The 230,686-nt window shown below is 73.0% G+C and carries 206 protein-coding genes, 1 tRNA gene, 3 rRNA genes, 4 pseudogenes and 1 riboswitch (2 of these 215 running past the window's edge); of the genes and pseudogenes, 159 read left to right on the forward strand and 55 right to left on the reverse strand.

Going from position 1 to position 230,686, the window contains the following annotated elements; genetic code table 11:
- Positions 1 to 446, forward strand: partial view of an adenosine deaminase gene (locus tag O7619_RS14685; RefSeq protein ID WP_282288416.1) — the 3' portion only. 580 nt of this gene lie to the left of the window's left edge; 446 of the gene's 1,026 nt are visible here — the last part of the coding sequence; the start codon falls outside the window, past its left edge; it ends in the stop codon at positions 444 to 446.
- On the opposite strand, the gene O7619_RS14690 is transcribed toward O7619_RS14685, so the two are convergent.
- The 3 genes from O7619_RS14690 to O7619_RS14700 all read right to left on the reverse strand — a co-directional run bounded on the left by O7619_RS14690 (position 403) and on the right by O7619_RS14700 (position 3,017).
- Positions 403 to 678 carry a hypothetical protein gene (locus O7619_RS14690; protein WP_282288418.1) on the reverse strand — a complete coding sequence of 92 codons (276 nt, stop codon included), beginning with the start codon at positions 676 to 678 and terminating at the stop codon, positions 403 to 405. The two genes, O7619_RS14685 and O7619_RS14690, sit on opposite strands and share 44 nt — an antisense overlap.
- 231 nt (positions 679 to 909) lie before the next feature.
- A complete protein-coding gene (locus O7619_RS14695) occupies positions 910 to 2,298 on the reverse strand; it encodes a HAMP domain-containing sensor histidine kinase (RefSeq protein ID WP_282288832.1) in 1,389 nt (462 codons plus the stop codon).
- A gap of 29 nt (positions 2,299 to 2,327) precedes the next feature.
- Positions 2,328 to 3,017: a response regulator transcription factor gene (locus O7619_RS14700; protein WP_282288420.1), complete on the reverse strand. Its 690-nt coding sequence runs from the start codon at positions 3,015 to 3,017 to the stop codon at positions 2,328 to 2,330.
- Positions 3,018 to 3,090: 73 nt separating this feature from the next.
- Here O7619_RS14700 and O7619_RS14705 point away from each other — a divergent pair, with 73 nt between their 5' ends.
- Positions 3,091 to 4,023: an ADP-ribosylglycohydrolase family protein gene (locus tag O7619_RS14705; protein ID WP_282288421.1), complete on the forward strand. Its 933-nt coding sequence runs from the start codon at positions 3,091 to 3,093 to the stop codon at positions 4,021 to 4,023.
- 696 nt (positions 4,024 to 4,719) lie between these two features.
- Here O7619_RS14705 and O7619_RS14710 read toward each other — a convergent pair.
- Positions 4,720 to 5,622, reverse strand: a complete 903-nt coding sequence (locus O7619_RS14710; protein WP_282288423.1) for a DUF1775 domain-containing protein — start codon at positions 5,620 to 5,622, stop codon at positions 4,720 to 4,722.
- Between the two features lie 203 nt (positions 5,623 to 5,825).
- Here O7619_RS14710 and thrS point away from each other — a divergent pair, with 203 nt between their 5' ends.
- The 4 genes from thrS (at position 5,826) to O7619_RS14730 (ending at position 10,344) form a co-directional block, all read left to right on the forward strand.
- Entirely contained in the window at positions 5,826 to 7,838 is a 2,013-nt protein-coding gene (gene thrS, locus O7619_RS14715) for a threonine--tRNA ligase (protein WP_282288425.1), read from the forward strand.
- 113 nt (positions 7,839 to 7,951) lie between these two features.
- Positions 7,952 to 8,497: an HIT domain-containing protein gene (locus O7619_RS14720; protein WP_282288427.1), complete on the forward strand. Its 546-nt coding sequence runs from the start codon at positions 7,952 to 7,954 to the stop codon at positions 8,495 to 8,497.
- 54 nt (positions 8,498 to 8,551) lie between these two features.
- Complete coding sequence (locus O7619_RS14725; RefSeq protein ID WP_282288428.1) at positions 8,552 to 9,211, forward strand: hypothetical protein; 660 nt, start codon at positions 8,552 to 8,554, stop codon at positions 9,209 to 9,211.
- 74 nt (positions 9,212 to 9,285) lie between these two features.
- The gene (locus O7619_RS14730; RefSeq protein ID WP_282288430.1) at positions 9,286 to 10,344 is read left to right on the forward strand and encodes an aldo/keto reductase; all 1,059 of its coding nucleotides are present in this window, start codon (positions 9,286 to 9,288) and stop codon (positions 10,342 to 10,344) included.
- On the opposite strand, the gene O7619_RS14735 is transcribed toward O7619_RS14730, so the two are convergent.
- Positions 10,341 to 12,500: an elongation factor G-like protein EF-G2 gene (locus O7619_RS14735; protein ID WP_282288432.1), complete on the reverse strand. Its 2,160-nt coding sequence runs from the start codon at positions 12,498 to 12,500 to the stop codon at positions 10,341 to 10,343. The genes O7619_RS14730 and O7619_RS14735 overlap by 4 nt on opposite strands.
- A gap of 253 nt (positions 12,501 to 12,753) precedes the next feature.
- Between O7619_RS14735 and pgsA the strand changes: the two genes are divergently transcribed.
- The 7 genes from pgsA (at position 12,754) to O7619_RS14770 (ending at position 19,007) form a co-directional block, all read left to right on the forward strand.
- A complete protein-coding gene (gene pgsA / locus O7619_RS14740; protein ID WP_282288434.1) occupies positions 12,754 to 13,374 on the forward strand; it encodes a phosphatidylinositol phosphate synthase in 621 nt (206 codons plus the stop codon).
- Positions 13,371 to 14,303, forward strand: a complete 933-nt coding sequence (locus O7619_RS14745) for a phosphatidylinositol mannoside acyltransferase (protein WP_282288436.1) — start codon at positions 13,371 to 13,373, stop codon at positions 14,301 to 14,303. The genes pgsA and O7619_RS14745 overlap by 4 nt, the downstream gene beginning before the upstream one ends.
- A gap of 9 nt (positions 14,304 to 14,312) precedes the next feature.
- Positions 14,313 to 15,473, forward strand: coding sequence for a glycosyltransferase family 4 protein (locus O7619_RS14750; protein ID WP_282288438.1), 1,161 nt, complete (start codon positions 14,313 to 14,315; stop codon positions 15,471 to 15,473).
- A 32-nt stretch (positions 15,474 to 15,505) separates the two neighbouring features.
- Positions 15,506 to 16,024 carry a hypothetical protein gene (locus O7619_RS14755; protein WP_282288833.1) on the forward strand — a complete coding sequence of 173 codons (519 nt, stop codon included), beginning with the start codon at positions 15,506 to 15,508 and terminating at the stop codon, positions 16,022 to 16,024.
- Positions 16,025 to 16,545: 521 nt separating this feature from the next.
- Positions 16,546 to 17,463 carry a pyridoxal 5'-phosphate synthase lyase subunit PdxS gene (gene pdxS, locus O7619_RS14760; RefSeq protein ID WP_282288440.1) on the forward strand — a complete coding sequence of 306 codons (918 nt, stop codon included), beginning with the start codon at positions 16,546 to 16,548 and terminating at the stop codon, positions 17,461 to 17,463.
- An 81-nt stretch (positions 17,464 to 17,544) separates the two neighbouring features.
- On the forward strand, positions 17,545 to 18,150 hold the full coding sequence (gene pdxT / locus O7619_RS14765; RefSeq protein WP_282288442.1) for a pyridoxal 5'-phosphate synthase glutaminase subunit PdxT: 606 nt from the start codon (positions 17,545 to 17,547) through the stop codon (positions 18,148 to 18,150).
- 107 nt (positions 18,151 to 18,257) lie between these two features.
- Positions 18,258 to 19,007 (forward strand): YebC/PmpR family DNA-binding transcriptional regulator, encoded by a 750-nt coding sequence (locus O7619_RS14770; RefSeq protein WP_281583779.1) that lies wholly within the window; start codon positions 18,258 to 18,260, stop codon positions 19,005 to 19,007.
- Positions 19,008 to 19,119: 112 nt separating this feature from the next.
- On the opposite strand, the gene O7619_RS14775 is transcribed toward O7619_RS14770, so the two are convergent.
- Both O7619_RS14775 and O7619_RS14780 read right to left on the reverse strand, forming a co-directional pair.
- Positions 19,120 to 19,392, reverse strand: coding sequence for a hypothetical protein (locus O7619_RS14775; RefSeq protein ID WP_282288444.1), 273 nt, complete (start codon positions 19,390 to 19,392; stop codon positions 19,120 to 19,122).
- Positions 19,389 to 19,673, reverse strand: coding sequence for a hypothetical protein (locus O7619_RS14780; RefSeq protein ID WP_282288445.1), 285 nt, complete (start codon positions 19,671 to 19,673; stop codon positions 19,389 to 19,391). The genes O7619_RS14775 and O7619_RS14780 overlap by 4 nt, the downstream gene beginning before the upstream one ends.
- 176 nt (positions 19,674 to 19,849) lie before the next feature.
- Here O7619_RS14780 and O7619_RS14785 point away from each other — a divergent pair, with 176 nt between their 5' ends.
- From O7619_RS14785 to O7619_RS14805, 5 genes are all read left to right on the forward strand, one after another.
- The gene (locus O7619_RS14785; protein ID WP_282288447.1) at positions 19,850 to 20,716 is read left to right on the forward strand and encodes a helix-turn-helix transcriptional regulator; all 867 of its coding nucleotides are present in this window, start codon (positions 19,850 to 19,852) and stop codon (positions 20,714 to 20,716) included.
- Entirely contained in the window at positions 20,712 to 20,906 is a 195-nt protein-coding gene (locus O7619_RS14790) for a DUF397 domain-containing protein (protein WP_282288834.1), read from the forward strand. Before O7619_RS14785 ends, O7619_RS14790 begins: the two co-directional genes overlap by 5 nt.
- 137 nt (positions 20,907 to 21,043) lie before the next feature.
- Positions 21,044 to 21,256 (forward strand): type II toxin-antitoxin system VapB family antitoxin, encoded by a 213-nt coding sequence (locus O7619_RS14795; protein ID WP_282288448.1) that lies wholly within the window; start codon positions 21,044 to 21,046, stop codon positions 21,254 to 21,256.
- Positions 21,253 to 21,648 carry a PIN domain-containing protein gene (locus O7619_RS14800; protein ID WP_282288449.1) on the forward strand — a complete coding sequence of 132 codons (396 nt, stop codon included), beginning with the start codon at positions 21,253 to 21,255 and terminating at the stop codon, positions 21,646 to 21,648. Before O7619_RS14795 ends, O7619_RS14800 begins: the two co-directional genes overlap by 4 nt.
- A gap of 86 nt (positions 21,649 to 21,734) precedes the next feature.
- Entirely contained in the window at positions 21,735 to 22,295 is a 561-nt protein-coding gene (locus tag O7619_RS14805; RefSeq protein ID WP_282288451.1) for a GNAT family protein, read from the forward strand.
- Between the two features lie 69 nt (positions 22,296 to 22,364).
- On the opposite strand, the gene O7619_RS14810 is transcribed toward O7619_RS14805, so the two are convergent.
- Positions 22,365 to 23,309: a permease prefix domain 1-containing protein gene (locus O7619_RS14810; protein WP_282288453.1), complete on the reverse strand. Its 945-nt coding sequence runs from the start codon at positions 23,307 to 23,309 to the stop codon at positions 22,365 to 22,367.
- Positions 23,306 to 23,647, reverse strand: a complete 342-nt coding sequence (locus O7619_RS14815; protein ID WP_281583772.1) for a PadR family transcriptional regulator — start codon at positions 23,645 to 23,647, stop codon at positions 23,306 to 23,308. Before O7619_RS14815 ends, O7619_RS14810 begins: the two co-directional genes overlap by 4 nt.
- Before the next feature lie 185 nt (positions 23,648 to 23,832).
- Here O7619_RS14815 and dnaE point away from each other — a divergent pair, with 185 nt between their 5' ends.
- The 9 genes from dnaE to O7619_RS14860 all read left to right on the forward strand — a co-directional run bounded on the left by dnaE (position 23,833) and on the right by O7619_RS14860 (position 35,403).
- On the forward strand, positions 23,833 to 27,366 hold the full coding sequence (dnaE, locus tag O7619_RS14820) for a DNA polymerase III subunit alpha (protein WP_282288456.1): 3,534 nt from the start codon (positions 23,833 to 23,835) through the stop codon (positions 27,364 to 27,366).
- Positions 27,367 to 27,404: 38 nt separating this feature from the next.
- Complete coding sequence (locus O7619_RS14825; RefSeq protein ID WP_282288458.1) at positions 27,405 to 28,286, forward strand: hypothetical protein; 882 nt, start codon at positions 27,405 to 27,407, stop codon at positions 28,284 to 28,286.
- Between the two features lie 269 nt (positions 28,287 to 28,555).
- Complete coding sequence (locus O7619_RS14830) at positions 28,556 to 29,593, forward strand: aminotransferase class V-fold PLP-dependent enzyme (RefSeq protein WP_282288460.1); 1,038 nt, start codon at positions 28,556 to 28,558, stop codon at positions 29,591 to 29,593.
- A 48-nt stretch (positions 29,594 to 29,641) separates the two neighbouring features.
- Positions 29,642 to 29,800, forward strand: a complete 159-nt coding sequence (locus tag O7619_RS14835) for a hypothetical protein (protein ID WP_282288461.1) — start codon at positions 29,642 to 29,644, stop codon at positions 29,798 to 29,800.
- Between the two features lie 18 nt (positions 29,801 to 29,818).
- Positions 29,819 to 31,135, forward strand: coding sequence for a glycosyltransferase 87 family protein (locus tag O7619_RS14840; protein WP_282288462.1), 1,317 nt, complete (start codon positions 29,819 to 29,821; stop codon positions 31,133 to 31,135).
- 49 nt (positions 31,136 to 31,184) lie between these two features.
- Complete coding sequence (locus O7619_RS14845) at positions 31,185 to 32,336, forward strand: acyltransferase (RefSeq protein ID WP_282288463.1); 1,152 nt, start codon at positions 31,185 to 31,187, stop codon at positions 32,334 to 32,336.
- Between the two features lie 98 nt (positions 32,337 to 32,434).
- Complete coding sequence (locus O7619_RS14850; protein ID WP_282288465.1) at positions 32,435 to 33,061, forward strand: transcriptional regulator; 627 nt, start codon at positions 32,435 to 32,437, stop codon at positions 33,059 to 33,061.
- 156 nt (positions 33,062 to 33,217) lie between these two features.
- The gene (locus O7619_RS14855) at positions 33,218 to 34,783 is read left to right on the forward strand and encodes an MFS transporter (protein WP_282288466.1); all 1,566 of its coding nucleotides are present in this window, start codon (positions 33,218 to 33,220) and stop codon (positions 34,781 to 34,783) included.
- Positions 34,784 to 34,794: 11 nt separating this feature from the next.
- Positions 34,795 to 35,403, forward strand: a complete 609-nt coding sequence (locus tag O7619_RS14860; RefSeq protein WP_282288467.1) for a TetR/AcrR family transcriptional regulator — start codon at positions 34,795 to 34,797, stop codon at positions 35,401 to 35,403.
- Positions 35,404 to 35,503: 100 nt separating this feature from the next.
- Here O7619_RS14860 and O7619_RS14865 read toward each other — a convergent pair whose 3' ends face one another.
- Both O7619_RS14865 and O7619_RS14870 read right to left on the reverse strand, forming a co-directional pair.
- Positions 35,504 to 37,423 carry a helix-turn-helix domain-containing protein gene (locus tag O7619_RS14865; RefSeq protein WP_282288468.1) on the reverse strand — a complete coding sequence of 640 codons (1,920 nt, stop codon included), beginning with the start codon at positions 37,421 to 37,423 and terminating at the stop codon, positions 35,504 to 35,506.
- 14 nt (positions 37,424 to 37,437) lie between these two features.
- The gene (locus O7619_RS14870) at positions 37,438 to 38,220 is read right to left on the reverse strand and encodes a 3-hydroxybutyrate dehydrogenase (protein WP_282288470.1); all 783 of its coding nucleotides are present in this window, start codon (positions 38,218 to 38,220) and stop codon (positions 37,438 to 37,440) included.
- A 181-nt stretch (positions 38,221 to 38,401) separates the two neighbouring features.
- Between O7619_RS14870 and ruvC the strand changes: the two genes are divergently transcribed.
- The 8 genes from ruvC to O7619_RS14910 all read left to right on the forward strand — a co-directional run bounded on the left by ruvC (position 38,402) and on the right by O7619_RS14910 (position 47,745).
- Positions 38,402 to 38,932, forward strand: coding sequence for a crossover junction endodeoxyribonuclease RuvC (ruvC, locus tag O7619_RS14875; RefSeq protein ID WP_281583761.1), 531 nt, complete (start codon positions 38,402 to 38,404; stop codon positions 38,930 to 38,932).
- A complete protein-coding gene (ruvA, locus tag O7619_RS14880) occupies positions 38,929 to 39,531 on the forward strand; it encodes a Holliday junction branch migration protein RuvA (protein WP_282288472.1) in 603 nt (200 codons plus the stop codon). Before ruvC ends, ruvA begins: the two co-directional genes overlap by 4 nt.
- Before the next feature lie 10 nt (positions 39,532 to 39,541).
- A complete protein-coding gene (gene ruvB, locus O7619_RS14885) occupies positions 39,542 to 40,606 on the forward strand; it encodes a Holliday junction branch migration DNA helicase RuvB (RefSeq protein WP_282288474.1) in 1,065 nt (354 codons plus the stop codon).
- Between the two features lie 138 nt (positions 40,607 to 40,744).
- On the forward strand, positions 40,745 to 41,089 hold the full coding sequence (gene yajC / locus O7619_RS14890) for a preprotein translocase subunit YajC (RefSeq protein WP_282288476.1): 345 nt from the start codon (positions 40,745 to 40,747) through the stop codon (positions 41,087 to 41,089).
- 224 nt (positions 41,090 to 41,313) lie between these two features.
- Positions 41,314 to 43,215, forward strand: coding sequence for a protein translocase subunit SecD (gene secD / locus O7619_RS14895; RefSeq protein ID WP_282288478.1), 1,902 nt, complete (start codon positions 41,314 to 41,316; stop codon positions 43,213 to 43,215).
- Position 43,216: 1 nt separating this feature from the next.
- Positions 43,217 to 44,398: a protein translocase subunit SecF gene (secF, locus tag O7619_RS14900; RefSeq protein ID WP_282288480.1), complete on the forward strand. Its 1,182-nt coding sequence runs from the start codon at positions 43,217 to 43,219 to the stop codon at positions 44,396 to 44,398.
- A gap of 98 nt (positions 44,399 to 44,496) precedes the next feature.
- Complete coding sequence (locus tag O7619_RS14905) at positions 44,497 to 45,063, forward strand: adenine phosphoribosyltransferase (RefSeq protein WP_282288481.1); 567 nt, start codon at positions 44,497 to 44,499, stop codon at positions 45,061 to 45,063.
- A 252-nt stretch (positions 45,064 to 45,315) separates the two neighbouring features.
- A complete protein-coding gene (locus O7619_RS14910; RefSeq protein ID WP_282288835.1) occupies positions 45,316 to 47,745 on the forward strand; it encodes a bifunctional (p)ppGpp synthetase/guanosine-3',5'-bis(diphosphate) 3'-pyrophosphohydrolase in 2,430 nt (809 codons plus the stop codon).
- Positions 47,746 to 47,800: 55 nt separating this feature from the next.
- On the opposite strand, the gene O7619_RS14915 is transcribed toward O7619_RS14910, so the two are convergent.
- On the reverse strand, positions 47,801 to 48,637 hold the full coding sequence (locus O7619_RS14915; RefSeq protein WP_282288483.1) for a peptidylprolyl isomerase: 837 nt from the start codon (positions 48,635 to 48,637) through the stop codon (positions 47,801 to 47,803).
- 86 nt (positions 48,638 to 48,723) lie between these two features.
- A complete protein-coding gene (locus O7619_RS14920; RefSeq protein WP_282288485.1) occupies positions 48,724 to 49,584 on the reverse strand; it encodes a peptidylprolyl isomerase in 861 nt (286 codons plus the stop codon).
- A 257-nt stretch (positions 49,585 to 49,841) separates the two neighbouring features.
- Here O7619_RS14920 and O7619_RS14925 point away from each other — a divergent pair, with 257 nt between their 5' ends.
- The 4 genes from O7619_RS14925 to O7619_RS14940 all read left to right on the forward strand — a co-directional run bounded on the left by O7619_RS14925 (position 49,842) and on the right by O7619_RS14940 (position 54,373).
- Positions 49,842 to 50,555 carry an MBL fold metallo-hydrolase gene (locus O7619_RS14925; protein WP_282288487.1) on the forward strand — a complete coding sequence of 238 codons (714 nt, stop codon included), beginning with the start codon at positions 49,842 to 49,844 and terminating at the stop codon, positions 50,553 to 50,555.
- Positions 50,556 to 50,603: 48 nt separating this feature from the next.
- Complete coding sequence (gene hisS, locus O7619_RS14930; protein WP_282288488.1) at positions 50,604 to 51,938, forward strand: histidine--tRNA ligase; 1,335 nt, start codon at positions 50,604 to 50,606, stop codon at positions 51,936 to 51,938.
- 50 nt (positions 51,939 to 51,988) lie between these two features.
- On the forward strand, positions 51,989 to 52,924 hold the full coding sequence (locus tag O7619_RS14935; RefSeq protein WP_282288490.1) for an acyl-ACP desaturase: 936 nt from the start codon (positions 51,989 to 51,991) through the stop codon (positions 52,922 to 52,924).
- Positions 52,925 to 53,326: 402 nt separating this feature from the next.
- Positions 53,327 to 54,373: a S1 family peptidase gene (locus O7619_RS14940; protein WP_282288492.1), complete on the forward strand. Its 1,047-nt coding sequence runs from the start codon at positions 53,327 to 53,329 to the stop codon at positions 54,371 to 54,373.
- Positions 54,374 to 54,456: 83 nt separating this feature from the next.
- Here O7619_RS14940 and O7619_RS14945 read toward each other — a convergent pair whose 3' ends face one another.
- Entirely contained in the window at positions 54,457 to 55,083 is a 627-nt protein-coding gene (locus O7619_RS14945) for a hypothetical protein (protein WP_282288494.1), read from the reverse strand.
- A 247-nt stretch (positions 55,084 to 55,330) separates the two neighbouring features.
- On the opposite strand from O7619_RS14945, the gene O7619_RS14950 reads away from it, so the two are divergent.
- The 5 genes and pseudogenes from O7619_RS14950 to O7619_RS14970 form a co-directional block, all read left to right on the forward strand.
- Complete coding sequence (locus O7619_RS14950; protein ID WP_282288496.1) at positions 55,331 to 56,188, forward strand: hypothetical protein; 858 nt, start codon at positions 55,331 to 55,333, stop codon at positions 56,186 to 56,188.
- 83 nt (positions 56,189 to 56,271) lie between these two features.
- A complete protein-coding gene (gene aspS, locus O7619_RS14955) occupies positions 56,272 to 58,077 on the forward strand; it encodes an aspartate--tRNA ligase (RefSeq protein WP_282288497.1) in 1,806 nt (601 codons plus the stop codon).
- Positions 58,077 to 58,886, forward strand: a complete 810-nt coding sequence (locus O7619_RS14960; protein WP_282288498.1) for a sugar nucleotide-binding protein — start codon at positions 58,077 to 58,079, stop codon at positions 58,884 to 58,886. The genes aspS and O7619_RS14960 overlap by 1 nt, the downstream gene beginning before the upstream one ends.
- Positions 58,887 to 58,956: 70 nt before the next feature.
- Positions 58,957 to 59,580, forward strand: coding sequence for a helix-turn-helix domain-containing protein (locus O7619_RS14965; protein WP_282288500.1), 624 nt, complete (start codon positions 58,957 to 58,959; stop codon positions 59,578 to 59,580).
- Positions 59,577 to 60,800 (forward strand): annotated as a pseudogene (locus O7619_RS14970) (MFS transporter); the annotation flags it as partial. The gene O7619_RS14965 and the pseudogene O7619_RS14970, both read left to right, overlap by 4 nt.
- Positions 60,801 to 61,587: 787 nt before the next feature.
- Here the strand turns inward: O7619_RS14970 and O7619_RS14975 are convergent.
- On the reverse strand, positions 61,588 to 62,328 hold the full coding sequence (locus O7619_RS14975) for a GNAT family N-acetyltransferase (RefSeq protein ID WP_282288502.1): 741 nt from the start codon (positions 62,326 to 62,328) through the stop codon (positions 61,588 to 61,590).
- A gap of 26 nt (positions 62,329 to 62,354) precedes the next feature.
- Here O7619_RS14975 and O7619_RS14980 point away from each other — a divergent pair, with 26 nt between their 5' ends.
- From O7619_RS14980 to O7619_RS15035, 12 genes are all read left to right on the forward strand, one after another.
- Positions 62,355 to 62,924 carry a GNAT family protein gene (locus O7619_RS14980; RefSeq protein WP_282288504.1) on the forward strand — a complete coding sequence of 190 codons (570 nt, stop codon included), beginning with the start codon at positions 62,355 to 62,357 and terminating at the stop codon, positions 62,922 to 62,924.
- 62 nt (positions 62,925 to 62,986) lie between these two features.
- The gene (locus tag O7619_RS14985; protein WP_018785054.1) at positions 62,987 to 63,199 is read left to right on the forward strand and encodes a hypothetical protein; all 213 of its coding nucleotides are present in this window, start codon (positions 62,987 to 62,989) and stop codon (positions 63,197 to 63,199) included.
- Between the two features lie 74 nt (positions 63,200 to 63,273).
- Positions 63,274 to 64,773, forward strand: coding sequence for a replication-associated recombination protein A (locus tag O7619_RS14990; RefSeq protein ID WP_282288506.1), 1,500 nt, complete (start codon positions 63,274 to 63,276; stop codon positions 64,771 to 64,773).
- A 2,615-nt stretch (positions 64,774 to 67,388) separates the two neighbouring features.
- Positions 67,389 to 68,006: a hypothetical protein gene (locus O7619_RS14995; RefSeq protein WP_282288836.1), complete on the forward strand. Its 618-nt coding sequence runs from the start codon at positions 67,389 to 67,391 to the stop codon at positions 68,004 to 68,006.
- Positions 68,007 to 68,152: 146 nt separating this feature from the next.
- A complete protein-coding gene (locus O7619_RS15000; protein WP_181567772.1) occupies positions 68,153 to 68,614 on the forward strand; it encodes a DUF948 domain-containing protein in 462 nt (153 codons plus the stop codon).
- 31 nt (positions 68,615 to 68,645) lie between these two features.
- The gene (locus O7619_RS15005) at positions 68,646 to 68,951 is read left to right on the forward strand and encodes a DUF6167 family protein (RefSeq protein WP_091578080.1); all 306 of its coding nucleotides are present in this window, start codon (positions 68,646 to 68,648) and stop codon (positions 68,949 to 68,951) included.
- Entirely contained in the window at positions 68,948 to 71,629 is a 2,682-nt protein-coding gene (gene alaS / locus O7619_RS15010) for an alanine--tRNA ligase (protein WP_282288513.1), read from the forward strand. The genes O7619_RS15005 and alaS overlap by 4 nt, the downstream gene beginning before the upstream one ends.
- A gap of 71 nt (positions 71,630 to 71,700) precedes the next feature.
- A complete protein-coding gene (gene ruvX, locus O7619_RS15015) occupies positions 71,701 to 72,174 on the forward strand; it encodes a Holliday junction resolvase RuvX (RefSeq protein WP_282288514.1) in 474 nt (157 codons plus the stop codon).
- Positions 72,158 to 73,360, forward strand: coding sequence for an endolytic transglycosylase MltG (gene mltG / locus O7619_RS15020; RefSeq protein ID WP_282288515.1), 1,203 nt, complete (start codon positions 72,158 to 72,160; stop codon positions 73,358 to 73,360). The genes ruvX and mltG overlap by 17 nt, the downstream gene beginning before the upstream one ends.
- Positions 73,360 to 74,172, forward strand: coding sequence for a shikimate dehydrogenase (locus O7619_RS15025; protein ID WP_282288517.1), 813 nt, complete (start codon positions 73,360 to 73,362; stop codon positions 74,170 to 74,172). The genes mltG and O7619_RS15025 overlap by 1 nt, the downstream gene beginning before the upstream one ends.
- A 155-nt stretch (positions 74,173 to 74,327) precedes the next feature.
- A complete protein-coding gene (aroC, locus tag O7619_RS15030; protein ID WP_282288519.1) occupies positions 74,328 to 75,506 on the forward strand; it encodes a chorismate synthase in 1,179 nt (392 codons plus the stop codon).
- On the forward strand, positions 75,503 to 76,012 hold the full coding sequence (locus O7619_RS15035; RefSeq protein ID WP_282288520.1) for a shikimate kinase: 510 nt from the start codon (positions 75,503 to 75,505) through the stop codon (positions 76,010 to 76,012). Before aroC ends, O7619_RS15035 begins: the two co-directional genes overlap by 4 nt.
- Here O7619_RS15035 and O7619_RS15040 read toward each other — a convergent pair.
- The gene (locus tag O7619_RS15040; RefSeq protein WP_282288521.1) at positions 76,002 to 76,784 is read right to left on the reverse strand and encodes a cytochrome c oxidase assembly protein; all 783 of its coding nucleotides are present in this window, start codon (positions 76,782 to 76,784) and stop codon (positions 76,002 to 76,004) included. The genes O7619_RS15035 and O7619_RS15040 overlap by 11 nt on opposite strands.
- Positions 76,781 to 77,281, reverse strand: coding sequence for a DUF2243 domain-containing protein (locus tag O7619_RS15045; RefSeq protein ID WP_282288522.1), 501 nt, complete (start codon positions 77,279 to 77,281; stop codon positions 76,781 to 76,783). Before O7619_RS15045 ends, O7619_RS15040 begins: the two co-directional genes overlap by 4 nt.
- 90 nt (positions 77,282 to 77,371) lie before the next feature.
- Here O7619_RS15045 and aroB point away from each other — a divergent pair, with 90 nt between their 5' ends.
- From aroB to nusB, 4 genes are read left to right on the forward strand one after another with little or no spacing between them, the layout of a single operon-like run.
- On the forward strand, positions 77,372 to 78,448 hold the full coding sequence (aroB, locus tag O7619_RS15050) for a 3-dehydroquinate synthase (RefSeq protein WP_282288523.1): 1,077 nt from the start codon (positions 77,372 to 77,374) through the stop codon (positions 78,446 to 78,448).
- On the forward strand, positions 78,445 to 78,891 hold the full coding sequence (gene aroQ, locus O7619_RS15055) for a type II 3-dehydroquinate dehydratase (RefSeq protein ID WP_282288525.1): 447 nt from the start codon (positions 78,445 to 78,447) through the stop codon (positions 78,889 to 78,891). The genes aroB and aroQ overlap by 4 nt, the downstream gene beginning before the upstream one ends.
- A 44-nt stretch (positions 78,892 to 78,935) precedes the next feature.
- Complete coding sequence (efp, locus tag O7619_RS15060) at positions 78,936 to 79,493, forward strand: elongation factor P (RefSeq protein ID WP_107160036.1); 558 nt, start codon at positions 78,936 to 78,938, stop codon at positions 79,491 to 79,493.
- A 23-nt stretch (positions 79,494 to 79,516) separates the two neighbouring features.
- Entirely contained in the window at positions 79,517 to 79,927 is a 411-nt protein-coding gene (nusB, locus tag O7619_RS15065; RefSeq protein ID WP_282288837.1) for a transcription antitermination factor NusB, read from the forward strand.
- Positions 79,928 to 79,979: 52 nt separating this feature from the next.
- On the opposite strand, the gene O7619_RS15070 is transcribed toward nusB, so the two are convergent.
- Positions 79,980 to 80,468 (reverse strand): helix-turn-helix domain-containing protein, encoded by a 489-nt coding sequence (locus O7619_RS15070; protein ID WP_013285505.1) that lies wholly within the window; start codon positions 80,466 to 80,468, stop codon positions 79,980 to 79,982.
- Positions 80,469 to 80,754: 286 nt separating this feature from the next.
- Here O7619_RS15070 and pyrR point away from each other — a divergent pair, with 286 nt between their 5' ends.
- The 20 genes from pyrR (at position 80,755) to O7619_RS15170 (ending at position 104,912) form a co-directional block, all read left to right on the forward strand.
- Complete coding sequence (gene pyrR / locus O7619_RS15075) at positions 80,755 to 81,339, forward strand: bifunctional pyr operon transcriptional regulator/uracil phosphoribosyltransferase PyrR (RefSeq protein WP_282288527.1); 585 nt, start codon at positions 80,755 to 80,757, stop codon at positions 81,337 to 81,339.
- Positions 81,336 to 82,262 carry an aspartate carbamoyltransferase catalytic subunit gene (locus O7619_RS15080; protein ID WP_282288529.1) on the forward strand — a complete coding sequence of 309 codons (927 nt, stop codon included), beginning with the start codon at positions 81,336 to 81,338 and terminating at the stop codon, positions 82,260 to 82,262. Before pyrR ends, O7619_RS15080 begins: the two co-directional genes overlap by 4 nt.
- Positions 82,259 to 83,536 carry a dihydroorotase gene (locus O7619_RS15085; protein WP_282288531.1) on the forward strand — a complete coding sequence of 426 codons (1,278 nt, stop codon included), beginning with the start codon at positions 82,259 to 82,261 and terminating at the stop codon, positions 83,534 to 83,536. The genes O7619_RS15080 and O7619_RS15085 overlap by 4 nt, the downstream gene beginning before the upstream one ends.
- Positions 83,533 to 84,681 (forward strand): glutamine-hydrolyzing carbamoyl-phosphate synthase small subunit, encoded by a 1,149-nt coding sequence (gene carA, locus O7619_RS15090; protein ID WP_282288532.1) that lies wholly within the window; start codon positions 83,533 to 83,535, stop codon positions 84,679 to 84,681. The genes O7619_RS15085 and carA overlap by 4 nt, the downstream gene beginning before the upstream one ends.
- Positions 84,674 to 88,021, forward strand: a complete 3,348-nt coding sequence (gene carB, locus O7619_RS15095) for a carbamoyl-phosphate synthase large subunit (RefSeq protein ID WP_282288534.1) — start codon at positions 84,674 to 84,676, stop codon at positions 88,019 to 88,021. Before carA ends, carB begins: the two co-directional genes overlap by 8 nt.
- A gap of 34 nt (positions 88,022 to 88,055) precedes the next feature.
- Entirely contained in the window at positions 88,056 to 89,072 is a 1,017-nt protein-coding gene (locus O7619_RS15100; RefSeq protein WP_282288536.1) for a quinone-dependent dihydroorotate dehydrogenase, read from the forward strand.
- Positions 89,073 to 89,104: 32 nt separating this feature from the next.
- The gene (locus tag O7619_RS15105; RefSeq protein ID WP_282288538.1) at positions 89,105 to 90,379 is read left to right on the forward strand and encodes an adenosylmethionine--8-amino-7-oxononanoate transaminase; all 1,275 of its coding nucleotides are present in this window, start codon (positions 89,105 to 89,107) and stop codon (positions 90,377 to 90,379) included.
- 142 nt (positions 90,380 to 90,521) lie between these two features.
- Complete coding sequence (gene pyrF, locus O7619_RS15110; RefSeq protein WP_282288539.1) at positions 90,522 to 91,358, forward strand: orotidine-5'-phosphate decarboxylase; 837 nt, start codon at positions 90,522 to 90,524, stop codon at positions 91,356 to 91,358.
- Positions 91,359 to 91,535: 177 nt separating this feature from the next.
- Positions 91,536 to 91,853 (forward strand): integration host factor, actinobacterial type, encoded by a 318-nt coding sequence (gene mihF, locus O7619_RS15115; RefSeq protein WP_013285515.1) that lies wholly within the window; start codon positions 91,536 to 91,538, stop codon positions 91,851 to 91,853.
- 25 nt (positions 91,854 to 91,878) lie between these two features.
- Entirely contained in the window at positions 91,879 to 92,412 is a 534-nt protein-coding gene (locus O7619_RS15120) for a guanylate kinase (RefSeq protein ID WP_282288541.1), read from the forward strand.
- A 52-nt stretch (positions 92,413 to 92,464) separates the two neighbouring features.
- Positions 92,465 to 92,731, forward strand: coding sequence for a DNA-directed RNA polymerase subunit omega (gene rpoZ / locus O7619_RS15125; RefSeq protein WP_013285517.1), 267 nt, complete (start codon positions 92,465 to 92,467; stop codon positions 92,729 to 92,731).
- A gap of 14 nt (positions 92,732 to 92,745) precedes the next feature.
- Positions 92,746 to 93,954: a bifunctional phosphopantothenoylcysteine decarboxylase/phosphopantothenate--cysteine ligase CoaBC gene (coaBC, locus tag O7619_RS15130; RefSeq protein ID WP_282288545.1), complete on the forward strand. Its 1,209-nt coding sequence runs from the start codon at positions 92,746 to 92,748 to the stop codon at positions 93,952 to 93,954.
- Positions 93,955 to 94,036: 82 nt separating this feature from the next.
- Positions 94,037 to 95,242 (forward strand): methionine adenosyltransferase, encoded by a 1,206-nt coding sequence (gene metK / locus O7619_RS15135; RefSeq protein ID WP_282288546.1) that lies wholly within the window; start codon positions 94,037 to 94,039, stop codon positions 95,240 to 95,242.
- 59 nt (positions 95,243 to 95,301) lie between these two features.
- Complete coding sequence (locus O7619_RS15140; RefSeq protein ID WP_282288547.1) at positions 95,302 to 97,368, forward strand: primosomal protein N'; 2,067 nt, start codon at positions 95,302 to 95,304, stop codon at positions 97,366 to 97,368.
- A 224-nt stretch (positions 97,369 to 97,592) separates the two neighbouring features.
- On the forward strand, positions 97,593 to 98,576 hold the full coding sequence (locus O7619_RS15145) for an AAA family ATPase (RefSeq protein WP_282288548.1): 984 nt from the start codon (positions 97,593 to 97,595) through the stop codon (positions 98,574 to 98,576).
- An 85-nt stretch (positions 98,577 to 98,661) separates the two neighbouring features.
- Positions 98,662 to 99,936 (forward strand): cytochrome P450, encoded by a 1,275-nt coding sequence (locus O7619_RS15150; RefSeq protein ID WP_282288549.1) that lies wholly within the window; start codon positions 98,662 to 98,664, stop codon positions 99,934 to 99,936.
- A gap of 43 nt (positions 99,937 to 99,979) precedes the next feature.
- On the forward strand, positions 99,980 to 100,540 hold the full coding sequence (gene def, locus O7619_RS15155; protein WP_282288551.1) for a peptide deformylase: 561 nt from the start codon (positions 99,980 to 99,982) through the stop codon (positions 100,538 to 100,540).
- A gap of 5 nt (positions 100,541 to 100,545) precedes the next feature.
- Complete coding sequence (fmt, locus tag O7619_RS15160; RefSeq protein ID WP_282288552.1) at positions 100,546 to 101,472, forward strand: methionyl-tRNA formyltransferase; 927 nt, start codon at positions 100,546 to 100,548, stop codon at positions 101,470 to 101,472.
- Between the two features lie 58 nt (positions 101,473 to 101,530).
- Positions 101,531 to 103,033 (forward strand): transcription antitermination factor NusB, encoded by a 1,503-nt coding sequence (locus O7619_RS15165; protein ID WP_282288553.1) that lies wholly within the window; start codon positions 101,531 to 101,533, stop codon positions 103,031 to 103,033.
- Between the two features lie 139 nt (positions 103,034 to 103,172).
- Positions 103,173 to 104,912, forward strand: coding sequence for a M28 family metallopeptidase (locus tag O7619_RS15170; protein ID WP_282288554.1), 1,740 nt, complete (start codon positions 103,173 to 103,175; stop codon positions 104,910 to 104,912).
- A gap of 43 nt (positions 104,913 to 104,955) precedes the next feature.
- Here the strand turns inward: O7619_RS15170 and O7619_RS15175 are convergent, their stop codons facing one another.
- Positions 104,956 to 105,846, reverse strand: a complete 891-nt coding sequence (locus O7619_RS15175; RefSeq protein WP_282288555.1) for a septum formation family protein — start codon at positions 105,844 to 105,846, stop codon at positions 104,956 to 104,958.
- 76 nt (positions 105,847 to 105,922) lie between these two features.
- Positions 105,923 to 106,810, reverse strand: coding sequence for a septum formation family protein (locus O7619_RS15180; protein WP_282288556.1), 888 nt, complete (start codon positions 106,808 to 106,810; stop codon positions 105,923 to 105,925).
- 261 nt (positions 106,811 to 107,071) lie between these two features.
- On the opposite strand from O7619_RS15180, the gene rpe reads away from it, so the two are divergent.
- The 7 genes from rpe (at position 107,072) to ribH (ending at position 113,258) form a co-directional block, all read left to right on the forward strand.
- Positions 107,072 to 107,752: a ribulose-phosphate 3-epimerase gene (gene rpe / locus O7619_RS15185; protein ID WP_282288558.1), complete on the forward strand. Its 681-nt coding sequence runs from the start codon at positions 107,072 to 107,074 to the stop codon at positions 107,750 to 107,752.
- A 1-nt stretch (position 107,753) separates the two neighbouring features.
- Positions 107,754 to 108,710 carry a response regulator gene (locus O7619_RS15190; RefSeq protein WP_282288560.1) on the forward strand — a complete coding sequence of 319 codons (957 nt, stop codon included), beginning with the start codon at positions 107,754 to 107,756 and terminating at the stop codon, positions 108,708 to 108,710.
- 81 nt (positions 108,711 to 108,791) lie between these two features.
- Positions 108,792 to 108,964, forward strand: a riboswitch (FMN riboswitch).
- A gap of 165 nt (positions 108,965 to 109,129) precedes the next feature.
- Positions 109,130 to 110,191: a bifunctional diaminohydroxyphosphoribosylaminopyrimidine deaminase/5-amino-6-(5-phosphoribosylamino)uracil reductase RibD gene (ribD, locus tag O7619_RS15195; RefSeq protein WP_282288561.1), complete on the forward strand. Its 1,062-nt coding sequence runs from the start codon at positions 109,130 to 109,132 to the stop codon at positions 110,189 to 110,191.
- Between the two features lie 2 nt (positions 110,192 to 110,193).
- Positions 110,194 to 110,790, forward strand: a complete 597-nt coding sequence (locus O7619_RS15200) for a riboflavin synthase (protein ID WP_282288563.1) — start codon at positions 110,194 to 110,196, stop codon at positions 110,788 to 110,790.
- Complete coding sequence (gene pnuC, locus O7619_RS15205; RefSeq protein ID WP_282288565.1) at positions 110,787 to 111,485, forward strand: nicotinamide riboside transporter PnuC; 699 nt, start codon at positions 110,787 to 110,789, stop codon at positions 111,483 to 111,485. Before O7619_RS15200 ends, pnuC begins: the two co-directional genes overlap by 4 nt.
- On the forward strand, positions 111,482 to 112,756 hold the full coding sequence (locus tag O7619_RS15210) for a bifunctional 3,4-dihydroxy-2-butanone-4-phosphate synthase/GTP cyclohydrolase II (RefSeq protein ID WP_282288566.1): 1,275 nt from the start codon (positions 111,482 to 111,484) through the stop codon (positions 112,754 to 112,756). Before pnuC ends, O7619_RS15210 begins: the two co-directional genes overlap by 4 nt.
- A gap of 4 nt (positions 112,757 to 112,760) precedes the next feature.
- On the forward strand, positions 112,761 to 113,258 hold the full coding sequence (ribH, locus tag O7619_RS15215; protein ID WP_282288567.1) for a 6,7-dimethyl-8-ribityllumazine synthase: 498 nt from the start codon (positions 112,761 to 112,763) through the stop codon (positions 113,256 to 113,258).
- Positions 113,259 to 113,322: 64 nt separating this feature from the next.
- Here the strand turns inward: ribH and O7619_RS15220 are convergent, their stop codons facing one another.
- On the reverse strand, positions 113,323 to 114,630 hold the full coding sequence (locus O7619_RS15220; RefSeq protein WP_348774381.1) for an MFS transporter: 1,308 nt from the start codon (positions 114,628 to 114,630) through the stop codon (positions 113,323 to 113,325).
- Entirely contained in the window at positions 114,603 to 115,175 is a 573-nt protein-coding gene (locus O7619_RS15225; protein WP_282288570.1) for a helix-turn-helix domain-containing protein, read from the reverse strand. The genes O7619_RS15220 and O7619_RS15225 overlap by 28 nt, the downstream gene beginning before the upstream one ends.
- A gap of 107 nt (positions 115,176 to 115,282) precedes the next feature.
- Here O7619_RS15225 and O7619_RS15230 point away from each other — a divergent pair, with 107 nt between their 5' ends.
- The 10 genes from O7619_RS15230 (at position 115,283) to pheT (ending at position 124,220) form a co-directional block, all read left to right on the forward strand.
- Positions 115,283 to 115,564 (forward strand): phosphoribosyl-ATP diphosphatase, encoded by a 282-nt coding sequence (locus tag O7619_RS15230; RefSeq protein ID WP_348651336.1) that lies wholly within the window; start codon positions 115,283 to 115,285, stop codon positions 115,562 to 115,564.
- A gap of 43 nt (positions 115,565 to 115,607) precedes the next feature.
- Entirely contained in the window at positions 115,608 to 116,453 is an 846-nt protein-coding gene (hisG, locus tag O7619_RS15235; protein ID WP_282288572.1) for an ATP phosphoribosyltransferase, read from the forward strand.
- Positions 116,450 to 117,412, forward strand: coding sequence for a DMT family transporter (locus tag O7619_RS15240; RefSeq protein ID WP_282288574.1), 963 nt, complete (start codon positions 116,450 to 116,452; stop codon positions 117,410 to 117,412). Before hisG ends, O7619_RS15240 begins: the two co-directional genes overlap by 4 nt.
- Positions 117,409 to 117,882: a PH domain-containing protein gene (locus tag O7619_RS15245; protein WP_282288576.1), complete on the forward strand. Its 474-nt coding sequence runs from the start codon at positions 117,409 to 117,411 to the stop codon at positions 117,880 to 117,882. The genes O7619_RS15240 and O7619_RS15245 overlap by 4 nt, the downstream gene beginning before the upstream one ends.
- Positions 117,883 to 118,206: 324 nt before the next feature.
- Positions 118,207 to 118,857, forward strand: a complete 651-nt coding sequence (gene infC, locus O7619_RS15250) for a translation initiation factor IF-3 (protein WP_282288578.1) — start codon at positions 118,207 to 118,209, stop codon at positions 118,855 to 118,857.
- 18 nt (positions 118,858 to 118,875) lie between these two features.
- Complete coding sequence (gene rpmI, locus O7619_RS15255; protein WP_281583697.1) at positions 118,876 to 119,070, forward strand: 50S ribosomal protein L35; 195 nt, start codon at positions 118,876 to 118,878, stop codon at positions 119,068 to 119,070.
- A 32-nt stretch (positions 119,071 to 119,102) separates the two neighbouring features.
- Positions 119,103 to 119,495: a 50S ribosomal protein L20 gene (gene rplT, locus O7619_RS15260; RefSeq protein ID WP_030335718.1), complete on the forward strand. Its 393-nt coding sequence runs from the start codon at positions 119,103 to 119,105 to the stop codon at positions 119,493 to 119,495.
- 31 nt (positions 119,496 to 119,526) lie between these two features.
- Positions 119,527 to 120,408 (forward strand): RNA methyltransferase, encoded by an 882-nt coding sequence (locus O7619_RS15265; RefSeq protein WP_282288582.1) that lies wholly within the window; start codon positions 119,527 to 119,529, stop codon positions 120,406 to 120,408.
- A 174-nt stretch (positions 120,409 to 120,582) separates the two neighbouring features.
- Positions 120,583 to 121,644: a phenylalanine--tRNA ligase subunit alpha gene (gene pheS, locus O7619_RS15270; protein WP_282288584.1), complete on the forward strand. Its 1,062-nt coding sequence runs from the start codon at positions 120,583 to 120,585 to the stop codon at positions 121,642 to 121,644.
- Between the two features lie 26 nt (positions 121,645 to 121,670).
- A complete protein-coding gene (gene pheT / locus O7619_RS15275; protein WP_282288586.1) occupies positions 121,671 to 124,220 on the forward strand; it encodes a phenylalanine--tRNA ligase subunit beta in 2,550 nt (849 codons plus the stop codon).
- 61 nt (positions 124,221 to 124,281) lie between these two features.
- Here pheT and O7619_RS15280 read toward each other — a convergent pair whose 3' ends face one another.
- Positions 124,282 to 125,253, reverse strand: a complete 972-nt coding sequence (locus O7619_RS15280; protein WP_282288589.1) for a helix-turn-helix domain-containing protein — start codon at positions 125,251 to 125,253, stop codon at positions 124,282 to 124,284.
- Between the two features lie 353 nt (positions 125,254 to 125,606).
- Between O7619_RS15280 and O7619_RS15285 the strand changes: the two genes are divergently transcribed.
- From O7619_RS15285 to O7619_RS15335, 11 genes are read left to right on the forward strand one after another with little or no spacing between them, the layout of a single operon-like run.
- A complete protein-coding gene (locus O7619_RS15285; protein ID WP_282288591.1) occupies positions 125,607 to 125,867 on the forward strand; it encodes a hypothetical protein in 261 nt (86 codons plus the stop codon).
- Positions 125,868 to 125,900: 33 nt separating this feature from the next.
- Positions 125,901 to 127,661: a BTAD domain-containing putative transcriptional regulator gene (locus tag O7619_RS15290; RefSeq protein WP_282288593.1), complete on the forward strand. Its 1,761-nt coding sequence runs from the start codon at positions 125,901 to 125,903 to the stop codon at positions 127,659 to 127,661.
- Positions 127,658 to 129,823: a TOMM precursor leader peptide-binding protein gene (locus O7619_RS15295; protein WP_282288595.1), complete on the forward strand. Its 2,166-nt coding sequence runs from the start codon at positions 127,658 to 127,660 to the stop codon at positions 129,821 to 129,823. Before O7619_RS15290 ends, O7619_RS15295 begins: the two co-directional genes overlap by 4 nt.
- Positions 129,820 to 131,679 (forward strand): TOMM precursor leader peptide-binding protein, encoded by a 1,860-nt coding sequence (locus tag O7619_RS15300; protein WP_282288596.1) that lies wholly within the window; start codon positions 129,820 to 129,822, stop codon positions 131,677 to 131,679. The genes O7619_RS15295 and O7619_RS15300 overlap by 4 nt, the downstream gene beginning before the upstream one ends.
- A gap of 9 nt (positions 131,680 to 131,688) precedes the next feature.
- Positions 131,689 to 133,380 (forward strand): nitroreductase family protein, encoded by a 1,692-nt coding sequence (locus O7619_RS15305; protein WP_282288597.1) that lies wholly within the window; start codon positions 131,689 to 131,691, stop codon positions 133,378 to 133,380.
- Positions 133,377 to 136,148: a lantibiotic dehydratase gene (locus O7619_RS15310; protein WP_282288599.1), complete on the forward strand. Its 2,772-nt coding sequence runs from the start codon at positions 133,377 to 133,379 to the stop codon at positions 136,146 to 136,148. The genes O7619_RS15305 and O7619_RS15310 overlap by 4 nt, the downstream gene beginning before the upstream one ends.
- Positions 136,145 to 137,215 carry a lantibiotic dehydratase C-terminal domain-containing protein gene (locus O7619_RS15315; protein WP_282288601.1) on the forward strand — a complete coding sequence of 357 codons (1,071 nt, stop codon included), beginning with the start codon at positions 136,145 to 136,147 and terminating at the stop codon, positions 137,213 to 137,215. Before O7619_RS15310 ends, O7619_RS15315 begins: the two co-directional genes overlap by 4 nt.
- A complete protein-coding gene (locus O7619_RS15320; protein WP_282288603.1) occupies positions 137,212 to 138,396 on the forward strand; it encodes a M50 family metallopeptidase in 1,185 nt (394 codons plus the stop codon). Before O7619_RS15315 ends, O7619_RS15320 begins: the two co-directional genes overlap by 4 nt.
- A gap of 2 nt (positions 138,397 to 138,398) precedes the next feature.
- Positions 138,399 to 139,310 (forward strand): ABC transporter ATP-binding protein, encoded by a 912-nt coding sequence (locus O7619_RS15325; RefSeq protein ID WP_282288605.1) that lies wholly within the window; start codon positions 138,399 to 138,401, stop codon positions 139,308 to 139,310.
- A complete protein-coding gene (locus O7619_RS15330) occupies positions 139,307 to 140,062 on the forward strand; it encodes an ABC transporter permease (protein ID WP_282288607.1) in 756 nt (251 codons plus the stop codon). Before O7619_RS15325 ends, O7619_RS15330 begins: the two co-directional genes overlap by 4 nt.
- Complete coding sequence (locus O7619_RS15335) at positions 140,059 to 141,990, forward strand: TOMM precursor leader peptide-binding protein (protein WP_282288608.1); 1,932 nt, start codon at positions 140,059 to 140,061, stop codon at positions 141,988 to 141,990. The genes O7619_RS15330 and O7619_RS15335 overlap by 4 nt, the downstream gene beginning before the upstream one ends.
- A 103-nt stretch (positions 141,991 to 142,093) precedes the next feature.
- Here the strand turns inward: O7619_RS15335 and O7619_RS15340 are convergent, their stop codons facing one another.
- A complete protein-coding gene (locus O7619_RS15340) occupies positions 142,094 to 142,270 on the reverse strand; it encodes a thiazolylpeptide-type bacteriocin (protein WP_073827725.1) in 177 nt (58 codons plus the stop codon).
- Between the two features lie 147 nt (positions 142,271 to 142,417).
- Between O7619_RS15340 and O7619_RS15345 the strand changes: the two genes are divergently transcribed.
- The 8 genes from O7619_RS15345 to argH all read left to right on the forward strand — a co-directional run bounded on the left by O7619_RS15345 (position 142,418) and on the right by argH (position 151,011).
- Positions 142,418 to 143,701, forward strand: a complete 1,284-nt coding sequence (locus O7619_RS15345; RefSeq protein ID WP_282288613.1) for an amidohydrolase — start codon at positions 142,418 to 142,420, stop codon at positions 143,699 to 143,701.
- Between the two features lie 90 nt (positions 143,702 to 143,791).
- Positions 143,792 to 144,793, forward strand: a complete 1,002-nt coding sequence (argC, locus tag O7619_RS15350) for an N-acetyl-gamma-glutamyl-phosphate reductase (RefSeq protein WP_282288614.1) — start codon at positions 143,792 to 143,794, stop codon at positions 144,791 to 144,793.
- Positions 144,790 to 145,962: a bifunctional glutamate N-acetyltransferase/amino-acid acetyltransferase ArgJ gene (gene argJ / locus O7619_RS15355; RefSeq protein ID WP_282288617.1), complete on the forward strand. Its 1,173-nt coding sequence runs from the start codon at positions 144,790 to 144,792 to the stop codon at positions 145,960 to 145,962. Before argC ends, argJ begins: the two co-directional genes overlap by 4 nt.
- Positions 145,962 to 146,843, forward strand: a complete 882-nt coding sequence (argB, locus tag O7619_RS15360) for an acetylglutamate kinase (RefSeq protein ID WP_282288619.1) — start codon at positions 145,962 to 145,964, stop codon at positions 146,841 to 146,843. The genes argJ and argB overlap by 1 nt, the downstream gene beginning before the upstream one ends.
- On the forward strand, positions 146,840 to 148,048 hold the full coding sequence (locus O7619_RS15365) for an acetylornithine transaminase (protein WP_282288621.1): 1,209 nt from the start codon (positions 146,840 to 146,842) through the stop codon (positions 148,046 to 148,048). Before argB ends, O7619_RS15365 begins: the two co-directional genes overlap by 4 nt.
- Positions 148,045 to 148,971: an ornithine carbamoyltransferase gene (gene argF, locus O7619_RS15370; protein ID WP_282281562.1), complete on the forward strand. Its 927-nt coding sequence runs from the start codon at positions 148,045 to 148,047 to the stop codon at positions 148,969 to 148,971. The genes O7619_RS15365 and argF overlap by 4 nt, the downstream gene beginning before the upstream one ends.
- The gene (locus O7619_RS15375) at positions 148,968 to 149,483 is read left to right on the forward strand and encodes an arginine repressor (protein ID WP_282281564.1); all 516 of its coding nucleotides are present in this window, start codon (positions 148,968 to 148,970) and stop codon (positions 149,481 to 149,483) included. The genes argF and O7619_RS15375 overlap by 4 nt, the downstream gene beginning before the upstream one ends.
- 64 nt (positions 149,484 to 149,547) lie before the next feature.
- On the forward strand, positions 149,548 to 151,011 hold the full coding sequence (gene argH, locus O7619_RS15380) for an argininosuccinate lyase (protein WP_282288838.1): 1,464 nt from the start codon (positions 149,548 to 149,550) through the stop codon (positions 151,009 to 151,011).
- A gap of 257 nt (positions 151,012 to 151,268) precedes the next feature.
- On the opposite strand, the gene O7619_RS15385 is transcribed toward argH, so the two are convergent.
- From O7619_RS15385 to O7619_RS15410, 6 genes are all read right to left on the reverse strand, one after another.
- A complete protein-coding gene (locus O7619_RS15385) occupies positions 151,269 to 151,499 on the reverse strand; it encodes a winged helix-turn-helix domain-containing protein (protein WP_282281566.1) in 231 nt (76 codons plus the stop codon).
- Positions 151,500 to 151,980: 481 nt separating this feature from the next.
- Positions 151,981 to 152,334 carry an MmcQ/YjbR family DNA-binding protein gene (locus O7619_RS15390; RefSeq protein WP_282281567.1) on the reverse strand — a complete coding sequence of 118 codons (354 nt, stop codon included), beginning with the start codon at positions 152,332 to 152,334 and terminating at the stop codon, positions 151,981 to 151,983.
- A gap of 63 nt (positions 152,335 to 152,397) precedes the next feature.
- Positions 152,398 to 152,832 carry a DNA-binding protein gene (locus tag O7619_RS15395; protein ID WP_282281569.1) on the reverse strand — a complete coding sequence of 145 codons (435 nt, stop codon included), beginning with the start codon at positions 152,830 to 152,832 and terminating at the stop codon, positions 152,398 to 152,400.
- A 200-nt stretch (positions 152,833 to 153,032) separates the two neighbouring features.
- Positions 153,033 to 153,647 (reverse strand): DNA-3-methyladenine glycosylase, encoded by a 615-nt coding sequence (locus O7619_RS15400; protein WP_282281571.1) that lies wholly within the window; start codon positions 153,645 to 153,647, stop codon positions 153,033 to 153,035.
- Between the two features lie 125 nt (positions 153,648 to 153,772).
- Positions 153,773 to 153,925 (reverse strand): type II toxin-antitoxin system HicA family toxin, encoded by a 153-nt coding sequence (locus tag O7619_RS15405; RefSeq protein ID WP_282281572.1) that lies wholly within the window; start codon positions 153,923 to 153,925, stop codon positions 153,773 to 153,775.
- The gene (locus O7619_RS15410; RefSeq protein ID WP_282281574.1) at positions 153,922 to 154,134 is read right to left on the reverse strand and encodes a type II toxin-antitoxin system HicB family antitoxin; all 213 of its coding nucleotides are present in this window, start codon (positions 154,132 to 154,134) and stop codon (positions 153,922 to 153,924) included. Before O7619_RS15410 ends, O7619_RS15405 begins: the two co-directional genes overlap by 4 nt.
- A gap of 174 nt (positions 154,135 to 154,308) precedes the next feature.
- Here O7619_RS15410 and O7619_RS15415 point away from each other — a divergent pair, with 174 nt between their 5' ends.
- Positions 154,309 to 155,430 carry an LLM class flavin-dependent oxidoreductase gene (locus tag O7619_RS15415; RefSeq protein WP_282281575.1) on the forward strand — a complete coding sequence of 374 codons (1,122 nt, stop codon included), beginning with the start codon at positions 154,309 to 154,311 and terminating at the stop codon, positions 155,428 to 155,430.
- Entirely contained in the window at positions 155,427 to 156,053 is a 627-nt protein-coding gene (locus O7619_RS15420; protein ID WP_282281576.1) for a CE1759 family FMN reductase, read from the forward strand. The genes O7619_RS15415 and O7619_RS15420 overlap by 4 nt, the downstream gene beginning before the upstream one ends.
- A 43-nt stretch (positions 156,054 to 156,096) precedes the next feature.
- Here O7619_RS15420 and O7619_RS15425 read toward each other — a convergent pair whose 3' ends face one another.
- Positions 156,097 to 156,957, reverse strand: coding sequence for a universal stress protein (locus O7619_RS15425; protein WP_282281577.1), 861 nt, complete (start codon positions 156,955 to 156,957; stop codon positions 156,097 to 156,099).
- Between the two features lie 158 nt (positions 156,958 to 157,115).
- On the opposite strand from O7619_RS15425, the gene O7619_RS15430 reads away from it, so the two are divergent.
- On the forward strand, positions 157,116 to 157,586 hold the full coding sequence (locus O7619_RS15430) for a cyclic nucleotide-binding domain-containing protein (protein ID WP_282281578.1): 471 nt from the start codon (positions 157,116 to 157,118) through the stop codon (positions 157,584 to 157,586).
- On the opposite strand, the gene O7619_RS15435 is transcribed toward O7619_RS15430, so the two are convergent.
- From O7619_RS15435 to ppdK, 5 genes are read right to left on the reverse strand one after another with little or no spacing between them, the layout of a single operon-like run.
- On the reverse strand, positions 157,562 to 157,867 hold the full coding sequence (locus O7619_RS15435) for a hypothetical protein (RefSeq protein ID WP_282281579.1): 306 nt from the start codon (positions 157,865 to 157,867) through the stop codon (positions 157,562 to 157,564). The genes O7619_RS15430 and O7619_RS15435 overlap by 25 nt on opposite strands.
- Before the next feature lie 28 nt (positions 157,868 to 157,895).
- Complete coding sequence (pflA, locus tag O7619_RS15440) at positions 157,896 to 158,642, reverse strand: pyruvate formate-lyase-activating protein (RefSeq protein WP_282281580.1); 747 nt, start codon at positions 158,640 to 158,642, stop codon at positions 157,896 to 157,898.
- A 23-nt stretch (positions 158,643 to 158,665) separates the two neighbouring features.
- The gene (gene pflB, locus O7619_RS15445) at positions 158,666 to 160,912 is read right to left on the reverse strand and encodes a formate C-acetyltransferase (RefSeq protein ID WP_348774318.1); all 2,247 of its coding nucleotides are present in this window, start codon (positions 160,910 to 160,912) and stop codon (positions 158,666 to 158,668) included.
- A gap of 18 nt (positions 160,913 to 160,930) precedes the next feature.
- Positions 160,931 to 161,365 carry a hypothetical protein gene (locus O7619_RS15450; RefSeq protein WP_282281581.1) on the reverse strand — a complete coding sequence of 145 codons (435 nt, stop codon included), beginning with the start codon at positions 161,363 to 161,365 and terminating at the stop codon, positions 160,931 to 160,933.
- Between the two features lie 12 nt (positions 161,366 to 161,377).
- Positions 161,378 to 164,038: a pyruvate, phosphate dikinase gene (gene ppdK / locus O7619_RS15455; RefSeq protein ID WP_282281582.1), complete on the reverse strand. Its 2,661-nt coding sequence runs from the start codon at positions 164,036 to 164,038 to the stop codon at positions 161,378 to 161,380.
- Positions 164,039 to 164,172: 134 nt separating this feature from the next.
- Between ppdK and O7619_RS15460 the strand changes: the two genes are divergently transcribed.
- From O7619_RS15460 to O7619_RS15470, 3 genes are all read left to right on the forward strand, one after another.
- The gene (locus tag O7619_RS15460) at positions 164,173 to 164,676 is read left to right on the forward strand and encodes a GNAT family N-acetyltransferase (RefSeq protein WP_282281583.1); all 504 of its coding nucleotides are present in this window, start codon (positions 164,173 to 164,175) and stop codon (positions 164,674 to 164,676) included.
- A gap of 10 nt (positions 164,677 to 164,686) precedes the next feature.
- Entirely contained in the window at positions 164,687 to 165,313 is a 627-nt protein-coding gene (locus O7619_RS15465; RefSeq protein WP_282281584.1) for a hypothetical protein, read from the forward strand.
- Between the two features lie 140 nt (positions 165,314 to 165,453).
- Positions 165,454 to 166,824 carry a hemolysin family protein gene (locus O7619_RS15470; RefSeq protein WP_282281585.1) on the forward strand — a complete coding sequence of 457 codons (1,371 nt, stop codon included), beginning with the start codon at positions 165,454 to 165,456 and terminating at the stop codon, positions 166,822 to 166,824.
- Between the two features lie 38 nt (positions 166,825 to 166,862).
- On the opposite strand, the gene O7619_RS15475 is transcribed toward O7619_RS15470, so the two are convergent.
- From O7619_RS15475 to O7619_RS15490, 4 genes are all read right to left on the reverse strand, one after another.
- A complete protein-coding gene (locus O7619_RS15475; protein ID WP_282281586.1) occupies positions 166,863 to 167,180 on the reverse strand; it encodes a PRC-barrel domain containing protein in 318 nt (105 codons plus the stop codon).
- On the reverse strand, positions 167,167 to 167,547 hold the full coding sequence (locus tag O7619_RS15480) for a hypothetical protein (protein WP_282281587.1): 381 nt from the start codon (positions 167,545 to 167,547) through the stop codon (positions 167,167 to 167,169). Before O7619_RS15480 ends, O7619_RS15475 begins: the two co-directional genes overlap by 14 nt.
- Positions 167,544 to 168,770, reverse strand: coding sequence for a divalent metal cation transporter (locus O7619_RS15485; RefSeq protein WP_282281588.1), 1,227 nt, complete (start codon positions 168,768 to 168,770; stop codon positions 167,544 to 167,546). The genes O7619_RS15480 and O7619_RS15485 overlap by 4 nt, the downstream gene beginning before the upstream one ends.
- A 71-nt stretch (positions 168,771 to 168,841) precedes the next feature.
- Complete coding sequence (locus O7619_RS15490; RefSeq protein ID WP_282288840.1) at positions 168,842 to 169,225, reverse strand: PaaI family thioesterase; 384 nt, start codon at positions 169,223 to 169,225, stop codon at positions 168,842 to 168,844.
- 108 nt (positions 169,226 to 169,333) lie between these two features.
- On the opposite strand from O7619_RS15490, the gene tyrS reads away from it, so the two are divergent.
- The 7 genes from tyrS to O7619_RS15525 all read left to right on the forward strand — a co-directional run bounded on the left by tyrS (position 169,334) and on the right by O7619_RS15525 (position 180,145).
- A complete protein-coding gene (gene tyrS / locus O7619_RS15495) occupies positions 169,334 to 170,617 on the forward strand; it encodes a tyrosine--tRNA ligase (RefSeq protein WP_282288841.1) in 1,284 nt (427 codons plus the stop codon).
- Positions 170,618 to 171,235: 618 nt separating this feature from the next.
- Positions 171,236 to 172,750: ribosomal RNA gene (locus O7619_RS15500) — 16S ribosomal RNA — on the forward strand.
- A 379-nt stretch (positions 172,751 to 173,129) separates the two neighbouring features.
- Positions 173,130 to 176,239, forward strand: a 23S ribosomal RNA gene (locus tag O7619_RS15505).
- A gap of 87 nt (positions 176,240 to 176,326) precedes the next feature.
- Positions 176,327 to 176,443 (forward strand): 5S ribosomal RNA (gene rrf / locus O7619_RS15510).
- Together the 16S, 23S and 5S rRNA genes form the textbook arrangement of a ribosomal RNA operon.
- 203 nt (positions 176,444 to 176,646) lie before the next feature.
- A complete protein-coding gene (locus O7619_RS15515) occupies positions 176,647 to 178,152 on the forward strand; it encodes a hypothetical protein (RefSeq protein WP_282281589.1) in 1,506 nt (501 codons plus the stop codon).
- Positions 178,047 to 179,099, forward strand: a complete 1,053-nt coding sequence (locus O7619_RS15520; protein ID WP_282281590.1) for a Replicase polyprotein 1ab — start codon at positions 178,047 to 178,049, stop codon at positions 179,097 to 179,099. The genes O7619_RS15515 and O7619_RS15520 overlap by 106 nt, the downstream gene beginning before the upstream one ends.
- Positions 179,096 to 180,145, forward strand: coding sequence for an HAD-IIA family hydrolase (locus O7619_RS15525; protein ID WP_282281591.1), 1,050 nt, complete (start codon positions 179,096 to 179,098; stop codon positions 180,143 to 180,145). Before O7619_RS15520 ends, O7619_RS15525 begins: the two co-directional genes overlap by 4 nt.
- Positions 180,146 to 180,154: 9 nt before the next feature.
- Here the strand turns inward: O7619_RS15525 and O7619_RS15530 are convergent, their stop codons facing one another.
- Positions 180,155 to 180,490, reverse strand: a complete 336-nt coding sequence (locus O7619_RS15530; RefSeq protein ID WP_282281592.1) for an SCP2 sterol-binding domain-containing protein — start codon at positions 180,488 to 180,490, stop codon at positions 180,155 to 180,157.
- A 111-nt stretch (positions 180,491 to 180,601) separates the two neighbouring features.
- Between O7619_RS15530 and O7619_RS15535 the strand changes: the two genes are divergently transcribed.
- From O7619_RS15535 to O7619_RS15595, 13 genes are all read left to right on the forward strand, one after another.
- Positions 180,602 to 181,183, forward strand: a complete 582-nt coding sequence (locus tag O7619_RS15535; RefSeq protein WP_282281593.1) for a hypothetical protein — start codon at positions 180,602 to 180,604, stop codon at positions 181,181 to 181,183.
- Entirely contained in the window at positions 181,180 to 181,410 is a 231-nt protein-coding gene (locus O7619_RS15540; RefSeq protein ID WP_281583652.1) for a hypothetical protein, read from the forward strand. Before O7619_RS15535 ends, O7619_RS15540 begins: the two co-directional genes overlap by 4 nt.
- Positions 181,411 to 181,435: 25 nt before the next feature.
- The gene (locus O7619_RS15545; protein ID WP_282281598.1) at positions 181,436 to 182,284 is read left to right on the forward strand and encodes a TlyA family RNA methyltransferase; all 849 of its coding nucleotides are present in this window, start codon (positions 181,436 to 181,438) and stop codon (positions 182,282 to 182,284) included.
- Positions 182,281 to 183,165, forward strand: a complete 885-nt coding sequence (locus O7619_RS15550) for an NAD kinase (RefSeq protein ID WP_282281599.1) — start codon at positions 182,281 to 182,283, stop codon at positions 183,163 to 183,165. The genes O7619_RS15545 and O7619_RS15550 overlap by 4 nt, the downstream gene beginning before the upstream one ends.
- A 254-nt stretch (positions 183,166 to 183,419) precedes the next feature.
- Positions 183,420 to 185,177 (forward strand): DNA repair protein RecN, encoded by a 1,758-nt coding sequence (gene recN, locus O7619_RS15555; RefSeq protein ID WP_282281600.1) that lies wholly within the window; start codon positions 183,420 to 183,422, stop codon positions 185,175 to 185,177.
- Between the two features lie 118 nt (positions 185,178 to 185,295).
- Positions 185,296 to 186,474, forward strand: a complete 1,179-nt coding sequence (gene steA, locus O7619_RS15560; protein WP_282281601.1) for a putative cytokinetic ring protein SteA — start codon at positions 185,296 to 185,298, stop codon at positions 186,472 to 186,474.
- Between the two features lie 27 nt (positions 186,475 to 186,501).
- Positions 186,502 to 187,443, forward strand: coding sequence for a copper transporter (locus O7619_RS15565; protein WP_282281602.1), 942 nt, complete (start codon positions 186,502 to 186,504; stop codon positions 187,441 to 187,443).
- A gap of 62 nt (positions 187,444 to 187,505) precedes the next feature.
- Positions 187,506 to 188,369 (forward strand): hypothetical protein, encoded by an 864-nt coding sequence (locus O7619_RS15570; RefSeq protein ID WP_282281603.1) that lies wholly within the window; start codon positions 187,506 to 187,508, stop codon positions 188,367 to 188,369.
- Between the two features lies 1 nt (position 188,370).
- Positions 188,371 to 190,068 (forward strand): lipid II flippase MurJ, encoded by a 1,698-nt coding sequence (locus O7619_RS15575; RefSeq protein WP_282281604.1) that lies wholly within the window; start codon positions 188,371 to 188,373, stop codon positions 190,066 to 190,068.
- Complete coding sequence (locus tag O7619_RS15580; protein WP_282281605.1) at positions 190,065 to 191,198, forward strand: glycosyltransferase family 4 protein; 1,134 nt, start codon at positions 190,065 to 190,067, stop codon at positions 191,196 to 191,198. Before O7619_RS15575 ends, O7619_RS15580 begins: the two co-directional genes overlap by 4 nt.
- Positions 191,198 to 193,639: a hypothetical protein gene (locus O7619_RS15585; protein WP_282281606.1), complete on the forward strand. Its 2,442-nt coding sequence runs from the start codon at positions 191,198 to 191,200 to the stop codon at positions 193,637 to 193,639. The genes O7619_RS15580 and O7619_RS15585 overlap by 1 nt, the downstream gene beginning before the upstream one ends.
- The gene (locus O7619_RS15590) at positions 193,537 to 195,273 is read left to right on the forward strand and encodes a CTP synthase (RefSeq protein ID WP_282281607.1); all 1,737 of its coding nucleotides are present in this window, start codon (positions 193,537 to 193,539) and stop codon (positions 195,271 to 195,273) included. Before O7619_RS15585 ends, O7619_RS15590 begins: the two co-directional genes overlap by 103 nt.
- A complete protein-coding gene (locus O7619_RS15595) occupies positions 195,270 to 195,875 on the forward strand; it encodes an NUDIX hydrolase (protein WP_282281608.1) in 606 nt (201 codons plus the stop codon). The genes O7619_RS15590 and O7619_RS15595 overlap by 4 nt, the downstream gene beginning before the upstream one ends.
- A 64-nt stretch (positions 195,876 to 195,939) precedes the next feature.
- On the opposite strand, the gene O7619_RS15600 is transcribed toward O7619_RS15595, so the two are convergent.
- Positions 195,940 to 196,320, reverse strand: coding sequence for a TM2 domain-containing protein (locus O7619_RS15600; protein ID WP_348774319.1), 381 nt, complete (start codon positions 196,318 to 196,320; stop codon positions 195,940 to 195,942).
- A 171-nt stretch (positions 196,321 to 196,491) separates the two neighbouring features.
- Here O7619_RS15600 and ald point away from each other — a divergent pair, with 171 nt between their 5' ends.
- From ald to O7619_RS15645, 9 genes are all read left to right on the forward strand, one after another.
- Positions 196,492 to 197,607, forward strand: coding sequence for an alanine dehydrogenase (gene ald, locus O7619_RS15605; RefSeq protein WP_282281610.1), 1,116 nt, complete (start codon positions 196,492 to 196,494; stop codon positions 197,605 to 197,607).
- Between the two features lie 13 nt (positions 197,608 to 197,620).
- Positions 197,621 to 198,610 carry a site-specific tyrosine recombinase XerD gene (locus O7619_RS15610; RefSeq protein WP_282288842.1) on the forward strand — a complete coding sequence of 330 codons (990 nt, stop codon included), beginning with the start codon at positions 197,621 to 197,623 and terminating at the stop codon, positions 198,608 to 198,610.
- Positions 198,611 to 198,824: 214 nt separating this feature from the next.
- Complete coding sequence (locus O7619_RS15615) at positions 198,825 to 199,748, forward strand: AAA family ATPase (protein WP_282281611.1); 924 nt, start codon at positions 198,825 to 198,827, stop codon at positions 199,746 to 199,748.
- A gap of 41 nt (positions 199,749 to 199,789) precedes the next feature.
- Positions 199,790 to 200,809 (forward strand): ScpA family protein, encoded by a 1,020-nt coding sequence (locus O7619_RS15620; protein ID WP_282281612.1) that lies wholly within the window; start codon positions 199,790 to 199,792, stop codon positions 200,807 to 200,809.
- A 4-nt stretch (positions 200,810 to 200,813) separates the two neighbouring features.
- Positions 200,814 to 201,818, forward strand: a complete 1,005-nt coding sequence (gene scpB / locus O7619_RS15625; RefSeq protein WP_282281613.1) for an SMC-Scp complex subunit ScpB — start codon at positions 200,814 to 200,816, stop codon at positions 201,816 to 201,818.
- Positions 201,805 to 202,575, forward strand: coding sequence for a pseudouridine synthase (locus O7619_RS15630; RefSeq protein WP_282281615.1), 771 nt, complete (start codon positions 201,805 to 201,807; stop codon positions 202,573 to 202,575). Before scpB ends, O7619_RS15630 begins: the two co-directional genes overlap by 14 nt.
- A gap of 175 nt (positions 202,576 to 202,750) precedes the next feature.
- Positions 202,751 to 203,431 carry a (d)CMP kinase gene (gene cmk, locus O7619_RS15635; RefSeq protein WP_282281617.1) on the forward strand — a complete coding sequence of 227 codons (681 nt, stop codon included), beginning with the start codon at positions 202,751 to 202,753 and terminating at the stop codon, positions 203,429 to 203,431.
- A gap of 82 nt (positions 203,432 to 203,513) precedes the next feature.
- Positions 203,514 to 204,896: a ribosome biogenesis GTPase Der gene (gene der / locus O7619_RS15640; RefSeq protein WP_282288843.1), complete on the forward strand. Its 1,383-nt coding sequence runs from the start codon at positions 203,514 to 203,516 to the stop codon at positions 204,894 to 204,896.
- Positions 204,897 to 205,061: 165 nt separating this feature from the next.
- Positions 205,062 to 205,135, forward strand: a tRNA-Pro gene (locus O7619_RS15645).
- 357 nt (positions 205,136 to 205,492) lie between these two features.
- Here O7619_RS15645 and O7619_RS15650 read toward each other — a convergent pair.
- Together O7619_RS15650 and O7619_RS15655 are read right to left on the reverse strand one after the other, a co-directional pair.
- Positions 205,493 to 205,915, reverse strand: coding sequence for a DUF6086 family protein (locus O7619_RS15650; RefSeq protein WP_282281618.1), 423 nt, complete (start codon positions 205,913 to 205,915; stop codon positions 205,493 to 205,495).
- 642 nt (positions 205,916 to 206,557) lie between these two features.
- Complete coding sequence (locus O7619_RS15655) at positions 206,558 to 206,692, reverse strand: hypothetical protein (RefSeq protein WP_282281619.1); 135 nt, start codon at positions 206,690 to 206,692, stop codon at positions 206,558 to 206,560.
- Positions 206,693 to 207,019: 327 nt separating this feature from the next.
- Between O7619_RS15655 and O7619_RS15660 the strand changes: the two genes are divergently transcribed.
- From O7619_RS15660 to O7619_RS15670, 3 genes and pseudogenes are all read left to right on the forward strand, one after another.
- Complete coding sequence (locus O7619_RS15660; RefSeq protein ID WP_282281620.1) at positions 207,020 to 208,213, forward strand: hypothetical protein; 1,194 nt, start codon at positions 207,020 to 207,022, stop codon at positions 208,211 to 208,213.
- Positions 208,210 to 211,041 (forward strand): right-handed parallel beta-helix repeat-containing protein, encoded by a 2,832-nt coding sequence (locus O7619_RS15665; protein ID WP_282281621.1) that lies wholly within the window; start codon positions 208,210 to 208,212, stop codon positions 211,039 to 211,041. The genes O7619_RS15660 and O7619_RS15665 overlap by 4 nt, the downstream gene beginning before the upstream one ends.
- Before the next feature lie 238 nt (positions 211,042 to 211,279).
- A pseudogene (locus O7619_RS15670) lies at positions 211,280 to 211,402 on the forward strand (IS701 family transposase); the annotation flags it as partial.
- Positions 211,403 to 211,457: 55 nt separating this feature from the next.
- Here the strand turns inward: O7619_RS15670 and O7619_RS30165 are convergent.
- The 11 genes and pseudogenes from O7619_RS30165 to O7619_RS15720 form a co-directional block, all read right to left on the reverse strand.
- Positions 211,458 to 211,652, reverse strand: a pseudogene (locus O7619_RS30165) (IS5/IS1182 family transposase); the annotation flags it as partial.
- A 20-nt stretch (positions 211,653 to 211,672) separates the two neighbouring features.
- On the reverse strand, positions 211,673 to 212,431 hold the full coding sequence (locus O7619_RS15675) for a hypothetical protein (RefSeq protein WP_282281622.1): 759 nt from the start codon (positions 212,429 to 212,431) through the stop codon (positions 211,673 to 211,675).
- Positions 212,431 to 213,516, reverse strand: a complete 1,086-nt coding sequence (locus O7619_RS15680; protein WP_282281623.1) for a Rieske 2Fe-2S domain-containing protein — start codon at positions 213,514 to 213,516, stop codon at positions 212,431 to 212,433. Before O7619_RS15680 ends, O7619_RS15675 begins: the two co-directional genes overlap by 1 nt.
- Positions 213,513 to 214,316: a c-type cytochrome gene (locus O7619_RS15685; protein ID WP_282288844.1), complete on the reverse strand. Its 804-nt coding sequence runs from the start codon at positions 214,314 to 214,316 to the stop codon at positions 213,513 to 213,515. The genes O7619_RS15680 and O7619_RS15685 overlap by 4 nt, the downstream gene beginning before the upstream one ends.
- A 261-nt stretch (positions 214,317 to 214,577) precedes the next feature.
- Positions 214,578 to 215,603 carry a trypsin-like peptidase domain-containing protein gene (locus tag O7619_RS15690; protein ID WP_282281625.1) on the reverse strand — a complete coding sequence of 342 codons (1,026 nt, stop codon included), beginning with the start codon at positions 215,601 to 215,603 and terminating at the stop codon, positions 214,578 to 214,580.
- Positions 215,604 to 215,813: 210 nt separating this feature from the next.
- Complete coding sequence (locus tag O7619_RS15695) at positions 215,814 to 216,326, reverse strand: hypothetical protein (protein WP_282281626.1); 513 nt, start codon at positions 216,324 to 216,326, stop codon at positions 215,814 to 215,816.
- A gap of 235 nt (positions 216,327 to 216,561) precedes the next feature.
- Positions 216,562 to 217,593, reverse strand: coding sequence for a methyltransferase (locus tag O7619_RS15700; protein ID WP_282281627.1), 1,032 nt, complete (start codon positions 217,591 to 217,593; stop codon positions 216,562 to 216,564).
- Entirely contained in the window at positions 217,590 to 218,768 is a 1,179-nt protein-coding gene (locus O7619_RS15705; protein WP_282281628.1) for an aminotransferase class V-fold PLP-dependent enzyme, read from the reverse strand. Before O7619_RS15705 ends, O7619_RS15700 begins: the two co-directional genes overlap by 4 nt.
- Positions 218,765 to 220,024 carry a tryptophan 2,3-dioxygenase family protein gene (locus tag O7619_RS15710; RefSeq protein ID WP_282281629.1) on the reverse strand — a complete coding sequence of 420 codons (1,260 nt, stop codon included), beginning with the start codon at positions 220,022 to 220,024 and terminating at the stop codon, positions 218,765 to 218,767. Before O7619_RS15710 ends, O7619_RS15705 begins: the two co-directional genes overlap by 4 nt.
- A gap of 76 nt (positions 220,025 to 220,100) precedes the next feature.
- Positions 220,101 to 220,799, reverse strand: a complete 699-nt coding sequence (locus O7619_RS15715) for a tryptophan 2,3-dioxygenase family protein (RefSeq protein ID WP_282281630.1) — start codon at positions 220,797 to 220,799, stop codon at positions 220,101 to 220,103.
- Between the two features lie 304 nt (positions 220,800 to 221,103).
- Positions 221,104 to 222,450: pseudogene (locus O7619_RS15720) on the reverse strand (beta-1,3-glucanase family protein); the annotation flags it as partial.
- Between the two features lie 208 nt (positions 222,451 to 222,658).
- On the opposite strand from O7619_RS15720, the gene O7619_RS15725 reads away from it, so the two are divergent.
- The 5 genes from O7619_RS15725 to O7619_RS15745 form a co-directional block, all read left to right on the forward strand.
- Positions 222,659 to 225,748 (forward strand): discoidin domain-containing protein, encoded by a 3,090-nt coding sequence (locus O7619_RS15725; RefSeq protein WP_282281632.1) that lies wholly within the window; start codon positions 222,659 to 222,661, stop codon positions 225,746 to 225,748.
- 259 nt (positions 225,749 to 226,007) lie between these two features.
- On the forward strand, positions 226,008 to 227,264 hold the full coding sequence (locus O7619_RS15730) for an extracellular solute-binding protein (RefSeq protein WP_282281633.1): 1,257 nt from the start codon (positions 226,008 to 226,010) through the stop codon (positions 227,262 to 227,264).
- A 71-nt stretch (positions 227,265 to 227,335) separates the two neighbouring features.
- On the forward strand, positions 227,336 to 228,289 hold the full coding sequence (locus O7619_RS15735) for a sugar ABC transporter permease (RefSeq protein WP_282288845.1): 954 nt from the start codon (positions 227,336 to 227,338) through the stop codon (positions 228,287 to 228,289).
- Positions 228,286 to 229,155 (forward strand): carbohydrate ABC transporter permease, encoded by an 870-nt coding sequence (locus tag O7619_RS15740; RefSeq protein ID WP_282281634.1) that lies wholly within the window; start codon positions 228,286 to 228,288, stop codon positions 229,153 to 229,155. Before O7619_RS15735 ends, O7619_RS15740 begins: the two co-directional genes overlap by 4 nt.
- A gap of 5 nt (positions 229,156 to 229,160) precedes the next feature.
- Positions 229,161 to 230,686 carry the 5' portion of a CocE/NonD family hydrolase gene (locus tag O7619_RS15745; protein ID WP_282281635.1) on the forward strand. The gene runs 58 nt beyond the window's last position, so the window shows 1,526 of its 1,584 coding nt (coding positions 1–1,526); the start codon lies at positions 229,161 to 229,163; the stop codon falls past the right edge of the window.

The following is a 230,686-nucleotide window of genomic DNA, read 5'->3' on the forward strand; positions in this document are numbered from 1 at the left end:
TGCGCTCGGTGCCGCACGCCGGCGAGACCACCGGCCCGGAGACGATCTGGGACGCGCTGCGCGAGTTGGGCGCCGAACGGATCGGCCACGGCATCTCCGCCGCGCTCGACCCGGCGCTGCTGGCCCACCTGGCCGAACGCCGGATCCCGCTGGAGGTCTGCCCGACCTCGAACGTGCGGACCCGGGCGGTGGCCAGCCTCGACGAGCACCCGCTGCCGCAGCTCGTCGCCGCCGGCGTCCCGGTCAGCATCAACTCCGACGACCCACCGATGTTCGGCACCACGCTCAACGACGAGTACGCGGTCGCCGCCCGGCTGCTGGGCCTCGACCCGGGCGGGGTGGCCGCGCTGGCCCGAGACGCGGTGGCCGCCTCGTTCCTGGCGCCGGCCGAGGCGGCCCGGATCAACTCCGAGATCGACACGTACCTGGTGAGCGCGGCACGCTGAGCGGCGGCACGGCCGCCGGCCGCCGGGACAGCCGGGGCGGCCGGCGGCGGACGGCCAGGAGCAGGCCGAGCGCGACCGGCGCGAGCAGTGCGACGGCGAAGCCGGGTACGCCGCCCGCGGACCGGCTCGTGCCGTGCGCGAGCACCGGATCCTGCCAGGCGGCGAGCGTGAGCGCGACGGCCAGGGCGATCACGGCGGCCCAACGGAGCAGGCGGCTGACGGTCGGCGTCATCACGGTCACCTCACGCCCGACTCGTTCGGGGAAGCGGCGCGCGACGGGAGTGAGGTGTGGGGGGACCGGACTCCCGCCGCGCGCACGGATCCGCCGGCCGGAAGGTGTTACGGGGCGTCCCGGCCGACGGAACTGATGGGTTCTGCCGGAGATCCTGACATTCCGCGCTCCCGCGGTGGCCGTCGTTAAAACACTCCTAAGGAGAACTTGCGTCGCCGCACAGTCACGGTGTCAACGCGGACGCGGCCAGCGCCGCCCGGCACGCGGCTCCCGCGCCTCCCGGGCCATCCGGCCGACCAGCCCGAACCGGTTGACCTGACGGGGCGCGGCGTCCGGATCGGCCAGCAGCATCACCACGCTGGCCCCGCCGAGCCGGGCGCGGTCGAGGCTCACCGAACCGTTGGCCTGCAACGCGACCCGTTTGGCGATGTCCAGCCCCAACCCGGTGGAGCCCTGGTCGCTCTCGCCCCGGCGCAGAGCCCGGTCGGGGTTGGCGATGCCCGGCCCCGCGTCGTCGATCCGGATCGCCACCCAGCCGTCCCGGCGGCTCACCGCCACCTCGAACGCGGTGCCCTGCGGCGTGTAGCGGAAGACGTTGCCGATCACCGCGTCGAGCGCGGCGGCCAACTCGGCCCGGGGCACCGGCGCCGGGATGCGCAGTTGCGCGCCGACCACCCGGTGCGGCCGGTTCTGGTCGCCGGCCAGCGCCGACCAGAAGACCATCCGGTCCCGGACCACCTCGCTGACGTCGCAGGACGCCGGCGCCGTCTCCTGGCTGACCGCCTTGCGGGTCGTCTTGATGAGCTGGTCGACCTCGCCCTCGAGCGTGACGATGGCCTGCCGGATCCGCCGGATACCGCGCCGCCGGTCCAGCTCCGCCTCGCTGAACGTGCCGATGCTCGTGTCGTCGGACTCCAGGGCCTCCGCGTCCAGCCGCAGCGCGGTCAGCGGGGTACGCAGCCGGTGTGACAGGTCGGCGACCAGCTCGTGCTCGTCGGCACGCAACGCCGCCAACCGTTCCGTCATCCGGTTGAACGCGTGCCCGGCCTCGGCCAACTCCCGCGGGCCGGTCGGCTCGACCCGTACGCCCAACTCGCCGTCACCCACCGCGAGGGCCGCCTTGACCAGGTCGCCGGTGGCGTCCACGGCCCGGGCCGCCACCCGGTCCACCACGACCACCGCGGCGCCGACCAGGGCCAGCGCCACCCCGAGCAGCAGCAGCCAGCGCCCGCCCGCGCCGGCGTCGAGCACCTCCTCGGGTACGAAGACCTCCACCACGGCCACCTGGTCACCGAGCACCACCGGGTCGAGCCGCAGCACCCCACCGTCCACCTCGGTCACCACCGAGCGCCGCTGGGCGGCGGCGTCGGCCAGCGCGGTCGCGTCGGCGCGACCGGCCGACTCGTCGGCGCCGACGCCGTGCACCACCGGCCGCAGCGCCGGGTCGTCACCGCTGGCCGTCACTGCCCGCCGGACCACCTCCGGGTCGGTGCTGACCGCCAGCGCGCCGGTGACAAGCGCGCCGCGCCGGGCGGCGTCGGACAGCTTCTCCTCGCGGGACTTCTCGGACAGCGTGATGCCGAGGGGGATGAGGAAGGCGAGCGCGACCAGGCTGCACATGCCGGCGGTGAGCCAGGCCAGCACCGGCCTCAGTCCGGCGCCACCAGCCGGAAGCCGACCCCCCGCACGGTGCGCAGGTAGCGCGGTTTCGCCGCGGACTCGCCCATTTTGCGGCGGAGCCAGTACAGGTGAACGTCGATGGTCTGGTCCTCGCCGACCGATGGCTGCCGCCATACCTCCTCCAAGAGTTCCCGCCGGGACACTACCCGGCCGGGGCGAGCGGCGAGATACGCCAGCAGGTCGAATTCCTTGCGGGTCAGCGCCAGCGCCTCCCCGTCCAGCATCGCGCTGCGCTCGCCCACGTCCACCCGCAGGCCGCCGACCGTGTGCACGGCCGGTTGCACGGTCCGGCTGGCCCGACCGGCCCGGCGCAACACGGTGGTGATCCGGGCATCCAGGTGCGCGCCGGTGAACGGCTTGACCATGTAGTCGTCGGCGCCGGCCCGCAGCAGCCGGACCACCGACTGCTCGTCGTCGCGGGCGGTGGCGATGATGATCGGCACGTCGGTGATGCCCCGCAGCATGCGCAGCGCGTCCGAGCCGTCCAGGTCCGGCAGGCCCAGGTCGAGCACCACCAGGTCGGGCGTCTCCGCGGCGACCCGGCGCAGCGCGTCCAACGCCGTGCCGACGGCGTGCACCGCGTGGCCCCGGTCGGTGAGCGACCGCAGCATCGCGCCACGCACGACGTGGTCGTCTTCGACCAGCAGGACGGTTGCCACGTCAGCACCGTACTCGGCGTGGCAAGTCGATCGCGTTGCGGCGGCCCGGCGGACGGGGCAAGCTGGAACGGCGATGACGTTCATCCTCTTTCCCGACACCCGCCTGACGCTCGCCCGCGACGCGCTGGCCGGCCTGTCGGTGGGTGACGCCCTCGGCTCCCAGTTCGCCGTCCCCGGCCGGCGCCCCGCCGACCTCGCCGAGGGTCGGCTGCCGGCACCGCCCTGGGAGTGGACCGACGACACCGAGATGGCCTGCTCCGTGGTGGCCGAGCTGGCCTCCACCGGCCGGGTCGACCGGGACCGGCTGGCGCTCGCCTTCGCCGCACGCTGCGAGCCCCGGCGGGGATACGGCCCCGGCGCGGTGAGCGTCCTGCGGTTGATCCGCGCCGGCACGCCGTGGCCGGTGGCCGCCGCGTCGGCGTTCGACGGGCAGGGCTCCCTCGGCAACGGCGCGGCGATGCGCGTGGCTCCGCTCGGGGCCTGGCACGCCGACTCCACCCACCGCGCCGCCGACCAGGCGCGCGCCTGCGCCGAGGTGACCCACGCCCACCCGGAGGGCAGCGCCGGAGCGGTGGCCGTGGCGGTGGCCGCCTCGCTGGCCGCCCGCGCCCGCCTCGACGGCACCCGGCCCGAGCCGCACCGCCTGCTCAGCGCCGTGGCCGGCGCGCTCGACCCGGGCGGTGAGGTGCACCGGGGCGTCCGCCGGGCCGCCGCGCTGCTCGGTCGACCGGCCGGCGAGGTGGCCGACGCGGTGGGCAACGGCTCGCGGGTCACCGCGCCGGACACCGTCCCGTTCACGCTCTGGGTCGCCGCCACGCTGCTGCACGACTACCCGGCCGCGATCCGTGCCTGCGTGGAGGCGGGCGGCGACGTGGACACCACGGCGGCGATCGTCGGCGGGATCGTCGCCGCGTTCACCGGCGTCGGCACCCCCGGCGGCGTCCCCGAGGGGTGGCTGACCGCCCGCGAGCCACTGCCCACCTGGCTCACCGCCCCCACCCCCTGACGCCCCCTCCTCATCCGGTGCTTCTCCGCGTCCGGTGCTTCTCCGCGTCCGTGCCCTCCTCGTCCGATGATCAAGGAGTTGGCGTCCTCGAAGCGCTTCCCCCGCGCCCCAACGTCCTTGGTCAACTCGCGCCGTGGCTCCCGGCTCGCGATGATCATGAGGTTGGCCCGGGAAAAATCGGGCATCGGTGCCGTCAACTTCATGATCACCCGGCTTGTCCCGCGCGAGGGGGAAGCTCGGCCGGGCCGCTTCGTCGACCATGGATTTGTGGTGCCGGGAATGTCGGACATTGAAGGTGCTGCAACCCTGTGGTCGACGCCAGTGCCTGAGATCCTGAAGGCGAGTGGCCCTTGGCGGGGCGTTTGCTTCCCGTCACCTGGTCTCTTCGGGGAGTCGTGTGAGGTGTAAAAGCGGGCAAATGTCCGCAAAGGTGGTCTGTTCTTCGGTCGGGCCTCGTGCGTGGACCGGCGGGCGGCGATCGTTTGGCCAATGATCGACACCAATTCGGTGAAGTGGCGGTATCCGACTACCGGCGATGCCACCACTTCGCCGAACTGGCGTCCGGGCCTACCAGCGCCACCCGGCCACTGCGGGCATCAGGCAGGCCAAATAGGTGCAAGATGGGTATGGCGCGCCGCTGGCCGCCGGCATGAGCGGACCTGCGAGCACTCGTCTGTCGTCGTCGAGCTGGGGTGATCACGCGCCCGGGCGCGCAGCTCCGGCGGGGACGGGTTCGTCGGCGGAAGCACGCTCGCCCGCCGCGCTCGCCTCGGACGCGTCGCCTTCACCGGGGGCGGGGTCGGGGTCGGGGTCGGACGGGAGCGCCAGGGTGGTCCGTCGGCGGCGACTGAGCAGCCAACCGATCGCGGCACCGCCGGCCAGGCCGGCGACCAGACCGCCGCCGAGCAGCAGGTCCGCGCTCGGCCCGTCGTCGGCCGCCTCGGTCGCCGGGCCCGCGGCGGATGCGCCGCCCGGCTCCGCGCCGTCCTGGCCGCTGCCCGCGCCGTGACCGGCGTGGCCCCCGCCGGCCGCGCCGGCGTCACCGCCGTGCGTGGCGGTGCCCGGCAGCGGCGGCAGCAACGGCACCGTCGGCGCGGGGTGCGCGCCCCCGGCCGGGTCCGTCCAGCGGACCACCGTGCCGTCGGCGTACGTCTGGACCACGGTGAAGGTGAGCAGGTCGGTGGCCGGCATCGGCCCCATGCCCAGCGGCAGCCGGGCCGCGCCGGTGCCGGCGCCGGGTGCCCGTAGCCAGGTCACCGCTTCGGTCACCTGGTTCAGTTCGGAGGTGTGGATGCCCGCGACCGGCTGATCCAGGTCGCGGGTGGTGATGGTCGGCCCCCAGTCCGGCACGGACAGCGGGTAGACCTCGCCGATCGGGGCGTCCGGTGGCATGGTCAGCTCGATCTTCGTGGTCCGGGTTCCGGGTCGGTCCGCGGGCACCACCACGGACAGTTCGATCGCGTCGCCCTGGTGCACCTCGCCGGGGGAGGTCGTCACGGTCACGCCGGCGGCGCTGGCCGGGCCCGGCCAGCCCACGGCTCCGGCGAGCGCGGCGGCCAGCAGCGACGCCGCCCACCGGCCCTGACGGGTCATCCTCATCGTCGTCCCCATCCTTTTCGACTGGGGTCGGTACCGGCTCCGGCCCCACCTGGTAGTTCGGTCGCAGCGGCGGAAAGGTTCAACGCCCGGCGGAACTCGTCTCGGACGGGGCCCGGCGTCGGCGGCGGCGCGGGTCCGGGCGACCGATAGCATCGCAGGGGCCGGTCACCGGCAGATCCGTACCGTCGACGACAGGAGTCACCGTGTCCGCACCCCGTACCCCCGTCGTGGCCGACCCCGTCGTCGTCGCCGCCGGGACCACGGCGGCCGACGCGGTGGCCGCGGCCGGCCTGCCGACCACCGGGCCGAAGGCGATCGTGGTGGTCCGCGACCCGCGGGGCCAGCTCCGCGACCTGGACTGGACGCCGGCCGAGGAGACGACCGTCGAGCCGGTGGCGTTGAGCAGCCCGGCCGGCCTGGAGGTGCTGCGCCACTCCACCGCCCACGTGCTGGCCCAGGCCGTGCAGGACGTGTTCCCGGAGGCGAAGCTCGGCATCGGCCCGCCGATCGAGAACGGTTTCTACTACGACTTCGGCGTCGACAAGCCGTTCCAGCCCGACGACCTGGCGAAGCTCGAGAAGCGGATGCAGGAGATCGTCAAGTCCGGCCAGCGGTTCCGCCGCCGCCGCTTCGCCGACCTGGACGAGGCCCGGGCCGAGCTGGTCGCCGAGCCGTTCAAGCTGGAGTTGATCGAGGTCAAGGGCGAGGGGCTGGACTCCTCCGAGGTGATGGAGGTGGGCGGCGGCGAGCTGACCATCTACGACAACCTCGCCGCCAACGAGGACAAGGTCTGCTGGTCGGACCTGTGCCGGGGCCCGCACCTGCCGAACACCCGGCTGATCGGCGCGTTCAAGCTGATGCGGTCCGCCGCCGCCTACTGGCGCGGTTCGGAGAAGAACCCGCAGCTCCAGCGGGTGTACGGCACCGCCTGGCCGACCCGGGACGAGCTGAAGGCGTACCTCAAGCTCCTGGAGGAGGCCGCCCGGCGCGACCACCGCAAGCTCGGCGCGGACCTCGACCTGTTCAGCTTCCCCGACGAGATCGGCTCCGGCCTGCCCGTCTTCCACCCCAAGGGTGGCGTGCTCAAGCGGGTGATGGAGGACTACGTCCGCGCCCGCCACATCGAGGAGGGCTTCCAGTACGTCGGGACGCCGCACATCTCCAAGGAAGGTCTCTTCCACACCTCGGGACACCTGCCCTACTACAAGGACACGATGTTCCCGCCGATGGAGATGGAGGGCAGCGACTACTACCTCAAGGCGATGAACTGCCCGATGCACAACCTGATCTACCGGTCGCGCGGGCGGTCCTACCGGCAACTGCCGATCCGGTTGTTCGAGTTCGGGTCGGTCTACCGGTACGAGAAGTCGGGCGTGGTCCACGGGCTGACCCGGGTGCGCGGCTTCACCCAGGACGACTCGCACTCCTACTGCACCCGGGAGCAGGCGCCGGCGGAGATCAAGCACCTGCTCGGGTTCGTGCTCAGCCTGCTGCGTGACTTCGGCATCGACGACTTCTATCTGGAGCTGTCCACCCGCGACGACTCCCGGCCGGACAAGTTCGTCGGCACCGACTCCGACTGGGCGACGGCGACCGAGGTGCTGGAACGGTGCGCGCTCGAAACCGGCCTGGACCTGGTCCCCGACCCGGGCGGCGCGGCGTTCTACGGTCCGAAGATCTCCGTGCAGGCCAAGGACGCCATCGGCCGCACCTGGCAGATGTCGACGATTCAATACGACTTCAACCAGCCGAAGGGCTTCGGTCTGGAATACCAGGCCGCCGACGGCACCCGGCAACAGCCGGTAATGATCCACTGCGCCAAGTTCGGTTCCATCGAGCGGTTCATCGGCGTGCTCACCGAGCACTACGCGGGCGCGTTCCCGGCCTGGCTCGCGCCGGTGCAGGTGGTCGGCATCCCGATCCGCGACGAGCACGGCGACTACCTGGAGGAGTTCGCCGGCACGCTGCGCCGGCACGGCATCCGGGCCGAGGTCGACCTGGGCGACGACCGGATGCAGAAGAAGATCCGCAACGCCCAGCAGCAGAAGATCCCGTTCATGGTGATCGCCGGCGACGACGACGTGGCCGCCGGCACGGTCTCCTTCCGCTACCGGGACGGCTCGCAGCGCAACGGCGTGCCGCTCGCGGAGGCGATCGCGCACGTCCGCGAGGTGGTCGAGTCCCGTACCAACAGCGCCCCCACCGCCGAGGTGTGAGGCGGGGGCCCCGGTTAACGCCTCCGGTAGAGGTACGGCACCCGCTTGACCGGGCAGCGCGGTTCGGCGGCGCGGTTCGGCGGGGAGATGACGCGGATCGTAGGATCGCCTGTGTGACAGGGGCGGAGCGGCACGCGGACGATGGCCTGGCGGACGGGCTGGAACGGCTCTGGACGCCGCACCGGATGACCTACATCTCCGGCGAGGATCGGCCCGAGGGCGGTTACGAGAAGCCGACCGGCTGCCCGTTCTGCCTGGCCCCGGGCCGCCCGCCGGAGGAGAGCCTGGTGGTCGCCCGGGGCGAGCACGTGTTCGCGGTGCTCAACCTCTATCCGTACAATCCCGGACACCTGCTGGTCTGCCCCTACCGGCACGTGGCCGACTACACCGAGCTGGACGCGCCGGAGACGGTCGAGCTGGCCGCGTTCACGAAGGACGCCATGCGGGTGGTCCGGCAGGTGTCCAGCGCGCACGGGTTCAACCTGGGCATGAACCAGGGTGGCGTGGCCGGTGCGGGCATCGCCGCGCACCTGCACCAGCACGTGGTGCCCCGCTGGGGTGGGGACGCCAACTTCATGCCGGTGATCGGCCGCACCAAGGTGCTGCCGCAACTGCTCACCGACACCCGCGACCTGTTCGCAAAGGCCTGGCCGACCTGACCGGCCCGCCCGCCGGGCCGCAGCGGTGAGCCCCTCGACAGTACGATCTTGCGCATGGCCCTGCTGCACCGCGCGGAACTGCGCCCCTCGAAGCTGGAACTGCTCGCCGGATGGCTGCCCGGCCGGCCGTGGTTCGCCGGCGAGGCCGACGCTCCGGTCACCCGGGTGGCCGCCTACCGGTTCGACGACCCGGTCGGCGCGGTCGGCATGGAGACGCTGCTCGTACGCGCCGGCGAAGGGCCGGTGCTCCAGGTGCCGCTCACCTATCGGGGCGCCCCGCTGGCCGGCGCGGACCGCTTCCTGGTCGGCACCGTGGAGCACTCGGTGCTGGGCCGCCGCTGGGTGTACGACGCCGTCGGCGATCCGGTCTACCCGCCGGCGCTGGCCGCCGCGGTGCTCGCCGACGCCGGCCAGGCGGAGGAATACTTCGAGGTCGACGGCGCGCGACAGGTGCGGGAGCCGAGCATGTCCCTGTCGGGCAGCCACACCGACCGGGCGTTGCCGGCCGGTCCGGTCGACGAGGTGGTGGTGGACGGCGACCCGACGCTGATCCGGGCCGGAGGTGTCGAGTTGGCGCTGCTCCGACGGCCCGTTCCGGCCGAAGCCACCGCCGGCGTCCCGGCCGACGTCACCGCCGGCGTTCCGGCCGTGGGCCGGCTCACCGCGGCCTGGCCGGGGCAGGACGCGCCGGTGCTGCTGGCGTACGCCCGCTGACCCTCCGCGCCCGTCCGGGGCACCGGGGGTGACGATCCCGCACGCGGGTGCCCGGAAGGTGACAGGATGCGGCGGTGGCAGTCAGCACGCGGTCGCTGGGCCGGAGCGGCATCGAGGTGGGTGCCCTCGGCATGGGGTGCTGGGCGATCGGCGGCCCGTGGGCCGAGGGCGCCCGCCCGCTGGGCTGGGGCGCGGTCGACGACGACGAGTCGGTGCGGGCGGTCCGCCGCGCCCTCGACCTCGGGGTGACGCTCTTCGACACCGCCGACACGTACGGGGCCGGGCACGGCGAGCGGGTGCTGGGGCGGGCCCTGGCCGGCCGGCGCGACGCGGCGGTGATCGCCACCAAGTGGGGCTACACGTTCGACGAGCGCAGCCGGCAGGCCACCGGGGAGAACGCCTCGCCGCAGTACCTGCGCCGGGCGGTGGTCGACTCGCTGCGCCGGCTGGACACCGACCGGATCGACCTCTACCAGTTGCACCTGGGTGACCTGCCGCTGCCCCGCGCCGAGGCGCTGATCGGCACGCTCGACGACCTGGTCGCCGACGGCCTGATCCGGGCGTACGGGTGGAGCACCGACCGGGCCGACCGGGCCGCCGCGTTCGCCCAGGTCGCCCGGGGCGCCGCCGCCGTGCAGCACACGCTGTCGGTGCTCCGGGACGCCCCGGCCATGCTGGCCGCCTGCGAGAAGCACGACCTGGCCAGCCTGGCCCGGGGGCCGCTCGGGATGGGGCTGCTCACCGGCAAGTACACGCCGGAGTCCACGCTGCCCCGCGACGACGTACGCGGTCTCGGGCCGACCTGGCTGGAGTGGTTCCGCGGCGGCCGGCCGGCCCCGGAGTGGCTGCGCCGGGTGGCCGCGGTCCGGGGCGCGCTCACCGCCGACGGTCGCACCCTGGCGCAGGGCGCGCTCGGCTGGATCTGGGCGCGCAGCGACCGGGCCGTGCCGATCCCCGGCGCCCGCACGGTCGCCCAGGTCGAGGAGAACGTCGCCGCGCTGGCCCGGGGCCCGCTCGCACCGGACCACTTCGCCGAGGTGGAGCGGCAGCTCGCGGCGGTACGCTCGGCCGCCCGCCGGGACGCCGACCGCCCCCACTGGCCGATGCCCCCCGTCCCCGCCGTCCGCCCCTAACCGGTGGTGGCCTCCTTGCGGGCCTGGTCGGCCAGGTGCGCGGGCATCGGGTCGTGGCGGGCGAACTCGCGCCGGAACGTGCCGGTGCCGGCGGTCATCGCGCGCAGCTCCACCGCGTAGCGCAGCAGTTCGGTGGCGGGCACCTCGGCCCGGACCAGGGTGCGGCCCTCGGCGTCCGGGTCCGGCTCGGTGCCGAGCACCCGGCCGCGCCGGCCGGACAGGTCGCCCATGACCGCGCCGACCGAGGAGTCGGGGATCCGGACGGTGATCTCGTCGATCGGCTCCAGCAGCGTCGGCTGGGCCTTCTCGGCGGCGTCGCGCAGCGCCAGCGCGCCCGCGGTCTGGAACGCGGCGTCGGACGAGTCGACGCTGTGCGCCTTGCCGTCGACGAGCGTCACCCGCAGGTCCACCACCGGGTGACCGGCGACCAGGCCGCGTTCCATCTGGGCCCGGACGCCCTTCTCCACCGACGGGATGTAGTTGTGCGGGACCGCGCCGCCGACCACCCGGTCGACGAACTCGAAGCCGGCGCCCCGGGGCAGCGGCTCCACCTCGATGTCGCAGACGGCGTACTGGCCGTGGCCGCCGGACTGCTTGACGTGCCGGCCGTGGCCCCGGGCGGCGGCGGTGACCGTCTCGCGCAGCGCCACCCGCACCGGCTCGGTGTCCAGCTCGACGCCGCCGCCGCGCAGCCGGTCGAGGACCACGTCGGCGTGTGCCTCGCCCATGCACCAGAGCACCAGTTGGTGGGTTTCCGGGTTGCGCTCCAGCCGTAGCGTCGGGTCGCCGGCGACCAGCCGGGACAGGTTGCGCGCCAGCGCGTCCTCGTCGGCCCGGCTGTGCGCCACGATCGCCACCGGCAGCAGCGGCTCCGGCATCTCCCAGGGCGCGATCAGCAGCGGCTCGTCCTTGGCGGAGACGGTGTCGCCGGTCTCCGCGCTGCCCGACTTGGTGATCGCGCAGAGGTCGCCGGCGACGCAGGCCGGCACCTCGCGCAGCGTCGCGCCGAGCGGGCTGTAGACGTGCCCGACCCGCTCGTCGGCGTCGTGGTCGGGGTGGCCGCGCTCGGCCAGGCCGTGCCCGGAGACGTGGATCACCTGGTCGGGGCGGAGCGTGCCGGAGAAGACCCGGACCAGCGAGACCCGCCCGACGTGCCGGTCCACGGTCGTCTTGACCACCTCGGCGACGAGCGGGCCGGCCGGGTCGCAGGTGAGCGGCGGGCGGGGCGAGCCGTCCAGGCCGGTCACCGCCGGCAGGTCGTGCTCCAGCGGCGACGGGAACGCCGCGACCAGGCCGTCGAGCAGCGCGTCCAGGCCGACGCCGGTCTCCGCGCAGACCGGCACCACCGGGTAGAAGTGGCCGCGGGCGACAGCCGTCTCCAGGTCGGTGATGAGCACCTCGGGGTCGATCTCCTCGCCGCCGAGGTAGCGGTCCATCAGGGTCTCGTCCTCGCTCTCCGCGATGATCCCCTCGATCAGCTCGTCCCGGGACTCCTGGATGGCCGGCAGGTGCTGCGGGTCGGGCTCGCGCACCGCCGCCGGCAGCCCGGCGGAGTAGTCGAACACGCGGCGGGTGATCAGCCCCATCAGGCCGGCCACCGACTCGCCGTCGTCGCCGAGCATCGGCAGGTAGAGCGGGAGCACGTTGTCGCCGAAGACCCGCTGGCAGAGCGCCACCGCCTCGTCGAAGTCGGCGCGCGGGTGGTCCAGCCGGGACACCGCCACCGCGCGCGGCATGTCCACCGCCGCGCACTCCTCCCAGAGCGCGGCGGTCGCGGCGTCCATCCCGTCCACCGCGGAGACCACGAACAGCGCCGCGTCGGCGGCGCGCAGCCCGGCGCGCAGCTCGCCGACGAAGTCGCCGTAGCCGGGCGTGTCCAGGAGGTTGACCTTGACGTCGCGGTGGAGCAGCGGGGCGCAGGCCAGGCTCACCGAGCGCTGCTGGCGTACGGCCGCCGGGTCGTGGTCGCAGACCGTGGTGCCGTCGGTGACGGCGCCGGCCCGGCCGATCGTGCCGCTGGCCGCGAGCAGCGCCTCGACCAGGGTGGTCTTGCCGGCTCCGGAGTGCCCGACGAGCACCACGTTGCGAACCCTGCCGGGCTCGGTCACCACCGGCGCGCCGCCGGTGACACCCTTCTCGTGACTCTTCTGCGCCATCGCGGCGCACCTCCCTCAACCGGTGGTGGTGGCGACCGCCGCGGGCGACGGGGGAGCGGACCCCGGTGGGTGCCGCGGCGATATCTTCCGGTGGTCCCCCGCGGGACGGGCACGGGGACCGGTGATGCGGTGAACTGGCTCACCCCCCACGCTCGATCTCACACCCGCGCCGGTGCCGGCACAAGGCCCGCCGGGCGGGTCGCACGCCCGGCTGTGTCCCCGGCCGCTGCCGGCCGTTATCGTGGGGACCGCCATGGCGAAGATCTTCCAAGTGACGGCCCGGGCGGGCATGACCCGCATCGTCGAACCGATCGCGCGCGGACTGCTCCGCGCGGGCGTGTCCCCCAACGCGGTCACCGTGACCGGCACCGTCGGCGTGCTCGTCGGCGCGCTCGGCTTCGGCGCGCGTGGCCACCTGGTCGCCGGTGCGCTGATCGTCACGGTCTTCGCCCTCACCGACCTGCTCGACGGCACGATGGCCCGGATGAGCGGCGGCTCCACCCGGTTCGGTGCGTTCCTCGACTCGAGCATGGACCGGGTCGCCGACAGCGCGGTGTTCGGCGCGGTCGCCTACTGGCTGGCCACCCAGCACCAATACTCCGGGGTGGCCGCCGCGCTGATCTGCCTGGCCGCCGGCGGGCTGGTCTCCTACGTCAAGGCCCGCGCCGAGGGGCTCGGCATGAGCGCCAACGTCGGCGTCGCCGAGCGCACCGAGCGGCTGCTCATCGTCGGCGTCGGCGGCCTGCTCACCGGCGTCGGCCTCGACCCGGCCCTGGAGGTCGCGCTCTGGCTGCTCGCCGCCGTCTCGATCTTCACGGTGGGGCAGCGGATGATCCACGTGTACCGGCAGGCCCAGCGGGTCGGCGTCGAGTGAACCTCACCGAGGCGGGCTTCGTCGCGGGTTGGCGCCTGATCCGCGCCCTGCCCCGGCCCGTCGCGGCCACGGCCTTCCGGGTGGGCGCCGACCGCGCCCACCGCAAGAACGGCGGGGGTACGCGTCGACTGCGCGCCAACCTGCGCCGGGTGGTCGGCCCGGAGCTGCCCGAGGCGGAGCTGGACGCGCTCGTGCGCGCCGGCCTGCGCTCGTACGCCCGCTACTGGCTGGAGGCGTTCCGGCTGCCGGGCCTGAGCCGGGCGGAGATCCTCGCCGGGTTCCGCCTCGACGGCGCGGAGCTGCTCGCCGCCGACGTGGCGGCCGGGCGGGGGGCCGTGGTGGCGCTGCCGCACGCCGGCAACTGGGACGCCGCGGGCGCCTGGGTGGCGGCCACCGGCTGGCCGATGACCACGGTGGCGGAGCGGCTGCCGGACGGCGTCTACGAGCGGTTCGTCGGGTTCCGGGAAGGGTTGGGGATGGAGATCCTGCCCAACCGCGGCGGCGCGCGGCCGGCGTTCGACGTGCTGGTGGACCGGCTGCGCGCCGGTTACGTGGTGCCGCTGCTGGCGGACCGGGATCTGTCCGCCCGGGGCGTGGAGGTGGACTTCTTCGGCGGCCGGACCCGGATGCCGCCCGGCCCGGCGCTGCTGGCGTTGCGCACCGGCGCGCCGCTCTACGTGGCGTCGATGTGGTACGAGCCGGACGCCGCCCACGCCTCGATCGAGGGCCCGCTGGCGCTGCCGGATCCGGACAGCGCCCCGCTCGACGCCCGGGTCCGGGTGGTGACGCAGCGGATTGCCGACGGACTGGCCGCGGGCATCGCCCGGCATCCGCAAGACTGGCACATGTTGCAGCGGATGTGGCTGGACCAGGGGCCGGGCGGGGCGCCGACGTCGACGCAGCCACCGGCCGCCACCGGGACGGTCTAGGGGGACGCCATGCGGATCGGCATCGTGTGCCCGTACTCCTTCGACATCCCGGGCGGGGTGCAGAACCACGTCATGGACCTGGCCGAGGCGCTTCTCGGACTCGGCCACGAGGTGAGCGTGCTGGCCCCGGCCGACGAGGACGCGGCGCTGCCGCCGTACGTGGTGTCGGCGGGTCGGGCCGTGCCGCTGCCCTACAACGGGTCGGTGGCCCGGATCGCCTTCGGCCCGGTCTCCACCGCCCGGGTACGCCGGTGGATCAACCGGGGCGACTTCGACGTGCTGCACGTGCACGAGCCGCTCACGCCGAGCCTGTCGATGCTCGCGGTGCTCTGCGCCCGCGGCCCGGTGGTGGCCACCTTCCACACCGCGATGACCCGGTCCCGGGTGCTCTCCGCGGCGCAGGGCGTGCTCCAGATCCTCCTCGAACGGATCACCGCCCGGATCGCGGTGAGCGCGCTCGCCCGCAAGGTGCAGGTCGAGCACATGGACGGCGGCGCGGTGGAGATCCCCAACGGGGTGGCGGTGGCGAAGTACGCCGGGGTGCCGCCGCTGCCGGACTGGCCGGGGGAGTGCGCCCCGGGCCGCGGCGGCACGCTTGGCTTCCTGGGCCGGTTCACCGAGCCGCGCAAGGGCTTCCCGATCCTGCGCGACGCGTTCGTCGCGCTCGCCCCGCACCGACCCGGGCTGCGCCTGCTGGTGGCCGGGCCGGGCGACGCCGACGAGCTGTACGGCCGGTTCCCGGCCGACCTGCGTGACCGGGTCACGTTCCTCGGCCTGGTCTCCGAGGCGGACAAGGCGCGCATGCTGCGCAGTGTCCACGTGTATGTCGCGCCGAACACGGGCGGGGAGTCCTTCGGGATGATCCTCACCGAGGCGCTCGCCGCCGGCACCACGGTGGTCGCCAGCGACCTGGACGCGTTCCGCCGGGTGCTCGACGGCGGCCGGGCCGGCCAGCTCTTCCCGACCGGGGACGCGGCGGCGCTCGGGGTGGCGCTGACCGAGCTGCTCGACGACGACGGCCGGCGGGCCGGGCTGACCGGCTGGGGCGACCAGGTGGCGGCGAGTTTCGACTGGCCCGTGGTGGCCCGCCGGGTGCTGGAGGTGTACGCAGCAGCGATCGAGGCCACCGACGGCCGGGTCATGGACCAGGAATGGGCGGGGCTGGGCTGACCAGGCCGGCCGGGATGAGGAGCAGCACTACGATGCCGGGCATGTGGTGGGTGGTGGGCGCGGTCCTGGCGGTCGGGCTGGTCTCGGCGTACCTCATCTGGACCGCCGGCCGGGTGCAGCGGTTGCAGATCCGCGCGGAGTCGGCGTCCCGCGCGCTGGAGGCGCACCTGCTGCGCCGCGCCGCCGCCGCCGCGGTCCTGGCCGAGCAGCGGTACGGCGTGGAGTTGTACGGCGTGGAGCTGTACGCGGCGGCCCGGATCGCGCTGGACGCCGTCCCGGAGGAGCGCGAGGCGGCCGAGAACGACCTCACCCGGCAGTTGCGCGCGGTGCGGCTGGACCCGGCGGACCCGGCCTGCGGCGCGGTGATCGCGGCCAGCCGGCGGTTGGCGCTGGCCCGGCAGGTGCACACCGACCTGGTCCGGGACGCCCGCTCGGCCCGGGGACGTCCGGTGGTGCGCCTGTTCCGGATGGGGCGGGGGCGGGAGTGGCCCCGCTACTTCGACATCGACGACCCCACGGTGGTTCCACGCGCGGACGTCACCACCGGTTGAGCGCCGCGGCCTTCCGCCGACGGCTGTCCCCTTGGCTGGCGGCCTCGGCCGTCCGTTGGCTGGCGGCTGTGCCCCTGGCTGAGGACCGTGCCCCCTGGCTGAGGACCGCGTCCGTTGGCTGGCGGTCCCGGCCGGGCGCCGCCCTTCGGGGCGTCCCTGGCCGACCATCTGCCGCGGGGCGGCCACCTCGCGGCGTCGGATGACCTTCTTCGGCGCCTAGAAACTTGATGACGTAGGTGGATCAGCGAGGAACCTCGGCCGATCCATTCACGTCATCAAGTTTCTAGGCGCCCAGCCGGCATCTGTTCGGCCAGCGCGCCCGCCGCACCGCGCCGCCCGCCGCACCGCGCCGCCCGCCGCACCGCGCCGCCCACTGCGCTGCCCGCCGCGCCGCACGCCGTGACGGCGGCCACAGCGCAGTCCACCGGGGGGCCGATTGGCTGTCGGAGCGGCGTCGCGCCGGTCGTAGCATTCTGCGCAGCCACCGTGACAGCACGCCTGTCACAGCACGCCGAGGAGCGATGAACGTGTCTGATTCCCCCTCCCCGACCACCGACGCCACCGTCGGCACCGCCCGCGTGAAGCGCGGCATGGCCGAGATGCTCAAGGGCGGCGTGATCATGGACGTGGTCACCCCCGAGCAGGCGAAGATCGCCGAGGACGCCGGCGCCGTGGCCGTGATGGCGCTGGAGCGGGTGCCCGCCGACATCCGTGCCCAGGGCGGGGTGTCCCGGATGAGCGACCCGGACATGATCGACGGGATCATCTCCGCCGTCTCCATCCCGGTGATGGCCAAGGCCCGGATCGGCCACTTCGTCGAGGCGCAGGTCCTCCAGGCGCTCGGCGTGGACTACGTCGACGAGTCCGAGGTGCTGACCCCGGCCGACTACGCCAACCACATCGACAAGTGGGCGTTCACCGTGCCGTTCGTCTGCGGCGCGACGAACCTGGGCGAGGCGCTGCGCCGGATCACCGAGGGCGCCGCCATGATCCGTTCGAAGGGCGAGGCGGGCACCGGGGACGTCTCCAACGCCACCACCCACATGCGGCGGATCCGGCAGGAGATCCGCCGGCTCCAGACCCTGCCGGCCGACGAGCTGTATGTCGCGGCGAAGGAGTTGCAGGCCCCGTACGAGCTGGTCAAGGAGGTCGCCGAGGGCGGCAAGCTGCCGGTCGTGCTGTTCACCGCCGGCGGCATCGCGACCCCGGCGGACGCGGCGATGATGATGCAGCTCGGCGCCGAGGGCGTCTTCGTCGGCTCGGGCATCTTCAAGTCCGGCAACCCGGCGCAGCGGGCCGCCGCGATCGTCAAGGCGACCACCTTCCACGACGACCCCGACGTGCTGGCCAAGGTCTCCCGCGGCCTGGGCGAGGCGATGGTCGGCATCAACGTCGACGAGATCCCCCAGCCCCACCGCCTGGCCGAACGCGGCTGGTGAGCATGTAAGGAGGGGCCCCCGCTTAACGCTTTCGGTATAGGCGGGGCCCCCGCTTAACACCCCGTGAGAGGAGCGACGCGCGTGACCGTACCCGTGATCGGTGTGTTGGCCCTCCAGGGTGACGTGCGCGAGCATGTCGCGGCGCTGGCCGGCGTGGGCGCGGACGCCCGGCCGGTGCGCCGGCCGGGCGAGCTGGACGCGGTCGACGGCCTGGTGGTGCCCGGCGGCGAGTCGACCACGATCAGCAAGCTGGTGGACATCTTCGAGATGCGCGAGCCGATCGACAAGCGGATCGCCGGCGGGATGCCGGTCTATGGCTCCTGCGCCGGGATGATCATGTTGGCTGACGAGGTGCTGGACGGCCGCCCCGACCAGCGTGGCTTCGCCGGCATCGAGATGACCGTCCGGCGCAACGCGTTCGGCCGCCAGGTCGACTCGTTCGAGGCGTCGGTGGCGCTCGCCGGGGTCGACGGCGAGCCGTTCCACGCGGTGTTCATCCGCGCGCCGTGGGTCGAGCGGGTCGGCGCGGGCGTCGAGGTGCTCGGCCGGGTGACCGACGGCCCGGCCGCCGACCGGATCGTCGCCGTCCGGCAGGGAAACCTGCTGGCCACCTCGTTCCACCCGGAGCTGACCGGCGACCTGCGCCTGCACCGCCTCTTCGTGGACCTGGTCCGGGCCGCCGCCTGACCGAGCGCCCGTGGGTGCCTCTCGGCCGTGGCCTCGGTAGGATTGCCGGGTTCGGCTCCGGCGAGGGCTGCCGACGCAGGGCGTGGATCACTAACGGAGGTACTCAGATGTCCGGCCACTCAAAGTGGGCGACCACCAAGCACAAGAAGGCCGTGATCGACGCCAAGCGCGGCAAGATGTTCGCCAAGCTGATCAAGAATGTCGAGGTGGCGGCCCGCACCGGCGGCGGCGACCCGGCCGGCAACCCCACCCTGTTCGACGCCATCCAGAAGGCGAAGAAGAGCTCCGTCCCGAACGACAACATCGACCGCGCGGTCAAGCGCGGCTCCGGCCTGGAGGCCGGCGGCGCCGACTGGCAGACGATCATGTACGAGGGGTACGGCCCCAGCGGCGTGGCGATGCTGATCGAGTGCCTCACCGACAACCGCAACCGCGCCGCCACCGAGGTACGCACGGCGCTGACCCGCAACGGCGGCTCGCTCGCCGACGCCGGCTCGGTGTCGTACATGTTCTCCCGCAAGGGCGTGGTGATCGTTCCCAAGGCCGGCACCAGCGAGGACGACGTGATGATGGCCGTGCTGGACGCCGGCGCCGAGGAGGTCAACGACCTCGACGAGGCGTTCGAGGTGATCTCCGAGCCGGGCGACCTGCTCGCGGTGCGCACCGCCCTTCAGGACGCCGGCATCGAGTACGAGTCGGCCGAGTCCTCGCTCGTCCCCAGCGTGAACGTGCCGCTGGACGAGGACGGCGCACGCAAGATCTTCAAGCTGATCGACGTGCTTGAGGACTGCGACGACGTGCAGAACGTCTACGCCAACTTCGACGTCTCCGACGAGGTGCTGGCCGCCGTCGGCTGACCCCTCTCGCGCCGACTTCGGGCGCGTCGGGCGCATGATCGACTCCAACTCGGCGTAACGGTGAGATCTTGGAAGGAAACGGCCCCTGGAGGGGCACTTTTCTTCCAAGATCTCACTGCCTTCCGGCGCCCGACCGTCGCGCCGGGGGTGGCCGCGACGGGATCGGGCGGGCCGGCGGCAACCGCCGTAGTCCCGCCGGCCGGACGAAGATGGTCCGCCGGGCGACCGCGTCCCCGGCGGCGTTCACCTCGTAGCCGTCAAGCCAGGCCCACCCGTCGTACGTGGTCCAGTCGAGCGTCCGGATGACCCGGAACATGATCGGCCGGACGAACTGGACCGAGGCGGCCCGGGTGACGTGGAGCAGGTCCCCGGATCGCGGCGTCATCCGCGCTTCCGGTCCCGCCACGCCCGGAGCGTCTCCACGGCCCGGACGAGCCGTTCGCACCCGCCGTCGGGCCGGCACCTGGGACACACGGCCCGGTGGTGGAGGTCGATCACGTAGCCGGCCAGGATGACCGCGAACGGCGGCTCGGCAAGCCGCCGGTCCGCCCCCGTCACGACGCACTCCGCGTGGTCGCCGTACGCGCCACCCTGATGGCCGTACGCCGGACGCTCCACCACGTCGACGGGCTCAACCTGCCGCTGGAACCACTTCCACCGACCCATGTGGCACCCCCTGTGTCGCTGTCGTTGCAGAGAGCCACGATCCGGTGGTGTCGGAGGCAACTGCAACACTCCAAACGAGACATTCACGAAGAGAGGCGCTTCTCGGGCGATGATGCGGTAGGCGTCTCTCGGCGAGTCCCGTGGCGCGTCAGGATGAGACAGCGAGGAGACTGCCGATGAACGAGGCGGGATCGACGGTGCCGAGGCGCGAACTCGGCCGCCTGCTACGGCAGGCCCGTGAACAGGCGGGCATCGGGCTTGAGGCCGCCGCCGCTGACCTTGAGTGGTCGCGCGCGAAGATGTACCGCATCGAGGCCGGGCAGACCCCGATGCGTGCATTGGACGTGGATCAGATGTGCCGGCTCTACCAGGCTCCTCCGGAGATGACCGAGGTTCTCGTCAGCCTCGCCAGGGAATCCAAGAGCAAGGGTTGGTATCACGCCTACGGAGACGTGATCCCGCGTTGGTTCGAGCTGTACGTCGGCCTGGAGTCGGGAGCGAGCGCTATCCGCTGCTACGAACACGCGGTTGTCCCGGGCTTACTGCAAACGCCGGAGTACGCCGCACAGATGGTGCGGACTCGGCCGAATGTCTCGGAGGATGAGGCCGCAAGACTGGTTGAGCTGCGCATCGAACGTCAGCGGCTGCTCGCCCGGAAGCGGCCTGCCGCTCCCTCGTTGGATGTGATCATCGAGGAGGCGCTCCTTCACAAGAGCGTGCCGGGCATGCCAGCGCAGATCGACAAGCTCGCCGAGGCCAGCGACGCGCCAAACGTGTCCGTCCGGGTGCTCCCCCTCGGTGGCGCGATCACTTATATGGTGGTGTCCGGCGGGTTCGTCATCCTCAATTTCCCGACGAAGGGTGCGAGGTCGGCCGAGCCGACAACCGTTTACAGCGAAGGCCTCTCGGGTGCGCTCTACCTCGATCGGCTCGACGAGGTGAGGACGTACGCGGAGGTCTGGAAGGGGCTTGCCGCTCAGGCGTTGAGCGTGGAGGAATCCCGGAAGCTGATGCAGCGGATCAAGGAGAGACACCGTGATTGATCTGACGGAAGCGACCTGGCGCAAGAGCGCCAGGAGCGGGGCCCAGGGCAACTGTGTGGAGGTCGCCGACAACCTTCCCGGTGTGGTGGCGGTCCGGGACAGCAAGGATCAGCAGGGCCCGGCCTTGACCTTCACTTCGGAGGCATGGTCCGCGTTCATCACCGTCGCTGGAACGCAGGCAACCCGCTGACGCCACGCCCACGAAACCGGGCTGACGAGACGTCGACGGCCCCTATTCTTGCCCGGGTCCGCACCTCAGCCGGTCACTTCATGATGCGCTGGATATAGGAGGAGGCCGGATATATCCTTGGCTTGGGGGTGTATCTCATGGCCAAGACGCTGCTGGATCTCGATGAAGATCTTCTTGAGGAAGCGACTGTCGCGCTCGGTACCGGGACCAAGAGGGAAACTGTGACGGAAGCGCTCCGACAGGCTGTGGAATCCAGCCGTGAGCGGCGACAGCGCGCGCTGGCAGACCTCCAGGAAGTTTGTGAAGAGGGCGGCTTTCACTTCGATCAGCTCGACGAGCTCGACCGGTGAGGTATCTCGTCGACACGAGCGCGCTCGTTCGAATGGTCCGTCGCCAGGTCGACCCGCAGTGGTTCGAACTCGCCGGACGTGGCCTGATCGCCATCTGTGACCCAGTGCTTGTGGAAACCCTGACCATCGCTGATGCCAAGGCGTATGACCGGGTTGAACGCGGGCTCCGCGACGTGTACCCCTGGGTGCCGGTTCCGGACGACGCCTGGCAGGTGGTGCGGGCGGTGCGACAGGAACTCGCTTCCCAGAGTGCCCACCAGGGCTTGTCCGTGGCCGATCATCTGGTGATCGCCACCGCCATACGGCTCAAGCTTGTGGTCCTCCACCAGGATGCCGACTACGAGACCGTAGCTAGGTTCGTGCCTCAGCTGAGCCAGGAGCGGATCGCCTGAGGCTCCGCGCCAGCCCAAGCGGGATGCACGGTCTGGTCAGGAAAACCCGGCTGACCGGGGCGCTGACGTGCCCGTACTCTGCCCGAGTGCTCGTACCCGATCTGCCGCTGCGCACCGACCGCCTGGTGCTGCGCGCCTTCACCGCCGACGACCTCGCCGTGGTCCGCGACTACCGGGGCCGTGCGGACGTCACCCGTTTTCTCTACCACGAGCCCTACGACGACGCCGCCGCGCGGGCGGCGATCGGCCGGCTGGTCCGGCGCACCGCGCTGCGTGAGCCGGGCGACGTGCTCAACCTGGCCGTCGCCCTGGCGGACAGCGGCGTGGTCGTCGGCGACGTGCTGCTGACCTGGACCAGCCGGGAGCACCGGCAGGGCGAGATCGGGTACGTGGCCCACCCGGACCACACCGGGCGGGGGTACGTCACCGAGGCGGCCCGGGAGTTGCTGCGGCTGGGCTTCGACGGGTTGGGCCTGCACCGGATCGTCGGCCGGTTGGACGCCCGCAACGCCGCGTCGGCCCGGGTGCTGGAGCGGTTGGGCATGCGGCGGGAGGCGCACCTGCGGGAGAACGAGTTCGTCAAGGGGGAGTGGACCGACGAGGCCGTCTACGCCCTGCTGGCGCGGGAGTGGCGGGCGGCGGCCTGAGCGCCGCCACCCGCCGTACCCCGTGGTCCCGGTCCGGTGCCCCCGTGTGCGCCGGACCGGGACCGGGTCTCATCGGGTGGCGCGTAGCGCCTTCACCGCGCTCTCGGCCACGTCCCAGATCGCGATGAGGACGATGACCACGGCGGTGACGCGGGCGACGTCGTCCGCGCCGCCGTCGCGGAGCCAGGCGAAGTGGTCGATCAGCTCCGGGTTGAGCAGCCGGTCGGTGAGCAGCAACCAGACGACCGGCCCGGCGAAGGCCAGGTTGAGCAGCACGTTGACCGCCACCAGCGGCCAGGTCCAGCGCCTGGCCCGCCACTTCGCGACCTCCAGGCCGATGGTGGCGACCAGCACCACGATCAGGGCCGGGAGCCAGAAGCTCCACAGTGCCGGGTCGAGCACCGGCATCCGGGAGCCGTCGTCGGTGCTCCAGCGCTGGAAGTGCTGCCCGACGAGGACCGCGATGGTGAAGATCAGGAAGACGATCGAGGCGCAGCTCTCCGGCTGGCTGATCTGCCGGTCGCGGGTCTCCTCGGGGAGCTGGTCGACGGTCCATTCGGGCAGGCCGAGCGGGGCCTGGGCGCGTTCCAGCACGGCGAAGGAGAGCGTGACCCAGAACGCGATCTGCACCGCGGCCTGCAACGCGGCCTCGATCGCGGTCCCGATGGCCGCGCCCGGCTCGCCCCCGATCGTGGCCTTGACGACGCCGGCGATCACGCCGACGGTCGCCGGGATGTAGGTGAGCAGCAGCCGCAGCAGCCGCCACCAGAGCAGGTAGTAACGCGGGCCGATGAGCTGGAGCGTGCGGTCGCTGTAGCGGGCGGCGAGCAGCTCGGGGCGACCCATCTCGGTGAGCACCTCGCGCTCGGCGGAGGCGTGGTCCTGCCCGCCGGCGGTCCGGTCGTCGATCATGTCGGCGATGGCGGCACGCAGCTCCTCGGCCAGCTCGTCGCGGCGCTGCGCCGGCACGGTCCGCAGGGTGGCCGCCACGTAGCGGTCGGTCAGGGAACTCATCGCCCCACTCCTTCGATCAGCTCGGTGACGGACGTCCGGACCGCGGTCAGGTCGTCGAGCAGGCGGTTCAGCACCGTCTCGCCGTCGTCGCTGGTGCGGTAGAACTTGCGCGGCCGGCTCTCCTCGGTGTTCCACTCGCTGGTCAGCAGCCCCTGGTCCTCCAGGCGGCGCAGCAGCGGGTAGAGCGTGTTGGCGTCGACCGCGAAGCCGTGCGCGGCCAGCCGTTGCAGCAGGGCGTAGCCGTAGTCGGGGCGGCGCAGGGCGACCAGGCTGGCGACCACGATCGTGCCGCGCCGCAACTCCTGGAGATGCGTTCGGAGAACCTCGTCGCTGACCATGCGTCACACGATAGTGTGTGCCACACACCATTGCAAGAGAGCACAGCATCGTGCGTCGCACACGCAACCCTTTGCAGAGACGGCGACCACCCTCGGCGCGGACGGTGGAGCCGGTGAGATCACCTCGGTAGGGTGGGTCGGTCGGCTCCGACGCAGCTTGATCCACAACCCGGGGGGCGCCACGCATGGGCGATTCGTTCGCGCATCTGCACGTACACACCGAGTATTCGATGCTCGACGGCGCGGCCCGGCTCAAGGACCTCTTCGCCGAGGTGAGCCGGCAGGAGATGCCGGCCGTGGCGATGACCGACCACGGCAACATGCACGGCGCGAACGACTTCTACAAGCAGGCGATGGCGGCCGGGGTCAAGCCGGTCATCGGCATCGAGGCGTACGTCGCGCCCGAGTCCCGCCACCACAAGAAGCGCGTCCGGTGGGGCCGCCCGGAGCAGAAGAGCGACGACGTCTCCGGCAGCGGCGGCTACACCCACATGACGATCTGGGCGGCGAACAAGGTCGGCCTGCACAACCTGTTCACGCTGACCAGCAAGTCGTACACCGAGGGTTTCTTCGTCAAGTGGCCGCGGATGGACGCCGACATCCTCGCCGAGCACGCGTCCGGGCTGATGGCGACCACCGGCTGCCCGTCGGGCGAGGTGCAGACCCGGCTGCGCCTCGGCCAGTTCGACGAGGCGTTGAAGGCGGCGGCCAGATACCAGGACATCTTCGGGAAGGACAACTACTTCCTGGAGATCATGGACCACGGCATCCCGATCGAGCACCGGGTGCGCAAGGAGCTGCTGGAGATCGGCCAGAAGCTGGGCATCCCGCCGGTGGTCACGAACGACTCGCACTACACCCACGAGGCGCAGGCCGAGGCGCACGACGTCCTGCTCTGCGTGCAGACGGCGGCGAACGTGTCCGACCCGAACCGGTTCCGGTTCGACGGCAGCGGCTACTACATCAAGTCGGCAGACGAGATGCGCGCGGTGGACAACTCCGACGCCTGGCTGGAGGGCTGCCGCAACACGCTGCTGGTGGCGGAGAAGGTCGACCCGACCGGGATGTTCACCTTCCACAACCTGATGCCGCGGTTCCCGGTCCCCGAGGGCGAGACCGAGGAGTCGTGGTTCCGCCGGGAGACGTTCGCCGGGCTCAAGCGCCGCTTCCCGAACGGCATCCCGGAGGGCCACGTCGTCCAGGCGGAGTACGAGCTGGGCGTCATCATCCAGATGGGCTTCCCGTCCTACTTCCTCGTGGTCGCCGACTTCATCCAGTGGGCCAAGAGCCAGGGCATCGCGGTCGGACCGGGCCGTGGCTCGGCGGCCGGCTCGCTCGTCGCGTACGCGCTGGGCATCACCGACCTGGACCCGATCCCGCACGGGCTGATCTTCGAGCGGTTCCTCAACCCCGAGCGCGTCTCCATGCCGGATGTCGACATCGACTTCGACGAGCGTCGGCGCGGCGAGGTGATTAAGTATGTGACCGACAAGTGGGGCGAGGACAAGGTCGCGCAGATCGCCACGTTCGGCACGATCAAGGCGAAGGCCGCGATCAAGGACTCGGCCCGGGTGCTCGGTTTCCCGTACGCGGTCGGCGACCGGATCACCAAGGCCATGCCGCCGGCGGTGATGGGCAAGGACATCCCGCTGTCCGGCATCTTCGACCCGAAGCACCCGCGCTACGCCGAGGCCGGCGAGATCCGGGGCCTCTACGACTCCGACCCGGACGTCAAGAAGGTCATCGAGACCGCCAAGGGCATCGAGGGGCTGATCCGGCAGACCGGCGTGCACGCGGCCGGCGTGATCATGTCCGCCGAGCCGATCATCGAGCACATCCCGCTGATGCGGCGCGACTCCGACGGCGTCATCATCACGCAGTTCGACTACCCGACGTGCGAGTCGCTCGGGCTGCTGAAGATGGACTTCCTCGGCCTGCGCAACCTGACCATCATCGACGACGCGGTGAAGAACATCGGGCTCAACCACGGCAAGGAGCTGGACCTGCTCGCCCTGCCGCTCGACGACAAGGCCGCGTACGACCTGCTCGCCCGCGGCGACACGCTCGGCGTGTTCCAGCTCGACGGCGGGCCGATGCGCTCGCTGCTGCGGATGATGAAGCCGGACAACTTCGAGGACATCTCGGCCGTGCTGGCGCTCTACCGGCCCGGCCCGATGGGCGTCGACTCGCACACCAACTACGCGCTGCGCAAGAACGGTCTCCAGGAGATCACCCCGATCCACCCGGCGCTCGAGGAGCCGCTGCGCGAGATCCTCGCCCCCACCCACGGCCTGATCGTCTACCAGGAGCAGGTGCAGCGCGCCGCGCAGATCCTCGCCGGCTACACGCTCGGCCAGGCCGACCTGCTGCGCCGGGCGATGGGCAAGAAGAAGAAGGAGATCCTGGACAAGGAGTTCGTCCCGTTCCGGGACGGCTGCCGCGCGAACGGCTACCCCGACGACGCCATCCAGGCCGTGTGGGACGTCTTGGTGCCGTTCGCCGGCTACGCCTTCAACAAGGCCCACTCCGCCGCGTACGGTCTGGTCTCCTACTGGACCGCCTACCTCAAGGCGCACTACCCGGCGGAATACATGGCGGCGCTGCTCACCTCCGTCGGCGACGACAAGGACAAGATGGCGCTCTACCTGTCCGAGTGCCGCCGGATGCGGATCCAGGTCCTCCCGCCGGACGTGAACACCTCCGCCGGCCCGTTCACCCCGGTCGGCAAGGAGATCCGCTTCGGCCTCGGCGCGGTGCGCAACGTCGGCGCGAACGTGGTCGCGTCGATCATGAGATGCCGTGAGGAGAAGGGCGAGTACGCCGACTTCTACGACTTCCTGTCCAAGGTCGACGCGGTGGCCTGCAACAAGAAGACGATCGAATCGCTGATCAAGGCCGGCGCGTTCGACTCGCTCGGCCACCCGCGCAAGGGCCTGCTCGCGGTGCACGCCGACGCCATCGACGCGTACGCCGACGTGAAGCGCAAGGAGGCGGTCGGCCAGTACGACCTCTTCGGCGCCGGGTTCGGCGACGCTGACACCGGCGGCAGCACCACGGTCATGCCGGTTATCGGCGAGGGGGAGTGGGACAAGCGCGACAAGCTGGCGTTCGAGCGCGAGATGCTCGGCCTGTACGTCTCCGACCACCCGCTGTTCGGCCTGGAGCACGTGCTCGGCGCTGCCGCCGACACCACCATCGCCGCGCTGTCGGAGGAGGGCACCGTGCCCGACGGCGCGGTGGTCACGCTCGCCGGCATCCTCTCCGGCGTGCAGCGCCGGGTCACCAAGCAGGGCCGGGCCTGGGCCTCGGCCACCCTGGAGGACCTGGCCGGTGGCGTGGAGACGCTGTTCTTCCCCAACACCTACGAGGTGATCGGGCAGTACATCGCCGAGGACGCGATCGTGGTGGTCAAGGGGCGGGTGGACCGCCGCGACGACACCCCCCGCATCATGGCGATGGACATGTCCATGCCGGACGTGACGAGCAACCCGGCGAACAAGCCGGTCACGCTGACCATCCCGGTGCACCGCTGCACCCCGCCGCTCGTCGAACGGCTCAAGGAGACCCTGGTGCTGCACCCCGGCGACACCGAGGTGCACGTCAAGCTGCTCAACGGCGGCAAGACCACCACGCTGCGGCTCGGACCGTTCCGGGTGGCCGCGACCACCGCGCTGATGGGCGACCTGAAGAGCGTCCTGGGCCCGGCCAACGTGAGCTGACCGTGCGCGGCCGGCGGGGATCGGGTCGCATCACCGGCGTGCTGCGCGTGCGTGATCTCGTCCCCGACGCGCTGGCCTGTCTCCGGCAGTGCCGGTCCGCACCGGCCGACCGCTGGCCGGAGCGGTGGCGGTCCGGTTACCTGGCCCGGCACCCGGACGTGTTCCGGGTGCTCGACCGCGACGGCGACTGGTCCGACCCGGCGGACGTGGCCGCCGTCGTGGACGGGCTCCGTGACCGGGTCGCCGACCTGGCGGCACGCGCCGAGGCGGTACGCGACCTGCTGCCCGCCGGCGTCGCGGACGCGGCCGGCGCGCTGGGATGGTCCGGCGAGGGTGGACCGGTCGAGTGTGTGGTGCTCGTCGGGCTGGGCCGGGCCAACGGCTGGGCCGACGACCTGGGCGGCCGGTTTGCGCTCTTCCTCGCCGTGGAACGTCTCGGCCCGCCGGACGACGACGGGCTGCTGGTGCGGCACGAGGTCGCGCACGTGGTGCACGACCGCCGGGCCGGCATCCGCGACTGGCCGCCGCACGGGGTGGCGAACCAGCTCTTCGCCGAGGGGCTGGCCACCCAGGTCACCGCCGAAATCGATCCCGGCCGCCCGCTGGAGGCGTACCTCTGGTTCGGTCGCCCCGGCCACCGGCCCTGGCTGGACGAGTGTCGCCGCCGCTGGCCGGAGATCCTGGACCGGGTGCGCGCCGACCTCGACGCGACGGACCCGGACCACCATGCCGCGTACTTCCTCATGCGGGACTCGCCGCTGCGCGGCGACCTGCCCCGGCGCTGCGGCTACCTGGTCGGCCTGGCGGCGGTGCGGCGGCTGCGGGACCGGCACGGCCTGCCCGAGCTGGCCGGCTGGCCGTTGTCCCGGGTCCGGGCGGAGATGGCGACCGCGCTCGCCGGCCTGCCCGCGCCGGACTGAGCCGGCCCGGTCGGTAGGTACGCGACCTCCGGTGGTCTTCCTGCGGTCCGATGTGGTCCGGTGCGTTCCGGTCCTGCCTCCTCTCGGCCGTGCCCGGAGACCGTGCCTCAACGCGCCACTACGCCGAGGCGGCGGTATCCGACCCCATGATCGACTCCATTGCGCCGAGGTGGTGTGGATCACGCGCGGTGGTGTGGTGGGAAGGGCGGGGCCACGGGGGTGGGATTGGCGGTGTCGGGTCAACGGTGGGGCTGGCTAGCGTCGGTGGCATGGAGTTGGAGCAGGCACAGAAGTTGTGGCAGCCGGATCCGGGCTGGTTGAACACCGCCACCTACGGGTTGCCGCCCGATCCGGTGTGGACGGCCGTGCAGCAGGTGCTCGCCGAATGGCGTACCGGTGGGGTGTCGTTCGAGGTGTGGGACGCCTCGGTCGACCGGTCCCGGGCCGCGTTCGCCCGGCTGGTCGGCGTCGACGTCGCCGACGTGAGCATCGGCGCCGCCGTCTCCCAGCTCGCCGCGCCGATCGCGGCGGCGCTGCCACCCGGCGCCACGGTGGTGGTGCCGGAGGGCGAGTTCACCTCGATCCTCTTCCCCTGGCTGGTGCAGGAGGAGCGCGGGGTGCGGGTGCGCACCGTCCCGCTGGCCGGGCTGGTCGACGCGATCGACGCCGGCACCGACCTGGTGGCGTTCAGCGTGGTGCAGTCCGCCGACGGCACGGTCGCGGCGTACGACGAGATCGTCGCGGCGGCCCGGGCGCACGACGCGCTCGTGGTGGTCGACGCCACCCAGGCGTGCGGCTGGCTGCCGTTCGCGGCGGACCGGGCGGACGCGGTGCTGGTCGGGGCGTACAAGTGGTTGATGGCGCCGCGCGGCTCGGCCTTCGCCTACCTGGCGCCGGCGCTGCGCGAGCGGATGCGCCCGGACGCCGCCGGCTGGTATGCCGGCCAGGACCCGCACGCCTCCTACTACGGCACGCCGATGCGGTTGGCCGACGACGCCCGGCGGTTCGACATCTCCCCGTCCTGGCTGTGTTACGCCGGCGCGGCCCCGGTGCTGGAACTGCTCGCCGACCTGGACCTGGCGGAGGTGCGGGACCACGACGTGGCGCTTGCCAACCGCTTCCTGACCGGGCTGGGCCGTCCGCCCGGTGACAGCGCGATCGTCACCGTCGAGGTGGCGGGCGCGCAGGAGAAGCTGGCCCGGGCCGGGGTGCGGGCGGCGGTCCGGGCCGGTCGGGTGCGCGCCTCGTTCCACCTCTACACCACCGAGGCGGACGTCGACCTGGCCCTGGACGCGCTGACCGGCTGACCCGAAGGACGTCATGGACCTGCGCACCGAGCTGGCCGCGAGGCGGCGATGAGGGCGCTCGTCGTCCGCGGCACGGTGCCGCTGTCGGAGGCGCCCGCGGCGCTGGGGCGGCTGGCCCGCGGCGAGGGCGCCCGCCGGGTGGTCACCTTCCCGGACCGAGGCCGTTCGCAGCGGCCGAACGGCGGTACCCCGCGCCGTCCGGCCTAGGCTACGATCCAAGCCACTATGATCATCCAGCGTATCCGCCGGCTGGCTACCGAGACCCCACCCGATCGCCCGGCGCCGCCGCAGGTCACCCTCCCGAACTGGATGCTCGTTCCGGGCCTGGTGGCGCTTGTGGGGTCCGTCGCGGCGTATGTCGCCTTCGTGCGGGACCATCCGCTGATCAAAATCGACTTCCAGATGTACCTGGGCGCCGCGCACGCCTTCCTGGACGGCGAGCCGGTCTACCAGCTCGGCTACACCTCGCTTGACCTGCCCTACACCTACCCGCCGGTGACGCTGCCGTTCATCACGCCGCTGACCTGGCTCGACCCCCGCACGGCCCTCTACGGGTGGAACGCCCTGGGGCTGCTGGCCATGCTCGGCGCGCTCTATCTCACCACCGGCATGCTCGGTCACCGCGGGGTCCGCGGCCGGTTGGGCCTGGCCGCCGCGGCGCTCGCCCTGCTGCTCTGGACCGAGCCGCTGCAACGCAACCTCAGCCTCGGCCAGATCAACATCTTCGTGCTGCTGCTGGTCGTGGCGGACCTCTCCCGGCCGGACCGGAGCCGGTTCAAGGGCATCGGCGTGGGCGCGGCCACCGCGGTCAAGCTGCTGCCCGGCCTGTTCGTGGTCTACCTGCTGCTGACCCGGCGGATCCGGGCGGCCGTCGTGGCGTCGGCCACCTTCGCCGGGCTCACCCTGCTGGGTGCGATCATCCAGCCGGGCGGCTCGTACGACTACTGGCTCACCGGCCGGGCGTTCGACTCCAGCCGGGTGCTGATGACGCTGGGCCCGCGCTACGGCGGCAACCAGTCCCTCCAGGGCGCCGTCGCCCGCGTGCTCGACATCAACGAGCCGAACAACGTCTGGTGGCTGATCTCCGTCGTCGTGGTCGCGGTGGCCGCGCTGGCCCTGGCCGTCGCGCTCCAGCGGCAGGGCGAGGAGACCATGGCGATGGTCGTGGTGGGCCTGACCATGCTCGTCGTCTCGCCGGTGAGCTGGTCGCACTACTGGCTCTGGATCGGCCCGATGCTGCTGGTGCTCGTCGACGTGGTGCGACGCGCCGGCGGTGCCACGCGGGTGCTCGCCGGCCTGGTCGCGGTGGCCGCGGTGCTGCCGTTCCTCATGTGGCCGGGGCGTACCCGCACCGGTGAGGTCATCCCGCTCGGCCTGATCTGGAAGTCGGGCAAGTTGGAGGGTGCGGCGCAGGCGCTGGCACTCGATGCCTACGTCGGCTCCACACTGATACTCTTCGCGCTCGCCGGGCTCTGGCTGTGGCACCGGCGACGCGCCGCCGTCCGACCGACGTCGATCCCGCCGGAGCGCGTACCGGCATGATCCGGTCCGTCGACCGGCCACCCCCACCACCCTTCCCCAGGAGACGTCGATGACGCAGGCGACGGACCACCGCCTCGCACCGGTTCCCGCGCCGGATCCGGCCCATCCCGGTCCGGCGGTCGAACCGGCCGCCGAGACGCCCGCCGCCGAGACGCCCGCCCCGCGCCGGCCGCGGCTGCTGGTCCTGGACGGGCTGCGCCTCGGCGCGGCGGTCATGGTGGTCGCGTACCACCTCGTCGGGGACAAGCTGGGCGCGTGGCAGGACCCGTCGGCGGGAGCGATCTTCGGGCCGGTGCACGCCGTGGCCAAGTACGGCTTCCTCGGCGTGCAACTGTTCTTCATCATCAGCGGCTTCGTGATCTGCATGAGCGCGTGGGGCCGCACGGTCGGCGACTTCTTCGTCTCCCGCGTGGTGCGGCTCTACCCGGCGTACTGGTTCGCGGTCCTGCTGGCCACCGGCGTGCTCCTGCTGGTGCCGCGGGAGGGCCGGCCCGAGCCACGTCAGGTGCTGGGCAACCTGACGATGATGCAGGACTTTCTCGGCGTCGGTCATCTCGACCTGTCCTACTGGACGCTCACCGTCGAGATGATCTTCTATCTGCTCTTCGCGATCCTGGTCGCCCGCGGCCTGAGCTACCGCGGTGTGGTCGCCTTCTGCGCCCTCTGGACCATCGGCTCGCTCGTCGCGCCGAAGTTCGGCAACACGTGGCTCATCCAGGTGACCGCCGCGAACCACGCCAGCTACTTCATCGCCGGCGTCGCGCTCTATCTCATCCACCGTTTCGGCCCGAACCTGCTGCTCTGGTCCATCGTCGGGCTCTCCGGCCTGGTCGCGCTCACCCGCCTGCCCGGCCTCGCCCGGGCCCGGGAGGTCGGCTATCTGCCGTCCGCCGTGATCGTCGTGTTCTTCCTCGCCCTCATGGCGGCCGTCGCCCTCGGCCGGTTCGGCTGGGTCCGCTGGTCCTGGGTGGCCACGGCGGGCGCGCTGACCTACCCGCTCTACCTCATCCACCAGACCCTCGGGATCGCGTTGATCCAGCGCGCCCAGGGCCACCTGTCCCCGTGGCTGCTGATCGGTGCGGTCTTCGCCGGCCTGCTGCTCGCCGCGTGGCTGATCCACCGGTTCGTCGAGCGGCCGGTGGCGCGGTGGATGAAGCCGCGGCTGACCGCCGCCGTACGCCAGGCCCGCGAGGCCCACTGACCCGACGGGCCGGTGCATCCAGACCGTCCCGTTCCGACGAACCCTCCCGGTAGAGACCGTCTACCGGGAGGGTTCGTCTGGTGGGGAGGACCGGGCCGATGCCGGCCGAGGCCGTCGAGGACGCGCGTAAACAGCTCACCCTCGCCGCGGAGGACCTGGACGACGGCCGGGTCGCCGCGCTGATCGTGGAGGCGGCGGACCGGTGGGGCGTGACGCCGCTGTGGGAGCGGGTCTGCGCGCCCCTGCTCGGCGCGCTGCCCGGCCGCAGCGCCGCCGAGGTGGCCGTCGAACACGCCTTCGCCGAGGGCGTCCGCTCCGGTCTGGACGTGCTGGCGCGCGAGCCGGGTCCGGCGCGGCGGACCGGGCGCGTCCTGCTCGCCGGCGCCGAGCAGGAGTCGCACTGCCTCGGCCTGCACGCGCTCGCGGCGGCCCTGCGGGAGCGGGGGCTGGACAGCCTGCACCTCGGCCCGGCCCTGCCTTGGACGGCGCTTGCCAGCGCCGTGCGTCGGGTCCGGCCGCGCGTGGTGGTGGTGTGGTCGCAGAGCCCGCTGACCGGCCGGTCCTATCGCCTGGTCCGGCTCGGGCGGGACACCCCCGGACTGCGTGTCCTCGCCGCCGGGCCGGGCTGGATCGAGCCGTTCCCATCCGTCCCCGCCGCCCCGCGTCGCCTCACCACCCTCACCGAAGCCACCGCCGCCTGCCTGCAAGGAGGGGCCCCCGCTTAACGCTTCCGGTAGAGGCGGGGGCCCCGCTTAACGTGACCTGGCACACATTCGATACGAACCTGTTCCGTATCGAAAATCGCTCACCTACGCTCGGCATCGTTACGAGTCTGCCCCGTATCGATTTTGACACGGGTGAGCGGGGGGAGAACCCGACCCATGGAACTGCACGAGAACACCGGACACCCGAGGAGGTGGGCGATCCTGGGGGTGCTGGTGATCAGCCTCCTCGTGGTCGTCCTCGACAACACCATCCTCAACGTCGCGCTGCGCACCCTCGCCGATCCGGTGCGCGGCCTCGGCGCCAGCCAGGGCGAGCTGGAGTGGGCGATCAACTCCTACACCCTCGTCTTCGCCGGCCTGCTGTTCACCTTCGGCGTGCTCGGCGACCGGTTCGGCCGCCGCCGTTTCCTGATCCTCGGGCTGGCGCTGTTCGGCCTGGCCTCGCTGCTGTCCGCGTACGCGCAGGACCCGGCGCAGTTGATCGCCGCCCGGGCGCTGATGGGCGTCGGCGGCGCGGCCATCATGCCGGTCACGCTCTCGATCATCTCGAACGTCTTCGACCCGCGCGAGCGCGGCCGGGCGATCGGGGTCTGGGCCGGCGCGGTCGGCCTCGCCGTGGCCATCGGCCCGGTCCTCGGCGGCACGCTGCTGGAGCACTACTGGTGGGGTTCGGTCTTCCTGATCAACGTGCCGGTGGTGGCGGTCGGCGTGCTGCTGGTGGCGATCCTGGTCCCCGAGTCCCGCGACCCGTCCCCGGGCCGGGTGGACCTGCTCGGCGTGCTGCTCTCCGTGATCGGCCTGGTCGCGCTCACCTACGGCATCATCGACGGCGGCGAGCACGGGTTCGGCCGGCCGCAGGTCTGGGTCTCGATCGCCGGCGGCCTCGCGGCGCTCGGCTGGTTCGTCGCCCACGAGCTGCGCAGCGACCACCCGTCGCTTGACGTGCGGCTGTTCCGGGTGCCCCGGTTCGCCGCCCCGGTGGCCCTGGTCGGGCTGGTCTTCTTCGCCGCGATGGGCGTGATGTTCTTCGGCGCGTTCTACCTCCAGTTGGTCCGCGGCTACAGCCCGCTGGAGAGCGGCCTGCTCTTCCTGCCCTTCGCGGCGGCCCAGCTCATCTTCGCCCCGCGCAGCGCCGCGATGGTCCGCCGCTACGGCGGCCGGGCGGTGGCGGCGGTCGGCCTGGCGCTCACCATCGTCGCGCTTGCGGCGTTCGTCTTCATCGACGCCGAGACGCCGATCTGGATCTTCTCGGCGCTGGGCTTCCTCCAGGGCGCCGGAATGGCGAACATCATGCCGCCGGCCACCGAGTCGATCATGTCGGCGCTGCCCCGGGAGAAGGCCGGCGTGGGCTCGGCGGTCAGCAACACCGTCCGCCAGGTGGCCGGCGCGCTCGGCGTGGCGGTGCTCGGCTCGGTGCTCTCCGCGGTCTACCGCGACCAGGTCACCCCGGCGCTGTCCGCGCTGCCCGCCCCGGTCCGCGACGCGGCCCGGGAGTCGGTCTCCGGGGCGTACGGGGTCGCCGACCAGGTCGGCTCGGCCGCCCCCCGGCTGATCGAGGCCGCGAACGACTCCTTCGTCTCCGCGATGCACTGGGCGGCCGGGGTCTCCGCGCTGGCGGCGGCGCTCGGCGTGGTGATCGTGGCGCGTTGGATGCCCGGCCGTCCGGCTCCCGCGGCCGAGGCCGCCCCGGCCGGCGAGCCGGAGTTGGCCGGAACCGCATAGGTTCGTGGACAATGTCTGACATGACTTTCACAGCGGATGCTCCGCGGTCGCCCGGGCGACCGCGGAGCACCCGCGCGGACGAGGCGATCGTGGAGGCCGCACTCGACCTGCTCGCCGAGGGCAACTCCGTCGAGGCGCTCTCCATCGAGGCGATCGCCGCCCGGGCCGGGGTCGGCAAGGCCACCATCTACCGCCGCTGGCCGGGCAAGGAAGCGCTGCTGGTGGACGCGCTGGGCCGGCTCAAGGGCGCCCCGCCCCGCACCGGCGGGCACTCCGTCCGGGACGACCTGGTGCTGCTGGTCAGCGCCGTGGGCCAGCACGTCGACCCGCGGGTCCGCAAGATCATGCCGTGCCTGGTGCCCGAGGTGAGCCGCAGCTCCGCGCACCGGGCGGCGTACGAGGCGATCATCGAGCCCCGGCGGCAGGCGATGCGCGAGGTGCTGCGCCGCGCGATCGACAGCGGCGAGCTGCGCGCGGACGTCGACATCGAGGTCGCCATGGCGCTGCTCACCGCGCCGATCCTGACCCAGCGGATGCTGCCCTGGCACCCCGAGTGGGACGAACGGATCCTGCCCGGGCGGATCGTGGACGCGGTCCTCGACGGCCTCCGCGCCCGCTGACCCGGCCCGCCCGGCCCGCCCGGCCCGCCCGGCCCGGCCGGCCCGCCCGGCCCGGCCGGCCCGCCCGGCCCGCCCGGCCCGCCCGGCCCGGCCAGCCGGCCTAGCCGGGCGGGACGCGCAGCCGGTGCAGGCGCAGGGCGAGCTGCACCTCGAGCGCCCGTTCCGGCTTCTGCCAGTCGGCGCCCAGCAACTGGCCGACCCGCTCCAGCCGTTGGGTCACGGTGTTGACGTGCACGTGCAACTGCTCGGCCGCCCGGGCCAGGCTGCCGCCCACCCCGAAGTACGCCTCCAGCGTCTTCACCAGCGCGGTGCCCCGCCGGGCGTCGTAGTCGACCACCGGCCCCACCGTGGCGGTGAGGAACCGGCTCACGTCCCGGTCACCGGCGTCGCCGACCGCGCCCAGCAGCAACCCGACGAACCCCAGCTCCGCCGTGCTCGCCCCCTGCCCGGTCCGGCCCAACGCGCCGAGCGCGGTCAGGCAGCGCTCCGCCTCGGCGAACGTGACCGCGAGCGACGCCGGCCCGGTCGACGGCCCGCTCGCCCCGGCGGTCACCGGCCAACCGGTCAACCGGGACAGGTCCCGGGCCACCGCGCGGGCCGCGCCGCCCGCGTCCCGCCCGGGCAGCATCAGCACCACCCGCCCGTCGCGCGCCGCCGCCAGCCCGCCCCGGGTCGAGGCGTACGTGGTGGCCCACGACAGGACCCGCTGCCGGGCCGAGCCGGTCTCGGCGAACGCGGCGTCGCCGACCGCCACCAGCACGTGCGGGGCGTCCAGGTCCACCCCGATCCGCCGGGCCCGGTTGCGCAGCGCGTCGGTGTCCCGCACCGGCCGGGCGATCAGGTCGTCCAGCAGCTCGCCCCGGACCCGCCCCTCCGCCTCGGCCACCGTCCGGCGGAACAGCAGCAGCAACGCGGTCACCAGCGCGGCCCGCTCCAGGATCCGCTGGTCGGCGTCGACCAGCTCGTCGTCCGGGCGCAGCACCAGCGCGCCCAGGTTCTCCGCGCCGGCCACCACGGCGGCGTACCAGAGCGGACCGCGGCGGACGCTGCGCCCCTCGGTGCGGGACGCGGCGATCGCCTCCACCATGTCCGCGCGGTCCGGCTCCTCGATCTCGCCCACCCGGGCCAGCCGCCGCCCCTCGGCGTCCAGCGCCAGCAGCGCCCCGCCGAGCACCTCGGTGACCGCCGCCGCCACGTCCTCCATCCCGCCGCCGCGGACCACGAGCGCGGTCATCCGGTCGTGCGCGGCGGCGGCCCGCTCCACCGAGCTGCTGTGCGCCCGGATGGTGCTGTTCGCCGCGGACAGTTCCGCCAGCGCCGCGCGGGTCTCGGCCAGCAGCCGGGCGGTGTCGATCGCCACCGCGGCGTGCGCGCCCAGGGAGACGAGCAGCGACACCTCCTCCCGGGCGAACGGGCGGGCCGAGCGGTTGGCCGCGTAGAGCACGCCGATCACGCTGGAACCGAGCCGCAGCGGCACGCCGAGGATGGCCACCAGGCCCTCCTCACCCACCCCGCCGTCGATCTCCCCGGTGTGCCGGAACCGCTCGTCCTCCTGGTAGTTCGAGGTGACGTACGGGGTGCCGGTCTGCGCGACGAGGCCGCCCAGCCCGTCGCCCATCTCCAGCCGCAGCCGCTGGAACCGGGCCGAGATCGAGCCGTCGGTGACCCGCATGTACGTGTCGCCGCGCTCGTCGTCGTTGAGCGTCATGTACGCCACGTCGGTGCCGAGCAGGATCCGCGCCCGGTGCACGATCGCGCGCAGCACGTCGTCCAGGTCGCGCAGGCCGGCCAGGTCGCTCGCGGTGTCGTACAGGCCGGACAGCTCGGTCTCCCGGCGACGCCGGCGCTCCAGCAGCGCCCGGACCCGCAGCGCCACCACCTTCGCCTGTTCCAGCTCGGCCAGCCGGTCGGCGGGCAGGCCGGCGGCGCGCGCGGCGACGAGCGGGCCCTCGAACTCGACCGCGGCGGCCTCGCGCGCCAGCAGCTCCAGGAACTCGACCGGCGACGACATGACCGACATTGTGCGCGGTGCCACTAGTTGGCCGTCCAGCCCCCGTCGAGGGCGATCGAGGCGCCGGTGAGGAACGCGGCGGGCGGCGCGCACAGGTACGCCACCAGCTCGGCCACCTCCTCCGGCTCGATCAGCCGCTTGATCGCCGCCCGGGCCAGCATGATCTTCTCCACCACCTCGTCCTCGCCGATGCCGTGACTGGCCGCCTGGTCGGCGATCTGGCTCTCCACGAGCGCGGTCCGCACGTACGCCGGGTTGATGCAGTTGGCCGTCACGCCGTGCGCGGCGCCCTCCAGGGCGACCACCTTGGACAGGCCCTCCAGGGCGTGCTTGGCCGAGACGTACGCCGCCTTGTACGGCGAGGCGCGCAGCCCGTGCACCGAGGAGATGTTGACGATCCGGCCCCAGCCGTTGGCGTACATCCGGGGCAGCGCCCGGCGGATGAGCAGGAACGGCGCCTCCACCATCACCCGCTGGATGTACTCGAAGCGCTCCACCGGGAAGTCCTGCACCGGCGCGACGTGCTGCAACCCGGCGTTGTTCACCACGATGTCGGCGTCGACGTCGAGCCGGTCGACCGCCTCCGGATCGGCCAGGTCGACGCCCTCGGCCCGGCCGCCCGCCTCGGCGGCCACCGCCTTGGCCGCCTCCACGTTGCGGTCCAGCACCAGCACCGCCGCGCCGGCCGCCGCCAGTCGCCGGGCGCAGGCCCGCCCGATACCGCTGCCACCGCCGGTCACCAGGGCGGTGCGACCGGAGAGGTCGACGTGTACGACGTGGGGGACCGCCACGGGTTCTGCCGTCATGGCGCAGAAGTTACGAGGCGTGTGGCCCCGGGCACATGGGGCGTCGGCACATACTCGACCGCTTCGGTGTGTGGTGCCGTGCGTCGCCGGCCGCCTCCGGCGTGTCCGCCGGTCCGGTCGCACGGTCGCCTCGGTAGGGTGTCGAACACACGTACTGCTGGCGGCTCGGGGAGGAGGCGGCGTGCGGGTGCTGGGCGTCGACCCGGGGCTGACCCGGTGTGGGGTCGGCGTGGTCGAGGGCGTGCCGGGCCGCCCCTGCACGCTTGTCGCCTACTACGTCGTCTACACCGATCCGGCCGACGAGTTGCCGATGCGCCTGCTGCACCTGGACCGCTCGCTGACCGACCTGGTCGCCGAGCACCGGCCGGACGCGGTGGCGGTGGAGCGCGTGTTCAGCCAGCACAACGTGCGTACCGTGATGGGCACCGCCCAGGCCAGCGGCGTGGCGGTGCTGGCCGGCGCGCGCGCCGGACTGCCGGTGACGACCTACACGCCGAGCGAGGTGAAGGCGGCGGTGACCGGCTCCGGCCAGGCCGACAAGAAGCAGATGACCGCCATGGTCACCCGGCTGCTGCGGCTGGCGGAGCCGCCGAGGCCGGCCGACGCCGCCGACGCGCTGGCGCTGGCCATCTGTCACGTCTGGCGCGGCGGCACCCGGTCCAAGCTGGCCGCCGCGGCCGACCAGGCCCGACGAGGAGGGGCGCGACGATGATCGCAAGTGTGCGCGGCACGGTGACCGCGACCGGTCCGGACCACGCCGTGGTGGAGGTGGGCGGCATCGGCCTCGCCGTGCAGTGCGCCCCCGGCACCATCGCCGACCTGCGGGTCGGCCAGCCGGCCCGGCTGGCCACCAGCCTGGTGGTCCGGGAGGACTCACTCACCCTCTACGGCTTCGCCGACGACGACGCCAAGGCGCTGTTCGAGCTGTTGCAGACCGCGAGCGGCGTCGGCCCCCGGCTGGCCCAGGCCGTGCTCGCCGTGCACACCCCGGACGCGGTCCGCAAGGCGATCGCCAACGCCGACCTCGCCGCGCTGACCCGGGTGCCGGGCATCGGCAAGAAGGGCGCCGAGCGGCTCGTGCTGGAGCTGCGGGACCGGGTCGGCCCGGTGGCGATCGGCCCGGACGGCGCGGGCGGCGTGACCGTCGGCGCGTGGCCGGAGCAGGTGCGCCAGGCGCTGGTCGGGCTCGGCTGGTCGACCGCCCAGGCCGAGCAGGCGGTGGTCGCCGTCGCCGAGACCGTCGACGGGGAGACCCCGCCGGTGCCGGTCCTGCTCAAGCAGGCCATCCGCCTCCTGGGCCGCACCCGATGACGGCCCGCCGATGAGCAACGACAACCTGGTCTCGGCGTACGTCAGCGACACCGACCTGGACGCGGAGGCCAGCGTCCGGCCGAAGCGGCTGGCCGAGTTCATCGCCCAGGACCGGGTCCGCGACCAGCTCGACCTGCTGTTGCAGGGCGCGATGCGGCGCGGCTCCCCACCCGATCACATCCTGCTGTCGGGCCCGCCGGGCCTCGGGAAGACCAGCCTGGCCAACATCGTCGCCGCCGAGCTGGGCACGGGCATCCGGGTGACCAGCGGGCCGGCGATCGAGCGCTCCGGCGACCTGGCCGCGATCCTGACCAGCCTGGCCGAGGGCGACGTGCTCTTCATCGACGAGATCCACCGGATCGCCAAGCCGGCCGAGGAACTGCTCTACAGCGCCATGGAGGACTTCCGGGTCGACGTGGTGGTGGGCAAGGGGCCGGGCGCGACCGCCATCCCGCTCGACGTGGAGCCGTTCACGCTCGTCGGCGCGACCACCCGCGCCGGCCTGCTGACCGGGCCGATGCGGGACCGGTTCGGCTTCGTGGCGCACCTCGACTTCTACTCGCCGGCCGATCTGGAGACGCTGCTGCACCGGTCCGCGCGGATCCTCGGCGTGCCGATCACACCCGACGGCGCGGCGGAGATCGCGGGCCGGTCCCGGGGCACGCCGCGGATCGCCAACCGGTTGCTGCGCCGGGTCCGCGACTATGCCGAGGTGCGCGCCGACGGGGTCGTCACGGTGGAGACCGCCCGGTCCGCGCTCACCGTCTACGACGTGGACGCGCTCGGCCTGGACCGGCTCGACCGGGCGGTGCTGACCGCGCTCGTCGACTCGTTCCGGGGTGGCCCGGTCGGGGTCTCCACCCTGGCCGTGGCGGTGGGGGAGCAGCCGGACACGGTCGAGGAGGTCTGCGAGCCGTTCCTGGTCCGGGCCGGTCTGCTGGCGCGTACGCCCCGCGGTCGGGTGGCCACCGGGGCCGCCTGGCACCATCTGGGCCGGATTCCTCCGAATGGTACATTTGGTGCGGACACCCCTCCGGGGCCCGATCTGTTCTCCACGCAGACCGACCAGCCGTGATCCGTTCGTGATCTGTGTCGCATTCGGTCTTCTCAGGAGCAGGGACTAGACTTCGCCGCGGTCTGTACAGGACGTGAGAATCCGCCTCCGCTGCGGCGCCCTCCGGGGCCGGCGGAGGCCAACCGGAAGGTCGACACCGTGCTTTACGCAGCAGCGAGTGGCGGGGGAGCCGGCGGTCTGACGCCGATCCTCATGATCGCTCTGCTCTTCGTCGTCATGTACTTCATGATGATCCGTCCGCAGCAGAAGCGTCGCCGCGAGGCGGAGCAGATGCAGTCCGCCCTCGGCCCCGGCGACGAGGTGGTCACCATCGGCGGCCTGCACGGCACGGTCACCGCGATCGAGGACGAGACGGTCCTGCTGGAGGTCGCGCCGGGCGTGCAGACCCGTTATGCCCGTCCCGCCGTGGCCCGGGTGGTCAAGCGGGCCGAGGCGCCCGAGGCGGAGACGATCAGCGAGGAGACCGAACCGGTCAAGGAGTGACCATCGCCCCGAACGGGGCAGCGGAAACACCTTCCAGAAGTGGATAGTTGGGTCGGCGTCCGACGCCGGCACGCGGCCAGGCCCGCGCGATGCCCCCGCGTCGCGACCGGGTCGGCGTGCCGGTCACCGGCGCCGGCCCGCCGGAGCAGTCGGGCGGACACCCCCGGCCCGACAGTTGTCGCCGCCGTGGAAACGGCGCGACCGTACAGGGAGACAGGACAGCCGTGGCACCACCTCAGGGACAGATGCGCCCCGGACGGCAGCTCGCCGTGCTCGGGTTCATCTTCGTCGTCCTCTATCTTTTGGTGTTCTTCTCGGGTGGCGCCAGTGGTGGCTGGAAGGACCGGCTGGAGCCCCGGCTCGGCCTGGACCTCATCGGCGGCACCCGGCTGACGCTCGAGGCCACCAACACGGTGGACGGCAAGCCGCCGACCTCGGAAAACCTCGAAGAGGCGCGCCAGATCATCGAGAGCCGGGTCAACGGCTACGGCGTGGCCGAGGCGGAGGTGGTCACCGAGGGCAACCGCAACATCGTCATCTCCCTGCCCGGCGAGAACCGTGACCTGACCGACGTGGGCAGCGCCGCCGAGCTGCGCTTCCGCAAGGTGCTCAAGGCCACCGACGGCAGCGGCGCCGCCGCCGCGCCGCCGCCGAGCCCCAGCGCCACCCCGGCCCCGTCCGGCAGTGCCCAGCCGTCGGGCAGCGCGTCGCCGAAGCCGAGCGGCAGCGCCAAGGTCAGCGCGTCGCCGAGCGCCGGTGGGCAGGGTGGTATGGCCCCCGCGCCGAGCGCCAGCGCCACGCCGTCGGCCTCGGCGAGCGCCGCCGCGCCGAGCCCGAGCGCCAGCGCCGAGCCGGTGCCGCAGAGCATCGAGCAGCAGCGCCAGGCCGTGCAGCAGAAGGTGGGCGCCGCCGCGTGGACCGCCGCCTCGGGCCTCCAGGCCCCGGCCGACCTCGCCACCGACCCGTCCCTGGCGGACAAGCTCAAGCCGTTCGGCACGCTGACCCCGCAGGAGGTCGCGGTGCTGCCGGTGGAGATGCAGTTCAACGTCCCCACCATCACCTGCGCCCAGCTCGACAAGCGGCCGGCCGCCTCGATCAAGGACGAGAAGCAGAAGGCGGTGGCCTGCGAGTCCGGCGCGAAATACCTGCTCGACGTGGCCAAGGTGCTGGGCACCGACGTCAAGAACGCCTCCGCCCAGCTCGACCAGACCAGCTCCTGGGTGGTCAGCCTCAACTTCACCGGCAAGGGCCAGGAGAAGTGGACCGCGCTGACCCGCGAGGCGTTCAACAACGAGGGTCAGGCCTGTGACCAGACCGCGCTCGGCCAGGACGGCAAGTGCCGGGTCGCCGTGGTGCTGGACAACGAGATCGTCTCCTCGCCGGAGATCCAGGGTGTGCTCACCGGTGACTCGCAGATCACCGGCAGCTTCGACAGCAAGTCGGCGAACGCGCTCGCCAGCCAGCTCCGCTACGGCGCCCTGCCGGTGACGTTCGTCCCGCAGGAGCAGCAGAACGTCACCGCGACGCTGGGCTCCAGCCACCTCCAGGCGGGTCTGCTGGCGGCCGGCATCGGCATGCTGCTCGTCATCATCTACTCGTTCTTCTACTACCGGCTGCTGGGCTCGGTCATCTTCCTCAGCCTGGTGCTCTCCGCGTTGCTGGTCTTCGGCGCGCTCGTGGTGCTCGGCCGGTCGATCGGGTTCACGCTCACGCTCGCCGGGATCGCCGGCATGATCGTCTCGCTCGGTGTGGCGGCGGACTCGTTCGTCATCTACTTCGAACGGCTCAAGGACGAGATCCGCGAGGGTCGCAGCCCACGTAGCGCGGTGCCGCGGGCCTGGGTCCGGGCCCGCCGGACGATCATCTCGGCGAACGCGATCACGCTGATGTCGGCCGTGGTGCTCTACATCGTGTCGGTCGGCACGGTGAAGGGCTTCGCCTTCGCGCTCGGCCTGGCGACCGTGCTGGACCTGGTCGTCGTGTTCCTCTTCCGCCACCCGATCATGACGATGTTCGCCCGCACCCGGGCGTTCCTGTCCCCGCGGGTCAGCGGTCTGGGCCGGGCGCTGCCGGCCCGGTCGGCCGAGTCGGGCGCCGCCCGCAACCCGCGCGTCAAGGAGGCCTGAGATGGCTAAGAGTGGTCTGGCCGCCCGGCTCTACCGTGGCGAGGCCGATCTCAACATCGTCGGCAAGCGCAAGCTCTGGTTCGGTGTGGCCGGCGCGCTGGTGCTGATCGCCGTGCTGAGCTTCGCGCTCAACGGCTTCAAGCTCGGCATCGAGTTCGCCGGCGGCAACTCGTTCCAGGTGCCGGCCAGCGTCGGCACGCTGGACCGGGCCGAGCAGACCGTCGACGAGGCGCTGGCCGCCGAGGCCCCCGACGTGCAGGTGGTAACCGCGCAGAAGGTCGGCGGCACCAGCGGCGAATACTACGAGATGCGCACCGGGCAGCTCACCGCCGAGCAGGCCAACGCGGCCAAGACCGCGATGGCGGAGAAGTTCGGCATCCAGGCCGACCAGATCAGCGGCAGCCAGGTCTCCGAGGCGTGGGGCAGTCAGGTCACCTCGCGGGCGTTCCTCGGCCTGCTGATCTTCCTCGCCGTGGTGACGGTCTACCTGGTGCTGCGCTTCGAGTGGCGGATGGCGGTCGCCGCGATCATCTCGCTGCTCACCAACCTGGTCCTCACCTCCGGTATCTACTCGCTCGTCGGCTTCGAGGTCACCCCGTCGACGATCATCGGCTTCCTCACCATCCTGGGCTTCGCGCTCTACGACGTGGTGGTGGTCTTCGACAAGGTGCAGGAGAACACGCGGGGCATCACCGCGAACAACAACCTCACCTACGGCGAGGCGTCCAACCTGGCGCTCAACCAGAGCCTCATGCGGTCGCTGAACACCTCGGTGGTGGCGCTGCTCCCGGTCGGCGGCCTGCTGTTCATCGGCGCCGGCCTGCTCGGTGCGGGCACGCTGAAGGACCTGGGCCTGGTGCTCTTCGTCGGCATGGCGGTGGCGTTCCTCACCTCGATCCTGCTGGCCACCCCGCTGCTGGTGCTGCTGAAGAACCAGGACCCGCGGATCAGCGCGCACAACAAGCGGGTGCACGCCCGCCGGGCGGCCATCTCGCGGGGCGAGGTCACGCCGAAGGGTGCCCCGCGTCCCGCACCGAGCGGCGACCAGCCGGTCGACGCGGACGCGGCCCTGGCCGGCGCCGCGCCGAAGGTCGGCGCGCGTCCCAGCGGCAAGCGCCCCAGCGGTGCCCGGGGCGGCCGTCCCGGCGGAGGCAACCGGCCGGGCGGCGCGAAGCGCCGCTGACCGCGGAGCCCGGGCAGAACCGACCGGACGGCGTCCGTCATGCTGTTGCCACCGCATGACGGACGCCGTCGTCGTTTCGAAAGGACATGGGACGCACCGTGACGGAGACCCACACCGCAGGCGTACGGGGAGACAGTGGCCCCGAGGTCGCCCAACTGGTCGCCAGCCGGACGCTCGACGTGCCGGACTTCCCCAAGCCGGGTGTCATGTTCAAGGACCTGATGCCGCTGTTCGCCGACGGCGTGGCGTTCCGTGAGGTGATCGACGGGATCATCGCCTACCACGGGCCCGAGTCGTTCGACGCCGTGGTGGGCATCGAGGCGCGCGGGTTCGTGCTGGCCGCGGCCGTCGCGTACGCCACCGGGGTCGGCGTGGTGCCGGTGCGCAAGGCCGGCAAGCTGCCCCGGGCGACCCACGCGGCCTCCTACGCGCTGGAGTACGGCGAGGCGACGCTCGAGGTCCACCAGGACGCGTTCACCGCCGGCCACCGCGTGCTGGTGCTCGACGACGTGCTCGCCACCGGCGGGACCGCCGAGGCCACGCTCGACCTGGTGGAGCGTGCCGGCGGCACCGTGTCCGGTTTCACCGTCCTGCTGGAGTTGGGCTTCCTCGGGGGCCGGGAGCGGCTCGCCCCGCGTCCGGTCCATGCCCTGTTGACCGTGTGACCCGCCGGCACCCGGTCGGTCCGCCGGCACGGGGCGTCCGGGGGAGCGGCGGCGCACCCTGCGTACCGGTAGGATTGCCCATTGCCTGACCGGGCGGGTGACCGTCCGGGGGCGAAGCCGCCGGGGCGCAGCCCCGGTGGCCGGCGCGGAACAACACCGACCCCCGGGTCGGTTGGACCAGACGTCGGCCGGACGGCCGGCGCATCCCGGCGAACGGTGAGGAGGCCGGTGTCCAACGATGTCGTCCCTCCGGTGGAGGGCACGGTGCACCCGACAGGCGACGCGGACGGCTCGGTGACCGAGCACGGCGGCAACACGCCCGCCGGGGCGAACGGCGACGCGCCGGACGTGACGGCCGACGACGGGGTGGTGGTGCCGTTCCCGACCGACGGTGACCCCTCGACCAGCGGCGGTTTCGCCCTCTCCAACGCGCCGACCGGCCGACGGGTGCGCGCCCGCCTGGCCCGGTTCAACGCGCCCTGGCAGACCTCGCAGGTCAGCGAGGTGCTGGAGCCGCTGATCTCCGCCCACCGGGACGCCCATCCCAAGGCCGACGCCCGCCTGTTGCAGCGTGCGTTCGACACCGCCGCGCGCTGGCACTCGGGGCAGTACCGCAAATCCGGCGACCCCTACATCACGCACCCGCTCGCGGTGGCGACCATCCTGGGCAACCTGGGCATGGACACCACCACGCTCGTGGCGGCGTTGCTGCACGACACGATCGAGGACACCGCATACACCCTCGACGCGATGCGCACCGACTTCGGCGGCGAGGTCGCGCTGCTCGTCGACGGCGTGACGAAGCTCGACAAGGTCAAGCTGGGCGACGCGGCCAAGGCGGAGACCATCCGCAAGATGGTGGTCGCCATGGCGAAGGACCCCCGCGTCCTGGTGATCAAGCTGGCCGACCGGCTGCACAACATGCGGACGCTCACGTTCCTGCCCCGCCCCAAGCAGGAGCAGAAGGCCAAGGAGACGCTGGAGATCCTGGCCCCGCTGGCGCACCGCCTCGGGATGAACACGATCAAGTGGGAGCTGGAGGATCTGGCCTTCGGCACGCTGTTCCCGAAGCGGTACGAGGAGATCCTGCGCCTGATTGGGGAGCACCAGCCGCAGCGGGAGTCGCTGCTGCGCCAGGTGACGCAGAAGGTGGGCACCGACCTGAAGGCCGCCAAGATCAAGGCGGAGACGACCGGCCGGCCGAAGCACCTCTATTCGATCTACCAGAAGATGATCGTGCGGGGTCGCGACTTCAACGACATCTACGACCTGGTCGGGGTGCGGATCCTGGTCGACACGGTGCGCGACTGCTATGCGGCGCTGGGGGTCATCCACGCCAACTGGCAGCCGGTGCCGGGCCGGTTCAAGGACTACATCGCCATGCCCAAGTTCAACATGTACCAGTCGTTGCACACGACCGTCATCGGGCCCACCGGCAAGCCGGTGGAGATGCAGATCCGCACGTACGCGATGCACCGCACCGCCGAGTTCGGCATCGCCGCGCACTGGAAGTACAAGGAGCACAAGGGCACCCAGGTGGTGGGCCCGCCGGCGCACATCGACGAGATGACCTGGCTGCGGCAACTGCTGGACTGGCAGCGCGAGGCGGCCGACCCGAGCGAGTTCCTCGACGCGCTGCGGTTCGACCTGTCCAGCCAGGAGGTGTACGTCTTCACGCCGAAGGGCGACGTCATCCCGCTGCCGACCGGGTCGACGCCGGTGGACTTCGCGTACGCGGTGCACACCGAGGTCGGGCACAAGTGCATCGGGGCGCGGGTCAACGGCAAGCTGGTGCCCCTCGAATCGACGCTGTCCAACGGCGACGTGATCGAGATCTTCACGTCGAAGTCCGACACGGCCGGCCCGACGCAGGACTGGTTGGGCTTCGTCAAGAGCCCGCGGGCGCGCACCAAGATCCGGCAATATTTCAACAAGGAGCGGCGCGAGGAGGCGATCGAGGCCGGCAAGGACGCGATCGTCAAGGCGATGCGCAAGCAGGGCATGCCGTTGCAGCGGATGCTCACCTCGGACGCGCTGATGGCCATCGCGCGGGACCTGCACCTCGCGGACGTGGCGTCGCTCTACGCGGCGGTCGGCGACAGTCAGGTCTCCGCGCAGTCGGTGGTGCAGAAGCTGATGGCCTCCTACGGCGGCGAGGAGGGCGCGGCGGAGGACATCGCCGAGACCGCCGTCGCCACCCGGCCGCCCCGCAGCCGGCAGAGCAGCGCCGACCCGGGTGTGGTGGTCCGCGGCGTCAGCGACGTCTGGATCAAGCTGGCCCGCTGCTGCACGCCGGTCCCGCCGGACTCGGTGTTCGGCTTCGTCACCCGCTCCGGCGGGGTCAGCGTGCACCGCGACGACTGCGCCAACGCCGAGGACCTGCGCGCCCAGCCCGAGCGGGTGGTCGAGGTGAGCTGGAAGCTGACGTCGGCCTCCACGTTCCTCGTCGCCATCCAGGTGGAGGCGCTGGACCGGCACAAGCTGCTCGCCGACGTGACCCGGGTGCTGTCGGAGGAGCGGGTGAACATCCTCTCCGCGACGGTGACCACCACCCGCGACCGGGTGGCGGTCAGTCGGTTCAGCTTCGAGATGGCCGACCCGAAGCACCTCGGGCACCTGCTGGCCGCGGTGCGCAAGGTCGACGGGGTCTTCGACGCCTACCGGGTCACCTCGGGGGCCTGAGAGCACACGGAAACGCCCGCCGGGTCGCTCCGGCGGGCGTTTCTCGTGAACCGGGTCAGCCCTCGATCGGGCTCATCGAGATGTCCTTGATGACGATCTCCTTCTTCGGGTGACCGCCGCCGGCCTGCTTGGCGAACGCGCCGTCGTCACCGGCGGCGGCGACCTGCTTCACCACGTCCATGCCGTCGGTGATGGTGCCCAGCACGGTGTAGTTCGGGTCGAGCTGGCTGTCGCCGTACACGATGAAGAACTGGCTGCCGGTGCTGCCGGGCTGGCCGGAGTTGGCCATCGCGATGACGCCCTCCGGGTACGGCGGGCGCTTGTCGGTGGGGAGGTTCTCCTCGGCCAGGTTGTAGCTCGGCCCACCGGTGCCGTCGGTGTCCCGCCAGCCCTTGCCGGTCGCGCTCGGGTCACCGCACTGGAGCACCTTGATGCCCTCGGTGACCAGCCGGTGGCACTTCGTGTTGTCGAAGAAGTCCTTGCTGGCCAGGTGGGTGAAGCTGCCAGCCGTGCAGGGCACCGCGGCCCGGTCGAGCTTGGCGGTGATCGGACCCAGGTTGGTGTCGATCGTCATCGTCTGGCTGCCCGTGTCGGCCTGCTGCGTCGGCGGCAGCCCGACGTCCTTGATCTGCGCCGGACGGCCCTCCTTGGGCACCTCCGTGTAGGTGCACTGGGTGAAGCCGGCGGCGGCGGTGTCGCCGGACTTCTTGTCGTCGTCGCCGAGCGACGTGACGAGCCAGACGGTGCCGGCCACGACGAGCACCAGCACGGCGGCGGCGCCGACGATCGCCTGCGTCTGCCGGCGCTTGCGGGCCTTGCCGGCCCGCTCGGCCATCTCCCGTTCGAGCCGGGCCCGCGCCGCCGCCCGCTGGCGGTCTCTCGTGGACGTCACGGTCACTCCTCACCTGCTGGGTATCCGGGGGACGGCGCCGGGCGCCGCCAAGTCAAAAGGTCGATCAACGCCCGCTCAACGGCGGGTCATCCGGCGCTGGGACTGCTCGCCGGCTCGCTCGGCGCGGCGTTCGGCTCGCCGACGGTGAGGCTCTGGATCACCACGTCCGTCTTCGGCTTGACCTTGACGCCACCGCCGTTGTCGACGGTCGGCAGCGCGCCGATCTTCTCCACCACGTCCATCCCGCCGGTGACCTTGCCGACGATGCTGTAGGCCGGCTTGGCCGGGTTGAAGTCCTTGAAGAAGATCAGGAACTGGCTGCCGTTGCTGCCCGGCGGGCTACCGATCATGGCGACCGTGCCCTTCGGGTACGCCGGCGGCTCGCCCGGGGCCGGCGAGGCCGACGGGCTGGGCTCGGGCGCGGCGGGGACGTTCTCGTCGAAGAACGTGTAGGTCGGCCCGCCGATCCCGGTGCCGCTCGGGTCGCCGCAGCGCAGCGCGCCCTCGCTGGTGATCTCGTGGCACTTGGTGTTGTCGTAGAACTGCCGGCCGGCCAGGTGGGCGAGGCTCGCGCTGCCGCAGGGGGCGGCGGCCTGGTCCAGCTCGACGGTGATCGGCCCGCCCTGGTTGGTGGTGACCGTCATCGGCCGGGTGCCCGACGTGGGCAGGTCCCGGGTGGCCGGGGTGCCGACGTCCTTGAGGTTGGTGTTCCCGGTGGCGTCCTGCGGGGTCCAGAGGCAGGTGTCCTCGGCGGCCTGCTTCTCCGGCTCCGAGTCGAACGCGCCGAGCGCCCAGGCCGAACCGGCCACGATCAGCACGAGCACCACCGCGGCGCCCACACCGGCCTGGATCTGCCGGCGACGCCGCGCAGCCGCGGCCCGCCGGGCGAGTTGCCGGTCGAGCTTCGCCCGCGCCAGTTTGCGCTGCCGGTCCCTGCTGGAAGCCACAGGTGCTCCCCTTCCTCTGCCTGATCGTCGTCGGCGTCGCCGGCACCGCCCGCGCTGCGAATCGGGGTGCGCCACGCCACACGCCCGCCAGAGTGTACGGGTACCGACTGTGAATGTGGTGTACGAGGTCCGCCTGCGCTTATCGGATGTTGTCACTGGGATCGGTGGGACGCCCGGTGCCGGTGGCGGCGAAACCCGCTCGCCGGTGCGACTAGGCTGCTGAGCGACGACGACGACCGGACGGAGAGGGGACGGACGTGCTCGTGGCCGGCTTTCCCGCGGACGCCTTCGGCACCAACTGCTACGTGGTGGCGACCGGGCCGGGGGAGCAGTGCGTGGTGGTCGATCCCGGCATCGGGGTGATCGACCGGCTCGACGCCGTGCTCGCCGAGCACCGCCTGCATCCGGCCGCCGTGCTGCTCACCCACGGCCACCTCGACCACACGTTCTCGGTCGCGCCGGTCTGCGGCGCGCGGGGCATCACCGCCTACGTGCACCCGGCGGACCGCGAGATGCTCGCCGACCCGACCAAGGCGCTGTCGATGGACCTCACCTCGCTCTTCGGCGGGCGGCTGCCGTACACCGAACCGGACGACGTGGCCGAGCTGACCGACGGCGCGACGCTGTCGCTGGCCGGGTTGGAGATCACCGTCGACCACGCTCCCGGCCATACCGGCGGGTCGGTGCTGTTCCGGCTGCCCGGCGCCGGCTCGCCCTGGGAGGCAGACGAGGTCTGCCTCTCCGGTGACGTGCTCTTCGCCGGCTCGATCGGCCGCACCGACCTGCCGGGCGGCAGCATGCCCCGCATGCTGGCCAGCCTCCGGGACAAGGTCCTCCCGCTGGCCGACGACACCGTCGTCCTGCCCGGCCACGGCCCCGCGACCACCGTCGGCCGCGAGCGCGCGACCAACCCGTACCTCGTCGAGGTGGCGGGCGACGCGCGCCCGGCCGGACCCACCCGCGGCCTCTAGCCGCCCGTGACATCCCCGCGCGGTCCGCGCGGGATCAAGGAGTACGCCATGAGCAAGCCCACGCCCATCTCCGGCTTCCCCGAGTGGACGCCGGCACAGCGGATGATCGAGCAGTTCGTGCTGGACCGGATCCGCGCCACGTTCGAGCTGTACGGCTTCGCGCCGCTGGAGACCCGTTCGGTCGAGCCGCTCGACCAGTTGCTGCGCAAGGGGGAGACCTCGAAGGAGGTCTACCTGCTGCGCCGGTTGCAGGCCGACGCCGACGGTCCGGCCGGTGACGACGCGCTCGGCCTGCACTTCGACCTGACCGTGCCGTTCGCCCGCTACGTGCTGGAGAACGCCGGCAAGCTCCAGTTCCCGTTCCGGCGCTACCAGATCCAAAAGGTGTGGCGGGGGGAGCGCCCGCAGGAGGGCCGTTACCGCGAGTTCCTCCAAGCCGACATCGACATCGTCGACCGGGACACCCTGCCGGCGCACTTCGAGGCGGAGATGCCGCTGGTGATCGGCGACGCGCTGCGCTCGCTGCCCATCCCGCCGGTGCGCATCCAGGTCAACAACCGCAAGATCTGCGAGGGTTTCTACCGGGGCGTCGGGCTGACCGACCCGATGGCGGCGCTGCGCGCCGTCGACCGGTTGGACCGGATCGGTCCGGCGGGTGTGGCCGAGTTGCTCGCGGAGACCGCCGGGGCGAGCGAGGCGCAGGCCAAGGCGGTGCTGGCGCTGGCCGAGATCTCCGCGCCGGACGCCTCCTTCGCCGACGCGGTGCGCGCCCTCGGGGTGGACGACCCGCTGCTCGACGAGGGCGTCGCGGAGCTGACCGCGGTGATGGAGACCGCTGCCGCGCACTCGCCGGGGCTCTGCGTCGCCGACCTGCGCATCGCCCGGGGCCTGGACTACTACACCGGCACCGTCTACGAGACGCAGATGGTCGGCTACGAGCGGTTCGGCTCGGTCTGCTCCGGCGGCCGGTACGACAACCTGGCCAGCTCCGGCAACGTCCGCTTCCCGGGCGTGGGCATCTCGATCGGGGTGACCCGGCTGCTCGGGCTGCTCTTCGGCGCCGAGGCGCTGTCGGTGTCCCGGTCGGTGCCGACCTGCGTGCTTGTCGCGGTCACCGCCGAGGAGGACCGGGCGGCGAGCGACGCGGTCGCGGCGGCGCTGCGCTCGCGGGGGGTGCCGACCGAGGTGTCGCCGTCCGCGGCGAAGTTCGGCAAGCAGATCCGGTACGCCGAGCGGCGCGGCATCCCGTACGTCTGGTTCCCCGGCGCGGACGGCGACGAGGTGAAGGACATCCGCTCCGGCGAGCAGGTGCCCGCCGCGGCGGGGGAGTGGACCCCGCCCCGTGCGGACCTGAAGCCGCTGGTGGCCGCCACTGGCGCCTGACGCCGATTGGACCTACGGTGGCGTAAGTTACGCCACCGTAGGGAGAACTCGTGTCCGTGCTCAGCCAGACCGCTCTGCTCACCGAACTCGAACCGGTCGTGGAGAAGAACCTCGACCGGCACCTGTCGCTGGCGAAGGAGTGGTTCCCGCACGAGTACGTGCCGTGGAGCGCCGGGCGCACGTTCGACGGCCCGCTCGGCGGCGAGGCGTGGTCGCCGGCGGACTCGACGATCCCCGACGCGGCCCGCACCGCGCTGATCGTCAACCTGCTCACCGAGGACAACCTGCCCTCCTACCACCACGAGATCGCCACGCTGTTCGGCCGGGACGGGGCGTGGGGCACCTGGGTGCACCGGTGGACCGCCGAGGAGGGGCGGCACGGCACCGCGATCCGGGACTACCTCACCGTGACCCGGGCGGTGGACCCGGTGGCGCTGGAGCGGGCCCGGATGGTGCACATGTCCGCCGGCTACCGCAACGTGCACGACGACGAGGTGCTGCACTCGCTGGCGTACGTGTCGTTCCAGGAACTGGCCACCCGCATCTCGCACCGCAACACCGGCCGGGCCACCGGCGACCCGGCCTGCGAGGCGCTGCTGGCCCGGGTGGCGGCAGACGAGAACCTGCACATGGTCTTCTACCGCAACCTGCTCGCCGCGTCGTTCGAGCTGGCGCCGAGCCAGGCCATGCGGGCGGTCGCCGACGTGCTCGCCGACTTCCAGATGCCCGGGGTGGGCATCGACGGTTTCGCCCGCAAGTCGGTGGCGATCGCCCTGGCCGGCATCTATGACCTGCGTCAGCACCGGGACGAGGTGGTGGTGCCGGTGCTGCGCCAGTGGAACCTGTTCGAGGTGACCGGCCTCAACGGCGACGGCGAGGCCGCCCGCGAGCAGATCGCCGCCCAGCTCGACACCCTGGAGACCCAGGCGTCCCGGTTCGAGGAGCGTCGCGCCGCCCGCGCCGCGCGCCTGACCCCCACCCCCTGACCCCCCACCCCCTCCACACCGCCTCGCCCCGCTGATTCACGGAAAGAGTGGCTATACGAGCGCAAGTAGCCACTACTTCCGTGTAAGTGCGCGTGTCCGGGTGCTGACCGCGGCGCCGAGGTCCGGGTGGCGCTGCGTTGCGTTGAGGGGCACGACGTGGTCCAGTCGCGCGACGGGTCCCGGCCGGCCGCCGGGCCTGACCGGCTCTGACACCTGGTGACGATGTTGTTGCTCAGGCGTTACATCGGGTGGCGGTGCGAATCCGGGCAAACTTGCGTCTTGCTTACGATCTTAAATATGTGAATACTTTGGTCAGCCCGGACGGTTTCCCCAGGTCGGCCGGGTTGTCCTCGGGCGTGCCTCTATCACAGCGCCCGTTCACCCCCGTTCGGAGGTTGTTACATGCGACCCACGAGGTCCACGCTCTGTCGCGCCGCCGCCGTCGCCGTGGCCGGTACCCTGGTCACCGGCTCCCTCCTCGGCGCGCCCGCCCAGGCGGCCCCCGCCCCCGCCTCGCCCGACGCCGCCGCCACCCTCGCCGCCAAGCTCGGCGACCGCGCCGCCGGCACGTACGCCGACGCCAGCGGCAAGATGGTCGTCACGGTGACCGACGCCGCAGCCGCCCGCCAGGTGCACGCCGCCGGCGCCACCCCGAAGCTCGTCACCCGCGGCGCCAACCAGCTCAAGGCCGCCACCGGCGAGCTGGAGCGCTCCGCCAAGATCCCGGGCACCGCCTGGTGGACCGACGCGGCGACCAACCAGGTCGTCGTCTCGGTGGACAGCACCGTCACCGGCGCCAAGCTGGCGCGGGTCAAGGCCGCCGCCGCCCGCACCGGTGGCGCGGTCCGGATCGAGGCCGAGGCCGGCACCCTGACCACCCGGATCTCCGGCGGCCAGGCCATCTACACCGGCGGCTACCGCTGCTCGCTCGGCTTCAACGTGCGCAGCGGCTCGACCTACTACTTCCTCACCGCCGGGCACTGCACCAACCTGGGCTCGACCTGGTACTCGAACTCCAGCCAGACGTCCGTGCTCGGCACCCGGGCCGGCACCAGCTTCCCGGGCAACGACTACGGCATCGTCCGGCACAGCAACTCGGCCAACGCGGCCGGCAACGTCTACCTCTACAACGGCAGCTACCAGGACATCACCTCGGCCGGTAACGCCTACGTCGGCCAGTCGGTGCGGCGTTCCGGCAGCACCACCGGCCTGCGCAGCGGCACCGTCTCGGCCACCAACGCGACGGTCAACTACGCCGAGGGCAGCGTCTCCGGCCTGATCCGCACCAACGTCTGCGCCGAGGGCGGCGACAGCGGCGGCTCGCTGTTCAGCGGCAGCACCGCGCTCGGCCTCACCTCCGGCGGCAGCGGCAACTGCCGCACCGGTGGCACGACCTACTTCCAGCCGGTCACCGAGCCGCTCAGCGTCTACGGCGTGAGCGTCTTCTGATCCGTACCCCACGAACGGGCCGCCGGGCGACCGGCGGCCCGTTCCGCGTGTACCCGATCCGCGCTTGAGCGGCGTCGGACGGGTCAGGCCGGGGTGACCCGGGTGTCGGCCAGGATCACGACCGAATCGGGGAACTGGCACTCCACGGACAGGATGACACCGTCGGCACCGGCCACGTCGGCGGCGAGCTTCCCCGGCGCGCCCTCCCGGGCGTCCACCAACGCACGCCGGAGCCGGTCCACTCCGCTGTCGTCCGGCCGGCGGACCGCCGCGTACGCGGTGACCCGCACCGGGGCCTGCGGGTCACCCGGAGAATGCGCCCGCACGGTGAGCGTCAGGTCCAGGTAGCGACGCCGCAGATCGTAGGTCACCTCACGCTGCTTGTCGCCGGAGCTGTTCTCCGGGCAGCGGACGGCCACCGCCCGGTCCAGACCGGCCGTTCCCTTGAGCGCCCGGGGTAGGGCGACGATGTTCCCGGCGCCCGACTCCACCGGCAGGCTGTCCAGGTGCACCCCGGCGGGCCCGGACGTCGGGGACGCGGCCGTGGCGGGCCCGGTGGTCGGGTCACCGCTTGCGTCCGGGCTCGGCGCGCCGGTCACGCCGGTCGGGGTCCGGCCCGCCTCGGGATCGGTGTGTTCCCAGTTGAAGTAGTCGCGCAGCAACGCGGCGCCTGCGAACAGGACACCGATGATCGTGGCGACGGTGGTCACCCACAGCACCCATCTCGGCCCGTCACCGCCCCGACGGCGGCCGGACCCGACGGGCGGTTCGTTGTCGACGGTCGCCACGCCTCTCCCCGGTTGTCTGTGGCCGACGCGATTGCGCCCGTGTTTCTATCATCGCCGCCGTCCACAAGCGACTCTGTTCGCCGGTGTTGTCCGCTTGGCGACAGCGCAATCGCGCTGATCCTGCGATAACCGCAGTTCGTTGAACCGTCGACTGTCAGGAGAGGCAGCCATGAGCGAGTCCCGCGGGCCGAACGACCCCCGGCCGAACTTCCCGGAGGCGAACCCGCCCTCCGCCGGCAGCGGAGCCCAGTCCGGCCCCGGCATGCCCGGCCCGTCCGGTGTTCCCGGCGGTGGCGCCGGTGGGCCCGCCAGCGCACCCCGCTCGGGCGGCCGTGGCCTCGTCGTGCTCGCGCTGGGCGTCGCCGGACTCGCGCTGCTGCTCGCCCTCGGCTCGGCGATCTTCGCCTGGCGGGCCATCGACCAGGCGCAGGACGCGAAGGACATCGCGCTGCGACCGGGGACGGCGGCGAGCCCGTCGGCGAACGGCGAGCCGGGCGGTAGTGCCCCACCTCCCACCAGCAGCGCACCCACCGAGACGGAGGGCACCACCCCCGACGACACACCCCGCTCTCCCGGCGAGGCGCCCGCGCTCGACGAGCGGACGGTCTACCGGCCCAGCTACCAGAAGGAGCCGCTGGTCCTCCAGGCGGCGTGCAGCTACTCGATGTACGTGGACCTGGACGAGCCGCGGACCAGGAACGACTCCACCGGTGCGGACATCCGGTTCACCCGGGGCTGCGGCAACGAACCCTCGACGCTCCGGTTGGAGAACGGGGTGGACGGCACCGACGCGGCCAGCGCCGGCACGACCCCCCAGGAATGCGCCAAAAAGATCCGCACCGCGTTGATCGGCGAGGCCCAGCGGATCCCGGTGCGCAAGGGCACGGCGATCTGCATCACCACCGACTACGCCTACGCCCGGGCGCACGGGGATCCGTGGCGGATGGCGCTGATCGAGGTGGTGGGCGTGAGCAACGACGGCTCGACCACACTCCAGGTGACCGGTTGGGAGATCCCGGACGCCTGAGCCGGATCGGCCGGGTGGCGCGGGGGCGGCTCCGCGGAGCTGACAGAATGCGGGGGCAGCCCGACGATGAGGAGACACCAGCCGTGATCCGTACCCACAATGCCGGAAGCCTGCGCGCCGCGGACGCCGGCTCGACGGTGACGCTCGCCGGGTGGGTGGCCCGCCGGCGCGACCACGGCGGTGTCGTCTTCGTCGACCTGCGCGACGCCTCCGGCGTCGTGCAGGTGGTGCTGCGCGAGGAGGACGCGCACGCGCTGCGCAACGAGTTCTGCGTGAAGGTCACCGGCGAGGTGACCCGCCGGCCCGAGGGCAACGAGAACCCCGAGCTGCCGACCGGCGAGGTCGAGGTGACCGCCGCCGCGCTGGAGGTGCTCTCCGAGGCCGCGCCGCTGCCGCTGCCGGTGGACGACCAGGTCGAGGCCGGCGACGACATCCGGTTGAAGTACCGCTATCTCGACCTGCGCCGTGGCGGCCCGGCGAAGGCGATGCGGCTGCGCTCCCGGGCCAGCCAGCTCGCCCGCGCCGTGCTGCACGAGCGGGACTTCCTGGAGATCGAGACCCCGACGCTCACCCGTTCCACCCCGGAGGGCGCCCGCGACTTCCTGGTCCCGGTGCGCCTCCAGCCGGGCAGTTGGTACGCGCTGCCGCAGTCCCCGCAGCTGTTCAAGCAGCTCCTCATGGTCGGCGGGATGGAACGCTACTACCAGATCGCCCGCTGCTACCGGGACGAGGACTTCCGCGCCGACCGGCAGCCGGAGTTCACCCAGCTCGACATCGAGATGTCGTTCGTCACCGAGGACGACGTGATCGACCTCGGCGAGGCGATCGTGGCGAAGCTCTGGTCCGAGCTGGCCGACCACGAGATCACCCGGCCGATCCCGCGGATCACCTGGCACGACGCGATGGCCCGGTACGGCTCCGACAAGCCGGACCTGCGCTACGGCGTCGAGCTGACCGAGCTGACCGACTATCTGCGCGGCACCGGGTTCCGGGTGTTCGCCGGCGCGATCGACGCGGGCGGCTACGTCGGCGCGGTGGTCATGCCGGGCGGCGCCTCGCAGACCCGCAAGGAGCTGGACGGCTGGCAGGACTGGGCGAAGGCGCGTGGCGCGCGGGGCCTGGCGTACGTGGTGCTCGACGCGGAGACCGGCGAGGCACGCGGCCCGGTGGCGAAGAACCTCTCCGAGGCGCACCTCGCGGGCCTGGCCGACGCGGTCGGCGCGAAGCCCGGCGACGCGGTGTTCTTCGCCGCGAGCACGAACGCCCGGGAGGCGCAGGAGCTGCTCGGCGCGGCCCGGATCGAGATCGCCAAGCGGGCCGGGCTGGTCGACGAGAGCGCGTGGGCCTTCTGCTGGGTGGTCGACGCGCCGATGTTCGAGCGGACGGACGACGGCGGGTGGACCGCCGTGCACCACCCGTTCACCTCGCCCAACGCCGAGTGGGTGGACCGGTTCGAGTCCGCGCCGGACCGGGCGCTCGCCTACGCGTACGACATCGTCTGCAACGGCAACGAGATCGGCGGTGGCTCGATCCGTATCCACCGCGGCGACGTGCAGCAGCGGGTGTTCGACCTGCTCGGCATCACCGCCGACGAGGCGCAGGACAAGTTCGGCTTCCTGCTGGAGGCGTTCAAGTACGGCGCGCCGCCGCACGGCGGCATCGCGTTCGGCTGGGACCGGGTGTGCATGCTGCTGGCCGGCGCGGACTCGATCCGCGAGGTGATCGCGTTCCCGAAGACCCGAGGCGGCTTCGACCCGCTGACCGGCGCGCCCACCCCGATCACCGGGCAGCAGCGCGCCGAGGCCGGCATCGACGCCAAGCCGAAGGCCCCGGCCGCCCCGCACGCCGGCACCGCCGGCCCGGCCGCCCCGGTGGCCGACCCGACCTGATGCACCTGCTCGTGGTGGGTGCCAGCGGGTTCCTGGGTGGAGAGGTGTGCCGCCAGGCGGTCGCCGCCGGGCACCGGGTGGTCGGCACCCACCACCGGGCCGCCGTCGCGGCGCCGGGCGTCGCGTCGCGCCGGCTCGACGTCACCGACCGCGCCGCCGTGCGCGCGCTGGTGACCGGGGTACGTCCCGACGCGGTCGTCAGCACCCCGTACCGCTTCGACGACTGGGCCGTCACCGCCGACGGGGCGGCCCACGTCGCGTCCGCCGCCGCCGAGGTGGGCGCGCGGCTGGTGCACCTGTCCAGCGACGCGCTGCACGCCGGCCGCCCGGCCCCGTACGCCGACGACGAGACGCCCACGCCGGTGTATCCGTACGGGGCGGCGAAGGCGGCGGCCGAGACGGCGGTGCGGGCGGTGGACCCGGGCGCGCTGCTGGTGCGGACCTCGCTGATCCTGGGGGAGGGGAGCAAGCAGATCCAGCGGTGCCGGGACGCGCTCGCCGGCCGGGCCACCCTGTTCAGCGACGAGATCCGGTGCCCGGTCGACGTCTCCGACCTGGCCGCGGCGGTGTTGGAGCTGCTGCCGACCGACCTGGCCGGCCCGCTCAACGTGGCCGGCCCGGACCAGGTCAGCCGCGCCGACATCGGGCGGCTGCTGGCCCGCCGGCTCGGCGTCGACCCGGCCGGGCTGCGGACCACCACCACGGCCGCCGCCGGCCTGCACCGCCCGGTCGAGGTACGCCTCGACTCGGCCCGTGCCGCCGGCCTGCTCCGCACCCGCCTGCGCGGCGTCACCGAGCTGTTCGCCTGACCGACCTCGATTGCACAATTTCTTTGCATGAGTCTTGTGCACAGAAATTGTGCACAGTTATTGTGCATTCATGGGACGTGCGGAGAAGCCCGAGCCGCGGCAGGTACGGCTCGATCACCAACAGGTCCGGGTCCTCGCCCACCCGCTGCGGACCCGGCTGCTGGGCGCCCTGCGGGTCCGCGGCCCGGCGACGGCCACCGGCCTCGCCGAGCTGCTCGGCACCAACACCGGCGCGACCAGCTATCACCTGCGCCAGCTCGCCGACGTCGGGCTGGTCGAGGAGGCCCCGGACCTCGGCAGCGGACGGCAGCGGTTCTGGCGCTCCGCGCACGACGTGACCAACTGGGAGAGCACCGACTTCGACGACGACCCCGACGCCCGCGCCGCGATCGAGTGGCTCCAGGGCGAGCAGGTGCGGCAGTTCGCCGAGATCGCCCAGCGGTGGTTCGCCGTCCGCGACGAGTGGTCGCCGGCCTGGCGGGACGCCCTCGGCATGGGCGACATCTTCATGACCATTCCGGTGGAGCGGCTGGAAGCGCTCAAGGCCGAGCTGTGGCGGATCCTCGACCGCTACCGCGCCGAGGCCGACCCCGCCGAGCCCGGCGCCGAGCAGGTGCAGATCTTCCTGGCCTCCCTCCCGCTCCCCGCCGACCTGCGGCCCCTCACCCCACCCCGCACCGAGGAGAAGCCGTGAGCGCCCTGTCCGTACGCCAGATCCGGTCCCGCTACCTCACCCTCTACGGCCTGCGCTGGCTGCCCAGCGGCCTGCTCATGACCGTGATGATCCTGCTGATGCAGGAGCGCGGGCTCACGCTGTCCCAGATCGGCCTGGTCGCCACCGCGCAGGGCCTGGTCGTGCTGGCGCTGGAGCTGCCCACCGGCGGCTTCGCCGACGCGCTCGGTCGCAAACCGGTGCTGCTGGTCGCCTGGGTGGTCGCCCTCGCCTCCCTGACGTTGATGGCGGTGGCCGACTCGTTCTGGATGTTCTTCCTGGTCTGGGCGTTGCAGGGGGTCTACCGGGCGCTCGACAGCGGCCCGCTGGAGTCCTGGTACGTCGACGCCACGCTTGCTGCCGACCCGGACGCCGAGTACGAGCGCGGCCTCGGCTGGGCCGGCACCGTCATCGGCGTCGCCATCGGTGCCGGCGCGCTGCTCGGCGGCGGTCTGGTCACGCTCGGCCCGATCGGGCCGGTCAGCGCGCTGACCCTGCCGGTGCTCGTCGCCGTCGTGCTCCAGGCGGTCTCGATCGTGGCGCTGCTGGCGCTCATGGCCGAGCAGCGCCCGGCCTCGGGCCCGGCCGCGTTGCGCACCTCGGTGGTGGAGGCGCCCCGGATGGTCGGCCACGCCGTCGGCCTGCTGCGCCGCAACCGGGTCCTGCTGGCCCTGGTCGCGGTCGAGCTGTTCTGGGGCTTCGGCATGGTCACGTTCGAGTCGCTGCTGCCGGTCCGGCTGTCCGAGGTGGTCGGTGACGCCGACCGGGCGGCGGCGCTGCTCGGCCCCGCCGGCTCGGCAGCCTGGCTGGCCAACGCGGCCGGCGCCGCGCTCACCCCGTTCCTGCTGCGCCGCCTCGGCGCCGCCCCGGCCGCCGCGCTGATGCGCGTGCTCCAGGGCGTGACAGTGGTCGGCATGGGCCTGCTGGCCGGCCCGGTCGGCGTGCTCATCGCCTACCTGGCCTGCTACACCGTGCACGGCGCGTCGAACCCGCTGCACATGGGGCTGCTGCACCGCCAGGTCGACGGCCCGTACCGGACCAGCGTCCTGTCGCTGAACTCGATGATGGCCCAGCCGGCCGGTGCGCTCGGCGCGGTGGTGCTGACCGCGCTGGCGGACGCCACGAGCATCAGCGTCGCCATGCTGGTCGGGGCCGTGATGCTCGCCGTGGCCGCGCCGCTCTACCTGCCGGCCTGGCGCGCCAGCCGGGCCGCCGCGCGCTCCAGGGCTGCCGAGCCCGGGGCCGCCGAGTCCGAGATTGCGGAGTCCGGGGCCGCTGAGTCCGAGGTTGCGCCCCCCGGGGTAGGTCCGGTCCTCGCCACCGGTCCCGACGGGAGTCCCGCCGGCCCGCGTCCGGTGGCTGTTCCGGTGAGGGCACCATCCGCCGGCGCGGAAGCTGACGCCGGAGCCGGAGCCGGAGCCGGAGCCGGAGCCGGAGCCGGGGCCGGGGCCGGGGCCGGGGCCGGGGCCGGGGCCGGGGCCGGGGCCGGGGCCGGGGCCGGGGCCGGGGCCGGGGCCGGGGCCGGGGCCGGGGCCGGGGCCGGGGCCGGGGCCGGGACGGGGACTGGTGCTGGTGCTGGTGCTGGGGCCGGGACGGGGGCCGGAGCTGGGGCAAGGGTCGCAGGCCGGTCCAGTTGACGGATGTCGCCCGGCGCGCCGAGCGGCGAGGTCACCGGAGGCTACAAACTTGATGACACGAACGACTCACGCCGGGCCCCGGGAGAGCGGACAGCGCCCGATCCATCTGTGCCATCAAGTTTGTAGCAACACGTACGTCCACCCGGCGGCCTCCGTCGCGTCGCCCCACCCCGTTCGCCGGCCCGCTGCCACGTCGCCAACCGGTTCCCGCCGCACGCCGCCGAGCCGCCGTGCGTTGAGCCGCCGCAGGCCGCCGAGCCGCCGTGCGCCGAGCCGTCGTCCGTTGAGCCGCGGTCCGTGGAGCCGCCGATCGTGGAGCGGTGGGCGAGCGGGCGTGCGGGCACGCCGGGCCTCAGCCCAGGTAGACCGTGGTGCGTGGCGCGGTGCCGGTGAAGCCGAGGCGGCGGTAGAGCCGGGTCGCGCCGACGTTGACGGTGTAGACGCCAAGCGCCACGTGGTCGTACCGGGCGAACAGGGCGTGTGTCATCCCGGTCGTCAGCGCCGCGCCCAGCCCCCGGCCGCGATGCCCGGGCGCCACGGTCAGCCCGGCCAGGAAACCGATGTCACCCCGGCTGCGGTCGGCGCCGCAGGCGATGAGGCGCTCGCCGTCCCGGATGCCGTACCAGTCGACGATGCCCGGATCGCCCGGCCGGGAGGTGGTGCCGGGGTATGCCTCCTCGACGAGCGCGGCCAGCGCGGGGTGGTCGGCCCCGGTGAGCCGGACCACCCGCTCCTGTCCCGGCTGCCGCGCGGGCGGCCCGGCGGTCCAGAGGAAGTCCCACTCGCCGGTCCGGGCCACCGGCAGACGCGCGGCCACCTCGGCGGCCGTGACGCGGGGCAGGTTCACCGACTGGCCGGGGCGCAGCGTCCCGTCCGCCGACAGGGCGGCGAAGACGTCCAGGGCCGGGCCGGGCGCGCCGACCGCGCCACCGGCCGACAATCCGCCCGGCGGGAGCAGCCAACCGACCGTGTCCCCGTGCCGCCATCCCCGCGCGACCTGGTCGCGCCGGAGCGCATGCCGGACGTACGGGTGGTCGTTGGCCGCGGCGAGCAGCGCGTCCCGTCCGGTCAGCACCTGGTCGGCGGCGATCATGCCGCCAGCCTACGAGAGGAGAGGTCATGACCCCCATCCGCTCCGTCCGGGCGGTCCACCTGCGCGGCCCACGCTGTGTGCTGCGCGAGTGGATCGACGCGGACGCGCCGGCCCTGTACGGGTTGCTGACCGAGCCGGCCGTGGCCGACGGGCTGCTGGACGACGAGGCGCCCACCCTCGGGGCGGTCCGTGCCGCGCTGCGAGCGTGGCGGGAGACGGCCGGCGGCGACCCGCGCCCGGAATACCGCCTCGCGGCGGTCGACGGCGACCGGTTGGTCGGCCTCGGTGTGCTGACGGTGACGTCGGTCGAGCACCGGCGCGGCGAGATCGGCTACGCGGTGCGTACCGCGCTCTCGGGCACCGGCCTGGGCACGGAGGCCGCGCGACTGCTGCTGGATCTCGCGTTCGGGCAGGTGGGGCTGCACCGGGTGGAGGCGACCATGCGGCCCGACCACGTCGCGTCCCGACGGGTGCTGGAGAAGGCCGGCCTGCGTCCGGAGGGGGTGAGTCGCGACCACCTCCTCGTGCGGGGCCGCTGGCGGGACTCGGCGCGGTACGCGATCCTCGCCACCGACCGATTCCACCCTGGAGATTGACGAACAGACCGATCGGGTACATCCGTCGCCGACCTACTGGGAACCCCCACCGGAGGAACGACATGCTCGCCATTCTCGCGGCCATCGTGTTCGGCTTCGCGCTGCTTCTCGACTTCATGAACACCGACCTCGGCGCCCCGGATCTGTTCAGCACCTCGACCCTCATGCTGATCGGCTTCCTGCTGCTCTCGCTCTACCTGGCCGGGGTCGGCTCCGGCCCGCGCGGCGGTGGCGGCGGTCGCTGGTACCGGGGTCGCCGTCCGGGTCGCGGCTGACCGGAAACGACCACCCGGGCCGGGTCGGCGGCGCGATTCCGGCGTCGTCGGCTCGGCCCGGTACTGTTCTCGGGATGGAATCCGACGCCCTCTTCACCCTCGGCGAGCCCGCCGGAGCGCCCGACGCTCCCGCGGCTCTCGGCGGTGGCGACGGGTTCACTGCCACCCGGGCGGATTCTCCGCTGCCGGTGCGGATGCGGCCGGCCGGCATCGACGAGCTGGTCGGGCAGGACCATCTGCTCGCTCCCGGCGCGCCGTTGCGGCAGCTTGTCGAGGGCGCGGCGCCGATGTCGGTCATCCTCTGGGGCCCGCCCGGCAGCGGCAAGACCACCATCGCCCACCTCGTCGCCCGCGCCACCGACAGGCGTTTCGTGGCGATGTCCGCGCTGACCGCCGGGGTCAAGGACGTCCGCGCGGTCATCGAGGCCGCCCGACGACAGCGTCGCTCCGGTGGTCCGCCGACCGTGCTCTTCATCGACGAGGTGCACCGGTTCAGCAAGACCCAGCAGGACTCGCTGCTCGCCGCCGTCGAGGACCGCACGGTCACCCTGCTCGCGGCGACCACCGAGAACCCCTACTTCTCGGTCATCTCGCCGCTGCTGTCCCGGTGTGTCCTGCTCACGCTCCAGGCGCTCGACGACGACGCGGTCCGCGGGCTGCTGCGCCGTGCGGTGATCGACGAGCGTGGGCTCGGCGGCGCGTTGGCGCTGACCGAGGAGGCGGAAGACCACCTGGTCCGGCTCGCCGGCGGAGACGTCCGCAAGGCGCTCACCGCGCTGGAGGCGGCGGCGGCCACCGCGACCGCCACCGGCGCCGGCCGGATCGACCTCGGCGTGGCCGAGCAGGCGGTCGACGTGGCGGCGGTCCGCTACGACCGGGACGGCGACGCCCACTACGACGTGACAAGCGCCTTCATCAAGAGCATGCGCGGCTCGGACGTGGACGCGGCGCTGCACTGGCTGGCCCGGATGCTGGTGGCCGGCGAGGACGCCCGGTTCATCGCCCGCCGCATGGTGATCTTCGCCAGCGAGGACGTGGGGATGGCCGATCCCGCCGCGCTGACCGTGGCCACCGCCGCCGCGCACGCGGTCGAATACGTGGGCCTGCCCGAGGCGCAGCTCAACCTCGCCCAGGCGGTCATCCACCTGGCCACCGCCCCGAAGTCGAACTCGGCCACCACCGCCATCGGCGCCGCCGTCGCCGACGTCCGCGCCGGTCGCGGCGGTCCGGTGCCGCGCGGGCTGCGCGACGCCCACTACGCCGGCGCGCGTGGTCTCGGGCACGGTGCGGGCTACCGCTATCCGCACGACGACCACCGGGGGGTGGTCACCCAGCAGTACGCTCCGGACGATCTCGTCGGGACCGACTACTACCGGCCGAGTGGGCACGGCGCGGAGCGGACGGTGGCCACCCGGCTGCCGGTGCTGCGCCGGATCGTCCGCGGGTTGCCCACACCTGTCACGCGGGGGGACGCCGGTGCGCCGGCAGCCGCGACCGGGGCACGGGCGCACGGCACCGAGTCGACCGGCGGGGCGAACGAGGGCGGCGGCGACGCCGCCGAGGGGGGTCAGTAGTGATGGCGCGTAGTCCGGATCGGCCGGCGGACGGCCCCGACGAGCGGCGTGACCCGCGGGCCAAGGGACGGCGGTGGGGGCGCGGTCGGGCCGAGGCCGAGCCGGAGCAGACGGTGCCGGGCGAGGAGTTCGGCTGGATCGACGACCTGCGTACGGCCAAGCAGCAGCGTGGCGAGCTGGGTCCCGACGGGGACGCGCCGGCTGGCGCGCCGCCTCGGCCCGGTGCCCCCGCGCCCGATCCGGGCCGTCCGCCCCGGCCGGACGCGGCACCTCCGGGGCCCGCCGGGCCCGGCCCCGGTGCACCACCGGCAACCGGCGGGCCGACCCCGCAGTCTCCGGCTCCTGGCCGGTCGGGCCCGCAGGCTCCGGCTCCTGGCCGGTCGGGCCCGCAAACTCCGGCTCCCGGCCGGCCAGGTCCGTACCCTCCGGCGTCGGTTCGGCCGGATCCGCAGGCTCCGGCGGAGACTCGGCCAGGGCCGCAGCCGCCGGCGGGAGTCCGCCCGGGTCCGTCACCGGCAGCCGGCCCGGCCGGTCCCGCGTCGCAGGCTCCCGGCCGTACCCACCCGGGCGGACCTGAGCACACCGGCCGGCCCGAGGCGACGATGCCGCCGGTGAGCGGTGGGCGCGGCGCGGCACCGGCCCCGGGCGTCGGCCGTCCCGGCGGAGACCTTCCTCGGGGCGCCGGCCGTCCCGGCCCGCAGCCGCCTCCGGGCGTCGACCGGGCCGACCCCCGTGCCCCGGTCGCCCGGCGCGGCCCCGACGGGCCCCCGCCCGTCCACCCCTCCGGCTCCGACCCGACCGGCCCGCGTCGTCCGGTGGACGGCCCCTGGCCCGGAGTGCCCGAGGCGCCCCGGCCGGACGGTCGGCCGTCCCGTCGCGGCGCGGACGGCCCCACCGGCCCGCAACCGCCGGTCCCCGGCCGGCCCGCCGGCCCGACCGGTCCCCGGGGCGCGCCTCCGAACGGTCCGGGCTTTGGCGGGCCCGTGCCCGACCGCGGGCCGGTCGACCCGGCCCCGGGTCGGCCGCCGGCCGGGGACGCCGACGACCCCCGACTGACGACGCCCCCCACCCCGCGCGGCCGGCACGGCGCACAGGTGACCGACGTACACCAGGCCGCACTCGACCCGGCGGTCCGGCGTGGCCCGGGTGGACGCCGGGCACGGCCCGACGCGGATGACGACCCCGGCGGCATCCAACCGACCTCCGGCGCGGGCCGGCGCGCGCGGCCGGATGACGTGCCGGCCGACATGCCGGCGGGTCGTCGCGCGCGACGCGACGACGCGCCGGTCGGCGCCGCGGGTCGGCGGGCGCGACCCGACGACGACCCGGCGGGCGCGCCGCCGGTCCCCGGCCCGGGTCACCGTGCGCGACCGGACGACATGCCGCCGGCAGGTGTGCGGCCGGTCTCCGGCGCGGGCCGACGTGCGCGACCGGACGACATGCCGCCGTCGGTCTCCGGCACCAGCCATCGAGCGGCGCCCGAGGGCGCCGGCCGCCGATCCGCCGGGGAGCCGGATCGGCCGGTGGTCGTGCCGCGCAGCGGAAACGCCCCGGCCCTTCCCAGCGCCACCGCGCCCGTCTCCGGCGGCCCGGTGCAGGTCGCGGGGCCGGCCGCGCCGCGCCGCGCCGCGGACCGTGGTCAAGGGGCCGGGCCCGGCGGGGTCGAATCCGCCACCGAGCCGGCCCGGACTCCGCGCCGGCCGGCAGACGAGGCGGGTGAACCCCGCCCGCAGCGGCCGGAACGCCCCGCCGACTGGCTGCGGCAGGCCGGCCGTACGTCGCACACCGATCCCGCCCTGCCGGCCACTCGCCGTCCGGCCGGCCCGCCGGTCGAGGAGCCGACCGGACGCCCGAGCGGCGCCGATCGTGGTCCGGGCGCGAGGGCCGGTGCCGCCGCGCCGCCGGTACGCCCCGAAGAGCCCGGCCCGGCCGTGCCGCCGGTCCGAGCCGGCCAGCCCGCCAGAGGCGCGGCGCGCCCAGGCGTCCCCCCGGTGGCTGGTGGCGGTCCGGCGCGTGCCGGCGTGCCGCCGGTAGGTGGTGACCGTGCCGCCGGCGATCCGGCGCGCGCCGGCGGTCGCCCGCCCGGTGCCGGACGTCCCGTTCCCGGGCCGGGCGCGGCCCCGGCCCGGCCCACCGGCGACGGTCGCGGGCCGGCTCGGCCGACCGGCGACGGTCGTGGGCCGGCTCGGCCGACCGGCGACGGTCGTGGGCCGGCGCGGCCTGACGGCGCCGTCCCACCGGGCGGCGTACCCGGTGGCGCACCCGGGCCGGCGGCGGCGCCGGGACCGCGTGCGGCTGCCGCGCCGGTGGTGGCCCGGGCGGCTGCGGGCGTGGCCCGTCCGGCCGGGTCGGACGAGCGGACGACCGGTCGGGCCGTCCCGCCCACGGCGGAACCGGGTCGGCCCGCTGCCCCGGGTGCGCTGGTTGTCGGAGCGCCGACCAGCGGCGCGCCGGCGGTGGCGCGGGCGGCTGCGGTCGTACCGCCGGGGGAGCCGGCGGGGGCGCGGCCCGGTGCGGGCGACGGACCGGCGCCACGAGCGGCCGGCCCGGTTGCGGTCGAGGACGAGCCGGAGGCGGACGGCCCGCGCGGCGCCCGCTCCGAGCTGCGGCGGCAGATGCGGGAGCGGCGTCGGCTGCGGATGGGTGTCCTCGCCCTGGTCAGCCTCGTGCTGCTGGGGGCGGTGCCGCTCTACTTCGGGATGCGGACGCTCAGCCACGACCCGGTCTTCGACACCCTCGACGCGCTCGACGTGCCGTCCTGGGCGGCGACGAAGACGGTCGACAACGTCAGCGGCAGCCGCTGGTGTCTCCAGGACTGCCGGCTGCGGGAACGCGCGGTCGAGTCGGAGCAGGGGTGGAAGCAGACCGTCGCCGTCTACGAGCAGGCGCTGGCCAAGGACGGCTGGCGACGCTGGAAGGTCGACCGCTGCCCGGAGGAGAAGGTCGAGGGCAGCTACACCTGCTGGCGGCGGGACGAACTCACGCTCGACCTGTGGGTGCGCGACCCCGCCTGCACGCCGCCGCCGGTGGACGGGGAGCCGGCGCCGTCCGCCCCGCCCACCACCGAAGCGGAGACCTGTACCGGCTCGTTGGTGTCGGTGAAGGTGCGCAACGCGATCGACGACGAGCGGACCGGGCCGACCCCGACCACCGATCCGTCACTCACCGGTGAGGATCCGTACCCGACCCTCACCGACGACCCCCTCGGTGAGCCGACCCCCTCACCGTCATGAGCCGACTTCCATCACGGACGGTAGGGTCTGGGGCTGGCGCGCCCGCCCGCGCCCGGTGACCGGGTCGGTGTGGCGCGAAAAGGGTAGGAACGGTCGCGCGTTCCGGGGCGTCGTGCCCCGGAACAATGCTTGAGGAGGACATGCGCGTGAGTGGTGGAGAGATCGCTGCGCTGATCGCGGCCGGCGCGTTCCTGATGCTGGTGCTCGTGCTTGCGGTGCCGATCCTGCGGCTGCGACACACCGTGGACGCGACGACCCGCATGATCGGTGACCTGAACGACCGCACCGGGCCGCTGCTCGGTGACGTGAACACCACGGTGAAGAACGTCAACACCGCGCTGGAGCAGGTGCAGACCTCGCTGGACGGGGTGAACCTCCAGCTCGCCAAGGTGGACACCATGACCAGCCACGCGCAGAACGTCACCGCGAACGTGGCGAACCTGGCCACGGTGGTCTCCGCCGCCGCCGCGAACCCGCTGGTCAAGGTGGCCGCGTTCGGGTACGGCGTGCGCAAGGCCGCCTCCGCCCGCCGGCACGCCGAGACCGAGCGCGAGGTCCGCGACACCATCAAGCAGCAGCGTCGGGCCGCCAAGCGCGGCAACCGCTGACCCCGGCCGGCGTACGCGGGAGGATGAGAGCATGAGGCGGTTGTTCTGGCTGGGCATCGGCCTGGCCGTGGGTGTCCTGGTGGTGCGCAAGGCCACCCGGACGGCGCAGGCGTACACCCCGGCAGGCATCGCCAGCGGGTTGTCCGAGTCCGCCGGTGGGCTGGTCGAGTCGGTGCGTGCCTTCGTGGACGATGTCCGGGTCGGGATGGCCGAGCGTGAGCAGGAGATCCACGAGGCCTTCGCCCGCGGTGAGGCGTACGACGACGAGTTCGCCGAGCTGCGGGAGGACCCGCGGATCGGTGACCGAGAGATTTTCCCGGAGGAGCACCAGCGATGAAGACGGCGGAGATCAAGCGGCGGTTCCTCGCCCACTTCGAGGCGAACGGCCACGCCGTGGTGCCGTCCGCTCCGCTGCCCGCCATCAGCGACCCGAACCTGCTGTTCATCAACGCGGGCATGGTGCAGTTCGTGCCCTACTTCCTGGGTCAGCAGACCCCGCCGTACCAGCGGGCGGCGAGCGTGCAGAAGTGCATCCGGACGCCGGACATCGACGAGGTCGGCAAGACCAGCCGGCACGGCACGTTCTTCCAGATGAACGGCAACTTCTCCTTCGGTGACTACTTCAAGTCCGGGGCGATCCCGCTCGCCTGGGACCTGGCCACCACGTCGGTCGAGGCGGGCGGCTTCGGGCTGGACCCGGAGCGCATCTGGGCGACGGTCTACCTGGACGACGACGAGGCGTACGACATCTGGCGTGCCACCGGCGTGCCGGCGGAGCGGATCGTGCGCCGGGGCAAGGCGGACAACTTCTGGTCGATGGGCATCCCCGGCCCGTGCGGTCCGTGCTCGGAGCTCTACTACGACCGGGGCCCGGAGTACGGCCGCGAGGGTGGTCCGGAGGTCGACGAGGACCGTTACCTGGAGTTCTGGAACCTCGTCTTCATGCAGTTCGAGCGGGGTCCGGGCGCGGGGAAGGAAGACTTCCCGATCCTCGGCGACCTGCCGGCGAAGAACATCGACACCGGCATGGGCCTGGAGCGGATGGCCTCGCTGTTGCAGGGCGTGGACAACCTCTACGAGATCGACGAGGTCAAGCCGATCCTGGACCGGGCGGCCGAGCTGACCGGCAAGCGGTACGGCGCGCACTCGGGGCACGCGGCCAACCAGTCGCACCCGGACGACGTGCGACTGCGGGTGGTCGCCGATCACGTGCGCACCGCGCTGATGCTGATCGGCGACGGGGTGACCCCGTCGAACGAGGGCCGTGGCTACGTGCTGCGGCGGATCATGCGCCGGGCGATCCGCTCGGTGCGGCTGCTGGGCTACCAGGACCGGGCGCTGCCGGAGCTGTTGCCGGTGGCGCGGGACTGCATGGCGCCGTCGTACCCGGAGGTGGCCGAGGACTTCGGCCGGATCTCGCAGTACGCGTACGCCGAGGAGGACGCGTTCCTGGCCACGCTGCGCGCCGGCACCACGATCCTGGACACCGCGATCGCCGAGACGAAGTCGGCCGGCCGGCCGGCGCTCTCCGGTGACAAGGCGTTCCAGTTGCACGACACGTACGGCTTCCCGATCGACCTGACCCTGGAGATCGCGGCCGAGCAGGGCCTCCAGGTCGACGCGGACGGCTTCCGCCGGCTGATGGCCGACCAGCGCGGCCGGGCCAAGGCCGACGCGCAGGCCCGCAAGACCGGGCACACCGACGTGTCGGCGTACCGGTCGGTGCTCGACGGCGGCGGGCCGGTGGAGTTCACCGGCTACACCGAGCTGAACCGGGAGTCCCGGGTGCGCGCGCTGCTGGCCGGCGGCGCGTCGGTGGGCGCGGCGGCCGAGGGCGACACCGTCGAGCTGGTGCTCGACACCACCCCGTTCTACGCCGAGGGCGGCGGCCAGCAGCCCGACCAGGGCCTGATCACCGTCGGCGGCGGGCAGGTCGAGGTCTTCGACGTGCAGCAGCCGGTGCCCGGCCTGATCGTGCACCGGGCCCGGGTGGTGCGCGGCGAGGTCCGGGCCGGGGAGACCGGGTACGCGGAGATCGACGTGTCCCGCCGCCGGGCGATCTCGCGGTCGCACACCGCGACGCACCTGGTGCACCAGACGATGCGTAACTTCCTCGGCGAGTCGGCGACCCAGGCGGGTTCGCTGAACGCGCCGGGCCGGCTGCGGTTCGACTTCAACACCCCGACCGGGGTGGCGCCGAGCGTGCTGCACGACGTGGAGCAGCAGGTCAACGAGGTGCTCCTGGCCGATCTGGAGGTGCACGCGTTCGTCACCAGCCAGGAGGAGGCCCGCCGGATCGGGGCGATGGCGCTGTTCGGCGAGAAGTACGGCGAGCGGGTGCGGGTGGTCGAGGTCGGTGACTACGCCCGGGAGCTGTGCGGCGGCACCCACGTGGCCCGCTCGGCCCAGCTCGGCCTGGTCAAGATCCTCTCCGAGGCGTCGGTCGGTTCCGGGGTACGCCGCATCGAGGCGCTCGTCGGCATGGACGCGTTCGGCTTCCTGGCCCGTGAGCACCTGCTGGTCTCCCGGCTGGCCGAGCTGTTCCGGGTGCCGGGCGAGCAGGTCGCCGACCGGGTGGAGCAGACCGTCACCCAGTTGCGCGACGCGGAGAAGGAGCTGGAGAAGCTCCGCGCCCAGCTCGTGCTCGGTGGGGCCGGTGCGCTCGCGGCACAGGCGAAGGACGTGCGCGGGGTCGCGTACGTCGGCACCGAGGCGCCCGAGGGCGCGGCGGCGAACGACGTGCGGACCCTGGCCCAGGAGATCCGGGGCCGGATCGACGCGGCCCGCCCGGCGGTGGTCGCGGTGGCCGCCCGGTCCAACGGCAAGGCGTCCCTGGTGGTGGCCGTCAACGCGGCTGCCCGGGGGCGGGGCCTGAGCGCGAAGGACCTGGTGAAGGCGGCGTTCTCCGGCCGGGGCGGCGGCAGCGACGACCTGGCCCAGGGCGGCGGCCTGCCCGCCGCGGAGGCGTCGAACCTGCTGGTGACGGTGGAGCAGGCGGTCGCCGACACCCCATGAGCGTTGCGATGGATGCCAGGGCGGGCCTTCCGGTCCGCCCTGGCCCGTACTCAGGGGAGGTGTGGCGGTAGATGACTGAGTTCGTGCGCGGTGTGCGGTTGGGGGTGGATGTCGGCCAGGTCCGGGTCGGGGTGTCCCGGTCCGACCCGCACGGCATCCTCGCCACCCCGCTCGTCACCCTGGCCCGCGACCTGACCGCCGAGCCGGACGCGGTGCCCGCCGACATGGCCGAGCTGGTCCGGCTGGCCGCCGAGCACGAGGCGGTGGGTATCGTCGTCGGGCTGCCGGTGAACCTCGCCGGAAAACACGGCCCGGCGGCGGCGAACGTCTCCGCCTACGCCACCCGTTTGGCGGATGTGATGGGGCCGATTCCGGTGACGCTGACGGACGAGAGGATGTCTACCGTCCTCGCGAGTCGTAGGCTGGCGGAACGGGGCGTCCGGGGAAAGCGCCAACGAGCGGTGGTCGACCAGGCCGCCGCGGTGGAGATTCTGCAGAGCTGGCTGGACGCACAGCGGAGGCGAACGCATGATCGACGACCTTGACCTGGGGTTCGACGAACAGGAGAGGGGTGAGAAGGGCCGGCACCGGCGCGGCGCGGTGCTCCGCCGGCAGGGCAGGTCCGGCGGCGGCAGGGGCAAGACCTTCCTCGCGCTCGCCCTCGCGCTCGTGCTGCTCGGTGGCATCGGTGGCGGGGCCTACTACGGCTTCGACCGCATCCAGAACTACCTCGTCACCCCGGACTACGACGGTTCCGGCACCGGCGAGGTGACGGTCCAGATCAAGCAGAACGCGTTGATCGCCGACATGGCGGACACGCTCGTGGCCGCCGATGTGGTGAAGAGCACCAAGGCGTTCATCGAGGCCGCCGAGGAGAACTCGCGCAGCAAGAACATCCAGCCGGGCACCTACAAGCTGCGCAAGCAGATGAGCGGTGAGGCGGCGGTCGCGGCCATGCTCGACCTGAAGAACAAGATCGTCAACGGGCTGACCATCCCGGAGGGGCTGACCGCGAAGACGGTCTTCAAGCGGCTCTCCGACAAGACCGACATCCCGATCAAGGACTTCGAGACCGCCGCGAAGGACCCGGAGGCGCTGGGCGTGCCGGACTGGTGGTTCAAGCGCTCCGACGGCAAGAAGGTCAAGCCGTCGATCGAGGGCTTCCTCTTCCCGGACACCTACGAGATCCCGCCGAAGGCCACCGCCGAGACGGTGCTCAAGCTGATGGTGGACAACTTCCTCAGCGTGACCGGCGACATGAAGTTCGCCGACCGGGTGGAGGCGGAACGCGGCGGGATCACCCCGTACGAGGCGCTGATCGTTGCGTCGCTGGCCCAAGCCGAGGCGGGCAACAAGGACGATCTGGGCAAGGTCGCTCAGGTTGCCTACAACCGGGTCTACAAGGGCAACTTCGACTGCGGATGCCTGGAGATGGACGTCACGGTCAACTATTACCTGGAGTTGACCGGGCAGAAGACCAAGACGTCCAAGGAGATGACCGCCGCCGAGTTGGACAATCCCAAGAACCCGTATAACCGCAAGCTGCGCGGCCTGATCCCGACGCCGATCAACAACCCGGGCAAGCAGGCACTGGAGGGGGCCATGGATCCCCCGCCGGGGAAGTGGCTGTTCTTCGTGGCGATCGACGACAAGGGGCACTCGGCCTTCGCGGAGACGTACGAGCAGCACAAGCGCAACGAGCAGAAGGCCAAGGAGGCCGGGATCATCTGATGGCCGCCCCACACCGTGCGGCGGTGGTCGGCAAGCCGATCGCCCACTCGCTCTCCCCGGTGATCCACTCCGCCGGGTACGCGGCGGCCGGGTTCACCGGCTGGTCGTACACCCGGATCGAGGCCGGCGCGGACGAGCTGCCCGGCCTGGTCGCGGGCCTCGGCCCGGAGTGGGCCGGGCTGTCGGTGACCATGCCGGGCAAGGAGGCGGCGCTCGCGCTTGCCGACGAGGTCTCGCCGGTCGCCGCCGCCGTCGGCGCCGCCAACACGCTGGTACGCCGGCCCGACGGCACCTGGTACGCGGACAACACCGACGTCACCGGCATGGTCGAGGTGCTCACCGGTGCCGGCTGCGTGGCCGGCGCGGTGGTGACGGTGCTCGGGGCCGGGGGCACCGCCCGCGCGGCGATCGCGGCGGCAGCCCGGATCGGCGCGGCCGAGGTGACAGTCGTGGCCCGCCGGCCCGAGGCGGTCGAGGAACTGCGTCCGGTGGCGGTCGCCGCCGGCGTGCCGCTGGCCGGGGCGGAGTGGGACGGCGCGCCCGCGCACGCCCGGGCCGACCTGGTGATCTCCACGGTGCCGAAGGGGGTCGCCGACCCGCTCGCCGAGAACTTCGACTGGCGGCCGGAGTCGGTCTTCTTCGACGTCGTCTATGACCCGTGGCCCACACCGCTCGCGGCGGCGGCGCTGGCCGCCGGGTGCCGGGTGGTCTCCGGGCTGGACCTGCTGCTGGCCCAGGCGTACGGCCAGTTCGCGCAGTTCACCGGCGCCCCCGCCCCGCGCGAGGCGATGCGCGCCGCGCTGGGGCGGTAAGGCGGGGCCCCTTCTTAACGCCTCCGGTAGAGGCGGGGCCCCCGCTTAACACCTCGCGGGTGGCGGCCGGGCGGTGGGCGAACGCGCCTGTCCGCAGGGCGGGACACCGGCGGCGGCGTGCCGGGCCGGGCCGGGGGCGTGACACACTGACCGCTGTGTTGCGCTGGCTGACTGCAGGTGAATCGCACGGACCCGCCCTCGTCGCGCTGCTGGAGGGGGTACCCGCCGGCATCGAGGTGACAAGCGCCGACATCGGCGGCGAGCTGGCCCGCCGCCGGCTCGGCTACGGGCGGGGTGCCCGGATGGCGTTCGAGCAGGACGAGATCGAGGTCATCGGCGGGCTGCGGCACGGCGTGACGCTCGGCAGCCCGGTGGCGATCCGGGTGGGCAACTCCGAGTGGCCGAAGTGGGGCACCGTGATGGCCGCCGACCCGGTCGACGCGGACGAACTGGCCCGCCAGGCGCGCAACGCCCCGTTGACCCGCCCCCGCCCGGGCCACGCCGACCTGGCCGGCATGCAGAAGTACGGGCACACCGACGCCCGGCCGATCCTGGAGCGGGCCAGTGCCCGGGAGACGGCCGCCCGGGTCGCGGTCGGCACGGTCGCCAAGGCGCTGGTCAAGCAGGCGCTCGGCGTCGAGATCGTCTCCCATGTGGTGGAGCTGGGACCGGTGGCGGTGAAGCCGGGCCTGCGCCCCACGCCGGAGGACGCGGCCCGCATCGACGCCGACCCGCTGCGCTGCCTCGACGCCGAGGCGAGCGCGCGGATGGTCGCCGAGGTCGACGCCGCGAAGAAGGACGCCGACACGCTCGGCGGCGTGGTCGAGGTGCTCGCGTACGGCGTGCCGCCGGGCCTGGGCAGCCACGTGCAGTGGGACCGCAAGCTCGACGCCCGCCTCGCGACCGCGTTGATGTCGATCCAGGCGATCAAGGGCGTCGAGATCGGCGACGGGTGGCAGCAGGCCCGCTCCCGTGGCTCCGAGGCGCACGACGAGATCATGCCCACCGCCACCGGCGTGCGCCGGATCACCGACCGGGCCGGCGGCCTGGAGGGCGGCATCACCACCGGCGAGCCGCTGCGGGTCAAGGCGGCGATGAAGCCGATCTCGTCGCTGAACCGCGCCCTCGCGACGATCGACGTGACCACCGGGGAGCCGGCCACGGCGATCAACCAACGTTCCGACGTGTGCGCGGTGCCGGCCGCCGCCGTGGTCGCCGAGGCGATGGTCGCGCTGGTGCTGGCCGAGGCGGCGGTGGAGAAGTTCGGCGGCGACTCGATCGCCGAGATGCGCCGCAACCTCTCCGGTTACCTCGACAGCCTGGTGGTCAAGTGAGCACCCGGCCGGTGGTCGTGCTGGTCGGGGCGCCCGGCTCCGGCAAGACCACGGTGGGCGCGGCGCTCGCCGAGGCGCTCGGCGTCGACTTCCGCGACACCGACACCGACATCGAGCGCCTCGCCGGCAAGCCCATCCCGGAGATCTTCGTCGACGAGGGCGAGGACCATTTCCGTACGCTGGAACGGGCCGCGGTGGCGGCGGCGCTGGCCTCGCACGGCGGGGTGCTGGCGCTCGGCGGCGGTGCGGTCCTCGCCGAGGAGAACCGGGCCGCGCTGATCGGTCACACCGTGGTGCACCTGTCGGTGGAGCTGCCGGACGCGATCCGGCGGGTCGGGTTGGGCGCCGGCCGGCCGCTGTTGGCGTTGAACCCGCGCGCCACCCTCAAGCACCTGCTGGACCAGCGTCGCCCGCTCTATGCCGAGGTGGCGACCGCGACCGTGGTCACCGACGGCCGCGAGCCGGAGGAGTTGGCCGCCGAGATCGCCGCGCTGCTCAAGCCCTGACCGCCTCGGCAGGCGGGGCCGCGCGGCGGGTGGGGCGTTCCGGGCGCCAGGTGGCCAGCAGCGCGAGCGCGAGCGCGATCTCGGCCAGATCACCGAGGTAGTACATGAGCGTGGCGCCGGCCCGCAGCTCCGCGCCGCCGGCCGGCACGTCGACGAGCAGTCCGGCGTAGAGCAGTTGGGCGATCGCGGCGTGCGCGGCGACCCCGACGCCGAGCACCACGAGCCGCGCCGGCACCCGGGGGCGGTGCGGGCCGGGATCCGGACCGGCGATCGACCAGGCGAACAGGCAGCCGCCGAGCAGGAAGTGCACCTGCACCAGCAGGTGCAGCGCGGCGCTGTCGAGCGTCGCCCGGTAGAGCGGGGTGAGGTAGAGCACCCACAGCCCGCCGGCGGTGAGCAGCAGGCCGGTGACCGGGTGGCCGAGCACCCGCGCGACCGGGTGCCGCAGCAGGTGGACCAGCCGGCGTCCGGCGCGCCGGTCCAGGGTGCGCAGCAGCAGCGTGACCGGCGCGCCGAGCACCAGCGCCAGCGGCGCCAGCATGCCGATCAGCAGGTGCTGCCACATGTGCCCGACGAAGTCGGCGGCGGGCCGGAGCAGTCCCACGGTCACCAGCAGCGCGCCCAGCCCGAAACTCGCCGTCCGCCGGTGCGCCCAGCCCGGGCCGCCCGGGTCGCGCAGCCGCAGCGCGGCGGCCAGATAGACCCAGAACACCGCCGCCGGTACGAGGGCGGTGGCCGGAAAACCGCCGGTCGCGTGCCCGGCGTGGGTCATCGTCGCTCCGGGGCGCAGAGGTCGATCGCCTCGGCCCGCCGCTGGATCGCCCAGCCGGCCGCGATCAGGATCGCGCCGAGGGCGAGGAAGCCGAGGTCCCACCAGGTCTGGTACGGGCCGGAGCGGACGTGGTGGATGCCGAGCAGGTGATGGTCGATGACGCCTTCGACCAGGTTGAACAGCCCCCAGCCGACGAGCACCCAGCCCCACAGCATCGGGGAACGCCAGAGCCGGCCCCGCGACCGGGTGACCCGGGCGTAGAGCAGGGCCAGCCCGGTCAGCACCGCCACCCAGGTCACCACGTGGAACAGGCCGTCCCACAGCGTGTTCATCTGCAATCCGGGCACGGTGTCGACCGGGTAGTCCCGGATCCCCACGCGGTCGGTGTCGGTGCTGCTGAGCATGTGGTGCCACTGGAAGACCTGGTGCAGGAAGATGCCGTCGACGAAGCCGCCGAGACCGATGCCGAGGATCGTCGCGGGAAGGCGGATGCTCATTCCGCCGCCCTACCCGGGGCCCGGCGGGACAAACACCCACGGTGTGGACAGTCGCCCCGCCGGACCGGGCGCTGGACTAGGCTGCCGGCGATGGACGAGGTGACCCGGATCCCGGTCGGCGGCGAACGGCCGTACGACGTGCTTGTCGGACGTGACCTGCTCGACCCGCCGCCCGACCTGCTGCCCGGCGCCGAGCGGGTGGCCTACCTGCACGCGGCGCCGCTCAAGGCCCTCGCGGAGCGGCTCGCCGAGCGGGCCCGCGCCGACGGCGTGACGCCGCTGCTGGTGGAGGTGCCGGACGCGGAGGCGGGCAAGCACGTCGACGTGGCCGCCGCCGCCTGGGACCGGCTCGGCGCGGCGGGCTTCACCCGTACCGACGCGGTGGTGGGGGTGGGCGGCGGCGCGGTCACCGACCTGGCCGGTTTCGTCGCGGCCACCTGGCTGCGCGGGGTGCGGTGGGTGCCGGTGGCGACCTCGCTGCTCGGCATGGTGGACGCCGCCGTCGGCGGCAAGACCGGCATCAACACGACCGCCGGCAAGAACCTGGTCGGCGCGTTCCACCCGCCGGCCGGTGTGCTCTGCGACCTGGCGACGCTCGACGGGCTGCCCCCGGCCGAGCTGGCCGCCGGGATGGCCGAGGTGGTCAAGTGCGGCTTCATCGCCGACCCGGTGATCCTCGACCTGGTCGAGCGGGACCCGGCCGCCGCGCTGGACCCGACCGGCCCGGTGGTCCGCGAGCTGGTGGAGCGGGCGGTGCGGGTGAAGGCGGACGTGGTCGGCGGGGACCTGCGCGAGTCCGGGGTACGCGAGGTGCTCAACTACGGGCACACGCTCGCCCACGCGATCGAGAAGGTGGAGGGCTACCGCTGGCGGCATGGCCACGCGGTCGCGGTCGGGCTGGTGTACGCCGCGACCCTGGCCCGGCTGGCCGGCCGGCTCGACGCCGACGACGCCCGGCGGCACCGGCGTGTGCTGGCCGCGCTGGACCTGCCCACCGGCTACCGGGCGGACGCCTGGCCGGAGCTGCTCGCCGCGATGCGGGTGGACAAGAAGGCCCGGGGGAGCCGGCTGCGGTTCGTGGTGCTGGACGGCCTCGCCCGCCCGGCGATGCTCGAGGCGCCGCCGGACGAGCTGCTGGCCGCCGCCTACCGGGAGATCAGCTCGTGAGGGTGTATGTGCTCAACGGGCCGAACCTGGGCCGGCTCGGCACCCGGCAGGTCGACGTCTACGGGGTGACCAGCTACGCCGACCTGGTGGCCATGTGCGAGCGGACCGGGCGCGAGCTGGGGCTGGACGTGGTGGTGCGGCAGACCGACGCCGAGCACGAGTTGCTGGGCTGGCTGCACGCGGCGGCGGACGAGGAGGCGGCGGTGGTGCTCAACCCGGCCGCCTGGTCGCACTACTCGATCGCGGTCCGGGACGCCTGCGCCCTGCTCCGCGGCCCGCTCGTCGAGGTGCACATCTCCAACATCCACGCCCGGGAGGAGTTCCGGCACCACTCGGTGGTCTCGGCGGTGGCCACCGGGGTGATCTGCGGGCTCGGGGTGGACGGCTACCGGCTGGCGTTGCACCATCTGGCGCAGCGTGCGAGTCCGATTCGACACAGCTAGTAGACTTGGCAGGTCTGTCCGCCAATTGATGATCAAGGCAGGAAATGGCCTCCACCAACGACCTGAAGAACGGCCTGGTACTCAACCTGGACGGCGAGCTGTGGGCCGTCGTCGAGTTCCAGCACGTCAAGCCCGGTAAGGGTGGTGCCTTCGTGCGCACCACGCTGAAGAACGTGCTGTCCGGCAAGGTGGTCGACAAGACCTTCAACGCGGGCACCAAGGTCGAGACCGCGACCGTGGACAAGCGCACCATGCAATACCTGTACGCCGACGGCGAGGACTACGTCTTCATGGATCTGGAGACGTTCGACCAGATCACCGTGATGGGTGGCACCGTCGGTGAGGCCGCCAACTACCTCCTCCCGGAGGCCGAGGCGACCGTCGCCACGCACGAGGGCGTGCCGCTCTACATCGAGCTGCCGACCTCGGTGGTGCTCGAGGTCACCTACACCGAGCCGGGGTTGCAGGGTGACCGGTCCACCGGCGGCAACAAGCCGGCCACCGTCGAGACCGGCGCCACCGTGCAGGTGCCGCTGTTCATCACCACCGGCGAGAAGATCAAGGTCGACACCCGCGACGGCCGTTACCTCGGCCGAGCCTGATGGCCGAGGGTCCGAAGCAGCAGATGCCGGCGCGCCGCAAGGCGCGTAAGCGGGCGCTTGACGTGCTCTTCGAGGCTGACCTGCGGGACCGCCCCCCGGTCGAGGTGCTCGCCGGCTATCTGGAGCGGATCGAGCAGCCCCGTCCCGACCACATCGGCTACGCGGTCGGGCTGGTCGAGGGCGTCGCGGCGCACCTCGACCGGATCGACGAGACGATCGCCAGCTACGCCGAGGGGTGGACGCTGGACCGGATGCCCGTGGTCGACCGCAACCTGGCCCGGATCGCCGTGTACGAGCTGCTCTACGTCGACGAGATCGACGACGCGGTGGCGATCAGCGAGGCCGTCGAGTTGGCCCGGCAGATGTCGACCGACGACTCGCCCCGCTTCCTCAACGGCGTCCTCGGCCGGATCGCCGAGTACGCCACCCGCTGACGCATGACGAAGGGCCCGTGCCGCCGGCACGGGCCCTTCGTGGTGGTCAGACTCAGGAGGCGAAGAACGCGCGCGGGTCGGCGACCAGCACGCCGTGCTCGGTGAGCCGCTCGATCAGGCCCGACGGCGAGGCGTCGTACACGATCGCGAGGGCACGCAGGTCGTCGGCGCGGATGGAGAGCACCCGGCCGTTGTAGTCACCGCGCTGCTGCTGGATGGCGCGGGCGTACCGGGCGACGTACGCGAGGTCCTCGGAGGCCTCGTCGTAGAGCCGCTCCAGGTCCAGCACGATCTTGCTGGTGGGCTCGTGCCGCACCCCACTGCCGTCGGGCAGCAGCTCGGAGACGGGAACGCGGTAGAAGTCGGCCAGTTCCGCCAGGCGGGACACGGTGACGGCGCGGTCGCCGCGCTCGTACGAGCCGACCACCACGGCCTTCCACCGCCCGTTCGACTTCTCCTCCACCCCCTGCAGGGACAGGCCCTGCTGCTGGCGGATGGAGCGCAGGCGGGCGCCCAGCGACTTGGCGTATTCAGAGGGCATTCGGACACTCCCAGTGCTGCTCGGGGTTCTCCCAGCTATCGCTACGGAGCGTGACGGTACGGGGATTGCGACACGTGGTCAAGTGTTACGGTCCACGAGGTCCGGGCACCGGTGCGGCTTGTCCGCATTTCTCCGGGCTGACCGGCAGGTCAGGACCGGCGACGGCGGGTCCGATGACCGCTGGTAACGTGGCGTGAAGCCCCGGTCCGGGCCCGTCGAGGGTCCGCCGGAGGTTGATCGACGTCCTTTAACGACCCGTCCCGTGAGGCGGGGAAGGAGGTCCGCTGTGGCCTACCCACCGGCTGCCCATCCGTCGCCGCCGCGACAACCCTCGGTGAAGGTGATCCTCGCCGCACCCGACGTCTCGCGGGTGGTCGACCGCATCGCCCACCAGATCCTGGAGAAGACCCAGGGCGCCGCCGACACCGTGCTTCTCGGCATCCCCACCCGGGGCGTGCCGCTGGCCCGCCGCCTCGCGGCCCGGATCAGCACCTTCGAGGACGTGACCGTCCCGGTGGGCGTGCTCGACATCACGCTCTACCGCGACGACCTGCGCCGGCACGCCACCCGCGCGGTCGGCCCGACCGACCTGCCGCCGGGCGGGATCGACGGCTGCCGGGTCGTGCTCGTCGACGACGTGCTCTTCTCCGGCCGCACCGTGCGGGCCGCGCTCGACGCGCTCAGCGACGTCGGCCGCCCGGCCTCCGTGCAGCTCGCCGTCCTGGTCGACCGCGGCCACCGCCAACTGCCGATCCGCGCCGACTACGTCGGCAAGAACATCCCCACCGCGCTGGCCGAGAACGTCAAGGTCACCCTCGCCGAGACCGACGGCGCCGACGAGGTCAAGTTGTACGGAGGCGCCCTCTCATGATCCGGCACCTGCTCTCCGGCGCGGACCTGGACGCGGACACCGCCACGCTGGTGCTGGACACCGCCGCCGAGATGGCCACCGTGGCGGGCCGCGAGGTCAAGAAGCTGCCCGCGCTGCGCGGACGCACCGTGGTCAACCTCTTCTACGAGGACTCCACCCGGACCCGGATCTCGTTCGAGGCGGCTGCCAAGCGACTCAGCGCCGACGTGATCAACTTTTCGGCCAAGGGCTCCAGCGTGGCCAAGGGGGAGAGCCTGAAGGACACCGCGCTCACCCTCCAGGCGATGGGCGCGGACGCGGTGGTCGTGCGGCACCCCGCCTCCGGCGCCCCGCACCGGCTGGCCGACTGGGTGGACGGGTCAGTCGTCAACGCCGGCGACGGCACCCACGAGCACCCCACCCAGGCGCTGCTCGACGCGTACACCATGCGCTCCCGCCTGGGCCGGATCGCCGGCCTGCACGTGGCGATCGTCGGCGACGTGCTGCACTCCCGGGTGGCCCGCTCCAACGTGCTGCTGCTCAGCACGCTCGGCGCGAAGGTCACACTGGTCGGCCCGCCGACGCTCATCCCGGTCGACATCGCGACCGCGCTCGCCCCCGGCATCGACGTCTCCTACGACCTCGACACCGTTGCACCGAACGTGGACGTGGTGATGATGCTGCGGGTGCAGCGGGAGCGGATGAGCGACTCCTACTTCCCGTCGGCCCGCGAGTACGCCCGCCGGTACGGGCTGGACGGGCCGCGCATGCGCCGGCTGCCCGAGCACGCGATCGTCATGCACCCGGGTCCGATGAACCGGGGCATGGAGATCACGCCCGAGGTGGCCGACTCGCCCCGCTCCACCATCGTCGAACAGGTCGCCAACGGGGTCTCCGTGCGGATGGCCGTCCTCTACCTGCTGCTCGGAGGGAACAACCGGTGACCGCGTACCTCATCAGGAACGTCCGTGTGCTCGACGGCGAGCCGACCGACCTGCTCATCCGCGACGGCGTGGTGGCCGAGGTCGGCGCCGGCCTGACCGCCGACGACGCCACGACGGTCGACGCGACCGGCCTGGTCGCGCTGCCCGGCCTGGTCGACCTGCACACCCACCTGCGGGAGCCGGGCCGGGAGGACGCCGAGACGGTCGAGTCCGGCTCCCGGGCGGCGGCGCTCGGTGGCTACACCGCGGTCTGCGCGATGGCCAACACCTCGCCGGTCGCCGACACTGCGGGCGTGGTCGAGCAGGTGTGGCGGCTCGGCCGGGAGGCCGGCCTGGTCGACGTGCAGCCGATCGGCGCGGTCACGGTCGGGCTGGCCGGCGAGCGTCTGGCCGAGCTGGGCGCGATGGCCGACTCGGCGGCCCGGGTGCGGATCTTCTCCGACGACGGGCACTGCGTCGCCGACCCGCGGCTGATGCGCCGGGCGTTGGAGTACGTCAAGGCGTTCGACGGGGTGATCGCCCAGCACGCCGAGGAGCCCCGGCTCACCGAGGGCGCGCAGATGCACGAGGGTGAGGTGTCCACCCGGCTCGGGCTGACCGGCTGGCCGGCCGTCGCCGAGGAAGCGATCATCGCCCGGGACGTGCTGCTCGCCGAGCACGTGGGCAGCCGGCTGCACGTCTGTCACGTCTCCACCGCCGGCAGCGTCGAGGTGCTGCGGCAGGCCAAGTCGCGCGGGGTGCGGGTGACCGCCGAGGTGACGCCGCACCACCTGCTGCTCACGGATGAGAAAGCGGAGAGCTACGACCCGGTCTTCAAGGTCAACCCGCCGCTGCGGACCGCCACGGACATCGCCGCGCTGCGGGCCGCGCTGGTCGAGGGCGTGATCGACGTCATCGCCACCGACCACGCGCCGCACGCGGTGGAGGACAAGGAGTGCGAGTGGGCGTACGCCCGGCCCGGCATGCTGGGCCTGGAGACCGCGCTCTCCATCGCGCTCGACGTGCTCGGCCCGCGCTGGGACCTGATCGCCGAGCGGATGTCGCGGGTCCCGGCCCGGATCGCCGGGCTGGCCGGACACGGGCTCGACCCGGCGCCCGGCGTGCCGGCCAACCTGACCCTGGTCGACCCGGCCGCCCGGCGCGTGATCGAGCCGGCCGAGCTGGCCAGCCGCAGTCGCAACACCCCGTATGCCCGCATGACGCTGCCGGGTCGCATCGTGGCGACCTTCCTGCGCGGCGAGCCGACGGTCCTGGACGGAAAGGCTGTCAAGTGAGCAGTAGGCGGAGAAACGCGATTCTCGTCCTGGAGGACGGGCGCACGTTCCACGGCGAGGCGTACGGCAGCGTCGGGGAGACCTTCGGCGAGGCGGTCTTCAACACCGGCATGACCGGCTACCAGGAGACGCTCACCGACCCCTCCTACCACCGCCAGGTGGTGGTGCAGACCGCGCCGCACATCGGCAACACCGGCGTGAACGGCGCCGACGACGAGTCCGGCCGGATCTGGGTGGCCGGTTACGTGGTGCGCGACCCGGCCCGGATCAGCTCCAACTGGCGGGCCACCGGTGGTCTGGAGGACCGGCTCGCCGCCGAGGGCGTGGTCGGTATCAGCGGCGTGGACACCCGGGCGCTGACCCGGCACCTGCGCGAGCGGGGCGCCATGCGGGTCGGCGTCTCCAGCGTCGACGACGATCCGGACGCCCTGCTGGAGCGGGTCCGCCGCGCGCCGTCGATGGTCGGCGCGGACCTGTCCGCCGAGGTGACCACCGCGAAGCCGTACGTGGTCGAGGCGGTGGGCGAACACCGGTTCACGGTCGCCGCGCTGGACCTGGGCATCAAGCGCAACGTGCCGCGCCGGCTCGCCGCGCGTGGTGTCACCACCCACGTGCTGCCCGCCGACTCGACCATCGACGACCTGCTCGCCACCGGCGCGGACGCGGTGTTCCTCTCGCCCGGCCCGGGCGACCCGGCGACCGCCGACGCTCCGGTGGCCCTCGCGCGGGAGGTGCTCACCCGCCGGATCCCGCTGTTCGGCATCTGCTTCGGCAGCCAGATCCTCGGCCGGGCGCTCGGCTTCGGCACCTACAAGCTCGGGTACGGCCACCGCGGCATCAACCAGCCGGTGCTCGACCGGGCCACCGGCAAGGTCGAGGTGACCAGCCACAACCACGGCTTCGCCGTGCGGGTGCCCGGCGTCTCCTCCGGCGCGGTGGTGCCCGACCAGGTGGTCGACACCGACTTCGGCGGGGTCCGGGTCTCCCATGTGTGCCTCAATGACAACGTGGTCGAGGGGCTGCGGGCCGAGGACGTGCCCGCCTTCACCGTCCAGTACCACCCGGAGGCGGCGGCCGGCCCGCACGACGCGGACTACCTGTTCGACCGCTTCGCGGAGCTCATCGAAGGCGGAAAGAATGCCTAAGCGGACCGATCTGAAGCACGTCCTGGTGATCGGCTCGGGGCCGATCGTGATCGGACAGGCCTGCGAGTTCGACTACTCCGGCACCCAGGCGTGTCGGGTGCTGCGCAGCGAGGGGATCCGGGTCAGCCTGGTCAACTCCAACCCGGCGACGATCATGACGGACCCGGAGTTCGCCGACGCCACGTACGTCGAGCCGATCACCCCGGAGTTCGTCGAGCTGGTCATCGCCCGGGAACGCCCGGACGCGCTGCTGCCCACCCTGGGCGGGCAGACGGCGTTGAACACTGCGGTCGCGCTGCACTCCGCTGGCGTCCTGGAGAAGTACGGCGTCGAGCTGATCGGCGCCAACATCGAGGCGATCAACCGGGGCGAGGACCGGCAGCTCTTCAAGGAGATCGTGGCCAAGGCCGGCGTACGCCTCGGCGTCGAGGACCCGGCCACGCTGACCCCGCGCTCGCGGGTCTGCCACTCGATGGACGAGGTGCGCGAGACGGTCGCCGAGCTGGGTCTGCCGGTGGTCATCCGGCCGTCGTTCACCATGGGCGGCCTGGGTTCCGGGATGGCGCACACCGACGCGGACCTCGACCGGATCGCCGGCGCGGGCCTGGCCGCGAGCCCGGTGCACGAGGTGCTGATCGAGGAGAGCGTGCTCGGCTGGAAGGAGTACGAGCTGGAGCTGATGCGCGACCGGCACGACAACGTGGTGGTGGTCTGCTCGATCGAGAACGTGGACCCGATGGGCGTGCACACCGGCGACAGCGTCACGGTCGCCCCGGCGATGACGCTCACCGACCGGGAGTACCAGCGGCTGCGCGACCTCGGCATCGCGGTGCTGCGCGAGGTCGGGGTGGACACCGGCGGCTGCAACATCCAGTTCGCGGTCAACCCGGCCGACGGCCGGATCGTGGTGATCGAAATGAACCCTCGGGTGTCGCGCTCCTCGGCGCTGGCGTCGAAGGCCACCGGCTTCCCGATCGCCAAGATCGCCGCGAAGCTCGCGGTCGGCTACACGCTCGACGAGATCCCCAACGACATCACGCTCAAGACGCCCGCCGCGTTCGAGCCGACGCTCGACTACGTGGTGGTGAAGATCCCCCGGTTCGCGTTCGAGAAGTTCCCCGGCGCCGACCCGGAGCTGACCACCACCATGAAGTCGGTGGGGGAGGCGATGAGCCTGGGCCGCAACTTCTCCGAGGCGCTGAACAAGGCGATGCGGTCGATGGAAACCAAATCATCTGGTTTCTGGACCGTCCCCGACCCCGAGGGGGCGACCCGGGAGAACACGCTCGCCGCGCTGCGGGTGCCGCACGACGGCCGGCTCTACACCGTCGAGCGGGCGCTGCGCCTGGGCGCGTCGATCGCCGAGGTGGCCGAGGCGTCCGGTGGCATGGACCCGTGGTTCCTGGACCAGATCGCCGGGCTCGTCGAGCTGCGCGCCGAGGTCGTCGGCGCCCCGGTGCTCGACGCCGGCCTGCTGCGCCGGGCCAAGCGCGCCGGCCTGTCCGACCGGCAGCTCGCCGCGTTGCGCCCCGAGCTGGCCGCCGAGGACGGTGTCCGGACGCTGCGGCACCGGCTGGGGATCCGGCCGGTCTACAAGACGGTGGACACCTGCGCGGCCGAGTTCGAGGCGACCACGCCCTACCACTACTCGACGTACGACGCCGAGACCGAGGTGGCGCCGTCGGCCCGGCCGAAGGTGCTCATCCTCGGTTCCGGGCCGAACCGGATCGGTCAGGGCATCGAGTTCGACTACTCGTGCGTGCACGCCGTCCAAGCTCTCCGGGGGGTGGACTACGAGACGGTGATGGTCAACTGCAACCCGGAGACCGTCTCCACCGACTACGACACCGCCGACCGGCTCTACTTCGAGCCGCTGACGTTCGAGGACGTGCTGGAGGTCTGGCACGCCGAGGACTCGTCCGGCCGGGCGGCCGGTGGTCCCGGCGTGGTCGGGGTGGTGGTGCAGCTCGGCGGTCAGACCCCGCTCGGCCTGGCCCAGCGGCTCAAGGACGCGGGCGTGCCGGTGGTCGGCACCTCGCCGGAGTCGATCCACCTGGCCGAGGAGCGGGGCGCGTTCGGCGCGGTGCTGGCCCGGGCCGGGCTGCGCGCGCCCGCGCACGGCATGGCCACCTCGTACGACGAGGCGAAGGCGATCGCCGACGAGATCGGATATCCGGTGCTGGTGCGGCCGTCGTACGTGCTCGGCGGCCGGGGCATGGAGATCGTCTACGACGATCCCACGCTGCGTGACTACATCGGGCGGGCCACCGACATCTCGCCGGACCACCCGGTGCTCGTGGACCGCTTCCTCGACGACGCCATCGAGATCGACGTGGACGCGCTCGTCGACGCGGACGGCGACGTCTACCTGGGCGGCGTGATGGAGCACATCGAGGAGGCCGGCATCCACTCCGGCGACTCGTCCTGCGCGCTGCCGCCGATCACGCTGGCCGGCTCGCACCTGGCCGAGGTGCGCCGCTACACCGAGGAGATCGCCCGCGGCGTGGGGGTGCGCGGCCTGCTCAACGTCCAGTACGCGCTTCAGGGCGACATGCTCTACGTGCTGGAGGCCAACCCGCGTGCCTCCCGCACCGTGCCGTTCGTCTCGAAGGCGACGGCGGTGCCGCTGGCCAAGGCGGCGGCCCGGATCGCGCTCGGCGCCACCATCGCCCAGTTGCGGGCCGAGGGGATGCTGCCGCCGACCGGGGACGGCGGCGTCATGCCGCCGGACGCGCCGATCGCGGTCAAGGAGGCGGTGCTGCCGTTCAAGCGGTTCCGCACCCCGTCGGGCAAGGGCATCGACGTGCTGCTCGGCCCGGAGATGCGCTCCACCGGCGAGGTGATGGGCATCGACACCGGCTTCGGTCAGGCGTTCGCGAAGTCGCAGGCCGCCGCGTACGGGTCGCTGCCCACCACCGGGAAGATCTTCGTGTCGGTGGCGAACCGGGACAAGCGCGGCATGATCTTCCCGATCAAGCGCCTGGCCGATCTGGGGTTCGAGATCGTCGCCACCGCCGGCACGGCCGAGGTGCTGCGCCGGCACGGCATCGCCTGCGAGCAGATCCGCAAGCACTACGAGGCGGGTGAGGGCGCGGACGCGGTCTCGCTGATCCTCGGCGGCGACGTGGCGCTCGTGGTGAACACGCCGCAGGGTTCCGGCGCGAGCGCCCGCTCGGACGGTTACGAGATCCGCAGCGCCGCCGTCACCGCGGACATCCCGTGTGTGACCACGGTCCCCGGCGCGGCGGCGGCGGTGATGGGCATCGAGGCGCGCATCAACGGCGACCTCCGGGTCCGCCCCCTCCAGGACCTGCACGCCGCCCTCCGGGCCAACGAGTGACCACCCCGACGCCCGACGGGCGGGGAGGTGGGCGGTGATGTTTGAGCGGGTTGTGCGGGGGCGGCTGTTCGCCCTTGGGGGTGGGGATGCGGAGGTGGCGCACGAGTGGACACTCGGGCGGCTCGCCTGGGTGTCCGGGCAGCCTCGGGTGCTTGCCGGGCTGCGGCGGGTCTACTTTCGGGGGGCGCCGCGCACCGTGTTCGGGGTGCGGTTTCCCAACCCGGTCGGGCTGGCGGCCGGGATGGACAAGAACGGGGTCGCGCTGCCCGCCTGGCCGGCGCTGGGCTTCGGCTTCGTCGAGGTCGGCACCGTGACCGCGCACGCCCAGCCGGGCAACCCCCGGCCCCGGCTGTTCCGGCTGCCCGACAGCGAGGCCGTGATCAACCGGATGGGGTTCAACAACGCCGGCGCGCCGGCCCTGGCGGCCCGGCTGGCGGCGCTGCCGCGCCCGCTCGGCGTGCCGCTGGGCATCTCGCTCGGCAAGTCCAAGGTGACCCCGCTGGACGACGCCGTCGAGGACTACCTCGCCTCCTACCGGGCGCTGGCCGACCACGGCGACTACTTCGCGGTGAACGTGTCCTCACCGAACACCCCGGGCCTGCGGTCGCTTCAGGACCGGTCCCACCTGGACGCGTTGCTGGCCGCGCTGGTCGGCGAGAAGCCGGTGCTCGTGAAGATCGCCCCGGACCTGACCGAGGCCGCCGTCGCCGAACTGCTGGAGGTCTGCCTCGACCGGGGCGCGGCCGGCGTCATCGCCACCAACACCACGCTCGGCCGCGACGGGCTCGCCCCGGCCGACCGGGCGCGCGGGGCGGAGGCCGGCGGCCTGTCCGGCCGTCCGCTGACCGGGCGGGCCCGGGATCTGGTCGGGTTCGTGCACCGGGAGACCGGGGGACGGCTGCCGGTGATCGGCGTCGGCGGCATCCTCGACCCCGACGACGCGACCCGGATGTTCGACGCCGGCGCCGACCTGGTCCAGCTCTACACCGGATTCATCTACCGGGGCCCGGCCCTGGTCCGGTCGGCCGTCCGGGCGGTCGCCGGACGCTGACCGGCCCGGGCGCACCCCACGAAGGAGCAGCCGTGACGCCCGAGGAGATCCTCGCCGCCGACCGCCGGCACGTCTGGCACCCGTACGCGGCGCTGCCGCCGACCAGCCCGCCGCTGGTGGTGCGCGGCGCCGAGGGGGTACGCCTGCGGCTGGCCGACGGGCGGGAGCTGGTCGACGGCATGTCGTCGTGGTGGGCGGCGATCCACGGCTACCGGCACCCGGTGCTCGACGCCGCGGTGACCGACCAGCTCGGCCGGATGAGCCACGTGATGTTCGGCGGCCTCACCCACGAGCCCGCGGTACGCCTGGCCGCGACGCTCGTCGAGCTGGCCCCGGACGGCCTGGAGCACGTCTTCCTGGCCGACTCCGGCTCGGTCAGCGTCGAGGTCGCGGTGAAGATGTGCCTCCAGTACCAGCGCGCCGTGGGGCGCCCGGAGCGCCGCCGGCTGGGCACCTGGCGGGGCGGCTACCACGGCGACACGTTCCATCCGATGAGCGTCTGCGACCCGGAGGGCGGCATGCACCACCTCTGGGGCGACGTGCTGCCCCGGCAGGTGTTCGCGCCGTTGCCGCCGGCCGGCTTCGACACCCCGCCGGACCCGGCGTACGAGGCGGCGCTCACCGACGCCGTCGAGCGGCACGCCGACGAACTGGCCGCGGTGATCGTGGAGCCGGTGGTGCAGGGCGCCGGCGGAATGCGGTTCCACCACCCGCACTACCTGCGGGTGCTGCGCGAGGTGACCCGGCGCCACGGCATCCTGCTGGTCCTCGACGAGATCGCCACCGGCTTCGGCCGGACCGGGCGGATGTTCGCCGCCGAGCACGCCGGCGTCACGCCGGACGTGCTCTGCGTCGGCAAGGCGCTCACCGGCGGCTACCTCACCCTGGCCGCGGCGCTCTGCACCGCGGAGGTGGCCGCCGCGATCTCCGCCGACGGGGTGCTGGCGCACGGGCCGACGTTCATGGGCAACCCGCTCGCCTGCGCGGTCGCCAACGCCTCCCTGGGCCTGCTGCGGGCCGGCGACTGGGCCGGCCGGGTGGCGGGGATCGCCGAGGGGTTGCGGGCGGGCCTGGCGCCGCTGCGCGACGCCCCGGGGGTGGCCGACGTGCGGGTGCTCGGCGCGATCGGCGTGGTGCAGCTCGACCACGAGGTGGACCTGCCGTCGGCGACCGCCGCCGCGGTGGCCGAGGGGGTGTGGCTGCGCCCGTTCCGGGACCTCGTCTACATCATGCCGCCGTACGTCTGTGACGACACGGACGTCGCCCGGATCGCGGCCGGCGTGGCGGCGGCGGTGAAGGCCGGCTGAGCCCCGACGGGGCGGTGAAGGCCGGCTGAGCCCCGACGGGCGGTCCGGGCCGGCTGAGTCCGGCCGTGACGACCTGACGCGACGGGAGGCCCGTCGCGGTGACACGGAGGCGGTCGAGGCCGCCGGGAGAGGGAGAGACGCGATGGAGACGTTCGGCACCCGACTGCACCGGGCCGTGGCGGAGCGCGGTCCGCTCTGCGTGGGCATCGACCCGCACCCGGGCCTGCTGGCCGACTGGGGGCTGTCCGACGACGTGGACGGGCTGGAGCGGTTCAGCCGCACCGTGGTGGAGGCGATCGGCGACCGGGTCGCCGTGGTCAAGCCGCAGTCGGCGTTCTTCGAGCGCTACGGCGCGCGCGGGGTCGGCGTACTTGAGTCAACTATCCGACAGTTGCGAAATGCGGGCGCGCTCGTTCTCCTCGACGTCAAGCGCGGAGACATCGGATCGACCGTCCGCGCGTACGCCTCGGCATACCTCGATCCATCCAACCCGCTGTATGTCGATGCGATCACCGCGAGCCCCTACCTGGGAGTAGGTTCACTCGCACCGATGATCGAGACGGCCGCCGCACACGGCAGCGGGGTCTTCGTCCTGGCCCTCACCTCCAACCCCGAGGGCGCCGCCGTGCAGCGCGCGGTCGGGGCCGACGGGCGCACCGTCGCGCAGCACGTGATCGACGAGATTTCCCAGCTCAACCGGGGTGCGGAGCCGCTCGGCAGCTTCGGTCTGGTGGTCGGCGCGACGATCGGTGAGACCGGTCACGACTTCACCGCGGTCAACGGTCCGCTCCTTGCCCCGGGGATGGGCGCGCAGGGCGGCACGCCGGCCGGACTGCGCGCGGTCTTCGGCGCCGCGCTGCCGTCGGTGCTGCCGTCGTACTCCCGGGAGGTGTTGGGCGCGGGGCCGGAGCCGGCCGCCCTACGGGCCGCCACCGAGCGCGCGCAGGCCGAGTGTCGGGCCGCCCTGAGCGCCGCCTGACTGACTGACGGCTCGGTCACTTTACGTTGATCATCGCGCGTCCACGTTGCCGAAAGCTCCGTTGACCGCTAGTTTTCCCCGCGCTGGGAACCACGGACCCCTTTGGTTGCCAGCGACACCACGTTTCACAGCTGCGGTGGGGCTCCGCCCGCCGTACTAGGGACCTGAGGAGAACTGGTGCCGCTCCCGTCACTGACCCCCGAGCAGCGCGCTGCCGCGCTGGAGAAGGCTGCGGAGATCCGCAAGGCCCGCGCTGAGCTGAAGGAGCAGCTCAAGCAGGGCAAGACCACCCTCGCCACCGTCCTTGAGCGGGCCGAGTCCGACGACGTCGTGGGCAAGCTGAAGGTTTCGGCCGTGCTCCAGGCGATGCCGGGCATCGGCAAGATCCGGGCCACCCAGATCATGGAGAAGCTCAAGATCGCGGACAGCCGTCGCCTGCGTGGCCTCGGCGAGCAGCAGCGCAAGGCGCTGCTCGGTGAGTTCGCCGCCAACTGAACGGACCACCGTGTAGAAACAAGCGGTGAGCACGGATGACGAGGCGCGCTCGGCGGCTCGGCTCACTGTCCTGTCCGGCCCTTCCGGGGCCGGGCGGGGCAGTGTCGTCGAGCTGGTCCGGGCGCGCCTCGCGTCGGTGTGGGTGCCGGTGGTCGCCACCACCCGCCCGCCCCGGCCGGGCGAGCGGGACGGCGTCGACCGGCTCTTCCTCGACCGGGCCGGCTTCGACCGGCTGGTCGACGCCGGCGAGCTGCTGGAGTGGTGCCGGATCGGGCCGTACCGCCGGGGGGTGCCCCGGGCCGACGTGCGGACCCGCCTCGCGCAGGGGCGGCCGGTGCTGCTGCCGCTGGACCTGGCCGGCGCGCTCGCCGTCGCGACCGCGGTGCCGCAGGCCCGGCTGGTGCTGCTCGCGCCGCCCGCGTACCGCCCCGATCCGGCCGTCGCGGCCGTCTTCGCACACGCCGTGGCGCACGACCGGACCGAGCGTGCGGCGGCCGAGCTGGTAGGATTGCTCGGTTCGTCATTCCTGGCCCCGGCCCGACCGCCCCCGGGTGGTTGAGGGGGCCACCGACCGCCCCCGTGCGGCGCACGAGACGCAGAGGTCAAATTTCGTGGGATCCATCGCCACCAATCCCGAGGGCATCACCAACCCGCCGATCGACGAGCTGCTCGAGAAGACCACCTCGAAGTACGCGCTGGTGATCTTCGCGGCCAAGCGCGCCCGTCAGGTCAACGCCTACTACAGCCAGCTCGGCGAGGGCCTCCTGGAGTACGTCGGCCCGCTCGTGGAGACCACCCCGCAGGAGAAGCCGCTCTCCATCGCCATGCGCGAGATCAACGCCGGCCTGCTCACCGCCGAGCCGACCGACCAGCCGTAACCGCGCCCGCGCCGATGCCCGCCGAGATCATCCTCGGGGTCGGCGGCGGCATCGCCGCCTACAAGGCGTGTGAGCTGCTCCGGCTCTTCACCGAGTCGGGTCACCGGGTCCGGGTGGTGCCGACCGCGTCGGCGCTCCGCTTCGTCGGCGCGCCGACCTGGGCGGCGCTCTCCGGCCAGCCGGTCGCCGACGACGTCTGGTCGGACGTGCACGAGGTGCCGCACGTGCGTCTCGGGCAGCACGCCGACCTGGTCGTGGTCGCGCCCGCCACCGCCGACCTGCTCGCCAAGGCCGCCCACGGCCTCGCCGACGACCTGCTCACCAACACCCTGCTGACCGCGCGGTGCCCGGTGGTGCTCGCGCCGGCCATGCACACCGAGATGTGGGAGCACCCCGCCACCGTGGCCAACGTGGACACGTTGCGGTCGCGGGGCGTCCGGGTGATCGAGCCGGCGGTCGGGCGGCTGACCGGGCGGGACACCGGCAAGGGCCGGCTGCCCGACCCGGCGGAGATCTTCGCGGTCGCCCGCCGGGCGTTGGCCCGGGGCGTGGACGCCCCGGCCGACCTGTCCGGCCGGCACGTGGTGGTCACCGCCGGCGGCACCCGCGAGCCCCTCGACCCGGTCCGCTACCTGGGCAACCGGTCCTCCGGCAAGCAGGGGTACGCGTTCGCCCGCGCCGCCGTGGCCCGGGGCGCCCGGGTGACGCTCGTCGCGGCGAACGTGGCCCTCGCCGACCCGGCCGGGGTGGACCTGGTCCGGGTGGGCACCACCGAGGAACTGCGCACGGCGACGCTGGCGGCCTCCGCCGACGCGGACGCCGTGGTGATGGCCGCCGCGCCGGCCGACTTCCGGCCGGCCGTCTACGCGACCGGGAAGATCAAGAAGTCGGAGGACGGCGTCGCGCCGACCATCGAGCTGGTCACCAACCCCGACATCGCCGCCGAGCTGGGCCGGCGCCGTCGGCCCGGGCAGGTGCTCGTGGTGTTCGCCGCGGAGACCCACGACGCCGAGGCCAACGGCCGGGCCAAGCTGGCCCGCAAGCGCGCCGACCTGATCGTGGTCAACGAGGTTGGCGTCGACAAGGTCTTCGGCGCGGAGACCAACGCGGCCACCGTGATCGGCGCCGACGGAGCCGCCCACCGGTTCCCCGAACAGCCCAAGGAGGCCCTGGCCGACGCCGTCTGGGACCTCGTCGTCGCGCGTCTCGACCCACCGTCCTGAGAGTTGGTCGGCTGGCGTTCCCACTCTCACAGAGCGACGGGGACGACTAAACTGCCGCCGAGCGACCTTTAAAAGTCTTCACATGCTTAGGAGTGCCGTGACACGTCTGTTCACGTCCGAATCGGTCACGGAAGGCCACCCGGACAAGATCGCCGACCAGATCAGCGACGGCATTCTCGACGCGCTGCTCGAACAGGACCCGCACAGCCGGGTCGCGGTGGAGACGTTGATCACCACCGGCCAGGTGCACGTCGCGGGCGAGGTGACCACGAAGGCGTACGCCGACATCCCGACCATCGTGCGGGAGACCATCCTCGGGATCGGCTACGACTCGTCGAAGAAGGGCTTCGACGGCGCCTCCTGCGGGGTGAGCGTGTCCATCGGCTCGCAGTCGCCGGACATCGCGCAGGGCGTGGACAACGCGTTCGAGCTGCGTACCGGCGGCTCGGAGAGCGCGCTCGACGCGCAGGGCGCCGGCGACCAGGGCATGATGTTCGGCTTCGCCTGCTCCGAGACGCCCGAGCTGATGCCGCTGCCGATCGCGCTGGCGCACCGGCTGGCCCGCCGGCTGTCGCAGGTGCGCAAGGACGGCACGATCCCCTACCTGCGGCCGGACGGCAAGACCCAGGTGACCATCGAGTACGACGGGCTGCGTCCGGTGCGCCTGAACACGGTGGTGGTGTCCAGCCAGCACGCGGCGGACATCTCGCTGGAGTCGCTGCTCACGCCGGACGTGCGGGAGCACGTGATCGCGCCGGAGCTGGAGGGTCTCGGGCTGGACACCGACGGCTACCGGCTGCTGGTGAACCCGACCGGTCGGTTCGAGATCGGCGGCCCGATGGGCGACGCCGGGCTGACCGGCCGGAAGATCATCGTGGACACCTACGGCGGGTACGCCCGGCACGGCGGTGGCGCGTTCTCCGGCAAGGACCCGTCGAAGGTGGACCGGTCGGCCGCGTACGCGATGCGGTGGGTGGCCAAGAACGTGGTCGCCGCCGGGCTGGCCGAGCGGTGCGAGGCGCAGGTCGCGTACGCGATCGGCAAGGCGCACCCGGTGAGCCTGTTCGTCGAGACGTTCGGCACCGAGACGGTGCCGGTGGCCGCGATCGAGAGGGCCGTCGCCGAGGTGTTCGACCTGCGTCCGGCCGCCATCATCCGGGACCTGCACCTGCTGCGCCCGATCTACCGGCAGACCGCCGCGTACGGCCACTTCGGCCGGGAGCTGGCGGAGCTGGCCTGGGAGGGCACCGACCGGGCCGCCGACCTCAAGTCGGCCGCGGGAGCCTGAGCGCCGGCACGCGCCGCGACCGGCGACCCGCCGAAGGGTCGCCGGTCGCTCGCGTCTGCGTGGACGTGCCGCTGCCGCACCTCGACCGCCCGTTCGACTACCTGGTCCCCGAGACGCTCGACGCCGACGCGCGGCCCGGGGTGCGGGTGAGGGTCCGCTTCGCCGGGCAGCTCGTCGACGGGTGGTTGCTGGAGCGCGTCGCCGAGTCCGACCACCCGAAGCTGGCGTACCTGGAGAAGGTCGTCTCCCCGGTGCCGGTGCTCTCCCCGGAGGTGGCGCGGCTGGCCCGGGCGGTGGCCGACAGGTACGCCGGCAGCCTGGCCGACGTGCTCCGGCTGGCCGTGCCGCCGCGCCACGCCCGCGCCGAGAAGTCCGCCACCGCCGCCGACGCTCCGGCCCCCGCCGCCGAGACGCCGGCCCCCGCCGCCGAGACGCCGGCCCCCGCCGCCGAGACGCCGGCCCCCGCCGCCGAGACGCCGGCCGCCGCCGACGAGGGCGCGCCGGCCGTCACCCCCGCCGGGCCGGCGACCGACGCACCGGCCGCCGCCGGCCCGGCCGGACCGCGCGTGCCGGTCGATCCGCGGGGCTGGCGGGACTATCCCGCCGGGCCGGCGCTGCTGCGCGCGCTCGCCGACGGCCGGGCGCCCCGCGCCGTCTGGTCCGCCCTGCCGGGAGAGGACTGGGCCGACCGGTACGCCGACGCCGTGGCCGCGACCGTGGCCGGTGGCCGGGGCGCCGTGGTGGTGGTCGCCGACGGCCGGGACCTGGACCGGCTGGACGCCGCCCTGACCGCGGTGCTGGGCGCCGGCCGGCACGCCTGCCTCACCGCCGCCGCCGGCCCGGCCCGGCGGTACCGCGCCTTCCTGGCCGCGCGCCGGGGCGAGGTGCCGGTGGTGGTCGGCACCCGGGCGGCCATGTTCGCCCCGGTCGAGCGGCTCGGCCTGGCGGCGATCTGGGACGACGGGGACGACCTGCACTCCGAACCCCGGGCGCCCTACCCGCACGCCCGCGAGGTGCTGCTCACCCGGGCGCGGCTCGCCGGCGCGGCGGCCCTGGTCGGGGGCTTCGCCCGGACCGCCGAGGGGCAGTTGCTGGTGGAGACCGGGTGGGCCCGGGAGGTGGTCGCCGACCGGGCCACCGTGCGGGCGCGGATGCCGGCGATGGCGCCCACCGGCGACGACCCGCAACTGGCCCGGGACCCCGGCGCGGCCTCCGCCCGGCTGCCCAGCCTGGCCTGGACCACGGCCCGGGACGCGCTCCGCGCCGACCTGCCGGTGCTGGTGCAGGTGCCCCGCCGCGGCTACCTGCCCTCGGTCGCGTGCGCGGACTGCCGCGCGCCGGCCCGCTGCCCGCACTGCGCCGGTCCGCTCGGCCTGCCGTCGGCCCAGGGCGCACCCGCCTGCCGCTGGTGCGGTCGGGTCGCCGCCGCGTACGCCTGCCCGGAGTGCGGTGGACGGCGGCTGCGCGCCTCGGTCACCGGGGCCCGGCGGACCGCCGAGGAACTGGGCCGGGCGTTCCCGGGGGTGCCGGTGCGGACCTCCGGCCGGGAGGAGGTGCTGGCGACCGTGCCCGGCGGCGCCGGGCTGGTGATCGCCACGCCGGGCGCCGAGCCGGTCGCGGAGGGCGGCTACGGCGCGGTGCTGCTGCTCGACTCGTGGGCGCTGTTGACCCGGGCCGACCTGCGGGCCGGGGAGGAGGCGCTGCGCCGGTGGCTGGCCGCCGCCGCGCTGGCCCGGCCCGGCGCGGCCGGTGGCCGGGTGGTGGCGGTGGCCGACGGCGCGCTCGCCCCGGTGCAGGCGCTGCTGCGTTGGGACGCGGCCTGGTTCGCGGCGCGGGAGCTGGCCGAGCGCCGCGAGCTGGGTTTCCCGCCGGCGGTGCGGATGGCGAGCGTCACCGGCGCGGCCGAGGCGGTGGCCGACCTGCTGGCCGGTGCGGGGCTGCCGGACGACGCGGAGATCCTCGGGCCGGTCCCGGCCGACGACGGCCGGGAGCGGATGCTGGTCCGGGTGCCGCGGGCCCGGGCCGCCGACCTGGCCGGCGCGCTGCACGCCGCGGCCGGGCAGCGCAGCGCCCGCAAGGCGGCCGACCCGGTCCGCCTCCAGGTCGACCCGCTCAGCCTGTTCTGAGGGGTGCCGTCACCGAGCGCGTCCGGCTCCTCGCGCACGGTCGTGAGCTGGGGTTTGGCGCACACCTGGTCCGGCTGTCGGACAGCGCGCGGTGATAGCATCGCCCGTCATGCCCAGTCGTGCGAATTTTCCGCACGGGACGCGGCGCGGCGGGTGCTCCCGGGCACGTCGGGCCACACGGATTCGATGTCGTCAGTCAGCCGGTGAGCAGGGGTGGACCAGTCGTGACCGTTCGTCAGTCGATCGTCTTCAACGGTGATCTCGGCAGCGGCAAGAGCACCGTTTCCGTCGAGATCGCCAAGCGGCTGGGGCTGCGCCGGGTCAGCGTCGGCGACCTCTACCGCCAGATGGCACAGGAGCGGCAGATGACCGCGCTCCAGCTCAACCTGCACGCCGAGCTGGACCAGGCCGTCGACGGCTACGTCGACCAGCTCCAGCGGGACATCGCCGCCTCCGGCGAGTCGCTGGTGATGGACTCCCGCCTGGCCTGGCACTTCTTCACCGACGCGCTCAAGGTCCACATGATCACCGAGCCGGCCGAGGCGGCCCGGCGGGTGCTCGCCCGGCCGTCCGGCCCGGCCGAGAGCTACACCTCGCTGGAGGAGGCGCGGGCCAAGCTGCGCGAGCGCAGCGAGAGCGAGCGCAACCGCTTCATCGTCCGGTACGGCGTCGACAAGGCCCGGCTGCGCAACTACGACCTGATCTGTGACACCACCCGGGCCACCCCGGAACAGGTGATCCAGCACGTCGTCGACGTCTACGAGGGCCGGCTCGGCGCCGGTGTGCTGCGCGCCGGCCAGCCGCTGCTGCTGCTCGACCCGACCCGGGTCTATCCCACCGAGGACGTGGCCACGTTGCGCGGCCTCTGGGACCCGGAGCACGCCGGCGAGGCGACCGCGGCCGACGCCGAGGCGGTGGAGCCGCTGAGCATCGGCTACACCGGGGAATACTTCTTCGTGGTCGACGGGCACCGGCGGCTCAGCGCGGCGGTGCGCGGCGGCCTCCCGATGGTCGCCGCCCGGCTGGTCGCCGAGGTGGAGGAGCCGGTGGTCGGTGGGATGAGCGCGGTCGACTTCTTCACCGCCCAGGCCCGGCCGGCGCTGATCCACGACTGGGAGGACGCGCACGGCATCGCGCTGCCGCTGCCCGAGCACGCCCTGCTCGGCGGCGGTGCGGTGCTGGCCGGGGAGCCCGGCGCCGGCGTCTGACCCGCCCGCGCCCGGGCGTGGGGATCGACCGATCCGACGGCGCGGGAGCATGATGGGGTTCTCCGACGCCCGGGGAGGCCCGACCGTGGATCCTGCCGACGCCCTCGCGCTGCTGCTGTCGCCGGAGGGCCGGGTCGACCCCTACCCGACGTACGAGCGGTTGCGGGCGCACGGCCCGGTGGTCCAGGCCGGGCCGGTCTTCTACGTGGTCACCGGGTACGCCGAGGCCGACGCGATCCTGCGCGATCCCCGCTTCGGGGTGATGGACGACGACCTGCGCGAGAGGTTCCTGCCCGGCTGGCGGGAGAGCCCGGCGATGATGTCGATCTCCCGGTCGATGCTGCGCACCAACCCGCCCGACCACAGCCGGATGCGCCGGCTCGCCGCCGGCGCGTTCACCCCCCGCCGGATCGCCGCCATGCGTCAGGTGGTCGAGGCGCAGGCCGGCGAACTTGTCGACGCGATGGTGGCCGGCGGCCGGGGCGGGGCGCCGGTCGACTTCATGGCCGGGTTCGCGTACCCGCTGCCGGTCGCGGTGATCTGCGCGCTGCTCGGCGTGCCGGCGGCGGACCGGCCGCTGTTCCGGCGCTGGGCCACCGACCTGACGAACGTGCTGGAGCCGGAGGTCACGCCCGAGGATCTGGCCGTGGCCGACCGGGGCGCGGGCGAGCTGCGCGCCTACTTCACCGAGCTGGTGGCGGCCCGCCGCCGGGCCCCCGCCGACGATCTGACCACCGCGCTGGTCCAGGCGCACCAGGGCGAGGGCGAACGGCTCTCCGGTGACGAGCTGCTGGCCAACCTGATCGTGCTGCTGGTCGCCGGTTTCGAGACCACCACCAACCTGCTCGGCAACGGCCTGGTGGCGCTGCTCGACCACCCGGACGCGGCGGCGACGCTGCGCGAGCACCCGGAGTTCGCCCCCGCGTACGTCGACGAGTTGCTGCGCTACGACTCGCCGGTGCAGCTCACCTCGCGGATGAGCACGGCGCCGTCCCGGCACGGCGGGGTCGACCTGCCCACCGAGAGCTGGATCATGGTGTTGCTCGGCGCGGCGAACCGGGACCCCCGCCGTCATCCGGAGCCGGCGCGTTTCGACCCGTGGCGGGCACAGGCCCATCCGTTGTCCTTCGGCGCCGGGCCGCACTACTGCCTCGGTGCGGCGCTGGCCCGGCTGGAGGCGCAGGTGGCGTTCCCGCTGCTGCTGCGCCGGCTGCCCGGGCTGGCGGTGGCCGGCCGGCCCGAGCGGCGGGTCCGGCTCACCCTGCGCGGCTACGCCACGCTGCCGGTCACGCCGGGGCCCGGGGCGGCCCCGGTCACCGTTGCCGGTACGCCGCCCGGGGCCCTCGGGCCGACTCCGTAGACTGGGGGCGCACCAAGCCGTCCCAGACAAGGAGCCCCGCCGCGTGACCGTTCAGCCCATCCGTCTGTTCGGCGATCCGGTGCTGCGCACGCCGGCCGACCCGGTGGTCGACTTCGACGCCGAGCTGCGCAAGCTGGTCGCCGACCTGACCGACACGATGCGTGAGCAGGGCGGCGCCGGCCTGGCCGCGCCGCAGCTCGGGGTGGGCCTGCGGGTGTTCACCTTCGACGTGGACGACATGCTCGGCCATCTGGTCAACCCGGTGCTGGAGTTCCCCGACGCCGAGGAGCAGGACGGCCCGGAGGGTTGCCTCTCCATCCCCGGCCTCTACTTCGACACCAAGCGCCGGCAGAACGTGATCGCGAAGGGCTTCAGCGCCCACGGCGACCCGATGCAGATCGTCGGCACCGGCCTGATGGCCCGCTGCCTGCAACACGAGACCGACCACCTCGACGGGGTGCTCTTCGTCGACCGGCTCGACCCGGCCGGCCGCAAGGAGGCCATGAAGGCGATCCGCCAGGCCGAGTGGTACGACCAGGCCGACCCGCCCACGGTGAAGCTCAGTCCGCACGCCCTCAACAACCCGTTCGGCCTGGGGCGGTGACCCGGATGCGTCTGGTCTTCGCCGGGACGCCCGCGGTCGCCGTGCCGGCCCTGGACGCGATCGCCGCCTCCGGCCACGAGCTGGTCGCCGTGGTGACCCGCCCGGACGCCCCGGCCGGGCGCGGTCGGGGCCTGCACCGCTCGCCGGTCGGCGCGTGGGCCGACGAGCACGGTGTCGAGGTGCTCACCCCGGCCCGTCCGCGTGAGCCGGAGTTCCTCGACCGGTTGCGCGCGCTCGCGCCGGACTGCGTGCCCGTGGTCGCCTACGGCGCGCTGGTGCCGCCGGTGGCGCTGGAGATCCCCCGGCACGGGTGGATCAACCTGCACTTCTCGCTGCTGCCCGCGTGGCGGGGCGCGGCGCCGGTGCAGCACGCCGTGCTGCACGGCGACGAGCTGACCGGGGCCAGCGTCTTCCAGCTTGAGGCGGGGCTGGACACCGGCCCGGTCTTCGGCACCGTCACCGACGAGATCCGGCCCGCGGACACGTCCGGCGACCTGCTGGGGCGGCTCGCCGACTCCGGCGCCGGGCTGCTGGTCGCGGTGCTCGACGCGATCGGCGCCGGCACCGTGCGGGCCGAGCCGCAGCCGGCCGACGGGGTGTCCCTGGCGCCGAAGCTGACCGTGGAGGACGCACGGATCCGCTGGACCGACCCGGCGTTCGCGGTCGACCGGCGGGTGCGCGCGTGCACCCCGGCGCCCGGCCCGTGGACCACGTTCCGCGACGACCGGGTCAAGCTCGGCCCGGTCACCCCGCTGGCGAACGGCCCCGACCTGAAGCCGGGTGAGCTGCTGGCGGAGAAGTCCCAGGTGCTGGTGGGCACCGCCACCGGGCCGGTGCGGCTCGGCGAGGTGCGGGCGGCCGGCAAGAAGGCCATGTCGGCCGGCGACTGGGCGCGCGGCGCCCGGGTCGCCGGGGGCGAGGTGTTCGCGTGAGCGCGAGGAGTGAGCCGGTGTTGCGAGCCCCGCAGTCGCGAACGGAAGAGGGCTCCGCATGACCGGGCCGGAGCGGCCCGTCGAGGGGCAGCGACCCCGGGGGTACGAGCGCAGCGGCGGCGATCGTCCGCGTGGCACGGGCCGGCCCGGCGGGTCGGTCCGGGGCGGCGGCGACCGGCGGGGCGGGCAGCGTCCGGTCCGTCCCACGGTGGACCTGCCCCGGCACGTCGCGTACGAGGCGCTCGCGGCGGTGCACCGCGACGACGCCTACGCCAACCTGGTGCTGCCGGCGATGCTGCGGGAGGCCGGGCTGAGCGGCCGGGACGCCGCGTTCGCCACCGAGTTGACCTACGGCACGCTGCGGCACACCGGCACGCTCGACGCGATCGTCACCGACGCGGCGGGTCGGGACGTGCAGCGGATCGACCCGCCGGTGCGCGACGCGCTGCGGCTCGGGGCCTACCAGTTGCTGCACACCCGGGTGCCCGCGCACGCCGCGGTGTCGTCCACCGTGGATCTGGTCCGGATGGTCGGGCCGGGTGCCACCGGTTTCGCCAACGCGGTGCTGCGGGAGGTCGCCGGCCGGGACGCCGACGCCTGGGTGGCGAAGCTCGCCCCGGCCGAGGAGACCGACCCGATCGGGCACCTGGCGCTGGCGTACAGCCATCCGCAGTGGATCGTCAGGTCGTTCGCCGAGGCGCTCGGCGGCGATCTGGGGGAGACCACCCGCCTGTTGATCGAGGACAACGAGCGTCCGCCGGTGCACCTGTGCGCCCGGCCCGGCCGGGCCGACGCGGTGGCGCTCGCGGACGAGGTCGGCGGCGCGCCCGGCGCGTTCTCCCCGTACGCGGTCTACCTGCCGGGCGGCGCGCCCGGTGAGTTGGCGGCGGTGGCCGACGGTCGGGCGCACGTGCAGGACGAGGGTTCCCAGTTGGTGGCGGACGCGCTCGTCGCCGCGCCGCTCGACGGTCCGGACGGCCGGTGGCTGGACCTGTGCGCCGGCCCGGGCGGCAAGTCCGGCCTGCTCGGCGCGCTCGCGGCGACGCGCGACGCGCGGCTGACCGCGGTGGAGGTGGCCGAGCACCGGGCCCGGCTGGTCGCCCAGGCCACCCGGGGCCTGCCGGTCACCGTGGTGCACGCCGACGGACGCGACGTCGGCGTCGAGCCCAAGCTGCCGGAGGGGCACTTCGACCGGGTGCTCGTGGACGCGCCGTGCACCGGCCTGGGCGCGCTGCGCCGCCGGCCGGAGGCGCGCTGGCGGCGTCAGCCGTCGGACCTGCCGCCGCTGACCCGGCTCCAGCGCGAGTTGCTCACCGCCGCGTTGCGCGCGGTCCGCCCGGGTGGCGTGGTCGCGTACGTGACCTGTTCGCCGCACGTGGTGGAGACGCACGTGACGGTGACCGAGGCGTCCCGGCGGTGCGGCTTCCCGGTCGACTTCGTCGACGCCCGGCCGCTGCTGCCGGCCGGTATGCCGGGGCTGGGGGACGGTCCCACCGTGCAGCTCTGGCCGCACCGCCACGGCACCGACGCGATGTTTTTGGCGGTGCTGCGCCGGGGGTGACCCGCCGGCGGGTGCATCCCGTGCGGGGGAGGGGGTTCGCGGGATGTGACATGCCGTTGACTGTGCGATCGATGCATGTAACTGTTCCGATCAACGGTCCGACGGTCCGTCACCCCCGCGTTTCCCACGAGGAGTCTCCATGAGACGCAGCACGCCGACCACGAGCCTCGCGCTCGCCCTCGTCGCCACCCTGACGACGGCGAGCCTGGCCGGCACCGCCTCCGCCGCCCCGGCCGCCCCCGCCCCGGCCACCGTCGCGCTCGCCGCACCGGACATCTCGGTGACGAACGTGCAGGCGCACCTGACCCAGCTCAACTCCATCGCCAGCAGCAACGGCGGCAACCGGCGGGCCGGATCGGCCGGCTACGCCGCGTCGGTCAGCTACGTCAAGGGCAAGCTCCAGGCCGCCGGCTACACGGTCACCGAGCAGACCTGCACGAGCTGCACCTACCCGGGCAGCAACCTGATCGCCGAGTGGCCGCAGGGCCCCACCGACCAGGTGATCATGTTCGGCGCCCACCTGGACAGCGTCTCCGGCGGCCCCGGCATCAACGACAACGGCTCCGGCTCGGCCACCCTGCTGGAGAACGCGCTGGTGCTGGCCGCACAGAACCCGACCATGACCAAGCGGGTCCGGTTCGCCTGGTGGAACGGCGAGGAGCAGGGCCTCCAGGGCTCGAAGCACTACGTCAACCAGCTCAGCTCCACCCAGCGGGGCTACATCAAGGGCTACTACAACTTCGACATGGTCGGCTCGCCCAACGGCGGCTACTTCATCAACCGGATCACCTCGGCGACCGCGGCGCCGCTGAAGGCGTACTGGGACTCGTTCGGCATCTCGCCGGAGGAGAACACCGAGGGACAGGGCCGCTCGGACGACTACTCGTTCGCCAACGCCGGCATCCAGACCTCCGGCTACGCCGCCGGCGCCAGCTACAAGAAGACCGCCGCCCAGGCCGCCAAGTGGGGCGGCACCTCCGGCGCGGCGTACGACGGCTGCTACCACCGCTCCTGCGACACCACCAGCAACATCAACACGACCGTGCTCAACCGCAGCGCCGACGGTGTGGCGTACGCGATCTGGGCGCTCGCGGTCGGCGGTGGCACCCCGACCAACGACTTCTCCGTCGCGGTGAGCCCCACCTCGGGCAGCGTCGCCCGGGGCGGCTCCACCACCGCCACGGTCAGCACCGCCACCACCGCCGGCAGCGCCCAGACGGTGGCGCTGTCGGCGAGCGGCGCCCCGAGCGGGGTCACGGTCGGCTTCAGCCCGTCCTCGGTCACCTCGGGCGGCTCCGCCACCATGACGGTCAGCGCCTCGTCCTCGGCGGCCACCGGCACGTTCACGATCACCGTCACCGGGACCGGCTCGGCCACCCGCACCGCCACCTACACGCTCACCGTGACCGGCGGCAGCGGCGGCTGCACCGGCGGGCAGCTCATCGGCAACAGCAGCTTCGAGTCGGGCAGCACGTCGTGGACGGCCACCTCGGGTGTGATCACCACCGACTCCGGCCAGGCGGCCCGCACCGGCTCGTACAAGGCGTGGCTGGACGGGTACGGCTCCTCGCACACCGACACGCTGTCCCAGTCGGTGACGCTGCCCGCCGGCTGCACCAGCTACACGCTGGCGTTCTGGCTGCACATCGACTCGGCCGAGACCACCTCCTCGACCGCGTACGACAAGCTGACCGTGCAGGTCGGCTCCACCACGCTGGCGACCTACTCGAACCTGAACAAGGCCACCGGCTACACCCAGCGCAGCTTCAACCTGGCCGGATACGCCGGACAGACGGTCACGCTCAAGTGGACCGGCGTCGAGGACGCCTCGCTCCAGACCAGCTTCGTCATCGACGACGTGACGCTCCAGGTCGGCTGAGCGCGCCGGGCGGGGTGGGCCGTGGGCCCGCCCCGCCCCCGGCTCAGGTGATCGGCAGCGCCTTCCCGCCGGCACCCCGGACCGAACGGGTGAGCGTCCGGTCGGACACCCAGAGGAAGCACTGCACGCCCCGGTCCCCGTCGCGCCACTGCTGCTCGAACGGGTGGTAGATGATGGTGCCGGCGCGGTACTGGAGGTTGCCGTCGTTCGGCAGCTTGGCGTACTTCGCGATCAGCCCCCGGCAGGCCTTGTGCGCCCGCAGCGAGGTGCGCTGGAACTCGGCGTAGGGGATGTCGGGCGCCTGGTAGATCCCGACGAACTCGGCGTGGTGCTTCGCGGTGCAGGCCACCGGCCGCATCGCCTGGACCTCGTCCTTGCTCAGCTTCGGGTTGAAGCAGGCGAGCGCCAGCGGTGAGCCGGGCTTGAGCGCGCCGCGCAGGCTGCCGGTGCGCGCGGTCACGTTGCCCTCGTCCAGGTCCGACACCTCGGTCACGTCGCAGCGGTACCAGCGGGCGCCGCCGGACCAGGCCAGGGCCGACGGGAAGACCACGGACAGTTGCAACCGCCCGGAACGCCAGTCGGCGCCGATCGCCCGGGTCACCTGCCGGGCGCACTCGGCGTGCGCGGCGCGGATCCCCGCCGAACCGGCCCGCGGCGGCGCGGAGCGGTCGGCCTCCGGGCCGCTGAGCGTGCCGACGTGCAGCGTCTCCGCGCGGTGCTCGGCGGCGCAGTCGACCGGTTGGTAGCCACTGAGGTAGCCGACGTCGGCGACGGTGGGATGGCAGACGTCGGTCTTCGGCACGAAACCCACCGGGGCGGCGAACGCCGGCCACTCGTCGGTCAGGTCACGGTCGACCCCGGCCGGCGCCTGGCAACCGCCGAGTGCCAGCGCCGCAGCCACGCCCGCGGCGACCGCCGCCCACCATCGCCGCATCGCGACCGACCTCCCCGCCGTCCGGAGCCGCCCGGCCACCGGTACGCCTCGGCGACGCAGCATACGGCACCGGGCCCTAGATCACGGGGAGTCCCTCGGGGCCGGCGTCGCGCATCGAGCGGTTCAGTTTGCGGTCGTCGCTCCACAGGAAACACCGCACCCCCCGGTCGCCCTCCTGCCACTCCCGCTGCGACGGCGGATAGAAGATGGACCCGGCCCGGTAGGGCAGCTCGGCATTGTCCGGCACGTCGGCGAACGCGGCGATCAGCGTCATGCAGCGGCGGTGCGCCGACGGCGCGCTCCGGGCGAACTCCGCCCAGCTCATGTCGCGTTCGGAGTAGACGCCGACGAACTCGGCCCGGTGCGGTTCGGTGCACAGCACCGGCGCCATGTAGTTGAGGTTCGCGCCGATCAGCTTCGGGTCGAAGCAGCGGTGCACCAGCGGGTTGTCGCCGACGAGCGCGCCGCGCAGGCTGCCCACCCGGTTGACCGGTCGGGTGTTGTCGATGCTGTCGGTCTCGGCCAGGTCGCAGCGGAACCAGCGGGCGCCGGCCATCCAGGCGGTCGCCGGGGGCAGCGCGATGTTCAGGGTGAGCCGGGCGGCGTGCCAGTCCCCGCCGATCATCTCCCGGGCCCGCTGGTCGCACTCGGTCCGGGCGTTGCGCAGCTCCGGCGAGCCCGGCTCCGGACGGGTGCCGCCCGCGGCCCGTCCGGTGAACGTGCCGACGTGCACCGCCTCGGCCAGGTGGCTGCCCGCGCAGTCCACCGTCTCGTAGGTGGCCGCCTGCACCACCGCGGTCAGCCGCGGCAGGCACGTGTCGGTGGCCGGGACGAACAACTGCGCCGCCGGCAGCGCCGCCCAGTCGTCGATGAGGTCGCCGTCGGCCCGGTGCGCCGGGGCGCAGCCGGCGAGCATCGCCGTCGCCGCGCCGACAAGCGCGAGCGCGTGGAGCCACCGTCGCATCGTCCGCCCCTTCGCCGGAGAGTTGGCATCCGGTCGCCGCGGGCCCGTGCGGCGCCCCCGCGCCCGGGCGTGCAGCATATGTGACCGTCCCGGTAGGAGTTTCGTCATCTTTCAATCGATCGGCCAGCCACACACGACTATTCGTGCCGATTTACCGTCCGTCCGGGCCGAATCCGCACTACAGGTGACGACGGGGTCACACGCTGTCCCCGATGGTGCCGTGCCGCGACCGGCCGGCGACCGCGTTCGTACACTGGCCCGGTGACCGTACCGCCGCCCGTCGTCGCGCCAAGCATCCTGGCCGCCGATTTCGCCCGCCTCGCCGACGAGGTCCGCGCCGTAGAGTCCGCCGCCGACTGGCTGCACGTGGACGTCATGGACAACCACTTCGTGCCCAACCTCACCATCGGCCTGCCGGTGGTGCAGAGCCTGCGCGCGGTGACCGAGATCCCGTTCGACGTGCACCTCATGATCACCGATCCGCGCCGCTGGGCCCCCGGGTACGCCGACGCCGGGGCGTACAACGTGACGTTCCACGCCGAGGCGTGCGACGACCCGGTGGCGTTGGCCAAGGACCTGCGCTCGGCCGGGGCGAAGGCGGGGCTGGCGATCGACCGGGACACCCCGATCGAGCCGTACCTGGACCTGCTGCCCAGCTTCGACACGCTGCTGATCATGACGATCAAGGCCGGCTTCGGCGGCCAGCGTTTCCTGCCGTCGCTGCTGGACAAGGTGCGCGCCGCCCGCCGGCACGTGGACAGCGGGCACCTGGAGCTGCGCATCGAGGTCGACGGCGGGATCGCCGCCGACACCATCGAGCAGGCCGCCGCCGCCGGCGCCGACGCGTTCGTCGCCGGCACCGCGGTCTACGGCGCCGACGATCCGGCCGAGGCCGTACGCCGCCTGCGGGGCCTGGCGGAACGCGCGATGACCGGGGCCTGAGATGGACCCGGCCGGCGACCGCCCCGACGTCATCCTGGTCGTCGACGACGACGAGGACATCGCCCGCTTCGTCGAGTTCAACCTGCGCCTGCACGGCTTCGAGGTGCTGCACGCCGCCGACGGCCAGGAGGCGCTGGAGGTCATCGAACGGCAGCGGCCGGACCTGGCCGTGGTCGACCTGATGATGCCCCGCGTCGACGGCCTGGAGCTGACCCGCCGGCTGCGCGCCGACCCGATGACCTCGGCGCTGCCGGTGATCATGCTGACCGCCAAGGGGATGACCTCCGACAAGGTCAACGGGCTCACCGCCGGCGCCGACGACTACCTGGTCAAGCCGTTCGACACCGCCGAGCTGGTCGCCCGGGTCAGCTCCACGCTGCGCCGCAACAAGGAGTTCCGCGAGGTCTCCCCGCTGACCGGCCTGCCCGGCAACAGCCGCATCCGGCGGGAGATCAGCGACCGGGTGCGCAGCGGCGTCGACTACGCCGTCGGCTACGTCGACATCGACCGGTTCAAGAGCGTCAACGACCGGTACGGCTTCGTCCGCGGCGACGAGTTCATCTCCGCGCTCGCGCGCAGCCTGCACCGGGCGGTGGTGTCGATCGGGCTGCCGCCGGCCTTCCTCGGCCACGTCGGCGGCGACGACTTCGTCATCGTCTGCGCCCCCACCCAGGTCCGGCCGTTGACCAGCCGCGCGGTGGTCGACTTCGAGACGGCCGCCGACGGGCTCTACGACCCGACCGACCGGGAACGCGGCTTCGTCGAGCTGAAGGACCGGCGGGGCAACATCCGCCGGGCCGCGCTCGTCACCCTCTCCATCGGCGTGTCGCTGTCCGACAGCGGCAAACGGTTCACCAACCCGCTGGAGGCCATCGCCGTGGCGTCGGAGATGAAGACGGTGGCCAAGAGCCAACCCGGGTCGTACGTGGCGGTCGACCGCCGCCGCGGCGTCACCTGACCGGACGCCCGGGCCTGTGAGGTAGCTCGCCTCTGTGGCGCGCGGCGCGCCGGAACGTGTAAGACTTCCGGGGTACCCACCACGCGCTGGCGGGGCTCGGTGAAATTCCGAACCGGCGGTGATCCACGGTCCGACCGTGGTAAGCCCGCGACCCGGACGGCTTCGGCCGGACGGTGGACCTGGTGAGAATCCGGGGCCGACGGTTGGGGTGCGGCTCGTCCGCCCCCAGAAAGTCCGGATGGGAGACAGCGCGCGGACGGGGGAGGCCCGCCGGCCGCTGAGCACCTCAGCCGTCCCGTGGGCTCCCGGGGCCGGCCATGCCGTTCCCGGGTTCTCCGCCGCCGCGTGTCCGCGGCCACCGTGCCGCTGCTTCCCGACCCGCCCGCGCGTGACCGGCGAGCGGGAGGGCAGGACAGGCCATGGCGAGCGTCTCCGTCGACGAGGCGATGCGTCGTGCCGTCGCGCTGGCCACCCGCGGCCTCGGCGCCACCAGCCCCAACCCGATCGTCGGCTGCGTGCTGCTCGACGCCGACGGCGAGGTCGTCGGCGAGGGCTTCCACGCCTACGCCGGCGGCCCGCACGCCGAGATCGTCGCGCTGGCGCAGGCCGGCCGGCGCGCCCGCGGCGGCACCGCGGTGGTCACGCTGGAACCCTGCGACCACACCGGTCGCACCGGCCCGTGCAGTCACGCGCTCATCGCCGCCGGCGTCGCCCACGTGGTGATCGCCGTGCCCGACCCCAACCCGGTGGCCTCCGGTGGCGCGGCCACGCTGCGCGCCGCCGGGATCCAGGTCACGCTCGGGGTACGCGCCGCGGAGGCCGGGGCCGGCAACGTCGCCTGGCTCACCTCGATGCGCCGTGGCTGGCCGTACGTCATCTGGAAGTACGCGGCCACGCTCGACGGGCGCTCCGCCGCCGCCGACGGCACCAGCATGTGGATCACCTCGGAGGCGGCCCGCACCGACGTGCACGCGCTGCGCGGCACCGTCGACGCGGTGCTGGCCGGGGTGGGCACCGTGCTCGCCGACGACCCCCGGCTCACCGCGCGCAACCTGCGCGACGGCACGCTCGCCATCCGGCAGCCGCTGCGGGTCGTGGTGGACAGCTCGGGGCGTACCCCGGCCGACGCCCGGGTCCGCGACGGCGCCGCGCGCACCTGGGTGGCGACCGCCGCGGAGGTCGGCGCCGGCCCGGACGGCCGGGTCGACCTGGCGGCGCTCCTCGCCGAGCTGCACCACCGTGGCGTGCGGGCCGCGCTGCTGGAGGGCGGCCCGACGCTGGCCGGCGCGTTCCTCGCCGCCGGCCTGGTCGACCGGATCGTCGGCTACGTCGCGCCGAAGCTGCTCGGCGCCGGCCCCACCGCGCTCGCGGACGCGGGCGTGCCGACCATCGCCGACGCCATCGACCTGGAGATCACCGACGTCACGCCCGTCGGTCCCGACCTGCGGATCACCGCGCTGCCCCGGAAGAGGGAGGCCTGACCATGTTCACCGGCATCGTCGAGGAGCTGGGCGAGATCGTCCGGAGCACCGAGACCGGGGACGACTCGGCGCTCGTCGCCATCCGCGGCCCGCTCGTCACCTCGGACGCCCGGCACGGCGACTCCATCGCGGTCAACGGGGTCTGCCTGACCGTGGTCGACGCCGACGCGGGCGTCTTCACCGCCGACGTGATGGGCGAGACGCTGCGCCGCACCGCGCTCGGGGCGCTGCGCCCCGGCGACCCGGTCAACCTGGAGCGGGCCGCCGCGCTGAACAGCCGGCTCGGCGGGCACCTGGTGCAGGGGCACGTCGACGGCGTCGGCGAGGTGGTCGCCCGGGAACCGGCCGCGCGGTGGGAGACGGTCCGGTTCCGGCTGCCGGCCGGGCTGGCCCGGTACGTGGTGGAGAAGGGCTCGATCACCGTCGACGGCGTGTCGCTGACCGTCGCGGAGGTGGGCGACGACTGGTTCACCGTCGGGTTGATCCCGACCACGCTGAAACTCACCACGCTCGGCGCCAGACGGCCCGGCGACCCGGTCAACCTGGAGGTGGACGTGCTGGCCAAGTACGTCGAGCGGCTGATGGGCGGTGCCCGGTGACCGGCCCGCTCGGCTGGCTGCTCGACGCCCAGGTGCACGTCGCCGGCTCGCCGGTGCTGGTCCGGGAGATCGTCGGCAACGTGTTCGGGCTGGCCTCGGCGCTGCTCGGGCTGCGCCGGGTGGTCTGGGCCTGGCCGGTCGGCATGATCGGCAACGGGCTGCTGTTCACCGTGTTCCTCGGCGGCGTCTTCGCCACCCCGCAGGCGCACGACCTCTACGGGCAGGCCGGCCGCCAGGTCTTCTTCTTCGCGGTGAGCGTCTACGGCTGGTGGCGCTGGACGCGCAACCGCCGGTCCGGCGGCGGCGCGGAGCCGGCCGTGGTGCCGCGCTGGGCCACCGGCCGGGAACGGCTCGGCCTGCTCGTCGCCGCGGCGCTCGGCACCGCCGTCGCGTACCCGGCGCTTGCCGCGCTCGGCTCGTGGGGGCCGCTCGCGGACGCCTGGATCCTGGTCGGCAGCCTGCTGGCCACCTACGGCATGGCCCGTGGCTGGGTGGAGTTCTGGCTGGTCTGGATCGCCGTCGACGCGGTCGGCGTGCCGCTGCTGCTGCGCGGCGGCTTCTATCCGTCGGCCGCCATGTACCTGGTCTACGGCGCGTTCTGCGCGGCCGGCTTCCACACCTGGTGGCGCACCTCCCGCGCCGCCGTGGCCGCCCGCACCCGGATCCCGGCGACGTACTCGGAGGTCGTGGCGTGACCAGCTTCGGTTCGATCGCACAGGCGGTGGCGGACATCGCCGCCGGCCGGCCCGTGGTCGTGGTCGACGACGCCGACCGGGAGAACGAGGGCGACCTGATCTTCGCGGCCGAGCTGGCCACGCCCGAGCTGCTCGCGTTCATGGTCCGGTACACCTCCGGCTACGTGTGCGTGCCGCTGACCGAGGACGAGTGCGACCGGCTGGACCTGCCGCCGATGCACCACACCAACCAGGACCGGCGCGGCACCGCGTACACGGTGACCGTGGACGCCCGGGAGGGGGTCAGCACCGGCATCTCGGCCGCCGACCGGTCACACACCATCCGGCTGCTCGCCGACGCCGGCACCGACCCGACCGACCTGGCCCGCCCCGGTCACGTGGTGCCGCTGCGGGCCCGCGCGGGCGGAGTGCTGCGCCGCCCCGGGCACACCGAGGCGGCGGTCGACCTGACCCGGCTGGCCGGCCTGCGCCCGGCCGGCGTGCTCTGCGAGCTGGTCAACGACGACGGCACCATGATGCGCCTGCCGGACCTGGAGAAGTTCTGCGCCGAGCACGGGCTGACGCTCGTCACCATCGCCGACCTGATCGCCCACCGGCGGCGCACCGAGAAGCAGGTCGAGCTGGCCGCCGAGGCGCGGATGCCCACCCCGTACGGCGTGTTCCGGGCGCTCGGCTACCGCGCCACGCACGACCCGGCCGAGCACGTCGCGCTGGTCTTCGGCGACCTCGGCGACGGCCGGGACGTGCTGGTCCGGGTGCACTCCGAGTGCCTCACCGGGGACGTGCTCGGCTCGCTGCGCTGCGACTGCGGTCCGCAGTTGCAGGCCGCGCTGGCCCGGGTCGCCCAGGAGGGGCGCGGGGTGGTCCTCTACATGCGCGGCCACGAGGGTCGCGGCATCGGCCTGCTGCACAAGCTCCAGGCGTACCAGCTCCAGGACCAGGGACGCGACACCGTGGACGCCAACCTCGACCTCGGGCTGCCGGCCGACGCGCGGGACTACGGCACCGGCGCGCAGATCCTGTACGACCTCGGCGTCCGCTCGATGCGGCTGCTGACCAACAACCCGGCCAAGCGGGCCGGCCTGGAGGGGTACGGCCTCACCGTCACCGGTCGGGAGGGGCTGCCGGTGCGGTCCAACCCGGAGAACGTGCGCTACCTGCGCACCAAGCGGGACCGGATGGGCCACCTGCTGGAGGGGCTGGACGGGCCGGGCGAGGTGACCGAGGCGCCGATGGGGCGTCCGGTCGCCGGTGACGAGAGGGGAGCGTAGGACGATGGCGGGTTTCGGGGAGCCGGGCGTGACCGCGGTGGACGCCGCCGGGATGACCGTCGGCGTGGTGGCCGCGCGCTGGCACGGCGAGCTGACCGACCACATGGCCGACCGGGCGGTGGCCGCCGCGCAGGCGTGCGGCGCGCGGGCCGTGGTCGCCCGGGTGGCCGGCTCGGTGGAGCTGCCGGTGGTGGCCCAGGCGATGGCCCGGCGCTTCGACGTGGTGGTCGCGCTCGGCGTCGTGGTGCGCGGCGCGACCGCCCACTTCGACTACGTCTGCCAGTCGGTCACCGAGGGGCTGACCCGGGTGGCGCTGGACGAGGGCAGGCCGGTGGCGCACGGCGTGCTCACGGTGGACACCATCGAGCAGGCCCGGGACCGGGCCGGGCTGCCCGGCTCGGCCGAGGACAAGGGCTGGGCGGCCACCGTGGCGGCGTTGGACGCCGCGCTCGCCGTCCGCGCCCTCGACGCCGCCAACGCCCACCGCGTCGGCTTCGCCTGACCGGCACGTCGACGTCGGGTCGGGGCGGCCACGGTGGCGTGGGCTCCGGCCGGCGACGAATCGGCTATCCGGCGGTGATGCCGGCGGTCCGTGGGGCGGTGGGGACGCCGGAGGCGTGCTCGCCGCCGGCGACCTGGGTGGTGAGGCGGCGGCCGGTGAGCAGGTAGCCGGCGGTGGCCGCCAGCACGATCCCGATCGCACCGTAGAGCAGCCGGTAGTCGACCAGGCCGACCATCAGCGCGCCGGCGCCGATCGCCACCGCCTGAGGGCCGCTGGCCATCGCGTCCAGCGCGGCCGAGGCCCGTCCGACCACCGCTGGCGCGGTACGCCGCTGCATCAGCGTCATGATCGCCACCATGGCGACCGGCAGGCCCAGCCCGATCAGGACGCTCGCCACCACGGCCAGCGCGAGGGCGGGCCGGGCCAGCGCGACGCTGGCCAGCGCGACACACGACACGGCGAGCGCCATCGCGCCCAGCTCGCCGAAACGACGGACCAGCGTCGCCGAGGCGACGCCGCCGACCAGACCGCCGACGCCCTGCAACGACACCAGCACACCGAGGAAGGCCGGCTCCCGCCCGAGGCCCTGGTCGACGTACGCGAACCAGAGCGTCTCGCCGAGCCCGAGGCCGACCGACGCGGCGACGGTCGCCACCAGGGCGCGCCGCAGCGCCGGCTCGCCCACCAGGTGACGGATACCGGCGATCAACTCGCCACGCCCGCCGCGCACCGCGACCGTCCGGACCTGGTTCGGGCGCGCGTGATCGCCGCCGTCCTCCTCGACCGGTGCCGGTCGCAGGGCGAGTCCGGCCAACGCGGCCACCAGGAAACCGGCGGCACACGCCCCGGCCAGCGCCGGGCCGCCGAGCAGCACGAACAGCCCCGCGCCGAGCAGCGGGCCGGCCAGGCGCAGCCCCTGCTTGACGGTCTGGGTCGCACCGTTGGCGTCCGGCAGCAGCGCGCCGGGGACCAGCTCCTGCACGAGCGCGGTGACCGTGGCGCCGAGCGCGAGATAGGACAGTCCGTAACCCGCGGCCACGGCGTAGACCACCCAGAGCCGGCCGGCGTCGTGCACGGTCAGCAGCGGCAGCAGCAGCACGGCTGTCGCGGCGTTGAGCGCCACGAACAGCCGGCGTCGGGGCAGCCGGTCCACCACCCAGCCGACCAGCGGCGCAAGCACCATCGGCGCGGTCAGGGCGACGAACGTGGCGCCGGCCAGCCCGTCGGAGCCGGTGAGTTGCTTGACCCACACGGCCAGCGCGAGCAGCAGCACCGACTCGGCGATCATGCTCACGGTCAGCGCGGTGAAGAACAGCCGGAAGTCCGGCCGGCGCAGCAGATCTCTCACCGCTCCACCTCCGGCACGCCCCAGGCCATCAGGCGGACCGGGCGTGACCCGGGTGGCCGGCTCCCCGGGTCGTCGAGCCGGGCCAGGTGACGGGCGAACAAGGCGCGGACCTCGTCCCGCAGCCCGGCCAGTTCCTCTGCGGTGTACCAGCCGATGAACTGGTGGAAGAACCCGGCGTCACGCCACTCGGGGGAGTCCTGGCGGCGGGCGGCCATCCAGTCCCAGAGCTTGCGGTATTCCAGGTCGAGCAGGACCCGGGCGGCGGCGTCGCCGGCCCGGGCCAACTCGGGGCTCTCGTCGCCGTCGCCCCACCGGTGGCCGTCGGTGACCAGCCGCCACGGTCGCTGCCGTCCGGTGCCGCCGCCGGCCTCGGCGACGAAGCCGTACTTGGCGAGCTGACGCAGGTGCCAGGAGCAGTTGGCCGGGCTTTCGCCGACGCGTTCGGAGACCTCGGTGGCGGTCAGCGGTCCGTGGAGGCCGACGGCGTTCAGGATGCGCAGGCGCAACGGGTGGGTCAGGGCCCGGAGGGTCTCCACGTCCGTGATGTCGCGCGGGCGGTGCTCGGTCATGTCGAAAGAATAGCTTCGAAAGCTATCTTTCGAAAGCGCTATTTTGATGCGGACGGACGGCCGGCCACGTGGCGGGCGGACCCGGTGGGCGCGCCCGTCGGGGACGGCTGGAAGAATCGCCTTCCGTGAAGACGTTCGAGGAGTTGTTCGCCGAGCTGCAGGCCAAGGCCGCCGCCGGCACCCCGGGCTCGGGCACGGTCGACGCGCTCGCCAAGGGCGTGCACTTCATCGGCAAGAAGGTCGTCGAGGAGGCGGCCGAGTCGTGGATGGCGGCCGAGCACGAGGGCCCGGAACGGACCGCGGAGGAGATCTCCCAACTGCTCTACCAGGCGCAGGTGCTGATGCTGGCCACCGGTCTGGAGCTCAAGGACGTCTACCGACATCTCTGAGTGCCCGTCCGCTGATCACCCGATCGAACGAAGGAGCACTCCCATGCTGCGTGTCGCCGTACCCAACAAGGGCGCCCTGGCCGAGAAGGCCGCCCAGATGCTGCGCGAGGCGGGCTACCGCCAGCGCACCGACCCGAAGGACCTGGTCTGCCGGGACGAGCCCAACGACATCGAGTTCTTCTACCTGCGCCCCAAGGACATCGCCACCTACGTCGGCTCCGGTGACCTGGACGTCGGCATCACCGGCCGGGACCTGCTGGTCGACTCCGGCGCGCCGGCCGAGGAGGTGGTGGACCTCGCCTTCGCCCGGGCCACCTTCCGGTTCGCCGCCCGCCCGCAGGACGTGGACGACGTACGGGAGCTGGGCGGCCACCGGATCGCCACCGCGTACCCCGGTCTGGTCGAGCGGCACCTGGCCGAGCTGGACGTCAAGGCCGACGTGATCCGGCTCGACGGCGCGGTGGAGAACGCCATCCGCCTCGGCGTGGCCGACGTGGTCGCCGACGTGGTGGAGACCGGCGCCACGCTGCGCCAGGCCGGGCTGGTGGTCTTCGGCGAGCCGCTGCTGCGCTCGTCGGCGGTGCTGGTCCGCCGGGCCGGCGCGCCCGGCGGCGCCCAGCAGGAGCAGCTCGAACGGCGGCTGCACGGCGTGCTGGTCGCCCGCCGGTACGTGATGCTCGCCTACGACGTGCCGGCCGGGCTGCTCGACCAGGCCAGCTCGCTCACCCCGGGCATCGAGTCACCCACGGTCTCGCCGCTGCACCGGGAGGGCTGGGTCGCGGTGCAGGCGATGGTGCTCCGCGACGACGTGCACCGGATCATGGACGAGCTGTACGACCTGGGCGCGCGGGCCATCCTGGTCACCGACATCCACGCCTGTCGGTTGTGAGGCCGCTGCCGCTCCCGGCCGCGCTGACCATCGTCGTCCTGGGTGGCATGACGTCCGCCGCCCAGGGCGTGATCAACGCCGAGCTGGGGGAGCGGACCGGTGATCCGGTGCTCGGCGCGGTGGTCAACAACGTGGGCGGCTGCCTGATCGTGCTGGTCGGGCTGGCCGTGGTGCCATCGATGCGGACCGGGCTGGCCGGGCTGCGCCGGGCCCGCCTGCCCCGGTGGTCCTACCTCGGCGGGGTCGGCGGCGCGGTGATCGTGCTGACCGCGCCGGTGGTGGTGCCGGTCCTCGGGGTGGCGGTGTTCACGATCGCCCAGGTGGCCGGCGGGAGCCTCGGCGGTCTGGGCGTCGACCGGGCCGGGCTGGCCGCCGTCGGGCGGCTGCCGTTCACCGTGCCCCGGGTGGCCGGGGCGGCGCTCGGCGTCGGCGCGGTGGCGCTCGCGCAGCTCGGCCGGCCGGTCGGCGACCTGGCGGTCGGGATGGTGCTGCTCTCGGTCGTCGGCGGGCTGGCGGTGTCGCTCCAGTCCGCGCTCAACGGCCGGGTCGCGGCCGGGATCGGGCCGGCCGCCGGGCTGGCGGTGAACTTCGTGGTCAGCTCGTCGGTGATCGGCGCGGTGGCGGTGCTGGCCGGCGCGTTCGGCGATGACGCGGCCTGGCCGACGCAGTGGTGGCTCTACGTCGGCGGCGTGTTCGGCGTCTGCATCGTGCTCGCCCTGCTCGTCGGCGTACGCGCCGCGGGGGTGCTGCGGACCGGCCTGGCGCTGGTGGCCGGGCAGCTCGGCGGCGCGCTGCTGCTGGACGCGGCGCTGCCCGACGGGCCGGGTGTCCGGCTCCCGGTGCTCGCCGGCGCCGTGCTCACGCTGCTGGCGGTGCTGGTGGCCGGCGTCCGGCGGCGGGCGCCGGTCCGTGTGGCGGCCGAACCCGAGCGCGAGCCGGATGGCAGACTGGTCGGGTGAGCGATTCCGTGGTGACCGTGCGGCCCCGCCGCGTCCGGGTGGTCTGCTGGGCGGCGGCGATCACGCTGCTCGTGGTGTTCAGCCTCGTCGCGACCTCGCTGACCGGCGCCACCGGCGACGGCTACGGCTCGTTCCAGCGCGGCGACCAGTTCGCCATGGTCGGGCTGGGCGTGTTCGGCGCGCTCGGGTTCCTGCTGTTCACCCGTCCCCGCGTGGTCGCCGACGCGAAGGGCGTGCGGGTGCGCAACGTGCTCGGCTCGTACGAGCTGCCGTGGGAGGTGATCCGCGGGGTCCGGTTCGACCGGGGCGCCCCGTGGGCCAGCCTGGAGCTGCACGACGACGACCTGCTGCCGATGGTCGCGTTGCAGGCCGCCGACAAGGAGAGCGCGGTCGAGGCCGTCCGCGCGTTGCGTCGCCTGCACCAGGCGCACCTGGCCGCGCTCGCTCCCGGCCACTCGGCACCCCGCTGACCTGCGGCCCGGTTTGGGTGCGCGTGGTCCGGGGGTGTAGAGTTGCGGAGTCGACCAGACTGCCCCCGTCCCTGACGCGCGGGCGGTCGCGAAGCGGAGCGCCCGCTCCCACCCGAGTCGCCGCCCAGGCGTCCGGGTCCGGTCCCCGGTTTCGGGCACGTCCCGATCCCGGATGCGCGATCCTGTGATCGTGCCGACCGGTCGAGTGGGCCCTGGCATACGCCGGGGCCTTCTGCTTTCCGGGTCGGCTCCCGCCCGGGAGCCCGCGGAGTCGGCACCGTAGGACACTCGACTCGAGGAGGCCCCATCAGCGTCGAACCACGCGTGAACGAGCAGATCCGGGCACGTGAGGTCCGACTGGTCGGTCCTGAGGGTGAGCAGGTGGGCATCGTCCCGCTGGAGCGCGCCCTGCAACTGGCCGCGGACGTCGATCTGGACCTGGTCGAGGTTGCGCCGATGGCGCGCCCGCCGGTGTGCAAGCTCATGGACTTCGGAAAGTTCAAATACGAGAGCGCACTCAAGGCGCGCGAAGCGCGGCGTAACCAGCAGCAGACCGTCATCAAGGAGATGAAGCTCCGGCCGAAGATCGACCCGCACGACTACGAGACCAAGAAGGGTCACGTGGTGCGGTTCCTCAAGGCGGGCGACAAGGTCAAGGTGACGATCATGTTCCGCGGTCGCGAGCAGAGCCGCCCGGAGCTGGGTTACCGGCTCCTGCGCCGGCTCGAGTCCGAGATCACGGACCTGGGATACGTCGAGGCCGCTCCGAAGCAGGACGGCCGAAACATGATCATGGTGCTCGCTCCGCACCGGGCCGTGAAGGCCTCCGCGGTCGCCGCGACGGCGTCCCGCGGCGGGCCTCGGGACCGCGCCGCGGAGGAGTCCGCAGCCCCGGCAGGTGGCGAGGCCCCGACGGCCGGCGGCACCGCCGCAGCCGGCGAGACCGGCACGACCGCTGACACCAGCGGCCAGTAACAGGGAGAGACGTTCCACATGCCGAAGATGAAGAGCCACACGGGTATGGGCAAGCGGGTCAAGGTGACCGGCAAGGGCAAGATCGTTGCCCAGCAGGCCGGCCTCCGCCACAACCTGGAGAAGAAGGCCAGCACCCGGACCCGTCGGCTGACCGGCACGGTCGAGCTGGCCAAGGCCGACACCAAGCGCATCAAGAAGCTGCTCGGCCGCTGACGCGCGCCACCTGAACCGAAGAAGGAGTTGAGATGGCACGCGTCAAGCGGGCTGTTAACGCCCAGAAGAAGCGTCGTACCCTGCTGGAGACCGCGAGCGGCTACCGCGGTCAGCGCTCGCGGCTCTACCGCAAGGCCAAGGAGCAGGTGCTGCACTCGATGCAGTACGCCTACCGGGACCGTCGCGACCGCAAGGGCGACTTCCGGCAGCTCTGGATCCAGCGGATCAACGCCGGGGCCCGGGCCAACGGCATGACCTACAACCGCCTCATCCAGGGCCTGCGCCTGGCCGGCATCGAGGTCGACCGCAAGATCCTGGCCGACCTGGCCGTCAACGACGCCGCCGCCTTCGCGGCGATCGTCGAGCTGGCCCGCGCCGCCGTGGCGGCCGAGGGCACCGGTGGCGCCGCGGCCCAGGCCGCCTGACCCACCCGTACGGCAGATCGAGGCGTCTCCCATGCACTCACCGTCGCAGGGGAGACGCCTCGACGCCGTCGCCGGCCCGTTCACGCCGCGTACCCCCAGGGTCGCGGCGGCCCGCCGGCTGCACCGTCGGCGCGACCGCGACCAGACCGGCCGGTTCCTGGCCGAGGGGCCGCAGGCCGTCCGCGAGGCGCTCGCCCGCGGCGGCACGGTGGTCGAGCTGTTCGGCACGCCGGCCGCGCTGGACCGGTACGCCGACCTCGCCGCCACCGCCGCCCGGGCCGACGTGCCGGTCTCCGAGATCACCGACGACGCCCTCGCGGCGCTCGCCGAGACCGTGGCCCCGCAGGGCCTGGTGGCGGTCTGCCGGCACCTCGACGTCCCGCTGGACGAGGCCCTGGCACGCCGGCCGCGCCTGGTCGCGGTGCTGGCCGGGATCCGCGACCCGGGCAACGCCGGGACGGTGCTGCGCACCGCCGACGCGGCCGGCGCGGGCGCGGTGGTCTTCGCCGGGGAGGCCGTCGACCCGTACAACGGCAAGTGCGTGCGGGCGTCCGCCGGCAGCCTCTTCCACGTCGACGTGGTCCGCGCCGACGACCCGCTCCGGGTGGTCGAGGCGCTGCGGGCCGCCGGGCTGTCCGTCTTCGCCACCACCGGGTACGGCGACAGCGACCTGGACGACCTCGCCGACGCCGGCCGGCTCGCCGCGCCCACCGGGTGGCTGTTCGGTTCGGAGGCGCACGGCCTGCCCGAGGAGTTGACCGCGGTCGCCGACGCCCGCGTCCGGGTGCCGCTGCACGGTCGGGCGGAGAGCCTGAACCTGGCTGCGGCGGCGGCCGTCTGCCTGTATTCTTCCGCCAGAGCACTGCGTGTCCCCCGGGGCACGCGAGAAACAGCAGGGGAGTCCGCCTCGTGATGAACGCGCCACGGCGTTCGTTTAGCCAGCCCGCCGGTGTCGGCGGGCGGCGGGCCTGACCCTTCCCCCTGCACGACTCCCCACCGGCGGGCTGCGGCGAAGCCGCGCGTCCGTAGACTCGCCTCGCCGACCTGTGGAAGGGCCGGCGCCGCCGTGAGGGAGTGCCCGTTCACCATGAGCTACCGCAACGATCCGTACGACCCGAAGCAGGTCGCCCTGCTCGACCCGGACGCCCTGGCCGGGGCCGTGGCCGACGCCGAGAAGGCGTTCGCCGCCGCCGCCGACCCGGACGCGCTGACCGCGCTGCGCCCGGCGCACCTGGGGGACCGTTCCCCGGTGTCCCTCGCGCGCCGGGAGATCGGCGCGCTGCCGCCGGCCGCGAAGTCCGACGCCGGCAAGCGGGTCAACGAGGCCCGCCGCGCGATCGAGTCCGCGTACGCCGCCCGGCAGGAGATCCTGGACCGCGAGCAGGCCGAGCGGGTGCTGGTGGAGGAGCGGGTCGACGTGACCCTGCCGTACGACCGCCGGCCGCGCGGTGCCCGCCACCCGCTGACCGTGCTGATGGAGCAGATCAGCGACCTGTTCATCGGCATGGGTTACGAGGTGGCCGAAGGCCCCGAGGTCGAGTTGGAGTGGACCAACTTCGACGCGCTGAACATCCCGGCCGACCACCCGGCGCGCGGGTTGATGGACACGTTCCACATCGCACCCGAAGGATCCGGCCTGGTGCTGCGTACCCACACCTCGCCGGTGCAGGCGCGCACCATGCTCACCCGCAAGCCGCCGATCTATGTGGTGGTGCCCGGCCGGGTCTATCGCACCGACGAGCTGGACGCCACCCACGCGCCGGTCTTCCACCAGGTCGAGGGCCTGGTGGTGGACCGGGGCATCACCATGGCGCACCTGCGCGGCACGCTCGACCACTTCGCCCGGGCCATGTTCGGCGAGGGCGCGAAGACCCGTTGGCGTCCGCACTACTTCCCGTTCACCGAGCCGTCGGCGGAGTTCGACGTCTGGTTCCCGGAGCACCGGGACGGTCCGCAGTGGGTCGAGTGGGGCGGCTGCGGCATGGTCAACCCGCGGGTGCTGCGCGCCTGCGGCATCGACCCGGAGGTCTACTCCGGATTCGCGTTCGGCATGGGCATCGACCGGACCGTGATGGTCCGGCACGGGGTCAGCGACATGCGGGACATGGCCGAGGGCGACGTGCGGTTCACCCGCGCGTTCGGCGCCTGAGCAAGGGAAACGGTGGTCTAACAGTCATGCGAGTTTCTGTCAGTTGGCTGCGGGAGTACGTGGACCTCCCCGCCGACCTGCCCCTCGGCGACCTGGAGCAGGCGCTCGTCGACCTCGGCATCGAGGTCGAGTCGATCGTGGACCTGCGGGCGACCGTCACCGGTCCGCTTGTCGTGGGCGAGGTCCTCCAGATCGAGGAGCTGACCGGTTTCAAGAAGCCGATCCGCTTCTGCCGGGTGGACGTGGGCGCCGCGAACGGCACCGGCGAGCCACAGGAGATCGTCTGCGGGGCGCGCAACTTCGCCCCGGGCGACAAGGTCGTGGTGATCCTCCCGGGCGGCGTGCTGCCGGGCGACTTCGCCATCGGCGCGCGCAAGACGTACGGGCGCAACTCCCACGGGATGATCTGCTCGGCGAAGGAGTTGGGCCTGGGCGACGACCACTCGGGCATCATCGTGCTGCCCGCGGACGTGAAGGCCCAGCCCGGCGACGACGCGCGGCCGGTCGTCGGCCTCGACGACGTCGTGGTCGAGATGGAGATCACCCCGGACCGGGGGTACGCGCTGAGCGTGCGCGGCATCGCCCGGGAGCTGTCGCACGCGCTCGGCGTGCCGTTCCGTGACCCGGCCGACGCGCCGGCCACCGGCGGGACCGCCGAGCCGGCGTACCCGGTGGAGGTCCGGGACACGGTCGGCTGCGACCGGTTCGCCGCCCGGATGGTGCGTGGCGTGGACCCGACCGTCGCCACGCCCGAGTGGATGCGGCAGCGGCTCACCGCGGCCGGCGTCCGCAGCATCTCGCTGCCGGTCGACCTCACCAACTACCTGATGCTCGAACTCGGCCAGCCGATGCACGCCTTCGACGCCGACCGGATCGCCGGGCCGCTCGTGGTGCGCCGCGCCGAGCCGGGGGAGAAGCTGACCACGCTCGACGGGGTGAGCCGCGCGCTCGCGCCGGAGGACATGGTCATCTGCGACGACAGTGGACCGGTCTCGCTGGCCGCGGTGATGGGCGGCGAGACGAGCGAGGTGCTCGCCTCCACCACGAACGTGCTGTTCGAGGCGGCGCACTGGGACCCGGCCATGGTCGGCCGCACCGCCCGCCGGCACAAGCTGTTCAGCGAGGCCGCGAAGCGCTGGGAGCGGGGCGTCGACCCGGCGCTGCCGCTGGTCGCGCTGGAGAAGGCGGTCCGGCTGCTCACCGACCTGGCCGGCGGCACGGCCGGCGCGGAGGTGCTCGACCTCGATCACGTCCGCCCGCCGGCACCGGTCACGCTGCCGGTGGACCTGCCGTCGCGCCGGATCGGCGTGCCCTACCCGGCCGACCGGGTGGTGGAGCTGCTGGAGCAGGTCGGGTGCGTGGTCACCCGGGGCGGCGACCGGCTCGGCGAGGACCCGGGCGCGGCCGGGGTGGCCGCCGACGGCGCCGGCGAGGTGCTGACCGTGACGCCGCCGAGCTGGCGGCCCGACCTGACCGACCCGGCCGACCTGGTGGAGGAGGTGGTCCGCCTCGACGGGTACGACCGGGTGCCGTCGGTGCTGCCCACCGCACGCCCCGGCCGCGGTCTCACCCCGCAGCAGCAGCGCCGCCGCGCGGTGGCCCGCTCGCTCGCCGAGCGGGGCTGGGTCGAGGTGCTGGCGCAGCCGTTCGTCGCGCCGGAGCTGGCCGACCAGCTCGGCCTGCCGGCCGACGACCCGCGCCGGCCCGCGGTGCGGGTGGCGAACCCGCTGTCCGAGGAGGAGCCGCTGCTGCGCACCACGCTGCTCGGCCCGTTGCTCGGCATCGTCCGGCGCAACGTCGGCCGGGGCCAGCGGGACGTCGCGATCTACGAGATCGGCGCGGTCTTCCACCCGCGTCCGGGCGTCGGCGCCCCACCGGCCATGGGGGTGGACCGGCGGCCCACCGACGAGGAGTTCGCCGCCGCCGACGCGGTGGTGCCGGCGCAGCCGCGACACGTCGCGGTGGCGCTGTGCGGCGAGATCGAGCCGGCCGGCTGGTGGGGCGCGGGCCGCGCGGCAAGCTGGGCGGACGCCGTCGAGGCGGGCCGGGCGGTGCTCGACGCCGCCGGCATCCCCGCCGACCGGGTCACCGTGCGGGCCGGCGAGCGCGCGCCGTGGCATCCGGGCCGCTGCGCCGAGCTGCTCGTCGACGACGTCGTCGTCGGGCACGCCGGCGAACTGCACCCGGCCGTGGTGGCGGCGCTGGAGCTGCCCCGGCGCACCAGCGCCATGGAGCTGGACCTGGACGCGCTGCCGTCCGCGCCGCTGCCGGCCGGGCCGGCCGTCTCCACGTTCCCGCCGGCCCTGATCGACGTGGCGCTCGTGGTCGACGAGGCGGTGCCGGCGGCCGAGGTGCAGCGGGCCCTGGTCGAGGGGGCCGGCGCGTTGCTGGAGGACGTCCGGCTCTTCGACGTCTACGCCTCGGAGCAGCTCGGCGCGGGACGGAAGTCGCTCGCGTACAAGCTGACGTTCCGGGCGCCCGACCGGACGCTCGCCGGCGAGGAGGCGGTGGCCGCCCGGGACGCGGCGGTCGCCCGCGCCGCGGAACGCGTGGGGGCCACCCTCCGCGGGAGCTGAGGTGTAAGGAGGGGCCCCCGCTTAACGCATTCGGTAGAGGCGGGGGCCCTTCTTAACACCGTCAGATCCAGCCGCGGAGAGCCGCTTCCACGCCGGCCTGGAAGCGGCTGTCGGCGTCCAGCCGTTTCATCAGGTCGGCGACCGTGCGGCGCACGGTGCGCTCGGACATGCCGAGCTGGCGGCCGATCGCCTCGTCGGTGCGTCCACAGCGCAGCAGCCGCAGGATGGCGCTCGCCTGCTCGGTCAGCCCGTCGGTGGTGCCGGCGGCCGGCCGGGACAACGGGACGCTCTTCTCCCACAGCAGGTCGAACAGCAGGCAGAGCGCGGAGACCAGGCGGGCGCTGCGGATTTCCACCGCGCCTCGCTGGGCCCGGGAGGCACTCGGCAGGAGTGCGATTCTGCGATCCACGAGCGTCATTCGCATCGGCGCACCGGGCATCACCCGACTCTCCTCCCCGTATTCGGCCATGGCCTCCGCGTAGGCGCAGGACGCCGGATCCTTCAGCAGGGTTTCCTGGTAGATGTGACGAATCGTCACTCCGCGAGCCAGTGCCATCCGGCTCAAGGCTCCGCCGGTTTCCCTGATCTGGGGCGGAATCGCCCGACCCACGGTCAGCATCATGACGCTCTCGGCGACGGTGCGGGCGTGTTCGGAGAGCCGGTCGCGAACTTCGTCGATCCCCTTGAGGCGGACGATTTCCTCCCGTTCGCGATGGCCGTCCCGGCTTGCCGCACGGGCCAGCACCGAAGCGCGGGTCGCCTGGATCCCGGCCTGCTCGGCGACGGTCCGCTGCTCCGCCTGGTCCAGCAGGGCGAGCAGGCCGAGCTGCGGGCTCACCGCGCGCAGCTCACCCGGCCGGCTCGACGAGGGCAGGATCATCGCGCGGTCGGCCAGTGCGGCGAGCGCATCGTGGACGGCCGTCTCCGGCATGTCGAGACCCCTGATGAGGTCGTCGACGTCCCACGTCGGATTGTCCAGCATGGCCCAGTAGACGGCTTCGTCGGCCGCCGACAGTCCCAACCTTTCGAGCACGTTCTCCTCCCCCCGGACTTGATCATCAGAATAAGCGAAAGGCGACCGCGGACTAGATAACGGATTGATGTACCTGGCGATAAAACTAGTGACAGTCGCCAATTGGACATGTGTCTCCACGGGGAGCGAAACAGAATATGCCGGGTTTATGCACCGGTGCGCGCGGCGGAACCGGCCACGGCCGGTTCCGCCGGCACCGAAGGGCGTGACGGAATCCGGTGGCAGGCACCACCCTCGATGCCACACCCGCAAACGGCGGGCCGATGCGAAAGGGGGGCGGGCGATGCGGACACGCCGACGATCGGCGGCACCGAGGCGCGCACCAGGGCGGTCCGGCTCAGCGGAGGCTTGCCGTGCTGCTCACCCGGCTCGTGCTGCGGCCCCCGGACGATGACTGCGGCCTGTCCGCCGGTGAGCTGACGGACCTGCTGTGGCTCAACGCGGCGGTGGCTGACGGCATCCGCCACATCCACGCTCGCGCGATCGCCGGGCGGCTGACCGTCGCGGTCTTCACGGTCGCCTCCGAACAGGCGATCTCCGACTACATCGTGCAGCGCGTCTGTGAACGCGCGATTCGGCGGGTGCCGGCGCTGCGTGGCTGGACGGTCACCTGACCGGTGTCCGTCCGAGGAAGAGGGAGGATCACCATGGAATCACACGTGGCGAGCCTGCCCGCGCGTCGTGACCCGGCGCTGGCGGCGCCCACGCCGACCGCCGCCTTCCGCGTACTCGGCCCGCTGACGCTCACCACCGGCGCCGACGCGCTCGTGCTTCCGCCGTCGAAGGTGACCTGCCTGCTGGCGGCGCTGTTGCTGCATCCCGACGAGGTGGTGTCGGTCGCCACGCTGCAACAGGCGATCTGGGGTGACGATCCGCCCGTCTCGGCCCGGGCCGCGTTGCAGACCTGCGCCCTGCGACTGCGCCAACTGTTCCAGCGGCACGGCCTGACCGCGAACGTGATCCGGACCGTGCCCGGCGGCTACCGGATCACCGCCGGCCCGCAGACCGTCGACCTGATGCGGTTCCGCGAGCTGGCCGGCCGGACCCGCGCCGAACCGGAGCCGGAGACCGAGCTGGCGACGCTTGAGGAGGCGCTCGCCCTGTGGAGCGGACCGATGCTGGCGAACGTCCCGTCGGAGGCGCTTCACCGGGACGTCGTGCCCCGGGTGGGTGAGGAGCGCGTCCGGGTCATCGAACGGCTCTGCGATCTCAAGATCGGGCTGGGTCGGGACCGGTCGGTGCTCGTCGACCTCTGGTCGGCGACCCGCGTCTACCCGGCGAACGAGCGCTTCGCCGCGAAGCTCGTCGAGGTGCTGTACCGCACCGGGCGGCAGGCCGACGCGCTCGCCGAGCTGCGCCGGATCAAGGAGCACCTCGGCACCGAGCTGGGCGTCGGCCCCGGCGCCGGGCTGCAACGGTTGGAGCTGGCCATCCTGCGCGGCGAAGCGCCGACGCCGGTGCTAGTGGCGACGCCCCGAACCGCGCCGGCGGCGCCCGTCCGACCGCCGGCCGCCGGTTTCGTCGGCCGGGCGGCGCTCTGCCGCGCCCTCGCCGACCGGCTGCGCGGCGGCACCCGCATCGTGGTGCTCAGCGGACTGCCGGGTGTCGGCAAGACCGCGCTCGCCCAGCACGTCGCCGGCCTCGTCGCCGACGACTTCCCCGGTGGCGTGTGGCCCGTCGATCCCGATGCCACCGACGCCGCGTCACCGCCCCCCGCGCCCGCCGGTCGTCGCCTGCTGCTGGCCGACGACGTCACCGACGCGACGCTGGCCCGGCGGCTGCCGACGCTGTTGTCCCCGGGCGATGTCCTGCTGTTGACCAGCCGGCCGAGCCTCTCCGCCCTGGTCGCCCGGCTCGGCGGGTGGCTGCACCGGGTCGAGCCGCTCGACCGGGAAGAGGCCCTGGACCTGCTCGGGGTGGCCCTCGGACCGGATCGGGTACGGGCCGAGCCGCGGGCCGCGGCGGACCTCGCCGCACTCTGCGAACACCTGCCGCTGGCGCTCCGGATCGCCGCCACCCGCGTCCTGCTGCGCGCCCGGATGACGCTCGACGAGGCCGTCGAGTGGCTGCGGGTCGACCCGATCGGGCGACTGAGCCTGCCCGGCGACCCGGAGATGTCCCTCGCCGGTCGGCTCGACGGGGCGCTGGGCCGGCTCGGCGACGCGCTCGTCGACGCCTTCCTCCGGCTGGCCACCGGAGCGCCGGAGACGATCACCGTCCCGGGCGCCGCCGACCTGCTCGGCGTGGACCGGGCCCACGCCCGCGAACTGCTGGACGACCTCGTCGACCAGAGCCTGATGGAAGAGGCCGCGGACCAGTACCGGATCCGCGGCCTGCTGCGGCGGCACGCGCACGGCGTCGCCGGCCGACGACCGACCCCCGATCGAGTGAAGGGAACCCTCGGATGAGCACTGCCTACGAGACGGTGGCTCAGACCCGGCCGCGGATGCGACACGACGTGCTGTTCACCCGCACCGACGACGGAGTGCTGTTCCACAACGCCAGTAGCGGCTTCCGGCTGTCCTCGGGCGCGGCCTACCGGCTGGCGGCGCTGCTCGTGCCGCACCTGAACGGGCACAACCGGGTCGCCGACATCTGCCGGCCGCTGCCCGCACCGCAGCGCGCCATGATCGGCGAGCTGGTCGGCGCGCTCTACGCGCGCGGTTTCGCCCGGGACGTCCCGGCCGAGGAGGATCCGGAGGCGATCCTCGGCTCCGCCGTGGCCGGCGGGTTCGCCAGCCAGATCGCCTACGTCGACCACTACACCGACCGGCCGGCCCACCGCTTCGCCGCCTTCCGCGACACCCGGGTGGCGGTGCTCGGCACCGGTCCCGTCGCCCGGGCCTGCGCCTCCGCCCTGCTCCGCAACGGCGCCGCCGGGGTGACGGTGGCGGCCGGGAACGCGCGCGGCCTCGCCGCCGAGGTGGACGCGCTGACCGCGGCGGGGTGCCCGGCCACGGTCGACGAACTGCCCGACGCCGACGTGGGCTGGGCCGACCTCGACGCGGACCTCGTCGTGGTGGCGGCCGGTGACCGCGCGCCCCACGACACGCTGCGGTTGCTCGCGGCGGGCATCCCGGCCGGCCGGCTGCTCCTGCCGGCGTGGGTCTGCGGGGAGCGGATGCTCGTCGGCCCGGTGCAGGGGCCTGGGCGCCGGGGCTGCTGGTGCTGTGCGATGAACCGGCTGACCGACAACGACGACACCGGCGCGGCGGGGCCGGTGTGGCGGGCCGCCGCCCTGCCCGCCGGGACCGGGCCGGCCGCCGCCGAGCCGGACGGGCCGTTGGCCGCCATGGTCGGCAACCTGCTGGCGTACGAGGTCTTCCGGCTCACGACCGGCGCGTTGCCGGCGGAGACCGACGGCGCGGTGATCGTCCAGCACCTGGCCTCGCTCGACGTGCTGACCGAGCCGTTGCTGACCCACCCCGGGTGTGCCTTCTGCCCACCGGAGCCGCCGGAGTCGGCCGAGCCGTCCGAGGCGGAGCTGGCGCTTGACGAACCGCCCGTCGAGGAGGACGAGTCGGCGCGGGCCGAAGCGGCCGTGGCGCAACTCGTCGTGCACCAGCCGCTGCTCCAGCCGCACCTGGGCGTGTTCCGGCGCTACGACGACGAGCGCTGGGACCAGAGCCCGATCAAGATCGGCGCGGTCGACCTCACCGATCCACGTGGCCGCCGCCGTACCGTCCACGCCTTCGACGTGCACCACGTCGCCGCCGCGCGGCTGCGGGCGCTGCGGGTCGCCGCGGTGACCGTCACCGGCCAGGCGGCCGTCCGCCGGCCGCCTGCTGCCGACGCGCCCCGGCTCGACGCCGCCCGGCTCGGCCTGGACTCCGGTTGGGGCGAGCCCGCCGCGGGTGACTGGGCGGCGGCGCGTTCGCTGCTCACCGGCGCGGCGGCGGCGGTGCCGGCCGCGGTGCTGGAGCCGTTCGGGGCGGCCAACCGCGCCCGCGGCGCGGAACCGACCCGGGCCGGCGGGGGCGCCGGCGGCGACCTGGCCGAGGCGGTGCGGTCCGGGCTGGCCTCGGCGCTGGCGTACCGCGCGCTGCGCGCGGTCGTCGAGGGCCGGGCCGCCGCGCGGCAGGTACGCCTGGAGAGCCACGGAGCGGATCCGGAACTGCTCTTCCTGACCAAGTCGGCGGCGAATCTCGGGATCGCGGTGGAACTGCTCGACCTCACCGGGGCGCCGGAGGCCGGGCTGAGCGTGCTGCTGGCCCGCTACCTCGACCAGACGGCCGGCCGGTGGCGGTACGCCGTGGCCGGCGACCCGGTCCACACGGTCGCCGCCCGCGCGGCGCTGCGGGACGTTCTCGGCCAGGCCGCGTTGCACGCGCAGGATCCGGTGGCGACGCCGGACACCGGCGACCCGCTGCTGGAGGAGTTCGACGCGGGCACCCTCACGGTGGGGGACACGGCGCCCGCCACCGGGACCGCCCACCGCTGGTCGCAGGTGCGGGAGCGGCTGCGGGAGCGGGGACACGACGTGCTCGTGGCGTCGGTCGGCGGTGCGGACCTGGCCGCCGGCGGCCTGGTCGCGGTCAAGGTGCTGCTGACCACGGGGGACGGCCGGTGAGCCACGTCGCCGCGACCGACGACCTGGTCTGCGCCGGCCTGGCGCGGCTGCTCGCCGAGCGCGGCTGCGCCGTCGAGGTGGTCGCGCTCGGCGTACGGGACGAGTTGGCCGCGCCGGCCCGACCGGCCGGTGGGCCCCGGGTGTTCGTCTACGGGCACCTGGTCCTGCTCGGCCCGGTGGCGTCGGCGGGCGCCTGCGGGACCTGCCTGGCCCGGCGTTGGCAGGCGGTGCGGCACCGCGACCTGCGGGACGCGGTCGAGTTGGGCGGCGACACGCGGGCGGCCGGTCCGTGGCCGTACGCGATCCCGCTCGTCGCGGACTTCCTGGCCGCCCTGATCACGGCGCACCACGGCGGCGCCCCGGCCGAGGTGCGTCAGGTCGACCTGCACACCCTGCGGGTGCACCGGGTTCCGGTGGTGGCGGACCCGGAGTGCCCGGCCTGCGGCGGCACCGTCGCGGACGCGCGGGACCTCGCCCCGATCGAGCTGACGCCCACGCCCAAGAGCGACCCGCACGGCTTCCGCGGACGGGACCTCGACGCCTACCCCCTGGACGTGGCGGCCTTCGCCAACCCGGTGTGCGGAGCGCTCGGCTCGACCCTGTGGCAGGACCTGACCTCGCTGTCGACCGCACCGGCGATCGGCTCGTTCACCCTGCGCAGCGGCCCCTACCTGCGGGAGACGCTCTACGGTGGGCACGCCGACGGCTACCGGCGCAGCGCCCGCATCGCGGTGCTGGAGGGGTTGGAGCGCGCCGCCGGGCTGCGGCCCCGGCGTAAGCGCACGGTGGTCACCGGCAGCCTGCGGGAGTTGGGCGGCGACGCCCTCGACCCGCGCGAGTGCGGGCTCTACCCGGACGTCTTCTACCAGGCCAACCCGTACGTGCACCGCTTCGACCCGGACCGGCCGATCACCTGGGTCTGGGGCTGGTCGCTGCGCGACCAGCGGCCGGTCCTGGTCCCCGAGGTCCTGGTCTACTACCACGCGGCGAGCGTGGAGGAACGCTTCGTCCAGGAGACCTCGAACGGGTGCGCGTCGGGCGGGTCGCTCGTGGAGGCCGTCTACCACGGCCTGATGGAGGCGATCGAGCGGGACGCGTTCCTGCTGGCCTGGTACGGCGGCCGGGCCCTGCCGGAGATCGACCCGGCCACCGTCGACCGACCGCAGACCCGCATGATGATCGATCGGCTGGCCATGTACGGCTACCGGGCGCGGTTCTTCGACGCCCGGATGACCTTCGACATCCCGGTGGTGACCGCGGTCGCCGTACGGGAGGACGGCGGCCTCGGCGCGCTCGCGTTCGGCGGCGGCGCGAGCCTCGACCCGCAGGCCGCCATCACCGCGGCGCTGTGCGAGATCGCCACCGACTCGGTGATGGTGCGGCTGCGCGCCGCCGCCGACGAGCCGCGACTGCGGACCATGGTGACCGACTTCTCCCAGGTGCGCGGCCTGCACGACCATCCGTTGCTGTACGGGCTGCCGGAGATGGCGCGGCACGCCGCGTTCCTGCTGGAGGGCGGATCCCGGCCGGCCGCGATGGCCGAGCTGTACGGGCCGGACCGTCCGGCCCCGCCCGTCTCCGCCGACCTGCGGGACGACCTGGAGTACTGCCTCAAGACGGTCACCGGGCACGGGTTCGACGTGATCGCCGTCGACCAGACCACCCCCGAGCAGCACGAGCTGGGCCTGGCCACGGCGAGCGTGCTGGTGCCCGGCCTGCTGCCGATCGACTTCGGCTGGATGCGCCAGCGCGCGCCGCACGCGCCCCGGCTGCGTACCGCCTTCCGGGTCGCCGGCCTCCTCGACCGCGACCTGCGCGACGACGAGATCCACTCCGTTCCCCACCCGTTCCCGTGAGGTGCCGCCATGACGTCTGAACCCGCCGGCTACGCCGCCGCGTACGCCACGGCGATCCTGCGCCGGGGCCGGGAGCCCATGCCCCCGGCCGACTTCACCCCGAACTGGGCGGACGCTCCCCGCCGGGGCAAGTACTATCCGGACGCGGTCGCCTTCCCGCTGCCGGCCCCGCCGCCGGCGGACGTCGCGCTGGACACGGCGCTGCGCCGGGGCGACGACGCCGACGAGCCGTTCACCACCGGACTGCTCGGTGGCATGCTGCGCGACTCCTACGGGCTGCTCGGCCGGCGGCTGGGCGTCCAGGCCAACACCGACCTGGCCGCGCTTCCCTCGTACGCGCACGCCAACTGGCACCGGGGCACCGCCTCCGGCGGCGGTCTCTATCCGTGCAGCGTCTACTGGATCGCCGGGCCGGGCGCGGGGGTCCTCCCGGGCGTCTACTACTACGCCCACGCCCGGCAGGCCATGCAGCGGCTGCTGGCCGGCGACGTCACCGACCGGCTCAACGCGGCGCTCGGCCGGCCCGAACCGGCCACCCAGTTCCTGGTGATCGGCGTCAAGTTCTGGCAGAACGCCTTCAAGTACAACAACTTCTCCTACCACGCGGTGTCGATGGACGTGGGCACCCTGCTGCAGACCTGGCGGTTGTGGGCGGGCGGCCAGGGCCGGCGCATCCGCCCGGTCCTCTGGTTCGACCAGGCCGCCGTCGCCGACCTGCTCGGCCTCGACCCGGACGCGGAGGCGCTCTTCGCCGTCGTGCCCCTCACCTGGGCGGGCGCGGACCGCGCCGAGACCGTCGCCGGGACGCCGCCGGACAGCGCCGAGACCGCCGCCGGGACGCCGCCGGATAGTGCCGAGACCGTCGCCGGGACGCCGCCGGACAGCGCCGGGGCCGTCGCCGGGACGCCGCCGGGCCCGGTCCGGGTCCGGCACGCCGACCGGGACCGCTCCCGTACCCGACTCGAGTTCGACCTCCTGCGACGCATCAACCGCAGCACCGCCGCCGCGGTGCGACGGCCGCCGGTCGGCGCGCTCGCCGGCGCCGGCGCGCATCCGGCGCCCACCCGCGCCGGGCGTGTTCCGTTGCCTCCCGGCGAGCCGATGGACATGCCCGTCGGTACGGCTCTGGCGCGTCGCCGCAGCAGCTTCGGGCGGTTCCTGGCCCGCCGGCCGGTCACCCCCGGACAGCTCGCCGCGCTCCTGCGCGCGACCGCCGCGACCCGGGTGCCGAGCGAGATCGACGGCCCGTCGGACCGGCCGCTGGCCAAGCTCTACGCCTTCGTCAACCACGTCGACGGCGTGCCCGCCGGCGGCTACGAGTACGACCCGGTCGACCACGCCCTGGTCCCGGCCACCGCCGGGCCGCCGGGCGAGTTCCTGCAACGCAACTACTTCCTGGCCAACTACAACCTGGAGCAGGCCGCGGTCGTCCTGGTGCCGACCGTCCGGACGCACGCGGTGCTCGACGCCACCGGCGACCGCGGCTACAACCTGGTGAACGCCACCGTCGGGGCGATCTCCCAGACCTTCTACACGGTGGCCGCCGCGCTGCGCCTCGGCGCCGGGGTGGCGCTGGGCTTCGACAGCGTCTCCTACGTGGAGGAACTGGCGCTCGCCGACACCGGCGAGTTTCCGCTGCTGATCATGTTGGCCGGTCACGACCGCCCGCAGCTCGGCGACTACCGCTACGAGCTGTCATGACGGCGACCGTACCCGCGCCGAGCGCGCCGCCGGCCACCTCGACCGGCGGCTGGCGGACGGGTGCCTGGTTCACCGCGCGGATCGCCGGGCTGCCGCTGTCCACGGTCGACGGTCTACGGTGCCCGCGCGCGACCGACTGGGCCGAGTCGGTGTTGGCGCTGCGGCGGCGGCTCGCCGCCGACGGCGTCCGGGCCGGCGAGCTGGTGCACGACCTGATCCGGGGCAACGAGGACGAGGACGCCCGGCGCCGGCTGCTGGCCCTGCGCCGGCAGATCCACAACAACGTGCTGCCCGCCGACCCGGAGCCGGCGCTCGCCGAGGCCGAGCGGATCCGGCCGTCGTCCGGGCCGGAGCTGCGGCGGTGGCTGGCCGCGCGGACCCGGCTGGCCCGGCTGGAGGAGGAGGGCGCGGCCGTGTTCGCCGCAGACGTCGCCCGGTCCCGCCGGCGACTGTGGGAGCTGGCCGACGAGCCCCGGCTGCGTGGTGGGCTCCAACTCGCCTCACCCACCCTCGACCGGCAGCTCGCCACCGGCGCCCGCCCGGATCCGGACCGGCCGGCGAACAAGCGCGCCCGTCGCGTCGAGCGCTCGCTGCTGTCCTACCTGTACCGCACCGCCTGCAAGACCAGCCCGTTCAGCACGTTCACCGGCGTCGCCCTCGGCCGGTTCGACGACGACGCGGAGGGCCTCGGCGTGACCGTCGGGCCGCGGTGGCAGCCACACGTCCGGCTCAACGTCGTGCTGGTGAGCCGGATCGCCGACCTGATCAGCGTCGATCCGGTGCGGCGTGGCGACCTGCCGGTGGCGCTGAGCCCGGGCTGGCGGCGTGACGCCGAGCGGATCCGCTACGTGCGGCACTGGGTGACCGCCGGCGACGACCGTGCCGCGGTCAGCTTCGACTCGGTCCGGGACGGGCTGTTCTTCCTCCGCCGCAGCGGCGTCCTCGACGAGTTGACCGCGCTGTTGCGGCAGCGCGGGACGATCCGCGGGACGGAACTGGTGGACCGGCTGTGCGAGCGGACCGGGGCGGACCGCGGCGACGGGCAGGCGTACCTGTCCACCCTGCTGCGGCTCGGCATGCTGCGCCTGCCCGGGCTGGACGTCGACGTGCACCGCCCCGACCCGGTCCGGGCGCTGGCCGGCGCGTTGTCCGGCCTGGACCGTCCCTGGGCGCTGCGGACCGCCCACGACCTCACCGCGATCGCCGAGCTTGTCGACGCCTACCGGGACGGGGACCTGGCCCGGCGCCGGGCGGTGGCGGAGGAGTTGCGGGCGGCGGTGCGGGCGACCATGGTGGCCCTCGGTGAGCCGGAGCCGGCCCTGCCGCAGACGCTGCTCTACGAGGACAGCCGGATCGACGGCGGCCCCGTCCCGGTGAGCGCGCCCGCCTGGCGGCGACTGACCGGCGGGGACGACCTGACCGGCGGGGACGACCTGACCGGCGGGGGCGGGCTGGCCGCGGTGGAGCGGGTGCTGCCCGCCTTCGACCAGAACCTGCCGCACCGGATCATGTTCCACGGCTTCTTCCTGGCCCGCTTCGGCGTCGGGGGCCGCTGCGACGACCTGCTGCGTCTGGTCGAGGACTTCCATGACGACCTCTACGACCAGTACTCCTCCTACGTCGCCGGGCGTCGGTCGTTCGCCGAGGACGGCAGCTACACGCCGGAGGAGAACTGGCTGGGCCGGCCCGAGATGACCGCGCTGGACGCCGCCCGGCAGACCTTCGCCGACCGGTTGCGGCGGGTGGCCGAGGCGGACGCCGGGCAGGCCGAGCTGCGGCTGCCGGAGGCGATCTTCGACGAGGTGGGCGACCTGCTCGGCGGCGTCACCGGCGGGTTCCGCCCGCAGGGGCACTTCGTGCAGGTGGCGCTGCGCGACCCGGAGCCGCTGCTGGTGCTCAACCAGTCCTTCGGCGGGCTGTCCTTCCCGTTCAGCCGGTTCACCCACTGCTTCGCCGGTGACACGCCGAGCCTCGCCGAGCGGCTGCGCGAGCAGGCCCGTGCGGTCGCCCCGCCGGGCGCGGTCTTCGCCGAGCTGACCGGCGGCGCGGCCACCACCAACCTGAACCTGCACGACCGGCTCACCGACCACGTCATCGTGTGCCCGGGGGAGACCAGCGACGTCGCGCCCCGGCGGCAGCTCACCCTCGACGACCTGCACCTGGTGCACGACCCCGGCACCGACCGGGTGGTGCTGCGGTCCACCCGCCTCGACTGCGAGGTGATCCCCGTCTACCTCGGCTATCTGGTGCCGATGGCGCTGCCGCAGATCCCGCGTACCCTGCTGCTGCTCTCGCCGGCGTCGATGGTGCGTCTGGACCCGTGGCGTGGCGTGCCCGCCGGGCCGGCGGTCGACGGGGTGACGACCCGCCCCCGGTTGCGGGTCGGCAGTGTGGTGTTCAGCCGCCGTAGCTGGTCGGTGCTCGCCGGCGACCTGCCGGACACCGACGACCCGGGCGCCAGCGCCGACGCCTTCCTGCGCTGGCGCCGGTGGCGGGCCGAGCACGACGTGCCGGCACGGGTCTTCGCCACCGTCTACCCGGCCGCCGCGGACCGGGCCGGGCCCAACCCGAAACCGCAGTACGTCGATTTCGACAGCCCGCTGTCGCTTCAGGCGCTGCGGGCCTCGCTCGGCGCTCCCGACGACCGGATCGTGCTGCGCGAGATGCTGCCGGCGGCGGACGAGTTGGCGGCCCGTGGCGACCACGGCGGCCACGTCTGCGAGCTGGCCGTGGAAACCTTCCACACCGAACCTGGGGGGACCCGATGACCGTGCCAGCCGCCGTACCCACCGACCCCGGCGTCGCCGCCGACCCGCGCGGCCGATGGCTGGCGCTGCACGTGTTCTACGCCGCCAACCCGCAGCCGCTGCTCGTGGAGTGCGTGGCCCCGCTGATCCGGGAGCTGACCGAGCGGGACCTGCTCGCCGGGCACTTCTTCATCAACTACTGGCTGGAGGGGCCGCACGTGCGCCTGCGCCTGCGCCCCCGTACCCCGTCGGACGAGCCGGAGGTGCGGGCGCGGGCCGAGGCGGCGATCGGCCGGTTCCTCGCCACCCGCCCCGCGCTGTACGCGATGGGCACCGGCTACCTGCGCGAGCTGTACGACATCCTGTTCGCCCTGGAGTTCCCGGCCGGGCGGCCGGCGGAGCTCGTCGACGCGAACGGGCAGATGCTGTTGCAGCCCAACAACTCCGTCAGTTACCGGCCCTACGAGCCGGAGTACGGCAAGTACGGCGGGCCGGACGGCATCGAGGTCGCCGAGTGGCACTTCCGGCACTCCAGCGACCTCGTGCTGCGGGCCGTCGCGTCGATGAACCTGCATCTGCGGCCGGTGCTGCTGGGCACCGCCGCCCAGTTGATGACGGTGCTGGCCGGGACGTTCCTGCCCGACCGGGCGGAGCTTGTCGACTTCCTCGACCGCTACCACCACTTCTGGCACCGCGCGTTCGCCGGCACCGAGCTGATCGGCGCCGAGGAGTACCGCCGGATGTACGACGGGGTCGCGCCGGAGCTGGGGCCACGGGTCGAACGGATCCTCGACCTGGTGGCGCGCGGGGAGGTCCAGCGACTGCCCGGGTTCCTGCGCGGCTGGGCCGAGCACGCCGTCGAGCTGCGGGAGCGGGTGCTCGGGCTGGCCGCGTCCGGCCGGCTGACCCTGCGCTCGTGGGGCGACGGCGGGGACCGGGTGGTCACCGACCCGGGGGAGGCGCTGGCCGCGCTGCTCTCGCCGTACCTGCACATGACGAACAACCGGCTGCACGCCACCATCCGCGACGAGGCGTACCTGTCCTACCTGCTCGCCCGGGTGCTGCGGGAGCCGGCGGTGGCGGCATGACCGGTCCGGCTCTGCTCGGCAAGCGTCCCCGGCTCCGCGACGACCTGCTCTTCTCCCGACCCCTGCACCGCGGTCCGGCCACCGTCCACCTGGTCAAGGACCGCCGCAGCGGCCGGGCGTTCGAGCTGTCCGGCAAGGAACGGTTCCTGGTCGGCCGGCTCGACGGGGTCCGCTCCCTGGGCGAGGTCGGCGCGGAGTACGCCGCCGCGTACGGCCGCCGGCTCGGCGACGACCACTGGGCGCGGCTGCTGTGGCTGCTGCACCAGCGGGACCTGCTCGCCGGCGGGGCCACCGAGCCGCCGGTCGTCCCGGCGACGCGGCACGACTCGGTCGACAGGTGGGCCCGGCGGCTGCGACAGGTGCTGCGGCCCGGTCCGGTCGCCGTGCTGGGCGTGCTGGTGGCCGCCCTGCTGGCGGCCGTCGCGTGGCACGCCGGCCCACTCTGGCAGGCGGCCCGCCCGGCGTTCACCGACCCGCTCAGCCTGCTCCTGCTCGGGCTGCTCGCCTGGGCGGGGGCGGCCACGCACGAGTTCGCCCACGCGCTGGCGGCGGTCCGGCTCGGCGCGACCGTCGAGCGGATCAACCTGGTCACGCTCACCTGCCGGATCGAGGACTACGCCTTCCTGGCGAGACGGCGGGACCAACTGCTGATCGCCGCCGCCGGCGGGTTGGCCAACGGGCTGGTGCTGCTGCTCGTCGGCGCGGCGCTCGCCGTCGTGCCGGGCGCGTTCGCCGATCGGCTGTTCAGCGCGTACGTGCTTGTCGCCGCCGCGCAGACCCTGGTCAACTTCGTCCCGATCCCGCCGTTGGACGGCTACAAGATGGTCAGCCACCTGCTGGACACACTGGACCTGGCGCCGGAGAGCCGCCGCTACCTCGCCACCGCCCCGCTCCGGTTGTCCCGTCGCGGCGGCGCGCGTTACCCGAGGCCGGTCGCGATCCGCCTCGGCCTGTACGGCGTCTGGTGGTTTTTCGTCGCGGTCGGGACAGCCGCCGGCGTGGTCTACTTCGTCGGCGCGCTCCTGACGCCCGCACTGGGCGCGCTCGGTCATGTCCTGCCCGCCGCGGTCGTCGGCCTGACGATCGCCGGCTGGGCGGCCCGGCCCCGACGGGCCCGACCCTCGGATCGGTCGTCCCCGCCGCACCAGCAGCACATCGAAGCCCACCAGCGAAAGGTATGACCATGTCAGCCACCGACGATCCGGCCATCGTGCTGGACTCCGTGAGCAAGTCGTACGGCGAGGTGAGAGCGGTGGACGACGTCTCCGTCTCGATCGGCCGGGGTGAGTTCTTCGGCATGCTCGGACCCAACGGCGCGGGCAAGACGACTCTCATCGAGATGATCGAGGGCCTGCGGACCCCGGACACCGGCGTCGTCCGGGTGCTGGGCATGTCGCCGACGCCCCGCAACCTCGACCTGCTGCCGCTGATCGGCGTGCAGACCCAGCGGTCCGCGTTCTTCACCCGGCTGACCGCACGCGAGCACCTGGTGACCGTCGCCGCGCTCTACGGCCTGCCCGCCTCCGCCGCGGACCGGGCGTTGAAGCTGGTCGGGCTGACCGGTTCGGCCGACGTCCGGGTCACGAACGTCTCCGGTGGACAGCGCCAGCGCCTCGCCATCGCCTCGGCGATCGTGCACGACCCGCAGGTGCTCTTCCTGGACGAGCCGACCGCCGCCCTGGACCCGCAGGCCCGCCGCGACCTCGGGCAGCTCCTGCGCGAGCTGAAGGCGGCCGGCAAGACCATCGTCTACACCACCCATCACCTCGACGAGGCGCAGGGGCTGTGCGACCGGGTCGCCATCCTCGCCGACGGGCGCGTCCTGGCCCTCGACAGTCCACGGGAGCTGATCGCGCGGTCCGGCGTCGGCACCCGCCTCGTCGTGCCCGCCGGCCGGCTGAGCCCCGAGCAGGCCGGTCAGCTCGACGGCGTCGACGGGATCGACGTCGAGGACGGCGTGCTCGTCCTGCGTACCGCCCACACGGCCCGGGTGCTGGCCGCCCTCGGGGCCGACGGCGGCCTCGACGAGGTGGAGACCCGCCCGGCCACCCTGGAAGACGTCTACCTGCAACTGATGGGAGCGCCGCAGGCATGAGCGCATACACCGCACTGGCCCGCGCCAGCTACAAGGCAAGCGTCCGGGACGCCACGACGCTGTTCTTCACGTTCGCGTTCCCGCTGGTCTTCCTGGTCATCTTCGGATTGATCTTCCGCAACCAGGAGGTCGCCGAGACCGGCCACGGCTACATCGACTTCATCGCGCCGGGCGTGCTGTCGTGGGGCCTGGCCAGCGCCGCGCTGTTCGGGGTGTCGTTCACGCTGATGCAGTGGCGCCACGACGACCTGCTGCGCATCATCCGGCTCGCGCCGACGAGCGTCTGGTCCGTGGTCGGCTCCCGCTACGCGGTCGCGCTCGCCATCGGCGTCGCGCAGAGCCTGCTCTTCGTCGGCGTGGCCATGCTGCCCTTCCTGGGCATGCGTCCCGACTCGAAGTGGCCGCTGTCGCTGCCGATGATGCTGCTGGCGGTGACCACGTTCCTGGCGTTGGGCCTGATCGTCGGCTCGCGGGCGGACACCGCCGAGGCGGTGGCCGCGATCGCCAACTGCATCGTGGTGCCGATGGCCTTCCTCTCCGGGTCGTTCTATCCGCTGGAGCTGATGCCCGGGTGGCTCCAGGGCATCTCCCGGGCGCTGCCGCTGCGCTACGTCAACGACGGCATGGCCTACGCCTTCACCGGGTTCGGCACGATGACCGACTATCTGGTGGCGTGCGCCGCGCTCATCGGCTTCGCGGTGGTGTTCGCGGTCGTCGGCGTGCGTACCTTCCGGTGGAGCCGCGACTCATGACCGGCACCGCGGCGGCGGCGCCCCCGGCCCCGTTGTCCGCCGCCGCGGCCCGGCTCGACGAGCACCTGTCCCGGAGCTGGACGGCACGGCCGGTGGGCCCGGCGCCCCGGGTGGTCACGCTCGGCGCGGCCGACGCGCTCGCCGGGACGCCGCCGCACCGCCGGGACGCCACCGTGCACCTGAGCGCGGACGCGGTCCTGGTCGGCCCGGTCCCCGGCGGCGCGCCGGGGGCCGCGTGCGGGCGTTGCCTGGCGATCAGGTGGCAGCGGCTGCGTGGTCGCAGCGAACGTGACGCGCTGGAGACCGGCGGGCCGACGACCGCGGTCGGGCCGTGGCCCCAGATGACCGCCTACCAGCTCGACGCCGTCTGGGAGCTGTACCGGGCGGTGTACGCCACGACGCCCCGGCCCACGCCGCCGACGTGGGACGAACCCAGCCGGCGGCTCGCCCGGGTCAGCCGCCTGGAGTTGGACACGCTGCGGGTGCGGACCCACCCGGTGCTGGCCGAGCCGCGCTGCCCGGCCTGCTCGGTGCCGCGCCCCGACTCGCCCGCCGAGGCGCCGGAGATCGACCTGCCGGCGCCGAAGCCGGCCCCCGACACCTACCGGCTGCGCGCCCCCGGGGACTATCCGTTGCCGCGGGCGGCCCTGGTCAACCCGGTCTGCGGCGCGCTCGGGGCCGGCACCCAACTCACCATCACCTCGCCCACCACCGCGCCGGTCACCGGCAGCGTCTTCATCCGGGGCTACGGCGGGCTGCTCGACGTCTCCTGGAGCGGCCAGTCCACCGGCTACGACGCCAGCCACGCGTTGGCGTACCTGGAGGGGTTGGAGCGGCACGCGGGCACCCACCGGCGACGCAACCTGGACCCCGTCGTCGCCGCGTACGCGGACGTCGCCGACCACGCGCTGGATCCGGACGGGTGCGGCAGCTACCCGGACGAGGTGTACGAGCGGGACCCGATCCTGCGCCGGTTCGACCCGGACCGTCCGATCCCCTGGGTGTGGGGGCGGAACCTGCACACCGGCCGGCCGGTGCTGGTGCCCCGGCGGCTCTGCTTCTACAGCTCCCCGGCGGCCGACGACACGTTCGTGCTGTCGTCCTCGAGCGGCTGCGCCACCGGCAGTTGCCTGGCCGAGGCCGCCCTGTTCGGGTTGCTGGAGCTGATCGAGCGGGACGCCTTCCTGCTCGCCTGGTACGGCAACCTGACGCTGCCCCGGATCGACCTGGCGAGCTGCTCGCCGGCGGTGCGGGCGATGGCTGACCGGGCCGAGTTGCAGGGCTACGCGCTGCACGCCTTCGACAACCGGATCGACCTCGACGTGCCGGTGGTCACCAGCCTGGCGGTCCGCCACGACGGCGGTCCGGGACTGCTCTCCTTCGCCGCCGCCGCGCACGTCGATCCGGAGCAGGCGGTGGCCGGCGCGGTCGCCGAGGCGCTCACCTACATCCCGCACCAACCGGCCACGGTGTGTCGCCGCCGCGCGGAGTTGGAGCGGATGGCCGACGACTACCGTCTGGTCCGCCGGCTGCCGGACCACTCGGCCCTCTTCGGTCTGCCCCGGATGGCCCGGCACGCCGCGACCTACCTGCACGACGGGGCGGCGCGGGACGTCGGGCAGGTCTTCGGCGACCACCGGGCGGCCGGTGGCCGGGATCTCCTCGACGACCTGCGTGGGGTCCTGGACACGCTGGGACGGCGCGGGCACCAGGCGGTCCTGGTCGACCAGACCAGCCCGGAGCAGGAGGCGGCCGGGCTGCGGTCGGTGTGCGTGGTGGTGCCGGGTCTGCTGCCGATCGACTTCGGCTGGCTGCGCCAGCGGGCGTTGTACCTGCCGCGACTGCGTACCGCCCCGCACGCGGCGGGGCTGACCGGCGCGGCGCTCACCGACGCCGACCTGCGCCGCGTGCCCCACCCGTTCCCCTGAGCCGGGTCGGCGGTCCGGCACGGGCACGCGCATGCCGTCCCCCGGGCCGGACACACGCACGTCGGGCCGCCCACCGGGCGGCCCGACGTGGTGACCGATCCGCTCAGGCCGAGCAGCTCGTGGTCGAGGTGGTGCTGCTGCACGTCGAGGTGGTGCCCGACGAGGAGCACGAGGCCAGGATGGCCTCGGAGGCGTCGGCGTAGTCGGAGATCGCGAAGGTCTCGGACTCCAGCTCGAGGATTTCCTCGGCGAGGGCGTTGAGGTCGGTCTCGGGCGCCATGGTGACTCCAAACGGTCGTGTCCGGCCGGTTCTCCGGCCCGGAACCAGCAGACCGCACGGCTCTCACCGATCGCCGTCGTCCGGACCACCAGGTCGCTGTCATCGGATGTGAGCGGGGTGACAGCGGCAGGCGGTTGGCTTACCGCCATGGCGTCACCCGCTCCACCCGCCACCGCCGGCGCGCCGGGCCCGTCCCCGGAGCCGGACGTCCTGGCCCGGGCCGGCTCGCTCTACCGCGACCTGCACGCCCATCCGGAGTTGTCGGGGGCGGAGGAGCGCACCGCCGCGCGGTTCGCGTCCGCGTTGCGGGAGATCGGCTGCGAGGTCACGACCGGCGTCGGCGGGCACGGCGTGGTCGGTGTGCTGGAGAACGGGGCCGGGCCGGCGGTGATGCTCCGCGCCGAACTCGACGCGCTGCCGGTCGCCGAGCGGACCGGGCTGCCGTACGCGAGCACCGCGACCGCCCTGGACGGCGCGGGACGCCGGACCCCCGTCATGCACGCCTGCGGGCACGATCTGCACCTGGCGGCGGCGGTGGGCGCGGCGGCCCACCTGGCCCGCCGGCGGGACGGGTGGCGGGGGACGCTGCTCGTGCTCGGCCAGCCCGCCGAGGAGACGCTCAGCGGCGCCGCCGCGCTCGTCGCGGACGGCCTGTACGAGCGGTTCGGTCGACCCGACCTCCTGCTGGCGCAGCACGCCGCGCCCCTGCCCGCCGGCATGGTCGCGCACGGGGCCGGTCCGATGACGGCCGGCTGCCTCACGCTGGAGGTGACCGTGACCGGGCGCGGTGGGCACGCCGCCACCCCGCACCTGTGTGTCGACCCGGTGGTGCTCGCCGCCACCATCGTGGTCCAGTTGCAGACCATCGTGGCCCGCCAGGTCGGGCCGGCGGAGCAGGTGTCGCTGACCGTGGGTTCGCTGCGGGCGGGTCACCATCCGGGGGTGATCCCGGAGGACGCCACCCTGGGCGTCACGATCCGGGCGTTGTCCGACCGGACGCTCGACGACGTGCTGGCCCGGGTGACCCGGACGGTCCGGGCCTGCTGCGAGGCCGCGGGCAGCCCGGTGGAGCCGGTGCTGCGGGTCGTCTCGCGTGCCCCGGCCTATCAGGGCGATCCGGCGGTGGCCGCGCGGTTGCGCGCCGCGCACGAGCGGGCGTTCGGCGCGGAGCGGGTGGCCTGGTGGCCGCCGTCGCTGGCGGCCGAGGACTTTCCGCTGCTGGCCGCCGGTGGGATTCCCAGCGGATACTGGATGCTCGGCGTCGTCGGCCCGCGCCAGTGGCGGTCGGCGCCAGGTGCGAGCGCCGCCGAGAAGCTCGCCGGCCTGCCGGCCAACCACAGCCCGTCCTTCGCGCCGGACGCGGGGCTGGCGCTGCCGGCCGGCGTGGCGGCGCTCGCGGCCGGGGCGCTCACGGCACTCGCGCCGGAGTGAACGACCGAAGCATCATGCGGTGCACCGTATAACCTTGCACGATCACCGCCCGCGCTGCTAAAGTTACCGCATATTCATGCGGAGGTTAGTATGGGCATTCGAGTAGCGGTGGCCGGGGCGAGCGGATACGCCGGTGGCGAACTGCTGCGCCTGCTCGCCGGCCACCCCGAGTTCGCGCTTGTCGCCGCCACCGCGCACAGCCAGGCCGGCCAGCCCGTCACCGCCGTACACCCGCAGCTCGCCGGCCTGGACCTGGTGCTCGGGGCGACCGACCCGGCGGCGCTCGCCGACGCGGACCTGGTCTTCCTGGCCCTGCCGCACGGCCAGTCGGCGGCCCTCGCCGCGGCCCTCCCCGACACCGTCAAGGTGGTCGACCTCGGCGCCGACCACCGGCTGCGCGACGCGGACGCCTGGTCCCGCTACTACGGCGGCGCGCACGCCGGCGCCTGGACCTACGGGCTGCCCGAGCTACCCGGCGCGCGCGACGGGATCGCGGCGGCCCGGCGGGTGGCCAACACCGGCTGCTACGCGGTCGCGACCACGCTGGCGCTGGCCCCGCTGGTCGCCGCCGGCGCGGTACACCCCGACGACGTGGTGGTGGTCGCCGCCTCCGGCACCTCCGGCGCCGGCCGGGCCGCCAAGGCGCACCTGCTCGGCAGCGAGGTGATGGGCGACCTGTCCCCCTACAAGGTGGGCGCGCACCAGCACGTGCCCGAGATCAAGCAGGCCACCGGCGCGACCGGGTTGTCGTTCACGCCGGTGCTCGCCCCCATGCCCCGGGGCATCCTGGCCACCGTCACCGCGGTGCCGACCGGCGCCGCCGACCCCCGCGCGGTGCTGGCCGCCGCCTACGCCGACGAGCCCTTCGTGCACCTGCTGCCCGAGGGCTCGTGGCCGCACACCGCCGCCACCGCCGGCTCGAACGCCTGCCACCTCCAGGCGACCGTGGACGTCGACTCGGGACGGGTGATCGTGGTCAGCGCCATCGACAACCTGGGCAAGGGCGCGGCCGGTCAGGCCGTGCAGAACGCCAACCTGATGGCCGGCCTCCCCGAGACCACCGGCCTGTCCGCCTTCGGAGTCGCCCCATGACCGTCACCGCCCCCCGTGGATTCCGCGCCGCCGGTGTCGCCGCCGGCCTCAAGTCCTCCGGCGCCGCCGACATCGCCCTGGTCGTCAACGACGGCCCGGACGCCGGTGTCGCCGGTGTCTTCACCGCCAACCGGGTCAAGGCCGCCCCGGTGCTCTGGACCCAGCGCGTCGTGCACGGCGGCGTGGTCCGCGCCGTGGTGCTCAACTCCGGCGGCGCGAACGCCTGCACCGGCCCGGCCGGCTTCCAGGACACCCACGCCACCGCCGAGCACACCGCCGCCGCGCTCACCGCCGGCAGCGCCCGGCTGATCGTCGGCGCCGGCGAGGTCGCGGTCTGCTCCACCGGCCTGATCGGCGAGCGGCTGCCGATGCCGAAACTGCTGCCCGGCGTACGCGACGCGGTGCGCGGCCTGTCCCGCGACGGCGGGCTGCCGGCCGCCGAGGCGATCATGACCACGGACACCCGGCCCAAGACCACGGTGACGCGCGGCGGCGGCTGGACCGTCGGCGGGATGGCGAAGGGCGCCGGGATGCTGGCGCCCGCCATGGCCACCATGCTCTGCGTGCTCACCACCGACGCGGTGGCCGGGCCGGACGCGCTCGACGCCGCGCTGCGGGCCGCCACCCGGGTCACCTTCGACCGGGTCGACTCCGACGGGTGCATGTCCACCAACGACACCGTGCTGCTGCTGGCCAGCGGCGCCTCCGGCATCGAGCCGACCCCGGCCGAGCTGGCCGCCGCGGTCACCGCCGCCTGCCACGACCTGACCCAGCAGCTCCTCGCCGACGCGGAGGGGGCGACCAAGCAGATCGCGATCGAGGTGGTCGGCGCGGCGACCGAGGACGACGCCGTCGAGGTGGGCCGCGCGGTGGCCCGCAACAACCTGGTCAAGACCGCGTTGTTCGGCAACGACCCGAACTGGGGCCGGATCCTCGCCGCCGTCGGCACCACCGCCGCCGTGTTCGAGCCGGACGAGGTCGACGTCGCGGTCAACGGCATCTGGGTGTGCCGGGGCGGCGCCGCCGCCGAGGACCGCGCCAAGGTGGACCTCACCGGCCGTGACGTCACCATCCGGATCGACCTGCACGCCGGCGGCGACGCCGCGACCATCTGGACCAACGACCTGTCGCACGGGTACGTGCACGAGAACTCGGCGTACTCGTCATGATGAGCGACGACCTCACCCGGGCCCAGGCCAAGGCCGCCACGCTGATCGAGGCGCTGCCCTGGCTGGCCCGTTTCGCCGGCGCCACCGTCGTGATCAAGTACGGCGGCAACGCGATGGTCGACCCCGAGCTGCGGCGGGCCTTCGCCGCGGACATGGTCTTCCTGCGGTACGCCGGCCTGAAGCCGGTCGTGGTGCACGGCGGCGGCCCGCAGATCTCCGCCATGCTGGGCCGGCTCGGCATCGCCAGCGAGTTCCGGGGCGGCCTGCGGGTCACCTCCGCGGAGGCGATGGACGTGGTCCGGATGGTCCTCGTCGGGCAGGTCGGCAGGGAACTGGTCGGGCTGGTCAACGCGCACGGCCCGTTCGCGGTCGGCCTCTCCGGGGAGGACGCCGGGCTGTTCACCGCGGTGCGCCGCCCGGCGTACGTGGACGGGCAGCCGGTCGACGTGGGGCAGGTCGGCGACGTCGAGTCGGTGGACGTCTCCGCGGTCACCGACCTGATCGCGGCCGGCCGGATCCCGGTCATCTCCACCGTCGCGCCGGACGTCGACGGGGTGCTGCACAACCTCAACGCGGACACCGCCGCCGCCGCGCTCGCGGTCGCCCTGGACGCGCGCAAGCTGGTCGTGCTCACCGACGTGCCCGGTCTCTACGCCGACTGGCCGGACACGTCCAGCCTGGTCCGCGAGATCACCGCGGACGACCTGGCGAAGCTGCTGCCGTCCCTGGAATCGGGGATGGTCCCGAAGATGGAGGCGTGCCTGCGGGCGGTGCGGCAGGGCGTGCCCGCCGCGCACGTCGTCGACGGCCGGGTCGCCCACTCCACGCTGCTCGAAGTGTTCACGTCGGAAGGGTTCGGAACGATGGTGATCGGCTCATGAGCCTGCTGCGGCGTTGGAACGCCACCATGATGGACAACTACGGCACCCCGCCGCTGGCGCTCGTCGCGGGCCGCGGCGCCGTCGTGGTCGACGAGGCCGGCCGGGAGTACGTCGACCTGCTCGGCGGCATCGCCGTCAACGTGCTCGGCCACGCCCACCCGGCGGTGGTGGCGGCCGTGTCGAAACAGGTCGCCACGCTCGGGCACGTGTCGAACCTGTTCGTCGCCGAGCCGCCGGTGGCCCTCGCCGAGCTGCTGCTGGCCCTGGCCGGCCGCCCCGGCCGGGTCTTCCTCGCCAACTCCGGCGCGGAGGCGAACGAGGCCGCGTTCAAGCTCTCCCGGCTCACCGGGCGACGGCACGTGGTGGCCACCCACGGCGGCTTCCACGGCCGGACCATGGGCGCGCTGGCGCTCACCGGCCAGCCGGCCAAGGCCGACCCGTTCCGCCCGCTACCCGGCGACGTCACCCACGTGCCGTACGGCGACGCGGACGCGCTCGCCGCCGCGGTCACCGACGACACCGCCATGGTGATCGTGGAGCCGATCCAGGGCGAGAACGGCGTGGTGGTCCCGCCACCCGGCTACCTCACCGCGGCCCGCCGGATCACCGCCGCGCACGGCGCGCTGCTGGTGCTCGACGAGGTGCAGACCGGCGTCGGGCGCACCGGGCACTGGTTCGCCCACCAGGCCGAGGGCGTCGAGCCGGACGTGGTGACGCTCGCCAAGGGGCTCGGCGGCGGCCTGCCGCTCGGTGCCTGCCTGGCCTTCGGCCCGGCCGCCGACCTGCTCACCCCCGGCTCGCACGGCACCACGTTCGGCGGCAACCCGGTGAGCTGCGCCGCCGCGCTCGCGGTGATCGCCACGATCGCCAACGAGGGCCTGCTCGACCACGTCAAGCGGGTCGGCGAGCGGCTGCGCCGGGGCGTCGAGACGCTCGGGCACCCGCTTGTGCGCGAGGTACGCGGCGCCGGACTGCTGCTCGGCATCGCGCTGGACCGGCCGGTGGCCGGCGTGGTGGCGACCGCGCTGCGGGAGGCCGGCTTCCTGGTCAACCCGGTGCAGCCCGACGTGATCCGGCTCGCCCCGCCGCTGATCCTCACCCCGGCGCAGGTCGACGCGTTCCTCGCCGCGCTTCCCGCCGCCCTCGACCCCGCGCCCGCCGCGCCGGTGCCCACCCCCTCGACCCGCACGGAGGCCCCCGCATGATCCGCCACTTCCTGCGCGACGACGACCTCACCCCGGCCGAGCAGGCCGCCGTGCTCGACCTCGCCGCCCGGATGAAGGCCGACCGGTACGGACACACGCCGCTCGCCGGGCCGAGGTCGGTGGCGGTGCTGTTCGACAAGCAGAGCCTGCGGACCCGGATCTCGTTCGACGCCGGCATCGCCGAGCTGGGCGGCCACCCGCTCGTGGTGGACACCCAGGTCACCCACTTCGGCCGGGGCGAGAGCCTCGGCGACGCCGGCCGGGTGCTGTCCCGCTACGTGGCCGCGATCGTGCTGCGCACCCACGGCGACGAGCGGATCGCCGAGGTGGCCGCGCACGCCACCGTGCCCGTGGTCAACGCGCTCACCGACACCTACCACCCCTGCCAGTTGCTCGCCGACCTGCTCACCGTGCGGGAGCGGTTCGGGGACACCGCCGGCCGGATCCTCACCTACGTCGGCGACGCGGCGAACAACATGGCCCACTCGTACCTCCTGGCCGGCGCGACCGCCGGGATGCACGTCCGGGTCGCCGGCCCGGCCGGCTTCGCGCCGGACCCGGCGATCGTGGCCCGGGCTGCGAAGATCGCCGCCGGCACCGGCGGCTCCGTCGACGTGCACACCGACCCGGTCGAGGCGGTACGCGGCGCGCACGTGGTCGCCACCGACACCTGGACGTCGATGGGCCAGGAGGACGACGGGCTGGACCGGATCACCCCGTTCCGGCCCTACCAGGTCAGCGACGCCCTGCTCGACCACGCCGCGGCCGACGTGATCGTGCTGCACTGCCTGCCCGCCCACCGGGGCGAGGAGATCACCGGCGAGGTGCTCGACGGCCCGCGCAGCGCCGTGTTCGACCAGGCGGAGAATCGCCTGCACGCCCAGAAGGCGTTGCTGACGTTTCTCCTGGAGGCATCCACATGACCGCTCCGCTGACCCGCGCCGCGCGGCACGGCCGCATCGTCGAGCTGATCCGCGACGGCGCCATCCACTCGCAGACCGAACTGGCCGACCTGCTCGCCGCCGACGGCATCCAGGTCACCCAGGCCACCCTCTCCCGCGACCTCAAGGAGTTGGGGGCGGTGACCGCGCGCGGCGGCGACGGACGGGGCGTCTACCTGATCCCCGAGGACGGCCGCCGGCCGCTGCGGGACGCCGAGGGGGCGCCGGCCCGGCTGGTCCGGCTGCTGCGCGAACTGCTCAACGGCGTCGACTCCAGCGGCAACATCGCCGTGCTGCGCACCCCGCCGGGCGCGGCCCACTACCTGGCCAGCGCGCTCGACCGGGCGGGCCTGTCGGAGATCGTCGGCACCATCGCCGGCGACGACACCATCCTCGTGGTGGCCCGCGAGGCCGACGGCGGCGCCGCGCTCGGCGACCGGCTCGCCGGGTGGGCCCGCCGGGAGGACCACATCGAAGGGAACACGACAGCATGACCGAGCGGGTCGACGGCGTCGGACGGTACGCCCGGTGGCAGGGGGTGCGGCCGTGACCACCACAATGGGTGGGGTGGACGACAAGAGCCTGACCGAGAACAGCGCCGCCACCAACCGGACGAGCCTCTGGGGAGGCCGGTTCGCCGGCGGTCCCGCCGAGGCGCTCGCGCGGCTGTCGGTGAGCGTCCAGTTCGACTGGCGCCTCGCCCCGTACGACATCGCCGGTTCCCGGGCGCACGCCCGGGTCCTCGCCGGCGCCGGCCTGCTCGACCCGGACGAGCTGGGACGGATGCTGGCCGCGCTGGACGACCTGGAGGCCGCCTGCGCCTCCGGGGCGTTCCGCCCCACCATCGACGACGAGGACGTGCACACCGCCCTGGAACGCGGCCTGCTGGAACGCCTGGGCAGCCTCGGCGGCAAGCTGCGCGCCGGCCGCTCCCGCAACGACCAGGTCGCCACCGACCTGCGGCTCTATCTGCGCGACCACGCCCGCGGGGTGGCCGCCCGGCTGGTCGAGCTGGCCGAGGCGCTGGTCGAGCAGGCGGAACGGCACGTGGACACCGCCGCCCCGGGCATGACCCACCTGCAACACGCCCAGCCGGTGACGTTCGGGCACTGGCTGCTCGCCCACGTGCAGCCGCTGCTGCGCGACCTGGAGCGGCTGCGCGACTGGGACGAGCGGACCGCGATCAGCCCGCTCGGCGCGGGCGCGCTGGCCGGCTCGGGGCTGCCGCTGGACCCGGTGGCGGTCGCCAAGGAGCTGGGCTTCCGCACCTCGTTCGCCAACTCGATGGATGCGGTGGCCGACCGGGACTTCGTGGCCGAGTTCCTCTTCGTCACCGCGATGACCGGCGTGCACCTGTCCCGCCTCGGCGAGGAGGTGGTGCTCTGGACGTCGCAGGAGTTCGGCTGGGTCGAGCTGGACGACTCGTTCGCCACCGGCTCGTCGATCATGCCGCAGAAGAAGAACGCGGACATCGCCGAGCTGGCCCGCGGCAAGTCCGGCCGGCTGGTCGGCGGCCTGGTGAGCGTGCTCACCATGCTCAAGGGCCTGCCGATGACCTACGACCGGGACATGCAGGAGGACAAGGAGCCGGCGTTCGACGCGGTCGACACGCTGGAGCTGCTGCTCCCCGCGCTGGCCGGGATGATCTCCACGATGACGGTCCGGGTGGACCGCCTCGCGGCCACCGCCCCGTCGGGCTTCTCCCTCGCCACTGAGGTCGCCGACTGGCTGGTCCGCCGCCACGTGCCGTTCCGCGACGCGCACGAGATCACCGGCAAGCTGGTGGCGCTCTGCGCGGCCCGGGAGTGCGAGCTGGACGAGGTCTCCGACGCCGACCTGGCCGCGGTCAGCGAGCACCTGGACCCGTCGGTGCGTGACGTGCTCTCGGTGCGCTCGGCCCTGGCCGCCCGCATCACCCCCGGCTCCACCGGCCCCGGGCCGGTGGCCGACCAGCTCGCCGCCGCCGCGGACAAGCTGGCCGGCTGGCGGGACTGGGCCGCCGAGCAGGTAGTTCTTCGCTGATCGATGTGGTCCGGGGCGGGCGTTCGTCCGCTCCGGACCAGGCCCGTACGCGCGTCACGTGAAACTTCGTCGGGTCCGACCACTTATCGGTCTCGCGACCATCGGCTCTGCATGATTGGCCTTTCGGGCTGCGATGCAGATCGCACTGGCCCGACCGACTACGACGGCCACGTCGAGACGCACATTGTCGGTGAATTCTCGCGGGGGAAGCCCGGCTCACTCGTGCTCGACTTGAACCGGCCGCCCCGGGCCGGACTTCACTGGCCCGGGGCGCTCTCCTTCACGTACACCCCAGCGCCCGGCAGCGACTCTGTGAGCCCATGCATCTTGAGCATCAGGTACACGCGGTCCGCGACGAAGCTCGATACCTCGTACTGCTCGCACAACTCTGCCCGGCTCGGCAGGCGCGAGCCTGGCGGGAACTCCCCGGACTTGATCCGGTTCACCATGTCCTCGGCGATCTGCTGGTAGCGGTACTGCGGTGGCACTGGTGGTTCTCCTCCGGTCGGCTCCTTTACTCAATCACCCATGGCGGGTCCTTGACTAGCAATGGCTAGCCATGGCAGGTTGGCGAGTAGCACTCCTCCGGTCGGCAACTGGCGGAGTGTCCGGATAGCGGTCCGGGTGCGTGACGTATGGCTCCGTGCCCGGACCTGCCTGTTTCGGGAGGCGGCCATGATCAAGAGGGAAGCGCCCCGGTCGGAGTGGGTGCCTGAACTGGCGAAACAAATTATCCGGCGGCATTGGATTTTGGGCTACTGTCACCGTTGCTGGCAGAGGGCGGACGAGTGCCCGTCCCTCCGGTGGGCGCGGGACCGGATCAAGGCGCGTCGACTGGGCGGCAACGCCCCCACTCGATTCTGACCGGCAGGGAGAGACCCTGAGGAGTGGCCCGGGTCGTTCCGTGTTTTCTCCGTGAGCAATGTCGTGGGTCGTCCCGGTGGCCCGGGCGTTCTCCTCGGCGTGCGGTCAGCCGGTGGGCCGCTCCCGCTTGGGCAGCTTGGCCACCACCGCGTCGTACGACCCGTCGACCGCGTCGATCAGGTCGTCGTCCGGGATGCCGCCGGTCAGGCGCAGCGCGTTCCAGCCGGACCGGCCGATGTAGGGGGAGGGGCGGGCGTCGTCCGGAAACCGGTGCAGCCACTCGTCGGCCACCTCGCGCGACGGGCCGCACTTGACCCAGATCCGGGCCTCGCCGTCGGGGGCGCCGAGGAAGGCGAAGATCCGGCTGCCCACCTTCGCCACCTCGTCGGCCTCCCACGGCCGGTCCAGCCAGGCCCCCGGTTTGGCCAGGCAGTAGGCCAGCATCTCCTCGCGCGTCATCGCGTCCTCCCGTGCCGTCGTCCGGCACAGTCTCACCCGCGGCTGTGACAGTTCGTCGGCCCGTCAGTCGCCGGTGCCGGTGCGCACGGTGAGCCGCTCGTAGCGCTGCCGGGCCGCCTGGGCGCTGCCCAGCCCCAGCCCGAAGGCGATCGCCTGCCAGGTCATGCCCCGGCTGCGGGCCACCTGGAGCAGCCCGGCCTCCAACACGTCCACCTCGGCCCGCACGTGCGGGATCAATGTCAGCGCGGCCATCAGGTCGGCCTGGTCGACGGGTTCCTCGCCCGCGTCCAGCTCCGCGCCGCCGGCGAGGGCCATCACCAGCGTGGCCGCCTCGTAGGCGTCGGGCACGTCCGGGTGCGCGTAGCGCCGGCGCCGGGAGTTGGTGCCGGCGTGCCGCTCGGCGATCCGCACCAGCGCCGCGTAGTTGCGGTGGGCCCGGGCCTGGGCAGCATCCGGAGCGGTGAACGGGTCGTTGTCCACGGTGACCATGGCGTCCATCCCACCCCACCGAACGGCACATTGTCAACACCCCGTTGAAACCCACCCGCACACACCCCCGCGCCCTCCGACAGTCCTTCTCCCCAGCCCGCTTCGGCGATCATGAAGTTATTGCCACGACACGCCGGGCGGGGTGACAACAACTTCATGATCACCGGGGGAGGGGGTGGGTGGGGGTGGGTGATGTGGGTGGGGCCGGGTCAGCGTGGTGCGGGGCTGCGGCGCGGGGTGTGCCGGCGGTAGACGCTCACGCTCGGCTCGTCGATCAGCCAGAACCGCCACGGCAGGTCGTGCGCCGCGGCGACACCGACCCTGGGGCCGGCCGCGATCCGCGCCGGATCGATTGGCTCCGCCGGTGGTTCCAGGAGCATCGGACCGGTGCCGTCGACCGCCGAGGTGCCGTTCGCGTCCCGGCCGAGCCCCAGCGCGGTGACCAGCCGGGCCGGCCCCCGGGCCAGGTCCCGGTCGCTCGCGCGGGGACGACGCTCCCGGGCGATCTCGATCCCGTCCACCACTACGCCGGCGCGCAGCAGCACGGCCGCCGCCTCGCCGTCGCGACCGCAGACGATGTTCGCGCACCAGTGCATGCCGAACACGAAGTACACGTAGACGTGCCCGGCCGGCCCGAACATGACCCGGTTGCGCGGCGTCGGCCCCCGATGGGCGTGCGAGGCCGGATCCGCCCCGGTCCCGGCGTACGCCTCGACCTCGGTGAGCCGGACGCGGACGCCGTTCGCCGACACGGTCCAACCGAGCAGGGTCCGCGCGGTGGCCGCGATCTCCGCGGCCGGCGCGTCGAGCCAGGGGTACGTCATGGCGGGCAAGGGTAGTCGCCGAACCGGAGGTGAACCGGTCGAGCCGCACCGGTTCAGCGCAGCAGGTCGAGGAACTCCGACGGGGTGGGATTCGCCTGCCGAAGAATGGAGGCGAGAGTGCCGCGCTAGATCGTTGCGTGCTGGGGCACGACCACGACCAGGCCGTTCGAGTGGCGATAGACCGCCTGGCCGCCCCTGGTGCGGACGTGTTCGAAGCCGGCCTTGCTCAACCCGGCGAGCACCTTCCGCAGCGGCAGGTCGGCCAGGGCTGGGCTCACGCCGCTCGCCCAGCCTGGAAGGACGTCACCAGCGGCGTGGTTTCGATCTCCGGGTTCTCGACTTCCTCCAGGTAGGCCCCGACGGCCTCGCGGAGATTGGTCAGCGCCGCGTCGACCGTCTCGCCCTGGCTGGCGACCTCGATCTCCAGGCACCGGGCGACGTACCAGTCGTCCTCCTGGTGTACGGCGGCGGTGAACGTGCGGGCCATCGATGTCCTCCAGGGTGGTCCCGGCAGCAGCACGATCCTACGTGTGGCGGCCCGCTTTCCGGGTGAGCCCGGCCACGCCGGGGGCGGCGGGCGGCGGAATAGTTGACTCGTCAAATAGGTTGTGCGGTGCGATGCCGGGTCGACCGGTCCGGATCTCACCCCGAGGAGCTGGTCATGCAGTTCGGAATCTTCACCGTCGGTGACGTCACCGTCGACCCGACCACCGGGCGGCTGCCGTCCGAGCGTGACCGGATCAAGGCCATGACCACCATCGCGCTCAAGGCCGAAGAGGTCGGCCTGGACGTCTTCGCCACCGGCGAGCACCACAACCCGCCGTTCGTGCCGTCGTCGCCCACCACCATGCTGGGCTGGATCGCCGCCCGCACCGAGCGGCTGCTCCTGTCGACCTCGACCACGCTGATCACCACGAACGACCCGGTCAAGATCGCCGAGGACTACGCGATGCTCCAGCACCTGGCCGACGGCCGGGTGGACCTGATGATGGGGCGCGGCAACACCGGCCCGGTCTACCCGTGGTTCGGGCAGGACATCCGCAACGGCATCCCCCTCGCCATCGAGAACTACGACCTGCTGCACCGGCTGTGGCGGGAGGACGTGGTCGACTGGAAGGGCCGGTTCCGCACGCCGTTGCAGTCGTTCACCTCGACCCCGCGCCCGCTCGACGGCGTGCCGCCGTTCGTGTGGCACGGCTCGATCCGCAGCCCGGAGATCGCCGAGCAGGCCGCCTACTACGGCGACGGCTTCTTCGCCAACCACATCTTCTGGCCCAAGGAGCACACCCAGCGGATGGTCGGCCTCTACCGCCAGCGCTGGGCGCACTACGGCCACGGCACGCCCGACCAGGCGATCGTCGGCCTCGGCGGGCAGGTCTTCATGCGCCGCAACTCCCAGGACGCGGTCCGCGAGTTCCGGCCCTACTTCGACAACGCCCCGGTCTACGGGCACGGCCCGTCGCTGGAGGAGTTCACCCGGGAGACGCCGCTGACCGTCGGCAGCCCGCAGCAGGTCATCGACCGCACGCTGGGCTTCCGCGAGTACGTCGGCGACTACCAGCGGCAGCTCTTCCTGATGGACCACGCCGGCCTGCCGTTGAAGACCGTGCTGGAGCAGCTCGACCTGCTCGGTGAGGAGGTGGTCCCGGTGCTGCGCAAGGAGTTCGACTCGATGCGTCCGGCGCACGTGCCCGAGGCGCCCACCCACGCCAGCCTGCGGGCCGCCCGCGACGCCGCGACGAGCACCGTCGACGCCGCCACGACCGCGGGGGAGGGGCGATGACCCGGCGTACTCTCGCGGTCGTCTCGGCGGGTCTCGGCCAGCCCTCGTCCACCCGGCTGCTCGCCGACCAGCTCGCCGCGGCTGCCCGCGACGAGCTGGCCGGCCGCGGCGCGGACGTGGAGTTGCGCCCGGTGGAGCTGCGCGAACACGCCCACGACGTGGTCAACCACCTGCTCACCGGCTTCGCGCCGGCCGCGCTGCGCGACACGCTCGACGTCGTCGCGGCGGCGGACGGGTTGATCGCCGTGACGCCGATCTTCCACGCGTCCTACAACGGGTTGTTCAAGTCCTTCTTCGACGTGGTGGACTCCGAGGCGCTGGCCGGCACGCCGGTGTTGCTCGGGGCCACCGGCGGCACCGCCCGGCACTCGCTCGCGCTGGAACACGCGGTGCGGCCGATGTTCACGTACCTGCGGGCGGTGACGCTGCCGACGGCGGTCTTCGCCGCGCCCGAGGACTGGGCCGGCGACGACGGCGACAGCGCGCTGCGGGCCCGGATCCGCCGCGCGGCGGCCGAGCTGGCCGAGCAGGTGGACCGCCGGCCCCCGGCGACCGGCCCGGCCGACCCGTTCGCCCTCACCACCGACTTCGCCGACCTGCTCGCCGGCCGCGATCCGGCCTGACCCGGCTGCGACCCGGCTGCGACCCGGCCTGACCCGACCGGCGTCAGTCGCCGGCCGGCGACGGCGGGTGGGCGACCAGCACCGGGCAGTGGGCGTGCTGCACCAGGGCCTGGCTGACCGAGCCGAGCAACAGCCCGGCGAAGCCGCCCCGCCCCCGCGAGCCGACCACCACGAGCGACGCCTCTACGCTCGCCTCGCGCAGCGCCGTCTCCGGGGATGAGGCGACCACGGCGCGTTCGGTGACCCGCAGCCCGGGATGCGCCGTCCGGACCCGGCCGGCGGCGGCACCCAGCAGCTCGGCCGCCTCGGCCGCGGCCTCCGGCGCCGCCGCCTCCCGCTCCGGCGCGTCGACGTGCATCAGCACCAGCTCGGCGTCCCGGCGGTCGGCCTCCGCCGCGGCCAGCTCGACGGCGTACCCGGCGGACTCGGAGCCGTCGACCCCGACCAGCACCGGACCGCCGACCGGGATCGGCTGCTCCGCGGGGCGCACGACGAGCACCGGGCAGTGCCCGTGCTGCGCGAGCTGCCCGCCGACCGAGCCGAGCAGCAGCCCGGTGAAGCCGCCCACGCCCCGGCTGCCCACCACCACCAGCTCGGCCCGGCGCGACTCCTCGACCAGGGCCGCGCCCGGACCGCCGGCGACCTGGCGGACCTCCACCCGCAGCCCGGGGTGCCGGTCGGCCAGGTCGGCGGCCACCCGTTCGAGCATCTTCTCCGACTCCGCGGTGGGCGCCGGCACCCCGAGGTCGTACGGGTTGAGCGGCACGCCGTAGCCGAGCGGGTGCAGGTAGCCGTGCACCAGCAGCAGCGGCCGGGAGCGTGCCACCGCGGCGGCGGCGGCCTGGTCGGCGGCGGCCAGGCTGGACGGCGAGCCGTCCACCCCCGCCACGACGGGTCGGTTCATCGGTGTGTCCCCTCCGGTCGGTTCCCGCCATTGTGGCCGCCCCCGTCCCGATCGGCCGGGCCGCCACGCACCCGGTACGGGACCATCGGCCCTGCCGCGTCGGCCCGCGAACGGGTGGGATGGAACCACGGTTCGCCGCTGTCGATCCTGGAGGCGTGATGACCCCGCTGGAGATGCTGCGCGTGCATCCTTTCCTGGCCGGGCTGCCCGACGGGTGGTTGCCCCGGCTCACCGGTCACGCCCGCCCGGTGGCCTGGCACCCGGGGCACCGGTTGTTCCGGGCCGGGCAGCCGGCCGAGCGGTTCTGGCTGGTGCGCAGCGGCCAGGTGGCGTTGGACTTCCCGGTGCCCGGCCGCGGTGACGTGGGCATCGAGACGATCGGCGCGGGTGGGGTGCTCGGCTGGTCCTGGCTCTTCCCGCCCTACCGCTGGCAGTTCGGGGCGGTGGCCACCCGGCGCGGCACCGCAGTCGAGTTCGACGCGGCGGGGGTGCGCCGGCTGATGGAGTCCGACGACACGCTGGGCCGGCAGCTCACCGAACGGTTCATGAGCGTGGTGGTGGACCGCCTCCAGGCGTCCCGGGTGCGGCTGCTCGACCTGTACGGCTATTCCGGGTCCGCGGCGAGCTGATCCGGATCGGTCCGGCGGCGGACGACCAACTCGTCCACCTCGAGCCGACCGATGCGCAGCTCGCGGATCACCGCGCGGCGCACGGCCAGCCGGCCGATCACCAGCGCGCCCACCGAGACCGCGCCCAGCGCCAGCGCGCCCACCGCGAGCGCGCCGATCGACGTCGCGCCGAGCGCCCGCGCGCCGGTGGCCTGCGCCCCGGTCGCCTGCGCCCCGGTGGCGCTCGCGGCCAGAGCCTTCACGGGCGAGTGCGGGCGGCGGCGCAGCCGTGCGGTCGACATGGGCCCATGCTAGTGCGACCCGGCCCGATCAGGTGACCGTCAGGCCACGGGCGGCGAACTGTCCGCGTACCCGGTCCAGCAGCTCCGGGGTCGGCGGCGCGGTGTCCGCGAGGGGGAACGCCAGGCCCAGCTCGGCGTACTTGTGCGCGCCGAGGCGGTGGAACGGCAGCACCTCGACCCGTTGCACGCCGGCCAGCCCGGCGGCCACGTCGGCCACCCGGTCCACCTCGTCCGCGGCGTCGGTCAGGCCCGGCACCAGCACGTACCGGATCCACATCGGCGTGCCCCGGTCGGCCAGCCGGCGGGCGAACCGCAGCGTCGGCGCGAGCCGGCCGGTGCCGGTGACCCGCCGGTACGTCGCCGCGCTGCCCGCCTTGACGTCGAGCAGCACCAGGTCGGTGGCGTCCAGCAGGGCGTCGTCGGCGCGCACGCCGAGGAACCCGGACGTGTCCAGCGCGGTGTGCAGGCCGAGCGCCCGGCAGCGGCGCAGCAGCTCGCCGGTGAACGCGGGCTGGAGCAGCGGCTCGCCGCCGCTGATCGTGACGCCCCCGCCGGCCACCTGGACGAACCGGCGGTACCGCGAGACCAGGGCGACCATCTCGTCCACCGTGCGCCGCCGGCCGCTGCGCCCGTACCAGGTGTCCGGACTGTGGCAGTACCGGCAGCGCAGCGGACAGCCGGCGAGGAACACGACGAAGCGGGTGCCGGGCCCGTCCACCCCGACCGACGTGTCCCAGGAGTGCACCGCCCCGTCCGGGACCGGCGGCGCCGACACCGGCGCCGCCGTGGGCCGGCCGGTCACAGCGACCCGTGGAACGTCCGGGACACCACGTCCCGCTGCTGTTCCGGGGTGAGCCGGACGAAGTTCACCGCGTACCCGGAGACCCGGACGGTGAGCTGCGGGTAGCGCTCCGGGTGGGCCATCGCGTCGAGCAGCGTGGCCCGGTCCAGCACGTTGACGTTGAGGTGGAACCCGCCGGCGTCGGTGTAGCCGTCGAGCATCCCGGCCAGGTTGGCGATCCGCTCGGCGCGGGTGTGCCCCAGGCCGTCCGGGGTGACCGTGCCGGTCAGCGAGATGCCGTCGCGGGCCGCGTCGTACGGCAGCTTCGCCACCGACAGCGCCGAGGCGACCAGGCCGTGGGTGTCCCGGCCGTTCATCGGGTTCGCCCCGGGCGCGAACGGCTCACCGGCCCGCCGCCCGTCCGGCGTGTTGCCGGTGTGCCGGCCGTAGACCACGTTCGACGTGATGGTGAGCACCGACATGGTCAGCTCGGCGTCCCGGTAGGTGCGCTGGCGGCGCAGCTTCGCCGCGAACGTCTCGACCAGCCACACGGCGATCTCGTCGGCCCGGTCGTCGTCGTTGCCGTACGTCGGGAACTCGCCCTCGACCGCGTAGTCGACGGCCAGCCCGGTGGCGTCGCGCAGCACCTTCACCCGGCCGTACCGGATCGCCGAGAGGCTGTCCACGGCGACCGAGAGGCCGGCGATGCCGGTGGCCATGAACCGTCGCACCGGGTGGTCGTGCAGCGCCATCTCCAGCCGTTCGTACGCGTACCTGTCGTGCTGGTGGTGGATCACGTTCAGCGCGTCCACGTACGTCTCGGCGAGCCAGTCCAGCGTCCGGTCGTACGCGGCCAGCACCTCGTCGTGGTCGAGCGTCTCGCCGCCGACCGGCGTGCTCGGCGGGGCCACCTGCTCGCCGGTCAGCTCGTCCCGGCCGCCGTTGATCGCGTACAGCAGCGCCTTGGCCAGGTTCGCCCGGGCGCCGAAGAACTGCATGTCCCGACCCACCCGCATCGCCGAGACGCAGCAGGCGATCGCGGTGTCGTCGTCGTACGCGGGGCGGATCAGCTCGTCGTTCTCGTACTGGATGGCGCTGGTGTCCAGGGACACCTGGGCGCAGAACCGCTTGAACCCCGCCGGCAGCCGGGGCGACCAGAGCACGGTCAGGTTGGGCTCCGGCGCCGGGCCGAGGTTGTAGAGGGTCTGGAGGTAGCGGAACGTGGTGCGGGTGACGAGCGGCCGGCCGTCCGCGCCCATCCCGCCGAGCGACTCGGTGACCCAGGTCGGGTCGCCGGAGAAGAGCTGGTCGTACTCGGGGGTGCGGAGGAAACGGATGATCCGCAGCTTGATCACGAAGTCGTCGACCAACTCCTGCGCGCCGGTCTCGTCCAACCGCCCCTCGGCGATGTCCCGCCGCAGGTAAGCGTCGACGAAGCCGGCGGTGCGCCCGAGCGACATGGCCGCGCCGTTCTGTTCCTTCGTGGCGGCCAGGTAGGCGAAGTAGAGCCACTGGATCGCCTGCTGGCCGGTGGCCGCCGGGCGGGAGAGGTCGACGCCGTACGCGGCGGCCATCTCCTTCAGCTCGTCGAGCGCGCGGATCTGCTCGGCCAGTTCCTCGCGGTCCCGGATCACGTCGTCGGTGCTGCGCCGGCCGTCCAGCGCCGCCCGGTGGGCGTGGCGCTCGGCGATCAGCCGGTCCACCCCGTAGAGCGCCACCCGCCGGTAGTCGCCGATGATCCGGCCCCGCCCGTACGCGTCGGGCAGCCCGGTGATGACGTGCGAGCGTCGGGCGGCCAGCACGTCGGACGGGTACGCGTCGAAGACCGCGTCGTTGTGGGTCCGGCGGTACCGGGTGAAGATCTCGTGCACCCGCGGGTCGGGTTCGCGCCCGTACGCCCGCAGCGCGGTCTCCACCATCCGCAGTCCGCCGGCCGGCATGATCGCCCGGCGCAGCGGCGCGTCGGTCTGCAGCCCGACGATCAGCTCCCGATCCCGGTCGACGTAGCCGGGGCCGTGCGAGGTGATGGTGGACGGCGTGGCGGCGTCCACGTCGTACACGCCGCGACGCCGCTCCTCCGGGAACATCGCCCGGAGCCGGTCCCAGACCGCGAGCGTGCGCTCGGTCGGCCCGGTGAGGAACGACGCGTCCCCGGTGTAGGGCTCGTGGTTGCGGCGGACGAAGTCCGCCACGTCGACGGTGTCGCGCCACGGCCCGTCCCGGAAGCCCCGCCACGGGTCCATGGTGCGTCGGTTGCCGTTCATGATCACTCCTGTCAGGGGTCAGCGGGGGAGGGGATGGGCGTGCAGGAGGCGCGCCCACCAGGGACGGTGGTCGGGGCGGGAGGCCGGCAGGCCACGCATGCTCAGCCAGCCGCCGGGGCCCATGGTGACCGTGTGCACCGCCGGTGGGCGGCGGCGGGACCACACCGCCACGGCGGCGGTGAGCGCCGCCACCGCGAACGCGCCGGTGGCCGCCGCGACGAGATGGTCCGGGTCGACCACCCGGCGGTAGCGGACCTTGCCGTCGGCCAAGACGAACGCGCCCACCGGGCGACCGGCGTGGGTGACCGGGACCAGCGCCGCGCCGGGCAGCTCCAGCACCGGCCCCACCGGCCCGGGGACCGCCGGGGCCGGCGTCGGGTCGTCGGCCGGCGTCGCCGGGCGGGGGACCGGGGGTACTGTGTTCAGCCCGGTCGGGTTGAAGATGGCGGTCATGGTGCTGCCCTCCTATCGGGAGTCGGATGCGTCGGCGCCGGCCTGCACCGCGGTCCGGCCGGCGGCCAGCCGCGCCACCGGCACCCGGTACGGCGAGCAGGAGACGTAGTCGAGTCCGGCCGCGGCGAAGAACGCGATCGAGTCGGGGTCGCCGCCGTGCTCGCCGCAGACCCCGACGGTCAGCTCCGGCCGGGCCGCCCGCCCCTCGGCGACGGCGAGCCGGACCAGCCGGCCCACCCCGGCGACGTCGACGCTCTCGAACGGCGACACGCCGAAGATCCCCCGGGCCAGGTACGTGGGGAAGAACGAGCCCTCCACGTCGTCGCGGGAGAACGCCCAAGTGGTCTGCGTCAGGTCGTTGGTGCCGAGGGAGAAGAACCGGGCCCGCGCGGCGATCTCCCCGGCGGTCAGCGCGGCCCGCGGCGTCTCGATCATGGTGCCGATCGGGATCTCCGGCGCGCCGTCCACCTCGGCGAGCACGCGCCGCGCCTCGTCGGTCACCGCGGCGAGTTCCCGCACGTCCCCGACGAGCGGCACCATGATCTCCGGGCGCGGGTCGCCGCCCGCCCGGATCCGCTGCACGGCCGCCTCGGCCAGCGCCCGCACCTGCATGGCGAACAGGCCCGGCACCACCAGCCCGAGTCGCACGCCGCGCAGCCCCAGCATCGGGTTGGTCTCGTGCATCCGGCGCACCGCGGCCAGCAGCGTGGCGTCCCGGCCCGGATCCTCCCCGCGCGCCTGCGCGCCGGCCACCCGGGCGGTCAGCTCCGCCAGCGGGGGCAGGAACTCGTGCAGCGGCGGGTCGAGCAGCCGGACGGTGACCGGCAGCCCGTCCATCGCGGCCAGCAGCCCGACGAAGTCGGCCCGCTGCAACGGCAGCAGCGCGTCCAGGGCCGCCGTGACGTCCGCCGGACCCTCGGCCAGGATCAGCCGCTCGACCAGCTCCCGGCGCTCGCCGAGGAACATGTGCTCGGTGCGGCACAGCCCGATCCCGGCGGCGCCGAGCCGGCGGGCCCGGCGGGCGTCCTCCGGGGTGTCCGCGTTGGCCCGCACGCCCAGCGTCCGCACCGCGTCGGCGTGTCCGAGGAGCCGGTGCACGGCGGCGACCAGCGGATCGGCTTCGGGGCTCAGCTCGCCGGCCAGGTAGCGGGCCACCGGCGAGGGCCGCACCGGCACCTCACCGAGCCAGATCCGCCCGCTGGTCCCGTCGATCGAGATCACCTCGCCGGCCCGCACCACCCGGTCGCCGACGGCGACCTCGCCGCGCTCGACGTCGATCCGCAGCGCCTCCGCCCCGCACACGCAGGCCCGGCCCATGCCCCGGGCCACCACCGCCGCGTGCGACGTCTTCCCGCCCCGCGAGGTGAGCACCCCGGCCGCGGCGATCATGCCGGGCAGGTCGTCCGGGTTGGTCTCCGGGCGGACCAGGATCACCGGCCCGCCGGCCGCCGCCGCGGCGGCGGAGTCGAAGACCACCCGTCCCACCGCCGCGCCCGGCGACGCGCCCACCCCCACCGCGAGCGGCGTCGGCGCGCCGGCGGTGTCGAAGGCGGGGAACATGAGCTGGGCGAGCTGCGCCCCGGTGACCCGGGTCAGCGCCTCGTCGGCCGTGATCACCCCCTCCTCGGCGAGCTGCGCGGCGATCACGAACGCGGCGGCGGCGGTCCGCTTGCCGACCCGGGTCTGCAACATCCACAGCCGGCCCCGTTCGATGGTGAACTCGACGTCGCACAGGTCGCGGTAGTGCCGCTCCAACGTCGCCATGATCTGCCGGAGCCGGTGGAAGCTCGCCGGGTCCAGCCGCTCCAGCTCGGCCAGCGGCACCGTGTTGCGGATGCCGGCCACCACGTCCTCGCCCTGCGCGTCGGTCAGGTAGTCGCCGTACACGCCGGGCGCGCCGGTGGCCGGGTCGCGGGTGAACGCCACCCCGGTGCCGGAGTCCCGGCCGAGGTTGCCGAAGACCATGGCCATCACGTTGACCGCGGTGCCCAGGTCGTCCGGGATGTGTTCCTGGTGGCGGTAGACCCGCGCCCGCTCCGAGTGCCACGAGGAGAACACCGCGCGCACGGCCAGGAAGAGCTGCTCGTGCGGGGCCTGCGGGAACTCCTGCCCGACGTGCCGGACGAAGATCTTCTTGTACGTGTCGACCAGGTCGCGCAGTTGCGCCGCGCTCGGCCCGCCCGGCCCGGCGGTGGCCCGCACCGCGGCTAACTCGTGCTCGAACTCCTCACCCGGAATGCCGTGCACCGTGCGGCCGAACATCTGGATCAACCGCCGGTACGAATCCCAGGCGAACCGCTCGTCGCCGGCGTGGGCGGCGAGCCCGGTCACCGTGGAGTCGTTGAGCCCGATGTCGAGGATCGTCTCCATCATCCCCGGCATCGAGTACCGCCCGCCGGACCGGACCGCCAGCAGCAGCGGGTCGGCCGGGTCGCCGAGCCGCCGGTCCAGCCGCGTCTCGACCTGGCGCAGGTGCGCGTTGATCTCCTCGTACAGCCCGTCCGGGGGCGCGCCGGTGGCCAGGTAGGCGCGGCACGCGTCGGTGGTCATGGTGAACCCCGGCGGCACCGGCAGGCCGAGCCGGGTCATCTCCGCCAGGTTGGCGCCCTTGCCGCCGAGCAGGTCGGCCCGGCTCCGGTCACCCTCGATGAAGTCGTAGACGTACTTCGTCATGGTCCGGCCTCCTCGACTGCGTCGTTCCTCCTTCTTCGTACCGGCGCGGCCGGCCGTGGCGGCAGGGCCGGACGGGACACCTGACGGGCCGGAGGTCCCGATCGTGTCGGTGGGCCCACGTATCCTTCCCGGCCATGACCCCCGAGGTGGAACTCCGTCCGGTGCGCGACGACGACCTGCCGGTGTTCTTCGCCCACGAGCAGGATCCGCAGGCCAACTGGATGGCCGCGTTCGGGCCGAAGGACCCGTCGGACCGGGCGGCGTTCGACGCGCACTGGGCGCGCATCCGCGCCGACGGGCGCATCGTCAACCGCACGATCGTCGCCGGCGGCGAGGTGGTCGGCCACGTGGCGGCGTTCCCGGTCGACGAGCAGACCGAGGTCAGCTACTGGATCGACCCGGCCCGCTGGGGTCGCGGCTACGCCACCGCCGGGCTCACCGCGCTGCTGCGGGAGCTGCCGCAGCGGCCGGTGCGGGCCCGCGCCGCGAAGGACAACGCCGCCTCGCTCGCGGTGCTGCGCAAGTGCGGCTTCGTCGTGGTCGGTGCGGACTCCGGGTACGCTCCGGGCCGCGGTGCGGAGGTGCAGGAGTGGGTGCTCGAGCTGCCCGCCGAGGGGGCTGACCAGGGCAACCACTAGTCTCCCCGGGGTGAACTGGCTGGAACTCGTCGGCTGGGCCGGCTCCGCGCTGCTGGTCTGGTCCCTGCTGCAGACGCGCATCCTGCGGCTGCGCGCGCTCAACCTGGTCGGCTGCCTGATCCTGATCGGCTACAACGCCGCCGTCCACGTCTGGCCCATGGTCGGGCTGAACGTGGTGCTCACCGTGATCAACCTGTGGTACCTGCGCAAGCTGCTGGCCACCCGGCACGACGAGCGGACCTACCAGGTGGTCGAGGTGGGCACCGCAGACGCGTTCCTGGCACACACGCTGCGGGTGCACGCCACCGACATCGCCCGCTTCAACCCGGGCTTCCGCTGGGACCCGACCGCGTCCGACCGCTCGGCGTTCCTGGTGGTCCGCTCCGACGAGGTGGTCGGCGTGATGGTGGCGCACGCCGAGGCCGGCGGGGTGGCCCAGATCGACCTGGACTACGTGACCCCGCCGTTCCGTGACTTCACCCCGGGAGAGTTCGTCTACCGGCGCAGCCGGCTCTTCACCGACCGGGGCTTCCGCCGGGTGGTCTCCCCACCGGGTATGGTCGCCCCCTACTACCACCGGCTCGGCTTCCGCCCGGAGGGCGGGGCGTACGTGCTCGACCTGGCCGACCCGGCCTGAGCCGGGCCCGGCCGGCCACGGGTGTCGAGCCAGGGTTCAGGCGCGGGCCCACGGGGCACAGAGGGGCAACGCCGACCGGGCCCATCGGGCGGCGAGTCGGCCATCGCCGACGTGGATCGGGCCGAGGGAGAGAACCGCTCGTGCAGAGCTACTGGAGCCAACTGGCCCTGGTCGGTGTGCTGGTGATCGTCAACGCCGCCTTCGCCGGCAGCGAGATGGCCCTGGTGTCGCTACGGGACAGCCAGCTACAACGGCTGGAGCGCAGCAGCCGCGGCGGCCGGACCCTCGCCCGGCTCGCGAAGGACCCCAACCGGTTTCTGGCCACCATCCAGATCGGCATCACCCTCGCCGGGTTCCTCGCCTCCGCCGCCGCGGCCGTCTCCCTGGCCCGGCCGCTGGTGCCGCTGCTCGGCGTCTTCGGCAACGCCGCCGAGACCGTCGCCATCGTCGCGGTCACCCTGGTGCTCACGTTCGTCACGCTCGTCTTCGGCGAGCTGGCGCCCAAGCGCATCGCCATGCAGTCCGCCGAGCGGTGGGCGCTTGTCGTGGCCCGACCGCTGGACATCCTGTCCAGCGTGACCCGGCCGGCGGTCTGGTTGCTCGGCGCCACCACCGACATGGTGGTCCGCCTCGTCGGCCTCGACCCCAAGCACGAACCCGACGAGATCGGCCCCGACGAGCTGCGCGACATCGTGGCCGGCAACCACGGCTTCACCAAGGAGCAGCGCACGATCATCGCCGGCGCCGTGGAGATCGCCGACCGGCAGTTGCGTGCCGTCCTCGTACCCCGGTTGCAGGTCTTCACGCTCGACAGCGGCACCACCGCGGACGCGGCGCGGCTCGTCCTCGCGGCGACCGGCCACTCCCGGGCGCCCGTGGTCCGCCACGGCGGCCTGGACGACGCGGTCGGCGTCCTCCACCTGCGCGACCTGGTCGGCGTCCCGGACGACCGGCCGGTCGACGAGATCGCCCGCCCGCCGATGCTGCTGCCCGACTCGCTCCCCGTGGTGGACGCGCTGCGCCAGTTCAAGGCCGAGCGCCAGCACATCGCCCTGGTGGTGGACGAGCGCGGCGCGGTCGACGGCATCGTCACGCTTGAGGACATCCTCGAGGAGATCGTCGGTGAGATCTACGACGAGACCGACCGGGACCTGCGGGCGGTCCACACCGAGGCCGACGGCTCGCTGGTGCTGCCCGGCACCTTCCCGGTGCACGACCTCACCGACCTCGGGGTGGAGCTGCCCAACCGGCCGCCCGGCGACTACACCACCGTCGCCGGGCTGGTGCTGATCTGTCTCGGACACATCCCGACGGTGGCCGGGGAACAGGTCACCGTCGACGGCTGGGAGCTGGCGGTGGCCGAGGTCGACCAGCGGGCCATCGCCGAGGTACGCATCCGTCGCCGCTCCCGTCGCGAGCCGAGCGAGGACAGCGACGGCACCGACGACGCCCCGACCGCCGCGGCCGACCCGGCGGACGCCGCCGAGCAGCTCGACGAGGCGCGTCACTGACGCACCGGGCCCGACGCCGGCCGGTGCGCGGTCCCGGCTCAACGCCGGTCGGCGGGCGGGCCGAACGGGAAGCCGGGCACCGGCGGGCGCAGCCGCACCACGTCGGCGGGCACCTGGTGGGTGCTGCGCCCGACCAACCGGGCGACCGCCCGCAGCAGCCACGGCCCGGCGGGATGCAACTCCGGCCCGATCAGCCGGCTGGTCACCCGCGTCCACCAGTGACCGGCGACGATCACGTCGGTGATCCGCAACCGGTCCGGCGGCCAGCCACCGCGCACCACCACGTCCACCACCCGGCCGAGACGCCGCCCGTGCAGGTCGTACGCGGTGCGCCCGAGCAGCTCACCCGCTCGCACGGAACGCCCCCGGAATCCGCTCGATCAGGTGCCGCCGCAGCCACGTCTCCACCGGCGAGGGCGGCAGCTCCGCCGCCCGGCACCGCAGCCGCACCGCGCTGTCCACCCGGGCCACGGTCGCCAGCGGCACGCGCCGCGACGGCGCCGGCGGATCGTCGGTGAACCGGTCGGCGACCGCCACCAGCAGCCGCCCGATCGTGCCGCCGATCCGCTGCCCGAGCGCCCCCTGCCCGGTGAGCAGGCAGTCCACGTACGGGTAGCCGGCGTCGTCGAGCGCGAACGCGACGTCGTCGACCCGCCCGACGAGCCGGCCCTCGACGTCGACGATCTGCCGGTCGAGCAACTGCTTGGCGAGCTGGACCCTCATCGCCCCATCCCCGTCACGATCGCCAGTGGAATCGCCGCCACCGACGCGGCGACGATGAGCAGCAGGAACACCGCGCCGAGCAGGTTCGTCCACCACCCGTTGACCCGGTCGCCGAGGTAGGTGCGGTCGTTCGCCACCACCAGGATCGGCAGGTAGGTCAGCGGCAGCACCACCGCGCTCAGCACCAGCATGTACTCGGTCAACCGCACCGGGTCCACGGTCGTCATCAGCATCACCACCGCGAGTAGCAGGCCGACCAGCAGGACGCTGTGGAAGCGGGCCGCCTCGCGGGGGCTGACCCGTTTGCCCCACTGCCACCCGAAGTACTGCGCCGCCGCGTACGCCGCCGACAACCCGGTCTCCAGCGCCGCGCCGAAGGTGACCGCGAAGAACGCCAGCACGGCGGCGACCAGGCCGGCGCCGCCCAACGCGGTCGCCACCGGCCGGGCCACCTGGTCGAGCGAGCCCAGCGACGCCCCGGAGGGGTGGTAGGCCACCGTCGCCACGGCGATCAGCGACAGCGCCAGGAACCCGCCGATCGGGAAGCCGATCAGCACGTTCGAGCGGGCGCGCGCCAGGTCGGCCGCGCCCCACCGCTCCTCCACCCCGCCGGAGGAGAAGAAGAAGACCTCGTACGGGCTGACCGTCGAGGCGAACAACGCCACCGCCACGAACCAGTACAGCGGCCAGCCGTGCCCGGCCGGGCTGATTTGCCACGTCCCGCGGCCGAGTTCCGCCCAGTCGGTGGGCAACGCCACGAGCGCCACCGCGAACACCAGCAGCGCCAGCCCGGCCAGGCCGAAGACCCGCTCCATCAGCTCGAAGCGCATCCGCCACAGCACCAGCCACACCGCCAGCGCGGCAAGCGGCACCCAGAGCAGGTGGCTCACCCCGCTGGCCAGTTGCAGCGCCAGCGCCACCCCGCCCAGCTCCGCGGCGAGCGTGACCACCGTGACCAGCCACGACGCGACCAGGTTGAGCAGCGCCACCCGCGGCCCGAGCCGCTCCCGGACCAGGTCGAACACCGCCCGTCCGCTGACCGCCGCGATCCGGCCGGACATGTCCGCGTACGCGCAGATGCCCACCACACCGACCAGCAGCACCCAGGCGTGGGCCATGCCGAACAGCGCGCCGGCCTGGCTGGCCGCCACCAGGTCGCCGATGTCGACGAACCCCCCGATGGCCGACAGCACGCCCAGGGTGGCGGCGAGGAGCTTCCTCACGTCGGGTCGGGAGCGGCTTGTCTCATCGACGCGACGATATCGGCGTCAGCGCCCGGTTTCGGGCGAATACGTCAGTCGGTGGTGAGGTTCTGCAACCGCACCTGCCCGCGGGCCACCAGCCGGTCGTCGCCGTCGGTGATCTCCACCTGCCACAGTTGCTGGCTGCGTCCCCGGTGCACCGGCGTGCCGACCCCGGTCAGCTCGCCGTCGCGCACCGCGCGCAGGAAGTCGGTCTGGTTCGACACCCCGACCACCCTGCCCCGCTCACCCAGCCACAGCGCGCCGCCGACGCTGGCCACCGTCTCCACCACCGAGCAGTGGACGCCGCCGTGCAGGATCCCGTACGGCTGCTGCAACTCCGGACGCACCTGCCACCGGACCACCACCCGGTCGCCGCTGACCTCGTCGAACTTCAGCCCCAGCAGGGCGGCGAACCCTCCGGTCACGTCAAGCATCTCCACCGTGGTTCCTCCTCGTGCTCGGCGGCGCCGCCAGCCTAGCCGTCGTCGCCGCGGGCAAACCCGGTACGGCCCCGGACCGGCGATGGGGGAGAATCGGTGACCGTGACCGACAGCAACCTCCCGCAGGGGCGGGACTCCCTGACCGAAGACCTGCTGTGGCGGGGCCTGATCCAGGACTCGACCGGCCCGGACGAGCTGCGTGCGCTGCTCGACGGCCCGAGCGCCACGTTCTATGTGGGCTTCGACCCGACCGCCCCCAGCCTGCACGTCGGCAACCTCATGCAGGTCGTCACGGCCCGCCGGCTCCAACGCGCCGGGCACCGGCCGCTCCTGCTCGTCGGTGGCGCCACCGGGCAGATCGGTGACCCGAAGGAGAGCGCCGAACGGTCGCTGAACTCGCCGGAGGTCGTCGCCGGCTGGGTCCAGCGTATCCGGGACCAGCTCGCGCCGTTCGTCACGTACACCGGGGACAACGCGGCCCAGATGGTCAACAACCTGGACTGGACTGGCCAGATGTCGGTGGTGGAGTTCCTCCGGGACGTCGGCAAGCACTTCCCGGTGAACAAGATGCTGGCCCGGGAGGTGGTCAGGGCGCGCCTGGAGAGCGGCATCAGCTACACCGAGTTCAGCTACCAGTTGCTCCAGGCCAACGACTTCTTCGAGCTGCACCGCCGGCACGGCTGTCGGCTCCAGTACGGCGGCTCCGACCAGTGGGGCAACATCACCGCCGGGGTGGACTACGTGCGCCGGCGCGGCGCCGGCCCGGTCCAGGCGTTCACCACGCCCCTGGTCACCAAGTCCGACGGCACCAAGTTCGGCAAGAGCGAGACCGGCGCGATCTGGCTCGACCCGGAGATGACCAGCCCGTACGCCTTCTACCAGTTCTGGCTGAACGCCGACGACCGCGACGTCACCCGTTACCTGCGCTACTTCAGCTTCCGCTCCCGGGAGGAGCTGGAGGAGCTAGAGAAGGCCACCGCGGAACGCCCGCAGGCCCGGACCGCCCAGCGGGCCCTGGCCGAGGAGCTGACCGCGCTCGTGCACGGCGAGCGCGAGGTGACCCAGGCGGTGGCGGCCAGCCAGGCGCTGTTCGGTCGGGGCGCGCTCGACGAACTCGCGCCGGAGACGTTACGAGCCGCGCTCACCGAGGCCGGCCTGGTGCGCCTCGACGAGCTGCCGGACGTCGCCGGCCTGCTGAAGGAGTCGGGCCTGGTGCCGAGCATGAAGGAGGCCCGGCGGGTGATCGCCGAGGGTGGCGCCTACGTCAACAACACGCGGGTCACCGAGGGGGACGCGACCGTCTCCCCGGCCGACCTGCTGCACGGGCGTTACCTGGTGCTGCGCCGCGGGAAGCGCTCGTTCGCGGGCGTTGAGCTGCGAAAATAGCCATCGATCGACGATGTGACGCGGGACGCGCCCGATGGATTTGACGACGAATCCATCGGGCGCGTAGCTTTTCCTCTGCCAACGCGGAACGGACGAATCAGGGCGAAAGTCCTGAAAGGCCGGAGCGTGGGACCTGAGACCCGGGCGGTGCCCCGGATCCGCCGGGAGGCGGATTTGATGCGGCGAAACCGACCGGGTAAGGTTAACGGCCGGCAGGGAAACGGACGGGCCAGCGGGAAGCCGCCAACGGCCGTCCTGCCGAAAATCCTCGACGAGGCCGACGCGAGTCGGCAGTGTCGTGGTGCCCGGTCAAAAGGGTGATGCACGACAAACCGGGAGACACCGGTTTGACACGGCAGAAACCACCGGGTAACGTAGTAAAAGTGCCCGGCGCGAGAGCGGCGGGCGTGGTGAACGAAATGCCCTGGTCGTGGGTCCTCCGGGTGGAGGGTTTTCGGTTGGTGTGTGGTTGTTCTTTGAGAACTCAACAGGGTGCTTGATAAGCCAGTGCCAATTGTTTTATACCCCGTGCTGGTGGCTGTCTTCGGATGGTTGCTGGTGGGGATTCCTTTGGCAACATGTTGTTTGTTGTCAGGACATTGTGTCCAACGAAAGTTTTTGTTGGAGAGTTTGATCCTGGCTCAGGACGAACGCTGGCGGCGTGCTTAACACATGCAAGTCGAGCGGAAAGGCCCTTCGGGGTACTCGAGCGGCGAACGGGTGAGTAACACGTGAGCAACCTGCCCTAGGCTTTGGGATAACCCCGGGAAACCGGGGCTAATACCGAATATGACCACATGTCGCATGGTGTGTGGTGGAAAGTTTTTCGGCCTGGGATGGGCTCGCGGCCTATCAGCTTGTTGGTGGGGTGATGGCCTACCAAGGCGACGACGGGTAGCCGGCCTGAGAGGGCGACCGGCCACACTGGGACTGAGACACGGCCCAGACTCCTACGGGAGGCAGCAGTGGGGAATATTGCACAATGGGCGGAAGCCTGATGCAGCGACGCCGCGTGAGGGATGACGGCCTTCGGGTTGTAAACCTCTTTCAGCAGGGACGAAGCGGAAGTGACGGTACCTGCAGAAGAAGCGCCGGCCAACTACGTGCCAGCAGCCGCGGTAAGACGTAGGGCGCGAGCGTTGTCCGGATTTATTGGGCGTAAAGAGCTCGTAGGCGGCTTGTCGCGTCGACCGTGAAAACCTGGGGCTCAACCCCAGGCCTGCGGTCGATACGGGCAGGCTAGAGTTCGGTAGGGGAGACTGGAATTCCTGGTGTAGCGGTGAAATGCGCAGATATCAGGAGGAACACCGGTGGCGAAGGCGGGTCTCTGGGCCGATACTGACGCTGAGGAGCGAAAGCGTGGGGAGCGAACAGGATTAGATACCCTGGTAGTCCACGCTGTAAACGTTGGGCGCTAGGTGTGGGGGGCCTCTCCGGTTCTCTGTGCCGCAGCTAACGCATTAAGCGCCCCGCCTGGGGAGTACGGCCGCAAGGCTAAAACTCAAAGGAATTGACGGGGGCCCGCACAAGCGGCGGAGCATGCGGATTAATTCGATGCAACGCGAAGAACCTTACCTGGGTTTGACATGGCCGCAAAACTTGCAGAGATGTAAGGTCCTTCGGGGGCGGTCACAGGTGGTGCATGGCTGTCGTCAGCTCGTGTCGTGAGATGTTGGGTTAAGTCCCGCAACGAGCGCAACCCTCGTTCGATGTTGCCAGCGCGTTATGGCGGGGACTCATCGAAGACTGCCGGGGTCAACTCGGAGGAAGGTGGGGATGACGTCAAGTCATCATGCCCCTTATGTCCAGGGCTTCACGCATGCTACAATGGCCGGTACAATGGGCTGCGATACCGTGAGGTGGAGCGAATCCCAAAAAGCCGGTCTCAGTTCGGATCGGGGTCTGCAACTCGACCCCGTGAAGTCGGAGTCGCTAGTAATCGCAGATCAGCAACGCTGCGGTGAATACGTTCCCGGGCCTTGTACACACCGCCCGTCACGTCACGAAAGTCGGCAACACCCGAAGCCGGTGGCCCAACCCTTGTGGAGGGAGCCGTCGAAGGTGGGGCTGGCGATTGGGACGAAGTCGTAACAAGGTAGCCGTACCGGAAGGTGCGGCTGGATCACCTCCTTTCTAAGGAGCACCATCCAGCGAAGGCTGGCATGGAGCCCGCGACCTGCGAATGTCGGGTCGGGGTGCTCGAATGGCGGAGACACTGGTGAGTTTTTCCTCGGCAACGGCCGGGATCCTTCTAGTACTGCTGACTTTCGGGTTGGTGTGGAGCGGAGTCCTGGTGCGGCTGGGGGAGGGCGGAGAGCACCCTGTTGGGTCCTGAAGGAACAACCCGTGGTGGTTGTCTTTCAGAGCCTTGTGGACGGGCGGGAGCCTGTCGGGGCGCCAGGCATGGCCTGGTCTCGCAAACCGTGATCCTGGTTGGGGTTGTAGGTGTGGGGCTGTGGGTTGTGGGTTGGTTGTTTGTTGAGAATTGCACAGTGGACGCGAGCATCTTTGTGGTCAAGTTGTCAAGGGCGAACGGTGGATGCCTTGGCACCAGGAGCCGATGAAGGACGTGGGAGGCCGCGATAGGCCTGGGGGAGCTGTCAACCAAGCTGTGATCCCAGGGTGTCCGAATGGGGGAACCCGGCATCAGTCATGTGATGTCACCCGCACCTGAACACATAGGGTGTGTGGGGGGAACGCGGGGAAGTGAAACATCTCAGTACCCGTAGGAAGAGAAAACAAATAGTGATTCCGTGAGTAGTGGCGAGCGAAAGCGGATGGAGGCTAAACCGGCTGCGTGTGATACCTGTCAGGGGTTGCGTGGTCGGGGTTGTGGGACCCTGCTGATTGTGCTGACACACAGTCGAGAAGTTACAAAGCTAGTGGTTAGTCGAACAGTCTGGAATGGCTGACCGTAGACGGTGATAGTCCGGTAGGTGAAAGCTGCTGGTCTTCTGTGGGTGTTCCCGAGTAGCGGCGGACTCCTGAAATCTGCCGTGAATCTGCCAGGACCACCTGGTAAGCCTAAATACTTCCTGGTGACCGATAGCGGACGAGTACCGTGAGGGAATGGTGAAAAGTACCCCGGGAGGGGAGTGAAATAGTACCTGAAACCGTTCGCCTACAATCCGTCGGAGCCTTACGGGGTGACGGCGTGCCTTTTGAAGAATGAGCCTGCGAGTTAGTGGCATGTGGCGAGGTTAACCCGTGTGGGGGAGCCGTAGCGAAAGCGAGTCTGAATAGGGCGCTCTTGAGTCGCATGCTCTAGACCCGAAGCGGAGTGATCTAGCCATGGGCAGGCTGAAGCGCGGGTAAGACCGCGTGGAGGGCCGAACCCACCAACGTTGAAAAGTTGGGGGATGACCTGTGGTTAGGGGTGAAAGGCCAATCAAACTCCGTGATAGCTGGTTCTCCCCGAAATGCATTTAGGTGCAGCGTCGCGTGTTTCTTGCCGGAGGTAGAGCACTGGATGGTCTAGGGGGCCCACAAGCTTACCGAAATCAGCCAAACTCCGAATGCCGGTAAGTGAGAGCGCGGCAGTGAGACTGCGGGGGATAAGCTTCGTAGTCGAGAGGGAAACAGCCCAGATCACCAGCTAAGGCCCCTAAGCGTGTGCTAAGTGGAAAAGGATGTGGGGTCGCATAGACAACCAGGAGGTTGGCTTAGAAGCAGCCACCCTTTAAAGAGTGCGTAATAGCTCACTGGTCAAGTGGTTCCGCGCCGACAATGTAGCGGGGCTCAAGCACACCGCCGAAGCTGTGGCATTCACACTTTACCTCGTGCCTCCTTGATGGGGTGTGCAGGTGTGTGGGTGGGTAGGGGAGCGTCGTGCCGGGGGTGAAGCGACGGGGTGACCTAGTTGTGGACACGGCACGAGTGAGAATGCAGGCATGAGTAGCGAAAGAAGGGTGAGAAACCCTTCCGCCGGATGACCAAGGGTTCCAGGGCCAGGCTAATCCGCCCTGGGTGAGTCGGGACCTAAGGCGAGGCCGAGAGGCGTAGTCGATGGACAACGGGTTGATATTCCCGTACCCGCGAAAGAGCGACCCTGACGAACCTCGTTGTGCTAACCACCCGAGCTCCGGGAGGTCTTCGGACCGACTGGGGGGAGCGTGGGAACCTGGCGGGTAGTAGTCAAGCGATGGGGTGACGCAGGAAGGTAGCTGATCCCGGCCGGTGGTTGTGCCGGGGTAAGCGTGTAGGCCGACGTGTAGGTAAATCCGCACGTCATATGGGCTGAGACGTGATGCCGAGCCGATTCAGGTGAAGTCAGTGATCCTATGCTGCCGAGAAAAGCCTCTAGCGAGTTCTGAGCGGCCCGTACCCCAAACCGACACAGGTGGTCAGGTAGAGAATACCGAGGCGATCGGGCGAACTGTGGTTAAGGAACTCGGCAAATTGCCCCCGTAACTTAGGGAGAAGGGGGGCCGGAGACGTGAAGCCCCGCGCGGGTGGAGCGTTGTATGGCCGCAGAGAGCAGGGGGAAGCGACTGTTTACTAAAAACACAGGTCCATGCGAAGAAGTAATTCGATGTATATGGACTGACGCCTGCCCGGTGCTGGAACGTTAAGGGGACCTGTTAGCCCGCAAGGGCGAAGCGGAGAACTTAAGCGCCAGTAAACGGCGGTGGTAACTATAACCATCCTAAGGTAGCGAAATTCCTTGTCGGGTAAGTTCCGACCTGCACGAATGGCGTAACGACTTCCCCACTGTCTCAACCACAGGCCCGGCGAAATTGCAGTACGAGTAAAGATGCTCGTTACGCGCGGCAGGACGGAAAGACCCCGGGACCTTTACTATAGCTTGACATTGGTATCTGAATTAGCTTGTGTAGGATAGGTGGGAGCCGGTGAAGCCTATACGCCAGTATGGGTGGAGGCAATCTTGAAATACCACTCTGGTTGATTTGGGTATCTAACTTCGGACCGTTATCCGGTTCAGGGACAGTGTCTGGTGGGTAGTTTAACTGGGGCGGTTGCCTCCTAAAGGGTAACGGAGGCGCCCAAAGGTTCCCTCAGCCTGGTTGGCAATCAGGTGTTGAGTGCAAGTGCACAAGGGAGCTTGACTGTGAGACTGACAGGTCGAGCAGGGACGAAAGTCGGGACTAGTGATCCGGCACTGGCATGTGGAAGCGGTGTCGCTCAACGGATAAAAGGTACCCCGGGGATAACAGGCTGATCTTCCCCAAGAGTCCATATCGACGGGATGGTTTGGCACCTCGATGTCGGCTCGTCGCATCCTGGGGCTGTAGCAGGTCCCAAGGGTTGGGCTGTTCGCCCATTAAAGCGGTACGCGAGCTGGGTTTAGAACGTCGTGAGACAGTTCGGTCCCTATCCGCCGTGCGCGTAGGATACTTGAGAAGGGCTGTCCCTAGTACGAGAGGACCGGGACGGACGAACCTCTGGTGTGCCAGTTGTCCCGCCAGGGGCACGGCTGGTTAGCTACGTTCGGAAGGGATAACCGCTGAAAGCATCTAAGCGGGAAGCTCGCTTCAAGATGAGGTATCCCACCCACATTTGTGGGGTAAGGCCCCCAGCTAGACGACTGGGTTGATAGGCCGGAAATGTAAGCCCGGTAACGGGTTCAGTTGACCGGTACTAATAGGCCGAGGACTTGACTACCAAGCTGCTACGCGTCCACTGTGCAACTCTGAACAAACACCAAACCCGCGCGCGTGTGTGGGTGGTTGGTTGATATGTTCATAGAGTTACGGCGGTCATGGCGGAGGGGAAACGCCCGGTAACATTCCGAACCCGGAAGCTAAGCCCTCCAGCGCCGATGGTACTGCACTCGGGAGGGTGTGGGAGAGTAGGACACCGCCGGACAATCTTTCAGTCGAGGGCCGCCCCTACCGGGGTCGGCCCTCGACTGCGTTAGCGTTCTGGCGGAAACGCCATCAGGAAGGATGCACCTGTGAGCTCTGGACCGCAGGGCGGAGACCGCCCCCGTCGCTACGAGGACCGCGCCGATCGTGGCCACGGGCGCGGCGACGCCCGCCGCGATGATCGGCCCTCGTACCGGGGCGGCCGTGACGAGCGCGCCGGCGGCGCGCGAGGCGGCGACCGGCGCGAAGGCGGCTACGGCCGGGACAGCCGCGTCGGTGGCGCTCCTGGCGGTGACCGCCCCGAAGGTGGCTTCCGGGGTGGTGACCGTCGTGAGGGTGGTTACAGCCGGGACAGCCGCTCCGGTGGTGACCGTCGTGAGGGCGGGTTCCGTGGTGGTGACCGTCGTGAGGGTGGTTACGGCCGGGACGGTCGCTCCGGTGACGCCCGTGGCGGTGACCGTCGTGAGGGCGGGTTCCGCGGTGGTGACCGCGAAGGTGGCTTCCGTGGCGGTGACCGCCGTGAGGGTGGTTACAGCCGGGACAGCCGCTCCGGTGGTGACCGTCGTGAGGGCGGGTTCCGTGGTGGCGACCGTGAGGGTGGCTTCCGTGGCGGTGACCGTCGTGAGGGTGGTTACGGCCGGGACGGTCGCTCCGGTGACGCCCGTGGCGGTGACCGTCGTGAGGGTGGCTTCCGTGGCGGTGACCGCGAAGGTGGCTTCCGTGGCGGTGAGCGCCGTGAGGGCGGTTACAGCCGGGACAGCCGCTCCGGTGGTGACCGTCGTGAGGGTGGCTTCCGTGGCGGTGAGCGCCGTGAGGGCGGCTTCCGTGGCGGTGACCGTCGTGAGGGTGGTTACGGCCGGGACAGTCGCTCCGGCGGCGCGCCCGGCGGTGACCGCCGCGAGGGTGGGTTCCGCGGTGGTGACCGTCGTGAGGGCGGGTTCCGCGGTGGTGACCGTGAGGGCGGTTTCCGTGGCGGTGACCGTGAGGGTGGCTACAGCCGGGACAGTCGCTCCGGCGGCGCGCCCGGCGGTGACCGACGCGAAGGTGGCTTCCGTGGTGGCGACCGTCGTGAGGGCGGTTACAGCCGGGACAACCGCCCGGGTGGTGACCGTCGTGAGGGCGGGTTCCGCGGTGGAGACCGTGAGGGCGGCTTCCGTGGCGGTGAGCGCCGCGAGGGCGGCTTCCGTGGCGGTGACCGTGAGGGTGGCTACAGCCGGGACAGTCGCTCCGGTGGTGCGCCTGGCGGTGACCGTCGTGACGGTGGCTTCCGGGGTGGCGACCGTCCGGGCGGTTTCCGTGGCGGTGACCGTGAGGGTGGCTACAGCCGGGACAACCGCTCCGGCGGTGACCGTGACACTGGCTCCCGTGGTGGTGACCGTCGCGAGGGCTACGCCGGCGTTGGCCGTCGCGAGGGCGGTTTCCGGCGGGACGACCGCGAGGGTGGCTACCGGGGCGCGCCTGCCGGCCGGGACGGGGAACGCCGTAGCTACGGCGACCGGCCGGACCGGGACGAGCACCGGTCGGGCAGCTACGGTCCGCAGCGTGAGCGTCGGGACGAGCGCGGTGAGGGGCGTACCGGTGAGGCGCCAGAGCTGCCGGACGAGGTGGTCGCGGGCGACCTCGACTCGACCGTCCGGGCGGAGTTGCTCTCCCTCGCCAAGCCGGTGGCGGAGACCGTCGCGCGGCACCTCGTCGCGACGGGCCTGCTGATCGACGACGATCCGGCGCTGGCGCTGGCGCACGCCATGGCGGCCCGACGGCTCGCCTCCCGGATCGCTGCGGTGCGGGAGGCGGTCGGATTGGCCGCGTACCACGCGGGGGAGTGGCAGACGGCCATCGCCGAGCTCCGGACCTTCCACCGGATGACCGGCCTCCAGATCCATCTGGCGGTCCTGGCCGACTGCGAGCGGGCCCTGGGCCGTCCGGAGCGGGCGATCGACCTGTTCCGCGGGGCGGATCGGGAGAAGCTCGATCAGGAAGTCGCCATCGAGCTGCTGATCGTGGCCGCCGGCGCGCGGGGCGACCTCGGGCAGAAGGACGCGGCCGTGGCGATGCTCCAGGTCCGCGAGTTGACCGCCGAGTCGTCCGAGCCGTGGGCGGCGAGGCTGCGCTACGCGTACGCGGACGCGCTGCTCGCGGTGGGCCGGCGCGAGGAGGCACGGGAGTGGTTCTCCCGGGCCGCCGACATCGACTCCGAGGGCGGGACCGACGCGGCCGAACGGCTGCTGGAACTCGACGGCGTGGTCATCGAGGGCGACGACGAGGACGACGAGCCGGACGCTGACGTGGACGGGCCGGACGCCTCCGTAGCAGGCGACACCGACGAAGACGAAGACGGGGACGAAGACGAGGACGGCGACCTCGAAGACGACGAAGACGACTTCGACGAGGACCGTGGCCGTGACGGCGACCTCCCGCGGGGCGGCGACCGCTCCGACGCGGCGGGTGCCGTCGACGGCGCCGGTGAGGCGGCCCGGGCCGGGTACCGGGACCGCGACGCCGGCGACCTGGCCGACGACGAGCTGACCGACGCCGAGGCCGGGTCGCTCGCCACCACCACCGCGCCGGCCGACCCGACCGGGGACCGGTCGGCGGCTGGTGAGACCCAGGCCCGTGACATCCGGGCCGACGGGGACGAGGCGGCGGGGCGCCGGTGAACGGGCACGCCGGGGACACCGGCTCCGACACGGGCCGGGCGGCTGGGCGGCTGGTCGACTCGTACGCCCTGGTCGTCTTCGACCTGGACGGGGTCATCTACCTGATCGACCGGCCCATTCCCGGCGCGGTCGAGGCGGTCGCCCGGCTGCGCGACGAGGGGCGGGCGGTCGCGTACGCGACGAACAACGCCTCCCGCCGCTCCAGCGAGGTGGCCGACCTGCTCACCGGGATGGGTGTGCCGGCCGAGCCGGCGGAGGTGCTCACCTCCGCGGGCGCCACCGCCGAGCTGCTCGCCGACCGGCTGCCGGCCGGTGCGCCGGTGCTCGTGGTCGGCGCGGAGGCGTTGCGGGCGGAGCTGCGCGCGGTGGGCCTGCGGCCGGTGTCGACGGCCGAGGAGGAGCCCGCCGCGGTGGCCCAGGGCTACGGGCCGCAGGTCGGCTGGTCCGACCTGGCCGAGGCGTCGCTGGCGGTGCGGGCCGGCGCGCCCTGGTATGCCACCAACACCGACCGCACACTGCCGAGCCCGCGTGGGCCGCTGCCGGGCAACGGCTCGTTGGTGGCGGTTCTGCGTACCGCGCTCGACCGGGACCCCGACGTGGTGGTGGGCAAGCCGGAGCCGGCGCTGTTCGCCACCGCCGCCCGGCGCGCCGGCACCGGGCGTGCCCTGGTGGTGGGCGACCGGTTGGACACCGACATCGAAGGCGCCCGCCGGGCCGGGTTGGACAGCCTGCTGGTGCTGACCGGCGTCAGCGACGCGGCCGAGTTGCTGGCCGCGCCCGAGTCGCGCCGGCCGGCGTACGTCTCGATCGATCTGACCGGGCTGTTCGATCCGGAGGCCGTGGTGGCGGTGCCGGGTCGGGCGGAGACCGGCGGCTGGTCGGTGACGGAGGCCGGCGGGGTCCTGGTGCTCGACGGCGCGGGACGGACGCTGGACGCGCTCGCGGCGCTCTGCGCGGTGGCCTGGTCGACGGCGGCCGGCCCGCGGGTGCGGGCCGGGTCCCCGGCGGCGGCGGAGGCGCTCACCGCGCTCGGCCTCGACGGCTGAGCGGACGCCTCAGAGCAGTTTGCGGAGCTTCATCAGGTCGAACGGGTTCGCCTTGATGGAGACCCGCCGGGCGGCCACCGCGGACATGATGTCGAGCTTGCCGTGCACCAGGGCGACCAGGTCGTCGCTGCCGGCGCTCAGCGCGATCTTGGCCTTCGGGTCGTCGCCGTCGGTCAGGCCGACCAGCCGGCCGCCTTCGAGCCGTCCGTGGAAGGCGGTGTCCAGGTCGGTGATCCGGCAGGCCAGGGTGCGGTCGAGGTCGATGCGCCCCTGCGCCTCGACGTGCCGGTCCAGCCGGTCGACGAGGTCCTGCAACGCCTGCCGACAGTCGTCCACGCTGGCCACATCGTCTCCTCACCACGAGCCACACCGTTGCGGGCACCGTACCGCAACGGTGTGTCCCAGGTGCCCGGTAGCGTGGCACCTGCACATCCCGCCCCGTGGAAGGACTCAGGCATGCAGGACGCGTGGCGCGCCTACCTCGAGCTGGCTATGGGCCTGACGGAGGCGCCCCGGAAGAAGGCGCAGGGCGTGGTGCGGCGTGCCGTCGGCCAGAGTGGCGCGACCGCCGTCGCGCTCCAGTCGCTCGCCGAGGAGTTGGTCGCCACCGGCCTGGCCAACCGGGAGGCGTTGACCAAGCTGGTCCGCTTCGAGGTCGACCGGGCGCTGGGCGCGGTCGGCCTGGCCACCGCCGACGAGGTCGCCGAGCTGACCCGTCGGGTGCACGACCTGGAGCGGCAACTGCGCGAGGCGCGGGCGGTCCCCGAGCCGGCGACCGCCGCCGGGCGTGAGCCGACGGCGGTCCCCACCGGGCCGTCCACGCCCGCCGCGGCCGGTGCCGACGCCGCGCCGCCGACGAAGACCGCGCCGTCGCCGGACGCCGCGCCGCCGACGAAGGCCGTGGCGAAGAAGGCGGTGGCCAAGAAGGCGGTCGCGCGCAAGCCCTCGGCGACGGTGGCGCGCACGCCGGCCGGCGGGACACCGGCCGCGCCCCGGGCGGCGCGGAAGGCCGGCGGTCCCCGGACGGCCGGCTCGTGAGCGCGCCCTACCGTCCCGGGCCGCCGCCGGGGCCGCGTCCCGGGCCACCCCCGGGGGTACGCTCCGCGCCGGTCGAGGAGGTCGGCGAGGCGCGGCATCCGGCGGTGGACGCCGCGGTGCGGGGCATGGCCAACGCCGAGGCGCTCGCCCCGGCGGACCAGATCGCCCAGTACGAGGCGGCGTACGAGACGCTGCGGGAAACCCTCGCCACCATCGACCAGGCGTGAGCAGAGGCGGAGAACGGACACACTGATGGCTCGTCGTATCCGGCTGGACGCCGAACTCGTCCGGCGGGGCCTGGCCCGCTCCCGGGAGCAGGCCGCCGCGCTGGTGGCCGACGGTCGCGTCCGGGTACGCGGAGTGGTCGCCGGCAAACCGGCGGCCATGGTCGACCCGGCCGACCCGCTGCTGGTGACCGGTGCCGACCCGACCACCGACTACGTCTCCCGGGGCGGCCACAAGCTGGCCGGCGCGCTCGCCGCGTTCGGGCCGGGCGGCCTGACCGTGACCGGCCGGAGGTGCCTGGACGCGGGCGCCTCCACCGGCGGTTTCACCGACGTGTTGCTGCGCGCCGGCGCGGCCGAGGTGGTGGCCGTCGACGTCGGGTACGGGCAGCTCGCCTGGCCGCTGCGCAACGACGAACGGGTCCGGGTCTTCGAGCGCACCAATGTGCGTACCCTCACGCCGGAGGCGATCGGCGGCCCGGTCGACCTGACGGTGGCCGACCTGTCGTTCATCTCGCTGCGCCTGGTGCTGCCCGCGCTGGCCGGCTGCACCGGGGCCGACGGCGACCTGGCGCTGATGGTCAAGCCGCAGTTCGAGGTGGGCAAGGACCGGGTCGGCGCCGGCGGTGTGGTGCGCGACCCGGCGCTGCGCGCCGAGGCGGTGCTCGACGTGGCCGCCGCCGCCGCGCGGCTCGGCCTCGGCCTGGCCGACGTGGCGGCCAGCCCGTTGCCGGGGCCGAGCGGCAACGTCGAGTTCTTCGTATGGTTGCGCCGGGGTGCGCCGGCCGCCGATCCCGACCGGGTACGCGCGGTGGTGGCCGCCGGTCCGCAGGGCGCCGCCGCGACGGCGGCCACGATCGAGGAGGTGTCCGGGTGAGCCGCACCGCGCTGCTGGTGACGCACACCGGTCGTCGACGCAGCACCGAGCACGCCCGGGCGGTGGCCGCCGACCTGATCGCGAACGGCTTCGAGGTACGGGTGGTGGCCGAGGAGGCCGACGACCTCGACCTGCCCGGCGTGGTGCCGGTGACCGGCCCGGAGGCGGCCGAGGGCGCCGAGATCGTCTTCGCGCTCGGCGGGGACGGCACGTTCCTGCGCGCCGCCGAGCTGGCCCGGCCGGCGAAGGCGCCGCTGCTCGGCATCAACCTGGGCAAGGTCGGCTTCCTGGCCGAGGCGGAGATCAACGACCTGGACACGGCGGTACGCGACGTGATCGGGCGTAACTACACCGTGGACGAACGCCTCACGCTCGACGTGACCGCCGAGTTCGACGACGGGCCGACCATCGAGTCGTGGGCACTCAACGAGATCAGTGTGGAGAAGGGCGAACGCGCCCAGATGCTGGAGCTGCTCGTCGACGTGGACGGCCGGCCGCTGTCCCGGTACGGCTGCGACGGCGTGGTCTGCGCGACCCCGACCGGCTCCACCGCGTACGCCTTCTCCGGCGGGGGGCCGGTGGTGTGGCCCGAGGTGGAGGCGCTGCTGCTGGTGCCGATCAGCGCGCACGCGCTGTTCAGCCGGCCGCTGGTCACGGCGCCGACCTCCACGTTCGTCATCACCGTCGACCCGTTCACCACGCTCGCGGTGTTGTGCTGCGACGGCCGGCGGGTCTACGACCTGCCGCCGGGGGCCCGGGTCACGGTGCGCCGGGGCGCGTTGCCGGTGCGCATCGTCCGCCTGCGGGCGCGCCCGTTCACCGACCGGCTGGTGGCCAAGTTCGACCTGCCCGTGCAGGGCTGGCGCGGCAGCCGTCGCTGACCGGCCGATCAGGATCCCCCGGCTCGGCCGGATCGCGCGATACGGTGGGGTCACACGGGCCGCGCCGAGGTGAGCCCGGGCGCGGTGGTGAGGCCCACCGATTCCCGGGTGCGCGGCCCGGTGGTCGCGGCCCGATCAGGGGGTGGTCGGGATCGCGGCGGACGGGGTGCCGGACGCGACATCCGGCACCCCGCCCCCAACCCGCGCGGTGCCGGCTGGTCAACTGTCACACGGCGGGGCTACTGTCGGGTGCTGTGCTGGAAGAGCTGCGCATCACCGGATTGGGCGTCATCGAGGACACCACGCTGCCGCTGGCCGGGGGGATGAATGTCATCACCGGCGAGACCGGCGCCGGCAAGACCATGGTGGTGACCGGCCTCGGCCTGCTCTTCGGCGGCCGGGCCGACGCCGGCCGGGTGCGGGCCCAGCCGGGCCGGGCGGTGGTGGAGGGCCGGCTACGGCTGCGTGATCGGGTGGCCGAGGCGGTGCACGCGCGCATCATCGACGCCGGCGGTGAGCCCGACGAGGACGGCTCGCTGCTGCTCAGCCGCACGGTCACGGTCGAGGGTCGGTCCCGGGCGCATCTGGGTGGGCGCAGCATGCCGGTGTCGACGCTCGGCGAGGTCGGCGAGCAGGTGCTTGCCGTGCACGGCCAGTCCGACCAGCTCCGCCTGCTGCGGCCGGCCGAGCAGCGGGCCGCGCTCGACCGGTTCGCCGGTCCCGAGCACGAGAAGCTGCTCGACGCGCTGCGCGAGACGTACGGGCGGTGGCGGACGGTGGTCGACGACCTGGCCGACCGGCGGCGCAACGCCCGCGAGCGCAACCAGGAGGCCGACCTGCTGCGGCTCGGCCTCGACGAGATCACCCGGGTCGACCCGCAGCCGGGGGAGGACGACGACCTCAAGGCGGAGGCGCAGCGGCTGGAGCACGCCGAGGGGCTGCGCACGGCGGCCCAGGTGGCGCAACAGTGCGTGGCCGGCGGCGTGGAGGCGACCGACGACACGCCCGACGCGACCGTGCTCCTCGGCACCGCCCGGCGCACGCTCGAGGCGCAGGCCGGCACCGATCCGGCGCTCGCCGACCTGGCGGCGCGGCTGGAGGAGGCCGCCACGCTCGTCACCGACGTGGCCGCCGAGCTGTCCACCTATCTGACCGCGCTGGACGCCGACCCGGCCCGCCTCCAGACGATCTACGAGCGGCGGGCCGCGCTGCGCGCGCTCACCCGCAAGTACGCCGACGACGTGGACGGCGTGGTGGCGTGGGCCGAGCGGGCCCGCACCCGGCTGTCCGATCTGGACAACTCCGACGAGCTGCTGGACGAGTTGGACCGCGAGGCGGCCCGGCTCGCCGGTGAGGTCGCCGACCTGGCCGGCCGGGTGTCCGCCTCCCGGCAGGAGGCCGCCGTCCGCTTCGCCGAGCAGGTCACCGTCGAGTTGGCCGGGCTGGCCATGCCGCACGCCCGGATCGAGGTGGCGGTGCTGCCCCGGGCGGCCGGGCGGGCCGAGCCGAGCCTGCCGGTCAACGGCGCCGAGGTCGGGGTGGGCGCGGACGGCGCCGACGAGGTGGAGCTGCGTCTGCTGGCCCACCCGGGCGCGCCCGCGTTGCCGTTGCAGCGGGGCGCCTCCGGCGGTGAGCTGTCCCGGGTGATGCTCGCCATCGAGGTGGTCTTCGCCGGGTCCGGCGGTCCGCCCACGCTGGTGTTCGACGAGGTCGACGCCGGGGTCGGCGGCCAGGCCGCGGTGGAGATCGGCCGGCGGCTGGCCCGACTGGCCCGCAGCCACCAGGTGCTCGTGGTCACCCACCTGCCGCAGGTCGCCGCGTTCGCGGACCGGCACCTGGTGGTGGCGAAGGACACCGGGGGCGCGGTGACCACGAGCGGGGTGCGGGTGGTGGAGGACACCGAGCGGTCCCGGGAGCTGGCCCGGATGCTCGCCGGTTTGCCGGACTCCGATCTGGGTATCGCCCACGCCGAGGAGCTCCTGGCCGTGGCGGCCAAGGAAAGACGCCCGTGACGCCCCGATTGTGAGCGCAAGCACACCGGGGCGCGCTCCGGTGTGCTTCCCTGGGTAGGCGGCCCTGCTCAGGCATGTCGCGACAGCAGAACCTGCCACACATGCCAGGATGGTCACGATGCGTCTACCCACACTGCGCCGGACCCGCAACGCGGAACCGGGCTCGATCCTCGGCACCGCGCGCCTCGACCGCCGGACGAAACGGCTGGTGGGCCGCCTGCGTCCGGGTGACATCGCGGTCATCGACCACGTGGACCTGGACCGGGTGGCGGCCGACTCGCTCGTCGCGGTGGGTGTGGCCGCGGTGCTCAACGCCAAGCCGTCGGTGTCCGGGCGCTATCCCAACCTGGGCCCCGAGGTGTTGGTCGCCGCCGGCATCCCGCTGCTGGACGACCTGGGCGAGAGCATCTTCGAGCAGGTCCGCGAGGGCGACCTGGTGCGCATCGAGGGCAACACGGTCCTCGCCGGCACGGAGCCGGTGGCGCACGGCACGTTGCAGGACGCCGAGACGGTGGCCAAGGCGATGGCCGACGCCCGGGAGGGCCTCTCGGTGCAGTTGGAGGCGTTCGCCGCCAACACGATGGACTACCTCCGGCAGGAACGCGACCTGCTGCTCGACGGCGTCGGCGTGCCGGAGATCCAGACCGAGATGCGGGGCCGGCACTGCCTGATCGTGGTCCGCGGCTACGACTACAAGGCCGACCTGGACGTGCTGCGCCCCTACATCCGGGAGTTCAAGCCGGTGCTGATCGGTGTCGACGGCGGGGCCGACGCGCTCGTCGAGGCGGGCTACACCCCCGACATGATCATCGGGGACATGGACTCGGTCACCGACGACGTGCTGCGCTGCGGCGCGGAGGTGATCGTGCACGCCTACCCGGACGGGCGGGCGCCGGGCCTGGCCCGGGTCAACGGCCTGGGTGTGCCCGCGATCACCTTCCCGGCGGCGGCCACCAGCGAGGACCTGGCCATGCTGCTGGCCGACGAGAAGGGCGCCTCGCTGCTGGTGGCGGTCGGCACCCACGCCACCCTGGTGGAGTTCCTCGACAAGGGCCGGGGCGGCATGGCGTCGACGTTCCTCACCCGGTTGAAGGTGGGCGGCAAGCTGGTCGACGCCAAGGGCGTCAGCCGCCTCTACCGGCAGAGCATCTCCGGCTCCTCGTTGCTGCTGCTGGTCCTCTCGGCGGTGGCCGCGATGGCCTCCGCGGTGGCGGTCTCCACCGTCGGCAAGGCGTATTTGGGCGTGGTCTCCGAATGGTGGGACAATTTCGTGTTCCAACTCGGCCAGCTCTTCTAGCTCCCCGACGATCAAGAGGCTCTAAGCGTGATCAACTTCCGCTACCACGTGGTGTCCCTGACCGCGGTCTTCCTCGCGCTGGCGATCGGCCTGGTGGTCGGCACGGCCGCCCTCAACGGCCCGGTCGCCGACGCGCTCCGGGAGAACGTCAACGGCCTGCGCAAGGACAACTCCCTGATGCGCCAGTCGGTGAACGACATGCAGAAGCAGTTGGAGACCGAGGAGGACTTCGCCGCCCAGATGGCGCAGGTCGTCCTGCCGGGCAAGCTGACCGACCGGCGGGTGCTGGTGCTCACCTTGCCCAGCGGCCGGGACCAGGCCGAGGGCGTGCTGAAGATGCTCCGCACCGCCGGGGCCGACGTCACCGGCCGCATCGACATACAGGACAAGTTCATCAACCCGGACAGCAACAACAACCTGCTGGAGCTGGCGGTCACCGCCGCGCGCCCGAACACCGCCCCGGCCTCCAACCTGCCCGGCAACGGGCACGGCGTGGAGACCTCCAGCGCGTTGCTGGCCGCCGTCCTGGTGGACCGGCCGGCCGGCAGCGCGCCGGTCAGCGAGGCCGACCGGCGCAGCGTGCTCCAGCAGTACGCCACCGCCGGCTACCTCACCCCGGAGGACAAGATCTCCGGCGCCGCCGAGGCGGTGGTGCTGGTCACCGGCCAGCCGTACGTGGACAAGGACTCGGCGAAGAAGGACGAGTCGGTGGTGAAGATCGCCGAGCAGTTCGACCGGGCGGGCGCGCTCGTGGTCGCCGGCATGGGCTCCAGCGGCGGCAACCTGGTGGCCGTGGTCCGCGGCGACCCGGTGCTGTCGCAGACCATCTCCACCGTCGACAACGCCAACACCGTGCAGGGGCAGCTCGTCACCAGCCTCGCCCTCGCCGAGCAGTTGAGCGGGAAGAAGGCCGGCCAGTACGGCGTGGGCGACAACGCCGCCTCGCTGCTGCCTAAACTGCCCCAGTGACCGCGCGGACCGGGTAGGTCCGTGCCGCGTCGCGTCGAGAGTCCGGATTCAGGAGGGGTCGCGTGAGACTGGGTCGGCTGCTGGCCGTGGGCGCGGGGGTGCTGACCGCCCGCTACGTGCTGCGGGAGGTGCGCCAGTCGCCCAGCGCGCCGGCGTTGGAACGCACCAACTACCGGGGCCGCACCGTGACCCTGGCCGCCGGCCCCGCCCTGGCCGTGGGCGCCGCGACCGCCGGCGCGCTCGGCGCCGGCAGCGCCCCGGCCGGCGCCGCCGCGCTGCTGGCCGGGGTCGGCGCGGGCGCGGTCGGGCTCTACGACGACGTGGTCGGCGCACGCCCGGAGCAGAAGGCCGCCAAGGGCTTCGCCGGGCACCTCGCCGCGCTCCGCGAGGGGCGGGTCACCGCCGGCCTGGTCAAGATCGCCGGGGTGGGCGCGGCCGGGCTGGGGGCCGCGGCGCTGCTCGCCGTCGACGCCCGGGTCGCCGCGCACCCGCGCCGGCAGCGCGCCGGCGCGTTCGGCCGCGGGCTCGACGTGCTGCTCGGCGCCGGCGTGGTGGCCGGCACCGCCAACCTGGTCAACCTGCTGGACCTGCGGCCCGGCCGGGCGTTGAAGTCCGGCCTGCTGCTCGGCGCGCCGCTGTCCACCGGCCAATACGGGGGCATCGCGGCGGGCGCGGTCGGCGCGGCGGCCGGGCTGGTCGCCGACGACCTGGACGAGCGGGTGATGCTCGGCGACAGCGGCGCCAACGCGCTCGGCGCGCTGCTCGGGGTGAGCCTCGCGGCGCGCACCGGGCCGCTCGGGCGGGCCGGTGTGCTGGCCGTGCTCGCCGCGCTCACCGTGGCCAGCGAGAAGGTCAGCTTCACCCAGGTCATCGCGCGGACTCCGGGACTGCGGCACCTCGACGAGCTGGGCCGGCTCGCCGACTGACGTGACGAAACCGGCACCCCTCGCCGTCGCCGGCCGCGTCGCCGGTGCGGCGGCCCTCATCGCCGTGCTCACCGTGGTCAGCCGCCTCGCCGGCTTCGGTCGCACCGCCGTGTTCACCTGGACGCTGTCCACCACCGACCTCGGCGGCGCCTACCTGGTGGCGAACTACGTCCCGAACTTCATCTTCGAGATCGTCGCCGGTGGGGCGCTCGCGAGTCTCGTCGTACCGCTGCTGGCCGGTGCCGTCGAGGCGGGTGACCGGCGGGCGGTGGCCGCCACCACGGGCGCGCTGCTGACCTGGACGCTGAGCCTGCTGGTCCCGCTGGCGGTGCTGGTGGCGGTGTTCGCCGACCCGCTGATGGGCCTGCTCGGGCACGGTCTCGGCGAGGTCCGGCAGGCGTCCGGGGCGCGGATGCTGCGGGTGTTCGCCCCGCAGTTGCCGCTCTACGGCGTGGGGATCGTGCTGACCGGTGTGCTCCAGGCGCACCGGCGGTTCGCGTGGCCGGTGCTCGCGCCGCTGCTGTCGAGCGTCACCGTCATCGCGGTCTACCTCGGGTTCACCGCGGCGCACGGGCGGCTGGCCACCATCGGCGAGGCCGGTCGCGGCGGTGAGCTGCTGCTCTCCGGCGGCACCACGCTCGGCGTGGTGGTGCTCTCGCTGTCGCTGCTGATCCCGCTGCGCCGGCTGCGACTGCGGCCCCGGCCGGGCTACCGGTTCCCGGCCGACGCCCGGGCGCGCGTCGGTGGGCTGGTGGTCGCCGGCGTGGTCACCGTGGCCGCCCAGCAGATCGCCCTGGTCGTCGCGCTCAACCAGGTCACCTACGGCCGGACCGCCGACGTCGGCGTCTACAACCTGGCCCAGACGGTCTACTTCCTGCCCTGGTCGGTGCTGGCGGTGCCGCTCGCGATCGCCGCGTACCCGACGCTCGTCGCGGCCCGGGCGACCGGCGACGAGCGGGCCTACCACGACACCCTGGCCCCGGCGGTGCGTCAGGTGGTGCTGTTCAGCCTGCTCGGCGCCGCGGCGCTGGCCGGCGCCGCGATCCCGCTCGGGCACTTCTTCTTCCCCGACCCGGTCGACGCGGGCACCGCCACGGCCGGGATCGCCGGGTTCGCGCCCGGCCTGCTCGGCTACGGCCTGTTCGCGATCCTGACCCGGGCGCTCTACGCGCGCGGCGAGACCCGCCCGGCGAGCGTCGCCACCGCGCTGGGCTGGCTCAGCGTGCCCGCCCTCGCGGTGCTGTTCGGCCAGGTGCTGCCGCTCGCCGACCGGGTGCTCGCGGTGGCGCTGGCGACCTCCGCCGGCATGCTGCTGCTGGGCGCGCTGCTGATCGCCGCCGTCCGGCGTGCCGCCGGACGGGAGGCGCTCGCCGGGGTCGCTCGGGCCGGCGCGGCCGGGCTGCTGGCCGCCGCGGTCGCCGCGACGGGCGGCGCGGTCACCGCCCGGGTTCTCGGCGGGCTGACCGACGGGACCCCGACGACGATCCAGGCCCTCGCACAGGGCATGCTGTCCGGGGTCGTGGTCGGTGTCCTGTTCCTCGCCGTCGCCTGGCTGACCGACGCCCGCGACCTCCGGCCGCTGCTCGCGGCCGTGGCCCGTCGGCTGCGCCGCCGGCGACCGGCTGGTGGGGCCGACGGCCCGCCGGCGGACCAGCACCCCGGCGAGCGGGGCGACGGAAAGGAGATCGTTTCCTCATGACGGACGCCTCGCCGGCACCGCGCTGGCCCGGTTCGGTCGCCCTCGTGCTCGCCTCCAGCACCGGCGGAGTGGGTCAGCACGTCCGCTCCGTCGCCCGTGGGCTCACCGAGGCCGGCGGGTCCGTGCTCGTGTGCGGCCCGACCGCGGTCCAGGACCAGTTCGACTTCACCGGGGTCGGCGCCCGGTTCACGCCGGTGGAGATCCCGGCCAACCCCACCCCCGCCGACGTCCGCGCGGTCACCGCGCTGCGCCGGGCGCTGGCGGAGACACCCGTCGACGTGGTGCACGCGCACGGGCTGCGCGCCGGCCTGGTCGCCGCGCTCGCCCGCCCGACCGTCCCGCTGGTGGTCACCTGGCACAACGCCGTCCTCGCCGGCGGGCTGCGCGGCGCGCTGTCCCGGCTGGTCGAGCGCGTCGTCGCCCGGTCCGCCCGGGTCGCGCTGGGCGCCTCCGCCGACCTGGTCGAGCGGGCCGCCGCGCTGGGCGCCGCCGACGCCCGCTTGGCGCCGGTCGCCGCGCCGACGCTGCCCGCGCCGCGTCGCCGCCGCGCCGCGGTGCGGGCCGAGTTCGACGTCACCGACGACCGCCCGCTGATCCTGTCGGTGGGCCGGCTGCACCCACAGAAGCGGTACGACGTGCTGATCGACGCCGCCGCCCGCTGGCGTACCCGGACACCCGCGCCGGTGGTGGTGATCGCCGGCAGCGGGCCCGCCTACCTGCCGCTCGCCGCGCGGATCTCGGCCGCCCGCGCGCCGGTGACCCTGCTCGGGCACCGCACCGACGTGGCGGACCTGCTGGCCGGCGCGGACCTGGCGGTGGTCACCAGCGACTGGGAGGCCCGCCAGTTGTTCGCGCAGGAGGCGCTGCGCGCCGGCGTACCCCTGGTCGCGACCGCGGTCGGTGGCCTGCCGGAGCTGGTCGGCGACGCCGCGGTGCTGGTCCCGGCGGGCGACGCGGACGCCGTGGACGCGGCGGTGCGCGGGCTGCTCGACGACGACGCCCGCCGCGCCGAGCTGGGCCGCCGGGGGGCGGCGCGGGCCGAGAGCTGGCCCACCGAGGCGGACACCGTGGCCGCCCTCGCCGACCTGTACGCCGAGCTGACGCCGCAGCACTCACCGGGGAACCGCTGATGCTGCGCAGGCTGACCCCGGTGCTGCTGACCCTGGTGGTGGTGGCGCTGGGCATCACCGCGCTGGCCGCCCGCCCGGACGACGACGACGCCCGGCGCAGCGCCGACTTCGTGGTCCTGGTCGGCGCGGCCGGCCTGCGGTGGGACGACGTGGACCCGCAGAACACCCCCACGTTGTGGCGGATGGCCGAGCGGGGCGCGATCGGTTCCCTCTCGGTGCGCTCGGCGCACCGCCCCACCTGCCCGGTCGACGGCTGGCTGACCCTCGGCGCCGGAAACTTCGCCGCCTGGCACGGCACCCGCCCCGGCGGTGGCTGCCCGGCCGGCCCGGTGACCATCGAGCGGCCCGACGGGATCGGCGCCAACCTGCCCGACCAGCCGGCCGTCGTCGCGCACAACCAGAACAAGCTGGCCTGGGGCGCCACGCCGGGCGCGCTTGCCGAGTCGGTGCGCTGCTCGGTGGCGGTCGGCCCGGGCGCGGCGGTGGCCGCCGCCCGCCCGTTCGGCCGGGTCGACAGGTACGAGGCGACGCTGCCCGACGACCCGGCGGCGCTGCTCGGCTCCTGCGTGCTGAGCATCGTCGACGTGGGCACGGTCGACGACGACGACCCGGCCGTGCGGGCCGCGCAGGCGCGCCAGGCCGACACCCGGCTCGCCCAGGTGCTGGCCGCCCGGCCGCCGCACTCGCTGGTGCTCGTCGCCGGCGTCTCCGACACCGACTCGCCGGCGCGCCTGCACGTCGCCGTCGCGGACGGTCCCGGCTGGAACGGTGGCTGGCTGACCTCGCCGAGCACCGCCCGAGCCGGCTACCTGCAACTGGTCGACCTGGCCCCGACCGCGCTCGCCGCGCTCGGCCGGCCGATGCCGGAGCGGCTCTTCCTCGGCCGGCCCGCCGCGACCGTAGACGACCGGCCGGACGACCTGCGGACCGCGATCGGATCGCCGGCCGACGCCGATCGGGAGGCCGCCGCCCAGCGCACGGTCGCCGGCTGGTTCTTCACGTTGCTGGCCGCCGCCCAGACGGCGCTCGCGGTGGCGGTGCTGCCGCTGCTGCGCCGGGCCCGCCGGCTCGCCGGACCGCACGGGCCCGCGCCGGTGTCCCGGCGGGTGGTGGCGGTGGTGGAGCTGCTGCTGGTCGCCGCCGCGCTGGCCGTGCCGGCGGCGCTGCTGGCCGACGCCGTGCCCTGGTGGCGCGGGCAACACGCCGGCTGGTGGTTCGCCTCGGCGACCGTCCTGCTCGTCGTCGGCGGCACGGCCGCGGTGCGGTTCGCCCCCGGCCACGACCGTACGCTCGGGCCGCTCGGCGCGGTCGCCGGGCTGGCCACCCTGGTGGTCGGCGTGGACGTGCTCACCGGTTCCCGGCTGCAACTCAACGGGGTGGTCGGATACTCCGCGCTGGAGGGCGGTCGGTACGCCGGCCTGGGCACCGTCGGGCTGGGCGTGTTCATCGCCGGGGCGCTGCTGACCGGCGGCTGGCTGGCCCAGCGGGTACGCCGGGGCTGGCGGCCGACCGTCATGGTGACGGTGGGCGGCGCCGCCGTGGTGATCGTGGGCAGCCCGTACCTGGGCGCCGACTCGATCGGCGCGATCGCGCTCACCGCCGGCGTGAGCGTGGCGGCGGCGATCTGCACCGGCGGCTGGCTGACCGTCAGCCGGCTCGCCTGGGCCACCATGGCCGGGCTGGCGGTCACCATCGGCTTCGCCCTGGTGGACCTGGGCCGGCCGGCGTCCGAGCGGGGCAGCCTGGGCCGGTTCCTGGCCGCCCTCGGCGACGGCACCGGCGGGCTCACCGTGCACCGGTCCAGCACCGCCAACGTCGAGACGCTCGTGAACAGCCCGCTCACCGTGCTGGCCGTGGCCGGGGCCGCGCTGGTCTGGCTGGCCCTGCTCCAGCCGTGGGGCGGGCTGCTGCGCCTGTTCGGCATCTATCCGGCGATCCGGGCGGCGATGGCCGGCACCGGGGTCGCCGCCGGGCTGGGCGGCGTGCTGGGCGGGTCGGCGCTGGACGTGGCCGGGGCGGCTGGCGCGCTCGTGGTGCCGATGGCGGCGCTGGCCGCGCTGCGGGTGCTCGACCACTCCACCGACCGCACCGTGCCCGACGGCGGACCGCCCGGGGGAGAGGGCGGCACGACGCCGCCGGACGGCTCCGGTCCCGGTGGCGCGGACCCGTCCGGCGGGCCGACGGCGCGGGCGGAGGGGGCCCCACGTGCGCCGACAGCGAGTGCGACGCCGGCTCACGGTCCGGAAGGTGTTACCGTGGAGTCCCGTGGATCGCGTGATCACTTGGCTGATCGGCACGGCGGTTCGCACGACCGCTACGGACGACACGGGAGCAGGCCTTGGCCCCTTCAGCACGGACGACCAGGCACATTTTCGTCACCGGGGGAGTCGCCTCCTCGCTGGGCAAGGGCCTCACCGCCTCCAGCCTCGGCAACCTGCTGAGCGCGCGCGGGCTGCGCGTGGTGATGCAGAAGCTCGACCCCTACCTGAACGTCGATCCCGGCACGATGAACCCGTTCCAGCACGGTGAGGTCTTCATCACCGAGGACGGGGCCGAGACCGACCTCGACGTCGGCCACTACGAGCGGTTTCTCGACCGTGACCTCTCCGGCAAGGCGAACGTCACCACCGGGCAGATCTACTCGGCGGTGATCGCCAAGGAGCGGCGCGGCGAATACCTGGGCGACACCGTCCAGGTCATCCCGCACATCACCAACGAGATCAAGGCCCGGATCCTCGGCATGGCCGACCCGGACGCCGACGGCCAGGTCCCCGACGTGGTGATCACCGAGGTCGGTGGCACCGTCGGCGACATCGAGTCGCTGCCGTTCCTGGAGTCGATCCGCCAGATCCGCCACGACCTGGGCCGGGACAACTGCTTCTACCTGCACGTGTCGCTGGTGCCCTACCTGGCGCCCTCCGGCGAGCTGAAGACCAAGCCGACCCAGCACTCGGTGGCGCAGTTGCGCAGCATCGGCATCCAGCCCGACGCGCTCGTGCTGCGCTGCGACCGGGAGATCCCGGACAAGGTCAAGGAGAAGTTGTCGCTCTACTGCGACGTCGACCGGGAGGCGGTCACCGCCGCCCCCGACGCGCCGAGCATCTACGACATCCCCAAGGTGCTGCACCGCGAGGGCCTGGACGCGTACGTGGTGCGCCGGCTCGGCCTGTCCTTCCGCGACGTCGACTGGACAAGCTGGGACGACCTGCTGGAACGGGTGCACCAGCCGCGCCACACCGTCACCGTCGCCCTGGTCGGCAAGTACGTCGACCTGCCCGACGCCTACCTGTCGGTGAGCGAGGCGATCCGGGCGGCCGGGTTCGGCCACCGGGCCCGGGTGCAGCTGCGGTGGGTGCCCAGCGACGAGTGCGTCACCCCGGCCGGCGCCGCCGCCGCCCTGGCCGGCGTCGACGGCATCGTGATCCCCGGCGGGTTCGGGGTGCGCGGCATCGAGGGCAAGGTGGGCACCGCCCGGTACGCCCGGGAGAACGGCATCCCGCTGCTCGGCCTCTGCCTCGGCCTCCAGTGCATGACCATCGAGGTGGCCCGCGACCTGGCCGGCCTCGACGGGGCCAACTCGCTGGAGTTCGACGAGGAGGCCGTGCACCCGGTCATCGCCACCATGGCCGACCAGGAGGACATCGTGGCCGGGCGCGGCGACCTGGGCGGCACCATGCGGCTCGGGGCGTACCCGGCCACGCTGACCGAGGGCTCGATCGTCGCGCAGGCGTACGGCAGCACCGAGGTCAGCGAACGGCACCGGCACCGGTACGAGGTGAACAACGCCTACCGCGACCAGCTCACCAAGGCCGGCCTGATCGTCTCCGGCACCTCGCCGGACGGCCGGCTCGTCGAGTTCGTGGAGCTGGACCGCAACCTGCACCCGTTCTTCGTGGCCACCCAGGCGCACCCGGAGCTGAAGAGCCGCCCGACCCGCCCGCACCCGCTGTTCGCGGCGTTCGTGGGCGCCGCGGTGGCGTACTCCGAGGCCGACCAGCTCCCGGTGGACCTGGACGGCGCGGCGCAGGCCACCGCGAGCAAGCCCGGCCGCGCGGCGAAGGCCACCGCGAAGTGAGCGGCGTGGAGCACCGGTACGAGGTGACCGCGCGCCGCGACGTCTGGTCCGGCCGGATCTTCTCCGTGGTCAGCGACGACGTGACCATGCCCGGCGGAGGCACCGCCGCCCGCGACTACGTGCGGCACGTGGGCGCGGTGGCCGTGGTGGCGCTCGACGACGCCGGTCAGGTGGTGCTGATCCGCCAGTACCGGCACCCGGTCGGCCGGCACCTGTGGGAGTTGCCCGCCGGGCTGATGGACGTGCGCGGGGAGGATCTGGCCGCCGCGGCGGCGCGGGAGCTCGCCGAGGAGGCCGACCTGACCGCGGGCCGCGTCGACGTGCTCGTCGACCTGCACAGCTCGCCCGGCTTCACCGACGAGGTGGTCCGGGTCTTCCTGGCCCGCGACCTCAGCGACGTGCCGGCCGGGCAGCGGCACGACCGGCACGAGGAGGAAGCCGACCTCCAGGTGGTCCGGATCGACCTGGACGAGGCGGTCCGGATGGTCCTGGCCGGTGAGATCACCAACGCCTCCTGCGTGGCCGGGCTGCTCGCCGCCGCCCGGGCCCGGGAAACCGGCTTCACCGAGCTGCGCCGGCCCCCGGCGCCGCTGCCCCGCTGATCGGGAACCGACGACGAAGGGGCCGCGCGGAGTGTTCCGCGCGGCCCCTCTGCGTGCCCACCGCTCAGTCGCGCAGCGGGCGGCCCTGGCCGTCGACGCCGCCGTTGACCAGGATCAGGATGCCGTCGATGAGGCCCCAGATCGCGCCGAAGCCACAGGTCACGAGCGTGACGACGAGCTGGATCACGCCGGTCTTGGTGTCGCCCATGTAGAACCGGCCGATACCGAAGCCACCGAGCAGGATCTGGAGGATGCCCGCGACGACCTTGCTCTTGTCCGAGACGCCGTGCGGGTACTGCGGGTACTGCTGGTAAGGAGTGGTCATGAGCGGACACCATAGTGATCCACTGTCGTCCTGTCCGCCTCGCCGCCCAGCCGGTGGGAAGATATCCACCGAAGTCTGTCCTGTCGGCTGAGGGGCGCTCCACCGCCCAGCCCGGTCCATGCCTGACACACCGTCAGCACCACGGGGCACCGGATGTCACAGTGTCGGCGTTCCCGGGCCGCCCGCGCGCCTAGACTGCCGCCGGCGGGACCGGTGGACCGCGTCGGCAACGGAGCCGTCGTGGCGCCGCGCTGCCGGGGTTGAGCCGCCCCCGAGGAAGGTGTCTGCATCGTGAAGGTCGGAATCCCCCGCGAGGTCAAGAACCACGAGTACCGGGTGGCGATCACACCGGCGGGCGTCCACGAGTTCACCCGCCACGGCCACGAGGTCTGTGTCGAGACGGGCGCCGGGATCGGATCGAGCATCACCGACGACGAGTTCGCCGCCGCCGGCGCGAAGATCCTGGCCACCGCCGACGAGGTCTGGGCCGCCGCCGAGCTGGTCCTCAAGGTCAAGGAGCCGATCGCCGAGGAGTACCACCGGATGCGCGAGGGGCAGGTGCTCTTCACCTACCTGCACCTGGCCGCCTCCCGCGAGTGCACCGACGCGCTCGTCGACCGCGGGGTCACCGGCATCGCGTACGAGACGGTCGAGCTGCCCGACCGGTCGCTGCCGCTGCTCGCCCCGATGTCCGAGGTGGCCGGCCGGCTCGCCCCGCAGGTCGGCGCGTTCCACATGATGCGCACCGGCGGTGGCCGGGGCGTGCTGCCCGGCGGCGTCTCCGGCGTGTACGCGGCCAAGACCGTGGTCATCGGCGCCGGCGTGTCCGGCATGAACGCCGCCGCCATCGCGCTGGGCCTGCAGTCCGAGGTGCTGCTGCTGGACAAGAACGTGGCCCGGCTGCGCTCCGCCGACGCCATCTACCGCGGGCACCTCCAGACCGTGGCCTCCAACACGTACGAGATCGAACGGGCGGTGCTCGACGCGGACCTGGTCATCGGCGCGGTGCTGGTGCCCGGCGCGAAGGCCCCGAAGCTGATCTCCAACGAGCTGGTCTCCCGGATGAAGCCGGGCAGCGTGCTCGTCGACATCGCCATCGACCAGGGCGGCTGCTTCGAGGACTCGCGCCCCACCACGCACGACGAACCGGTCTACAAGGTGCACGAGTCGATCTTCTACTGCGTGGCGAACATGCCCGGCGCGGTGCCGAACACCAGCACCTACGCGCTCACGAACGTCACCCTGCCGTACGCCCTCGAACTGGCCAACCAGGGCTGGCGGGCCGCGCTGCGCGCCGACCCGGCGCTGGCGCTGGGCCTGAACACCCACGACGGCAGGGTGGTCTACGGCCCGGTCGCCGAGGCGCACGGCATGGACGTCCTGCCGCTGGCCGAGGTGCTGAGCTGACCGAGGTGCCGAGCTGACCGGGCCCGAGCCGGACCGGGCCGGCGCGCAACCCGCGCCGGCCCTGCGTCGCGCGGTCCGCGGCTACCTGGACCACCTCACCGTCGAGCGTGGACTGTCCGGGAACACGCTCGCGTCGTACCGCCGGGACCTGGACCGCTACCTGGCCACCCTGGCCGCCGCCGGGGTGACCGACCTGGCCGCCGCCGGCACCCGCGAGGTCGAGGCGCACCTGGCCCGGCTACGCGCCGGCGACGACGACCATCCGCCGCTCGCCGTCTCCTCCACCGCGAGGGCCGCCAGCGCGGTACGCGGCCTGCACCGCTTCGCGCTGCGCGAGGGACTGACCGGCGCCGACCCCGGCCGCGACGTGCGCCCGCCCACGCCACCGCGGCGGCTGCCCCGGGCGTTGCCCGTCGACGACGTCCGCCGTCTGCTGGAGACCGTCGGACCGGCCGGGGCCACCGGCGACGCGGCGCCCCGCGCGCTGCGGGACCGGGCGCTGCTGGAGTTCCTGTACGGCACCGGCGCGCGCATCTCCGAGGCGGTCGGCGCGGCCGTCGACGACGTCGACCTGGACGCCGGCGCCGTGCTGCTGCGCGGCAAGGGCGGCAAGGCCCGCCTCGTCCCGGTCGGCGGGTACGCCGCCGACGCGACGCGCGCCTGGCTGGTCCGTGGCCGCCCGGCGCTCGTCGCCGCCGGCCGGGGCACCCCGGCGCTGTTCGTCAACGCCCGGGGCGGGCCGCTCACCCGGCAGGGCGCCTGGGGCGTGCTGCGCGCCGCCGCCGCCCGCGCCGGCCTGCCGGTCGACGGGCCCGAGGCGGTCTCCCCGCACACCCTGCGCCACTCCTACGCCACCCACCTGCTCGACGGCGGCGCGGACGTGCGCGTCGTGCAGGAACTGCTCGGCCACGCGACGGTGACCACCACCCAGGTATACACGTTGGTCACCGTGGAACGGCTGCGCGAGGTGTACGCCACCGCCCACCCGCGTGCGTTGGGGTGAGTGGTCGGGGGCGCCGGCCCGACCGGTCGCGGGGCGAGCCACCGACGGGCGGCCGACACGCCGACCCGCTACCGAACCTGCTGCTGGCCGGTGGCGTACAGTCGGCATCGGCGCGGGCCTCCAGGTGCGACGGACCGGAGGTGCGCAGCGGCGCCGCGAGGGACGTCGGACGGCTCCGACGCCGGGTTGGTCGTCGGGAGGGGGCAACGAGGACATGGCAGGAAACGGTGACCGTGCCGAGACCTGGACGTCGGAGCTCCGTGAGCAGCAGGCGACGCTCGGCGCCGACCTCGGTCCCGCCGACCCGGCCGCGTACACGATGCGCAAGCCGATCCCCGAGCCGATGCCGACCGACCGGCACGGCCCGGCGCGGATCATCGCGATGGCCAACCAGAAGGGTGGCGTCGGCAAGACCACGACCACCATCAACCTCGGTGCCGCGCTCGCCGAATACGGCCGCAAGGTGCTGCTCGTCGACTTCGATCCGCAGGGCGCCCTCTCCGTCGGCCTGGGCGTCAACCCGCACAACCTCGACCTGTCGGTCTACAACCTGCTCATGCAGGACGACGTCACCGCCGAGGACGTCCTGATCAAAACCGACGTGGCCGGGCTGCACCTGCTGCCGGCCAACATCGACCTCTCCGCCGCCGAGATCCAGCTCGTCAACGAGGTCGCCCGGGAGATGGCCCTGGCCCGGGTGCTGCGCACCATCCGCAAGGAATACGACTTCATCCTGATCGACTGCCAGCCCTCGCTCGGCCTGCTGGCGATCAACGCGCTGACCGTCGCCCACGGCGTGCTCATCCCGCTGGAGTGCGAGTTCTTCAGCCTGCGCGGCGTGGCGCTGCTGCTGGACACCATCGACAAGGTGCGCGAGCGGCTCAACTTCGACCTGGAGCTCGAAGGCATCCTCGCCACCATGTACGACAGCCGTACCACCCACTGCCGTCAGGTGCTCCAGCGGGTGGTCGAGGCGTTCGGCGACAAGGTCTACCAGACCGTCATCACCAAGACGGTGAAGTTCCCCGAGTCGACGGTGGCCGGCGCGCCCATCACCACCCTCGACCCGGCCTCCTCGGGCGCGCGCAACTACCGGCAGCTCGCCCGAGAGGTGATCGCCGCCCAGACGGACCGGTAGGGCCCACGCCACCCGCCCGCCGCGTCGACTACGGTTTCCCGGTGACCGCACCGCCCCTCGACCCGCCGCACGGCGACCCCGTCGCTGCCGACGTGCTCCTGGCCGACCCGGCGCCGGTGGACGAGACCAGCGGTTTCACCGTCCGGCTGGACAACTTCACCGGCCCGTTCGACCTGCTGCTCCAACTGATCAGCAAGCACAAGCTGGACGTCACCGAGGTCGCCCTGCACCGGGTCACCGACGAGTTCATCGCCTACCTGCGGGCCATGGGTGACAAGTGGGACCTGGACGAGACAAGCGAGTTCCTGCTGGTCGCCGCGACCCTCCTCGACCTCAAGGCGGCCCGGCTGCTGCCCTCGGCCGACGTCGAGGACGAGGCGGACCTGGCACTGCTGGAGGCGCGGGACCTGCTCTTCGCCCGGCTGTTGCAGTACAAGGCGTACAAGGAGGCGGCGGCGCACATCGCCGAACTCGAGGCCGTCGGCGGCCGGCGCTACCCGCGCGCGGTCACCCTCGAACCCCGGTACGCCGAGGCGCTGCCCGACCTGGTGCTCGGCATCGGCCCGCAGCGGCTGCTCAAGCTCGCGTTGAAGGCGATAAGTCCGAAACCGGTGCCCGAGGTGTCCATCGCGCACGTGCACATGGTCCGGGTCAGCGTCCGGGAGCACGCCGGCGTCATCGCCGACCGGCTACGTCGCGCCGGGATCGCCACGTTCTCGCAGCTCTGCGCCGACTGCGAGATGACGCTCGAGGTGGTGGCCCGGTTCCTGGCGCTGCTCGAGCTGTACCGGCAGGGGCTGGTCGCGTTCGTGCAGGAACAGGCGTTGGAGGAGCTGACGGTCCGCTGGACCGGCCCCGCCGACGGCGACGCCGAGCTGACCGTCGACGAGTACGCCGGCACCCCGGAGCCGACCACCGCACCCGTCAGCTCGCCCGCACCGGCGGCGCCCGACCCGGCCCCCGGCGCCGCCGCCGACGTCGCTGCCGCCGCTGGCGCCGTTGACGCGGGCGCCGACTCACGCCGCGAAGCGGCGGATACGACCGCACCGACGCAGGAGTGACCTGATGAGCGACGAGGAGCGCCGCGACTCGCTGGCGGATCAGGCCGCCGCCTGGATCCCCCCGTGGGAGCGCCCCACCCCGGCGACCCCCGCCCCCACCGACGAGGACCCGCCACAATCCGACCACCCCGAGCCCCAGGACCTCCACCCCTCCGCAGATCGTGGAAGCAATGGGCCCCCAGAGGGGCCGACTCCTTCCACGATCGCGTCTGTGGGCGAGACGAGTGGAGATCTTGGTACGGATGCGCCCCTGGAGGGGCGGGACCGTACCAAGATCTCGGGGGAGACCTCGGTCGGCGACGAGGGGAGCGGCGACGGCGGGAGCGGCGACGGTGGCGGGCTGGGCGGTGGCGGGCTGGGCGGTGGTGCGTCGGCGGGTGGTGGTGCGGGGGACGCTTCCGGCGTACCTCCGAAGCGGGTCCGGCGGCGGGCGGCGCCGGAGCCGGTGCCCGCGCCGGTGCTGGACGACGCGGAGCTGCGCGGAGCCCTGGAAGCGATCCTGCTGGTGGTGGACCAGCCGGTCAGCGAGCTGGTCCTGGCCGAGGTGCTGGAGCAGGCCCCGGAACGGGTGGGCGCGATGCTCGACGACATCGCCGCCGGCTACACCGCTGCCGGGCACGGTTTCGAGCTGCGCCGGGCCGCAGGTGGCTGGCGTCTCTACACCCGGCCGGAATACGCCACCTACGTCGAGCGGTTCGTGCTGGACGGGCAGTCGGTCCGGCTGACCCAGGCCGCGCTGGAGACCCTCGCCGTGGTCGCCTACCGGCAGCCGGTGACCCGTTCGCGCATCTCGGCCATCCGGGGTGTCAACTGCGACGGGGTGCTCCGTACCCTGGTGGGTCGCGGCCTGGTCGAGGAGTGCGGCACCGAAGCGGACAGCGGCGCCTTCCTCTACCGGACCACCATCATGTTCCTGGAGAAGCTGGGGCTCAACTCGGTGGACGACCTGCCGCCCCTGGCCCCGTTCCTTCCCGACGACGTAGAAGAGCTTGCCGATGCCACGCGATGACCGTGCCCCGAAAATCGACGCCCCCGTGTACGAGGGCGCCGAGCGCCTCCAGAAGGTCCTCGCCGCCGCGGGGGTGGGCTCGCGGCGCGCCTGTGAGGACCTGATCTTCCGGCGGCGGGTCACGGTCAACGGCCGGGTCGCGCAGCTCGGCGACAAGGCCGACCCCGCCCAGGACGTCATCCACGTCGACGGGGAGCGGCTCCAGGTCGACACCCGGCTGGTCTACCTGGCCATGAACAAACCGCGCGGGGTGGTCTCCACCATGGCGGACGAAAAGGGACGCGCCGCCCTGTCCGACTTCCTCGGCAACCGGGTCGAGCAGCGCGTCTACCATGTCGGGCGGCTCGACGCGGACAGCGAGGGCCTGCTGCTGCTCACCAACGACGGGACGCTTGCGCACCGGCTCATGCACCCCTCCTTCGGGGTGCCGAAGACCTACCTGTGCGAGGTCTCCGGGCCGATCCCGCGCAACCTCGGCAAGCGCCTGGCCGCCGGCGTCGAGCTGGAGGACGGGCCGGTCCGGGCCGAGGCGTTCAAGGTGGTGGACACACTCGGTAAGACCGCCCAGGTGGAGGTCACCCTGCACGAAGGGCGCAAGCACATCGTCCGGCGGATGTTCGACGAGGTGGGGCACCCGGTGAGCCGTCTGGTGCGTACCTCGATCGGTCCGATCCGGCTGGGCGACCTGCGCGCCGGGCGCACCCGGCGGCTGACCAACGCGGAGGTCGCCGCCCTGTTCAAGGCCGTGGGTGACTGACCGGAGACGATCGGGGTACGGCTCCCGGTAGGCTTCGACGCGGTCCGCGGGCCGGCGCGCACGCGCCCCCGACGGGACGCCCGCGCGGCGCGGGCATGATTGACGACGACATACTTCCGCTCAACGGCGCCGGACACACCGGCGACCCGCGAGGTACGGGCTGAGGAGGACAACGGTGGAGGAAAACGTGCCGGCCGGGCGCTGCGTGGTCGCGGTGGACGGGCCGTCCGGTTCGGGGAAGTCCACCGTGTCGCGGCGGCTGGCGGTGAGCCTCGACGCCCGCTACCTCGACACCGGCGCCATGTACCGGGCGCTGACCTGGGCGGTCCTGCGCTCCGGGGTGGAGCTGACCGACACCGAGTCGGTGGCCAAGGTCGCCGGCGAGGCCGACCTGCGCATCGGCACCGACCCCCGGGGGTACGCGGTGACCGTCGACGGCACCGACGTGTCCACCGACATCCGCGGCGCCGAGGTGACCGGCGCGGTCTCCGCGGTCGCCGCCGTCGGCGCGGTCCGTGAGCTGCTCGTCGACCGGCAGCGGCGGCTGATCGCCGAGGCGGCCCGGATCGTGGTGGAGGGCCGCGACATCGGCGCCGTGGTGGCCCCCGACGCCGACCTGAAGGTCTACCTGACCGCCTCCGAGGCGGCCCGCGCCCGGCGGCGCAGCGCCGAGGACGCGGCCGACGTCACGGCGACCGCCGCCGACCTGGCCCGGCGGGACCGGCTCGACTCGACCCGCAAGGTCAACCCGTTGCAGCAGACCCCCGACGCCGTGGTGCTGGACACCACCGAGCTGGGCATCGACGAGGTCGTCGCGCGCCTGCGTGACCTTCTCACCGAGCGGGGTGTCGCGTGAGCGGGGTTCCGTGGGCGTCGCCGGCGCTGCTGGCTCCGACGAAGGGTGGCCCGGCGTGAGCGACGACGACTTCGGTGGTTGGGTGGAGCTGCGCGAGCCGGAGGCCGACTCCGACGAGCCGACCGGCCCGCAGCCCGTGGTGGCCGTGGTCGGCCGTCCCAACGTGGGCAAGTCCACGCTCGTCAACCGCCTCATCGGCCGTCGCCAGGCGGTCGTCGAAGACGTTCCCGGCGTCACCCGGGACCGGGTGCCCTACGACGCGCAGTGGAACGGCCGGGCGTTCACCGTGGTGGACACCGGCGGTTGGGAGCCCGACGCCCGGGACCGGGCCGCCGCCATCGCCGCCCAGGCCGAGACGGCCGTGGTCACCGCCGACGTGGTGCTGTTCGTGGTGGACGCCATGGTCGGTTCGACCGACGTGGACGAGGCCGCGGTGAAGATGCTGCGCCGCAGCGCCAAACCGGTGATCCTGGTGGCCAACAAGGCCGACAACACCACCATCGAGATGGAGGCGACCTCGCTGTGGTCACTCGGTCTCGGTGAGCCGTTCCCGGTGTCGGCGCTGCACGGCCGCGGCTCCGGCGACCTGCTCGACGCCATCATGGCCGCGCTGCCCGAGGCGCCGAAGATCGTGGAGAACCGCCCGCGCGGCCCGCGCCGGGTGGCCCTGGTCGGCCGCCCCAACGTCGGCAAGTCCAGCCTGCTCAACCGGTTCTCCGGCGAGGACCGGGCGGTGGTCGACTCGGTCGCCGGCACCACTGTCGACCCGGTGGACAGCCTGGTCGAGATCGGCGGCGAGACCTGGCAACTGGTGGACACCGCCGGCCTGCGCAAGCGGGTCGGACGGGCCAGCGGCACCGAATACTACGCCAGCCTGCGTACCGCCTCGGCGATCGAGGCGGCCGAGGTGGCGGTGGTGCTGCTGGACTCCAGCGAGGTGATCAGCGAGCAGGACCAGCGGATCCTCACCATGGTGGTGGAGGCCGGCCGGGCCCTGGTCATCGCGTTCAACAAGTGGGACCTGGTGGACGCCGACCGCCGCTACTACCTGGACAAGGAGATCGACCGGGAGTTGCGGCGCATCCCCTGGGCGATCCGGCTGAACCTGTCCGCGCAGACCGGCCGGGCCGTCGACAAGCTGGCTCCGGCGCTGCGCAAGGCGCTGGCGAGCTGGGAGACGCGGATCCCCACCGCGCAGCTCAACCAGTGGCTCACCGCGCTGGTCCAGGCCACCCCGCACCCGGTTCGTGGCGGACGTGCCCCGCGCATCCTGTTCGCCACCCAGGCCGGGGTGGCGCCGCCGCGGTTCGTGCTGTTCACCACCGGTCCGCTGGACGCCGGCTACCAGCGGTTCGTGGAGCGCAAGCTGCGTGAGGAGTTCGGGTTCGAGGGCAGCCCGATCGACATCTCGGTCCGGCCGCGGAAGAAGCTCGGCCCCGGAGGCCGCGGCAAGGCCCACGGCTGAGTCATCCGGGCGGAGGCCGCCGGACCCCGCCCGGCAACCTCCTTCCTAGGACGCTCTAGGGGGAGTGACGCGGGGCCCGTGCGAGGCGGAGGGGCCTGTGCGTACCGTGCGAAGATCTTGCGCTAAGCTGTACCGGCTGCCGCGGGGAACGTCACGCGGGGGCATCGGGACGTGGCGCAGTTTGGTAGCGCACTTGACTGGGGGTCAAGGGGTCGTCGGTTCGAATCCGGCCGTCCCGACAGTGAGAGGGTTTCCGCAGGTCAGCGACTTGCGGGAACCCTCTTTTCATTTCCGCGTCTGGATCAGGGTTCGTCACGTACGCCATTGTGCCCGCGTTGAACGATCAACGCATCTGTGCATCAGTCTTCCCGCTTGGACGCTTGCCGCCGCTTCGCCGCTTCGACCCGGTGAGAACTTTCCATACGTCTTCAAGGCGGCCCTGGCGGGCCGCTGCGCGCCGCCGGGGCACACCGCGCCTTGCCGCTTCGCTCCCGGCGCGGCGACCCCGGCGGCGCGCGATCTCTAGAGAACACGACGAAGCCCCGGCCGTCCTCAGCGAGGACAACCAGGGCTCCGCCCAATTCGGCAACCGGTGATCAGTAAGGCATGGCCCGGGCTCTCTCCTCCCGAAGCTCCCGGAGCCGCTCAGCATCACCGGGCGCGGCCAGGCCGGTAGCACCAACCGAGACGTCCTGCCAACCAGGCAGCGACGGGTTGCTCAACGCGCCGATGTCACGGCCGGCACGTTCAACAATGACGAGCGCGGTGGCCGTGAACCCCTCGATCAATGACCGGAGAATCGGATGCCGGGATCCTGTGTAGCGGCGGACGAGCACGTCGACGAACGCGGTGAATTCATCCGCGTTGATCCAGTATTCGTCGCGGATCAGCATCGGCTCAATACCGGTCGCCACGCCTTCCGCCTGGGCTAGAGCATCGGCAGTACGGACGAAGAGTTCGGCGACGCCGTTGGAAGGGTTCCACAGAGTCTCATCGCCGATCATGAAGTGTTTACTCACGAGATCATGATCGTGTATTGAGCGACAGGTCGTCGTGCGGGAGTGCCTGGACACCCCTTCGCCTCCGGCGGGTAGGGCCTCCGGCCCTACGACCCGGAGCATGCCTCCGGCGGCAAGGGCTACCCGCCCTTGGACCCGGGCGGCTCTGGGATGCCCGGCCAGTCCGGTGCCACCCGCCGCACACCACAGGCAGCCAGACCGGGCCTGCCCGGTCCAGGTCGTACGTCCGGTGGGGCGCTCCACCTGGACCGGGCAGGCCCGGCCCGGCAGGGCGAAGCCTGCGCGACGGGAAGCCGGCACCCGCAGGTGCTGCGGACGACCACACCCAACGGCTGACCGTGCTGGAGCGAGAAGGGAACCGACAGCGCAACCGGGGACCAACTGGGGACCACACGTCCAACCCGAGTGGACACGGACAGCGCAACCGCCGACGGTGTGCCGCCCGGCGCACCGTTGCTGACGTGCACCGACGCCTACCGCGACGTCCTGGGGGGCAAGGGGTCGTCGGTTCGAATCCGGCCGTCCCGACAGTAAAAGAGCAGGTCAGGGCCTTGGTTCACTTCGGTGGGTCGAGGCCTTCTTGCTGTTCCGTCTCACAATTCATCACGTACGGGCGTACTGCTGTATTTCGTGTCACGGGAGTCACCCGAATAAGCCCGATTCCAGGTGCTCGGCGGCGACCTTGAGGTGGCTGTTGTCCGGGTGTACGTAGACCCGCTTGGCCAGCGTGCCGCCGTCCGCGTGGCCGGCCCAGGCCGCCAACACGACGTCGGACACCCCGGCCGCGGAGATCTACGCCCGCAACTGAGGCTCGTCCGTGCGTTCTTGGGGGAGTGACCGCACGGGACGGTAAGGCATGGGGTGGCCGCCACGGAGCGGGCACCCCATGCCGTTATGAGCCGGCTGCGCCCCGGTGCCAGACGCAAGACGCATACGAACACCAAGTATCGGTCCGCTGAACAGGGATGACATGGTGCACTCCCGAAGAGTCGACGACTTCCGGAGTCGGTCTTCACCGAGCGGCGGCATAGGTCGGATCCTTGATCTGGCAGGGATCGGGTTCACGACTGCCTCGGGTGACCGAGGGCTCCTACGCTGAAATTTGTGGAAGATGTCGATGACGCCCGCGAGCTCGTTGAGCAGCGGATGCGCGCCACGGGGTTCGAGGAGGACATCCTCGACAAGGTCTTGGATCTGCTGGAACGCTTCGACGCCGAGCGGGAGAAGCTGTTCGAGGAGATGCTCTCCAAGCTGGAGCAACCGGGCTATGACGGCCTGACCGACCGGTGGGAGACCAACTGCGAGCGGGCCGAGGCGCTGATGGAGCGCCTCGAATCGGACATCCGGTCGGTGCTGGAGGACAGCCAGGCCAACGCGATGTCCGTCGACGAACGGTGGACCGCGGTCGGCCCGCGTGACTTCCTCGCCGGGGAGCGCAAGATCTGGGCGCAGGTCGCCCGGCTCGACGTCCCCGAGGTCGCCACGCTGATGAGCAAGGTCCTGGAGGCCGACCTCGCGCTGATCAAGAAGTGCGAGGAGGACCTCAAGAACGCGCGTAGCAACGACGCGATCGTCGAGCAGCTGCTCCTCAAGAACTTCGGCTCCATCCAGGACACGGTCAAGAGCCTGCTCGTCAAATACCTCCCGACCTCGGGCGCCCGCCTGATCGTCCTCTTCATGAAGGACTCGTCGTCCAAGGAGATCGCCAACGAGGCGATCAAGAACTTCGAGAAGCTCACCGCGGAGAACCTCATGGCGGCCAAGCAGAAGCGTGCCGCGAAGCAGACGGTGGTCGACAACATCAAGCTGCTGACCGCGGCCCGCGAACAGCTCGACGAGGACTGGATCGACAAGCTCTTCGCCCGCGGCGCCGAGGCGGCGGGGAACTGGCGCGGCATCGGCGCGTCCGGCGACTACCGGGCCACTGATTGGGACTGGATGAAGGAGAACGTCCTCGACCGAGGGCTTGACACGCGGGCCGAGGCGGCCAAGGAGCAGTCCAGCAAGCTCTACAAGGAGCTCTTCCCCACGCTCGTGAAGGAGAGCACCAACGCCTTCGCCCAGCTGACCGATGATCCGGGCACGCTGGCGAAGTTCAACGAGGAGCTGAAGAAGGCCTCGGCATCCCTGGAGTCGCTGCTGGCGACCGAGGAGGAATACGTCAAGGACCTGGCCGAGGGACCCTACAAGCAGACGGGCCTCGCCGCGTTCGCACAGGTCAGAGACGCGGTCAAGGTGGGCTTCAAGCTGCTCGCGGACAAGACGGAGGAAGCCGACGACGAGGTGAAGAAGTCATGACCGACCTCTTCGTCGCGGCGGGCGGCCCGGTCGGCGACGGCACCCGGGCCCGGCCGTTCCACGACCCGTGGCTCGCGCTGCGGCAGGCTGCGCCCGGCGATCGCATCCACATCGCGGCGGGCACCTATACCGGGCGCGGCGAGCGCTCCTCGTGGGTCGTCGACACCCCCGAGCTGACCCTGCTCGGCGGATACAGCCCCGACTTCGCCCGCCGCACCCCCTGGCAGACACCGACGGTCTTCGCGGCAAAGACCGGCCTGCGCGTCCCGAACGAGCCGAACATGCTCCAGGGCATCGGCGGCCACGACGGCCTCGTCCTGGACGGGCTGTTCTTCGACGGGGCCGGGCGCGACGACTACGACGAGCAGGGCGGCCTGCAGCGCGCCTCCTACGGGGACGGCCCGCTGGTGAGCCTGCGCGGCGAGCGCATCACCGTCCGCGACTGCTGCTTCGCCAACGGCAGCTCCGGCGCCGTCGATCTCGGCGGCGACTCCGTGGTCTTCGAGAACAACATCGTCGTCAACTGCGTCGGCCTCAGCCTGCTCACCGTCCGCGACGGCGCCCCCGAGACCCCGGCCGCGGTCAGCCGCAACACCTTCGCCTTCGCCCACGACGACTCCGACCCGCCGCGCGGCTCCGGCGCCGACCGGGCGGTCGGCGTACGGGTCAACGGCGCTGCCGCGATCGCCGACAACGTGTTCGTCGGCTGCGGTAACGCGGCCGTCGCCTGCCTGCGCGACGTCGGGCAGATCGCCATCGACCGCAACCTGTTCTTCGCCACACCGCGCGACATCGTGCGCAGCCGGGTGTCGGGCGCGCAGGCCGAGCTCACCGAGGAGTACGCCGCGGAGCTCGAAGACGTCGGTCTGCGCTCGGCGGCCGGCAACACCGTCGGCGACCCACAGCTGACCGGGCTCCCAGCGGCGTGGCTCGACACGTACACGGTGGACGTCGCCGTCACGTATGAGCGCCCGCCGATCGCCGCCCTCAACGCGCTGCGGACATCGGCCGGCCTCGGCGAGCTGCCGTCCACATCAGACCATGATGTTCAGCGGCCCGTCATGCGGCGGCTCGCCCCGGCCGAGGTGCTCGCCCTCGCGGTCGGCGCGGCGCCCGGCGCGCACCCCGCCGACCTGGCGGCGCCGGAGCCGTTCACCGAGCTCCCGGCCGGTCCCGCGTACCAGGCCGTCGACTGGGCGCGGCTCTACGAGGCCGACCCGGCGCTCGCCGGAGCCCCGGTGCAGGTGCGGGCCGGGGTCGGCTTCGACCAGAACACGCAGATCCTCCCCGAGCTCGCGGAGACGCACATCGGCGTCGCCGTCTACGAGCCCGGCACCGACAACAGCCCGTGGTGGGCGCTCGCCCCGCGCTACGGCCTCGTCCATCACCAGACCGAGGAGGCCGTACGGTATTCGCGCGGCCTCGACGTCGAGTCCACGTACCTGCTCCGCGGCACGTATCGCCTCACGCCGCCCGGCGGGCGTCAGAGCGCCACCATCGTCCTCGACTCCCTCGCGCCCGTGCTCGACGTCACGGCCCCCGAGCCGCCCCGCCCGGCCGGCCGCGACTGGTTCGTGCGGGCCGGATCCTCCGGCGGGGACGGCAGCCGGGAGGCGCCGTTCCGCGACCCGTTCCAGGCCCTCGAAAAGGCCGCCGAGGGCGACCGCATCCTCGTCGCCGCAGGTGAGTACACCGGCCGCCTGCGGTCGGGCACGTGGCGCATCCCCGTACGCAACCTGACGCTGCTGGGCGGGTGGGACGCCGAGTTCGCCGCGCGCGACCCCTGGCGACACCCCGTGCGCTTCGTGCTCACTCCGGAGACCAAGGCGAAGGGCATCTTCGGCGATCCGGTGCTCACCGGCGAGGACTCGGGGGAGGGCCTCATCCTTGACGGGTTCATGTTCGACGGGGCGACCTACAACGCGTACGCCGACAGCGGCGCCCTCGACGCGGGCCATTCCCAGTCGGCGGCGCTGCTCGACCTGCGTGGTGGCAGCGGCGGCATCACCGTGCGCGACTGCGTCTTCGCCAACGCGGCGTACTGCGCCGTGCAGCTCAGTGCGGCGTACGGGACGTTCGAGAACAACGTGGTCGTCAACACGAGCGGCACCGCCGTCCGTATCCAGGCACCCGGCGCGGGCCCCTGGACCATCCGCGGCAACACGGTCCTGTTCGCCGCCGACCCCACCGGCCGGGCCTCGACCGGGCAGTCCACGGCCGGTTGCCTGCTGGACATCTCCGGCCGGGGTGTCATGCGGGTCGAGGCCAACGTGCTCGCCTTCGCCGACAGCATCGCCGTCCGCGCGACCGTGCCCGGCCAGAACCTGCTGCTCGACGGGAACGTGCTCGCCGCCAACCTGTACGCCGACCTCCACGACGGCCGCCACGTGCTCGTCGACGCCGAGAACCGCGACCGGGTGTTCCGCGACGCCCCGTTCGGCGCTCAGACCGGAACCCGGTTCGAGCTGCCGGCGGTGCCGGTCGACGCCGCGTACGCCGACCAGGCCGTCGGCCGCCTCTCGGCGCTGGCCGCCGCGATGCCGAAGGACGGGCTCAACGCCGCCGCGGCGGCGCTCGGCGTCTCGATCACAGCACCGAAGACGGAGGCACCCGTTGAGGCGGCGCCCCCGGAGCCGAAGAAGGAACCGTCAGTGGCCGACCTGCTCGCGGACCTCGGCCGGGCCCGCAAGGCGTTCGAGGCGAAGGACGCGGCCCCGCCGGCCACAGACACTCCGCTGTACTGCCCGGTCTATCCGGTCGAGGCGGCGCTGAGGCTGGCCATCGAGGCCCCGCCAGGCGAGCCCGGCGCCCACGCCCCGCCTTCATGATCGCAGCTCGTCTGGCTTGCTCCACCCACTCGCTCGAATCCGCGAGTAAGCCGCGACGCACGTGGACCGGCAGGTTCGGGTGGCCGGCGACTGCCTGGCGAAACCGTGCTGTCCCCTGTCCGACCTGACCCCGCAGCGCTTCGGCGGCGTGGCGCAGGCATGAAGACGGCCACCGCGTTGATCATCGATGGGTTTGTGAGGACAACCGAAGATCGTGCGGTGGCCGCGTGTCACAGCGCGTGTCGCTGTCCGGTTCGTGTGGGCGGAGCCTCGCCGGACGGCCGGGCAGTTCGTGGAGGGGCTGCTGTCGGAGGTGGAGCGTGAGACCTGCTGGTCCCTGGCGGAACGGGCGGGTCACGCTGATCGATGATCGTTCGCTGCTCGGGTGGCTGCCGAGCCGTTCGAGGATGCCGGAGGTTGGCCGCCCGGATCGACTGGGTGTCCAGCACCACCGCGGTCGGGTCCTCCGCCCTCCCGGCCTTGTCCCGCGCCCGGCAGGGCAGGAGATCATGGATCGTCTGGTCGGTGCCGTCATCACGCCGCAATGCGAAGTAGCAGTAGGTGGCGGACGTCGGCGGCAGGTACGCCCACTCAGGTCCACGGGTCCGGTCGATGCGTCGGTAAGCCGTGATCAGCCGCCCTGACCGTTCTCCTGCTGGGACTCGGCGCCTCCGGGGCGGATGATCGGTGGTGGGGGCGCGACCGGGGTCAGGGGAGCAGCGACCGGCGCCGGGCCGGAGACCTGCTGGCCGTTGCCGAAGTCGAAGGTCACCATGGCGTTCTGGCCGGAGCGCAGCGCCTCGTTCAGGCCGAGAAGCTGGAAGTGGCGGCCGGTCTGTTCGTTGAATCGGACGAAGCTGAGTGGGGGCAGGTCGAAGCGTGCGGGCCGGGGGGTCGACATCGCCGGTGGCCCGCTGGTTGTCGCGGTGGGCGTCGGTGATGCGGCCGGGCCTCGGGAGCCGGGTGGTGAGGCAGGCCGGGTCGCCGGGGGTGTTTCCCCCGCGGGTGGCAGGGGCGGCTCCGCGCCGACGATGACGATGTCCCGGGCGTCCTGGGTGGTGACGGTGACCGTGACGGGGCGCTTGGAGTCGTTGTAGATCACCGCGTACAGCGGTGCGTTCGCGCTGGCCCGGTAGCCGTCGACGCCCGGGAACGGCAGGAGCAGGCCCCGGACGGCGTACTCACCGTTGTCGCTGGCGAGGTTGACGCCCTGGATGGAGGGGTCCTTCACGGCGGTCTCCGCGATCTGCCCCGCGCCGCAGGCGGCGAGAAGCAGGTGTGCCGTCGCCAGTGCGGCCAGCATCGCCGTGCGCGCGCGACCGCGGGGCCGTCGTAGCGGCTGGAGCACGCGGATCGCCCGGGGCTGGTGGGTCGGGGGTGGGGCACTCATCAGGGGCGTTCCCAGAAGTCGGGGCCGATGGGTGCCTGGTAGTCGGAGGAGGCGACGAAGAAGCCGTCGTCGACCTCGATGGGTAGTTGCGGTAGGGGTCGGTTGGCGGGGCCGAAGACGGGGCGGGCGTTGTCGGTGATGAGGAACTGGGACTGGTGGCAGGGGCAGAGCAGCCGGTTGGTCTGTTGTTCGTAGAGGCTGGCGGGGCAGCCGGCGTGGGTGCAAATCTTGGAGTAGGCGATGAAGTCGCCCCACATCCAGTCCTGCTTGCCGGCCTCGCGGTTGTTCTCCCGGGCCACAAGGGCGTCCTGGGCCCGCAGGTGGATGAGCAGGGTGACCGAGTCGGCGTACTCGTTGCTGACGCCGTGCGGGATGCCGGGGAAGGCGGTGACCTGTCCTCCGGGCAGGATGTCCGACGGGCGGATCGGTCGCCCGTCCTCCCGGACCAGGCGGATCCTGGTGACAACGCCGTCGTCGTCGGCGGGGGCGAAGCCGGTGCGGAACAGTTCCCGGTCGTCGTGGGGATCCCTGATCAGACCGCCGACCAGGGGCGCGGCGACGACTACCCCGACCGGCACCAGGCCCGCGAGCAGGGACACTCCGAGCAGCGGCCGTCGTTTGACACCGAGTTCGTCGCCGAGGTAGCGCAGGGTCTGACCGGTGATGCGCCGGTCCTCGGCGGAGGACGGCGCGTCGTGCCGGTCCTGCACCGACACCTCCTTGGGCAGCAGCTTCTTGCCCCACACCAGGATCCCGAAGCCCACCGCGAGCAGCGCCACGCCGAGGGTCAGCCCGAGAAGCGGCGTGTAGAACTCCTCGATGCCGCCCACGAGACGGTAGCGCCACGGCCACCAGATGTAGACCACGAGGAAGGCGGTGGCGGCCAGGCCCGCCACCAGGAACAGCGAGGCTACCGTCCGGCTCACCCGCCGCTCGGCCTTGGAGCCCGGGGACACCTGCGGCTCGTAGTGGACGATCTCGATGTCGTCGCGGCGTGCGCCCTCGCGGACCACCTCGAAGCGCGAGAGTGTCGGGTCGTGGACGTCGACGCGGTGGGAATCCTGAGGTTCCGTGCGGGCGTTCATGATTTGCCCGCGATCCACAGACTGGCGAACACCAGGGCGACGACACCGACCAGGAAGATCGCCAGCCCCTCGGTGGACGGGCCGTAGCGGCCCAGGTTGAACCCACCGGGGTCGCGGTCGTCTTGGACGACCTGCTGGATGTAGGCGATGATGTCCGTTTTCTGCTCGGGTGTGAGCTGAGTGTCGCCGAACACCGGCATGTTCTGCGGGCCGCTGAGCATGGCCGCGTAGATCGTGCGGCTCGACGCCGGATACAGGCTGGGGGCGTACTTGCCCGAGGAGAGGGCCCCTCCGCCGCCGCCGAACGCGTGGCACTGCGAGCAGTTGATCCGGAACAGCTCCCCGCCCCGGGCCAGATCCGCCTTGCCGGCTCGGCTCCCGACGTTGTCGGGGACCACGGGTCCGCCGCCGAGTTCCTGCACGTACGCGGCCAACTGGCGGATCTCGTCGTCGCTGTACTGCGGCGGCTTGCGCATCGCCTGGGCCTCCTGCCGCGCCAGCGGCATCCGGCCGGTGCCCACCTGGAACTCGACCGACGCGGCACCCACTCCGACCAGGCTCGGCCCCCGTCCTTCCACACCTCCACCGTTGCGGCCGTGGCAGGTGATGCAGCCGACGTTGAACAACGCCTCGCCCTCGGCGGCGGCGCCGCTGAACCGGTCCGTGTCCTGGGCACGGGCGGCGGGCGCGAGCGCCGCGTACGCCCCGCCGGCCAGCACCAGCGCGGTCAGCAGCCGCAGCAACGCACCGACCCGGCGGCCGACTCCGCCCCGCACGGGAGGGCGTAACCGGCTGCGTATCGGTCGCCGACGCGACGGTGACCGGCGGTGATCGTCGGAACTCACGCCGTCTCCTCGAAAGTGTGCGGTGCACGGGACGTTGGGTGCCGGTGCGTCGGACACACTGATCGGTCCCACATTATGGCGAGCACACGACGTCCATGTCCGATTTCGTCAATCGTCACTCGCCTCGCTGCCGGTTACGGTGATCCCGTCGTCGTTGATGTTCGATGCCTATCCTTGGTGGGCGGGGGCGGGGGCGGGGGCGGGGGCGGGGGCGGGTCAGCGGGTGGCGGCGGTCGGCGTGACGGTCGTGCGGCGGGTGTCGGTGCCGCGCAGGTAGGTGACGGGGACGCGTTGGCCGGGTTCGACCGCGCGTAGGGCGCCGAGGAACGCCTCCAGGGTGTCGGTGCGTTCGCCGGCCAGTTCGGTGACGATGTCGCCCGGCCGTAGGCCTGCCTTGGCCGACGGGCCGTCGCCGGCGACGTCCCGGACCAGTACGCCGCGGTCGGTGGCGGCGCCGAGAGACCGGGCGATCTGCGGGGTGAGCCGGGCCACCGCCAAGCCGAGGTAGGGCTGCGTGACCTTGCCGTCGTCCAGCAGGTCGTCGGCGATGTCGACGGCGGTGGCGGCGGGGATGGCGAACCCGATCGAGACGGCCCCGGTCTGCGGGGGCAGGTAGGCGTCGTTGATGCCGAGGACGCGGCCGGAGTAGTCGGCGAGCGCGCCGCCGGAGTTGCCGGGGGAGATCGCGGCGTCGGTCTGGATCAGGTCGACCAGGGCGTTGCCCTGGGTGGCGGATCCGGGAATCTCCCGGCCGACGCCGGAGACGATGCCCGCGGTGACGCTGTTGAGGAAGCCCAGTGGGCTGCCAAGCGCGATGACCGGTTCGCCCGGTGGCGGCAGTTCGGTGCGCAGCGGCGCTGGGGGCAGGTCGGTGCGCTGCGCGCGCAGGACGGCGAGGTCGGTGACGGCGTCGGCGGCGACGACCCGGGCGGGTGTCCGGGTGCCGTCGGCGAGGGCGAGTTCCACGTCCTTCTGTTCGCCCACGACGTGTTCGTTGGTCAGCACCAACCCACCGTCGCGGAAGACCACGCCGGAGCCGAGGCCCGCGTCGGTCCGGACAGTGACCACGGAGGGTTGCAGTCGTGCGACGACCTGCGGCAGGCCGGCGTTGGCCGGCGCGGACGTGACCGCCGGTGTGGCGGGGGACGTCGCTTCGGCGTTGCGGTCTGCCGTGCAGCCGACTGTCACGGCCAGCAGCGTCACGCTGCCGATCAGCGCCGCCCGGCGCGCTCTGTGTCCCACGTCTCTGCCCTCCCACGGTGCCGGTGATGCGACGTACCTCGTCGGCCCTCGGCCAGCCGCTACCCGGGGTTTTCGCCGGCAAACGCCGTACGACGTCGATCCGGCCGGTTGTTACGAGGGTGAATGCGGGTCGTCATCGAACTGTCGTTTTCCCTGCGCCTCGACGTGCCCGACCGGCGAGGACCTGCGCCGGCCGGGCATCTGGTGGGGTCAGAAACTGATGGAGGCGGCCGAGGTGGGGCCGCCCGTCGGGTTGCCGGCCCCGGAGGCGCCGTCCTCGTCCACGAGGAGGAACAGTTCGTCCCGGTACGGGACGTAGGCGTTGATGTCACCACCCAGCTCGTGATCGGCGGCGACATCGTTGTAGGCGAATCGGCCGACCACGCCGGAGACCTGTGTCTGCGTGCCCAGGTCCACGTTCATCGGGTCCGAGGCGACCACCAGCACCGAATCGTCGCCGTACGTGGTGGCGTCGATCACGAAGACCGAGGGAGCGATGACCCGGGTCACCTTGCCGCTGACCATCACCGGCTTGCCGATATACGAGGCCTCGCTGAAATAGTCGTCAACGGCGTTCGTGGTGGCGGGCAGGTCTGCCGTTCCAGTCGTGGTGGCGGCCGGTGCGGCGTCGGTGTCGTCGTTCCCGCAGCCGGTAACCAGCAGCGACGAGGCCAGGAGCGTGGCGGCCAGCGTACGCGAGGCCGGGCGTCCGATGTTGTTCATCATGATCTCCTTTCGTCCACCGTTCTCACCGGGCCGCTACCCGCCTTGGTGAGCGATCACGTGCCGAAGAGGCCGTGACATCGCACGCCCCTGCCGTGGCGACGTCAGGTGCGTGATGGCGCACACCCCGACTGTGATCAAGGCGTAATTCGTCTGTGGAGATGTGAACCGGCCCACGAGCCGTTCACGCGGTGCGAATGCCGCGCGAGCTGTCCCGACCAGTCGATCCGGCGGGTCACACCCCGGCCACCGGCTTGTATCCGCAGACCAGTTCCCAGCCGCCGAGCAGCACGGCCACCCGGTCGAAACCGACCTCCTTGAGCAGACTGGTGTAGAACTCGACCTCCCGCAGCCGGCTGACGCAACTGTCGACACCGATCAGGAAGTAGCTCCAGAAGAACTGCATCGCCAGGCGGTCCGGGGTGCGGAACTCCTCGCAGATCACCAGCAGCCCGCCCGGGTCGAGGGCCGCGTACGCCTTCTCGACCAGGCGGCGGGCGACGTCGTTCGGCCAGTCGTGCAGCACCCGGACGAACGCCATGGCGTCGTAGCCGGTGGGCAGCGGCTCGGCGAGGAAGTCGCCGGCGACGAAGCCCAGCCGGTCGCCATGCCCGGTGCGGGTCCGGGTGGCCTCCACCAGCGGTGCCACCGCCGGCAGGTTGTAGACGTCGACCCGCAGCCCCGGCGCGTCGTCGAGGATGTGCGCGGCGAGCGTGCCGTCACCGCCGCCGACGTCCAGCAGGCGGTGCCGGTCCGACCACAGCCGGCCGGCGTTGCGGTGCGTCGTCTCGATCACCGGGCCGAGGCCGACGGCCATGCTGCGTTCGAAGTCGGCGGTCTGCCCGTCGGTCTTCGGGGGCCAGGCGAAGTCGTCGTCGCTCATGCTCACGTCGCCGCGCAGGCTCTCGGCCAGCCGCCCGTGCAGCAGCCGCCAGGGGTAACGGTCCCGGTCCCGTTCGACGGCGCCGGGGCCGACGACCGCCGTGACGGCGTCCCGCAGGCCGGGCGCCGCGCGGTACGAGGCCGTCGTGATGTCGTCGCCCGGCTCGCTGCGCTCGACGAGACCGAGGCTCTCCAGGCAGTCGAGGAACTTGTAGAGCCGCAGGGGGCGCAGGTCGAACCGGTCGGCCAGCTCACCGAGGCGCGCCGGCCCGGGATCGAGGGCGTCGAGCAGGCCCGTGTCGAGCGCGGTCTCCAGCACGTCCATGGCTTTCGGCCCGTTGGCGAGCAGACTCATCAGCGCACGGGGGGACAGCGTGACAGTCACCGCTTCAGCTCCTCTTCCAGGGCGTCCATGAACGTGTCGATCTCGTCGAGGGTGTTGTAGACGTGCGGGCCGACCCGCAGGTAGCCCCGCCAGCTACAGACCATGTCGCGCGCCACCAGCCGTCGTTTGACGGCCTCGCCGTCGGGGACGTCCAGGCACACGACGCCGCCGCGCCGGTGCGGCTCGGTCGGGCTGACCACGTCGATGCCGGCCGCCGCGGCCCGCTCCAGGATCCGATCGGTGCAGGCGAGCGAGTGCCGCCGGATCGCGCCGGCGCCCACACCCGCCAGCAGGTCCAGACCGACCTGGGAGATCAGCGAGGTCAGCGGGAACGGCGTCCCACCGGCGAACCGTCGGGCCCGGTCGGCCCAGCCGGTCGACGGTTGGAACGTGAAGGCCCGGTCCCCGGCCTGCCAGCCGGTCGCCGCCGGCTCCAGGTCCGGCACCAGATCCGGGCGTACGTAGCAGAAGGCGGTGCCGACGCCGCAGAGCCACTTGTGGGCGCCGCCGAGGACCACGTCGACGCCGAGCGCGGTCACGTCCAGCGGCATGACCCCGATGCTCTGGAAGGCGTCGACGACCACCAGCGCGCCGACGTCGTGGGCACGCCGCACCAGCCGGGGCAGGTCGATGGTGGCTCCCGAGGAGAAACTGGCGTGCGGGACGCACACCAGCAGCGTCCGTTCGTCGATCCGTGCCTCGACGGCGTCCTCGTCGAACCGCGGGCCGCCGGAGCCGACCACGTCGAGCCGGGCGCCGTACCGGCGGAACGCGTTCCAGATGAACGGCACCGTCGGATACTCCAGGTCGGTGGTGACGATCCGGTTCCGTGGCGGGCGGTAGTCGAAACAGGACGCGACCCGGGCGAGCAGGGTGCTCAGGTTCGCGTCGGTGACCACACTGCCCGCCGGCGCGCCGATGAACGCGGCGACCGAGTCGGCGTACCGGTCGAGGCCGACGTGCCAGTCCTGCCATACCTCGTCCCGCCAACTCCGCAGCGTCCGCCAGTAGTCGGTGAGCACCCGCTCCGCGCCCCGCGGCACCGCGCCCGTCGAGTTGTTGTTCAGGTAGACGCCGGTGCTCAGCAGGGGGAACTCGGCGCGCAGCGCGGCGTGCGCGGTGGTGTCGAGGCACGCGGGCGTGTCGGGGTCGGTGTTCCGGTGCGGTGCGCTCACTCGGGGCTGCCTCCGGTCGACTCGGTGGGGGACGGGGGTCGGGTTTCGCCGGCGACGGAGGTGAAGACCGGGATGGACCGGACGGCGGCCAGATAGGGCGTACCCTCCGTGTAGCCGGTGCCGGGCCGGGGGCCGAGCATCCGGGTGGCGAGCCGGTGGTGCGTGCGCCGCCACTGGAGCACCGCGGCGGCGAAGGACCGCATCTCCCGCTCGACCCGCTCGCCGTCGGGCGCGGCGAGCAGGCCGTCCCGCACCGCCGTGCGGTACGCGTCGTCGATCGACGGTTGCCCGGCGTGCACCAGGTCGCGTACCTCCGGCACCTGGCGGTACGCGGCCGAGTCCAACCGCGACCCCTCCGGCGTGCGGCACAGCGACTCCATCAGCTTGTAGGAGCGGGACTGGATGGCGCTGGCTCCCGTGGTGTACTCCCGGAACGTCCGGAACGCCTCCGGCTGCATCGTGGCCAGCAGCGAGAAGAGCGGCCCGGCGGCGGTGAGCGACCCCCGGGCGTACGCCAGCCGGTCGGCAGCCCGTCCCGCGTGGCCGGTGGCCAGGGCGGCGATGGTGGCGCGCAGCTCCTCGGCGATCCGAGCGAAGAGGCACTCGTACGACTGGAGCACCCGGATGAACAGGTACTCGTCGTGTGACACGTGCACCGGCAGCATGCTCAGCCGCAGGATCAGATCCGCGTCCGGTTCGGCGTCGGCGGCGACAGCGCGCAGCTCGTCCGGGGTCGCCGCCGCGGGGTCGGGGACGGTCGCGGCGATGCCCAGCCGGGCGAGGGCGGGCGCGACGGCCCGTACGCCGAGCCGGTGGCGCTTGGCCGCCACGTCCCGGCTCGGGCGCCGCTCGGGCAGCAGGTCGGTGGCGCCGGCGGCGGCGGTCAGCTCGAAGGCCAGCGCGTCGGCGACCAGGCGGACGAGGAGCCGGTCGGTGTCCCGGCGGGCCGCGGACCGGTCGGCGTCGGACCCGACGGTGGCGTCGTCCCCGCCGGGCAGCCGGAGCAGTCGCAGCGCGAGGTAGCTGCGGTAGTCGTACCGGCCGTCCCACTTGTCGAGCGCGACGTCGAGGAAGTCACCCAGCAGGCGGGCGTGCGGCTCCCGCGCGGTCAACCGGGTACGGGCCTGGTCGAGCAGGGCGAGCACTTCCTTTTCGACGAAGTGTTTACCGGCTCGGTGAAACTCCGCCAGCACGGCCGAGTACGGAAAACTGCCGGTGGCACCGCCGCCGGACAGCCAACTCGTCAGTTCACGCACGACGCCGCACCTCGACATTTTGGTCGCCACGCAGGCGGGTGAGGAGGAATTGACAATTACTGGTGAACGAGGATTGTCAACGGTGACCGGCCGGTGATTCGGGTCCGACGGCGGGCTTCAGGCGGGCCCGCCACAGTTCCGGGAAGAAGCGGTGTCCGACGAGCTTGGCGAGCATCGTCGCCTCGGCGCCGCCGGGATCGTGGCCCCCGACCCGCAGGGCGACCCGGTAGTGCCGTGTCCGCCACAGCGACACCCGCTCGTCCCACTCGACGAGCGCCTCGGCGAGCCGCTGGACGGGGTCGGCGGGATCCGGCCGACCCAGCGTGGCCGGGGCGATGCCCTGGGCTTCGAGGTGCTCGGTGAATGCCCGACCGAGCTGTCGGCTGGCGACCTGGACCTGCCGCCAGCCGGGTGACTCCGCCCCGGATCCCCTGCCCAGAGCCGGTTGCATGGCCTGGAAGTCGGCCGGGGACAGGTGCCGGAACATGTCCAGTTGGTCGGTGACCAGCCGGATCCCGAGCGTCGCCCGGGCCAGTAGCGACTCGGTCGCCGCCAGCTCGCCGGCACGCAGCCGGGTGACCGCCTCGGTCAACTCGGCGGCGGCGAGCTTCAGCCACAACTCGGTGGACTGGTGCACCACCTGGAAGAGCAACTCGTCGCGGTGGATCATCTCGGCCGGACGCCGTTGCAGGTCGAGCAGCGTGTCCAGTCGCATATAGCGCGCATAGTCCGTGGCGCCGTCACCGGGCAGCACAGGTGAGTGGTCCTGCTTCACGGAATTGATTCCCTCCGGTCGGCGTCGCGATGTCGGAGTCCGACGGTGTGATCACGCGCGTGCAGCGCACATTATGCAACGACAGACAACAATGTGTCACCCGTCTGGCGTGAGCGTTCCACGGGCGCGAGGCGGACGTTTTTCCGCCAGCGGGAACGGCCGCCGGCTGGCCGGAGGGCGGCCTGACCGTGGACGGTTCCGGAACCGGCCGGGCGGTTCCGGAACCGTCACCGGCTCACCAGCCGACGGCGACGAGCAACCACTGCGGGTCGCCGTGGGAGACGAACGACGACTGGTCGGCGACGTCGTCGTACGGGAAGCCGTAGGCGCGACCGCCGATGGCGCGATCGTGCCAGAACTTCGCGTACCAGTTGGCCGGCGACTGCTGGTAGAAGCGGGTCGGGTCCTCCCACTGCGCCCGGGGCAACTGCGCGGTGTGCCGGTTCAGCGCCGCGCAGCCGGTCGGGTCGCCGGCGAACCGCCCGGCGCAGCCGAAGATGTCCGACGTGGCCGCGGGCAGCCCGACGGAGTTGGCGTACGCGGTGAAGTAGCCGGCGTACTGGCCGCCGGCCCGGAACTGCGGCGAGCTTCCCGGCGCCGGGATCCGGTAGGGCGCCTCGATGCTGGCCAGGTGCGTGAACTCGGCCGGCACCGCGTCGGCGAAGCGCTGGAAGGTCGCCGCGCGGTCCTCGGCGAAGGTCGTCTCGTTCTCGCCGACCGCGACGTCGTAGCCGTCGCGGGCGTGCAGCCGCATCGCCAGTTTGAGAGCGAACCCGTCGACCCGGGTGGTGTTGCCGTTGAACTGGTTCGCTCCGACCGTGAACTCGATGAAGTCGCTGTACTGGCTGGTCGGCGAGCCGAGGCGGAAGTACATCCGACCCGCCGAGTTCACCGGCATGTCCAGGTAGGGCTGCTCGGCGATGGAGCGCGTCTGGCCGTTGAAGCTCCAGTAGACCTGGCTGTCGGGGTAGCGGCCGTTGGTCCGGTTGAGCACCTTGACGGTGAGCACGTTGCGGGCCGGCGGGATGCCTGTCGTGTCGCCCCAGAAGCCGCCGGTCGGCGGCGGGGTGGTCGGCGGTGGCGTCGAGCCGCCGGTGGTGGCGACCGCCATCTCCCAGAGCGAGTAGCCGTAGGGTGTGGCCCGCCCGGTGCCGTACATCCGCACGTACCGCCCGGTGCCGGTGACCGCGACGGTCTGCGTGCCGCCGGCGCCGGTGGTGGTGGAGTGGACGGTGGTCCACGGCCCGTCCGGCGTGGCGGCCGTCTGGAGTTGGAAGGCGACCGCGTAGGCGGCCTCCCAGCGGAGGGTGACCTGGCAGATGTCCCGGGTGGCGCCGAGGTCGATCCGCAGCCACTGCGGGTCGGCGAACGCGCTCGACCACCGGGTGCCGGTGTCGCCGTCGACGGCGGCCGACGCCGGGAAGGCGGCGCTCTCGACGGACGAGGCGACCGCGGGTCGGCCGGCTGCCGCGTTGCCGCCGCAGGCGGCGACCGCCGGGTCGGCGCCGGCCGAGGCTGCGTCGGCGAGCATGCCGCCGGCGAGCAGGGTGAGGGCGGTCGCGGCGGCGGCGAGCAACCGACGCCCGGGGCGGCGGTGGCGGACGGGACGGCCCGGCGCGGGCCGGAGCGGGACGGGTGGGGTGGGGGACATGAACGCCTCCTTCGGTGGATCCGACGGAGGGCGCTCTCTCGGTCACCGAGGGTGGACCCGCATCGCGGGCGCTGTCAAGGAGAAGCCCCTCTCCATGATCTTTTCCGGACTTTCCGTACGTCGTTGACGGGAGCGAAGAACGTCGATGACGCTGGATTCGAGGGCGCTCTCTCCGCACGATCCCGCCACCACCATCCGGGAGTCACGCATGCCCACGACACCACCGCTGCCCGCCCCCGCGCGCCGCCGGCACCGCCCGGCCGCCGTGGCGCTGGCGCTGCTCGCCCTCCTCGCCACCTACCTCGTCGTGCCCGGCCCGGCCGCCGGCGCGGCCGGGCCGCTGATCTCGCAGGGCCGCCCGACCACCGCCTCGTCGACCGAGGGCGCGGCGACGCCGGCCGCCGCCGCCACCGACGGCGACGCCGGCACCCGGTGGTCCAGCGCCTTCGCCGACCCGCAGTGGCTCCAGGTCGACCTCGGCGCGACCGCCACCATCGACCAGGTGCAGCTCGTCTGGGAGGCGGCCTACGCGACCGCGTTCCAGATCCAGGTGGCGCCCGCGCCCTCCGGGCCGTGGACCTCCGTCTACTCGACCACCGCCGGGGCCGGCGGCACGCAGACCCTCGCGGTGACCGGCTCCGGCCGCTACGTGCGGATGTACGGCACGGGCCGGGCCACCGGCTACGGCTACTCGCTCTGGGAGTTCAAGGTGTTCGGCAGCATCGGCACCATCCCGCCGCCCACCGGCCGGCCGATCTCCGAGTTCCGGACCGTCACCGCCTCCTCGTGGGAGGGCGGTAACGCGCCCGCCGCCGCGCTCGACGGCCGCAGCACCACCCGCTGGTCGAGCCAGTTCGGCAGCGACCCGCAGTGGCTCCGCGTCGACTTCGGCGGCGTCGCCACGATCAACCGGGTGGTGCTCGTCTGGGAGGCCGCCTACGCCACCGGCTACCGGCTGGAGACGTCGACCGACGGGTCGACCTGGACGACGATCCACGCCACCACCACCGGCCGTGGGGGCACCGAACAGCTCACCGTAAGCGGCACCGGCCGCTACCTGCGCCTGTACGGCACGGCCCGGGCCACCGGCTACGGGTACTCGCTGTGGGAGTTGCAGGCGTACGGCAGCGTCGACGACACCGCCACCACCGCGCCGCTGCTCTCCGGCCCCACCCGCCCGCCGGCGACCCGCGACCAGTTCGCGCTGACCGCGCCGGCCGACGCGGCGATGGTCACCACCACCCGCCGACCCACGCTGAGCTGGACGGCGGTCGCCGGCGCGACCCGCTACCAGGTGTGGCTCAACATCAGCCGCACCGACTACGACTTCACCGCCACCGGCAACCTGCTCGACCTCTACACGAAGGTCGCCGAGCCGACCGGCACGTCCTACACGCCCACCTGGGACCTGCCGGACCGCTGGACCTACCAGTGGTACGTCACCACGGTCGGCGGCACCCCGGTCACCTCGACCATCCGCCGCTTCAGCGTCTACCTGCCCACCCTGGAAAACGTCGCCGACGGGATCGGCGTCGTCGCCGGCGCCCGCGACCTCAACCGCAACGGGTCCATCGAGCCGTACGAGAACTGGCGGCTGCCGGTCCAGACCCGGGTGGACGACCTGCTCGCCCGGATGACCCCCGAGGAGAAGGCCTACCAGCTCTTCTACAACGCCCAGGCGTACCCCCGGTCGGGGTGGCACTTCGGCCCCGCGCAGGCGGCGGACCTGCACCAGCAACTGCTCGCCACGGCCGGCACCCGGCTGGGCATCCCGTTCGTCTCCGCGGGTGACACCATCCACGGCTACCAGACGACCTACCCGATGCAGAGCGCGCTCGCCGCCGCGAAGAACTACCCGCTCGACTACCAGCTCGGCGACGTGCAGCGGCGGGAACAGGTGGAGGTCGGCACGCGCGGCGTGCTCGGTCCGCTGGCCGAGGTCGGCACCAAGGTGATCTACCCCCGCATCCAGGAGGGCAACGGGGAGAACGCGCAGGTCGCCGCCGCCCAGGTGCGCGCCCTGGTGGCCGGCCTCCAGGGCGGCCCGGAGCTGAACCCGCACTCCGTGCTGGCGACGGTCAAGCACTGGCCGGGCGAGGGCGCGGGCGGCGAGGCGCTGATCGTCTACGACAGCGTGACGATCAAATACCACATGATCCCGTTCCGCGCGGCGATGGAGGCGGGCGCGGTCAACATCATGCCCGGCTACGCGGGCAGCTCGCTGCTCGACCCGGGCGGCCCCGGTGCCGGGGACAGTGCCAAGATCCTCGCCTACCTGCGGCAGAATCTCGGCTACCAGGGCCTGATCACCACCGACTGGCTGCCCTCGGGATCCTGGATCGGCGCGGCGAAGGCCGGCTCCGACGTGATGGGCGGCGCCGACCCGGGCGCGGCCGGCTTCTCGATCGCCGACTTCGTGGCGAACGTGCCGGCGTCGCGGATCGACGACGCGGTCCGGCGGGTGCTGCGGGTGAAGTTCCAACTCGGCATCTTCGAGGCCCCGTACGGCGATCCGGTCAACGGCCCGTACCGCTTCCACCAGCCGGCGTACACCGCGCTGGCCAACCAGGCCGCGCGGGAGTCGATGACCCTGCTGAAGAACGACGCCGGCACGCTACCGGTGCGGCTGGCCGCCGGTGACGACATCGTGGTCGCCGGTCCCCGCGCGGCCGACGGCGGCTCCTGCTGCGTGTGGACGAGCTTCTTCCACGCCGAGTACGGGTCGCAGACGATCCTGGACGCGGTCCGCGCCCGGGCCGCGCAGTCCGGGGTGACCGTCCACCAGGACGACAGCCCGAACCCGAAGCTGGCGGTCGTCGCGGTCGGCGAGGCCTCCTACACCCACGCGACGAACTGGCCGAAGGAACAGCCCTACCTGCCGCCGGACCAGCTCGCGGTGATCCAGAAGTTCCGCGCCCGGGGCATCCCGGTGGTGGTGGCGCTGGTCCTGCCGCGGCCCTACGTCATCACCGAGTGGCGGGACCTGGCCAGCGCGATCGTGGTCACCTACCGGGGCGGTGAGGAGATGGGCCCGGCCCTGGCCGGCCTGCTCTTCGGCGACTACCAGCCGCGCGGCAAGCTGCCCTGGCAGTTGCCCCGCACCCTGTCCGACGTGCTGCGTCCGGGCGGCACCGACACCCCGGCCGACGCCGTCGAGGCGTGGGACCTGCCGTACGACCTGGGCGCGACCGCGGCCGAGCGGTCGCGGATCCGGGCCTCGATCGACGCCGACCAGCCACCGGCGACGACGTACGGCAACCCGCTCTACCCGTACGGCGCCGGGTTGACCGGATTCTGAGGCCGGCGTGCGCGACCGCGCCGCCTCCGGCGGGCCGCTTGTTCCGAAACTTTCGGGGCCGTCCGGGTCGGAAAGTCGCCCTGCCGTCCGGCGCTCGCGCTGGCAGCGAGGTCATTGACGGATGACGGGGCACTTAGTAGCCTCAGCGCACAATATCAGGGCATGTAAATTTCTCGATAAGTTTCGGAGGTGGCGATCGTCGCCCTGATTCGCCGCGGTCACCCGACCACCGCCGCTCACGATCACCGATGGAGGGCCGTTGAATCGCGTCCGGACCACCGCAGCCGTCTTCGCCACCGCCGCGCTCCTCCTCGCCGGCTGTGGGGGATCAGACGGCAAGTCCGACTCCAACACCTTCGAGTTCTGGTCCTTTGCCAACATCAACCAGAAGGCCGACGTCGACGTCTACACCAAGGCGCACCCGGATGTGCACGTCAAGCTCACCGAGGTGGGCAGCACGACCGAGACCGCGCAGGCGCTCACCGCCGCGCTGGCCGGCGGCAAGGTGCCCGACCTGGTGCTGATCCAGGCCGACGACCTGCCGAAGTTCATGCAGTCTCCGGACAACTTCGTCGACCTCACCACGCTCGGCGCGGGCGACATCAAGGGGAACTACCTCGACTGGGTGATGGCGCAGTCGACCACCCAGGACGGCAAGATCATCGGTGTGCCGACAGACGTCGGCGGCCTCGCGGTCGCGTACCGCACCGATCTGTTCAAGGCGGCCGGTCTGCCCACCGACCGGGACGAGGTCGCCAAGCTCTGGCCGACGTGGGACGAGTTCATCGACGTCGGCAAGAAGTACGTCCAGCAGACCGGGAAGCCGTTCGTGGACAACACGCCGACGAGCGTCTTCTTCCAGGCGGTCAACCAGGGCAGCCAGCGCTACTACAGCGCCGACCGCAAGCTCGACTACGACAACGACCAGGTCAAGGCGGCGTTCGACGTGACGCTGAAGGCCTTCGGCGCGGGCATCTCCGCCAAGCAGACGTCGTTCTCGTCCGGCTGGACCGCGGCCATGAAGAAGGGCGACTACGCGGTGGTGTGCTCGCCGTCCTGGATGCTCAGCCAGATGAAGACGAACGCCCCCGAGACGGACGGCAAGTGGGACATCGCCACCATCCCCGGTGGCTCGGGAAACTGGGGCGGCAGCTTCCTCGCCATCCCCAAGCGCGCCAAGAACGCGAAGGCGGCGTGGAACTACATCTCCGAGATGCAGTCGCCGAAGGGCCAGCTCGACCACTTCCTGTTGCAGGGATCGCTGCCCACCACGCCGTCGGTCTACACGGACCCGCAGTTGGTCGGAAAGACCGACCCGTTCTTCAGCAACGCGCCGATCGGCAAGATCTACACGCAGTCGGTGCTGGGGATCAAGCCCTTCTACTTCGGTCCGCAGGACGGCCCCATCGGCACCGAGTTGCTCAACACGCTCACCAGCGTCGAGCAGGGCAAGGTGGATCCGGCGAACGCCTGGAACACCGCGCTGACAAATGTCAAGAACGCCGTACGCGAATGACGGAGCGCTGACGTGCGGCGGCCGGATCCGGTCCGGCTGCCGCACCTCGGGAAGGTGACGCTTTGACCACCATGCTCACCCCGGCCACGGCCGCACCGGAGGTCCGGCGACCCGATCGCAGGCGGCGGATCCGGCAGGGCGTACGGGAGTTCCTGACGCCGTACGCGTACATCTCGCCGTTCTTCGTGCTCTTCCTGATCTTCGGTCTCTTCCCGTTGCTGTTCACCTTCTACATCTCGTTGTTCGACTGGGATCCCATCGGCGAGCACCGCTTCGTGGGGTTGGACAACTTCACCGAACTCCTGCACGACCCGCGCTTCTGGGGGGCGCTGCGGAACACGTTCAGCATCTGGGTGCTGTCGACGGTGCCGCAGTTGCTCCTGGCGCTCGGCCTGGCGCACCTGCTCAACCACGCCCGGCTGCGGCTGGCCGCGTTGTTCCGGATGTCGGTGCTCGTGCCCTACGTCACCTCGGTGGCGGCCACGACCATCGTCTTCGCCCAGATGTTCGACCGGGACTACGGCATGATCAACTGGATCCTCGGGCTGCTGGGCTTCGCGCACATCGACTTCACCGCGTCGCTGTGGGGCAGCCACATCATGATCGCCACGATGATCGCCTGGCGCTGGACCGGATACAACACCCTGCTGTACCTCGCCGCGCTACAGGCGGTGCCCCGGGAACTGTACGAGGCCGCCGCCGCCGACGGCGCGGGCGGCTGGAAACAGTTCACCCACATCAGCATCCCCTCGTTACGGCCGATCATCCTGTTCACCGTCGTGACGTCGACCATCGGCGGGTTGCAGGTCTTCACCGAGCCGCTGCTGGCCAACCCGGTGGGCGGACTCACGTGCGGGGCGGCGCGGCAGTGTCAGACCGTCACCCTCTACCTCTACGAGCAGTCCTTCGGCCAGTTCCACTTCGGCTACGGCGCGGCGGTCGGCGTCGCGCTCTTCGTCATCGTGGTGGCCTTCTCCGGACTCAACTATCTGCTGGCCACCCGCATCCGTTCGGAGCGCCCGTGAAGCCCGTACCCTCGACCGCCGCGCCCACGCGGACCCGGCGGCGCTCGGCCAACCGCGTCCCGATCTCGGTGTACGCGCTGCTCACCCTCATGGCGCTCGGCAGCGTCTTCCCGCTCTACTGGATGTTCGTGGTGGCGACGACGGACTCCGCCACCGCGACGACCCTCCCGCCGACGATCACCCCCGGCGGCAACTTCCTGCACCTGGCGGATCTGGTCTTCACCATCGTGCCGTTCGTGCAGTCCCTGCTCAACAGCCTCATCGTCGCCACCACGATCGCCGTGGGTCAGGCGGTGCTCTGCGCGTTGGCCGGCTTCGCCTTCGCCAAGCTCTCCTTCCCCGGCCGCAACACGCTGTTCCTCATCGTGGTGCTGACCATGACGGTGCCGGCGCAGTTGGCCGTGGTGCCGCAGTACCTGATCATCTCCCAGTTGGAGTGGGTGGACACCCTTCAGGCGGTGATCGTGCCGGGGCTGGTCAGCGCGTTCGGCATCTTCTGGATGCGCCAGCACATCGGCGCCACCATCAACGACGAGCTGATGCAGGCGGCGCGGGTGGACGGCGCGACCACCGGGCAGATCTTCTGGCGGATCGCGTTCCCGATCGTCCGCCCGGCGGCGTACGTGCTGGGGCTGTTCACGTTCGTCTACGCGTGGAACGACTTCCTGTGGCCGTTCATCGTCCTGAAGTCGCCGGAGAACTACACCGTCCAGATCGCCATAAAGGCCCTCCAGCAGAACCGGGACATCGATCTGGGCCTGGCGATGTCCGGCTCCTTCCTGGCCACCATCCCGCTGCTGGTGTTGTTCGTCTTCGTCGGGCGCCGGCTGGTGCAGGGCATCATGGAAGGCGCGTTCAAGGGGTGAGGTCCGTGCGGCGCGGGCTGCGCGTGCCGATGGACGACGGCGTCGAGCTGCTCGCCGACCTCCACCTGCCGGTCGGCGCGGCGGAACCGCGGCTGCCCACCGTCGTCGTCCGTTCGCCGTACGGCCGGCACGGCTCCCTCACCCACGCGCCGGCGCTGGCGGGCGCGGGCTTCACGGTCCTGGTGCAGAGCTGCCGCGGCACGGGCGGCTCCGGTGGCCGCTTCCGGCCGCAGCTCGACGAGCAGCGGGACGGCATGGCCACCCACAGGTGGGTACGCCGCCAGCCCTGGTTCACCGGCACGGTCGCGACCTACGGGGAGAGCTACCTCGGCTACACCCAGTGGGCGGTGGCGGGACGGATGTGCCGCGACGACCCCGGGAACGCCCCGGACGCCCTGTGCCTGAACGTCACGATGGCCGACTTCGGCGCGGTCACCTGGAACCGGGGCGCGTTCTCGCTGGCCGGCTCGCTCGGCTGGTCGCGCCGGATGGCGTTACGCGGCATGCGCGGCGCCCTGGTCCGGGCGTGGCTCGCGCGGCGGCCGGACCGGAAGCTCGCCGAAGCCTTCGACGTGCTGCCCCTGTCCCACGGCGACACCGCCGTGGCCGGCCACCCGATCGCCTGGTACCAGGACTGGCTGGCCCACGAGAAGCTCACCGACGACTACTGGACCCGGCAGTCGCACACCGCGTCGGTGCCCGACGTCACCGCACCCGTCTACCTGGCCACCGGCTGGTACGACATCTTCCTGCCCTGGCAGTTGCGCAACTACGCCCAGCTCGCCGCGGCCGGCCGCCCGCCGCGGCTCACCATCGGCCCGTGGGATCACGGCAGCGAGCAGAGCCCGTTTCTCGCCGAGTCGATCGCGTTCCTCAAGGAACACTTCGCCGGCGCGCCCGCGACCCGACCGGCGCCCGTGCGCGCCTTCCTCACCGGCGCGCAACGGTGGCACGACCTACCCGCGTGGCCACCGCCGGGCACCGCCGCGCGGCGGTGGTACCTGCATCCGCGCGGGCGGCTCGACGTGGCCGTCCCCAACGGCGGCAGCACCGGCTACACCTACGATCCCGACCGGCCCACACCCGCGCTCGGTGGTCCCGGCCTGGCCGCCGGACCGGTCGACAACCGCGCCCACGAACGCCGGGCGGACGTGGCCGTCTTCCGCAGTCCACCGCTCGGCCACGCGGTCGTCCTCGCCGGGGAGCCGATCGCCCGGGTCCGGTTCCGCTCGACGGCGGCCAGCGCGGACGTGTTCATCCGGATCTGCGACGTGCACCCCGACGGCCGCTCCATGAGCGTGTGCGACGGCATCCGCCGCGTCGGCGGCGTCGGCACCGCGGCCACCGACCCGCGGCCCGACGCGGACGGTTTCGTCGAGCTGGAGGTGCCGCTGTGGCCGGCGTTCCACCGCTTCGCCGCCGGCCACCGCGTCGGCGTGCAGGTCAGCTCCGGCGCACATCCGCGCTACGCCCGCAATCCCGGCAGCGGCGCGCCTGCCGCCACCGCGGCCACCACCGTACGGGCGCATCA

It is taken from the genome of Micromonospora sp. WMMD998 (assembly GCF_029581235.1).
Lineage (GTDB): Bacteria > Actinomycetota > Actinomycetes > Mycobacteriales > Micromonosporaceae > Micromonospora.

Coding starts and splice junctions, on each gene's coding strand:
- O7619_RS14690 (WP_282288418.1), bottom strand. CDS start 678: ATGACGCCGACCGTCAGCCGCCTGCTCCGTTGGGCCGCCGTGATCGCC.
- O7619_RS14695 (WP_282288832.1), bottom strand. CDS start 2,298: ATGTGCAGCCTGGTCGCGCTCGCCTTCCTCATCCCCCTCGGCATCACG.
- O7619_RS14705 (WP_282288421.1), top strand. CDS start 3,091: ATGACGTTCATCCTCTTTCCCGACACCCGCCTGACGCTCGCCCGCGAC.
- O7619_RS14710 (WP_282288423.1), bottom strand. CDS start 5,622: ATGAGGATGACCCGTCAGGGCCGGTGGGCGGCGTCGCTGCTGGCCGCC.
- O7619_RS14725 (WP_282288428.1), top strand. CDS start 8,552: ATGGCCCTGCTGCACCGCGCGGAACTGCGCCCCTCGAAGCTGGAACTG.
- O7619_RS14735 (WP_282288432.1), bottom strand. CDS start 12,500: ATGGCGCAGAAGAGTCACGAGAAGGGTGTCACCGGCGGCGCGCCGGTG.
- pgsA (WP_282288434.1), top strand. CDS start 12,754: ATGGCGAAGATCTTCCAAGTGACGGCCCGGGCGGGCATGACCCGCATC.
- O7619_RS14750 (WP_282288438.1), top strand. CDS start 14,313: ATGCGGATCGGCATCGTGTGCCCGTACTCCTTCGACATCCCGGGCGGG.
- O7619_RS14755 (WP_282288833.1), top strand. CDS start 15,506: ATGCCGGGCATGTGGTGGGTGGTGGGCGCGGTCCTGGCGGTCGGGCTG.
- pdxS (WP_282288440.1), top strand. CDS start 16,546: ATGAACGTGTCTGATTCCCCCTCCCCGACCACCGACGCCACCGTCGGC.
- O7619_RS14770 (WP_281583779.1), top strand. CDS start 18,258: ATGTCCGGCCACTCAAAGTGGGCGACCACCAAGCACAAGAAGGCCGTG.
- O7619_RS14775 (WP_282288444.1), bottom strand. CDS start 19,392: ATGACGCCGCGATCCGGGGACCTGCTCCACGTCACCCGGGCCGCCTCG.
- O7619_RS14780 (WP_282288445.1), bottom strand. CDS start 19,673: ATGGGTCGGTGGAAGTGGTTCCAGCGGCAGGTTGAGCCCGTCGACGTG.
- O7619_RS14785 (WP_282288447.1), top strand. CDS start 19,850: ATGAACGAGGCGGGATCGACGGTGCCGAGGCGCGAACTCGGCCGCCTG.
- O7619_RS14795 (WP_282288448.1), top strand. CDS start 21,044: ATGGCCAAGACGCTGCTGGATCTCGATGAAGATCTTCTTGAGGAAGCG.
- O7619_RS14810 (WP_282288453.1), bottom strand. CDS start 23,309: ATGAGTTCCCTGACCGACCGCTACGTGGCGGCCACCCTGCGGACCGTG.
- O7619_RS14815 (WP_281583772.1), bottom strand. CDS start 23,647: ATGGTCAGCGACGAGGTTCTCCGAACGCATCTCCAGGAGTTGCGGCGC.
- dnaE (WP_282288456.1), top strand. CDS start 23,833: ATGGGCGATTCGTTCGCGCATCTGCACGTACACACCGAGTATTCGATG.
- O7619_RS14830 (WP_282288460.1), top strand. CDS start 28,556: ATGGAGTTGGAGCAGGCACAGAAGTTGTGGCAGCCGGATCCGGGCTGG.
- O7619_RS14835 (WP_282288461.1), top strand. CDS start 29,642: ATGAGGGCGCTCGTCGTCCGCGGCACGGTGCCGCTGTCGGAGGCGCCC.
- O7619_RS14840 (WP_282288462.1), top strand. CDS start 29,819: ATGATCATCCAGCGTATCCGCCGGCTGGCTACCGAGACCCCACCCGAT.
- O7619_RS14845 (WP_282288463.1), top strand. CDS start 31,185: ATGACGCAGGCGACGGACCACCGCCTCGCACCGGTTCCCGCGCCGGAT.
- O7619_RS14850 (WP_282288465.1), top strand. CDS start 32,435: ATGCCGGCCGAGGCCGTCGAGGACGCGCGTAAACAGCTCACCCTCGCC.
- O7619_RS14855 (WP_282288466.1), top strand. CDS start 33,218: ATGGAACTGCACGAGAACACCGGACACCCGAGGAGGTGGGCGATCCTG.
- O7619_RS14860 (WP_282288467.1), top strand. CDS start 34,795: ATGTCTGACATGACTTTCACAGCGGATGCTCCGCGGTCGCCCGGGCGA.
- O7619_RS14865 (WP_282288468.1), bottom strand. CDS start 37,423: ATGTCGGTCATGTCGTCGCCGGTCGAGTTCCTGGAGCTGCTGGCGCGC.
- O7619_RS14870 (WP_282288470.1), bottom strand. CDS start 38,220: ATGACGGCAGAACCCGTGGCGGTCCCCCACGTCGTACACGTCGACCTC.
- ruvA (WP_282288472.1), top strand. CDS start 38,929: ATGATCGCAAGTGTGCGCGGCACGGTGACCGCGACCGGTCCGGACCAC.
- ruvB (WP_282288474.1), top strand. CDS start 39,542: ATGAGCAACGACAACCTGGTCTCGGCGTACGTCAGCGACACCGACCTG.
- secF (WP_282288480.1), top strand. CDS start 43,217: ATGGCTAAGAGTGGTCTGGCCGCCCGGCTCTACCGTGGCGAGGCCGAT.
- hisS (WP_282288488.1), top strand. CDS start 50,604: ATGAGCAAGCCCACGCCCATCTCCGGCTTCCCCGAGTGGACGCCGGCA.
- O7619_RS14940 (WP_282288492.1), top strand. CDS start 53,327: ATGCGACCCACGAGGTCCACGCTCTGTCGCGCCGCCGCCGTCGCCGTG.
- O7619_RS14950 (WP_282288496.1), top strand. CDS start 55,331: ATGAGCGAGTCCCGCGGGCCGAACGACCCCCGGCCGAACTTCCCGGAG.
- O7619_RS14960 (WP_282288498.1), top strand. CDS start 58,077: ATGCACCTGCTCGTGGTGGGTGCCAGCGGGTTCCTGGGTGGAGAGGTG.
- O7619_RS14965 (WP_282288500.1), top strand. CDS start 58,957: ATGGGACGTGCGGAGAAGCCCGAGCCGCGGCAGGTACGGCTCGATCAC.
- O7619_RS14975 (WP_282288502.1), bottom strand. CDS start 62,328: ATGATCGCCGCCGACCAGGTGCTGACCGGACGGGACGCGCTGCTCGCC.
- O7619_RS14980 (WP_282288504.1), top strand. CDS start 62,355: ATGACCCCCATCCGCTCCGTCCGGGCGGTCCACCTGCGCGGCCCACGC.
- O7619_RS14985 (WP_018785054.1), top strand. CDS start 62,987: ATGCTCGCCATTCTCGCGGCCATCGTGTTCGGCTTCGCGCTGCTTCTC.
- O7619_RS14990 (WP_282288506.1), top strand. CDS start 63,274: ATGGAATCCGACGCCCTCTTCACCCTCGGCGAGCCCGCCGGAGCGCCC.
- O7619_RS14995 (WP_282288836.1), top strand. CDS start 67,389: ATGCGGGAGCGGCGTCGGCTGCGGATGGGTGTCCTCGCCCTGGTCAGC.
- O7619_RS15005 (WP_091578080.1), top strand. CDS start 68,646: ATGAGGCGGTTGTTCTGGCTGGGCATCGGCCTGGCCGTGGGTGTCCTG.
- alaS (WP_282288513.1), top strand. CDS start 68,948: ATGAAGACGGCGGAGATCAAGCGGCGGTTCCTCGCCCACTTCGAGGCG.
- ruvX (WP_282288514.1), top strand. CDS start 71,701: ATGACTGAGTTCGTGCGCGGTGTGCGGTTGGGGGTGGATGTCGGCCAG.
- mltG (WP_282288515.1), top strand. CDS start 72,158: ATGATCGACGACCTTGACCTGGGGTTCGACGAACAGGAGAGGGGTGAG.
- O7619_RS15025 (WP_282288517.1), top strand. CDS start 73,360: ATGGCCGCCCCACACCGTGCGGCGGTGGTCGGCAAGCCGATCGCCCAC.
- O7619_RS15040 (WP_282288521.1), bottom strand. CDS start 76,784: ATGACCCACGCCGGGCACGCGACCGGCGGTTTTCCGGCCACCGCCCTC.
- O7619_RS15045 (WP_282288522.1), bottom strand. CDS start 77,281: ATGAGCATCCGCCTTCCCGCGACGATCCTCGGCATCGGTCTCGGCGGC.
- aroB (WP_282288523.1), top strand. CDS start 77,372: ATGGACGAGGTGACCCGGATCCCGGTCGGCGGCGAACGGCCGTACGAC.
- efp (WP_107160036.1), top strand. CDS start 78,936: ATGGCCTCCACCAACGACCTGAAGAACGGCCTGGTACTCAACCTGGAC.
- nusB (WP_282288837.1), top strand. CDS start 79,517: ATGCCGGCGCGCCGCAAGGCGCGTAAGCGGGCGCTTGACGTGCTCTTC.
- O7619_RS15070 (WP_013285505.1), bottom strand. CDS start 80,468: ATGCCCTCTGAATACGCCAAGTCGCTGGGCGCCCGCCTGCGCTCCATC.
- O7619_RS15080 (WP_282288529.1), top strand. CDS start 81,336: ATGATCCGGCACCTGCTCTCCGGCGCGGACCTGGACGCGGACACCGCC.
- carB (WP_282288534.1), top strand. CDS start 84,674: ATGCCTAAGCGGACCGATCTGAAGCACGTCCTGGTGATCGGCTCGGGG.
- pyrF (WP_282288539.1), top strand. CDS start 90,522: ATGGAGACGTTCGGCACCCGACTGCACCGGGCCGTGGCGGAGCGCGGT.
- coaBC (WP_282288545.1), top strand. CDS start 92,746: ATGCCCGCCGAGATCATCCTCGGGGTCGGCGGCGGCATCGCCGCCTAC.
- metK (WP_282288546.1), top strand. CDS start 94,037: ATGCTTAGGAGTGCCGTGACACGTCTGTTCACGTCCGAATCGGTCACG.
- fmt (WP_282288552.1), top strand. CDS start 100,546: ATGCGTCTGGTCTTCGCCGGGACGCCCGCGGTCGCCGTGCCGGCCCTG.
- O7619_RS15165 (WP_282288553.1), top strand. CDS start 101,531: ATGACCGGGCCGGAGCGGCCCGTCGAGGGGCAGCGACCCCGGGGGTAC.
- O7619_RS15170 (WP_282288554.1), top strand. CDS start 103,173: ATGAGACGCAGCACGCCGACCACGAGCCTCGCGCTCGCCCTCGTCGCC.
- O7619_RS15175 (WP_282288555.1), bottom strand. CDS start 105,846: ATGCGGCGATGGTGGGCGGCGGTCGCCGCGGGCGTGGCTGCGGCGCTG.
- O7619_RS15180 (WP_282288556.1), bottom strand. CDS start 106,810: ATGCGACGGTGGCTCCACGCGCTCGCGCTTGTCGGCGCGGCGACGGCG.
- O7619_RS15190 (WP_282288560.1), top strand. CDS start 107,754: ATGGACCCGGCCGGCGACCGCCCCGACGTCATCCTGGTCGTCGACGAC.
- ribD (WP_282288561.1), top strand. CDS start 109,130: ATGGCGAGCGTCTCCGTCGACGAGGCGATGCGTCGTGCCGTCGCGCTG.
- O7619_RS15200 (WP_282288563.1), top strand. CDS start 110,194: ATGTTCACCGGCATCGTCGAGGAGCTGGGCGAGATCGTCCGGAGCACC.
- ribH (WP_282288567.1), top strand. CDS start 112,761: ATGGCGGGTTTCGGGGAGCCGGGCGTGACCGCGGTGGACGCCGCCGGG.
- O7619_RS15225 (WP_282288570.1), bottom strand. CDS start 115,175: ATGACCGAGCACCGCCCGCGCGACATCACGGACGTGGAGACCCTCCGG.
- hisG (WP_282288572.1), top strand. CDS start 115,608: ATGCTGCGTGTCGCCGTACCCAACAAGGGCGCCCTGGCCGAGAAGGCC.
- rpmI (WP_281583697.1), top strand. CDS start 118,876: ATGCCGAAGATGAAGAGCCACACGGGTATGGGCAAGCGGGTCAAGGTG.
- rplT (WP_030335718.1), top strand. CDS start 119,103: ATGGCACGCGTCAAGCGGGCTGTTAACGCCCAGAAGAAGCGTCGTACC.
- O7619_RS15265 (WP_282288582.1), top strand. CDS start 119,527: ATGCACTCACCGTCGCAGGGGAGACGCCTCGACGCCGTCGCCGGCCCG.
- pheS (WP_282288584.1), top strand. CDS start 120,583: ATGAGCTACCGCAACGATCCGTACGACCCGAAGCAGGTCGCCCTGCTC.
- pheT (WP_282288586.1), top strand. CDS start 121,671: ATGCGAGTTTCTGTCAGTTGGCTGCGGGAGTACGTGGACCTCCCCGCC.
- O7619_RS15290 (WP_282288593.1), top strand. CDS start 125,901: ATGGAATCACACGTGGCGAGCCTGCCCGCGCGTCGTGACCCGGCGCTG.
- O7619_RS15295 (WP_282288595.1), top strand. CDS start 127,658: ATGAGCACTGCCTACGAGACGGTGGCTCAGACCCGGCCGCGGATGCGA.
- O7619_RS15305 (WP_282288597.1), top strand. CDS start 131,689: ATGACGTCTGAACCCGCCGGCTACGCCGCCGCGTACGCCACGGCGATC.
- O7619_RS15310 (WP_282288599.1), top strand. CDS start 133,377: ATGACGGCGACCGTACCCGCGCCGAGCGCGCCGCCGGCCACCTCGACC.
- O7619_RS15315 (WP_282288601.1), top strand. CDS start 136,145: ATGACCGTGCCAGCCGCCGTACCCACCGACCCCGGCGTCGCCGCCGAC.
- O7619_RS15320 (WP_282288603.1), top strand. CDS start 137,212: ATGACCGGTCCGGCTCTGCTCGGCAAGCGTCCCCGGCTCCGCGACGAC.
- O7619_RS15325 (WP_282288605.1), top strand. CDS start 138,399: ATGTCAGCCACCGACGATCCGGCCATCGTGCTGGACTCCGTGAGCAAG.
- O7619_RS15330 (WP_282288607.1), top strand. CDS start 139,307: ATGAGCGCATACACCGCACTGGCCCGCGCCAGCTACAAGGCAAGCGTC.
- O7619_RS15335 (WP_282288608.1), top strand. CDS start 140,059: ATGACCGGCACCGCGGCGGCGGCGCCCCCGGCCCCGTTGTCCGCCGCC.
- O7619_RS15340 (WP_073827725.1), bottom strand. CDS start 142,270: ATGGCGCCCGAGACCGACCTCAACGCCCTCGCCGAGGAAATCCTCGAG.
- O7619_RS15345 (WP_282288613.1), top strand. CDS start 142,418: ATGGCGTCACCCGCTCCACCCGCCACCGCCGGCGCGCCGGGCCCGTCC.
- argC (WP_282288614.1), top strand. CDS start 143,792: ATGGGCATTCGAGTAGCGGTGGCCGGGGCGAGCGGATACGCCGGTGGC.
- argJ (WP_282288617.1), top strand. CDS start 144,790: ATGACCGTCACCGCCCCCCGTGGATTCCGCGCCGCCGGTGTCGCCGCC.
- argB (WP_282288619.1), top strand. CDS start 145,962: ATGAGCGACGACCTCACCCGGGCCCAGGCCAAGGCCGCCACGCTGATC.
- O7619_RS15365 (WP_282288621.1), top strand. CDS start 146,840: ATGAGCCTGCTGCGGCGTTGGAACGCCACCATGATGGACAACTACGGC.
- argF (WP_282281562.1), top strand. CDS start 148,045: ATGATCCGCCACTTCCTGCGCGACGACGACCTCACCCCGGCCGAGCAG.
- O7619_RS15375 (WP_282281564.1), top strand. CDS start 148,968: ATGACCGCTCCGCTGACCCGCGCCGCGCGGCACGGCCGCATCGTCGAG.
- argH (WP_282288838.1), top strand. CDS start 149,548: ATGGGTGGGGTGGACGACAAGAGCCTGACCGAGAACAGCGCCGCCACC.
- O7619_RS15390 (WP_282281567.1), bottom strand. CDS start 152,334: ATGACGCGCGAGGAGATGCTGGCCTACTGCCTGGCCAAACCGGGGGCC.
- O7619_RS15395 (WP_282281569.1), bottom strand. CDS start 152,832: ATGGACGCCATGGTCACCGTGGACAACGACCCGTTCACCGCTCCGGAT.
- O7619_RS15400 (WP_282281571.1), bottom strand. CDS start 153,647: ATGACGTACCCCTGGCTCGACGCGCCGGCCGCGGAGATCGCGGCCACC.
- O7619_RS15410 (WP_282281574.1), bottom strand. CDS start 154,134: ATGGCCCGCACGTTCACCGCCGCCGTACACCAGGAGGACGACTGGTAC.
- O7619_RS15415 (WP_282281575.1), top strand. CDS start 154,309: ATGCAGTTCGGAATCTTCACCGTCGGTGACGTCACCGTCGACCCGACC.
- O7619_RS15420 (WP_282281576.1), top strand. CDS start 155,427: ATGACCCGGCGTACTCTCGCGGTCGTCTCGGCGGGTCTCGGCCAGCCC.
- O7619_RS15425 (WP_282281577.1), bottom strand. CDS start 156,957: ATGAACCGACCCGTCGTGGCGGGGGTGGACGGCTCGCCGTCCAGCCTG.
- O7619_RS15430 (WP_282281578.1), top strand. CDS start 157,116: ATGACCCCGCTGGAGATGCTGCGCGTGCATCCTTTCCTGGCCGGGCTG.
- O7619_RS15435 (WP_282281579.1), bottom strand. CDS start 157,867: ATGTCGACCGCACGGCTGCGCCGCCGCCCGCACTCGCCCGTGAAGGCT.
- pflB (WP_348774318.1), bottom strand. CDS start 160,912: ATGAACGGCAACCGACGCACCATGGACCCGTGGCGGGGCTTCCGGGAC.
- O7619_RS15450 (WP_282281581.1), bottom strand. CDS start 161,365: ATGACCGCCATCTTCAACCCGACCGGGCTGAACACAGTACCCCCGGTC.
- ppdK (WP_282281582.1), bottom strand. CDS start 164,038: ATGACGAAGTACGTCTACGACTTCATCGAGGGTGACCGGAGCCGGGCC.
- O7619_RS15460 (WP_282281583.1), top strand. CDS start 164,173: ATGACCCCCGAGGTGGAACTCCGTCCGGTGCGCGACGACGACCTGCCG.
- O7619_RS15480 (WP_282281587.1), bottom strand. CDS start 167,547: ATGAGGGTCCAGCTCGCCAAGCAGTTGCTCGACCGGCAGATCGTCGAC.
- O7619_RS15490 (WP_282288840.1), bottom strand. CDS start 169,225: ATGCTTGACGTGACCGGAGGGTTCGCCGCCCTGCTGGGGCTGAAGTTC.
- O7619_RS15535 (WP_282281593.1), top strand. CDS start 180,602: ATGCAGGACGCGTGGCGCGCCTACCTCGAGCTGGCTATGGGCCTGACG.
- O7619_RS15545 (WP_282281598.1), top strand. CDS start 181,436: ATGGCTCGTCGTATCCGGCTGGACGCCGAACTCGTCCGGCGGGGCCTG.
- steA (WP_282281601.1), top strand. CDS start 185,296: ATGCGTCTACCCACACTGCGCCGGACCCGCAACGCGGAACCGGGCTCG.
- O7619_RS15580 (WP_282281605.1), top strand. CDS start 190,065: ATGACGGACGCCTCGCCGGCACCGCGCTGGCCCGGTTCGGTCGCCCTC.
- O7619_RS15585 (WP_282281606.1), top strand. CDS start 191,198: ATGCTGCGCAGGCTGACCCCGGTGCTGCTGACCCTGGTGGTGGTGGCG.
- O7619_RS15600 (WP_348774319.1), bottom strand. CDS start 196,320: ATGGACCGGGCTGGGCGGTGGAGCGCCCCTCAGCCGACAGGACAGACT.
- O7619_RS15615 (WP_282281611.1), top strand. CDS start 198,825: ATGGCAGGAAACGGTGACCGTGCCGAGACCTGGACGTCGGAGCTCCGT.
- scpB (WP_282281613.1), top strand. CDS start 200,814: ATGAGCGACGAGGAGCGCCGCGACTCGCTGGCGGATCAGGCCGCCGCC.
- O7619_RS15630 (WP_282281615.1), top strand. CDS start 201,805: ATGCCACGCGATGACCGTGCCCCGAAAATCGACGCCCCCGTGTACGAG.
- O7619_RS15665 (WP_282281621.1), top strand. CDS start 208,210: ATGACCGACCTCTTCGTCGCGGCGGGCGGCCCGGTCGGCGACGGCACC.
- O7619_RS15675 (WP_282281622.1), bottom strand. CDS start 212,431: ATGAGTGCCCCACCCCCGACCCACCAGCCCCGGGCGATCCGCGTGCTC.
- O7619_RS15680 (WP_282281623.1), bottom strand. CDS start 213,516: ATGAACGCCCGCACGGAACCTCAGGATTCCCACCGCGTCGACGTCCAC.
- O7619_RS15695 (WP_282281626.1), bottom strand. CDS start 216,326: ATGAACAACATCGGACGCCCGGCCTCGCGTACGCTGGCCGCCACGCTC.
- O7619_RS15725 (WP_282281632.1), top strand. CDS start 222,659: ATGCCCACGACACCACCGCTGCCCGCCCCCGCGCGCCGCCGGCACCGC.
- O7619_RS15735 (WP_282288845.1), top strand. CDS start 227,336: ATGCTCACCCCGGCCACGGCCGCACCGGAGGTCCGGCGACCCGATCGC.